Raw genomic sequence first — 161,755 nt, 5'->3', positions numbered from 1 at the left:
AGCCTCCTCAAAGCGCCGGATCGAAGCTAGGTATTGCTGGATCGTCCCTTTCGCCCGATCCGCCATTCGCAGGTCCGCTTCCAGGCGGGATAGAGATAGACTGACGTCCTTCATGTAGTACCTCCTTGGTCGTCTGGCGATGCGTCAACATCGCGATGACCAAGGAGCCTTCATTTACATGGAATTGCTAGCTTTCTTACTGCGCGGGCCCGCCACACGGCGCCACCCCCGCCGCGGAGCGGCTTCGTTCAACTCTCCCTGGTCCGGGACCAGGGCATCAAGGTCCTGGTCGTTCCGGGCAACCACGATGTCAACAACCCAAACGCAGTCAGCTACCTCGCCGGAACCACCACCACTCCCGTGAACTACGTGGGGCCTGAGGCCTTCAAGCAGATCTACCAGGATTGCGGGTATGGCGATGCGATCTCCCAGGACCCCAGTTCTCTGAGCTATGTCGCCGAACCCGTTCCCGGACTCTGGGTCTTCGCCCTGGATTCCTGCGACTATGCCGACAACCTCACCAACGGTACCCCCACCACCGCGGGCCGTCTCTCCCAGGCCACCCAGGCCTGGGTGCTGGGCCTGCTCCCGGTGGCCAAGGCCAGCGGCAAATCCGTGATCGGCATGATGCACCACGGGGTCGTGGAACATTACACGGGGCAAGGCACCCAGTTCTCCGAATACCTTGTCAGCGATTACGGAACCGTGGGCAAGACACTAGCGGATGCCGGACTCAAGGTGATCTTCACCGGCCACTTCCACGCCAACGACATCTCTCAGGCGGACTTCACGAGCTCCAAGCTCTACGACTGCGAGACGGGCTCCCTGGTCACGGCCCCCAGTCCCTACCGATTCGCCAGCGCCGACCTGGACAAGAAGACCCTGGCGCTTAGCACCTCCCAGATCACCAGCATCCCTTCCCACGAAACGGATTTCGTGAGCTGGGCCAACACCTTTCTATACAATGGGCTCAACAACCAGTCCTACACTCTGCTCACCAACACCTACGGCCTTGATGTCGCCACGGCCACGTCCCTGGCCCCGCTCATGAGCTACGGCATGATGGCCCACTACGCCGGGGACGAAAGCCCCGATGCCACCACGCAGGCCACGTACAATTCCATGCTCTCCAGCACAGACACCGCCACCAGGAGCATGGGGCAGATCCTCTATTCCCTCTGGACCGACAAGACCCCGGCGGACAACGTCATCACGATCCCGCTCCAGTAGGAGCCATACCGGGCCTGCTACTCTGGCCCCATGTCGGATCCGGAGTTCCTCCCCTACCACCAACTCCATGGCGCCAAGACGGCGTTACACCCGGAAGTCGGCCCCTGCTTCATCTGCGAGGGCCGCTTCCTGGTGGAATCGGCCCTGGAGGCCGGGCGAGAGGGAAGGCTGCGGGTGATCTCCCTCCTCTGCCAGGAGAGCCTGGAACCGGAGTTCGCTCCCCGGCTTCCCGAAGGCACCCGTCTCCTCACGGCCACCAAGGCCGAACTGAGTGAGCTCTTGGGCTTCACCTTCCACCGGGGGGTGCTCTGCTGCGTGGCAGTCCCCCCGGAGCCCTGCGAGAACGCCATCCTGGAGGCCAGCCGCTTGGTGGTACTGCCCCACGTGGACAACGTGGAGAACCTGGGACTGATCCTGCGTTCGGCGGCGGCCCTGGGCATGGATGCCGTGGTAGCGGGACGTGGCCCGTCGCCCTTCGAACGCCGGTCCCTGAGGGTCTCCATGGGGGCCGCCTGGAAACTCCCCGTGATCCAGCGGGAGGACCCCGGTCCCCTCCTGGAGGCTTGGCGGGCAGCCGCTCCGGACTCGGAAATTGTGGGAGCGGCCCTGAGCCCCACCGCCCTGGATGCCCGCCTCTGGCAGCCAGCCAGGAGGAGCGCGCTCGTGCTGGGACCCGAGGCCTACGGCCTAGATGAAGATTGGCTCCAGCGCTGCGACCAAACCATCGCCATCCCCATGGCCAAGGGCATGGACTCCCTGAACGTCGCCGCGGCGGGGGCCATCCTGATGTTCAAGATGATGGGTTGATCACACACTCACCGCACTACCCAGGTATTCGGAAAAGCCGCTAGTCTGAGGGGTTGCTCCTCCAACAATCCCTAGGCCCATCAGGAATGCCATGAAAGTTCGTACCTTCCAGTTGCACTCGGCAACGGAAACAATCCCGGCAGACCCATCCTGGGACGGCCCCCGGACCCTCGTCCTGGCCTTTTTCGCTCCGGAAATGGCCCTGGATCAACGCACCCTGCTCCACTTGCGCAGCGCCTTCCCCCAGAGTTTCCTCCTGGGAGCTTCCACGGGAGGGGAAATCCTTGGAGCCCGGCTCGAGGACCATACCGTAGCAGTGGCCGTCCTGAGATTTGCCTCGACGGAGCTTGCCATCGCAAAAGAGGAGGTCTCAGGATTCGAATCCTCCAGGGAGGCCGGTCGACTTCTCGGCCAGACCCTGAGTCACCCTGACCTGAAGGGCGTTTTCGTGCTGACCAGCGGACTGGGGATCAATGGTTGGGAGATCGTCCATGGGCTCAACCAAGTCCTGGACAGCCGAGTGTCGGTGACAGGAGGGGTCGCCGCAGGCGGGGACGACCTCGGGCCCACCTTCAGCCTCGGGCTGGCTCCGGGCGAGCCTCTGCTTTTCGAATCCCACCAGGTCGTGGGGGTGGGATTCCGGGGGGACGCCATCCGGCTGCGCTCCGCTTCCAAAGGAGGCTGGACGCCCTTCGGGCTTGAGCGCACCGTTACGCGCAGCAGGGGGAACATCCTCTACGAACTGGACGGGAAACCCGCCCTGGCCCTCTACAAGACCTACCTGGGGGACCGGGCCCAGGGCCTGCCTGTCACCGCCTCGCTCTTCCCCCTCGCAATCCTGGATGAGCAGGCCTACGGACCCGACGCCCTGGTGCGTTCAGTTCTCGCTGTGGATGAAAGCGAACAGAGTCTCATCTTCGGCGGGGATATCCTTGAGGGCTCCCTGGTCCAGCTCATGCACAGCAGCGTGGACCGTCTCGTAGAGGCCGCTGCCGAGGCCGCGGAACGTCTGGGCGGAAGGGACGCGGCCCCGGGTCTGTCCATCGCCGTCAGTTGCATGGGTAGACGCGTGGTCCTGGGAGAGCGGGCTGAGGAAGAGCTGGAAGCCGTGATGGAAACCTTGCCGCAGGGCACTCAGCAGGTCGGTTTCTACGCCCACGGGGAACTCTCGCCTTCCACGTCAGGGAAGTGTCATCTCCACAACCAGACCATGACACTCACCCTGATCCAAGAGGCCTGAAACGTGTTCCACCCCATTCTCAAGCGCCAACTCCGGAAGCTCGGACTCACACCGGAGGAAGCCCCGGATCCGGAGAAATGGATCCAGTTCCTCGAACGCATAGATAAATCGTATATCGGATCAGATCTGGACCGCTACACCCTGGAACGCAGTCTGCGCCTGAGCAGCGAGGAGATGCGGGAGCTGACCCATCGGCTGCAGGCAGCCCTCGAGCACTTGCGCAAGCTCAGCATGACGGATGAACTGACCGGGCTCATGAACCGGCGATTCCTGAATGTGGCCATCCGCGAAGAGGTGGCCAAGGCGATCCGCAACCACCGGAACATCCATCGAGGCCACCCGGAACGTGTCACCTCGAACGTGGACATCGCCTTCGTGATGGTGGACATCGACCACTTCAAGCACGTGAACGACACGTACGGACATCGCGCTGGCGATCAGGTGATCATCCAGGTCTGCCAACTCCTCGCCGGAGCATGCCGGGATACGGACAGCGTCATCCGCTGGGGCGGAGAGGAATTCTTGATCGTCGCCAGGGACCTCGACACCTCAGGCCTGGGGCCACTTTGCGAACGCATCCGCCGGAGTGTGGCGGAACATCCCTTCCAGATCGGGCAAAGAGATCCGCTTAGCGTGACCTGCTCCATCGGGGCGGCAGTATTCCCCTTTCTCGGGAGCGCCCCGAACGCCCTTACCTGGGAGAGGGTAGTCGATCTGGCCGATACCTGCCTCTATGCCGCCAAACGCTCTGGACGGGATGCCTGGGTGCGGATCGGATCCACGGAGCTCACCTCGGCCCAGGATCTCACCCCCACCATGAACCGGGCCGTTCCGGTCCTCATCCAGGCTGGCAGGCTCGAAGTGGAGACCTGCCTTCCGGAGACAAGGACCCTCCACTGGCGGGAATGAAACCCTGCGGCTTGCCTTTCCCCCCAGCGGGTCTAGAGTAGAAACATCGGGCATCGGAATCCGTTCCGGCGTCGGATAGGTTCAACCTTCCCCCGACCGCGAAGCTCATTGACCTGAGCGGGAGGACGCCAGCCACCATCCCGGTGGAGCCGCGCCTTCTCTTTTTCGCGCCGGGCCTTGCCAAGGGATGATGGGTATGTCGAAGCGCCTGGGAGTTGTGGGCATCGTGGTGGAGGATCTGGCCTCGGCGCCGGAGGTCAACGCCATCCTGCACGAATTCGCGGAGCTCGTCGTCGGGCGCATGGGGATCCCTCACCGGGACCGCCATGTGTCGGTGATCTCCATCATCGTGGACGGGGAGAACGACCAGATCAGCGCCATGACCGGACGTCTGGGACGGGTTCGCAATATCTCGGTCAAGACGGCGCTCACCCGAGAGAACGCCGCACAGCAGGAGGCGTGATGGCCATCTACAACCCCAAATCCATGGATTCCAACGACTTCATCAACCACGATGAGATCCTGGCGACCCTGGAGGCCGCCAAAAGCGCCGCGCAGGATCCTGCCCAGGTTCGGGCAATTCTGGCCAAGGCCGAGACCTACAAAGGCCTCAGCCACCGCGAAGCCGCCGTGCTGCTCGAAATCCAGGACTCCGCCATTCTGGGGGAGGCCTTCGGTCTGGCCCGGCGCATCAAGGAGCACATCTACGGACGCCGCATCGTCATGTTCGCCCCTCTATACCTCTCAGACCACTGCGTTAACCGATGCACTTACTGCGGCTACAACCATGACAACTGTACGACCCGCCGCAAGCTCACCCGGGAGGAACTGATCGAGGAAGTGCTGGTCCTGGAGCGCATGGGCCACAAGCGGCTGGCCCTGGAGGCCGGGGAGGATCCGAAGAACTGTCCCATCGAGTACATCCTGGACTGCATCAAAACCATCTACGAGCAGAAGCTCGACAACGGCGCCATCCGGCGGGCCAACATCAACATTGCCGCCACGACGGTTGAGAACTACCGCCGCCTAAAGGACGCCGGGATCGGGACCTACATCCTCTTCCAGGAGACCTACCACAAGCCCACCTATGAGCGGGTCCACCCCGGGGGGCCCAAGCACAACTACGAGTACCACACCGAGGCCCACGACCGCGCCATGCAGGGCGGCATCGATGACGTGGGCTTCGGCGCCCTCTTCGGCCTCTACGACTGGAAGTACGACACTGTGGCCATGCTTATGCATGCCGAGCACATGGAGGCGGTCTTCGGGGTCGGCCCCCACACGATCTCCATGCCACGCATCCGGAAGGCCGAGGGGGTCCACTCCGCCGACTACCCCCACCGCGTCAGCGATGACGACTTCAAGCGGATCGTGGCGACCCTGCGGCTCGCCGTCCCCTATACCGGGATGATCCTCTCGACCCGCGAGCCTGAAGGCTACCGGGATGAGGTCATCGCCCTGGGCATCACCCAGGTGAGCGCTGGCTCCAACTGCGGGGTCGGCGGATACGCCCACGCCGACAAGCTGGGCTTCGAGGACATGAAGCCCCAGTTCGAGCCCGAGGACCGCCGCTCGACCCCGGAGATGCTGCGGGACCTCCTGAAGGCGGGCTACATCCCCAGCTACTGCACCGCCTGCTATCGCGAAGGCCGCACCGGGGACCGCTTCATGGCCCTGGCCAAGGTGGGCCAGATCGCCAACGTCTGCCAGCCAAATGCCCTGCTCACGCTTCAGGAATACCTCACGGACTACGGCAACGAGGAACTGAAGGCCCTGGGCGAAGCCGCCATCGCCAAGGAACTGGCCACGATTCCCAACCCCAAGGCCCGGGAGACGACGGAGGCCTACCTCCAGCGGATCAAGGCAGGGGAGCGTGACCTGCGCTTTTGATATTCATGAAAAACAGGCATGCTCCCGATCAAAGGTCTGAAACCGCCTAACGGAGGACTTCATGACGGCTCGCCTGTTCACCCGGATCGCCCTCGGAACCGCCCTTTTCAGCATCCTCAGCGCCCAGGGGCCCGCAGACGCTGAAGCCCTGGTCAAAGAGGCAGTAACCTTTGCCAAGACCCACGGAGCCTACAAGCTCATCAAGGAGGCCAATACGCCAGGAGGCGCCTTCCACAAAGGAAATCTCTACATCTGGGTGGTGGACATGGAGGGTGTCATGCTGGCCAACGGTGCCAACCCCAAGCTGGTGGGCAAGGATGCTTCCGAGAAGTCCGGCGGGGATTCGGTGCGTTATGCCGAGGAGGCCGTCAAGATCGCCGAAGGCCCGGGCAAGGGCTGGTTCGCCTACAAATTCAAGAACCCAGTGACCGATGAGGTCCAGCAGAAGGAATGCTACGTCGAGAAGCTGGACGAGATCATCATTGCCTGTGGGGCCTACAAGCAGTAGGCCACGTTCTCACCTCACCTGATCGAAGACATCGCCCCGCCTTCCGGCCCGCGCCGGTGGCGGGCTTGCCTGTCTGGTCGGCTTGCGCTTCTGACGGACCCGGGGTGTGCGGCTCGCGGGAGGCTCCTCGGGTTCAGGTTCAGGCTCGGGATCAGCCTCGGCCACCGGTGGGGGAGGCTTGGGCAGGGGTTCCAGGACAAGATCAAGCTCCTTGTCCCCATCCTTGAGTTCGCGGATCAGGGGAGCATAGCCCACCGCCTCGGCCCGGATGGTGCCCCTGAGGGGCCTGGGAACCTTCATTAGCATCGGCGCGCTGCCCAATCTCTGGCCATCCAGGCTCAAGGTCGCCCCCGCTGGCACGGACTGGACTCGGATGGAGACCTTCCGAAAAGGCAGGGCGGCCAAGGCGACCACTCCCAGCAGACCACACGCCGCCAGGATCGGGAGCAGAAGCCGCCTCTTCCGGGGAAGGACTGGGCCTTTCCGGTCGGCATCGAAGTGCCATTTCCCGGTCTCGGATTCGGGCAGGGCATCGTCCTCGACCTCGTCCTGGGACGCCGGTTGAGCATTCCGGTGGTCCGTGTCCTCATCCTTGAACTGCATGGCCTCCATCAGGACTTCCTCCAGACGCCCCTGGATTCGTCGGGTGGAATCATGGAGCTGGCTCTGAATCTCAGCCCTTGGTGAGTCTGCGGCAAGCAGTCTGACGGCGGCCTCAAGGCCTTCGACCCGCCGGAACCGCGCATTGATCAACTCGCCACCCTGCATGTAGAAAAAGCCCACCCGTCTTCCCGAGATCACCCGGATCGTACAGGTCTTCCGTTCGATGTTGAGCATCTGCAGCAGACTCGGAAGACTGAGCCCTTCGATCACCCCCCTCGCCAGCTGCCGGATCTCCCCCTGGAAGGCCAGGATCAGGGCATCCAGGGCCAAGGGCTTCCGGAGGTAGGTCATCATGGGGAAATAGCGCTGGGGGAAGCGGACCTCGAAACCCGCAACATCCGGTTGGGGCTCGGTCCCGACGCCCACCACGGGAATGGCCGACCGCAGGCGGGCCACTTCTGCGAGGCAGGCTTCGGACCCGGGGATGTCCAGATCCACGAACAGCAGATCCCCTTCTGCGCGCCCCAGAGAGCGGAACATCTCCTCACCCCCCCCCAGGAACCTCGGCTTGCAGTCCGGCCCGAGGGCCGCCAGAGCCTCCTGGATCAGGGTGTGCATTCGCGGATCAAAAGGACCAAAAAGGAGACTGGGCATTGCGGATCACTACTGGATCTTGTTGAGCATAGCCTTGGCCACGTCGGCAGGGATCGGCAGGCCGCTGGTGGCCACGGACGTCTGTCCCTCCTTGGAGAAGGCGAAGGTAAGGAAGCCCTGGACCGCAGGAGGCAGAGGACGCCCCGGGGCCTTGTTGACATATAGGTAGAGGAAGTGCGTCAGGGGGTAGTCGCTCTTCATGATCGTATCGAGGGTCGGCGTGACCTTCGCCCCCCCGACCATGATCGGAACCAGCTTCACGAAGGAGGTGATCTCGGAGACCGGGGCATAGCCGATGGCACCGGGAGAGAGGGAAACCCCCTCTACCACCGAGGACGAATCCTCCAGGGCCGGGATGCCCGGACGGAACTCGCCCTTGAGCAGCACCTTATCCCTGAAGAACACCCTCGGCCCGGCATTCTCATCCCGCCCATACATCATGATGCGGCGATTGGCCATTTCGCCCGTGACGCCGAGGCCTCCCCAGGTGGTAATGGAGTCCCGGGCTCCCTGCTTCCGGGTGGTGGAGAACATCGCATCCAGCTGTTCGAGGCTCAGGGCCTGGATTGGATTGGAGGGATGGACGAAGACCCCGAGGGCATCCAGTCCGATCACCACACGGGTCGGAGGATAGCCGAACTTGCTCTGGAAGGACATCACCTCCGACTTGCTCATCTCCCGGCTCATGGTCGCGATCAGGCTCTCCCCCTCAAGCAGGGCCAGCACTCCGGCCGTAGAGCCCTCGGAAGAAACCTTGAGCGTCACGTCGGGATGGTATTTCCGGAACTGGCCGAACCACTGGTGGACGATGGATTCGAGATTGTCGGACCCGACCAGATTCACCGTGCCCGTGAAGCCTACGGGTGGCTTATAGGAGGGGAGATTGGGGTCGATCCTTGCGACCTGAGCAGAGCCGAAGACTGAGACCAGAGCCAGCAGCAGGGATGGAGCACTGAAACGCATGGAAACCTCCACAGGGATCCGTCTGGGTTCGATCCACGACGGAAAGGTGATGAGCTTTGCCCGCAGCAGATAGACATTCCATTCGACAACTCCCCGACACGACATGAATAAAAACACATCAAACAGCAACTTTGCTGGTCGATTAATTCAAAGCCATGCCTCGACACGAAATCCATTCCCGAGCGACAGGCACAAACAGAAACGTATTTTTTTGTTTTTTTCGCTTTTTATACTTGACCGATCGGGAATTTGGGCGAATCATCTCTCCATACCAGGGATCACCACCGTGCCACCCCTCTAGGAGCCTGCGATGGTCAAGTCGTTCGGTTACAAATTGCCCGGCTACTTCATGGAATACGGCCCCATCGAGGCCCACAGCGAGGCGGAGGCCAAGGGCCTCATCCGCCGAAAGCTGGGGGTCTCCAGGCTGCCCTGGGGCCTGCAGGTCTGGGATCTGTCCACCCGCCCCCTGGCCCGCTGGAGAATAGCCTCCGCCTCATGACAGGCGGGCTGCGAATCCCCACACAAGGAGCATCCCCAACAGGGAAAGGCATACCAGCATGAAGGCCGCCCATCGCCCGGTGCGACGATCCGCGAACCCGAGAGCGTAGCCCGCCTTCGCCAAGTTATTGCATGAGGTGGCGATGGTGATGCCCACCAGGGCCAGGAGCATGGGGGTCGCGTTCCCCGCCCCCTGGGTCAGGCCCATGATGAATGGATCCACATCCGCCAAGCCCATGATGGCAGCCAGGGTGTAGACACCGCCCCGCCCCAGGTGGATGACCGCCAAGCGGGTGGCCGCCAGCATCACCAGGAAGACCAGGGCGAAGCCGAAGGCGGAGCGGAGCTGGAGGGGATTGCGTGGGGCTGCCTCCAGGGAGCTCAGAGCCTCACCCTCATCGGAACGCCGGGACCAGACCCAGCCCACCAGGATGGCCAGAAAGGCCAAAGATAGGAAAACCGGGGCCAAGCCCCTGGCCAGGGAGAGATTGAAGGCTCCCACCAGGATCACGACACGGATGTACATCAAACCGGTGGCCGCCAGAATGGCCCCGCTGTAGGCATGGGGCCGTCCAGCCTCCCGGGCCCGCTTGGCAAGCACCACCGTGGTGACCGTCGAGCTGTAGGCCCCACCAAGGACCGCCGCCAGGAAGATACCCCCCCTCCCCCGTGTCACCTTCTGGAGTAGGTAGCTGCCGTACGACACGGCACTCACAGCCACCACCACCAGCCAGGTCTTGAAGGGGTTGATGGCGAAGGGGCCAAAGGCCTGGTTGGGCACCAGCGGCAGCACCACCGCCGAAAGCATCAGGAACTTGGCGAAGGTGACGATCTCCTCACCATTGATCTTTTCCGCCAGCCTCTCCAGCACATCCTTGAGTTCCAGGAGCAGGAGGTTGGCCACCACCAGGGTGCAGGCGAACCAGATGTGGCCATAGAAGACCGCAGCCCCCATGAGGTAGACCACCAGACCGGATAGCTCGGTGGTGATGCCAGCCCCTCGACTATCCCGCTGCTTGAACCAGTAGGAGACCACCATGAAGCTGGCCACCACGCAGAAGCCCAGCAGCACGGCCATGATGCTTCCCTGGGACAGGTAGGCGATGGTGTAAGCCATCAGGGCCACCAGGGGGAAGGTCCGCACGCCGCCGAAGGCCCGGCGCCCGCTCTGCTTCAACTCCTCCCGCTCCAGCCCGATCAGGAAGGATAGGAAGAAGACCAGGACCAGATGGAAGGCCTCCTGGGGCAGAAGGGAGAGCAGTCGCTGGGCCATGGGCACCTCTGGGAAAAGATAGCAGTAAGCACCCGGGCTTAGCACTGGACTGCCCCCATGCAAAGCCTCGGGTTTACATGGAAGCCTTCTCATCCTAGGCTCGTACGTTTGGACCCGAGGTTCCGTGATTGCCTTGAGACCCGACAACCCACTGATCGTTCAGAGCGACCGCACCCTCCTCCTGGAGGTGGCCCACCCCTCTTTTGAGCAGGTGAGGGACGAACTGGCGGGCTTCGCCGAGCTGGTGAAGAGCCCTGAGCACATCCACACCTACCGGGTGACTCCCCTCTCTCTCTGGAACGCCTCGGCCTCCGGACTCTCCTGCGAGGACATCCTCTCCACCCTCAACCGCTGGTCCAAGTACCCAGTGCCCCAGAACCTGATCCAGGAGATCCAGGACCACGGCACCCGCTATGGAAGGCTGCGTCTGGTCAGGAAAGGGGATCGCCTAGCGCTGGAGATGGACGACCGGGGACTTTACTGGGAACTGGAGAACCAGCGCAGCCTCCAGGGCCTCCTGGCGGAATCCTACCCAGATCAGAAGGGAATCTACCTCCATGAAGGGATGCGGGGCGAGGCCAAGCTGCAGCTTGTCCGCCTGGGGCACCCCGTCCAGGACATGGCGGGCTACAAGGATGGTGATCCACTCCCCTTCCAGCTGCGGGAAGGCCACGGTAGCAGCGGCCGTCCCTTCACCCTCCGCACCTATCAGCGAGCCGCGGTGGATGTCTTCCACGCCGGAGGCGGCCCCGAAGGCGGGGCTGGCGTCCTGGTGCTGCCCTGCGGGGCTGGCAAGACCGTCATCGGCATCGCCTGCATGGCTCGGCTCCAGACCCACACCCTGGTGCTCACCACCAATGTCACCGCCGTGAAGCAGTGGAAGCAGGAGCTCCTGGACAAGACCACCCTGACGGAGGACCAGATCGGCCTCTACACCGGGGACACCAAGGAGATCCGCCCCGTCACCATCGCCACCTACCAGATCCTCACCTACCGCCGCACCAAGGGAGGCCCCTTCGAGCACTTCAAGCTCTTCGAGGCCGCCAACTGGGGCTTGGTGATCCACGACGAAGTGCATATGCTCCCGGCCCCCATCTTCAGGGCCGTGGCGGAACTCCAGGCCAAGCGCCGCCTGGGCCTCACCGCCACCCTCGTCCGGGAGGATGGCAAGGAGGAGGATGTCTTCAGCCTCATCGGCCCCAAGCGGGTGGATGTGCCCTGGAAGGTGCTGGAGAAGGACGGCTTCATTGCCACCGCCCACTGCCTGGAGATCCGGGTGCCTCTCCCCACCGACGAGCGCATGGAATACGCCGTGGCGGACCAGCGGGCCCGCTTCCGCATCGCCAGTGAGAACAGCCTGAAGCTGACGGTGGTGGATGAGCTCCTGGCTGGCCACCCTGAGGACAGCATTCTCATCATCGGGCAGTACCTGGAGCAGTTGCGCATCCTGGGCAAGCGGCTGCAGGTCCCCGTCCTCACGGGGCAGACCCCGGAGAGGGAGCGGGAGGAACTCTTCCGCCAATTCCGGGCAGGAGAGCTGCGGATCCTCATCGTGAGCAAGGTGGCCAATTTCGCCATCGATCTCCCGGATGCCAGCGTGGCCATCCAGGTGAGCGGCACCTTCGGCTCCCGCCAGGAGGAGGCCCAGCGCCTGGGCCGGGTCCTGCGCCCCAAGGGGAACCGCAACGTCAGCTACTTCTACAGCCTCATCAGCCGCGACACCACCGAGCAGGAGTTCGCCCGCAACCGCCAGCTCTTCCTCACCGAGCAGGGCTATCGCTACCTGATCGAGAGCCGCCACATCGAGGACTCGGGACACCTGAGCGAACCCCTGGTGTGGCAGCAACTGCGGGAAGACACCTGCTGACCCCGCTGCCTTCTTGGACTCAACCGCAGGTTAAAGACAACTGAGTCAACACAGACCCGATGCCCCCGGGGGCATCGGGTCTGCCCTGACTCTTTTCCATGCCCAGCCCGCCACCCTACTTCACGACGAAACTCCCGCCCCAGACAGCCTGGGCATCCCACTGGGCGAAGGCCTTGGCGAAGGTCTGCATGTCGGCCTCTGTGATCCGGGCCTTGGGGGTCACGAAGTAGACCACCGTCACCCGGATGGGCTCCTCAGCCCGGGTCCCCCGGTAACCGGCGCCAGCAAAGTAGGCCCCTTCGGCCTCACCGTGCCCAATAGCCACCCGCCCTAGGCCTGAACTCTCCTCGACACAGGCCTTCGCCGAGGATTTGTAGAGGGTGGTCGGGCAGGGCAAGGGGGGCCCAAAGCAGTCCTTGCCGCGCCCCAGGGGGGGTGTTCCCAGGTTGCTCAACCGGATGGAACGGGCATCCCGCCTCAGTGGGATCTGGATCAGGTAGTAGCGCTGAACATCCACATCCATCCCCTTTGCCTTCAGATCCCGCTCCATCCGCAGCAGGTCGGGGCGGTCCTCGGCGCGACTGGCGGTGAAGGGAGCCTTCCGGCCATCGATGTTGGCAAAGAGCATCTGGTGAGTGCCGGGCCCCACGATGGCCTCGGAGCTCCCCTCGATGACATCGGTGATCACGAAATTGGTGGAGCCGTAGGGGAAGATGCTGAAGTTGAAGGCGGCACGGGGCGGGGTCCCAGGCTTCCAGGCCCCAGTCATGTTGCGAGCTGGTACAGGAACGATGGCGAACTGGTTGGAGACGATGACGTTCCGATCCCGGTGTTCGGAAGCAAGGCCAAGCTCCCGGAGACGCTGCGGCAGGGTCTTCTCCACCGTGCGCCCCCGCTCCTGGGTGTGGATCCTGATGCGCTCGGCGGGGACCATCAGGACCTTGTCCCGGTAGTTGCTATCCCGACGCACGCTCAGGGCCAGACAGGCGGAAGCCGGATCCGCCTCGTCCTTGCGCACCCAGATGCCCACATCGCTGATCCGATCCCCCCAAGCGCTATTGGCATCCCGCCCGATGTCCTCCCAGCTGATCTTCACGGGATGGAACTGATGACGCCCCATGAGGCCCATGAAGCCCGTCTGATTCCATAGGTTTACGGTCTCGTTGAAGTAGGTGGACCAGGCCAGGGGTGGCGCCTGGGGGATACGCATCAGGTAGCCAATGGCGGCGCACAGGTTCCTCACGGTGGAGGAGCCGGGGCCTGAGTCCAGCCCCAGGTCCTGGGCGATCTGGACAGCGGCGAAGTCCACCTTGCTGTTGCCCAGGCCATGCACCCGCGCCTCCTTCAGGGCGAGAAGAACATCCGGACGGATCCTCTGGACTTCACCGTCACTCACACGGATGCCCTGCTTGGCGAAGGCCTCGCGAATCTGCGCGTCAACGGGGTCCCCGATGGGACGCGAACAAGGCAGACATTTGTCTGGGCTCAGGCAAGCCCCGCCGGCCCCCAGAAGGCCCGTGCCGAGCAGGATCGATGCGAAAAGGATCTTCATGGTGCACCTCATGGAAAGGGGGTGTGCACCAGAGGAATGCCGCCGACCGAGCGTTCCTTTCGAAGGGAATCAAAAAAGGCTCTACCGAAAAAGCTTCAGCACCAGCGGCCCCAAGGCCAAGGCATAGAGCCCTGCCACCACATCGTCTGCCACGATCCCCTGGCCCTCGGGTAGAACCTGGACCTGATAGGCGGGCCAGGGCTTCCAGATATCGAAGAGGCGGAAGAGGAGGAAGGGCACGAGGAGCACCAGGATCAGGCCCCACCCGGGGTGCCCAAGCCGGGCGAGCAGCTCCCAGCGCAGGGGCCACAGGGCGATCCACATCCCGGCCCACTCGTCGGCCACGATGAAGCCGGGGTCCTTGAGCCCCGTTTCCCGGACCACGAGATCCGAGGCCTTCACGGAGACCCAGGTGAGGAGGATCGGCAGCAGCAGGAAGACCGCTTCAGCCAGCCAACGCCATGGAAGGAGACGGGTGCCCACAGCCAGGGCGACCCAGACCACCAGGGCCGCCAGACTGCCCCAGGTGCCGGAAGCGGGCCTCATCCGTCCGCTGCCCAGACCGGTGGCGACCCACCAGGCCCAACGGGGTGCTTTACTGGTTTCAACCACGGGTATGGCTCCTGACTACTGGATCTTGGAAGGTGAGGCAGAGTTCGCAGAGAGGGCCCCCCAGGGCAGGGTGACCTCCAGCTTCATCTTCCGACGCTCCGCCAGGAAACCGGAGTAGAGGTCGGGGCCGAGGTTGTAGCTGGCATAGGTGCTGGCAGAATCAGGGGCCGAAAAGCGCAGGACAACGAGATCAGCGGTATCCGGATGAAACACTTTCATCCAGCGTCGACGAGCCACCGCCACCGGGAAGGGACCCAGGACAACCCGTCCATCCTGGGGTACGACCTGCCCCAAGGCGTAGGCCGCCTTCGCAGCTTTCCAGCGGGAGGCTGGACCACACCACATTTCGACCTTTAACCCGGGAGGGGCCTTGGGAACCCGAAGGATCATGCTGACATGGCCCTCGCCCCGGCTGGCCGGGATACGCCACGCCACCAGGGCCCCAGCGGCGGCAAGAAGAAGCACGACCCAGAGGGCATAGGCCCAGCGTCGACGATAGTGGATAGAACGGGAACCAGTGTCACTCAAGGACTACCCCCACCAGATCGTAGGCGTGGGCCTCGGTGATCTTTACCGTCTGGATGGCGTTAAGACGAGGTTCGCCGCCCACGATGAGGACATTGCCATCCACTTCGGGGGCTTGGCCGTAGTGACGACCCTTGAGCACCAGATCGGTCTCCTCATGGGCGCCTTCCACCAGGACCTCCAGGGTCTTCCCCACCAGCGCCTGGTTCTTTTTCCGGGCGATCTTCTGCTGGAGTTCCATGAGCTTGCGCTTGCGGCTCTCCTTGGTGCGACGGAGAATGGGATCCCCCATGTCGTAGGCAGGAGTGCCCTCCTCCCGGGAGTATGTGAAGACCCCGACGTGCTCGAACTGAGCCTCTTCGATGAAGCTGCGCAGTTCCTCGAAGGCCATCTCGGTCTCGTTGGGGAAGCCCACAATGAAGTTGCTGCGGAGGAAGATACCGGGCACTCGGCGACGGATCTTCTGGATGAGCTTGAGGAAGGTGTGCCGCCCTCCGCCCCGGGCCATGGTGCGCAGGACGCCTGCGTCAGCGTGCTGGAGGGGCATATCCAGGTATTTCACGCAGTTGGGCGTCTCCGCCATGGCGCTCAGGAGCCCATCGGTGATGCGATTGGGGTAGGAGTAGTGGATGCGGAACCACTGGAGCCCCTCAACCGTTCCCAAGGCGCGCACCAGCTTCTCGAGGGCATCCGGATCCCCGAGATCCCGGCCGAAGTCCGTGGAATCCTGGCCCACCAGGTTGATCTCCAGGACGCCCTGGGCCACGAGCTGGCGGGCCTCCGCCAGGATCGAATCAATGGTCCGGCTGCGCTGGGGCCCCCGGATGGCGGGGATGGCGCAGAAGGCGCAGGCGTGGTCGCAACCTTCGCTGATCTTGAGGTAGGCACTGGCCTTGGGGGTGGTGAGGAGCCGAGGGCTATGCTCGTCATAGAGGTAGGCGGGATCGCGATCCGGCTCGAAGAGGCTGTCACCGGCTCCCAGAAACTCCGCAATGTGTTCCACATCCCGGGTCCCGAGACAGGCGTCGATCTCCGGCATATCCGCCATGAGCTGATCCCGGTACCGCTCCACCATGCAACCGGCGACGATGAGCTTCTTGCAGGCCCCCGAGGCCTTCATGGAAGCGGCCTCCAGGATCGCCTCGATACTCTCCTTCTTTGCACTCTCGATGAAACCGCAGGTGTTGACCACCAGGATCTCGGCCTCTTCCATGTTCCGGGTGATGGCATAGCCCTTGAGGCGCAGGTGCCCCAGCATGACCTCGCTATCCACGAGGTTCTTCGGGCATCCCAGCGAAATGAATCCGACTTTGATCATGCATGCTCCCTCCCGGCGACCGGGATTGTCCACCAGGATAACGTGTTGCCGCTTGCAAGCTGGGAGATCGGCTCCATGTTAGACTGCGGTCCATTCTCGGAAAGTCAGCCCCATGAAGATCACCCTACAGGTGGAAGGTTCCAAGCATCCAGTGGAGCTCTCGGAGGAGGGCCTCACCATCGGGCGGGGAGACACCGCCAACCTCCGAGTGAATTCCAATGCCGTAAGCCGGATACACGCTCGAATCTTCCTCCACCGTGGACAAGCATGCCTCCAGGACATGCAATCCCTGAACGGCACCACCCTGAATGGCGAATCGATCACCGGACCGACCCCCATCAAGCCTGGGGATCTCATCCTTCTGGGTGAACTCCCCGTACGCTGGATCCAGGAGGAGGTCCAGACCACCGTCCCCAATCTAGGGACGGGCCTCTTTTCCCTCTCCGCCCTGGCCAAGGGCCCCAAGACAGCCTCTGAATCCAAGATCTCCCTGGAGGATCGCGCCTTCGACGCTTCCGGCAGCATCATGGTCCCCCACGCCTCCCTGGAGGACATGCTTGCCAAGCACCAGGCGGAGAAGCCCCCCAGCGAGGTTGATTCTCTCTTCCAGCGTCTGGCGGCCATGGCCAGCACGCTCCTGAGGGCCTCCAGCCTGAATGAGCTCCTGGACTCCGTCATGCACCTGATCACAGGCCAGATCCCATGCCAGCGAGGCTTCATCCTCCTCAACGGTCAGGATGGAGAGCTGGTGCCCGAACTGGTCTGGGAGGAGCGCCCCGGGATCCTCACCGCCCCCATCAGCCGCACCATCGCCCGCACGGCCATGGATGGACGGGTCACCATCCTTACCACCGACGCCCGGGTGGACCCGCGCTTCGCCGCCGGGGAGAGCATCAAGATCCACGGCATCAGTTCGGCCCTCTGCGCCCCGCTCATCGTGGAGGACCAGGCCCTGGGGGTGGTCTACCTGGAGTCCAGCCTGAACAAAGGTGGCTTCAAGCGGGAGGACGAGCACCTCCTCTCCGCCATGGCCAACTTCGCTGCCGTGGGCATCCAGCGAGAACGGGAGGCTCGTTTCCGGCAGCGCCTGGAGCGCTACCACAGCCCCCAGGTGGTCGGGGAGATCCTCAAGGCGGCCCAGAGCCAGGATGCCCCCCTTCTCCAGGCCCAGCGCTGCCAGGTAAGCATTCTCTTCGCGGATATTTCCGGATTCACCCGCATGAGTGAAAGCATGGAGCCCCTGGCGCTTGCCAACATCCTGAACCGTTCCTTCGAGGTCCTGACGGAGCAGATCTTCTTAAGGGGCGGGACCCTGGATAAGTATATTGGGGACGCCATCATGGCCTTTTTCGGAGCCCCCAATCCCGACCCTGACCACGCACGCCACGCCGTGGAGGCGGCCATCGCCATGCAGGAGGGGCTCCAGTTCCTCAACGAGAACCGCCCCGAAGGTTACCCGGAGCTCAAGATCCGCATCGGCATCAACAGTGGCGAAGCCTTCGCCGGGGATATCGGCTGCGAGAAGCGCATGGACTACACCGTCATGGGACGCACCGTGAACCTGGCTTCCCGCCTGGAGAGCGGTGTCGCCAAACCGGGCGAGATCGTCATCGGCCCCCGCACCGCTGAACTCGTAGGCATGGAGGGCTTGGTTCCACTGCCCCCTGTCTCCCTCAAGGGGATCGAACACGAAGTATGCCCTTTTCATGTCAACTGGAGTTGATTCCTTTTTAAGTCGAAAATTCATCAGGGTTACCCCTGCCACCGATCACGTATTTGTGGGATTCTGAGCCATGTCCAATGAACGCCGCCAATACCGCCGCATCCCCATGGGTGCCACCGTCAGCTTCCAGGAGCTGACCTTCGAGAAGGCCTCCGTACCCGCGGAGAGCATCTACGGTGACCTGTCCGCAGGGGGGATCCTCCTGGCCTCACCTCGGGAACATCCCCTTGGCACCCTCCTCAAACTGGAGCTTCGGGTTCCAGGCTGGGGCAAGCACCTCAACCGCTTCGGCCCGGTCCACGAGAACGAGGCGCGCCCCCTGGTGGCCGTGGGTCAGGTGGTGCGCGTGGAGCAGATGGAGGATGGGGGCTTTGAGTTGGGCATCAAGTTCCTGAATGTCTATCCAGACGATCTGGCCGCGCTCCGGAATTTCATCGACGCCTCCGCGCCTGCGGAAGGAAACTAGGCTGCACAGCGAAAGGAGAGTCCCTTGAAGATCCTCATCGTGGACGATTCGTCAACCATGCGTCGCATCATCATCAACACCCTGTCGCGCATCGGGTACTCCGACGTGGTGGAAGGGGACAACGGCAAGTCCGGTCTGGAAAAGCTGGCCCAAGGCGGCATCGAAATGATCATCACGGACTGGAACATGCCCGAGATGGATGGCCTGGAGTTTGTCCAGACGGTGCGGACCCAGAACCCCTCGATCCCCATCCTCATGGTCACCACCAACGCGGCCAAGGAGGATATCGTCCAAGCCCTCCAGTCCGGCGTGAACAACTATGTGGTGAAGCCATTCACCCCTGAAACGCTGAAAGAAAAGATCGAGTCCCTGCTCGGCTGAGCAGGTATCGGGGGAAGCTATGGACCAGTCTGAAATCGATGCTCTGCTGAAGGCCGCCGGCACCCAGCCTGCCCCGCCTGTTCCATCCACTCCCGGCTCTCTGGGGGGGCATGAGGTGGAGGGCAGGGTCATCTCCGAGATCGACGCCGTCACTGCCGTCACGGAACGCGAAACCAACAAGGTGATGGATCAGCTCGATCTGATCAGCCAGCTGGTGAACCGCCAGCAGGCACTCATCACCGAAGTCATGAAGCAGTCCGGGGCCCAGGACCCTGCGGTTCAGGAGGCCATCCACCAGATCCTGTCCGCAGCCAAGGAGATCCAGGACAAGGTCTTCGGGGCCATGGATCTGATGCAGTTCCAGGACATCACCCGCCAGAAGCTGGAACGGATCGTGTTCCATCTCCGCCAGATCCACGACTACATCGTGGAGCTGCTGGGCACGGGCCTGAAGAGCGAGGGCGAGCGGGCTTCCATCAGCCGGACCATCCAGAATACCGGCACTACCCCGGACGAAAAGAAGGCGGATGCCGACGCGGTGGTTGAAGAATTTCTGCGCAGCAAGAACAAGGGATAGCTTATGGCCGCGGTGGAAACCCAGGGAAGAAGAGCCCAGGACATCGTCCCCTCCGGGCAGCTCGTCACCTTCAGTCTCGACGGGGTCGAGTTCGGTCTGGACATCGATCGGGTGCAGGAGATCACGCCCAGGACTGCCATTACGCCGGTTCCGGGTGCTCCCAGCTTCGTGCTGGGGGTCCAGAACGTGCGGGGCATGATCATCCCGGTGCTGGATAGCCGTTTGAGGTTCCATCTGGCCCATCAGGACCCCACCCCCAAGACCCGGATCATCATCCTGGACTTGGCCGGACAGGCCACCGGCCTCCAGGTGGACGCTGTTGCGGACGTGGTGCGCCTGGAGGACATGACCATCCGCGACACCCCGCCCCTCGTGGCCGGGGTGCGCAGCGACTACCTCGCTGGCATGGTGACCGTGGGAAAGCGGCTCATCACCCTCATCGATCTCGACAAGATCCTCGATAGTTCCGAATTCGCCCAGCGTGCCCTGCTGATCGAGCACCGGGTCGGCTCCGCCCAGGGCACCGGACTCAGCGAAGCGGTGCGCCAGGAGGAGGTTGTGGACGACCTCCCCTACGTTACGTTCTCGCTAGGGATGGAATCCTTCGGCATCAACCTCCAGCTGGTGGAAGAGATCATCGAGCTGCCGCCGGTCACCAAGGTGCCCGACGCCCCCAGCTATGTCATGGGTGTCATCTGCCTGCGAGACCAGGTCCTGCCCCTGCTGGACTTCATCCAGCTCCTCGACGTGGCGGAGACCGGAGAGCCCAAGGTCCGGGATATGGTCATCCTCCTCAACTTCGGCGGAGCCAAACTTGGCATCGCCGTAGATGGGATCCAGGAGATCGTCCGCATCCGCCCCGATCAGGTCCTGCCCCCGCCCCAGACCCTTAGCGAGCGGGAGGTGGCCAACCTGGAAGGCGTCGTCCTGCGCTCCGACCGCATGGTCTGCCTGCTCCGCATCCTGGACATCATCACCCGGGAGGATAAGGAGAAGCTGGCAGCCATGAGTTCCTCCCTCGCTTCCAAGGCCGAGGCTGAAGTGCAGGTCGCCACCCACGAGCTGCCTCTGGTGGTCTTCAAGCTCGGCGAAGAGTCCCATGCCCTTCGCCTCCATCAGGTTCGCGAAATCATCATGGTGGGCCTCATTACGCCGGTTCCCCGGGCCCCCTCCTTCATCGACGGGGTCATGAACCTCCGGGGAGAGGTCATGCCCGTCATGGATCTCCGGGAACGGTTCGGTCTGCAGCGCCAGCCGGCCACCAGCATCTCCCGCATCATCATCACGCCCATCAACGGGGTCCCCACAGGCTTGGTGGTGGATGCCATGGAAGAGGTCAGGAGCGTGGACGAGCGACGCCTGGAGGATCCCCCCCGGATGACTTCCGGTACCGCCAATGCCTACATCGACAAGGTGGCCCGCACCGAAACCGGAGTGGTCTTCATTCTCGATATCCAGCGCCTCCTTACCGATGTGGAGGGGCAGCAGCTTGAAACCTTCCAGGGAAAAAGAAGGGCTGACTCATGAGTGAATTTTCTCTGGACGACCCCAGCTTCTATGAGGACTTCCTAGTCGAAGCCCAGGAACACTTCGAGCTGATCGAGCAGAACTTCCTGACACTCGAGAGTGCCCCGGGCGACCTGGACATCCTCAATGGCATCTTCCGCAGCGTCCATACCATCAAGGGCGCCTCGGGCTTCCTGGGGCTCCAGAAGGTCCAGTCCCTGGCCCATATCGGGGAGAACATCCTCGATGAGCTAAGGAAGGGCCGCATGGCCGTCTCCCCAGAAGTGGTGGAACTCCTCTTCGAAACCGTGGACATGCTCAAGGTGCTGGTCAACGATGTGGGCATCGGCCTGCGCAAGCAGGGAGCCCCGGTGGACCCCGACATCTCCGACCTCATCCTTCGCCTGGAGGCCTTCCGCAATGGCGGGGAAGCTCCGGCCAAGGCCGCTGCCCCCCAGGCTGCCCCTGCCGCGGCGCCTGCGCTGGCCCTGCCCCCCGGACTGGCGGGTCTGGACCCTGAAACCTGCGGCCTTGCGCAGGAATGCCTGCAGGGGGGAGAACCGGTCCTCTTCATGCGGATCGAGCTCCTGCCTAGTGTCCTGGGAACCCACTTCAACCCCTTCTCCATGATCTCCATGGTGGATCTGGTGGGACGCCTGCTGGCCTCCTCCACCCTCATGAAGAGCTATGTCGATCTGGACGGCTATCAGGCGGACCAGTTCCCCTTCGATATGATCCTGGCCCTGTCGCCCTCCGAGAACCTGGAGGGAGTCAAGAAGCTATTCGACCGGGTGGAGAACGTCAAAATCCAGTATTTCTATCTGGATGGGACTGAGACAGCATCCTCGCCCACGCCGCCCCCCTCGGCACCTGCCCAGGAGCTGCCCCCACCACCGCCGGAACCCGTCAGGGAAGTCGTTGAGGAGGCCAAGCGCACCCCCGCTGCGGCAGCCGACAGGATTCCAGACAAGGCCCCCGACAAGGCGACCTCGGATACCATCCGGGTCAGTCAGGCCAAGCTGGATACCTTCATGAACACCGTAGGCGAGCTGATCATCAGCAAGACCATGCTCAGCCATCTGGTGGAACGCTTCGAGGCCGAACCCCTGGAGGGAACCACAGCCGAACTCGTCAAGGAGCTTCGCCAGTCCAGCGTATACCTCGATCAGGTGAGCAAGGAGATCCAGGCCTCGGTGCTCGGTATCCGCATGGTGCCCGTGAAGACCATCTTCACCAAGTTCCCCAGGATGCTCCGGGATCTGGCCAAGGCCAGCGGAAAGAAGATCGACCTCCAGATGGTGGGAGAGGACACCGAGATCGACAAGAGCCTCATTGAGGAACTCAGCGATCCCCTCATCCACCTGATCCGCAACAGCGCCGATCACGGCATCGAACAACCCGACTCCCGCCTCAAGGCCGGCAAGCCGGAAATGGGAACAGTTGTCCTTCGGGCCCGCCACGAGGGCGACTCCGTCGTGGTGGAGATCGAGGATGATGGCAAGGGTATCGACCCCACGATCATTCGCGCGAAGGCCGTGGAGAAGGGCCTGATGAGCCTTGAAAAGGCCGACCAGCTTACGGACGAAGAGGCCGTCAACCTCATCTTCCTGCCAGGTTTCTCCACAGCCTAGAAGATCACGGATATCTCCGGCCGCGGGGTCGGCATGGACGTGGTCCGTTCGAATGTTCGCAAACTCAATGGGACCGTAGGGGTTACCAGCGTGGTGGGGAAGGGATCCATTTTCACCATCAAGCTCCCGCTCACCCTGGCCATCATCGACGCACTGCTGATGAAGACCGCCGGACAGGTATTCGCCCTTCCTGGCACCGCCGTGGAGGAGACGCTGCTGGTCACCGAAGAGAACCTTTCGCACCTGACCCGGCGCAAGGCCATCAACCTCCGGGGTGAAGTGCTCGGAGTATCCAAGCTCCGAGAGCTCCTGCGATTCAATGAACCCGAGGAAGGCGTCGACGCCGACACGGAACTTCCCGTGGTGGTCGTATCCACCGGCGGAAGACGGATGGGCCTGGTGGTGGATTCCTTCATGCGCCGCCAGGAGATGGTGATCAAACCCCTGGCACCCTACCTTGCCAGCCTGCCTGGCATTTCCGGAGCCAGCGTCATGGGCGACGGGGGTGTCGTCCTGATTCTGGACCCCGCCGAACTGATGACCTTGGCCATCGAGGAGGCCCTGTGAGCCTTGGCACCCATGCCATCGCCCATGCAGCGCCCAGCGGGCGAGGGGAAGCCGCTCTGCAGCAGTACCTGACCTTCCTCCTGGACGGCCGGGTCTACGGGGTTCCGCTTGAGGAGGTTGCTGAGATCACCCCCAACCTGCCCCTGAACCGCATCCCCCACCTCCCGAAAGGGGTGGAGGGGGTGCTGGATCTCCGGGGCTCCCTCCTGCCAGTCCTCAACCTGAGGTTGCGCCTTGGACTGCCGATCGAAGGCGGCCCTGAACCCGCCAACATCATCATCCTGGGCCTGGATGGGAACCTTATCGGCATCCTTGTGGACCGGGTTCAATCCGTCCACTCCGCCCACCCAGAGGACCACACACCTGCCAGTCCCCTCCTGGAAGGCACCGAGGGGGCCTGGGCCAGAGCCTTCCTCCTGGTCGAACGCGAGATCATCACCCTGCTGGATTCCCGCCTCGTTGCGGCCATAGGAACCGTCAGGACCAGCCATGGCGTCATTGCCACCAGCTCAGTCGACAAGACCCTGGACGAGGGCCTGATGGAATTGATCGAGCTGGCTCCGAACAAGGCTGCGACGGAATCGACCCGGATCATTCCCCAGATGGAAGCCGCCATCGCCCACACGGAAGAGGAGATGGCCAAGGTCCTGGATCGGGTCGAATCGATTCTTGTCAACGCGGATCAGGCATTCCAGGGTTTGACCCGACTGAAACAGGAGGCCAGACTGGGGCGCCTTCCAGGACAGGAAGCCACCATCGCCGAGGCTGAAAAGATCAGCCAGGAGATCCAGGATCGGGTCTTCGATCTGATCCAGACGATCCAGTACCAGGACATCGCTCGACAGAAACTCGAGCGCGTCCTGAGTCACCTCCGCGGCCTGCAGATGATCGTGGGCACCAAGTTCCGGGATACGGGAAAGCACGTGCTGTGATTCGGAACCAAGGCGCGGTCCCAGGCCTCCTTCCGGAGGCCTGCCCGGTGCATTCCAGGCGGCCCCTTGGCCAACTGGGTTTCTGATCTTCAGGATAGGTGGACCCCTGAACCGCCCCCTCAGGTGAGGTAGGATCGAAGGAGGGGGAGCAGGACTGCCATGCCCCCCGGTTGACTGGAGGGTGAAGAGAGTGCCCATGAAACGTGAGTCCATCAAGTCCGTCCTGGCCAGGCCCGAAGCCGGGGGGAATGTTACGGTCGCGGGTTGGGCCCGTGCTGTGCGGGCCCAGAAGCAAGTGGTATTCATCCAGGTGAATGACGGCTCGTGCCTGGTCAATCTCCAGTTGGTGGTGCCCCAGGACCATCCCCAGTTCGAGCAACTCGGGCGGCTGAGCCAGGGTTCTGGCCTGAAGGCCCAGGGGCGCCTGACCCCCTCCACGGGTTCCGGCCAAAGCTACGAATTGCTGGTGGATTCGGTGGAGGTCTACGGCGAGGCCGACCCCACCAGCTATCCGCTGCAAAAGAAGCACCATAGTTTGGAATTTCTGCGCGAGAGCGTCCCCCATCTGCGGCCCCGCACCCGCACCTTCGGAGCAGTGCTCCGCGTGCGGAACGTGCTCGCCCGGGCCATCCACGAATTCTTCCAGGAGCGCGGCTTCCTCTGGGCACAGACCCCCATCATCACCGCCTCCGACTGCGAGGGCGCCGGACAGATGTTCCGGGTCTCCACCCTGGACCCGCTGAACCCGCCCTGCCTGCCTGAGGGCGGCGTGGACTTCGGGCAGGACTTCTTCGCCAAGCCCGCCTATCTGACCGTCTCGGGCCAGCTCGCTGGCGAAACCATGGCCCTGGCCCTCTCCAACATCTACACCTTCGGCCCCACCTTCCGGGCCGAGAACTCCAACACGACCCGTCACCTCGCCGAGTTCTGGATGGTGGAGCCCGAGGCCGCCTTCTACGACCTCCAGGACAACATGGACCTGGCGGAGGACTTCCTCAAGCACCTCTTCCGCACCGTGCTGGACCAATGCCAGGAGGACATGGCCTTCTTCGCCGAGTTCGTGGAAAAGTCCGCCATCGAGACCCTGGAGAGCATCGTCAACAGCCCCTTCGAGCGGGTCACCTACACCGAGGCCATCAAGCTGCTGGAGCAGAGCGGCCAGGCCTTCGAGTACCCCGTCAAGTGGGGCATGGACATCCAGACCGAGCACGAGCGCTACCTGGCGGAGAAGCGCATGAAGCGGCCGGTGATCATCACGGACTACCCCAAGGACATCAAGGCCTTCTACATGCGCATGAATGACGACGGGAAGACCGTACGCGGCATGGACGTGGTAGTGCCCAGGCTGGGGGAGATCATCGGCGGTAGCCAGCGCGAAGAGCGCCTGGATGTGCTGGAAGCGCGCATGGCCGAAATGCACATCGACCCCGCGAGCTACAGCTGGTACCTGGATACGCGGCGTTTCGGAAGCGTGCCTCACTCCGGCTTCGGCCTGGGCTTCGAGCGCACGGTTCAATTCGTCACCGGCATGGGCAACATCCGGGACGTCATCCTCTATCCCCGCACCCCCAAGTCAGCCTCCATGGGCTGAGCGCCAAAGGCACTCTTCACTCGTCCCGTCCGCTGTGACCGAAGGCTCCCCGGGGCCTCCGGTCACAGTTGCATTACATATCCCGGCAGCAGTGCGATGGCCTCCCGCAGTGGACGCTCTGAGGCCTCGTCGGGAAGAGTCACCCAGAAGGTGAAGCTGATGTACCGTCCCTTCCGGTTGGCCTGGGGCTCCGCATCCGCCGGGGGCTGAAGGCCCAGGTGATGAGTCACCAGAGCCGCAACCGCCTCGGGCTGAAGCTGACCTTCATGGCCGAAGACCTTGATGGGGACCCGGCACGGGTAATCGACATGGGGGCGTGTGCATCCACTCATCTTCCCATTCTACCTTCATAAGAAGTGGCAATGTTGCATTGCCCAGCCACCTTTGACTGAGGCATACTGCAGACAAAGAACGCCGTACCTCCAGCGATAAGGTTCCACATGGGATCCATGCCCACAGACTACAAGTCCGCCCCCAGGTCAGCCGAGCAGTTTCAGGCTATCTACGATTCGGTGCACGACGCGATTCTGGTGCTGGATTGTGAGCAGGGCGTCCTTCTGGACGTCAATCGGCGCACAACGGAGATGTTCGGGTACCCCAAGGATGAGCTCATCGGAATGTCCCTGGGAGCCCTCAGCCTCGGCTTGGCACCCTACACCCAGGAAGACGCCCTGGCCTGGATCAGGAAGGCGCAGGAAGGGGAGCCCTTCACCTTGGACTGGCTTGCCAGGAACCACTCAGGACGCCTCTTCTGGGTCGAGATGAATCTTCTGAAAGCCATTCTCGGCGACACGGAACGGATCCTCATCACGGCCCGGGATATCAGTGAACGCAAACGATTCGAGAATGAGCATTCAGCCCGGCTGAAACGGGCCGAATCCCAGAATGCCGTCTCCCTCGCCCTGGCTGGCGCTGGCCCCGACTACGAGGCCGCCTTGGATCTTATCGTCCGCTACCTGGCCGTGCAGGTTGGGGATCTTTGCGTCATGCACCTGCTGGACGAGGACAGGAAACTCAGGCCCGTGGCAATGAGTCAATCATATCTAGATGGCGACCGATTCCTTCCCGCCCTCACAGACATGACCTCTCAGCCCATCGATGAGTCCCCCCTGAGTCAGCTCATGAACTCAAGGGAAGCCATGTCCCTGTACGACCCGAGCGCCACGGAACCCATGACCCAGGTTCCCAGCGAGTACCACGCCTATTTCCGGAATTACCAAGTCCACAGTCTCCTGGCCATACCTATGCGATTCCAGGAGAAGGTGATCGGGGTCATCGCCATGGCCAAAGGCGGTTCCAGCCGACCTTACTCCTTTGAGGACCAGTCCATGCTCCAGAGCTTGGCCGACCGCACCGCCCTCACCATCACCAACGGCACACTCTACCGTCAGAACCTGCGCCAGGCCGAAGAGCTCCGCAAGGTCAACGCCGAACTGGAAATGCGCGTTGCGGAGCGGACATCGCAGCTCGAGGAGGCCAATGAACAGCTGCGTCTGATGGCGACCACTGACGCCTTGACGGGACTTGCCAACCGACGGCACTTCGATACCGTCCTGGATGCTGAACTGCGCCGGGCCTGCCGGACCGGCAGGGAACTCTCGCTCCTGCTTGGCGATGTGGACTTCTTCAAACACTACAACGACTGTTATGGCCATATCGCCGGGGATACCTGCCTCCAGACCGTGGGTCAGGTCATGCGGTCCACCTTCCGCCGAGCCAGCGAACTTCCAGCCCGCTACGGGGGTGAGGAATTCGCCGTCATCCTCCCGGGCGTAGCCCCGGAACAGGCCCTCAGGGCCGCAAACAAGCTCCGCCTCGCCATGGAGGCGAAGGCGATTCCCCATGAGCGATCCGAAGCCGCACCCCATGTCACCCTGAGCATCGGAGTCGCCTCGTTGAGGCCCAGCCCTGAGACCCGCTCCTCGGATCTCATCGCCATGGCTGACTCGGCACTCTACACCAGCAAACAGACCGGTCGAAACCGGGCTACGCCCTTCCAGAACTGCTGAGGGTCAGGGGCAGGGCGCAGGTTCCCAGGGGATGTCGAAGTAGCACATGTTGAGCACAGGGTAGCTGTCAGTGCCCAGCCCCAGAACAGTCATGCAACGCCTGCCGCCGCCCGGCAAGCGGACCTCCACCAGCATCGGTGCCTGGAACATCGGCTTGAGCACCCCCTCTTTTCCCAACTGGGCCGTCCAGGTAAAGTAGGTGCGACCCAATTCCGAGCGTTTCTCCACTCCGCAGGCATTCCACCCCATCCGGGCGGTCAATTGTTCAGGGACCGAATTCCGTGGCGCCAGAAGGTAGAACTCGACCCTCCCATCCACGGCGGCCAGAGCCCAGATGGCAAGCCCCCCCTCCTGGGCCCGCTGGGCGGTCTTCGGCGGCAGGTTCTCCAGGGGGGAGTAGTTCACGGTACTGCTTGGGCGCTGGCAGCCAAGAAACAGCAGGAGCCCTGCGGCCAGAAGGCTAGAGTTCCGCATTGAGGGCCTCGATGGCCTTGGCCATCTCATATCGCGCCCGCCCGAGGATGCCTTCCCGTCGCATGACAAGCACCAGGCTGCACTGCTCCTGGGCACCCATCATCAGGATCCAGTGCTGTTCCGTACAGAAGGCCACCTGCTGGATGTCCCCCCGATCGAAGTCCTCCACGGCCTGCTGGAGATGGCGTTTCACCACATTCCGATAGGCCCCCAGCAACTGGAGGGCGTCATTGGTCACCTCGATGGTGCGGCTGGCGATGGGGTCCCCATCCTTGTCATTGAAGGTGGCTGCCGTGGATTCCGGCACCTTCTCGATCAGTTTGTCCAGAATTTCCTGGAAGGCCATCGCATGCTCCGGGGGAACTGGCAACATGATGACCGGGATATCAGGCCACAACAACCATCCCATGAGATTCTGTATGGACCACCATCGGTTCCTGACAACAATAGAGGATCATGTCCAACCCCCAGCGCACCGTTCCCCAGACCCCCCTGGATGCACTCCGCGCCCTTCTCGCGGGGTATTCGGAGGGTGATGCCCAGTTCCCGGCCAAGCTGAATCAGGCCACCCAGAAGTTAAAAAAGCAGGCTCTCAAGGAACTTGGGACACGCCTAGTCCAGAGCACTTCCCCCAAGGGGCTGAAGAGGGCCATTTTCAGCTTGATCCAGCGTCACGACTGGCCGGACTGGACACCGTGGCTGCTCCAGAACCTCCTCCAGGAGAGCGACCTGGGGGTTTTCGACGAGGGATGCAGTGCCATGGGGGGCCTTGCGATCCGGGATGCCTACGAAGGCCTCCTCAGGCTCCAGGCGGCCCGAAGTGACCCGAACCGCCAAGTGATCCTGAACAGGGAACTGGGCCAGTACACCCCCCAGCAGCACCTGAGCTACTACCTCAGCCGCCTCCAGGAGGGACAGGGCAATCCCCGGTTGGCCCAGCAGGGGGCTCGAATGCTGGCGGCCGCAGCCCACCCAGAGGATATCCCTGGGCTCATCGAGGCCTACCAGAGCGGCGACCCCCTCACACAGAAGCTCAGCCTTCGTATCCTGGCTTCCATGCACTGCCCGGAGAGCACCGCTTTCCTGGTGGACTGCCTGGAGCAGGGCCGCGAGGAATTCCTGGACATTCAGCAGGTGCTGCTCCTCCTCCGAAACCTGAGGGGAGTCCCCCGCTCCACCGCCAGGGCCATGCTCTTCGATCGCCTGGCGGAGCTTTTCAAGGGTAGGGCCGATGCCGCGGTCCGCTCACTCCAGCAGGCCGAAGCGGCGGATGAGGCTCAGCTGGCGCCAGCCATCGACGCCCTGAAATCCATCGAGAAAGGCTGGCACGAGCGCTTCGTCCTGGAGGCCTCGAGCCTCCTGGCCCTGGGTAAGGTCGCCCGCTATTCCGCCTTCGAATCCGAAACCATTGAAGGAACCGAGGGCCGCCTGGAGCAGCTCACGACCCTGCTGGATCAATGTGCCGAACTCCTTGCCTTCCAGGTGGACCAGGGAAGCCTCCCCCTGGCGGAGGCCCTGCCCCACCTCCACGCCCTGTTCCAGGTCCGCGCGGGCAGCGAAGGCGCCTCATACGCCTTTCTGCGCCTCGTCCCACCCGATGCCACGGGCATTCTGGATGAGGTGCTGGGAGATCCCGACATCGAACGTCGGATGCGCTACATGGACGCCCTCGGCACCCGGGAAGATGACGCCCTCACCCCCTTCTTCATGAAGGCGGCCCAGGACTCCATCATCGAAGTGGGGCAGAAGGCCATCCACCACCTGGGCAAGCTGCCTTCCAGCCTCCCCCTTCTCCTGGAGATGTTCCAATCCGGCCAGCCGGAGCAGGTGCGGCGGGCCATCCGGGTCTTCGGAGAAAACCTGCCCAAGGCCGCTGCCGATGTCCTGATGGAGTTCATCCAGAAGGACAGCAGAGACAACCTGGTGCTGGAGGCTGTGGAAGCCTTGGCCCGGATTGTCCACCCTCCGGCCGCTTCGGTCTACCTAGAGCTGCTCCATGATGGCAAGCCCCTGAACCTCCAGATCGCCCTCACCCAGGCCCTGGGTTTCCTGGCGACCCCGGAGGCCTCCCTGGGGCTGCTGGCCAAGGCCCCCGTCCTCAAGGCCGCGCCCGTCCTCATCCTGGCGCTGGAAGGCACCCTCAACGCCTTTACCAGCTTCAGCCACCCCCTGCCCCTGGAGCACCTTGAGTCCCTGATGCATCTGCTTGACCGCTGCTGCGATGAGCGGGAGGGCGAAGGAAACCGTCTCCGGGCCATGCTCGCCATGGAGGGCCTCTTCATCTTCAGCCAAGTCACCTATGAGCGGCTCCGGGACCGCTTCGGCGACTATCTTTCCGAGATGCGCACCAAGGAGGTCTGGGACAAGGACAACAACGATCGAGTCGCCGCTCTCCTCAAAGAGTTGAACCGCCGCAGCGAAAGCCTGAGGATGCTGTCGGAGCGGGAGAAGGGGCTCCTCCATCGGCTGCAGCAGGTTCCTCCCAAGGGCCCCCTTCGGGTGGAAGCCCTTCTCGCCCTTCGCGAGGCCCTCGGGGATGCCGAATTGATCCTGCGCCCGGAAATCGGGGTCCAGGTCTCGGACTGGGTCATCAAGGAGCTGGAGAACCCGGTCAACGAGTGGCGGGATGTGGCTCATCTCTGCGAGATTGGAGGCCTTTCCAGGAGCGGGGAACTGGTCGAGATCATCCGCCCGATCTTCCAGCGCGCCACTGGGCTTGGCCTGAAGAGCGCCACTCGAAAAGCGCTGCTGGACCTTGGGCTCACCGAAGAGGAACTCACCCGCCGGGCCCCCATCCGCTCCATCCTCCTCCTGGAGCCCAGCGCATTCTTCCGGAAGCGCCTGCTCCAGAGCCTGGGCGCATGGGAGGTCCGGGAGTGCGGCAGCCGCAGGGAAGCGTCAGCCATGCTCGAAGAGAAGGCCGTCGATCTCCTGATCTCCGAATGCTCGGACGCCGAAGGGGACCTGGGCCCATGGATTGAGGACCAGTGGAATCAAAAGCACATTCAGTATCTTCTTCTCTCCACCTCGACCCGGGAGTCGGGTCCACTGTCCGAGGCCCCCTGGTCCCTGGGAACCCTTTTCAAGCCCTACCCCCTGGAACAGCTTCTCAAGACCCTGGGTTCATGAGGCCTTTTTAGGCTGCTTTGAGGAGCGTCCGGATAGACTGGTTGAATCTGATCGTCATTTGAGGCCCATCATGCCTTTCCCCTTCTGGAGCACCCGCATCGCCCTGGCCCTGCTGGTCTGGACTGCCCCCCTGGGTGCCCAGGCGGGGGCAGACTTGGCGGAACGGCTCTTCCGGTCCGGGGAGCGGGCCTATGCCGCCAGAACCTACTCCGAAGCATTCGAGACCTGGGGACAGCTCATCCAGCAGGCTCCCGAGTCTCCCTTCGCCGCCGAGGCCCTCCTCCGTCAAGCCCGCCACTACGCAGAAGTCGAGGCCAAGCCCGAAATGGCTCTGCCCCTCCTCGAACGCCTCCGGAACGACTACATCAAGAGCCCCTCAGCCCCTGAAGGGCTCCTTCTGCGTGGGGAGATCCTGGCAGCCCGCTGCAGCAAGCCCCAGGACCTCAAGGAGGCCATCGCCGAGTTCCATCGCGTGGTGGATCTCTTCCCCGACAACCCGGCGGTCAGGAAAGCCCACTACAGCCTAGGACTGGCCTTCCGGGACCAGGGCCTCTGGGGCAAGGCCCAGCTTCACTTCACCACGGTCCTGGGACTGGATCCCCAAGCACCGCCGGCCGCCAAGGCCCGCTTGCAGATGGCGGAGATCCAGGATCTGCTGGGGGACCTGCCGGGCTGCCTGAAGATGCTCCAGGGCGTCAAGGACCACCACCCAGAAAGCTCCGAAGCGATGGAAGCCTCCTGGAGACTCAACCTGCGGATCCGGCATCGCCTCCAGAAGCCCCCCCTGAAGTCTCTGGGGCCCTGGCCCGAGGGGAAACAGAAATGGCTCAACACCCCGACCCTTCTGGCCTTCAGTCCAGACAATGAATTATTTATTTATATTGACGACACCCAGCTTTACCTCCTGAAGGGAACGGAACTCGCTCCCGTGGGACCTCCCACCAAGGGGGTCAAGGCCCTGGCATTCCCTGGTCCCTGGCAGATCTCGGCCAAGGTCGGCATCGTCAAGGACGAAAAAACGATCCTGCCCCTCGCATCCGGGGCGGCTCCCTCCGGTGCCATGCTGGACCGCTGGGGCAGCCTGTGGGTCGGGGACGCGCGGAACGGCGGCATCACGATCCTCGCCGCCGACGGCACCTCCAAAGCCCTGCCCTCGCCCAGCCTCGCCGCCCTGGTCCCCATGCCCCTGGGGGGCGTGGCGGCCGCCTCTGACGCCAGCCGCACCCTCCTCTTCCTGGATGGCACGGGACAGGCCCGGGTCACAGTGCCCTACGGGAAGGACCTTCCCAGCCCCTTCCGCACGGTGACGGCCCTCGCCACGGACCCGGTGGGCAATGTCGCCGCCCTGGTGGATGGGGATTTCGAGGGTGTCGTGGTGTGGGGTTCCGATGGGACCCTGGTGCGATTCGCCACCTTCAAGGACCTGGGGATCTCAGGCAGATTCAAGGGCATAGCCCTGGATCGGCAGGGGGGTATCCTCCTAGCGGACCGCTCCAACGATCTTCTCATCCGGCTCGACTGATATGACACGTCCCAGACACATGCTTGGCCTTGCCCTTCTCCTGCTCCCCCTCGGGGGGCTCCGAGGGCAGGATCCCGCCCTGAAGGATGCCTTTGCCGCCGCCAAGACCCAGTGGGCCATGCAAGGAGACCGGGAAGGAGCCGCCAGCCGCTTCGAATCCATCCTCGCCGCCCTGGAGCCCAGAGCCGCCGCCCTGGATGACGAGTGGAGGCAAGTGCTTTGCGAGACCTACAACTGGCTCGCCGTCCTGGAGGACCGGGTGCCCGCCAAGCGCCCCCAGGCCGCCAAGCGCCTGGAGGCCATTCTGGACCTGGACCCCAGCTTCGAACTGGACCGCTCCCTGACCAACACCCGCCTGAGTGCGGCCTACGAGAACGCCCGTAGTGCCCGATTCTCCAGACTCTCCCTCACCTTGGCCCCTGGGGATGGCGAGCTATACCTGGATGGCAAGTCCCTGCGGAAGCGCTCCTCCTACTTCCTGAATCCCGGGTCCCATGTCCTGCGCTATGCCAAGCCCGGATTCACCCCCCAGGAGCAAAGGCTGGAGCTCACCCCCAAGGGCACACGGACTATGGATATCAGCCTGACCCGGAATTCCTCAACGGTCCGGGTGAATACCCATCCCGTGGGGGCAGAGGTGCTGGTGGACGGCAAGTCCGCAGGCATCACCCGCGGGCAGGCCCCGGCCTCCATGATCTCCTACACTGAAAAACTGGGACTCACGCTGGACCAGTTGAGCGCCGACCTGATCCTGGAGGGGATCACCCCCGGCCGCCACCGGATTGAGATCAAGGCCCCCTGCCACAAGACCCGCCTCCTGGAACTGGACGAGAGCTTCGCCACCCCTTTCTCGGACCACACCCTGGAGCCCGTAAAGCTTCAGTCATCCCGGGGCACCCTCTCCGTGGACTCCCCGACCCCCGGCGGAATCCTGAACCTCGGAAACCAAGCCATGGGAAACCTCCCGATCAAGGACCTGCCGGTCTGCCCCGGAGTTCAGGAACTCCGGGTGGACTACCCCGAAGGACGCTTCACCACCCGGATCGAGGTAATGGAGGGCAAGGCCCTTGCCCTCACGGTCCGTCCGCGCCCCCGCCTCGCCTTTCTGGGATTCGAGGGATCAGTACCCGACCGTGATCGCCTCCAGGGCCTGATCGACCACCTGGGTTCCCGCCTCACCCAAGTGGAATTCATCCCCTCGGCGGTCGGAGAACATGCCAAGGCAGCCTTGGAACGCGTCCGGAACGAGAAGAGCGCCGAACTCACCCTCCTGGCCCGCGCAACGGCAGGACAGTCCCAGGTCGAACTGGTCCTGGCCACCCTTGAGGGAAACAGCGAGTCCACTTCCATCAAACCCCTTGAGCAGGACCCCCTGGAGCCCCTCGTCGAGCGCCTCAACCGGGTGCCGTCCCTCAGGACCCCGTGGGCGGGAGTTTTCCTGGTGGACCTCCCCAATGAACCCGGCCCCTGGCCCCTGCAGGTGGAAGGAGAGGCCGAAAAGGCTGGACTCAAGCTCCACCTGGCCATCACCCACCTCAACGGCCAGGCCGTTGCCACGGTGGCCGCCTTCCGGAAGGCCCTGGCCGCTGCCCAGGGGGAACGGGCAACCCTCACCCAGGGAGGCGTTCAGATCCAGGTTCCCCTGTCCAGCCGAGCCCTGGAGCTACCACTCCAGGCCGCCGACCTCTGCTACCCCCTGATGCTGGCGGACCTGCGCCTTCGCTGCCTGGGAGCCAGTGGGGACGAGGCGGGCTTCACCCGCCTCAACCTGGCCCTCGCCTATATGCACTTCCGCCAATACGCCAAGGCCCTGGAAGCTCTTCGCGACACCAGAGTGGCAGCCACCACCGGAGTCAGCCAGGGCACCATCGACTACTACCGGGGACTCTGCCTGGCGAGCCTCGGCCCCGCCTACAGCCCCGAAGCCAGCCAGGCATGGAAGCAGGCGGCCCAGTCCTCTGGGGCCACGCTTTTCGGCCCGGAAGGTCCCTCCGTGAAGCAAGCGGCCACCCAGGCCCTGGAATCTCTGACCCCCTGATGTGAGGTATCCCATGCATACAAAGTCCCGTTCCCAGGCAGGCGAGGGCAAGCTCGGCTGCATCATTTCCCTCGCAGTGCTGGTGGTGCTCGGTGGCATCGCTTACAAGCTCGGCCCCGCCTACATGCACAAGAACACGATGGAGGACACCGCCAGCGATCTGGCCTCCCGTGCGGGCATCATGTCCGTCGAAGCCATCACCAAACAGCTCCGGGCCAAGGCCACCGAGCTGGAGATCCAGGAGGCCCTGGCGCCAGGAGCCATCCAAGTCCGCACCACAGGTGGCAAGGAAGGCACCTGCACGGTCACCCTGAGATTCACCCAGAAGATCGACCTCTACGGCGTCACCACCGTGGATTTCGCCACCGACAAGACCGTCAGCAAGCCCTACATGGACGCCCGGTAGCCCACCCCAATGACCCCCCTGCGCGCCTCCTGGCTGGGCTCGTGGGCCGCCCCCTGGGGGCCACGCGGTAGGCGCTGGGGGGATGCCTCCTGGGCCCTGGGTGCCATCTCCCAGGCTTGGCTCCTGGGTGGGCGCGAAGGGCGCTGGCCTCGAACCACATGGGAGAACGGTCCCCGCCCCTCGCCCTGGAGCGGAGAGTGGACTGGATCTCCCGATCCCGCCTGGGTGGCCCTCCTCCGGCACGGGTCTCCCCAGGCGGAGGCCACCCGAAGGGGGCGACGGGAAGGGGAACTCGAAGCTTGGTGCTGGGCTGAGTTGCTGGAAGGCCGGAGCGATGCCTGGTGGGCGCGAGCTTCGCTCCTCCTGAGCCTGGAAGAGCGGATCCGGTGGCTTCCCTGGTTAGGGGCCGTAGACACGGAAGGGGTTCTCCATCTCCCCCCCTTTCTGAGCCAACTGCTTCCCGCTGCCCTCCACCAGCTTCCCGAAGGCTGGTGGGAAAGCCTCCTGAGGGACCTCGATGCCACAGGGCACCTTCTCCCTGCGGGCTCTCTACCCCAGGGCCTGCCCTGGGAGCTCCTGACCTCCGATGAAGGCTGGCTAAAACCACTGACCCTGGCGAGCCTCCCCTCCACCCTGACCCCCTTCCAGAAAGAGCCATGGCTCCATCGCCTCTCCGACGGCACTTGGATGATCGATCCCAGGATCCGGGCCTGGGGGAGGGGCGTGGGACTCCCAGCGCCCCCGGAAGGACTGGCTTTCGGGGCCCCGCCAATGCCTGACGTAGCCGCCATCCTGGCGGGTCAGGTCCCCCAGCACCCATGGGCCGAAGCCATCGCCCACGACCTTGAGGCCCACCCCCAAGCAACGGTGCCGCCCTCCAGTGGCGAACCCAGCCTGGACCGGCTGCGGATGCGCTGGGGTGGCGACCCGGCCCCTCCGTCCCAAGGCTACCCCCCCTGGGGCACCCCAGCCCATCCCTGCGCCGACCCCTTCCACTGGATGGCCGAGGGCCGACGGGCCTTCCTGGCGCAGGATCTGGAGACAGCCCTGCGCGCCTTCACCCTTGCCCATGCCCATTTTCTGCGCCTGGGAAGCCCATTCTGGGTTCCCAGGGCCGCCGCCAATGCGGCCTATGCAGCCCTCTTCTGGGGGGATCTCGAGGGCCTGCGCGCCTGGCAGAAGATCATGGGCCCCCAGCCCTCGCCCTATGCGGAGCATGACGAGGCCCTTATGAAGGCCTGTTCCGGAGACTGGAAGGGAGCGCTGTCAATCCTGCTGAAGCTCACAAGCACCCACCCGGATTTCGAACCCGCCTGGGTGCTGCTCGCCCTCCAGGGCCTGACGGAGAATGCCCCGGAGCGGGTGAGAGAGACCCTGCCCCACATCCCCCCAGGAGGCCTCCGAACCCTGCTCCAGGCCTTTCTGGAGGGCGACTTCGCATCTCCCGAGCCGGATCTGGAGGGGGAGGAGCGTCTCCAATGGGAATACCTGAGGCTCCGGCACGGAGCCGGTTCCGTTGGCGAGTTCTGGGCCGCCTGGGAAGCCTGCTCCAACCAACTCCTCCGCCTGAGCACCGGGCTGCTCCTCCTGGAGGAGCAGCCCGAAGAACGGAGTGCCGGGAAACTGCTGCAGCTCCAGACCATTGCCAACCGTACCCGCTCCGAGAGCCACTTGGCACGCCTGCACAAGCTCTGGCCGTCCCCTGTCCATGAAGCCCCATCCCCGGCCCGGGAGCTTCTGCAAGCCTGGCTGGCCCACCGCGAACACCCCACTTGGGTCCTTTGGGAGGGAGAGCGGATGGGATGCGGGGCAGCTCCCCCCGAAGTCCTGGTGGGTCGACTGCATCGGGATGGAGCCATTGCGCCCTGCGGTGTCGATGGCCTTGTCTGGTGGGGATTCCCCCTCCACTGGGAAGGGGCCAGAGTGGGCTCTGCCTTAGTGGGGCTTCCCCCTGAAGCTCCCTCAGAGGCGGCCAGGACCGCAGAGATGGCGTCCCCCTGGGTGGCCCAGCTCCTCCCCAACGAGCCGCCTCAAGAGCTACCGGACACGGTTCGATTCCTATCGGATGGCTCTGAACCCATGGCCTCCGTGCTGCGGGAGATGGCCCGGGTCGCCCCCTCCGAACTGGCGGTCCTGATCCAGGGGCCCAGCGGATCGGGGAAGGAACTGGCAGCCTGGGAACTCCACCGCCTTTCGGGGCGTCGAGGTTCAATGGTACCGGTCAACTGCGCGGCCTTCGCAGAGACCCTCCTGGAATCCGAGCTCTTCGGGCATGTGAAGGGGGCTTTCACCGGAGCCGACCGGGATCATCGCGGTGCCATCGAACTGGCCAGCGGCGGCACCCTCTTCCTGGACGAGATCGCTGACCTCTCTCCCCGCCTCCAGTCCCTATTCCTGCGAGTTCTCCAGGAGAAGGAGCTGCGGCGGGTCGGAAGCGAACGGGTCCAGCGGGTGGATGTCCGCTTCGTGGCCGCTACCCACCGGGACCTGGAGACCCTCGCAGCCGAAGGGCGATTCAGGGCCGATCTCCTCTACCGCCTCCAGGGCACCGTGCTCCATCTCCCCGCCCTGGAAGCCAGGCGTCACGAATTCCCTTTCCTGATCCCCAGGCTGGTGGCTGCCCTCGCCCGAGAGGGGGGACAGCCGATCCCCCCACTGGCCCCCGGCCTCCCCCAGGCCCTGGCGAAGCACCCCTGGCCCGGGAATTTCCGGGAGCTTCGCCATGCCCTTGCACGGGCCCTCCTGCGATGCGGCCACAGCCCCCTCAAGGTCGAGCACTTCCCGGAGCTGCACACCAGGAGCCTCCGCCGGAGGCAATCCTGGGTCGAGTCCACCCAGGACTTCCAGCGCCAGCTCCTGCGGGAAAGCCTCCACCATTACCGATTCCAGGTTAGCGACACCGCCGACGCCCTGGGCATCACCCGCCCGGCTCTCTACGCCGCCGCCAAGCGGGTCGGCCTGGACCTGATCGCCGAGAAGCTGCGCTGGCAGGAGACCCAGCCGCTCAGGTCCTGAACTGCCCCACCAGCGCGAGCAGGCCGTCAGCAGTGCGGGCAAGCTGCCCGGAGGTCTGGGTGTTGCCGTCAACGGTGGTGCTCAGCTCCAGGCTGGCGGAGGCATTCTCAACGGCCTTCTGGGCGCTGAGTTCCACCTGCTGGGCGACCTCGGCGCTGGCCCGGGCCTGCTCGTCAGCGGCGGCCCCGATCTCCATGGAGACAGCGGTCACATGCTGGATGTTCTCCCGGATGCGCCCCAAGGCCTGAACAGCCTCCTGGACTGTATCCTTGCCTCGGGAAACGGCCTGATTGCTCTCCTCAATGAGCTGGGCGATCTCCTTGGCGGCCATGCCGCTGCGCTCCGCCAACTTCCGGACCTCGTCGGCCACCACGGCGAAGCCCTTGCCATGCTGTCCGGCCTTGGCGGCCTCGATGGCGGCGTTCAGGGAAAGGAGATTGGTCTGCCGAGCGATGTCCTGGATCACATGGACAGCCCGCACCACCTGCTCTGTGGCCTCCTCCACCCGTGCCATGGCGGACATGGCGGCCTCTCCGGCCTGATCCCCCTCGACCGTGGCCTTGGCGGCCTCCTGGGTCTGGGACTGGCTGGCCGTGACGTTGCGTGCAACCTCCTTGATGGAGGCCGAAAGTTCGGTGATGGCGGAGGCCATGCGCTCCACCGAGACCTGCTGGGCATCGGCATTCCGGGCCAGTTCATGGCTCGTGTTGGCGATCTCCTGGGTCGCCTGGGCGAAGGAACTGGCGTCCCGGTCCACCCGCCCGGCGTCGAAGCGGATGCGATTGATCATCCCCTTCAGCCTGGACTGCATGTGGCGCAGGGAGCCCATCAGGCTGCTGGTATCGCCGATGACGGTCACGATCTCCCGCCGAATGTCGCCTGCGGCGATCTGGCGCACCGCCTCGATAGCATCCTTGGGATCGCCCCCCAGCTGCACGCGCAGCGTCCGGATCGAGAGGGTGGCCATGACCTGTCCGGCCAGGATCCCGAGGATCCCGCAGGCCAGCAGCGTCCCGCCCCACTCCGAAAGCCCGGGAACCTTGAGGTAGAGCCCCAGCAGGACGAGCAGGAAAACCAGAGAAGCCAAGCCGTAGCCCACCCGCAACTGACCACCAAAGGACATGGAAGGGAAAAGCACCCAAGGGCGGTGGGCCGTAGCCTCCTCCAGGGTCTTGCCCTGGTTCAGGAGGGCATATATGTGTTCAGCCTCGTCGATCTGGGAGCGGGTGGGCTTGCTGCGGATGCTGACGTAGCCGACGATGCGGCCGTCCTCCTCAACGGGAGTGATATTGGCGTCCACCCAGTAGAAATCACCGTTCTTGCAGCGGTTCTTGACCAGGCCATGCCAGGGTTTGCCACCCTGGATCGTGGCCCAGAGATCGGCGAAGGCGGCGGCGGGCATGGTCGGATGGCGGAGGATGTTCTGGGGCGCCCCCATGAGCTCGGATTCGGAGTAGCCGCTGACCCGGATGAATTCATCATTGGCGTAGGTGATATTGCCCTTGGGATCCGTCATGGAAACGATGAAGGCGCCGTCGTTGATGTGGACTTCGTTCAGGGTGACGGGCTGGTTGTTGCGCATATCCGGGGTCTCCAGGGGAATACGAACCTATCGACAGAACTCGACCTGCCGTGTAAGTTCAGCCGTGTTCTGATGCGATGCTGCCGGGCCAGATGATGTTCCAGATAGTACGCCCCTTTCGGGGCCCAGGCTACTTCATCCCCACGTGCAAGGCCACGATCCCACCGGTGAGGCTGGTCCAGCGCACCCCCCGGAAGCCCGCGACCTCCAGTTCGGCGGCCAGGGAGGGCTGATCTGGAAAGGCGCGAATACTCTCGGGCAAATAGGTGTAGGCCCCGGCGTCCCCGCTGATCCAGGCGCCGATGCGCGGCAGGAGCTTCAGGCTGTACCAGGTGTAGACCCCCCGGAGCCAGGCCCAGCGCGGGCGACTGAACTCCAGGATCGTCAGCTGACCCCCTGGACGGAGCACCCGCAGGAACTCCCCGTAGGCCAGAGCCCGATGCTCCACATTGCGGATGCCGTAACAGATGGTGAGCCCGTCGAAACTGGCGTCATGGAATGGCAGTCGCTGGGCGTCGGCCCCCACACTGGCCCATACCAGGCGACCCATCCCCTTCCGCTGGAACTTGGCGGGTCCCAGACGGAGCATGGCATGGGTGAAGTCCGTGCTCAGCACCTCCGCGCCCCGCCGGGCCAGGGCCAGGCTGGAGTCCCCTGTGCCTGCGGCCACATCCAGGTATCGCTTCCCAGGACCCGCGCCGGAGATCCGGGCCATGCGCCACCACCAGTAGAAATCAACGCCCATGGAAAGCACATGGTTCAGCACGTCGTATCGCCCGGCAATACCGGAGAACATCTGCTGGACCTTCTTTCCTTCAGGCATGCAAGAACCTCATGGGTCCATGATGCCTGGAACAGGCGTCTCCCGACGAATCCTCTACTTAAAGTACAATTGCCTTTTGCCGTCATTTCATCTGTTCGGAGGCTTCATGGACGTATGCACCAGCGAAAAGATCTTCGGAGGCAGCTTCCTGCTGGCCCCCATCGGTTCCCAGCCTCAGTTCACCCCCGAGGAACTGAGCGAGGAAGCCCGGGCCATCGGCAAGGTCGCCCGGAGCTTCGTGGAGGGTGAGGTGCTGCCCAAAGATGCCGAGATCGACGAACTGGACCTGGAACTGAGTCGCAAACTGCTCCGCAAGGGCGGTGACCTGGGCCTGCTCGGACTGGAGATCCCCGAGGCCTATGACGGCCTGGACCTGGACAAGATCACCGGCCTGCTGGTGCTGGAGGAACTGGGCCGCCAAGCCTCCTTCTCCGTGAGCTACGGCGCCCACACGGGCATCGGCACCCTGCCCATCGTCTACTTCGGGAACGAGGCCCAGAAGGCCAAGTACCTGCCCAAGCTGGCCAGCGGTGAGTGGCTGGCGGCCTACGCCCTCACGGAGCCCGGCGCTGGCAGCGACGCCATGAACTCCAAGACCGTGGCCACCCTGGACGGTGACCACTGGGTGCTCAACGGCTCCAAGATGTGGATCACCAACGCCGGATTCGCCGATGTCTTCGTGGTCTTCGCCAAGGTGGACGGCCGCAAGTTCAGCGCCTTCATCGTGGAGAAGAACGACCCCGGCTTCTTCATCGAGGCCGAGGAGCACAAGCTCGGCATCAAGGGTTCCTCCACCCGCGCCATGAACTTTGACAATTGCCGCATCCCCAAGGACCGTCTCCTGGGCGAGATCGGCCGGGGCCACCGCATCGCCTTCGGCATCCTGGCCATCGGCCGCTTCAAGCTGGGCGCCGGCTGCAACGGCATCGCCAAGGAGGCCCTGAAGGTCACCCTGCGCTACACCGGCGAACGGGCCCAGTTCGGCAAGACCATCAACAACTTCGGTCTGATCCGCAAATACCTGGCCATGATGGCCACCCGCATTTTCGTGGCCGAGAGCATGAACTTCCGCACCATCGGCTACATCAACGACGGCATGCACTCCATCCACTGGGACCAGCCCGACGCCGCCAAGGCCAAGCTGGAGATGATGGACGAGTTCCAGATGGAAGCCTCCATGATGAAGATCTGGGACAGCGAAGCCCTGGGCCTGATCGCCGACGAATCGGTGCAGTGCTTCGGTGGCTACGGGTTCTCCGCCGAGTATGCCCCCGAGAAGCTCTACCGGGACAATCGCATCAACCGACTCTTCGAAGGCACCAACGAGATCAACCGCATGATCATCGCCAGCCAGATCTTCAAGAAGTCCAGCAACGCCTCCCTGCCCCTGCGCAAGGACACCGCGGATCTGCCCCGACTCGGCGACGGCCCCCTGGCCAAGGCCAAGCAGGCCGTGGAGCTGGCCAAGCGCCAAGCCCAGTACGCCACCGCCGCTGCCCTGGAAGTATGCGGCCAGAAGCTCATCGAGAACCAGGAGGGCGCTGCCCGGGCCGCCGAGATGGCCACGGAGATCTACGCCATGGAGTCCGCCGTGGTGCGGGCCGAGAAGATGGCCACCGCTTCCCACCGCTGGTCGGAGCTGGCCATTGACCTGGCCAAGCTCTTCGTAAACGAGACCACCCCCAGGATCCTCACCAATGCCAAGCTCCTCCTGGGTGAAGTCCTGGAAGACGATGCCCTGGATCAGGCCATGGCCGACATGAAGGCCTTCGACGGCTACGCCCCCGAAGCCGGTTCCAAGATCACCAGCCGCATCGCGGACCAGATCATCGCCAAGGGAGCCTACCCGATCGAATACCTCTGATCCGTTGATCAGTGGCGCCCGATGTGCCCCTGCTTCCTGATCCAGTCCTGCAGACGCTGGTGATAGCGTTCGGGATGCTCCAGATCCTCCCGGGAAAGGCGGGGAAACTCCTCCGCCTCCCGGGTCCGCTCGCTTCGACTTTGCTCAAGACGATGGAGCCATCCAGCCTTCGGGTCTTCTGGGGATTGCTTCCCCATGGCACTTCTCCCTGAAACATAGGAAAAGATAGGCTTTTTCTTGTGGATGCCAAGGGGCGGGGAAGATCGTGCTGGAGTTCGTTCGGGGCACGAATAGACCGTCACTGCCTTTAATCTATTTTTAACCAGATTTCCCATTCAGAGAGAACCCCAATCTCAATTGGGGTTCTCTCTGAATGGGAAAGCCCTGAGACACTGATCCCATGGCACGCATCCGGCAGACCTCCGTTCCCGCACGCTTCCCCGAGGAAGGCCCCGTCCGCCTTATCCTCTATGGCGAAGCCCCGGGCCCCAAGGGCGCAGATCAGAGCGGCATCCCCTTCTGGGGGGACCGGGCAGGGGTCCAGGTCTACCGCGCCCTGGAGAGGGCCGGGCTGGCCGAGGTGCCCGCCGAAGCCTACGAGGTCTGGGACGGGGCCCGCTTCCGCGAACTGGGCATCTGCCCCAGGCTCAAGGGGGCCGCCCTCAGCAACGCCTTCCCCCAGTGCCCCACCTCCGACGGACATAAGTTCCGGGCGCCCTCCAACACCGAACTGCGGAACCCGGAGAACCTGACGCGCATCCAGGAAGAGATCCAGACGGCCGCCCACCGATGCGAAGGGTGGCTCCGGGTCATCACCCTGGGCAAGCGCGCCCAGTGGATTCTCACCCAGCTCCGCGGAGCCCCCGCCTTTGAACTCTTCTGCCTCCCCCACCCCAGCGCCCAGGGCCTCCTCCAGGCGGCCCCGGACAAGGGCAGGGGATTGAAGCTGAAGGACCTCCAGGATGCCTGGGAACAGGATCTGGCCAACCTTCTGCACCCGTAAAGGAATGCCCCTATGAATCCCATCGCTTCCGCCCTGGCCTTCACCCTCGCCTCAGAGATCGCCCTCGGGGCAGCCCCTCCTGCGGTTCCACCCCAGGAAGCCACCCTCGCCGCCCCCGTGAAGGTCACCTCCGTGGAGGGCATCACGGAATACCGTCTCGCCAATGGCCTGCGGGTCCTGCTCTTCCCCGATCCCGGCAAGCCCACCATCACCGTGAACATCACCTACCTGGTGGGAAGCCGTCATGAGAACTACGGCGAAACCGGCATGGCCCACCTCCTGGAGCACATGCTCTTCAAGGGCACCCCGCGCCACCCGGACATCCCCAAGGAGCTGACCGAGCACGGCACCCGTCCCAACGGCAGCACCGCCTGGGACCGCACCAACTACTTCGAAACCTTCCAGGCCTCGGAGGAGAACCTCAAGTGGGCCCTGGACCTCGAAGCGGATCGCATGGTCAACAGCTTCATCGGCATCGACCCCGAGAAGGCCGCCGAACTGCTCAAGACCGAGATGACGGTGGTTCGCAACGAGTTCGAGATGGGGGAGAACAGCCCCATGGGGGTGCTCTACAAGCGGCTTCTGGGAGCCGCCTTCGACTGGCACAACTACGGCAAGCTCCCCATCGGCGCCCGAAGCGATATCGAGAACGTGGACATCCACCGCCTCTCCGCCTTCTTCAGAACCTACTACCAGCCGGACAATGCCGTGCTGCTGGTGGCCGGGAGCATCGACGAGGCCCGGACCCTGGAGCTCATCCAGCAGCGCTTCGGTTCCATCCCCCGCCCCTCCCGGGTGATTCCCAGGACCTACACCCTGGAGCCCACCCAGGATGGCGAGCGCCAGGTCATCGTCCGCCGCAAGGGGGATATCCAGGTGGCCATGGCGGGCTACCGGATGCCCCCGGGTTCCGACCCGGATTTCGCCCCCATCGCCGTCCTGGCCCAGATCCTGGGAGACACCCCCACCGGCAGGCTCCACCGGGCCCTGGTGGAGGGGAAAATGGCCACCATGGCTTTCGCCGATCCCCTCCAGCTCCGGGAGCCATCCTTCCTGGTCCTGGGCGCCCAGGTGCGCCGGGAAGCCTCCCTGGACGATGCCAAAGCCGAGCTGCTGCAGGCTGTGGAGGCCCCGGCCTCCCACGCCTACACACCCGAAGAGGTCGAGCGCGCCAAGCAGCAGCTCCTCAAGGGAGTAGATCTGGCCTTCAACGATGCCGAGCGGATGGGCCTCGCCCTCAGCGAATACATGGGCATGGGAGACTGGCGCCTCTTCTTCCTGGACCGGGACCGTGTCAAGGCCGTGAAGCCTGAAGACGTGGCTCGGGTGGCCCAGGCCTACCTCAAGCCCTCCAACCGCACCCTGGGCCTCTTCGTTCCCGCCGACCAGGCAGATCGGGCGGAGATCCCGGCCCCCAAGGACGTGGCCGCCATGGTGCAGGACTACAAGGGACAGGCCCAGGTCAGCCAGGGCGAAGCATTCGATACCGCCCCCTCTGCCATTGAGGCCCGCGCCATCCGCTTCACCACACCCGCCGGACTCAAGGCCGTTCTGGTGCCCAAGAAATCCAGAGGATCCTCGGTGAACTTCCGCCTGACCCTGCGCTTCGGAAGCGAGGGCAGCCTCAGGGGCCGGGATGATGCCGGGGCCCAGGTGCCGGAAATGCTGATGCGGGGAAGCTCCCGCCTGAACCGCACCCAGATCGCCGACCGTTTCGATCAGCTCAAGGCCCAACTCCAGGTGAGCGGTGATGCCGAGGCCCTCACCCTTTCCGGCGAAACGACCCGGGAGCATCTCCCGGAAGTGCTGAAGCTGGCGGTGGAGGTCCTGAAGGATCCCGCCTTCCCCGCTTCCGAGTTCGAGTCCCTCCGCCAGGAGGCCCTGGCCGCCATCGAGCAGCAGCGCTCCGAGCCCAGGTCCATCGGCCAGCTCGCCTTCCAGCGGACCCTCAGCCCTTATCCCAAGGGCCACCCGCGCTACGTCCCCACCCTGGAGGAGCAGCTGGCGGAGATCCGGCAGCTCCGCCTGGAGGACCTCAAGGCCTTCCACCGCGACTTCTATGGCGCTTCCGCTGGGGAGCTCTCCCTGGTGGGCGACCTGGAACCCAAGGCCACCCAGAAGCTGGTGACAGACCTCCTGGGGCAGTGGCGCAGCCCCAGGCCCTACGAGCGCATGGCACGCCCCTACAAACCCACCAACGGCAGCCGGATAAGCCTGGAGACCCCGGACAAGGCCAACGCCTTCTTCATGGCCGGCCAGACCCTGGCCCTCCAGGATACGAACCCCGACTACCCCGCCCTGGTAATGGGCAACTTCATGCTAGGAGGCGGCTTCCTCAACTCCCGGCTCGCCACCCGCATCCGGCAGAAGGAGGGCCTGAGCTACGGCGTCGGCAGCATGCTCCAGGCCAACCCCCTGGACGCCTCCGGGGCCTGGATCACCTACGCCATCTACGCCCCCCAGAACGCCGCCAGACTGGAAGCGGCCTTCCAGGAGGAGCTGGCCAGGGTTCTCAAGGACGGATTCACCCCGGAAGAGCTCGATGCAGCCCGCAAGGGCTGGCTCCAGTCGCAGCAAGTGAGCCGGGCCCAGGACCGGGAGCTGGCCTCCCGCCTGGCCAGCCACCTGGAGGCCGGACGCACCCTGGCCTACAACGAGCAGCTGGAGGCCCAGGTGCGGGCCCTCACGCCGGACCAGGTCCGGAACGCCATGCGGAAGCACCTCGATCCGGCGCGGTTGGTCCAGGTTAAGGCCGGGGACTTCAATGCGAGGTAGTGCGGAAGTGTTTACGTCTACCATTATTTAATGAACATAGTATTGCCTGCTTGTTGAAGCGGCAATTTATTCCATTCTGCTTTTATCCTGGCCATCCTGCACATCCTGTTCAAGGCTTTTCAACAGGATAAAGGTAGACCCAGTTGTTGGTGTTGCGAAGCTTGATCTCACCGTTCCTATTCCATGGCGGAGGCCTGAACGACAACTGAGGCATTACCTCGGAATCACGGGCACCAGCAGGTGGGCATCGTAGCGTCCTCCGGTGTGGAGGATGTGGGTGCCCCGGTTCCGGATGTCCGGCGGCGGGATGCCCGGCAGGGGAATCGGGTGGAGGTTGTACCCGGCCACGGTCAGCCGAAGCTGCTCACCGGGACGCCAGACCCAGGAGACTGGGCTGATGGCGATCTCCACCGGAACCACTTGGCCCGGCGCCAGGGGCTCCCTGGCGACATGGCTCAGGTAGGGCTGTTCCGGCGTGGAGCGCCCGGGATCCAGGGCGCGGTGGGAGACCCGCAGACGCCCCTTGGGACCACTGAAGTAGGCCATGGCCACCTTCTCGACCCCCCTGCGGAACAGCCAGCGGGTGAGGCTCTTCTTGAGCCCCTCCATGGGGATGTTGGCCTTGGGCACCACGCGCCCCTTGGCGTCCAGCTTCTCCACCTTCACGAAGATATCCATGTCGTCAGAGCCTTCGGCCTCCACCCAGAGCCTTAGCTTCATGAAGCCCGTCAGTTCGGTCTCCCGGTCAAAACGCAAGGTGAAGACGGCCCGTCCCTGGCCGTCATCCCCTTGGTAGCGCAGTGCGGATTCCGCCGAGGCACTGGCACTCATTGTCCCCCGCTGGGCATCCAGGAATAGGGTCTGGTACTGGGTCTGGGACAAGGGGAAGTCCTTCTCGGCCCGATCGAGGGTGTCCCGGTCCTCGCCCCTGCCGTCGAAGACAGCAAGGCGCACCCGGGGGGTCCGCTCCCAGCCGTTGTCCATCCCCTTGAGGTAGCAGTCGAAGAAGCGCCGCAGGTCATCCTGGTGCTCCGGCAGGTAGAAGTCGTGCCACTCCATGCTGTTGTGGACCCGCATCCACTTCTTCGGCGAGGCGATGCGCTGGTAACCCTCGAAGGTCCCGGGGGTATGGACCACATTGCTCCAGCTGGCCGCCACGTAGGCTGGGATCTCGATGCGCTCCAACCGCGCCCGCTTGTCCTCCCAATAGGGATTCATCAGGGGGTGGGCCCGGACCATGGCCGGCATGTCCTCCACCCGGTGCTCCCCGCAGGTGATGGCGGTGATGGATTCGTTGAAACCGACATCCGGAATCCCGCCCCGGAGCACATCGCAGCGGTAGCCGTCCACATGCCCCTCCCAGGGGGCGATGGCCGCCAGGTGCGGAGGGCGCTCGGCGGCGATGAACCACTGCGCGATGGCCAGCCAGGAGTTGCCCGCCAGCCCCACCTTGCCGTTGCTCCAGGACTGGGCCGCCACCCACTCGACGAGGTCGGCGCCGTCCCGCCCTTCCTGGGTGCCCCAGAAGGCCACATCCCCCTGGGACCTGAAGACGCCCCGGGCATCCGGATGAACGATGGCATAGCCGTTGAGGCACCAGTAGGCAGGGTCCGGCCCCTCCCACTTCTGGAGGTCAGAGACGGCGCTCCTGGGCACCCCCACTCGCCCCGGGAACTCGTCCAGATGCTGGTTCCCGCCCATGATCCCCTTGCCGTAGGGGCTCCAGGCCACAAGGGCCGGGAGGGGCCCCCTGGCATTGGCTGGGCGGAAGACATCCGTATAGATCACCGTGCCGTCCCGCAGGGTCACCGCCACGTCCCGGTCAAAGACGATATCGCAGGGCAGTGGCATGGCCCCCTTGCGGATCAAGGTGCCCTTCGCCAGCAGGGTCTGGCCGGGCTGGAATCCCGTGAAGTGCCCCACCGGATCGGCGATGGACCTCGCGGCGCGGTATAGAACCTCCATGCGAACACCTCCAGGAAAGGGCTTGGCGACGCCCTGGGTCGGGGCTGGCGGAGATGTGGGCCGGGGCCTCCCTTGCCGCCATAGATAGGTAAATATTGCAATAAATACAACTATCGCGAAATACAAGTACCACTGACCGCGTTTCATAAGCCCATTCCAAGTCACTTAATCAATTGAGTAAGTCGTGTAACCAATTTATCCTTCACAACACCCCCGGGGCAAGCAAAAACTCCTGCAGAAGGGCTTCCCCCCCCCGGGCTATCATCAAGGTCTATGGACCGCTTGATCACCGTCGCCAACGATTCCCAGATCCCAGATTCCTACCGGGGCACTCCCCTGGAGGAGTTGCTGCGCTATCACAACCTGGACGCCCCCCTGATTCCGGTACCCGCTCCCCGGATCCTGATCGGGATGTGCATGGACAACCGCAAGCACCTCCACATCCCGGACAACTTCGCCTACATCCTGCGCACGGGGGGGGGCAACCTCCGCCACAGCGAGTTCAAGGTCTCCTACGCCATCGGCGTGGGGGGCATACAGACAGTCGCCCTCCTGGGCCACACCCACTGCGGCATGACGAACCTCATGGACCAGCGGGAGGCCTTCATCACCGGTCTCATGGAGAATGCGGGCTGGGACAGGGAGTGGGCCGAGCACCACTTCATGAACTTCGCTCCCATGTTCGAGATCCACAACGAGATCGACTTCGTGCTTTCGGAGGCCAAGCGCCTTCGCATGCGCTACCCCAAGGTGCAGGTGGCACCCCTGCTCTACCGCGTCGAGGACAACCTGCTCTACCCGCTCCGGGAGGACTGAATCCCATTCGCTGCCATGCGCAGAGTTCAGGCATCCCAAAAGGCTGGAACGCAGAGGGCGCGGAGGAGGAAGAGAAAGGGCGCAGAGAAAAGATAAAAAGCGAGGTAAAGAAAGCAGGGAACAGGGGGATAAGATTCGGCCGTTTTTTGCTTTTCCTCTGCGCCCTCGCATCTTTTCTCCGCGCCCTCTGCGTTGACTCTTTTGACGTCAGCTCAAGGCTGGGGCAGGATATCCCCAGGTTCCGCACTGGAGGCCGGCATGAAGATCCTGACACCCAACGGCCAGAAGTGGCTCAAGTGCGTCCACCTCTTCTTCGCAGCCCTCTGGGTGGGCGGGGCCGTCACAGTGGTCCTCATGAACTTCTTCCTCCACGCCCAGGACGGCCAGGCCCTCTACGGCACCAACCTGGCCAAGAAGTTCGTGGACGACCTCATCATCATCCCCGGAGCCATGGGCTGCCTCCTGACGGGGCTGGTCTATTCGGTCTTCACCCACTGGGGCTGGATCAAGCACCGCTGGATCGCTCTCAAGTGGGTCATCAACCTCTTCGGGGTCATCTTCGGCACCTTCTGGCTGGGCCCCTGGCTCAACAGCCTGCCGGAGATCTCCAGGACCCAAGGCATCGCCTCCTTCGGGAACGCCGCCTACCAGCACAGCCAGGACATGCTGGCCATCTGGGGCACCGCCCAGGCACTGACCATCGTCTTCGCCGCCCTGCTGTCCGTGTGGAAGCCATGGAAGGCGAAGGCCAGCTTGGTACCGCCTCAGATGTAGGCCTTGCCATGATCTCCCTCGACAGCCAGGAAGACCAAGCTGTATTCAGGAATGTCGCCATCCGCTGAGCCCCATCAAAAGGGCCTGGGAACCAACCCAGGCCCTCTATCCAGTCCCGGTTGCCGGAAACCTTGCCTACTTCACCACCACGCTGATGAGCTTCCCGCCGGGGGGGATGACGACCTTCACCACCTCCTTGCCAACCAGGTGGGGCTGGGCCTCGGGGCAGGCCAGGGCGGCGGCGCGGCGCTCGTCATCGGTGGCATTGGGGCTGAGGGTGACTCGGCCCCGGACCTTGCCATTGACCTGCACCACCACCGTGACCTCCTCACTGCTCATGTAGGCCTCCTGGGCCTCGGGCCAGGTGGCGTGCATGCAGAAGCCCGTGCCGCCCAGCTGCTCCCAGAGCTGCTCTGCCAAGTGGGGAGCCGCCGGGGAGAGGAGGCGCACGAAGGCGCTGAGGGCGTGCTGCATCACGGGCCCGCGGTGGGGGGCGTCGGCGGGCAGGTCCGCGAGAGCGTTGGCCAGTTCCATGAGGCCCGAGACCAGGGTGTTGAAGGAGTAGCGGGTCTCCAGGTCGTCGGTGATGCGGTGGATCATGAGGTGCAGCTTGCGCAGCAGCTCCTTCTCTTCCTTGGAGAGCTGTTCCTTGGCGGGCAGGGCCTCACCGCAGACGGTGTGCTCGTCCACCATGCGGGTGACCCGCTTGAGGAAGCGGGTGGCGCCCTCGATGCCCTCGAAGCCGGTCCAGTCGATCTCCTTCTCGATGGGGGCCGCGAAGATCATGAAGAGGCGCAGGGCGTCCGCACCGTACTTGGCGATGACCGCATCGGGGTCCACGATGTTGCCCTTGGATTTGGACATCTTGAAGCCGTCTTTGAGCACCATGCCCTGGCAGATCAGCTTCTTGAAGGGCTCGTCCCCGCTGGCCAGCCCCAGGTCCCGCAGGACCTTGAAGAAGTAGCGGGCGTAGATGAGGTGCATGGTGGCATGCTCGATGCCCCCGATGTAGAGGTCCACGGGCATCCAGGCGTCCGCCTCGGCCTTCGCAAAGGGGGCTTGGTCGTTCTTGGGATCCAGGTAGCGCATCCAGTACCAGCTGGAGTCCACGAAGGTGTCCATGGTGTCCGTTTCCCGGGTGGCCGCCGCGCCACACTGGGGGCAGGTGCAGTCCAGGAAGGCCCGGGAGGTGGTCAGGGGGCTGGCGCCCCGGCCGTGGAATTCCACATCCTCCGGCAGGCGCACCGGCAGGTTCTCAGCCTTCTCAGGCACCACACCGCAGACAGGGCAGTGGATGGTGGGAATGGGGGTGCCCCAATAGCGCTGGCGGGAGAGGCCCCAGTCCTTGAGCTTGAAGGTGATGGCCTGCTCGGCGCGTGCCGCGCCGAGCGACTCAACCATGGCTTTCACAGCGGCATCCGTGGTCATGCCCGTGAACTCACCGCTGTTGATGAGCACGCCGTCATCGGCGAAGCACTCGTCGGCCTTGATTTCGTGACCGTCCGTGGGGGCGATGACCTGCAGGATGGGTACCCCGTATTTCACGGCGAAGGCGTGGTCCCGCTCGTCGTGGACGGGGACGCCCATGACGGCGCCGGTGCCGTAGTCCATCAGGACGTAGTTGGCGGCGAAGACCGGCACCTTCTCCCCGGTGAAGGGGTGGATGGCCTCGATGGCGGAGCGGTGGCCCAGCTTGATGTCGGACATCAGGCGGTCCTCCCGGCTCATGCCCGCCACCTGGTCGCAGAAGGCCTTGAGGGCGGGGTCCGTCTTCGCAGCCTCTTCGATGACAGGATGCTCCGTGGAGAGGGCCATGAAGCTCACGCCGAAGAGGGTGTCGAGGCGGGTGGTGAAGACCTGGATGGTGTCGCCGCTCGTCAGGTCGAAGCTCAGGCGGGCCCCCTCGCTGCGGCCGATCCAGTGGCGCTGCATGGCCTTGACGTTCTCGGGCCAGTCCAGCTGATCGTGGCCGTCCAGCAGCTCCTGGGAGTACTTGGAGATGGCGTAGAAATACTGTTCCATGGGCTTCTGCACCACGGGGAAGCCCGTGCGCTCGTCCTTGCCGTCCACCACCTGCTCGTTGGCCAGCACCGTGCCCAGCTCCTCGCACCAGTTCACGTTGCGGTGGGCCCGGAAGACGTCACCGCGCTCCCACATCTTGAGAAAGAGCCACTGGTTCCAACGGTAGTAGTCCTCCTGGAAGGTGGCGATCTCCCGCTCCCAGTCGTAGCTGATGCCCATCTTCTGGATCTGGCCCTTCATCTCCTGGATGTTGGCCCGGGTCCAGACGGCGGGGTGGATGTTGTTCTTGATGGCCGCATTCTCAGCAGGCATGCCAAAGGAGTCCCACCCCAGCGGGTGCATGACGTGATAGCCCTTCATGCGGCGGAAACGGGCCACCACATCCCCCAGGGTGTAGTTGCGCACGTGCCCCATGTGGATGCGGCCGCTGGGATAGGGCAGCATCACCAGCATGTAGAACTTCTTCGCCTGCTCGGACAGCGCCGCCGCAGAGGGGGACGCAAAGGCGCGAGCATCCATCCAGCGGGACTGGATCTGGGTTTCCTGCTGCAGGGGATCGAAGGGCATGACTACTCCAGAGCGCATCGGCCAAAGTTTCAAACCATCAGTTTAGCGCGGGGGGCATCGCGTACAGCGGCCCGAATCCCCAGAACCCCACTCAGTCCAGGTCTCCGGCAATGGCCTCCGCCGACTCAAGCACTGTCAGAGCCACCCCATCCTGCCTGTCGGGAGGATACGGAAACAGCCTCGGAGATGGCATGGGGCACAGAGCCTTACATCGTAGGGGTTTCGGGAGCGTTCATAAGGCGGCAAGTCCTTCCATGAATACCCGAAAGCTCCTGGAGCGGTTCCGAGCGGGGTCCATATGGGCCGCGATCTCCTTGGCAGCTTTGATCTTCTGAAGCCCGCCGCGGTGATAGCCCTTGCCCTGGAGCACGCGTTCAAGTGCTTCCCATGTTCCACCAACAATCGCATCAGGATCTCGATACCGGGCTTGGCTTCCCAGGGTGGCAGGGACCTTTGGGTAGGCAGCACGGAGAGCCTCGACATCACCGAAAAACCATGCCTCCAGTTCCTCGATCGCGATGCGGTTCAGCACCACAAACGATCCTCCATTGGCTGACGACTTCGTGGGAAGACCCACCGCCGCCGCAGTATCCTCCAGCTTCTGCTTCAATAACTGACAGGAGCTATCATCACGATCGACAAGCACAACAATCCGTAAGTCGGGAATCTGCTGGGATGCCAAGCCTCGAAGGCGATTCTGGAGGTTGCTTAGCAGGTTGCCTTTATCGTGGAGATTCCGGAGTTCAAACCGTGTACCAGCGGGAAGCAACTTCGGGAGAAGCAAGCCCAAGGCCGCCTCTGCAGAAGGCTCCTCAAGAAGGAATTCCACATGCATGGCTCACCCCTTCCTGACCTTGAGTGGGGTGAGGTCCGGTCGCGTGGGATCCCCAACTCCAAAGAATCCCTCCATCCACAGCTGACCGAGCTTGCCCCCGGCGGAGACATGCTCAGGGATTCCCATCAGCTCATCCGCCCGGAATGCCTCTGTGTAGCCCTTGGCGTTCCGGTTGAGCACCCAGACTTCTTCCGGCCTCATGGCGTTCAGGAAAAAAGGGCTATGAGAGGTCACGATGAGCTGGCTGCCCCCGGAAGCCTCCCGGCACTCCTCCGCCAGTTCATAGAGGAGGCGAGGATGGAGATGGTTCTCGGGTTCCTCCAGCCCCAGCAATGCAGGCGGCGCGGGGTCGTAGAGCGCTACAAGATAGGCCAACATCTTGAGTGTTCCGTCCGAGGCCCACTTGGCCAGGATAGGGCGGTCGAAGGGTGCGTCCTTCAGCAAGAGCAGCAGCCTGCCGTCCCCCATAAGGTCGGCGTCGACGCGATCCATCCGGGGAACCCGCTGCTTGAGTCTGCCAAGAATTTCCTTTAGCAGGTCGGGATGCTGCTCCCGGAGATACTGAATGACGTTGGCTAGGTTGTCGCCGGTCTGGGACAGGTGCTCCTGCGGCCCAGCCTCCGGGATGGTTCGGGTGTGATCCGCCGTCAAGTAGGAGAGACTCCACCCCGTAATAAAGCGCCTGAGCGCAGCCACGCGAGGATGCTTGGCGAGTTGGCCCAGGGCATTCACGGCCAGGGCCTCAGGGGAATCAAGTTCTTCCTTGATTCTTTTGTCCTGGGACTCAGGTGCATCTCCAGAGATCACCTCTCCCTTTCCTTCCGTGAAGTCCAAGAAGCGGAAGGGTTTCCCGCTTGCCCCACGACGCCACTGGAGCCACTCAGCAGCAACGACTGGCCCCCTGGGGCTCTCGTCTACGCTCAGGTGATAGGTAATGATCGGATCGGAGTGCTTTTCCCGGTAACGAATTTCAAACTCAATGGGTCCTTCACACCCTCGACTGCGCAACTCCTTGAATCGCCCACGGCGATCCCATGCCTTCCGCAATCCGGAGCCAAAAGCTTCTGATAAAAAGGCGAAGACATCGAAAACTGTGCTCTTCCCACTTCCGTTCGGACCCAACAAAACCGTTAGTGGGCGCAAGTTGGTAAACGTCACATTTGCCAAGGCGCGGTAGTTCCGCACCGTCAGGCCCTCGATGCGAGGGGAGGATAGCTTTCGACGGTCAGCCATGATCAGATGCCCTTTCCCTCAAGATTTAGCAATGTCCTCAATGGATATTCCTCCCTTAATGTAGCTGCGGAGGGGACCCTTCTGAATCACCTGAAACGGGAATCTTCAAACCATCGTAGATGCTAAACTTGACCATTTACGGACCCTCTTCTCATGACCTTTTATAGCATGCACCCGACAGGCGGACATTTTCTGTCAAACAGCCCCGAGGTGCCTCTCCCAGCTCACTTCAGAATGAACACGACCCCCAGCGCCACCAAAGCAAAGAGCATGATGGCCAGAAAGCGCCAGAAGGTGGGGGCCGTGGGTGCCATCTCCAGGTGCTGGGCGTCCGGATCCGCCAGGGCCGCCCGGGTCAGCTCATCGAACTCCACCTCCGGTGGTGCGGGGTGGGGGGGGTAGATGGGATCGCTGAGCTGGCCAAGGTAGACCTGACGGAAGCAGTCGTGGGGGACGATCCGGTTCCGGGGCTGCCGCCGGGGCTCAACCATGGGCGAGGGACGCATCCAACACCTCGTTGACCAGCTGGGGATTCACCTTGCCCTTGCCCTGTTTCATGATCTGGCCCACCAGGAAGCCTCGGAGCTTGACGTTGCCGCCCTTCAACTGAGCCAGCTGTTCGGGGTGGGCCGCCAGCACGCCCTCCACCAGGGCCTGGATGGCGCCGAGATCCGAGACCTGGGCCAGGCCCTTGGCTTCCACGATCTGGGCAGCGCTCCCCTCCCCCGCCAGGAGGGCCGGGAAGACAGATTCCTTGGCGGTATTGAGGTTGATGGTCCTGGCCTCCACCAGCCGGATCAGCTCCCCCAGGGCCTCCGGGTGCAGGCCCAGGGCCTCGATGCCAATGTTCCTGCCGTTGAGGGTGCGGCTCAGTTCCCCCAGCATCCAGTTGCAGGCCTGCTTGCCGCTGCCGGAAGCCTGGGCCAGGGCCTCGAAGTAGTCCGCGAAGGCCCGGCTCTGGAGGAGCATCCCGGCCTCGTAGTCCGTGAGGCCGAAGGTCTCGATGAAACGGGCCCGGCGGGCCTCGGGCAACTCCAGCATGGAGGCCCGCACAGCCTCGATCTCCTCGGGGGTCACCCTCAGGGTCGGCAGGTCGGGCTCGGGGAAGTAGCGGTAATCCATGGCCGCCTCCTTGCTCCGCTGGGACCGGGTCTCCCCCTTGTCTGCGTCCCATCCTCGGGTCTCCTGGCCGAAGGCCTCGCCCCGCTCCACCAGCTCGATCTGGCGCTCGATCTCGTATTCCAGAGCCAGCTTCACATTGCGGAAGGAGTTGAGGTTCTTCACCTCCACGCGGGTACCGAAGGCGCTCTCTCCCTCCCGGCGCACCGAAACGTTGGCGTCGCAGCGGAGGCTCCCCTCCTCCATGTTGCCGTCGCAAATCCCCAGATAGGTCACCAGGTGGTGCATGGTCTTGAGGTAGTCGTAGGCCTCCTGGGGACTACGGAGATCCGGCCCGCCGACGATTTCCAGGAGCGGCACACCGGCGCGGTTGAGATCCACATGGGAGCTCGTTTCGCTCAGCTCGTGGCTGCTCTTGCCGGAGTCCTCTTCCAGGTGGGCCCGCTCGATGCGCACCTTCTTCCCGGAGATCTCCAACCACCCCTCCTCCACAATGGCGACCGGCCCCTGGGTGATCTGGTAGCCCTTGGGGAGGTCGGGATAGAAGTACTGCTTGCGGTAGAAGGGGCTGGCCTCCCGGATCTCTCCGTGGACCGCCAAGCCGAAGGCGATGGCCATGCGGACGGCCTCGCCGTTCATTACCGGCAGGGCTCCGGGCAGAGCCAGGCAGACCGGACAGGTATGGCTATTGGGCTTACCCCCGTACTCGTTGCGGCAGGCGCAGAACATCTTGGACCGCGTCAGCAGCTGGACGTGGACCTCAAGACCGATGACTGCTTCGAACCCAGGCTTCATGGAGACTCCCTGGAAAGAAGTGTATGCCAAAGCCCGTGCAGGATCGCGGAGCAGTCCCAGACGCTCTCACGTCGAAGGAGCGAACTCAGCCCTGCTGGCCCCCAAGCAGCGTGAAACGCTATCGGAGAGCCATCCAGGAACGGCCAGGATGGGCTCCAAAATCAATCAGACACATCAATAATAATACAAAATAACAATTTATTTGTTTGAAGAAATCAAAATTAAAGTTGTCGTCACACTCATTGCATATACAAATACATTGCTCCGCAAATATAGCCAACAGTCCGACTCGGATACGGCAACATTACCCTTCCACAAACAACCATACGACCCCCGTAAAAATGCGTTTTGGCGATCAAAAAACACCATTCGTCTTATTTTTAAATTTTCAGGAACTAGCCTGGCGAACAGGATCCGATAATCCATTAAACAAGTGTCGCGACATCAAAAAGATATCGGAACGCATGAAACCCCGCGCCTGTAGGCCTTCTACAGGTGTCCATATGAGCACCCACCCAAACCCAAGGAGCACAAAGTGATTAGAACCAAGAACCTGACAGGCTTTGCCACCCTCGGAAGCGCCCTTTCGCTGCTCTTCATCCTCACGGCCTGCGGCGGCTCGTCCTCCTCCACAAGCACCCAAGACACCACCCCCTTCACCACCACCATCAGTTCCACCCAGACCCTCAGTTCGCTGACCGTCGGCGCCTATGAGACCCTGGCTGCCCCCAGCGGCCAGAGCCTGACCCTGACCGTGGATGGCGTGGAAAGGAACATCGTGTCCGGAACGACCTACACCGGGGCCGTGGTCCTGGACGTCACCGATGAGCATGACGTTACCTACATGGGCACCACCCACCCCTTCCGCATGGGCCTCTATGTCGAAGACGGCGCCGTGGTCCCGGGCAAGACGGTGGAATCCACCCTGGTCGACGTGGACTACAACGGCAGTTACGCCACGGGAGGCACGGTCACCTCCGCGGGTGACTACTTCAACGGAATCATGATCGGTGGCGCCACGGGCACCGCCACGGACCCCTACACGGTCTACGACGTCACCATGAACTTCAGCGGCAATGGCGGCAACGACTTCGCCGGCTATGGCGCCGCCCTCATGAGCACCGGCACCTCGTACGTCACGGCCGACAAGCTCAACATCACCACCGATGGCTGCATCCGCACCGCCATCTGGGGTGGCGGCAGCTCGGTCATGACGGTCAAGAACTCCACCATCGTCGGCAACAGCGCCACCACGGAAGAAGCCGCCGGCGTCTCCGCGCCCCTGATGAAGGAAGTGCCCTGGCTGCTGGGCATCTACGGCAACAACCGCGCCACCAACGTGCTCGAGGCCGCCCAGGTCACCTACAAGAACTGCAGCGTCACCGCCGAGTCCTGGGGTGCCCTCTCCACCGACAGCTGCACCACCGGAGCCTCCCTCACCGCCGAGGACACCACCGTCAACTTCACGGGCACCAGCGGCTACGGCTCCTACGCCGACGGTGCAGTCCAGAACACCTACACCCACTGCACCTTCGATGTCCCGGACTTTGTGCTGATCGTGGCCGACGGCCTCTGCGGCGCCACCTTCCAGGGCAACGTCCTGGGGAACACCACCGCCAACTCCGATCGCTTCGGCATCATGTGGCACAAGAACGATGGCGGAACCGTGGACATCAAGTCCGGCACGGTCTTCCACGCTGGCGAGACCATGTTCCTGGTGAAGAGCGATGTCTCCAACGTCGCCAAGCCCATCCTCAAGGTGGACGGCGCCACCCTGGTGAGCGACACCGGCGTCATCTTCCACCTGATGGAGAGCGATGACGCGGGCATGGGCACCGGCGGCCCCGGCACCGACACCATGTGGGCGGACTCCTACCTGGTCCCCACCGTGGTCCCGGTCCACGATGACACCATCAGCACCGCCACGATCAACTCCGACACCGTCAACGCCACCTTCAGCAACATGGAGGTCAACGGCGATCTCTACAACACCCGCTGGACCGGCGACCAGAACCTGAACCTAACCTTCACCAACGCAGACATCACCGGGGTCATCTCCGCCGGCACCCAGGCCAACAAGTATGTGGCCGCCGGGGGCTACATCTACCCCTCCACCCGCCGCTACCTCAGCGAAGAGACCGTCACCCCCTCCGCAGTCGTAGGCAATGGCGTGATGGTCAGCCTGGATCTCGACAGCACCTGGACCCTCACCGGAACCTCCTACCTGTCCAAGCTGACCGTATCCACGCCGGGCCAGATCATGGCGCAGACCGGCGGCGCTGTGACGATGACCGTGGATGGCGTCCAGACTGACATCGTTGCGGGGACCTACACCGGCAACATCAAGCTGACCATCTCGTAAACGCTGGACCCGCCACATCACCGCGAAGCCGGCCCGATGGGGCCGGCTTCTTTTATGGTCTGATGAAGGACAGGGGATCAGGGCTTCGCGTGGGCCTTCTCCCCGACCTCCAGAAGCTCGACCCGGTAGAGCAGGACCTGGTCGGGGCCGATGTTGGCGGGGGCCTGATTGCCATAGGCCAGCTCGGCGGGGACGAAGAGCTCCCAGATATCCCCTTCCTGCATCATCTGGAGGGCCTCTGCCCAGCCCTTGATGACCTGGTTCACCTTCAGTGGGGTGCGCCCCTCCTGCTTCTCGCTGGAGCCGAAGACCCTGCCGTCGAGGAAGGTGCCCCTGTAGTTCACCACCACCGAATCCGTAGCCGTGGGGCGGGGCCCCGCACCGCTGCTCAGCACCCGGTAATGCAGGCCGCTGGCGGTGGTCCTGACCCCCGGCTTCCCTGCGTTCTCCGTGAGCCAGGCCTTGTTGGCCTTCAGGTGGGCCTCGCGCTTCAAGGTCTCGCGCTGGCCAGCCTCTCGGGCCCAGGCATCCAGACTGGCCTGGGTGTCCTTCTCGGGGAACAGCGAGACCTTTCCGGCCTTGGCGTCCAGCAGGCCCTGGGCCACCATGGCCGCATCGAGCTCCTGCTTGTCCAGGGATCGGAGGAGACGACGGCCATAGAGGTAGCTGGCCTTCTGCTGGGTGCTCACCTTCGCGACGGGCAAGGAAATGGCGGCAAGTGATAGGGCAAGCAGGGTATGGGTAATCATGAATATTCTTTCACAAAAGGTTCCGGGGATCTGATCCAGAGATGCCTCAAAAGTCCACAAAGCTCCCAGCCACAGTCATTTTAATCGCTGGAAGCCGAACAATAGGCGAGCATGTAGAGCACGGGAACCCACACAAGGATCGATCATGCCCTTCTCCCATCTCGCCCTCGGCCACGAGCTTGGAAACGCCTTTGCCGCCCTGGGCTTTGAAAGCCCCTTCCCGGTGCAGGAACAGGCGATCCCAGCCGTGCTCGCAGGTCATGATCTGGTGGTGCAGGCCGAAACGGGCTCCGGGAAGACCATTGCCTTCCTGGCTCCCCTCCTTCACCTGCTGGCAAAGACCCCTCCTCGGGCGGCACCCAGGACCCTGGTGCTGGTGCCAACCCGGGAACTGGCGATGCAGGTGAGTGACAGGGCCCTCGAACTGGCGAAACACCTGCCCATCACCCTGAGGGTACGCAAAGCCTTCGGCGGGGTTTCCGTGAACCCTCAGATGCTCGCCCTGCGCGGGGGAGCGGACATGGTGGTGGCCACCCCCGGGCGCCTGCTGGACCTGGTGGGCCGGAACGCCCTGAGCCTGGGTGGGGTTCGACACCTGGTGATCGATGAAGCCGACAAGATGCTGGACCTGGGATTCATGGACGAGATGAAGGAGCTTGTGGGGTTGCTGCCCGCCAAGCGCCAGACCCTCCTCTTCTCCGCCACCATGAACACCGCCGTCCAGGGGGTCATCGAGGCCTTTCTCAGGACGCCGCAGAACATCCTGGTGGAAACCGCACCAAGGCCCACCGCTTCCATCACGGAAAGGGCATACCTCCTCCCCATGGAGGACAAAGGCCCCTTCCTGCGGGAGCTTCTGGGACGGGAAGCCTGGGCGCAGGTGCTCGTTTTCGTCTCCTCGGGGAGAAAGGCCGACAACGTGGTGCGCAAGCTGGGCAACAACGGCGTCCGCGCCCTTGCCATCCATGGCGACAAGCCCCAGGGGGCCCGCACCGAGGCCCTGCAGCAGTTCAGGAGCGGGAGACTGCGCGTCCTGGTGGCCACCGACCTCATCTCCCGCGGCATCGACGTGAGCGGCCTTCCCTGCGTGATCAACTACGACCTGCCCCGCTCGGCGCGGGACTATGTGCACCGGATCGGCCGCACCGGCCGAGCGGGCCTGGATGGCACCGCCATCAGCCTGGTGAGCCCCGAAGAGGAGGCCCACCTGCGACTGATTGAGAAGACGGTGGGGCGAAAGATCGCCAAAGAGAAAAGCATGTTGGCCGCAGATAAATTGGATAAACGCGGATAAAGAAATGGTCTATGGGCGGGGCACCTGGGGCTGCCCCGCAACGCGGGGGCGGACGGCAAAGCCGCCCGCGTTCAGCAAGGGGTAGGCGCCCAGGTGGACTTCTTTGATCCGCGTGTATCTAATTTATCCGCGGCTGATTCTGTTTTTTCACCGATCCTCTCCCATGGCGGAGACCTGAACGACTTGGCGGAAGCAAGCCGATAACCAAATGTGCAAAATTTGACGGTATTTTGCGTCACTTCCCCAGACAGAATCCCGCAAACACCTGATCCAGGGCCGCCTCGGCGCGGTCCTCCCCTGTGAGGCGCAGCAGCAAGGCCCAGAGCCCCTGCAATAGCGAGGCAGGCATCTCAGGAGGCGGATTGTCCGGAAGCTGGTAGAGGATCTCCAACTGGAGCACCAACTCGTCCAGGAGTTCCCGCTGGCGCTGGCTGGCCAGGGCGCCAAGGCAGGCATCGGGGGCCTGGCCGCCAAGGAAGCGCTCACGCAGGGATTCCTCAAGAACGCTCAGATCTCCAGTCAGGGCAGACACGGTCCGTTTCTCCGCGTACTCCGTGCCTCCGCGTGATTCCGATCCTTGATCCCCGAAGGTCCGCAGCTCCAGGACCTTCCCCGAGAAGGGGGCGAGGCGCTCCAGGATCTCGGGATCGGGGCCGGGGTCCGCGGCCGGGATGAGGTGGAGGATGAGGTCCACCTTCTCCAGCACCGCCGCGACCCGGGCCACCCCGAGACGCTCGACCGGATCCTCCGTCTCCCGCAGCCCCGCCGTATCGAAGAGGTAGAGGGGCAGGCCCGCCCACTCGCAGCGCACCTCCAGCACATCCCGGGTGGTGCCTGGGATCTCGGTGACGATGGCCCGGTCCTCCCCTGCCAGTCTGTTGAAGAGGGTGCTCTTCCCGGCGTTGGGGCGCCCCACCAGGGCGATGCGGATACCGTCCCGGAGCCAGCCCGCGGCCCGGGAGCGCTCCTGCTCCGCGCGGAAGACCCTGCGCAAAGGTTCCAGCCCGCCGAGCATCTCCGGCAGATCGAGGGCGATGCCCTCCTCCTCGCCATAGTCCACCGCGGCCTCGGCCCGGGCCATCCAGGGGGCGATGGCCGCCCTGGCGGCGCTCAGCCAAGCGGGCACGCCCCCACTCCTGGCCTGGGCCTCCCGGAGCTGGGTATCGGTGGCGGCGGCGATCATGTCCCGCAGGGCCTCGGCCTCCAGGAGTCCCTGTTTCCCATTCAGGAGGGAGCGCCGAGTGAACTCACCGGGCTCCGCCAAGCGGATCCCCAGGCTGGCCAGATGCTCCAGCAGGCGGTGCACCAGCAGGGGGTTCCCATGGACCTGGAACTCCACCAGATCCTCTCCGGTGTAGCTCCCGGGCCCCGGGAAGAAGAGCACCAGAGCACGCTCCCGGTAGCCCCCCCAGCAGAGCCAGCGCAGGACCGCCTGCCGGGGCTCCGGAAGAGAGATCCAGGGCTCCAGAAAGGCATGCAAGTCAGTCCCCGACACCCGAACGATGGACACGGCACTGGGGAGCAGCGGGGTGGCGGGGGCGGCAATGGGCTGGGTCGTCACATCTTCACCAACAAAAACGGTCTCACGCGGAGACGCGGAGGGCGCGGAGAAAAGGCACTCTTCTCCGCGCCCTCCGCGTCTCCGCGTGAGCCTTGCTTCCTAGGCCCGGAACACCTTCAGTGCCTTGATGTTGCCGGTGCCTTCGCTCTCGGTGCTGAGCCCTTCTTCCCGGGCCACGACCATGTGGACCCAGCGGCGCTCCCGGGGGGTGAGGCTGGAGAAGCGGTAGCTGCCCAGGCTGCGGGCCTGCTGGATGGCAAACCCCGCCATGGCCTTGACTTCCTTCATGCGGAAGAGGCGGGCACCCTGGGCATCCAGGTAGGCCAGCTTGGACTCCTCGCGCTGGCCCTGGGCCTCGTGGAGCAGGAACTGGAGAGCGTCCAGGCCAGCCCCCTTGTTGGCCGCCAGCCATTGGGCGTCGGGGCCGTCCAGCACCAGGCGGTTGGGGAAGAGCTCGTCATCGCCCGAGGGCTCGAAGCGGGCCTCCACACTCAGTCCCAGGTCGGAGCACCAGCGGGTGGCCAGCTCGGGAAGGGCATCAAGGCTTGCGGAGTTCTTGCGCATGTTTCCTCCCGAAAATCAGACCACGATGGGCTTGGACTTGTAGGTCTTGGTGAGCCACCAGGTCTGGCCCATGCCCACCAGATTGAAGATCAGGTAATAGAGGCAGAGACCAGCCGGAGTGGTCGCAAAGAAGAAGACCATCATGGCGGGCATCATGAACAGCATCATCTTGCGCTGCATGGCATCACCGGTGGCGGGGGTCATGAGCTGCTGGGCCACCATGGTGACACCCAGGAGGATGGGCAGGATGTAGAAGGGATCCTTGGCGGAGAGGTCGGTGAGCCAGAGTGCGAAGTGGGCGTGGCGCAGCTCATAAACGGCGTTGAGCATGGACCAGAGGGCCAGGAATACCGGCATCTGACACAGCATGGGGAGGCATCCGCCCATGGGGTTGTGGCCGTTCTTCTTGTAGAAGGCCATCAGTTCCTTCTGCATCTCGGCCTTCTTGGTCATGTCGTTGCCGAACTTCTCATACTTGGCCTGAAGGGCCTTCTGATGGGGTTCCAGCTCCTTCATGCGAATCATGCTGACGGTGGTCTTGGTATTCAGCGGCCAGAGAACCAGGCGCAGCAGCAGGGAGAAGACCAGGATGGCCCAACCCCAATTGGGGATCACACTCTGGATCATGCGCAGGATCCAGAAGAGGACCTGGGAGACCAGACCGAAGAAGCCGAAGTCCAGAACCTTGGTGTAGGGCTTGCCGAAACCGGAGAGCGCCTCGGCCTGCTTGGGACCAAGGAAGAGCTTCGCACTCAGCTTCCCCTGGGCGTCGGGACGGGCGGTGTAGCCCATCTGCGGGTCCCGCTCGGCGGTCTGGCCCAGCTCCCAGATGGCAGCGAAGTAGTGGGTGCCCTGGCGGCTGGCGGTCTTCTCAAGACCGGCATCCATGCCCACGCGGCTGGTGGCATCGGGCAGGACCTTGCGCTTGGCGCCCACGAAGCTGAAGAAGGGGTCCTTCATCATGTCCATCCAGTTCACGGACGTGATGGAGCTCTCACCCAGGGTGAAGACGCGGCCCAGACGGTGGGCCTCCTTCTCGTCCTGGGGCCTGGCGATGAGATTCATGGGAGCGCCCTTGGCGGCGGTCCAGTTCACACCCAGCACAAAGCCCTTCGCAGGGATCTGGTATTCCAGACGGTCCCCCTGGGCGGTGCGGAAGCTGATGGCCTTGCCATCGGGGGTGCTCTGGATCTCAGGGGTGCCCTCGAAGCGCACCGAGGGAACGCCGCCGAGGCCGGGGAAGTCCTTGGATGAACCGTCTGCCTGCAGACTGGGCAGGAAGGGGGTGCCATCGGCCTTCCACTCCACCTGCTGGATGGCGCCATCCTGGGCCCGGAAGCTCACCCGCAGATCGTTGGATTCCACCGTCACCGTGTTCCGGGGGTCCGCAAGGCGCGGATCCGCAGCAGACGGGGACGCAGGCACCGGAGCCTGGGCCTTGGGCTGGGCAGGAGCCTCCGCCTTCTGGACCACGGCCGCGGGCTCGGGCTGCTGAGGATAGAACCGCTTCATCACCAAGGTATAGGCCCCGAAGAGGACCACCATGCTGACGACGAAGGCCACCATATTTCGGTTGTTCATGGTTTTTTCCAACGGCTTAAGGCCAGCCGGAGCTGGCCTTCGATTTCATGGAATGTAGGAAGCTGATTCTTGGCCACCATGCGCCCGGGACGCACCCAGACCACACCAGCGGGTCCCCCGCCTGGCCAATCCTGAAGGATCTTGAGAAAGGCCATGCGCACCCGGCGGCGGAACTGGTTCCGCCGAACGGCACGACCATTCTTGCGGGTAGCCGTCACCATGAGCAGGGGCAACTCCGCCTGGAAGGACCAGATACGGATGTCCAGAGACTGTCCCTTGGGTGAAACCGGACGCGGGATATCCTTCGGCACCGCATGATCCTGGTGCCGCACGACGCGGTAGCGACCGGCTACCTTCACGGAAGGCTTAGAGGGCCAGAACGTGGCGACCCTTCGCCCGGCGGCGCTTGAGCACCAGGCGACCATTCTTGGTCTTCATGCGGGAAAGGAATCCGTGGGTCTTGGCACGGCGTCGGTTGTTGGGCTGGAAAGTACGCTTCATCGCTCACCTCAGGGGCCCTTCCTCGCAGGATGGGCGAACCAATGATTCTACCAGTCAGTTTCTTCTTTTCAACCGCAAAGGAGGTCATCCCCGTGACCTGTGCGAAAATGGACCGCTGAGGAGTCGACATGAGTTTTCTGCCCCCGTCCGATCTGCCCGAACTGGAGCACTTCGAGCACCCCCTTTCCAGCCGCTATGCCAGCAAGGCCATGGTGCGGCTGCTCTCCCCCCTCTACCGCATGAGGGTCTGGCGGCGTCTCTGGATCGCCCTGGCGGAGAGTGAACGGGAACTGGGTCTTCCCATCACCGAGGAACAGATCGTAGAAATGCGCCAGACCCAGGATGCCGTGGATCTGCCCAGCATCGCCAAGCACGAGGCCGCCCTGCGCCACGATGTCATGGCGGCCATCCACGCCTGGGGCGACATCGCCCCCAAGGCCCGCCCCATCGTCCACCTGGGGGCCACCAGCTGCTTCGTCACGGACAATGGTGACCTCCTGATCTGCCAGGAGGCCCTGTCCCTGCTGCGCTCCCGCCTCCAGGACGTCATCGCCGCCCTCGCAGGTTTCGCCGAGCAGTGGGCCGACCAGCCCACCCTGGGCTTCACCCACTTCCAGTCCGCCCAGCCCACCACCGTGGGCAAGCGGGCCACCCTCTGGCTCCAGGATCTGCTCCTGGACCTGGAGGACCTGAACCACCTCATCGCCACCACCCCCGTCCGGGGCGTCAAGGGCACCACCGGGACCCAGGCCAGCTTCCTGGAGCTCTTCGAGGGCGACGGCGCCAAGGTCGAGGACCTGGAGGCCCGCTTCTGCCAGAAGGTGGGCTTCCCGGCCATCCCCGTCTCGGGACAGACCGCCACCCGCAAGCTGGAGGACCGCATCGGCCAGATCCTTTGCGGCATTGCGGCCTCCGCCTCCAAGTTCGCCTGCGACATGCGCCTTCTCCAGCACCTGAAAGAGGTGGAGGAGCCCTTCGAGAAGAACCAGATCGGCTCCAGCGCCATGCCCTACAAGCGCAACCCCATGCGCTCGGAACGCATCAACAGCCTGGCCCGCTTCGTCCTGGGCCTCATGCCCTCCACCTACCAGACCAGCGCCACCCAGTGGATGGAGCGCACCCTGGACGACTCCGCCCACCGCCGCCTCACCATCAGCCAGGGGCTCCTGGCGGTGGACGCCATCCTGGTGCTCTACAAGAACGTCGCCTCCGCCCTGGTGGTCTACCCCAGGATGATCGAGGCCCGGCTGGCCCAGGAACTCCCCTTCATGGCCGCCGAGGTCCTGCTGATGGAGGCCGTCAAGCGCGGCGGTGACCGCCAGGATCTCCACGAGAAGTTCCGGCTCGCTGCCCTGGAGGCCGGCAAGGCCATCAAGGAAGAGGGCAGGCCCAATCCCCTCCTCAAGCTCCTGGCAGCCGATCCCGCCTGGCGCATGACCGAGGAGGAGCTGGCCGCTATGCTCGACGCCAAGCGCTTCACCGGCCGCGCCGGGGATCAGGCCAAGGCCTTCCTGGGCCGGGAAGTGGCCGCCGCACTCAAGGGACACAAGGCCGCAGAAGCGGCGGAAGTACGCGTCTGAAGCCGAGGCCCTATGCCTGAACCCGCCAGCAGGAGCAGGACAGCCTTCCAGCCCGCCCTTGGGTGGTTCTGGACCGCCTGTCTGCTCCTGCTGCTTCTCCCGGCGCCTCCGCTGCACGGCCAGGCCCCGGACCCCCAGGCCCAGAGCCTCGTGGTGGGCCTGGACCAGGACTACCCCCCCTACGAGTTCCTGACCCCCCAGGGGCAGGTCGCTGGCTTCAACGTCGACCTCATCCGTGCCGTGGCCCGGGTGATGGGGATGAACCTGGAGCTGCGGCCCGGGGTGTGGGGGAACCTGCGGGATGACTTGCTCGCAGGCCGCATCCAGATCCTCACCTCCATGCTGAAGTCCCCGGAACGTGAGCCGATCTTCGCCTTCGCCACTCCCCCCATCGAGGTCCGCTATTCCCTCTTCATGCGACGTGGCTCCGCCCTTCCCCGGAACTTGGAAAAGCTCCAGGGTCTGAAGATCCTGGTGCAGCGCGGCAGCCAGATGCACGAGCATCTCCTGGCCAAAGGCATCCAGGACTCCGTGGTCCCTGTGGAGTCCGAACTGGAGGCCCTGCGCCAGCTGGCGGCGGGTCGGCAGGACGCGGCCCTGGTGGCCCATCTCACCGGGCTCATGCTCATCCGCCAGGGGGGTGTGGCGAACATCCAGCCCGTTGGCCAGCCGGTGCTCACCCGGGAGCTCTGCCTGACGGTACGCAAAGGGGATATACAACTCCTGACAAGCCTGAACACCGGTCTTGCCATCCTCCGGCGCACCGGCGAATACCAGCAGATACACAGCAAGTGGTTCGGCGAGCTGGAAGACCCGACCCCCAGCACCAGGAAGGCACTGGCCGCCCTCGCCATCACGGCCGGTGCCCTGCTCCTCATCCTGACGGCGGTCCTCATCTGGAACCGCACCCTCCAGCGCCGCGTTCTCAAGCACACCCGCGAGCTTCAGGCAGGCAAGGACTTCCTCCAGGCGGTGATCGATTCCCTCCCCCTGATGCTTTTCGCCAAGGACCCCAACCGCGACTTCGCATTCTCCCTCTGGAACCGCAAGGCGGAGGAGATGACCGGCACCCCAGCCTCGCAGCTTCTGGGCACCAGGGACCGGGACCACTTCCCCCCCGAGCAGGCCGAAGCCTTCCGCAAGGCAGACGAGGAGGTCATGGGCCAGGGGATTCTGCGGGTCACCGAAGAGGAGCCCCTGGACACCGGCAAGGGAAGGCTCCTGCTGCGGACCCTGAAGGTCCCCATCCGGGACCCGGAGGGTAGGCCCCTCCAGCTCCTGGGCATCTCCGAGGACATCACCGAGCGGAAGCGGCTGGAGCAGGCCCTGGCCCAGATCCAGCACCTTGAGAGCCTCGGTGTCATGGCCGGTGGCGTGGCCCACGACTTCAACAACCACCTGATGGGCATCCAGGGGAACCTCGACCTCGCCTCCTGGGAACTCCCGGAGAAGCACCCGGCCCAGGCCTTCCTGCAGGACGCCGCCACCAGCATCCGGCTGGCCGCCAACCTGACCAACCAGATGCTGGCCTACTCGGGGCAGAGCTCTCACTTCATCCGCCCCCTGGACCTGAACAGGCTCATCACCACCATGCAGGACCTTCTTGTGGCGACGACCTCCCGGAAGCTGGCCTTCCACCTGGACCTTGATGAGACCCTGCCCCTGGTGGAGGCCGATGAGCACCAGATCCAGCAGGTGGTGCTCAACCTGGTGATCAACGCCTCTGAAGCCATCGGGGACCGCCCGGGGAATCTCAGGATCTCCACCCGCCGAGAACTGCTGGAGGCGGAGAGCCTCCCGGGACAGCTCCTGAGACCCGGCCTGCACAGCGTCCTGCAGGTGGAGGATGACGGCTGCGGCATGGAAGCCGACCTCCTCCCCCACATCTTCGAGCCCTTCTTCACCACCAAGTTCACGGGTCGGGGCCTGGGGCTTTCGGCCGTCCAAGGTATCCTCAAGGCCCACAAGGGTGCCATCCTTGTGAGCAGCCAACCCGAGCTGGGCTCCACCTTCAAAGTCTTCCTTCCCGCTGCGCCCCCTACGACCTGAGTGCCGGGAGCAGCTTCATTATATTTATAGTTAATGGATAAGCCATGCTGAAACTTGCCGTCATCGGTGCCCAGACCCTTCTGGGTCGCGAACTCGTCGGAGCCCTGGAACCCCAGGACTGCTCCGTGCTGCCCCTCTCGACCGGGGCCCTCACCGTAGCCGAGGAGGAGGGCGATCTCGTCGTCTTCGCCCCCACACCGGAACTCCTGGAGGAGATCGAGATCGTCATCCTGGCGGACGCCCCCAAGGACCCTGCCATGCTGGATGGGTTCACCGGACGCATCCTGGATCTCCGCCACGACTCCAACCCCAAGCTGGAGCCCATGCCCTTGGTGGGCGAGTGGGTCGAGGGCCACACCGCCTACCGGGCCCGACCGGCCCTGGAGCAGGTCCTGGGCCTCCTGCCCCATCTCGTCAGCGATTTCAGCGATGTGGCAGGCACTCACCTTCGCTCCGTGGGCCACATGGGAGATCAGGGCCTGGACGGCCTCATGCAGCAGTCCGTGGACATGCTCCAGGGCAACGACCCCGACACCGGGACACTGGGCTACCGCGCGGCCTTCGAGGTCATCCCCCAGGCGGCCCGGGGCAACCTGGTGGAGGTGAAGGTGCCGGTCTTCCATGGGGAGATCCTGATCCTCCACCTCCGGGCCGCCGAAGGTGCCTCCCTCAAGGCCCTGGAGGCCCCCCTTGGCGTCAAGTGGATCGAGCATCCCCCCAGCTCCCGGGAGGTAGCTGTCACCGCCGAACTCCTGGCCCACCTGAGCCTGGGATCCGAAGGCCGCACCGGCGTCCTCACCCTGGGCTTCGATCCCATCCTCTGGGGCATCCTGAGGCCCACCCTGAGGATTCTCGGGCTGGCCTGAGATGAGTCGACTCGACCAGCCCCACGGTCGCGGGGACTTCTTCAAGTCCCTGGGCAAGCTTGTGGCCGGTTTTGTGGCGGAGCAGGTGGAGGACGCCGTCACCAGCGCCGGTCCCAAGCTTCTCCGCCCGCCAGGGGCCCTGGATGAACTGGCCTTCCTCACGGCATGCACCCGGTGTGACCGGTGCATGCTGGCCTGCCCACAGGGCTCCATCCTGACTGCCGCCCCCAGTGGCGCCCTGGCCATGGGGACACCTTACATCAGCCCCCGGTCCATGCCCTGCTACCTTTGCGAGGATCTGCCCTGCATCCCGGCCTGCCCTGAAGGGGCCCTGGTCTGGCCCCGCCGGATGATCCAGGGGGAGGAGGTGGAGGGCCGCAGGGCCGTCCACATGGGCGTAGCGGTGGTGCTGGAGTCCCGGTGTGTGACCTTCGCCAGCCAGGACGAGTCCGCCCTGGAGTGCCAGGCATGCCTGGACCGTTGCCCCTACCCCGACGAGGCGATCCGCATGGTGGTACCAGAGGAAGGCGGGGTACCTCGCCCCCAGGTCATCACAGAAGCCTGCACGGGCTGCGGCCTCTGCGTCTTCGGATGCGCCACATCCGAGGCCTCTCTCCGGATTGAACCCAGGAGGTAGAGAAAGGGCGCGGTCGAAACCGCGCCCTTTCCATCAGGTCTGCCCGCCTTACATCGGATGCATGAAGAGCGGGGCGATGATCTTGTAGAAGAGGGCCGCCAAACCAGCGCTGACGGGGATCGTCAGCACCCAGGCCACAAAAATGTTGCCCGCCAGGCCCCACTTCACGGCCGAGGCGTTCATGCTGGCCCCCACGCCCATGATGGACCCGGTAATGGAGTGGGTGGTGCTCACGGGGATGCCCAGGTGGGCGGTGGTGAAGAGCACAATGGCGGCGGCGGTTTCCGCGGCGAAGCCGTGGATGGGCCGCAGCTTGGCGATGCGGTGCCCCAGGGTCTTGATGATCTTCCAGCCACCGGTGGCAGTGCCCAGACCCATCATGATGGCGCACCCGAACTTCACCCAGAGGGGAACGACCACCTTGGCCGAGCCGCCCGGTAGGAACTTGTAGGTGATGAGCCCCAGGCAGATCACACCCATGGCCTTCTGGGCGTCGTTCTGGCCGTGGGTGAAGGCCATGCCCGCCGCCGAAACCAGCTGGAGCTTCTTGAACGCGAAGTTGACCTTGTGGGGCGACATGCGCCGGACGATCCACAGGATGGAGATGATCAGGACCGAGGCGATGGCGAAGCCCAGGAGAGGGGAGATCACGATGAAGGCCCCGATCTCTTCCAGCTTGTGCACATGCAGGGCCTTGAAGCCAGCATGGGCTACCACAGCCCCCGCCAAGCCCCCCATGAGGGTGTGACTGGTGCTGCTGGGGATCCCGAACCACCAGGTGAGGAGGTCCCATACGATGGCGGCCAGAAGCGCAGCCACGATGACAGCTGGAACCACGAACTGGGTATCCGCGATGCCCTTGGCGATGGTGGTGGCCACCTGGGTGCCCATGAGGGCCCCCACGAAGTTGAGGACGGCCGCCATCATCACGGCGATGCGGCCCGGCAGCACACCCGTGGAAACCACGGTGGCGATGGCGTTGGCGGTGTCGTGAAAGCCGTTGATCCAGTCGATGCACCAGGCAAGCAGAACGATCACGATCAGGGCCAGGGGAACATAGTGAAACATGGCAGCCCCTAGGCGTTCTTCATGATGGTGGAACCCACCACCTGGGAAGCCAGGTCGATCGCATCCACCGTGCGTTCCATGGTGTCGAAGAGCTCCTTCCACTTGATGAGCTCGATCACCTCCAGGTTGCGCTCGAACATTTCGCCCAGAGCCTGGTGGTAGACCGTATCCGCGTGGTTCTCCAGCTCCTTGATGAGACGGATCTGGGATCTGGCCTCAGACGTATCCGAAAGCCTGCGGAGCCCGTGCATGAGCTTGACCAGCTCCCCGGAGGCCTCCACCGCCAGGGCGCTCATATCCTGGAAAGGCACGGGCACCTTGGTGACTCGGTAGATGACCAGACGTTCGGCCATGGAGTCGATGCAGTCCACGATATCGTCCAGGACGTGCGCCAGACTCCGGATATCCTCCTTCTCCAGGGGGGTCACGAAGGTCTTGTCCAGGCGATCCAGGATCTCGTGGGTGGTTTCGTCGCCCCGGTGTTCCAGTTCCTTGATGCCGCGACGGAAGACGACCCAGTCCTCCCCTGGCGTAGAGCGGATCCCCTTGTCGAAGGCCCTGGCGGTATCCAGGACATTCGCGGCCGACTGCTCCAGCAGGTCGTAGAAGACGACTTCCCGCGGCTTGATCCACTTCATGATTGAATTAAAGGACATGCATCCTCCCAGGCTAAAGGATACCTTGTCGGCTCCCGCGTCACCCCCCGGGGTCCGGAATGTTACACCGATGTCACCCGGACTGGGTTGTTTTTGCCCTGAAACTGCTTCGCACAAGAGGCGCTGATTGCACCCGGCGGAAGCCAAGCGCCCTGGCCCGCTCACCAAGGGCTTCGAACTCATCAGGATGCAGGTAGCGGTGGACTGGAAGCTGCCGACGGGTGGGCCTGAGGTACTGCCCCAGGGTCAGGAAATCCACGCCAACCTCCAGGAGATCCTCGAAAACCCGGTCCAGTTCCGCGGGAGTCTCTCCCAGACCGAGCATCAGACCGGACTTGGTGGGCAGCGCCCCGGCCCAGCGCAGCACGTCCAGGCTGCGCCCATAGTCAGCGGAGGGCCTCACCTCGGGATAGAGCCGCGGGACGGTCTCCAGGTTGTGGTTGAAGACCGCAGGCCCCGCCTCCAGCACCCGCATCAAAGCCCCTCGGGAACCCTGGAAGTCCGGGGTCAGCACCTCGACCCCTGCCGCCGGACAGCTCTGATGCAGGGCCTCGATGGCCAGGGCGAAGTGGCCTGCCCCTCCGTCCGGCAGGTCATCCCGGGTGACGGAGGTGAGGACCACATAGTCCAGGCCAAGCGAAGCTGCCTGCTCCGAGATGGCCTGGGGCTCCATGGGGTCCGGAGGAAGCGGGATCCCGTGATGGATGGCGCAGAAGGCGCAGTTGCGGGTACAGGTGTCCCCGAGGAGCAGGAAGGTGGCAGTGCCCTGGCCAAAACACTGGGTCCGGTTGGGACAGCGCGCCTCCTCACAGACGGTGTGGAGCCCTGAAGCGCGGAACCCCGCCTTCATGGCGTGCCACGCCCCCAAGCGGGTCCGCTCCCGGGCAATCCATTCGGGGAGGCGCTGGAGTTCTCCTGGATCAGGGGCCATGCCCCAAGATTACGACCCATGGACGGAACGGGAACACGAAGTGCGCGAGTAAAGAGCCGTAAGGGCCTGCCCATGTGACTCCCGGTCCCGGATAGAATCGCCCTGTGAGACTTTCTACCTTCTTCCTGGCGGAACAGAGCGCCTTCCTGCGCCGACGGAACCGGGAGTGGAGGCACCACCTCCAGCGGATCCGGACCTTCATCGGGGAGAGCCTCCAACGGGCTCCCAGGGATCGCCCGGTCCTGATCCTGGGGGCAGGCTCTGGACTGGAAGTCCCATGGGATCTGGCCCCGGGGCAAAGCACCGGATGGGACATAGATCCCACAAGCCGCCTGCGGACACTGATGCGATGGCGACGCTGGCCCGACTGGGTCTTCGGGGACCTCACCGGGAGCCTGGAGGAACTCCAGAGCCTAGCCCGGCGCTCGATCCGCCAGCCCGGCTCCGACCGGGCCCGGAACCCCGAAGTCGCGGCCCGTCGCCTGGCGGGCCTGATCCCTTCCCTGCACCCTGAGCCCCGGCAGCTCCAGCAATGGCTGGAGCTGCATCGTCCCGCCCTGGTGGTCAGTGCCAACTGGATGGGGCAGCTGGGTGTGGTCGCCCAGCGCCTGGTGGAGCGGGAGTTCGGACGCAGTTCGCCCTGGCCTGAGGATCCCGAGGACCCCGACCCCCTGTCCGAGGCCCTGGACCTTTGGATCGGGCGTGTTCTCCAGACCCATATCCAACTCCTCAAGGCATGCGGTGCCGAACTCTGCCTGGTCTATGACCGGGCCGTGATCCACGGCAGCACCCCCCTCCAGCTGGCTCCCTTCCAGCCAGAGTGGACTCGACAACTCCAGTCCCCAGGCGATCTGTCCCTCAGCAACCCTCTGCCTGGCATGGCGGTGGAGACCCTTCTCCCGGAGCCTATCCAGTGGGAACGCTGGCTTTGGACCATTTCCAAAGAACAACGCCACTTAATTGAGGCTGTGACCTGGACATCAAGATTCCATCAAGACGCAATTGATAAGATGAAATGACAACGATAGGCGAGGATAATCCAAGGGTTGTACGATTTTTAAGGTGTCCATGCTCGACCTCAGACGTGCCCTCCTCGGTCGCCGCCTCGCCAGCGACGAATCCCAACACACCAAGGTCAACAACTTCGTTGGCCTTTCCGTGTTCAGCTCGGATGCCCTCTCCTCCGTGGCCTACGCCACCCAGGAGATCATGGCGAGCCTCTCCAGCAATGTGCATATGGCTGGAGCCGCAGCGGGCGGAGCGGCCCTCGCCCTCTTCGGGCTCTCCATCCCGGTGGCCCTGGGCATCGTGGGACTCCTGCTGATCCTGGGCATCGGCTATCGTCAGACGGTACTGGCCTACCCCGGCGGGGGCGGGGCCTACATCGTGGCCAAGGAGAATCTGGGGGAACTCGCCGCCCTCACGGCGGGTTCGGCGCTTCTCACGGACTACATCCTGACGGTGGCGGCCTCCGTCTCCTCGGGCGTCGCCGCCATCACCTCGGCCTTTCCCGCCATGGCGGGCTGGAACGTGACCATCACCATCGCCTGCATCATCTTCATCGCCATGGCGAACCTCCGCGGCGTGAAAGAGTCCGGGGCCCTCTTTGCGGTGCCCACCTATGGCTTCATCGCCCTCATGCTGCTCCTGCTCGCCACGGGCTTTGTGAAGGTGATGCTGACGGGCGGTCCCTCACCGGTCCAGGTCCACGAATCCGTGAGGACCGCCACCCATGCCTCGGCCTTCGGGGTCGTGTGGATCTTCATGCGGGCCTACAGCGCCGGATGCACCGCCCTGACCGGCGTGGAGGCCATCTCCAACGGGGTGCAGGCCTTCAAGGAGCCCTCCTCCAAGAATGCCGCCAAGACCATGGTCTACATGATCGGCCTCCTGGGGGTCATGTTCCTGGGGATCACCCTCCTGGCCCACAAGTTCGGGGTCACCTACTCCCACAGCACCGACGCCTCCCATGTGGCGGAGACCCTCCTCTCCAAGCTCATCAAGGCCATCTACGGGGCCCCCGTGGCGGGTATCCCCAAGCTGCTCTACTACATCACCCAGGGCTTCACCTTCGCGATCCTGGTGGTGGCCGCCAACACGGCCTACGCTGACTTCCCGCGCCTGGCCGCCATCCAGGCCAGGGACGGATTCCTGCCCAAGCAGCTGGCCAGCCAGGGGGACCGTCTGGTCTTCAGCAACGGCATCATCTTCCTGACCGTGGTGAGCTGCCTCCTGGTGTGGGCCTGCCACGCCAATACGGACCTGTTGCTGCCCCTCTACGCCCTGGGCGTGTTCATCGGCTTCACCATCAGCCAGACCGGCATGGTGATGCACTGGATCAACTACCGCCTCACGGAGAAGTCCTGGCGCCTCAAGGCCATCATCAATGCCGTCGGCGCGGTAGCGGCCGGCATCGTGATGCTGGACATCGGGCTCACCAAGTTCGTCCACGGGGCCTGGATCGTGGTGGTGCTCATCCCTGCCATGGTGATCCTCTTCTTCCGCATCCATCGCCACTACATCTCTGTGCGCTCCCGTCTGGCCGCCAGCCGCACGGAAGAGATCTACCCCCGACCCAACCGCGTGATCATCTTCGTCTCCAAGATCCACCGGGGGACCCTGGAGGCCCTCCGCTACGCCAAGGCCATCGCAGGCAACCGCGAGGTCGAGGCCCTCACGGTGGACTTCCCCGATGAGCACGGTCGCCCCAGTCCCGAGCGGGGCAAGCTGGAGGCAGACTGGCACAAGTACTGTGAGGGGATTCCCCTGCGGGTGGTGAACAGCCCCTTCCGCAAGGTGGTAGAGCCCATCGTCGAGGAGCTGGACCGCATGTCCAGGGCGGAGCCTGAATACACCACCACCATCCTGATCCCCGAGTTCGTGCCGGACCGCTGGTGGGGCAACCTCCTGCACAACCAGACCGCCTGGCGCCTGAAGGCCATGCTCCTCACCCGGCCCAGGACTGTCGTGATCTCCATCCCCTACCACTTGGACACCGTCGGAGAATGACCCATATTGGGGGCTGCCATCAGCTCCTAATGATCTTCTCCGGCAGGTGCCATGCTGAATCTTCGACGCATCCTCCTCGGCCGCAGACTTGCCAGTGATGAAACCGAGAAGTCGCGGATCGGCAACGTTGTGGGCCTGGCGGTCTTCAGTTCCGATGCCCTCTCCTCGGTGGCCTACGCCACCCAGGAAATCATGGCCTCCCTCTCCGCCTCTGGCATGGCCATTGGCGTGGTCGGGGCAGCATGGCTCTTCGGAATGTCTGTTCCCGTTGCCTGCGGAATCGTGGCTCTCCTCCTGATCCTGGGGACCAGCTACCGGCAGACGATCAGGGCTTACCCCGGTGGGGGCGGGGCTTACATCGTCGCCAAGGAGAACCTCGGAGAGTTGGCAGCCCAGACAGCCGGAGCCGCCCTGCTGACGGATTACATCCTGACGGTGGCGGCCTCCGTATCCTCTGGGGTGGCCGCCATCACCTCCGCCCTCCCATGGCTCCAGGGCCACAATGTCCTCCTGACCATCCTGGCCATCGTCTTTGTGGCGGCAGCCAATCTGCGTGGGGTCCGGGAGTCCGGCAGCTTCTTCGCCATCCCCACCTACGGTTTCGTGGCCTGCATCATCCTGCTTCTGGTGGCCGGATTCTGGCAGTGGGCCTTTGGTGGCCCCCCGCCCGCCCCCAGCCTGGAACAGGCCGGGCGGGAGATCCAGAAGACCCAGCTTGTGTCTGGAGCGGCCCTGGTCTGGATCTTCATGCGGGCCTACAGCGCTGGCTGCACCGCGCTGACGGGAGTGGAGGCCATCTCCAATGGGGTGATGGCCTTTCGCGAGCCTGCGGCCCACAACGCCTCCAAGACGATGATCTGGATGATCCTGCTGCTGGGAGGCATGTTCATGGGCATCACCCTTCTCAGCCATCACTTCGGTGTGACCTACCACCACAGCGCCGACCCCTCCATCGTGGGGGAGACCCTCCTCTCCAAGTTGGCCAAGGCCATCTACGGGGATGTCAGTTCAGGTCTGCCCCGACTGGTCTACCTGGTCACCCAGGGCTGCACCTTCGCCATCCTGGTGGTGGCCGCCAATACCGCCTATGCGGACTTCCCACGCCTGGCGGCCCTTCAGGCCCGGGACGGCTTCCTGCCCAAGCAGTTCGCCATCCAAGGCGATCGTCTGGTATTTTCCAACGGCATCATCATCCTGACCCTGGTTTCGGGACTTCTGGTCTGGATTCTGAACGCCAACACCGACCTGCTGCTGCCCCTCTATGCCCTGGGGGTCTTCATCGGCTTCACCCTGAGCCAGGCAGGGATGGTGGTCCACTGGTTCCGCCTGCGGAACAAGGCCCGCCACTGGCACACGAAGGCAGCCATCAACGGCCTGGGGGCCCTCACCTCAGGGATCGTGATGCTGGATATCGGCATCACCAAGTTCACCCACGGGGCCTGGTTCGTGGTGCTGCTCATTCCCTTCCTGGTGCATGTCTTCTTCCGGATACACCGGCATTACATCGGCATCAAGGCCAAGCTGGCTGTCAGTCGGCTGGAGGCCTTCCTCCCCCCCAAGCACCACGCCCTGGTCCTGATCTCAGGGATCCACGGTGGGGTGGTGGAGGCCCTCGCCTATGCCCGTCTGATTTCGGGGGATCGCGTGGAAGCACTCACCGTGGACCTGGGCTCCGACGGCTTCACCGACAGCCCCGCCCTGGCCCGGCTCCGATCCGACTGGAATCACTACGGCATGGGGGTCCCCCTGCGCGCTGTCCCCAGCCCCTACCGCCGCATCGTGGAACCGGTGCTGGAAGAGGTCGAACGCTTCCGCCAAGCCGAGCCGGATGTATGCCTCACGGTGATCCTGCCGGAGTTCGTGACCTTCACCTGGTGGGAGCGGCTCCTCCACGGGCAGATGGCATTCCGGATCAAGACCGGCCTGATGATGAAGCCCGGCGTCATCGTCACCTCTGTCAGGATCCATCTGCCTCGATAATTGATTGTTTCATGCATTTATGCCACCATGGCCCCCAATTCATCCATGGTGATTCATGAGACTTCCGGCCCTATTCCTGGCGGTTTGTCTTTTCGCAAATGCCCAGGTGGTCCAGGAAAGCTTTGCCGTGGACCCGGGCCCGCTGGATTTCATAGCTGGAGATGGTCAGGAGCAGATCATTCTTCAGATGTTGACCGGGGACGCCCTGACAGGGGTGGACGCCTCAAGCAGGCCCGTGCCCCGCTTGGCCACGGCATGGCGAAAGAAGGGGGAGGGCTGGTCCTTCACCCTCCGGCAGGGAGCCCGCTTCTCCGATGGCGCAGCCGTGACTCCGGAGGACGTGGCCTGGACCTTCCGGGAGATCCAGAGATCCCCTCGGTCCAGCCTGGCCAAGCGCAGCTATCTGGCGGGAGTCCGGGTCGAAACGGAGGAGAAAGGGGTGTGGCTGGGCACACCCAAACCCCTCCCCCGGCTCCTGATGGAACTGGCCCGCATCCCGGTGGCACGACGAGGACAGCCCGGAACCGGGAGCGGTCCCTTCACCCTGGAGACGGGCACGGACGAGTGGCGCCTGCAATCCCGACCCCACTTCCTGAGTCCCAGGATCCCCGGATTCCGCTTCCGCCTGATCCCGGACAGTCAGGCCATCCTTCAGAACCTGCGGAAGGGCTGGCTCAGCCTCGGGACCGTTCCAGCCCGGCCTGGATTGGCCCCGCCACCCGGCTTCCGGGAGATCCGCCAGCCCACCCACGCCCAGCTCCTGATTTTCAGCCGCCAGGGGGCCGCACCCCTCAAGCGCTTCGAAATCTGGCGCCGGGAGGCCATCCCAGAGGGGTTCTTCGGGCCCCAGGCAAGACCCAGCCGCGGGCTCTGGCCTGAATCCCTGGGCTTTGCCCCCGTTCCCATCCAGGGCAGCCCAGAGTGCGCAGACCGGATCTGGAAGGTGAGCTACGCGGCCGGGGACGAGTTGGTGCAGCGCCTGCTCCTGGCCCTTCGGGAACGCGCCCGCCGCGAGGGGATTGAGCTGGTACCCCACCCCGTGGAGCCAGGACTTCTGGTGGAGCGCCTGGAGCGGGGGGACTTCGGTCTGGCCTGCGCCCTCAACCTCTTCGAACCCCATCCCTGGAGCGTCCTGGACTACCTGGAGCCTGGCGGGGCCCTGAACTTCTGCGGGTGGAGCCACCCTGACTACCGGGGGATCAGCGAAACCCTGAATGCTCCGAATTCCCCGGGATGGACCCGGCTCCAGGAGCTCTGGTCCCGCCAGCCTGGGGCCCTGCCCCTCCTGGATTTCAGCAGTGTGCTCTGGGTGGACCAGCGCCTGAAGGTGGTGCCAAGCCCTCTGGGACTCTACCTCACCACCCCCGGCCCCAGCGCCTGGACCTGGACACCGTGACCCGGGGCCTTGCGTTATGGGTCCTGGCCTTGCTCCTGGCCTTCCTTCTCCCGGGGGCCCCCCGGAGCCACCCCTTGGGTTCCTTCCCGTGGCTGACGGCCCTCCAGGTGCTGGTCCTTCTCCTGGCCATGGCCCTCCTGGCCCTGTTCCTGACGGGATGGCTGGGGCCGAAGCTGGGCCATGGCCGCGCCTTGGCCCTCTGGGAGGCCATCCCAGACCTCCTTTGGGGAGGCCTTGCCCTGGCACTATGGCCCGCCGCCTGGGGCCCTCCCGCCTTCACCACCCTGGCCATGGCCTTCCTCCTGGCGGCCCTCCCCGGGGAGCTCCGCTGGCTGGCCCAAACACTCCCAGAGGAATTCCCCGTTCCAGCAGCCTGGGGGCGGGAGGCCACCTGCCTCTCCCGCCGCATGGCCCTGCGCCATCTGGCACCTCGCTGGTTGGGTGCCCGACTACCCCTGTGGCTCACCGCCACCCTGGTCCTGGAGCGGCTCCTGGGAATACGTGGCCCCGGAAGTGACTGGATGATGCGGGTGGCGTTCCGGGACCGGGTCGGCATGGGGCTCTGGCTATTGGGCTTCGCGAGCCTGTGGGCCCTCTTTCAGAGGGAGAAGGCGTGAAGCTCCGCCTGATCTTCCTGCTGGCCCTGCTCCTTCCGGAACTCCCGATGGATCCCTTCAGTGCGGGCCTGCCCTGCTCCTGGCTCCATCCCCTGGGCACCGACTCCCTGGGCCGGGAGGCCCTGCTCCGGCTCCTCCATGCCAGCACTCGCAGCTGCGGATTCGCCTCGGCGGTAGCCCTGGGCAGCATCAGCTTCGGGCTGGCCCTGGCCCTTCTCCCCGGAGCTGGGGCCCGCTCGGCCCTCCGGGCCCTGCCACCCCTCCTCTACCTCATTCCCCTGGCGGCACTGTGGGATGGCATGGGATGGCTGGGACTGGCACTGCTCCTGGCCCTCCTCCTGGGACTCCATCTCGAAGCACCCCTGAGTGCCCGCCTGGACGCCTTCACCGAGAGCCCGGCCTGGCGCTATGGCGATGTGATGGGGGCCGGATGGTTTCACAGGACCCGGACCTGGGCCCCCTGGTTCCTGGAGCAGGGCTCAACGCTCTTCCCCTCTGCCTGGATCGGGGTCCTGTGGGGCGAGGCCACGATCCGGACCCTGGGCCTGGGCCCAGGTCCCCACCACGATTCCCTGGGGCTGCTGCTCCAGGAGGAGCTGCCCAGGCTGGCCACGGATCCCACACCGCTCGGCTGGGGCACCCTTCTGGTGGCGCTGGGGCTGGCGGCGGCATCCAAGATGGAGCGACAGGAGATGCCATGATCGGAAAGCCCCTCCCCCCCTTTTCCCTGGAATCCAGCGAGGGCCAAACTCTTAGCCCGGCGGATCTGCGGGGCGCCTGGACCGTGATCTACGCCTACCCCAAGGACAGCACCCCCGGCTGCACCCAGGAGGCCTGCGACTTCCGGGACAACTGGGCCCAGGTCCAGGCCCTCGGCGTGAAGGTCTACGGCATCAGCCGGGACAGCCTCAAGAGCCACGCCAACTTCATCGATAAGCAGGGACTCCCCTTCCCGCTGCTATCCGATCCCGACAAGGTGCTGCTGGCGCCCCTCGGGGCCTTCGGGAAGAAGGTCATGTACGGCAAGGAGACCGAGGGGATCATCCGCAGCACCTTCCTGGTGGATCCCGAAGGCCTCATCCGGCATGTCTGGGCCAAGGTGAGCGTGAAGGGGCATGTGGAGGAGGTGATCGCCAAACTCCAGGAACTGAAAGGATGAGGCTCTGATCTACACTGGAGTCATGCCCACCATCGACCTGCCCCCCTGGTTCCTGTCCGTGATCCTGGCCGCCTTCGGTCTGGTACTGGGCTCCTTCGCCAATGTGCTCATTCACCGCCTTCCCCAGGAGGAGCCGGAGGACCGCAACGTGGCCACCAAGCCGAGCCATTGCCCATCCTGCAAGGCGCCCATCCGCTGGTACCACAACATCCCTCTCCTGGCGTGGATCTGGCTCCGGGGAAAGTGCGCTGCCTGCGGATGGCGCATCCCGGTGCGCTACCCCCTGGTGGAGCTGCTGTCGGGGCTCATCTTTGCGGCCTCCCCCTGGCTCTTCCCCTTCGGCACGCTGATCTGGCTCAAGGGGCTGATCTGCGCCTACGCCCTGCTGGTGCTCTTCTTCACGGACCTGACGGAGTTCATCCTGCCGGACGCCCTTCAGTTCCCCCTGATGGCCCTGGGGGTGCTCTTCACCCTCCCCCAGATCTTCTGGCCCGCCCACGCCACGCGAATCTGGCTCGGCAGCAACCAGCTCCTCTCCGTGGATACCTTCTTCAATGGCCTCCAGGCCGCCCCGGCCTGGCATCTCTTCGGGCAGCCGGTGGACTGGAAGACCAGTCTCATCGGCCTGATCCTGGGCTACGGCGGCCCTGCGCTCTTCAACCAGATCTTCAAGTGGATCCGCAAGACCGATGGCCTGGGCATGGGCGATTTCAAGATGCTGGCCTGGATCGGGGCCTTCTGGGGCTGGGGACCCATGCTGGGGATCCTCTTCGGGGGCGCCTTCCTGGGCACCCTGGTGGGATTGCCTCTGATCCTGATGCGCCGCGCAACCGGAAAGACCATGCTCCCCTTCGGCTGCGCCCTGGCCCTGGCGACGCCCCCCATCGTTCTTTACGGCCCCGGCCTCTGGACGGCCTACCTGGGCCTGGTGCAATGAACTCCCACCATCTCCCACGGAAGCCCGATCAGGAATCCGGCGAGTGCCTTCCCAGCTGCCGGGATCGGGCCCCGATCCGCGGCATTATCTTCGATTTCGGGAATGTGATCTGCCGCTTCGACAACCGTCTCTTCCTGAAGGCCCTCTCCGGGCTTTCTGGGCGGCCGGTGCAGGAACTGGAAGGGAAGCTCTACGGCCTTTCCTCGCTGACAGAGTCCTTCGAGCGCGGCGATATGGAGGGCCCTGCCTTCCTGGAGGGCATGGGAGAGCTATGCGGGTGCCATCTCGACAGTGAATTATTAATTTCAGCTTACACCCGGATCTTTACCCCCATCGAGTCCACCTTCGACCTGATCCGCCGCCTGAAGCCCCACTACAAGCTGGGACTTCTCTCCAACACCAATCCCTGGCACTTCGAACGGGGGATCCGCACCTGCCCGGTCTTTCCCCTCTTCGACGCCGTGACCCTCTCCTTCGAGGCGCGCGCCCTCAAGCCTGACCCCAGGATCTACCAGGACGCCCTGGACAAGCTCGGACTCATGGCCGAGGAATGCATCTTCATTGATGACCGCCCAGATTTCATCCAGGCGGCAGATCGCTGCCTGCTCCATGGCATCACCTACACCGGCTACGCCGACCTGCGTCTCGCCCTGGAGAGCTTCAGCCTCAAAGGGTTGACATGATGGCGCACCTCAGCACCTTCCTGGTCACCTTCTCGGCCATCTTCTTCATCGTGGATCCCCTGGGTCTGGTGCCCATCTTCATCGCCATTACCTCCCACAACCCCCGGGAGAAACGCTTGGCCATGGCCAAACGCGCCACCCTTCTGGCCTTCGGCATCCTGGCCTTCTTCGCCGTTTTCGGGGGACTGGTCTTCAAGCTCTTCGGGATCACCTGGCCCGCCATGCGGATCGCCGGAGGCTTCCTGCTCCTGATGACCGCCATAGACATGCTCCGGGCCCAACCCACCCGCACCCGCTCCTCCCCGGAGGAGGAAATCGAGTTCGAGTCCAAGGCCGATGTGGCCATCGTGCCTCTGGCCATCCCCCTCCTGGCGGGCCCCGGCTCCATCGTCACAGTCATGGTTCTGGCGGGGCGAGGCGGGACCTTGCACGCCATCATTCCCGTCATCGTCTCCACCGCCCTCACCTGCCTGATCGCCTACCTGCTGCTGCGCACTGCGGACCCCATCCAGCGCCTCCTCGGGCGCAGCGGCATCGCTGTCCTCGAGCGCATCATGGGCCTGCTCCTGGCGGCAATCGGCGTCCAGTTCATGGTGGACGGGGCGATCGAGGTCCTGAAGCAGCTCCGCTGAGCTATCTCCTCCGCCACAGATCGAAGGGCCGGGTGCCAATGAGGGCGTCGAAACTGCCGCTGTAGCGGCTCCAGCCCCGATCAGGCGCATAGGTCCTGAGGAATCCGTAGGAGAGTTCCACGTAGAACTTAGCCACCATGGTGCGCACCAGCAGACCATGGCCCATGGCCCGGGTGCCGCTGAAGAGCTGGCCAGGGGCGGCGGAGAAACAGGCGTAGTCGAAGCGGGGCACCACCTGAAGCGAAAGGCCGATGGGACCGTTGGTGCGGATGGGCAGACCCACTCGCCCTACGGCAAACCCGGGAGTAAGGCACTCCATGGCCCGGCTGCCCACCAGGAAAGCCGGTCCTCCGACCGTCCACCACTGATCCAGCGGAAGATCCTTGCCGTAACCCCACTCGCCGTCCAGATCCAGGCCCACCCGGGTAGAGGGGTCCAGTTCCGCCAGCGGGTAGAGATTGCGGGAACGCAGGTAGCCGAAGCGGAAGGGGGTCGCGGTGTCCTGGGCCAGACCCCGGCCGATGCGCGCCCGGAGGAGGTGCCCCTGCTCAGGGAAGGTGTGGCGGTCCAGGTTGTCCCACTCACCGGAGAGCTCCAGTGCGAGAGAGCGATGCGGAGTCCAGGTATCGCCCTGCCGATGCTCGCCCCAGCGCTGGCTCGCCTCCAGGGTGGCCTTGCCCTGCCCCAGGCGGCCGAAGCGGAAGTAGCTGCCAAGCCCCACTTCCCCGAAACGGAACTCGTTGGTCTGGGTCCCGGACTCCAGGCTAAGACGGGGCTCCAGCCGCTGGTCCAGCCAGGAGGCCCTGGCCTCCAGACCAGCCCCGGGGAAGGCCCGGAAGGACTCCTGGGCCACCAGCCGCGCCTGCTGCTGGAGACGGTTCAGACCCCCGCCAAGCTCCAGTTCGGCCCCGGTGCCCAGAAAGTCGCGGGTGGTGTAGACGCAGCCCACCTGGCTCCCCAGGGTGGATTCGAAACCCAGGGTGAAGTCCACGGCGTAGATTTTGCGCGGAATGGGCACCAGCACCAGTTCCACGCCCTCCTCTCCGGTGAGGGGATTCACCGTAGGCCGCAGCTGGTATCGGAGTTCCGACAGCTTGAGGCGCCGTTCCGCCAGGTAGATGTTGTTGCGCAGTTCACGAACCCGGAGGGGACGCCCCTTCAGGGGCCCCAGCAGATCTTCCAGGTAGCGCCGGTCGCGCTCCCGACCATCCCGGACCTCCAGCCCCCGCAACAGGGGCTGGCGGAGCAGCACCTTCAGGGTTCCACTGGCCTCATCAAAGCCGCTGCCCCTGGCGTCCACCAGGGGGCTGCCGTCCACGACCATCCGGTGGACCCAACGCTCCAGGAGATGGCCGAATCGCTGAGGATTGTACGCCTCCCCCAGGGGGCATTGGGCCGCCAGCTCTGCCTGGAAGGTTGCCTTCCATCCATCCGGGGCCTCCACTTCCAGGCGGCGCACGGGAGCGTAGGGCTCCAGGCGGACCTGAAGCAGATCCCCGGAGAGGGCCACACTACCGGACTTGGCCAGGCCGTGCACCAGGGCCTGCTGGAGAAGGACTTGGGCATGCCTCATCCGGACGGGCTCCCCAGGCTTCAGGAGAGCGGCCAGGGTCCTCTGGAGGGACTCCGAACGGACCCCGCAGATTTCGACACGCCGGGCTCCCGGAATCTCCGCCTCCCCCATGGAAGCAAGGACCAGACGCCCCAGTTCCCCGATCCGGGCATCCAGAGCTTCCCGCCCGGCCCGGACCAGCTCTGGCACCTGCTCACCGTAGTTGGCAAAGGGCACGATCGTGAGTTTCGGCCGGATCACCATACTGGCGGCGGCCCGGCTCAGGTCCTGTTGCCGCTCGATGGCGAGGTCCAGGGCCCGGGCGGTCACCGAAAAGAAGTTGCTGGGACTGTCCTGCACCATGGGATTGCTCACATCCACCGCCAGGGTGAGATCCTGGTGGAAGGCTTCCCTGGCCGTCAGGACTGGGATGTTCTCCGACATCGCCCCGTCCACGAACGGCTGTTCCTCGATGACCACGGGGCGGAAGGCCCCCCAGACCGCCATGGAAGCACGGAGCGCCTCCACCAGATCGCCCTTGGCGAAGACCTTGGGCTTGCCCGTGGAGAGATTGGTGGCCACCACCCGGAGAGGGACCCGGAGGCGATCGAAGTCCCCGCCACTGAAGTAGCTGCCCCGGGCCAGGAGGCCTTCTAGGGTCCGCTGAATCTCACCCCCGTTCCTCAGCCCCAGGGCGAAGCTGGGGCGGCCCCGGTCCACCTCCACGGAGATGAGGGTGCCGTTATCCGACTCCTGTTCCTCCAGGGTGCTGCCAGGACTGCGCTGGAGCGGATCCAGAAAGGCCTGGTTGAAGTCCACACGGGTGAAGAGGGCCTCGATCTCCCGACCCGAATAGCCGCAGGCATAGAGGGCACCCACCAGGGAACCGGCGCTGGTGCCCGCCACGGTATCGATCGGGTACCCCAGTTCCTCGAGACGCTGGATAACCCCGATATGGGCAATACCCCGAGCCCCGCCCCCGCTGAGCACAAGGGAGGTCCTGGGGAGCCCTGGCACCTGGACCCTGGGTGTGAAGTGGAAGATGTAGTCCGGCGGGAGGAGGGTGACCGGCACGGGTACCGGGGTGGGCTCCGGCGCGGCCGCCAGGCTCAGAGAGGCCAGCGCCAGAAGGCCCCGGGCAATCATCCCAGAACCTGCTGCTGGGCCTCCATGAGGGCTCCGCAACCCCGAAGCCCGAGGTCCACCAGAGCCTGGGCCTCAGCCCGCGTGAAGCTGCGCCCCTCGCCCGTGGACTGGAATTCCACCAGCTCCAGCTCCCCGCCCTGGATGGCGCGGGTGGCCACCAGGTTGCTGTCCACGGCCGCCAGGTGATCCTCTTCGTACTCCAGATCCAGGAGAAGGCCTTGGCGTCCCTCACCGGCTTCCACCACACCGATGCTCACCGCCGCCACTTGGCGTACCAGGGCCGATGCCAGCCCCGCCCTGCGCAGTGCCACCGCCAGGGCCACCCAGGCCCCGGTGATGGCAGCGCAGCGGGTACCGCCATCGGCGTTGAGCACATCGCAGTCTAGGGTGATCTGCCGCTCTCCCAGGGCCTCGAGATCCACGGCCTGGCGAAGGGCACGGCCAATGAGTCGCTGGATCTCCACGGTCCGGCCCTGCTGCTTGCCCCGGGCTGCCTCGCGATCCGTACGGGTGTGGGTGGCCCCTGGCAGCATCCCATATTCGGCGGTGATCCAGCCCCGTCCCTTGCCCTTCATCCAGCCCGGCACCTTCTCCTCCAGGCTGGCCGAGCAGAGGACATGGGTGTTCCCCATGCGCACCAGGCAGGAGCCCGCCGCGTGGAGCTGGACCCCCAGTTCGAGGGTGAGGGGTCTCCGTTCTTCAGACTGCCGCATGCGCTTCCTCTCCTAAATGATTTCGATCTTATCCACCCGGCCCTGGTGCCTTCCGTTTTCGAATGGCGTTTCCAGGAAGGTTTTGAGGTAAGATTCAGCCTGGAGCGGATCTGTAAGCCGCTGGCCAAAGGCGATGGCGTTCGCGTCATTGTGCTGTCTGGCCAGTTGCGCGTGCTCGTGGGAGGTCACCAGGGCGCAGCGGATGCCGGCATGGCGGTTGGCAGCAATGCTGATGCCGATACCGGAACCGCACACCAGAACCAGCCTTTCCCACTTTTCTTTCGCTGTCGCAGCCCGGTGCGCAAAATCCGGGTAATCCACTGAGGCAGGACCATCGGTACCAAAGTCCACCGCCTCGTGCCCCTGGGCAATGGCCCATGCCTTCAGACGCTCCTTGAGGTCGTAACCTGCATGATCGCTCGCAAATCCGATTTTCATAATGTGGCTCCCCTTACCAGGGTAGCTGAACGGGTCGGGGTCGCCCTATGATTCGCCCCATTCTTCAGTACCGGCCCATGGATCGTGGCTTCGTGATCTGCCTCCCTGGGGATGCGGATCCCCATGCCTGGCAGCGGGTTCTCCGGACCCTCCCCGGCAACCTCCATGGCCGTGACCGCCTCACCCCAGCCCGGGCTCGGATCTTCCTGCCCGATTCCTCTCTCCTGGAGACCCACACGGTCCCCCTCCGGTGGCAGCGGGCCCTCCCCTGGCTGGCCAGCCTGCCCACCGATGGCGAACGCGTGGGCGGCAGCCTGGCCTTCTGGGCCTCGGCCCTGCGCCTGCTCCAGTCCTTCGTGATCCGCGGAGCGGTCCTGCCCCAACTCACCACCACCCACCAGCCCTGGCGGGCCACCTGGGGCATCAGCCTCACCAGCCCTTCGGACCGCGAAGCCCTGGACAGGCTGGTCAAGGCCATCCCCCCCTCGGTGCTGGCCTTCCCGGAAGACGATATGTGGGTCTTCACCAAGGGCATGACCCTGGGAGGCCTGGAGCCCGAGGAAGTGGACGACGATCTCGCCATGCCCCCGGGTGCCGACGCCCTGGTGCGTGCCTTCCTGGAGGACGGCGCCGACTTCCTGGTGCGCTTCGCCGCCGGAACCCTGCGACAGGGGGAGGATCCCCGCCTGGGCCTCATCCATCGCCTGCGGGGCCATAAGCGGGACCGCCTGCCATGGGATGAACGGATCATGGTGGCACTCAGTCACCCCATGAGCGAATTCCCCACCGTGGGGGTCACGGAGCGGACCCTGGGCGAGCAGATGGAGCAGTGGAGCGAAGGTGCCCGCATCCAGTGGATCCGCCCCAGCCTCCGGCTGGAGGCCCCACCCCTGCCCCCCGGCAAGGATGCCATCCAGGAGGCCGACCGTCTCTCCGAGGCAGGCTGGTGCCTGCGGGTGGGCCTGGAGACCCAGGAGGGCGACTTCATTCCGGTCTCCCGCCTCTGGGAGCCCGGCACCGAGCTGGTGGCCATGGAAGCCCGGAAGGTGCTCCTGCGGGGCCTCGCCCGGGCCGTCCCTTTCTTCCCCGCGCTTCAGGGGGCCCTCTCGGGACAGAAGCCCGAGGACCTCAAGCTCTCACCCACCGAAGCCTGGACCTTCCTTACGCGAGGTGCCACTCAGTTGAAGGAGGCAGGCTTCCTCATCCACACTCCGGAGGAGATGGCCGAACTGGGGGGCGCCCGGCGCCTCCGCGCCAAGGTCCGCCTGGGCGCCCGCAGCCTTTCGGAAAGCAAGACGGCACAGACCCAGGAGGGCCTGGAGGGCAGTGTCAGCGCCGACTGGTCCCTCATGCTGGGGGACGATCAGCTGGGACTGGAGGACTTCGCCCAGATGGCCAGCCTCAAGCACCCCCTGGTGGCCTGGAAGGGCAAGTGGGTGGCCCTGGACCCCGAGACCCTCAAGCAGATCACGGCGGTCATCCAGGCCAGCCGCGGTGCGGGATTCGAGAGCATGACCCGGGGCGAAGCCCTGGCGGCGGCCCTCACGGGAACGGCGCGCATTCCCGGCGTCAGCGAGGCCATCGAGGTCGAGGTGGCCGGAGACTTCGGCTCGGCCCTGGCCGAGCTCAAGAACCTGCCGGACAAGCCCATCACCCAGCCCCGGGAGTTCCGGGGTCAGCTGCGCCCCTACCAGCTTCGGGGCCTGGCTTGGCTGGAAGGCCTCTCCCGCCTCGGTCTCGGCGGCATCCTGGCGGACGACATGGGTCTGGGCAAGACCATCGAGGTCCTGGCCATGCTCCTCCATCGCCAGGCCCAGAGCCCCCAGTTCGGGCCACCGACCCTGCTCATCTGCCCCACTTCGCTCCTGGGCAACTGGGAGCGCGAGATCGAGAAGTTCGCCCCCGGGCTGCCCTTCTTCGTGCACCACGGCAACAACCGCGAGGTGCTGCCCGCCACCTTCATCCCCCACACGGTGGTGCTCACCACCTACGGTGTGATCCGGCGGGAGGAGGAGATTTTCGGCAACCGCGCCTGGGGCATGGTGGTGGTGGACGAGGCTCAGGCCATCAAGAACGCCGGAAGCGCCCAGGCCAAGGCCGTGCGCCGCATCCGGGCCCCCTTCAAGCTGGCCCTCACGGGCACCCCCATCGAGAACCGCCTCTCGGAGCTCTGGTCCATCCTGGCCTTCGTCCTCCCGGGCTATCTCGGCAGCGAAAGCACCTTCAAGGAGTGCTTCGCTACCCCCATCGAGAAATACCGGGACCCCGACGCCGCCCAGGACCTGCGCCAGCGGGTGGGCCCCTTCATCCTCCGCCGCCTCAAGACGGATCGGAACATCATCCAGGATCTGCCCGAGAAGCAGGAGATGAAGGTCTACACCCAGCTCACCAAAGAGCAGGCCGCCCTCTATCAGACCAGGGTGGAGCAGATGGACAAGGACCTGGCCGCCGTCAGCGGCATCGAGCGCCGGGGCCGCATCCTCGCCCTCCTCACCCACCTCAAGCAGATCTGCAACCACCCAAGCCACTTCCTGCGCCAGACCGGTCCCTACAAGGGCCGGAGCGGCAAGCTGGAACGCATGACCGAGATGCTGGAAGAGGTGGTGGAGATCGGCGACCGCGCCCTCATCTTCACCCAGTTCAAGGAGATGGGCGACCGGCTCCAGGTGCACCTCAAGGATGTCCTGGGCTTCGAACCCCCCTTCCTCCACGGTGGAACCACCCGCGATCAGCGGGACGAAATGGTCCGCAGCTTCCAGGAGGACGCCGACTCCGCGCCGATCCTGCTCCTCAGCCTCAAGGCCGGAGGCGTGGGTCTGAACCTCACCGCCGCCACCCACGTCTTCCACTTCGACCGCTGGTGGAACCCGGCGGTGGAGGACCAGGCCACGGACCGCACCTACCGTATCGGCCAGACCCGCAATGTCCAGGTCCACAAGCTCATCACCATGGGCACCCTGGAGGAGAAGATCGACGCCATCCTGGAGTCCAAGCGGGACTTGGCGGATCGCGTGGTCGGCACGGGCGAGGGCTGGCTCACGGAACTCGATGACGATTCCCTGCGCCGCCTTGTGGCCCTGGAACCCGACGCCGACATCATGGGCGACGAGGAGAACGGGAACGGGAATGGACACGCCCTGCCTCCCCACCCTCCGGCACCGGAGCCACCGCCCGTTGAAGAGCCGGAAGAGGAAGAGGCGGAAGCCCAGGAACCCGGCAAGGTCGCCAAACCCAAGGCACCCAAAGCTCCAGCCAAACGGAAACCAAAGGCCCCGAGCCGCAAGGGGGTGATCTCATGATCCAGTTCAGCGAACGCTTTGGCACCACCTGGTGGGGCAAGCTCTGGATCAGCGGCCTGGAGAAGCTGGGGGACGACTACGAGAACCGCCTCCCCCGGGGGAAAAAATACGCCGAGGAAGGGGCCGTCAGCCACTTCGTGGTGGTGCCCGGCGAAATCCAGGCCAAGGTCCACGGCCGCAAGACCTACAACGTCACCCTGGGCCTCCCGGCCCTGACCTCGGCCCAGTGGGAAAAGGCCCTGGACCGCATCCACCAGGAGAGCCGCTTCGTGGCCAGCCTCCTGGCGGGTGAAATGCCTCAGGGCCTCGACGAGACCTTCCGGGAGGCCGGCGCCAGCCTCTATCCCAGGGTTCCCAAGGAACTCCAGACCCACTGCGACTGCCCCGACTGGGCCAACCCCTGCAAGCACGTAGCCGCGGTCTGCTACATCATGGCCGAGGCCCTGGACCGCGATCCCTGGCTCCTCTTCGACCTCCGTGGCAAGACCCGGGAGGAGGTCCTGGACGCCCTCCAGGCCAAGATGGACGCAGCTCCCGTCGAGGTTGCCCCCCGCAAGCGGGGTCGCCCCAAGAAGGTCACCCCCCTGGAGGACCTCCTGAGGCAGCGCCGCCCGATGGCGGAGCCATGGCTCCGCAGCACCGAAGAGGCCTATGACGCCCTCCAGGGGCCCCTCCCGGAGGTCACCATCTCCCGGGAGATCCCCTCGGACCCGGCGGTCTTCATCCAGCTGGGCCCCCTGCCCCACGCGCGCATCGAGGCCAGCCTCTGCCTGGCGGCCCTCATGCACCGCACCGCCCAGATGGTGAAGCAGCAGATCGAGGAAGGGGTGGGGAACCTGGAAGACGCCGAAGGAGCCCAGGAGGCCTCGGCCCCCTCCCCCTTCGAAAGCCCCATGCCGGTCGCCAATCCCCGTCCCAAGGCTTGGCGCAACCGCAAACGGCGCTGGTCGAAGAAGGCCTGAGTAAAGAATGCCTCACGCGGAAACGCGGAGTGCGCGGAGAATCAGTACCTATCCATCCGCAACACCCGCACCTCCCCCGGATTGAAAGGACAGCCATGCGCCTCATCAGCACCCCCTCTGCCCCCGCCGCCATCGGTCCTTACAGCCAGGCGCACATCACCGGCAGCCTTCTCTTCACCGCCGGACAGATTCCCCTGATCCCCGAAACCATGGAGATGGTGACGGGGCCCATCGAACCTCAGACCGAACGCGTGCTCCAGAACCTGGACGCCATCCTGGCGGCCGCAGGCACCGGTTGGGACCGGGTGGTCAAGACCACCGTATTCCTTACGGACCTCGCCGATTTCGCGGCCTTCAACGCCGTCTACGAGAAGCACCTCGGCAGCGCCAAGCCCGCCCGCAGCACCGTCCAGGTCGCCGCCCTGCCCAAGGGGGCCAAGGTTGAGATCGAATTGGTCGCCGAAGTGTAGGAGCACGGGCAAACTTCGGCTAGGGCTTATCAGCCAGAGGCCCGAAGCCGATAGCAAGTGAGAGGATTCCTATGTATGAACACCCAGGACGGCATGCCGCTGATCATTACCTGACCCATCGCATCCAGGGGGCAAGCGCGGAGCAGCTGGCAGCCATGCTTCTGGAGGGTGGGCAGCGGTTCATCCACCTGACCCTCAAGGCCATGGCTGAACACGATCTCGTCGGCCAGGCCAACTATGTGGGTCGCGCCGCAGACATCATCTTCGGCCTGAAGGAACGCCTCAACCATGATGAAGGCGGCGAGCTTGTGGATAACCTCGTTCGCATCTACGACTGGTGGACGGAGGAGCTCTATGACGGCTCCCAGAAGAATCAACCAGAGCGGCTTCAGCGCATCATTACCCAGATGGGCGAATTCAAAACCACTTGGGAACAACTCCACCGCCAGAAGACCACCAAGGACCAAGCCCCTAAAGCCACCGGTTCCATTGACGAGCTTTCGGTTTGAGCGATCGGGATGTGATCCACTGCCTGGATGACCTGGAGTCACTGCTCCAGGGGGGGGCCATTGAGGCAGAGGCTCTGGCTTCCTGGCATGAGCGCTTCCACGCGGCCATGGTAACGGCTGACCGAGGTTCGGATTGGCCCTCCATTGTGACCCGGGCCCATGCAATGGCCACCCGCTTGGGTGCCACCGCCTCGGACCTCTTGAAGCAGCAGAACCTGATTCGCGAGGAGATGAATCTCCACCGCCAGGGCGCCAGGGCCCTCAAGGGCTACAAGCCCTCCTAGGGTGGTGTCAGAGCCGCTTTGAATGGCCCGCATTTCAACGGGACACGGCACTAGCTGCCACTGAGATCCGCCAGCACCCGCTGGATGACGCTGTTCCAGTCGCCAGGGGCAGGCTGACGATAGAGGCGAAGGCTGGGGTACCAGGGGCTGTCCTCCCTATCCAGCATCCAGCGCCAATCCGGCTGGAAGGCGAGAAGCAGGAGTGTCGGGATGCCCATGGCTCCAGAGAGGTGGGCCAGGGCAGTATCCACCGTGATGACCAAGTCCATTCCACTCAACGCGTAGGCTGTAGCCGAAAAATCGGTCAGCAGGGGAGCCAAGGAAACCAGGTTTGGCAAAGGGGGAAGCTCCTGCCTTCCGAGCTGGAAGCTGAACCAGGCGACCTCGGGGAATGCTGCCAAGGGCGCCAGCTCCGCCGCTGGAATTGAACGCTCCTCATCACGTTTATGGGCAGGGCTTCCAGCCCAGACCACGGCAACCCGGGCTTTCCCATGAGCCTGGGCAAGAGCGAGAAGGTCAGCGAACACCTTCTGATGGGGGATCTCTCGCGGGACGTCCAGGTAGGGGATCCCGCACGGGATGGAGGAGAGATCCGTACGGAACACCCGAGGCAGAGACATCAGGGATAACTGCAGATCAAAGGGGGGGAGCGGCTCCCCATGGGGAATCACCTCGTCCACACCAGAGCATGTCGCAACCAAGTCCGCCAGGGAGGGCTGGACCTCCAGAAGCACCCGACCCCCCAGGGCCTTCACCAGGGGGGCGTATCTCACGAACATCAAGGTATCCCCCAGCCCCTGCTCGTAGTGGAGCAGAAGGGTTCTGTCGGGAAAGGGCTCACCGTCCCACGCAGGCTGGGCGAAGTGCCGGACCGGCCCCACCAGACCAGGGACCCGCAAGCGGGCCTCATGCCGATCCCAGCCCCGGGGCATCTCCCCGAAAAGGAGATCCAGAAAACCCGTCTCGAATTCCAGATAGGCCGAGTTGGGATCGTGTCTACGGAATCGCTCGATCTCGGCCCGGAAGTCGGACCAGCGCCCGAGAGGATAGAGGATGCCACCTAAGAGCTGGTGAGCCGATACGTTGCCAGGCTCGCAGTGAATGACCTTTCCCACTTCCTGCTCTGCTGCGCCAGGATCGCCCTTCTTGATGAGGCACCTTGCAAGAGCAAGCCGCGCATCCGTCCTCTGGGGATCGGAGGTGAGGACCTGACGGAGTTGCCCTTCGGAGGCTTCCCAGTCCCCTCGCTGCATCAGGATGCAGGCAGAGTTGACGCGTGCCGACAGGTTGCGGGGGTCGAGCAGCAGGGCCTTGTCACAGGCATCCTGGGCCTCGTCCAGTTGATTCATGACCAGCAGTTGTCCTGCAAAATTCGACCAGGCACTGGAGTGACGTGGCTCCAGAGCCAGGAATTCCCGGTAGGCCCCCACAGCCTCCAACCCCTCCCCTGAACGGTCCAGGTCGTGGGCCTTCCTCAACAGTTTCAAATGACTCGGATTCACCCCGGGGGCTCCTTCAGGCTTATTGCTTCCGTTCTCTCACGGAAACGCCCTGAGAGGTAGTCTCCGAACCCAAATGAAGATCCCCCTGAAGCCAGGGGGATCATTGCGGGCCGCGGCCGGATATCAAATACTGCTCAAGCTCGAACTGACGGTCCGCAGCTGGGTGATGGTGGCCTCCATCTGGTCAAATTGCTTCTTGAGGGCCGCCTGACGTTTGTCCAGAAGAGCCTGTGCAGAATCAATGCGGGAAGTCAGCGTCTTGTTCTGTTCATCAATATTGCTCCGCGTGTTCTCGATCGCTCCGTTGTAGGAGGTCAGACTGGAAATCAGCCCCTGCAACTGAGTGCCGATACCCCTGCTCAGGTTCAGCGTGCCAGTGCCGGAAGCCGTCACATTCAGAGTCAAGCCCTCCAGGAGGGATCCGGTCGGAGCTGAAAGGGTGCCATTCGTGCCGGTAAGACCGCTGTAGGTCGTTCCCCCCACCGTAAGCGATCCGGTGACCGCCCCCCCCGTGCCGTAAGTGACATCGAAGCTCACAGCACCGGAGGCCGTCTTGGCTCCACCCGAGGCCACGGATACGGAACCGCTGGTGGAACTGCCGGAAAAGACGAAGACATTCCGGACTGCCACTGGATCCGTTGCCAAAGCTTTCTGGAAGACGGTCGCGTCGAGGGACAGAGTGCCGTCCACATTCGTCTTGAGCCCCAGCTGCGAAGTGGATTTATAGGTGGCGGAGTCAGACAGGCCCTCCGGCGAGCCGCTCATGACCGAACGGATCTGAGAGATGATGGACCGCGCCACGACATCGTTGGTGAGCACCCCAGGCGTGATGGTCACACCCTCACTATCCTTCGTGGTCTGCGTGGCACTCTTGTACGTAGTGATGATGGCGTTGTATTTGGTGATCACATCCTGCATGGCCGTGGACGCGCTGGTCTTGTCCTGGGCCACGGTAAGGGTGGTGGCGTTGCTGGTATCCCCCTTCTGCAGGGTGAAGGTGACGCCGTCCACCGCATCATCCACGGTGTTCGACTGCCGAGTCATCTCGATTCCATTGATGGAGAACAGGGCATCCTGACCGATGTTGGAGCCGGAGGAGGACAAGCCGCCGGACAAGCCGGTTGGATCGGCGAAGGTTCCGGTGATGGTCCCGCTGCTGATCCCCAGGGAGTCCACCACGGTGGTCGCGCTGGAGTCCTGGTTCGCAATGGCCGCAAGAATCACCTTGCCGCCGGTGACACCAGTCCCGGTGGCCGTATTGCCGGTGGTCGTATCCTTGGCCGTCAAGACCAGCTGATAGGGATTCGTTCCCTTCCCCGTATTCACAATCGATGCGGTAACCCCGGCGCCTGAGGCATTGATGGCATCCCTGAGCCCGTTGAGACTGTTGTTCCCGAGCTGAAAGGTCTTAACTACCCCATCTGTGCCCTGGACCGCAAAACTGCCGCTGGAACTGGTGAGAATCGCGGCGTTCGGGTCCGCCACGGCAAGGTTGGTCGGCTCCCCACTCGCCATGGTGGAACTGAGCTTGGCGGAGGTGGCCACTTGGCTGACCTTCACCTCGTAGGAGCCATTGGTGGCTCCGGTGGCGGTAGCAGTCACGTAGGTGCTATCGGCATCCGTACTGGTGACAGTCCGCTTGTTGAAACTGTCGTAGAGCGACGCCATGCTGACAGTCAGGGACTCCAACTGGGTCCGCATGGTATTGAGAGCAGCGGACCGATTGGTGTTCTGAGTCTGCTTATCCTGGAGGCGCTGCACGCCCAGACTCTCCTGGGCCATGATCGCTGAGATCAAGCTGTCGGTCTGAAGCCCCGATGTGACTCCCTGGAAGCTGACAGCCATGATTCACCTCTCTGCACCGTAGAAGACTTGGCCTGAGCCTCAGCCCTCCGCATCCATCAAAACACCTGAAGCATCCTTGGTATCGCTCAGTGAGCGCAAGCGCTTTGCCATCTCAATGACCTCTTCGGCGGGAACCTGCCGAATGGTTTCATGGGTCGTGGCATCAACGATCTTGAACCCATACATACCAGTATCCTTGTCCACGAAAAACTTGAGATCCGAGGAGGAGGACTGAAGGTAATCTTCCACGGTCTTGGCAGCTTCCAAGAGACTTTTCTTGGACGCACCAACAGCCGAACCGTCCACAGCCTTGGGCTTGGAAGCATCGGATCGGGTTGGGGTTGATTTGGGCGAAGAGGGAACAGTAGAGGATTGAAGCGTCTGAGCCATCCCCGGCGCCAAGCCACCCAGTGGGTTCACTTGATCAGCCATGACATTTTCCTTAATGAAGCATCGTTGGGGACAGGCCAAACCCATCCCCAACGATGATCATGGTATCCGATTACCGGAGGAGACCCAGAACAGTCTGACTGGCCGTGTTGGCATTGGTCAGAGCGCTCGTGCCAGCCTGGCTCAGGATCTGCCACTTGGTGAGGCTGACCACTTCGGAGCCGATATCAGCATCCATGATGTTGCTGTTCATGGCGGTCTTGTTCTCTTCCTCGATGCCGTAGAGGTTGGCGTTGCTCTGGGCCTCAGCCATGGTGGCCGCGATGGTCGCGCGGGCAGTGGCGATGGCGGTGAGAGCGGTGGAAGCACCAGCGAGATCGGTAGGCTTGGTGATGGTGGTGCCGGCCTTTGATGCAGCCGCGACAGCCAGATCACCCACAGAACTGAATTCAGCAGCGCTGCTGTTGCCACCGGCGGCAAGCTCAACGGCCCGCATGACCTGATTGGTCGCCTCTTCCAGATAACCGTCGTTGGCAGCAGCGGCGTAGTAGTCCTGGTACGCGGTCTTCCGAAGCTCGTGGGCCACCTTGGAGTCGGCCATGTAATTGTTGGCGGTAGCAAGGCCAGTGGCGTCATCAGAGGCGTGGTTGATGCGCTTGCCAGTGGTGAGGCGCTCGATGGTCTGCTTCATGCCCATCGAGGTGATGTTCAACTGACGAGTGGCCTGCAGGGCCGCAACGTTATTAAGAATGGAAGCCATGACATCCTCCGTGATGTGGCTAGGCAGCATCCGTGCTGCCGGCTTGTTGGTTTCGGGGACTCCCCCGACTTATTCCTCTTCGGGCAGGGGCGTTCGGTTCTTTAGCGTTTTTTTTGAGGCCCCTGAATGGGACGCTCAGGCAATGCTTCCATAGCTGGAATGCCTAGAGTCCATACCCACTCAGAATCCCATCCCAGCGCCCTTGTGCCTTCAGAATGGCCTCCGCCGCAACCCGGAAAAAGCCCTCCCCCCCCCGATGGGGCAGCATCAGACAGCGGGCCGCCAACTCTGGCGCGGCATCGGCGGGACAGGAGGGGAATCCGACTGACTGCAATACCGGGAAGTCCAGGAGGTCATCCCCGAAGTAAGCCACCTCGTCCGGGAGCACCCCTCGGCGGTCCAGAATGGAACGGAGGGTCTGGAGCTTGTCATGAACGCCGAGATGGAGTTCTGCCACCCCAAGGTCCTCCCCACGGCGACGCGTACTCGGGTCGTCCAGGGCTGAAATGAATCCCACAGGGATGCCACTCCTGGACAACCATTGGATAGCGGCCCCATCCCGGGTACTGAAAGCCCGCAGGCGCACGCCCCGATCGTCATAGATCACATGGGAACTCGTCAGGACGCCGTCCACATCTGTAAGCACCAGTTTGACTTTCCGCGCAGCCTTCTCCCAGGATTCCGGAAGGCCCGCTCCTGCCGCGCGAGTATGCTTTTCAAGTGACACTCCAGACTCCCATTTAGTGCGGCGCCTTCGCCGAGTGGATACCTTGATCGGAGATTACCCGCGATGATCCAGCCTCTGAAGCCCCTCATCATCTTTGAGATGGCCAACAACCATATGGGAAGCCTTGATCACGGTCTCCGGACCCTGGCCAGCTTCGCGGATTGCGTAGCGCCTTTCCGCCAGCACTTCGACTTCGCCTTCAAGCTCCAGTATCGGCACCTGGACACCTTCATCCATCCCAGCTTCCAGGGACGGGCTGACATCAAGTTCGTGAAGCGCTTTGAGGAGACCCGCCTCAGCGAAGATGACTTCCTCCGCCTCCGGAACGCCCTGCGGGAGCATGGTTTCCTGGCGGTGTGCACGCCCTTCGATGAGCGCTCCGTTGACCTTATTGAGGCCCACGGATTCGACTTCCTCAAGATCGCCAGCTGCTCCCTGGGGGACTGGCCCCTGATGGAACGTATGGGCATCTCCAAGCTGCCGATCATCGCTTCCACCGCCGGATCGGACCTTGACCTGCTGGACCGCGTCGTCAGCTTTTTCGAACACCGGAATCGCAACCTGAGCATCCTCCATTGCGTTGCCGAGTACCCGACACCCGCACCCCGCCTGCAACTCCACCAGATCGACCTTCTGCGCTCCCGCTATCCCAGCCACCCCATCGGATTCTCCACCCACGAGGCCCCGGATAACACTCTCCCGATCCAGATAGCCCTGGCAAAGGGCGTCTCCGTACTGGAAAAGCATGTAGGCCTCCCCACTCCCCAATGGCCCCTGAATGCCTATTCGGCAGGCCCTGAACAGATCACCCGCTGGCTCAGGGCCGCCGAGGAAGCACTGGAAGCGCTGGGCTCCCCAGAAAACCGCTATGAACCCTCCACGGAGGAGTTGAAGAGCCTGCAGGCCCTGCGGCGTGGAGTATTCCTCAATCGTCCACTGAAGGAAGGGGAACGCCTGGAACTATCCTCCTCCCTCCTCGCCATCCCCACGACAGACGGACAGATCACCGCGAATGACCTCTCCAAGTACACCGAGTTCATCGCGCTGGAACCCATCCCCGAGCATGCGCCAGCCCTTCGGGAGAAGTTCCACAGAATCGACAACCGGGAGCGGGTCTATCAGATCGTCCAACGCGTCCGCAGCTTCTTCCAGGAGAGTCACACGGTGGTTTCGGCCCACGCCGAGGTGGAGATCAGCCACCATTACGGGCTGGATCGCTTCGAGGAAACGGGCGCCACCATCGTCAACATTGTCAACCGCGCCTACTGCAAGAAGCTGATCGCAATGCTCCCAGGCCAGTGCCATCCAGAGCAGTATCACCAGCAGAAGGAGGAGACCTTCCATGTGCTCCATGGCTCCCTCCACGTGCGCCTGGACGGCGCCGATCGCATCCTGGGGGCTGGCGAGGTCCTTACCGTAGAACGTGGCGTGAAGCATGCGTTCTGGACCGAGGAGGGGGCCATCATCGAGGAGATCAGTTCCACCCATTTCAGGGATGATTCTTTCTACACGGATCCCACGATCACCCGGAACCCCAACCGCAAAACCCAGTTGACCTACTTCTTCGGATGATCTCGTGAAGCTTTCTGATTATGTCTGGGACCGCATCGCTGACGAAGGTGTAGAGGATGTCTTCATGCTGCCCGGGGGCGGCTGCATGCATCTGGTGGATTCCCTGGGCAGCCATCCCAGGCTCCGCTACATCTGCAACCTCCACGAACAGGGCACGGCCGTTGCCGTGGATGCCTACGCCCAGGTCCGGGGATTCGGAGCCGGGCTTGTGACCACCGGGCCGGGAGGCACAAATGCCATCACCGGCGTGGCCGCAGCATTCCAGGACTCAACGCCATGCATCTTCATCTCGGGCCAGGTGAAACGGGCCGACTTGAAGAAAAATACCGGCCTGCGGCAGATGGGCTTCCAGGAGATCGATATCGTCTCCATCGTCTCCTCCATCACCAAGTACGCCGTGACCGTCGAGAACCCAGAGGACATCCGCTACCACCTGGATCAGGCCATCCACCGGGCCCGTAATGGCCGTCCGGGCCCGGTATGGATCGACATCCCACTGGATGTCCAGGCCGCGGAAGTCGATCCTGACACCCTGCGTCCATGGGAACCGGAGGCCGTCCCAGACACCGATCCTGCAGAAGCGGCCCATCAAACCTTAAACCTGCTATCCAGGGCCGAGCGCCCGGCGATCCTGGTGGGCAATGGCGTCAGGCTCTCGGGAGCAGTCGAGGACTTCCTCACCTTTGCCGGAGAGGCGCGGATCCCAATACTCACCACCTGGAAGGCCGCCGACTTCATGCCGGAGGAGCACCCGCTTTTTGCGGGAAGGCCCGGGGGTTCAGGCCAGCGCGCTGCAAACTTCACCCAGCAGAACAGCGATGTACTGCTGGTGCTCGGGGCGAGGCTGGACCTCGGGCAGACGGCCTATATGCATGAACTATTTGCGAGGGGCGCCAAAAAGATCGTGGTGGACATTGATGAAGCGGAACTGCGGAAGCTGAAGATGCCCCTGGAGATGGCCTTGTGTATGGATGCGGGTCCCTTCATCCGATCCCTTCGGAAACTGCTTCCAGACCACCCCATGCCGCCGCGCACCCAGTGGCTCCAGCAGGTGAGAACCTGGAAGGAGCGATACCCAGTCCTGAAGCCCGAATACTGGGCGCCCACCGATCATGTGGATGCCTATGTCCTGATTGAAGTCCTTTCAGAGTGCCTCCATGAAGGCGATCTCCTGGTCCCCGGCTCCTCCGGCCAGGCCAGTGAACTGACCTGCCAGGCGCTTCGGGTGCCAAACGGCCTGCGCATGCTGAACAGCCAGGGCCTCGGCCCCATGGGCTTCGGCATTCCGGCTGCACTGGGCGCCTGCGTGGCTTCAGGCGGGAAACGCACGGTCTGCATCGATGGCGACGGTGGCTTCCAGATGAACATCCAGGAACTGGAAGTCATCCACAGGCTGGGCCTGCCCATCACATTCTTCGTCCTCGACAACCAGGGCTATGGATCCATCCGGTCAAGCCAGAGAGCCCATTTCAATGGCCGACTGGTGGCCAGTGATGCCGGTTCGGGCCTGACGCTCCCCAACACCCTGGAGGTCGCCAAGGCCTACGGGATGAGGACGGCGCGCCTGGAAACGCACAAGGGCATCCGGGAGAGGGTCCAAGCCATCCTCGCAGAATCCGGGCCCTGCGTGTGCGAAGTGAGGCTCGACCCGGACCAGCCTACCCTGCCCCGGGTCACCAGCTACCAGAAGGCGGACGGCAGCATGGGCTCGCGACCCATGGAGGATATGTTCCCGCTGCTGGATAGGGAAGAGTTACGGGCGAACCTCTTCAACCCCGAGGTGAAAGCGTAGTGGGGTGCGGCACCAAACCTGCCCTCATTCCGCACACCAGGGAATACAGCCGCATAGCCGGGCCATGTCCCGGAGCAGGGGTGTTCCTCCGATGAAGGCCCCGCAGTGCTGGAACATCGCCCCCATCAGGCCCAGATTCAGGACTCCAGCCAGATTCAAAGCACGGCCTTCAAGGGGGTCGCAGAGACCAGCCAGAAGTTGCTGGCTGCCCTTCCCCCCAATGCCGACAAAGGTCCACCCATCCTTTTGCGCCTGGGCAAAGGCAGCCTGAAAGGAGGGATCCTCGGCAATCGCGGGGTGATCCAGCAGAATCCCCATCGTCGTTGCGGGTTCCCAGCCGAACTGCATCAGGAACGCTCGGGTCTGCTCCCGGGCGGATTCCGAAGGCCAGAGAGCAGGTTCGGCATGCGGCAGGTCCAGGGCCTTACGAAGACCTTCGACGCCATCACCTTGAGGAAGGAGACAGGTGTATGCCTCGTTCAGGGCCTTGACCAGCTCCGGACTCTGATCTCGCTCCGGCAGGCAAAAGGCAAGGGCACCTGGGGGCTGAAGGGTGGCGCAGAGATCATCGCCCACAACGCCCCGCTCGGAGTCCAGGTTCACGAGCAGATCGAGGGGCTGTTCCTTCAAGGGTGCTGTAAGGAGTTCCCTGTAGCTCTCGTCCGCAAGGTAGCTCTGTGCCTCCACGGGAATAACGCCAAAGCCCTCCAGCAGGGCGGCAGTCTCAGGTCGGCATAAGACCACAATCCGATCCGCCCCCTTCTGGGCCCTGAGTGCGGCCAGCAAGCCCGCCCCGGCCAGGAGTTCCTGGAGCCCCCCCAGGGCCAGGACGGCCGTGAGACGAGCGCCTCGGGCCACCAGGGGCAGGTCGGCCAGGCAAAGGGAGCCGGGAGCAAGAGTTGGTGAAGGCTGGCGCTGCCCCTGGAAATACTGGAAGCCAAAGCCGGTGGCGGCGATGCGGAGGGGGGAGAACCCGGCGCGCTGCAAGAAGGGCGTGGCCTCCTGCCATTCGGCCTCAGTGTGCGCATGCTGGCGCAAACAGGGCAGGATCGTGTTGTGGTGGTTGCGGCCCACCACGCGGACAAAGGCATCCTTGATCTCTTCGTCTTCCAGAAGCAGGTCAGCGACCCAGCACCAGACGCGGAGGTCATTCATCAAGCGGGCGTACAGGTCCGTCGCGGCAAGTGAATCCGCGTGCAGATCACTCATTCGGTTCCGGACGAGAGCCTCTGGAAGATAGTGAAGAGCGGTCGGTTGCCGGATGAATTCCATCATGCCCCAGAGGTGCACGTACCCCGATCTGACGGCGGTCTGGATGCTTGGGCGGTGGGAAAGAAACCGGTCCCGCTGGAAGATGGTCACGCTGATGAAAGCGAAGACCCCCGCATTGCGCGCGCAGGCGTTGAAGTAGGCGATCCTGTCTTCGCGGCCCTCCAGGTGCCAGACCCGTGGCGGATCCGCATCCAGGAACCAGGGCAGGGTGATCATGGGATTCAAGTCGTTGTCGCACGCCTCGGCTAGGCCGAGGCAGACATCGGCACCGCCATCGATTTCACCCAACACCTTGCCGACGCTCTGGGGCAGGAGAACATCATCATCGCCGAACACCCAGACATACTCGCCCTGGGCCTCTTCCACACACCTCAGATAGTTGAGGTCAAACCCGAGATTCTGCTCATTGCGGAAGGCACGGAGCTCAGGCCATGCCGCCTTGAAGCGGGCGATAAGCTCAGGGGTGTCATCGGTGGAGGCGTTATCCGAAACAAGCACTTCCACCGTTCCCATCGGGTGGGCAGAGGCCTCCCGGATGGCACTTTCAAGGGCCTGTGCCAGGAAGCGCGATCGGTTACAGGTGGGAATACAGAGGGAGATTCTCGGGCGTGAATGCATAGCCAGCTCTTTTAATGGGGAAGGGGATCGGGTGTGCCAGCATCCCTGGGAGCGGCAGCATAGTCAAGCAGTCCCGCGTGGAACGCGAGCGTTCGGCGGACAGCCTCCTCCAGGCTGATCCACACCTCCAGCCCCAGTTCGGTCCTGGCCTTCACGACTGAGGGGACGTACCGCTCCGGGGGCCTGCCGGAAGTGGGGGTTCCAAGAATGTGGACCTCCGGCCTTAGTGGAGCGCAGGCCGAGACCATGCGGGCGAGCTGACCGATGCTCAGTGCATCCTCGGAGCCGACGTTGTAGATCGAGCCGGGCTCCCCCTTCAGAAGGATCGTCCAGAGCCACACACAGAGATCCGCGGCATGGAGGAAAGCCCTCGCCGCCGTGCCATCCCCCTGGACGACGAGGGGGCCGCCACCCAGGGCATCCCGGATGAAATTCCCTATGGCGTAGTGAAGGTCCAGGGGGAGCCTCGGCCCCACAAAGCTGAAGCATCTCGCAATGGTTGCTGTGATCCCATGGGTTTCCCCCACAGTGCTGAAGAGGAACTCGGCAGCCCGCTTGCCCTCCGCCAGAGCCCTCTGCGCATACCCAGGAACGGGCCCCCCGGCGTAATCCTCCGGGATGCACTCCAGGTTTGCGGGCTGGGCTCCGTAGACCACGCCCGAACTCGTGAAAAGCATGCGCCGCACCCCACACTGGACGGCGAAATCGAGAACCCTCCGCGTGCCGAGGGCCAAGGTATCGTACTTGGCCAACGGAGCCTCACCACAGAAGGTTTCCCGGGCATTGGTGGTCGCGGCATGGATGAGGAGATCGAAGGTGCCCTCGGGAAAGGCAAAGGTCTTGACGTCCCCCGCCCACAACGCAATGGCCGGATCCTTCGCCAGATGAGGGTACCTCTCACGGAAGCTCTCGGGATCCCGCGTCAACACCAGGGCCGAAGCCCCGAGCGAGAGGTGGCGGTTCAAAAAGAGCAGACTCTCCAGGATCCAGCTCCCGAAGAATCCGGTTCCCCCGGTGACGAAAAGCCGCTTGCCCCGGAGCTCCTGCCAAGCCCCCATGCCATGGGACAGGATATGGCGGAGGTCGGCCTCCGGAAGTTCGGGTTCGGTCGCGGTCATGGGAAACCATGCTTTCGAAAAGTGAAAATCCTGGTGCCTTGGTCGGGCCCGTTCACAGGGGGCCACCAATGTGGCGGTAGCGTTCACAGAAGCCCTGTTCCCCGGCGAACTGAAGCATCTCCCCCCCCTCACCGCAATGATCACAGCTTTCGTAGAAAGCCCGCTGGTCCACCGTTTGAATGCGTTCCCGAAGTTCCCGGGCTGAACGGGCCTCATCGATCCTGACCCAGTCCAGGGAATGGTCCGCAAGATGGTGGGAGCCCAGGCCCGCCGTGGTCGAGCAGGGATAGTAGACCCCGTTCTGGATGGTCTTGCAGCTGTGCCGGGATTGGCATCCAGACTTCATGGCGGCCTTCACGCTGTCTTCGAGATCCAGTTTCCGGAGCGAGGCAGGGGTGGCCCACAAGGGCTGACCGACCGTAATGTGCAGCCCCGCACGGGTGGCCCGCTCGATATTTCTCGCAAACAGGGCCCGCTGCTGTTCAGACAGGGCCGCCGTATAGTCGGAGAAGATGAGTCGGCACCGGTCGTTTCTCAGCTTCTCCAGGTGCTCATCCTTGATGTCGCATATCCCATTGGTGGTGACCCCGATCACCCCGAAGTTGGGTTTCGCCATGACCAGGTCCAGGATGGCACTCAGCTCGGGGTGGAGAAAGGGCTCCCCGCCGATGATGGATACGTACCCAATCCCATCCACAGCTTCGAAGATCCGGTCAATATCGGTCTTGAGCCGTTCCATGGGGAAATTGATGCGTTCTTCCTGGCCATAGTGGTTGATGTACTGCCCGCAGTGCTGGCAATGAAGGGTGCACTTTTGATTGACGACAAATGTCGCAACCGAGAAGACCAACTCGTCGCTGAATTCGTTCGGGCAGGTCGCCTGGCCGTGTTTCCGCAACAGGCTCGGGAGCCGTTCACAGGCGCACCAATTACAGATGGTGGTTTTCATGCAGATGCTGGGATCGAATCCGGTTTCTCCCGTCATCCGGCACATCAAGGCCTCGAACAGCGCCATTCCAGACAGGTAGTGGCCATACCCGGCGGCCAGGAACTCCTGAGCCCCGGCACTGCCGGACAGGCTCCCGTTGGGAATGCAATTGATGATCAGACTCGTGGCCCGGTCCAACTCCGTAGAGAAGGGGAGGGCGACTGCGACACCGTTCACGGCCCCCAGCGCATCGGCCCGAAGATCCCAGTAGCAGAGCCGCTCGGGTGGTATCCCCAGCCCGATCAGCCCCGCCCCGAAAGCCTCACCGAAGCGCCCCGCCCCTCGCAGGACGATCCTTTCGAATCCCTCCAGGAAGGCGAGCAGTTCCCGGGTATGCCCCCCGTCACCCCGCCGGGCCTGTTCCAGAAGTTCGTGAATATCAGTCATGGGTGCTCACCTGGTTATGGCATTGGGTCGAAGGAGTCAGCGCCCTGCGTTTCCATCAGGCACACGACCCGGTTGTCCAGGCCCATGGCGCGGACAGCGCGCTGAATGCTTCCCATGGAATTCTCGCCGCAGATCACGATGTCACCCCGAAAGGACCGCAGACTCTCCGGCTCTTTGACGGTCAACCCCATGATCTTCTCGCCCTGACGCTGGGGGTTGCTGTCCACCAGGTGTCGGATTGAACAGTGCTTCAGAGGGGTGTGCGTGAGCATCCGGTAGACGAAGACCGATACCCCCCAGAGGGCGATTTCCCGATCCCCCAGGCTCTGGATGTTGGCCAGGACCTGGCCTCCCTTTCCGCTCGGGTGCAGCAGGCAATCCTCTACGAAGGAGGCGTCGGCCGCCGAATGACAGATCTTCCGTTCAAGTGTGGATTTCTCGAACAGGGCCCGCATGCAGGGGTAGATATCCGGGGTCGACTCGCACCGGACAAGGCTGAATTCGCGCATCAGGTTCATCAGCGAAACAAGGCTGAAATGATTGATGTGCTCGAACTCGAAGAAGAAGCCAGGGAAAGGGGCACATTGGCGATAGCGTGAGAGATCCGGAAGTTCGATATAGATTCGCCCCTCCGGCTTGAGCCATTTCACCACATTGCGGATGGCCTGCAAGGGGGATTCCAGGTGCTCCAGGACATGCCTCAGAATGATCAGGTCGAACCGGCCTTCAAGCTCTGGTAACTCTTCTGTTGCCAGACCATGACGTCCAGGCACCCCCTGGGAAGCCAGGTATCTTATCGCAGCCCGATCGGGATCAATGGCAAACAGGTCCTTGAAGCCCCGCTCCTTCAGTGCCAGGAGCGTGATGCCAAAAGAGCAGCCGATGTCTGCAATGGCATGCTTCTCTGGCTCCAAGCCAGCCTGCTCGAGAAACCGGAGTGTCATGTCATTGAAGGCTGCTTGATCCGGCATGACTTCGTATTGAAGCGACTCGGACCCCGTGTAGGTTTCGTAATAGCTTTCCCGATCATCCTGATGCTGCACATCGTGGAAAACCGCCCCGCAATCCGAACAGGCCATGATCGCGAAGGAATTCTGCAAGCGCAGACTTTCCGGAACCATCAGCTCCAATCGCCGGAGAAGGGTCGAAGCCCCGCCACCGCACACGGGGCAGGGGCGTATCACAGGAATGACCTTCCCGGTGTGGGCGGAGGGCAGATCCGAGGGGACGGGGGTCGTTGGCATGAGCAGCTTCCTTCAATCAAATGAGTACGGCCCTGAATGATCCGGGTCCCCTTTCAGGGCTCTGGCAGTCGGTAGCGGGAATCGAAGCCCTGTTCGGCGGCTTTCCCCGTCAGGAGAGGAGATCCGAAGGCCTCGCAATGACCGCAGGCCCCGTAGTGGGTCCGTTCAATGAGCTCCCGGATGCCCGCGCGGATTTGTTCTGGGGTCTTCCCGGGGTCCAGGCTCAGATAATCCGAAGGGTAATCGGCAATGCGCAGATCGTGAATGGACATCGCAAAGGCGCATGGGAACACCTTGCCGTTGAATACGTACAGGAACCGCACCCCGCAGGCGTGTTTCTTTGCTGCCATCGTCTCGACCGAATCCCCCTTGCGTTCGAGGGTCGAAGACATATTCCAGGTGGGAAGTGCATTCTGACATTTCGCATTCACCCCCTCGGCCAGGGCCACCTCGAGATTCCGTTGGAAGAGCGCGCGTTTATCCTCATCCAGAACCTCAAGATAATTCGAGAATGCCAGTCGGATCCGCTCGTCCTTCAGGCTCGCGAGTTGGCTAGGATCGATGGGAACCGTGCCATTGGTGTTGACGATGACTGCACCAAAATTGTCATGGGCGAGGACCCGCTCCACCACCTGCCCGATGTCTTTCCTCAGGAAGGGTTCACCCCCGAAGATGTTCACGACCCCGAAGGAATGGACCGCACCCATCACCACATCGATGTCCTGCAGCATCTGCCCCAGCGGCACGTTCTGCTTCCATTCGCTACGATAGCTATTGATGTAGATAAAGCAGTGTTTGCACTTGAGGTTGCACACATTGTTCACGATAAAGTGCACGCGATCGAAGGAGAGGAGTTCCTCCTGGTCGATGTGGTGCCTCCGTGCCGCACCAGCGCGAACGATGTTGTCCAGCCGTTCACAGGAACATACGCTGCAGATGTCCAACTGATTGCAGATCCCCGTGAGCGCTGGGCCTTCCGAAGAGAGGGGACAGAGGAGGCCCTGTAGCAGATCATTCCCGTGGACCACATGATTCCAGCCGTTTTCCGCAAGCTGGCGGAAGACATTGGGCCCCATGGCCACATTGCCGATGCAGAAGATGATGAGGGTGGCGTCCTTGTCCAGGTCACCGGAAAAGGGCACCACCACCTCGAGGCCGTTGCGCGTCCTGATCCGATCCGCCTGGGTGTCCCAGTACCCGGCAACCGGAACGCCGAGATCCAGGAGCTTGCGGCCTATCGCAGTCCCGAGGTTGCCCGCCCCCCAAAGGATGATGGAGCTGAAGCGCCTGGTGTAGTCCACGAACACCTGCGGATCCAGACGATCACCTCGACGGGCCCTGTTCAGGAAATCCTGGATGTCATCGGGGTAATCCATGACCTATCCCTTATTTGAGAAACTGAGACATTGATCCTTGCCCCGCGGGATCGCGTCCGACAAGGGCACGCTCCCAGGGGGCGGCGGGTAGGAGACCGTCCGCCGCTCCAACTGGGCAAGCCCCCTCAATTGCTCCAGTAAGGTCTTCCGGCCAGAGTCCTCTAGTCCCCAATACGGAAGCATTTCCTTGTATGCAGATTGCTCCGAGATCTCGGGATGAATCGCAGCGGCAAGGTGGAAATAGCGGCGCCCCCCACGCTCATCGCCAGCCAGGAGACTCCTCAGACAGTACCTGAGGCAGAGACTTCCGAGCTTTTCGATGGCCGGCTGGAGCCGCTCGCTGGCCGTCTGCATGTGCTCATAGTTGTCAGCTATATCGGCCAACTGGTGCAGCAGCACGTACTCCCCGATGCACTGCAGGAGGTTCCCCTCCATCTTGGAGCTCTCGCTGTTCCCGTGGACCCGATTGAGCAGCAGGGGTTCCTTGATGTAGACCATGGGGTAATCGCAACAAATGTGAAAATCCATGATCCTGTCCCCGAACCACCGGTCGTTCAGGTTGCCAGCCATCCGCTTCCCTTCAGCCTTTTCGATCTTGTAAAGGATCTGGGAGATGCTGGGATTTACGGAAGACATCATGTATACCGCTGCTTTGGACGATCCCGGGATCAGACAGGACTGGTCGTAGAAGGGCGCTTCATGGGAGACACGGCCCTCTTCATCCAGGATCGTCCGATGAACCATCGCGAAAGCTGCATCCGAATGAGTTTCAAGCGCACCCAGACAGCGTTCGACAAACTCCGGCAGGATCGCATCATCGGAACAGAGCTTCAGAAGGTACTTCCCGCGCATGTTCAAGGTGCAGTTGTACAGGTTTGCATTCGGACCAAAATTCATCCGATTTCGCGTCAAGCTCATCTTGCCTGGGTACTTTTCCGCGAATTCCAGCGCAATTTCCCAGGATTCATCTGTCGAGGCATTGTCAGAGAAGCAAACTTCAATATTCGAATAAGTCTGTGTAAAAATACTTCCAAGACACTGACGAAGATAACGACCATAATTATAGTTATAAACACATATACTTACAAGAGGCTTCCGAGACCTTGCGTGCTCTGGCTGAACACGAATCGGATTATGCTGTGGAATGAATGCGTTAACACGCTTGAGCCTGAAGATGTAGGTATGTTCAATAAATTTATCCACCAAAAAGGATTCAAGCACCTCGGCAGCGTAATCGGCATCAAACTCAGCCGTTGCCGTGAGTTCCACACAGTACTCACCCTTGCATAACTGAAGCCCTTTCCGGCGATTGGCAGCGGAGCCCATGCTTACCCTATTTCGACTCACCGTGAACTGCCCTGGGTACTTTGCGGCATATTCATTGGCGATGGCCCAGCCTCCATCCACCGAAGCGTCATCGCAGAAGACGACTTCCCACGGAGAGATCCGGCTCTGCTGGACTATGGAATCGAGACACTGGGACAGCTCTGAAGCTTCATAATTGTGCACCAGGATGCTGATCAGCGGCTTCGCCTCGTCCAGGGAAAAGCGTGTGGTATCCGACTGCTGAGGCAAATCATTATCGTGGGCCATAGATTCACTCCGCATCTTAATCACCGGAATACAGGGATATTAAACATCGTAATAATATTTTCCCAAAAAACATTACCCTGCGCGAATCGCCTTGCAAGTCCAAAGGATTCCTCGGCGCGGGCTTGGTTTCCAAGCTCCCGGTAGCATTCACCTGAATAATAGTGGGCTAAAGGGTGATCATGCTTGGCTTTTATAACATTATTAAACCCATTCAATGCCGTATCGAACCGCCCAAGCCTCATGTTGGCATTAAAGACAAAATTAAGCTCTATATTCATCATATAGCTCATATCTTGAATATACTGAGCCGTGAAGTCCTCCGTTTCAATGACGGCCTTCTTGTAATTCCCGAAGAGGGGATCTTCCTTGAAGTAGTGGCGTTCCTCGCAGATTTCATACATCTCACTGCCCGGAAGCGGGGTGGCCACGTTGATCCGGAACCAATCCGCATGGATGGTCTTCAGGAATTCGCGGGCTTCCTCGATATCCGCCGGGGTCTCGCCCGGCAGGCCGATGAGGATATTGCAGTCGGTATAGATCCCCAGCTCCCGGCAGTCGGCAGCCACCCGCTGAACGATGCCCAGATTGAGGGGTTTGTGCATGACTTCCCTGAGCACCCGCTCGCTTCCGGACTCCACCGCAAGAATCACCTGGGTCACGCCCACCCTTGCGAGCAGCTCCAGGAATTTCCGATCAAGGGCGTAAACCGCAAGCGCATTGGGGAAGAAAAGAGCCAGGCCCATTCCGAAGAGCCTTTCCACCATTTCATAGGCCCGCCTCGGATCAGCCATGAAATGATCATCGAGGATGATCATGGTTTCCGCCCCGAATTCGGATTGGAGCCTCGCAGCATCTTCGATAACGCGGGATACGCTGTGATACCGCATCTCCCGCCCATGGGTCCGATGGGCAGCACAGAAGATGCACCGAAAGGGACAGCCGCGCGAGGTCATCATGGGTATTCCCCTTCGCCCCGCGTCCCCCGCCGTGTAGTAGTGCATGGTCGGATTGAGGTCGTACCCTTCCAGATCCAGCAGGGAATAATCCAGGAAAGGGATTTCGTCCAGATCCCAGATGAAATCGTGATGGCAGGCCTCAGGACTACCCGCATTCTCCCGGGTGACCCAGGATGCGTTCCCCCTCAGGCTGGACCTTGGATCGCCCGACTGCACCAGAGCCAGAAAAGCCTTCTCCCCCTCCCCGAAACAGATGGCATCGATGGCCTCGGAATCACGGAATATGTCCTGGTGCACAGCCGTCGGCAGATTGCCCCCTCCCAGCACGAGGGCGTCCGGGAAGGCCTGTCGGCTACACGCAGCGAGGTCCAGGAAGTTCTGGTACGAAGGCGCAAACTGGGCAGAGATGGCCACGATTTCCGGATTGAAAGCCTGCACATCCCTCCCCTGGAGCACCTGGGAGAAGCACTCCTGGAATGAATCGGCCCTGAAGTTCTTCTCGCGATTCAGGTACACATTGAAATCGATCAGCCGGGTTTCCACCTCAGCATGCTTCTTGACGTAGGCGCTCAAGGAGATCACCCCGAGCGGAATATCCGTGATCACAGAGCCCAGGACACGCCCATCGGCCTGCTGTACATGCTTCACGTTTGAAGGTGGATGCAGGAACTCCTGGAACGTGATGTTCGGGGGGACCAGAAACAGGATTCGCCGCACAGGCCCAGTCAACGACATCCGCTACTCCCCGGGCACAGGGGACGGCTGCCCATCGGAGAAGTCCTCCGGCCCGAAGACCTGATCCCAGGGCACCGGCAGGGGCTTGCCGTAGATCTTCTTGGCCTCCACCTCCTCGATGAAGTGGCGGTCCTCGGCGATGAGGCAGGTGTCCACATGGCCGCTGAAGCACTTCAGCTTCATGCCCCGCTCCAGGATCTCCTTCAGGGGCTCCTGGAAGAAGTTCCCCAGGGAGGTGTGGATGTAGGGACAGGGCATCACGTCGCCGAACTTGGTGACTGAGACCATCCGTTTCACTGCGATGCACCCCAGATCCATCCCGTAGGCGGGGGTCAGATGGGTGAACACCTGGTAGCGCTGCTCCAGCTGCCGCAGGTAGTCCATGTCCTCCCGCGTGATCATCACGTCGTAGTTGCCCTCCCAGGCCCCCACGGGCTTGGCGTAGGTCACGAAGATCGGCACCTTCCGCGCCTTGCCGAACTCCAGGAATTCGATGAACTCCTCCGAACGGATCCGCTGCTTGGTCACCACCGTGGCGATGAGCAGGTTCAGCCCCGCGGCCTGGGCCGCGTCGATGGCCCGAAGCGCCCGAGCGTGGGACCCGGGCTTGCGCCGGAAGGCGTCGTGCTCCTCGGCATTGAGGCTGTCCAGGCTGAGCTGGATCTTGTCCACCCCGATGGCCTTGAGGTGCTTGGCCCTGGCCTCGTCCAGGAACCACCCGTTGGTGTCGGAGGTGATGTAGAAGCGGCTGGGATCCAGGGCCTCCACGATCTGGTCGAAGTCCGGGAACACCAGGGGCTCGCCACCGGTGATGACCACCTGGGCCAGGCCCAGTTCGTCGGCCTGCCGGGCCAGCTCCCGCACCTCCGGGATTCCGAAACTCCGGAGCTTCCTGTCCTGGCCCTTCTCCTGGAGCCGCGTAATGCAGCAGTGCTGGCACCTGAAGTTGCAGGCATAGTCGTACTGGAACTGAAGGATGGCGATGCTCTCGCCCCGCTCCACCTTCTCGTCGAAGCGCAGGATCTTTTCGTAAACCTTGGGTTTCTCCCGCTGGAGCTGGTTGCGCTTGGCGTTCTCATCCGGGGAAAGGGGGGGGATTCCCGTCATGACTGGACCTCATTTCTTGGATGCCCTGGGCTTGCGATCTCAATGCCCCAGTCCCGCAGGATGCCAATCCGGAGTCGCTGCCCAAAGCGCTCCCGCAGGATGCCTGCCACTTCATCCGAGTAGCTGGCCGCCATCACGAGGACCGCTTCCACGGGATCGGTCTCCAGGGCCTCGGGGGAACGGATCGGGAGATGAGTGGCCGGGGTATACCGGCCCTGCTTGAAGGGGGCGGAATCCACCACGTAGCGCAGGTGAGGCGCTAGGTCCGCCAGGGCCAGGAGCGCGAGGGCCTGGTGTCCGGCACCCCAGACCGCCGCAGACGCGACCCCCCGCACGAAGGACTGCAGCTCGCGGGTCAGGCCTTCCTGGCGGGATCGGAAGGCCCTGAGATCCAGGGGCTCCCGCCGCCTCACCGTCGCCGAGAGGATGTAGCGATGCCAGACGGCCTCGCAGGCCACCACCTCGAAACCCGCCCGCTCCAGGAGCACCCGGAGGGTGGCCTCGGTGAAGTAGCAGAGGTGGTCCGGGATGAACTCGGAAAAGAGCTCCTGCTCCAGGATCAGATCGAAGTTGGGGACCTCGACCAGCCCGAGGGCGCCTTCCTCCAGGTGGGCGTGGATGGCCCGCAGGGCCTCCAGAGGCTCGGGAAGGTGTTCCAGGTAGCTCAGGATGAAGAAGGCCGCAAAGGGCGCCTCGCCCGAGAGGGGATCCCCCTCGGAGATGAAACCCTCGGTGACATGGGGATGGTTCTGGGGCGCCGCCTCCAGGCCCCGGGCCTCCATGCCCACCTCCCGGAGGAGATCCAGGTACTCGCCCCGGCCGCAGCCCACCTCCAGGACCCGCTTTCCCTGGAGACCGTACCGCTCGGCAAAGCCACGGAACTGCTCCCGCCGGAAGGCCCCCATCTCGGGAGAGAAGGCGGAAGCCCGGATCACTTCCCGGAAGTAGGGCACCGGCTCCCCCTCCAGCTGCACCAGGCCGCAGTGGGCACACTGACGGACCACCAGGTCCACTCCCCGCTCCGTGGCCAGATCCTCCGGCCCCGGGAGGAACTGGGCCGCCTTGGGCATGCCGGCAAAGGCCAGCAGGGGGGCTGGATGAAAGGCGCCACCACAGCTCCGGCAGCTCATCGGAGGCAGGCCAGCAGGGTCTGGACCATGTAGTCCAGCCGCGCCTCGTCGAGTCCGGGATAGACCCCGACCCAGAAGGTGTCCCGCATGACCCGGTCCGCCCCCTCCAGGGACCCCACCACCCGGTGGGGGATCCCCTGGTAGGCGGGCTGGCGCAGCAGGTTGCCCCCAAAGAGGAGCCGCGTGCCGATCCTGGCCCCTTCCAGGGCCTGGATGAGCTCGTTCCGCGATCGGGGGCAGCCCTCCCGCCGGGTCAGCAGGAAGCCGAACCAGCTGGGATCACTCTGGGGCGTCGGCTCCGGCAGGATCAGGTGCTCCTCCAGGGGCTTCAAACCCTCCAGGAGGTAGGCGAAGTTCTCCTTCCGCCGCTCGATGAAGCCCGGCAGCTTCTCCAGCTGGCTCAGCCCCACCGCCGCCTGCATGTCCGTCAGCTTCAGGTTGTACCCGATGTGGCTGTACGTGTACTTGTGGTCGTACCCCTGGGGCAGCTCCCCCAGCTGCCAGTCGAAGCGGTGCCGGCAGGTGTTGTCGCAGCCCGGCTCGCACCAGCAGTCCCGGCCCCAGTCCCGGAAGCTCTCCACCAGCTTCTTCAGCTTGGGGTCCGAGGTCAGCACGGCCCCGCCCTCCCCCATGGTCAGGTGGTGGGCCGGGTAGAAGCTCACCGTGGCCAGGTGTCCGAAGGTTCCCACCATGCGCCCCCGGTACCGGGCCCCCACGGCGTCGCAGCAATCCTCGATCACCCAGAGGTCGTGGCGCCGAGCCACCTCCATCACCGCATCCAGGTCGAAGGGGTTGCCCAGGGTGTGGGCCACCATGATGGCCCGGGTCCGGGGCCCGACGGCCTCCTCCAGGCGGGTCACGTCCAGGTTGTACGTGGGGATGTCCACATCCAGGAAGACCGGCACCAGCTGGTGCTGGAGGATGGGGTTCACGGTGGTGGGGAAGCCGGCGGCACAGGTGATGACCTCATCGCCCGGTTTCAGCCGCTTCTCCCCCAGGCTGGGGGACGTCAGGGCCGCCAGGGCCACGAGGTTGGCGCTGGAGCCGGAGTTCACCAGGGAGCAGAAGCCCTGCTCCATGAAGGCGGCGAAGCGGGGTTCGAAGTCCCGGGCGAAGCGGCCCGTGGTGAGCCAGAAGTCCAGGCTGGCATCCACCAGGTTCCGGACATCCGCCCCGTCGAAGACCTTGCCGCTCACGGGCACGGCGCTCTGGCCCGGCTGAAAGGGCGCCTCGGGCCACTGGGCCCGGGCGTACTCCTCCACCAGGGAGAGGATCTGTTCGCGGAGTTCCGGTGCCTTCATGCGCCCTTCCCCAGGTAGGCCCGGTACCAGGCGATGCTGCGCTCCAGCCCTTCCTTCAGGCCGATGCGGCAGGACCATCCCAGCACCCGCTGGGCCTTGGAGGCGTCCAGATACTGATCCCGGATCTCCCCCTGGGCCGTGTTCTGGATGACGGGCTCCAGATCCGGTCGCCCCATGAGCTCCAGGATCAGGCGGGTCAGCTCCAGCACGCTCATCTGGCGCTCGGGGCTGAAGTTGAAGGCCTCGCCCCGCACCCCCTCCCGGTCGGCGGAGGCCGCCAGGGCCAGGTAGGCGTCCACCACATCCTCCACATAGAGGTAGTCCCGGGTGAAGGTGCCGTCCGAGCGCAGAACCGGGGCCCGGTTCTCCAGGACACCACGGATGGTGCCCGGGACGATGCGGCTCCAGTTCAGGTCCGCCCCGCCGTAGATGTTCCCGCAGCGGGCCACGGCCACCGGGAGGCCGTAGGTCTGGGTGTAGGTGTGGGCCAGGAGGTCCGTGCAGCTCTTGGAGACATCGTAGGGATGGCGGCCGTTGGCGGGCATGTCCTCGGTGTAGGGCAGCACCTCGGCCTCGCCGTAGGCCTTGTCGCTGGAGGCCACCACCACCCGCTTCACGAGGGAGGCATGGACCCGGCAGGCCTCCAGGAGGTTGTAGCTCCCCCGGATGTTGCTCTCGAAGGTCAGGAGGGGGCTGCGGTGGGCGGTGCCCACGATGGCCTGGGCCCCCAGGTGGAAGACCGTGTCCACCTCGTGCTCGCTGATGGCCCGCTCCAGGGTGGCGTAGTCCTCCAGGGCGCCGGAGACCACGGTGCAGCGCTGGCTGTCGCCGCTCCGGATGAACTCGCTCTGGGGATCCCAGTCCCGCACCAAGGCGATGACCTGGGCCCCTTCCGCCAGCAGCCGACGGCAGAGCCAGGACCCCACGAGCCCCGTGGCCCCCGTGACGAAGACCCTGTGTCCCTGCAGCCCGCTCATGGCCAGACCTTCCAGGGGGCCTGCTTCGAATTCCAGCATTCCTCCAGGTAGTTCTTCTCCCGCAGGGTGTCCATCGGTTGCCAGAAGCCCTCGTGCCGGTAGGCCATCAACTGTCCCTCGCGGGTGAGCCTATCCATGGGTGTGCCCTCGAAGGATGTCTCATCACCCTCGATGTAATCCAGCACCTGGCGATCCAGCACGAAAAAGCCGCCGTTGATCCAACCTTCGCCGACCTGGGACTTCTCTGCAAAATGAGTGACTTGGCCAGCGGGGTCCATGGCCAAAGCGCCGAAGCGGGCAGGCGGGCGGACAGCCGTCACGGTGGCAAGCTTCCCATGGGCTTGGTGAAAATCGAGCAGGGCCGGGATGTCGATATTGGCGACGCCATCACCATAGGTGAGGAGGAAAGTCGGATCATCCCCGAGCCAGGTGCCCAGCCTTTTCACACGCCCACCGGTCTGGGTCTGATCCCCGGTGTCAACCAGATGGACCCGCCAGTCCAGCTTCTGCCCATCATGCACCGTGCTGTGGCCCGTAGCCAGATTCACGGTCAGGTTCGAGGACATGGCATTGAAACGCTGGAAATAGTCCTTGACCATCTCTCCACGGTAGCCAAGGGCCACCAGGAACTCATTGAGCCCGTAATGGGCGTAGATCTGCATGATGTGCCAGAGCATCGGCCGACCGCCGATCTCCACCATGGGTTTGGGTTTGACCAGGGTTTCCTCCGAAAGCCTCGTGCCCAGTCCCCCCGCCAGGATCATGACCTTCATGCATGTGCTCCGTAGTTTTTGCCTATTGCATCACAGGTTAGGCAGCCATGGCGCAGATTTGCAAGGATTGCGCCACTAAAGGCCACACGTTTGCCAAAGCTTGCCGAAGGCAGACCGGGCGAAGGTCGAGAGGTATAATCTCCCATCCTCAGCCCGGAGTCCCCATGCGCACTTGCGCCTTCGCTCTCTTCTGCTGCGCCCTTGGCGCCCAATCCGCTCCCCCGCCGGATGCCTCCTTCTTCAAGGGGGATCCCAAGGTGATCATGGTCCACGCGGCCGACAAGGCGCGGGTCAGGGCTCCCCGGAACAGTCAATATCTGGCCCGCTGGGCCCAGGTCTACCTTGCGTCGGGCGACCGCAGCCGGGCCGAGGACGCCTTTCAAAGGGCACTGCGGGAGGGCGCTGACGACCCCGGAACCCACGCCCTCATCACCCTGGCCTGGCTGCAGAACGGATTCAAGAAGGAGGCCCTGGCCGCCTACAAGGCCATGCCCAAGGATTCGACATCCTGCGCAGAATGGCTGGCACGGATGGCCCAGCGCTTCCTGGAGGCCGATCTGGAACCCGAGGCCCTCCAGGCCATGGAGACCGCCCATCGCCTCGCTCCCGGAGACTGGCAAGCCTGCGTGGAGTTCGGCCGATCCGCCGTCATGACCAAGCGACTGGATCTGGCTGGAGATTGGTTCCTCAAAGCCGTCCAGACGCGCCCCAGGGACGAGGAGGTCTGGACCCAGATCGCCCTGGCTTACGGCAGCGCCCCCCGCTAGCCTCGCATGGCTCCCCACTGGAGGGCCTTCCTCTTCCTCCTGCTCCCGGCCCTCCTGGCCCTGCTGGGCTTCCACCCGGGCATCTTGCTTTCCGCCCTCATGGTCCTGGGGCTCTCCTGGGCCTTTCTGGCACTGGAGGGGCGCGATCTGGCCTCGCTTGGCCTGAGGCTGAATGCCCGGTGGGGCCTGGATCTGCTCTGGGGCATTGGGCTCGGCGTGGGCCTCATGGGGCTGGTGGCCCTGAGCCTCCGGGGCCTCGGGGCTTTCCACTGGGAACCCAACCTCGCCTTCCGTGGCATCCACCTCGGAACCGGAGCGGCGAGCTTCGCCCTGGTCGCCGTCCATGAAGAATGCCTTTTCCGCGGCTATCCCTTCCAGCGACTCGCGGAGGTCTTCGGAGCCTGGCCCGCGCAGCTGGTCCTGGCCCTGCTCTTCGCCCTGATCCACTGGGGGAACCCTGGAATGGTCGGCCCGACCCGATCCTGGGCCACCCTGAACATCATGCTGGCGGCCCTGCTCCTTGGCCTCTGTTACCTCCGGACCCGCAGCCTCGCTCTCCCCATGGGCCTCCACCTGGGATGGAACTGGGCCCAGGGCAACCTGCTGGGCTTCCCGGTCAGTGGCACCACCTTCGCCCAGAGCCCCTGGCAGCCTGTCCTTCACGATAGTCCGCAATGGCTGACGGGCGGCCCCTTCGGCCTGGAGGCCAGCGCCCTCTGCACCCTGGTCTGCCTGGGGGCAATCCTTTCCCTGGGGCTATGGAAGGTGCGACCCTCGGTATCCTGAGGGCATGCGCTACGCCTCCCTCGCCTCCGGTTCCAAGGGCAACTGCCATGCATTCTCCGATGGCGAATCCACCCTGCTGGTGGATGTCGGCATCTCCTTCCTTCAGATCCGTCGACGGCTGGAGGCCCTGGACTGGGACCTGGAGCAGGTTCGGGCCGTGGCCATCACCCATGAGCACTCGGACCACATCGCGGCCATCCCAGTACTCCTCAAGCGGACCGACTGGAAGTTCATGGCCACGGAGGAGACCATGGCCGCCATCCTCTCCATCCAGGATGTGGATATCCCGGCCTCGCGCTGGATACCCCTCCGGGCGGGACACGCTCTGGACTGGGAGGGGTGGAGGGTCCTCCCCTTCGCCATCCCCCACGATGCAGCGGACCCGGTGGGCTACCGCCTGGAGCTGGGCGGGCACTCCGCGGCGGTGGTGACGGACCTGGGCCACCCCACCGCCCTGGTGCTCGACCACTGTTCAGGACTGGACCACCTGACCCTGGAATCCAATCACGACGTACAGATGCTTCGGGAGGGCAGCTACCCGCCCCCCCTCAAGGCCCGCATCCTCAGCCGCGTGGGGCACCTCTCCAACGAGGCTGCGGCCGGACTCCTGGACCGGGTCTGGTCGCCACGCCTCGCAAGCGTCGTGCTGGCGCATCTCAGCGAGCAGAACAACGAGCCAGAGCTGGCCCGTTTCGCCGCAACAGAGGTCCTTCGACACCGCGCGACCCGACTCGTGGTCGCCACCCAGGGCACCCCCCTGCCGCTTTCACTTGAGCCAAGCGTGCCCCGGGATGGCATCATGATGGATGTGGAAATGAGGATTGAATAATGATGATGCGTTGTCTCCGTCTGGCGGCCCTTGCCGTGGCCCTGCCCCTCCTGGCCCAGCCCGGGAGCCCAGACCTGAAGCTCCTGGTCGAACGCTTTGATGCAGCCCAGGCCAAGGCGGACACCATCCAGACCCCCTTCACCCTCACGATCCGCCGGGCCATGCTGCGCACTCCCACGGTCACCCGGGGCACCCTCTACATCCAGGGATCCAGCTTCGTCCACTTCACCTTCGCCCCTCCGGAGGATCTGGTCCTCCACTTGACCCCCAAGACCCTGATTTCGTACAGCCCCCGCTCCCGGGAGGGGGAGATCCTCAAGATCGGCTTCATCAAGAACGCCAACCGGAAGTTCCTGGGGCTGGGGCAGAAGCTCTCCTACCTTTCCGACTATTTCAAGGTTGAGTCCGCGGACCCCAAGGACCTGCCCAACACCTATTTCCTGAAGCTCCTGCCCAGAAGCCTCTCCATGAAACGCCGTTTCCAGGCCATCCACATCTGGGTTGACCGGGACACAAGCCTCCCCAGGCAAGTGCTCTGGATCGAGCGCAGCGGCGATTCCTGGCAGCTCGAACTGGAAGGCGTGCAGACCAACCGCCCCATTCCCAGCCCGGTCCAGGCCTTCACTCTCCCGACCGGTATCGAGTTGCGAAACGGCTTCAGTTTCTTCGCCACTCGAAAGAAGTAAACTTCCAGGCATCGAGGAAACCATGATCATCACCTGCCCCTCCTGTTCCGGTCGCTTCCAGTACGACGAGGCGCGGTTCCAGGGTGTCCCCTCAAAACGGTTCAAGTGCCCCAAATGCCAGCATATCTTCGAGGTGGAGAACCCCGAATTCCTTGCGGCCCTGGCTGAACTCGCGCCTCCCCCACCACCTGTTCCCGAAGCGAGTCCGATCCAGGCCACGACTCAGCTTCCCAGGCAGGAGCCCAGCGAGTCGGTCCGCGAAACGACCGCCCGCAAGGACAGGAGCGCCATGCTTTCGGCGGCGGGCTTGCGCAACGGGCTTCCCACAGGCTTCCGATTCAGCCTGGCCTTCCTTTCCGGCGCCATGGCCTCCACGGTCCGGCAGCTTGACAAGCCTCAGATTCTCATCGGCCGGGAGGATGGGGACATCGTGACCATGGACCCCGAAACCTCGCGCCGCCACGCCATGATCGAGATCCACCCAGACGGAACGGTCTGGCTTGAGGATCTTGGTTCCACCAACGGCACCACGACCGAGGGGCAGCCCGTCACGGGTCAGATACAGCTCCACGATCGCCAGGAGTTCACCTGCGGGCAGAGCACCTTCATGCTTCTGGTCCGCAAGAGCGACGGGATGCTGGACTGATATGAATAATGCACAAGATCCATACGAGTCTTATCTCCACCGCGCGGACCAGCTCTTCCAGGGCGGAGAGGTGGTCCAGGCAGGGCAGATCTGGCAGGCCGTCCTCAAGCGGGTTCCTGGCCACGAACGGGCCCAGGCCGGGCTCTACAAGGTCAAACTCCACTTCGATGCCCGGGCGACTCAGGATGGCCTTGGCGACGCTTCCCCCAAGGAGGGCAACCCGAGGGATACCGCCACCGCCCTGCCCGAAGGCGCCCCCTCACGAGCCCCCCTCGCCCCCCCCAGCCCCTCGGACCTCACCCGGGCCCTGGACCGGGGCTGCGCCCTCTACGATGCTGGCCAAGTGGAGGACGCCCTAAGGATCTGGGAAGAGGTTCTGGAGCAGGATCCGGACAACAACCTGGCAAAAGGCTATCTTCAGCAGGCGAAGCGCATTCTGGCCCAGGCCACCCCGCTCCCGCCGGAGCCTGCCCCGGTATTGGCCCAGGTCCCGGTCCCAACCCCGGTTGAACCCGCTGAGACCGAGAATCTCCTCCGGGAGGGTTGCACCCTCTACGATATGGGAGAGGTGGAAGGCGCTCTCACGAAGTGGGAGCGGGCCCTCGCCCTGGAGCCCGGCCACGCCCTGGCACACCAGTACGTGAACGATGCCCGAAAGGAGCTTGGGAAGGCCCCGTTCGACCCGGAAGCCCCGCCAACAAGCGTTGAACCTGTCGCAGAACCGGTGTTCCAGACAGCCGATGAGGGTGAAGACCCCCTGGCCCGGGTCGTAAAGGAGGGCGTCCAGCTCTACGACATGGGCATGACAGAGGAAGCCATTGAGCGCTGGAAGAGAGTGCTGGAGGCAAACCCCCAGCACGCTGAAGCCCAGGGATACTTGGAAATGGCCAGCACCGAGAGCCTTCAGGCCCCCCCACCACCCCGGCCGACCCCGGAGCCTGCTCCCCAGTTGGACCCCCTTGGGCCCCTCTTCTCGGATGCCGCAGAACTAATGCAACGCCAGCGCTTTGCGGATGCCGGAGATCTCTTCCACCGCATCCTTCAGCACCGACCGGAGGATGCCCAAGCCCTCCAGGGCTACCAGCTGGCCCGCACCCTCGCGACCGCCCAGGCCCTGCCCACCCAGGTGCCACCCCCCGTCCCTGAAGAAGTCCAGGCACCCGCCTCCGTGATGCCCCCGCCCGCAATCGAGCGGGAGTCCGCAGCGAGTCGGCGAGGGCTTTCCCTCAGCACCCTCCTTCGCGTGGGATCCCTCCCACCCTGGGCCCTTTCGCCCAAGGTACTCATCACCACCATCGGCACCTTCTTCGCCCTCATCATTTTCTCCTACATCGTCCACAGCTTCCGGCAGGACCGCGCCCTGGCCGCTGCGGTGGCTTCCCGGCGGGGAGAGATGCTCGCCCCGGTGACACGGAGCACCCAGATCCCCGACCTGGCGGAATCCCCGGTCGCCATCCGCAAGGAGGCGGAGGGGGCCATCGGCGAAGACTCACTGCTGGCCTACTTCAGGGCCCAGGAACTGGTGCGGCTCCATCCAGGGGACGCCAGTGCTGGCCAACTGCTGGAGAAAGCCAAGGGAGGGCTCTCCAGCACGGTTTCAGGGTCCTACGCCCTACCGGATTTCGAGAAACTCGTCCAGATCGGAGACCTGGACGGGGCTGACAAGCTCATGGACGGACTCCTCCGAATGGACCCCGACAACCCTCTCCTCCGAGCACGGGCCGGCAGGGTCTGGCTGGCCAAGGCCCAGGTCTTCGCCTCCAAGGAACGCTGGGGAGACGCCAAGGACGCCCTTCGCCGCGGCAGGGCAGCCTTCCCCCAGGACAAGATCTGGCGCACCCGCCTCAGGCTCCTGGAGCAGATCCAGAGCATGGGCAAGGCGGAGCGGGCCAGCTGGATCCAGTTGCTGGGGTAGGGAAGTGCCAGTCAGAACCTGCCCCAGCTGCCATCACCGACTTTCGGCCCTCGCCCTGGAGTGTCCGGTCTGCGGACTCGAGCTGGCCAAGCCTCCCATGGCCAGGCCTCTCCTCTTCCAGGCCAGCGCGCTTCAGGGAAAGACGGAACGCAACCCTCACCAGCAGGCGATTTCAGTTCCGGCGCTGGGTCGCGTAGCCCCGGTGATCATGGAAAGCCCCGAACCCGACGAGGACTTCGACCCCCTACCGGAGTGGTCCAGGCCCCCTAGCCAGCCCACGCTCCAGTCCCCACCAGCCTCCGATGGGGGGGATTCCTTCTGGCCTCTCGCCAAGCTCGAGTTCCTCGAAGCCATGGGCCTGCTGGCAGCGAACCTCCTGCTCGCAGCATTCACATGGGTTCAGACCGGGATGCTGACTCAGGCCTATAGCGAGCTCTGGCACTTCCTCCTGCCCATGCACTTCGTCCTCTCATGGGCAGCCCTCATGGTCCCGTTGGCCCTTACGGGACAGTCGCCCATGATGGGACGCTTCGGCCTCCAGCTTGGAGCCAACCAGCCGGAACGGCGCCTGGCCTTCTCCCTCTTCCACCTGCTCTCCGTGACGGTCTTCCCCCTCTCCTTCATCTGCATGGTGCTCACCCGCAACCACCGGACCCTCGCCGAGCTCTTGACCGGCCAGGAGATCGTGGTGCTCGCCACCAGGGCGAGGTAGAGCCCACAAATAGGCAAACGGCAACAGAGGCTTCCGGACGCGGAACCAGAATGGAGACTATCCCGGAAGCTCGGTATGCCCCTCAGGCGTAAGCCAGGATATCGGTTCCCAGAATGGCTCCGAGACGCTGGACGGTCGCAAGCGTGGGGTTAACTCCGGGGCGTTCAAGTCGAGCATAGACCTGCTGAGCTTGGCCCATTTGGGCTGCAACTTCTGACTGTGTGAGTCCCTTTTGGAACCGTCGGTACCTGAGGGTGGCTGGAAAGAGATCTGCTAAATAGAGTTCCAGACCGTGCTTGGGGGCATCACGAAATACGGATTGGAGTGGATTCTCTCCCTGGGCGGCAAACTCAAGCAGCATTTCCAGAACCAGGCCCTTGAGAGCATCCAGAGCCTCTTCTCGCGTTTCCTCGCTCACAACCCCAAGAAAACGTCCCTGGACATCATGAGCCTGGGCTACGAAGAGACCTTCATCCCTGCTTTCCTTAAGCTCAACGAAATACTTATGCATGAGCGCCTCTGCGCGTTGTCGCGACTATTTGGCCTTCTCAGGCCAATCTTTCTTTGGGATCCCAAGCTCTTTGAGAAGAACTTGGGCCTCGATGCGACCTTTGATTTTACTGCGAACGGAAACAGTCCGCCCGTCCGGCTTCCGAAGCATGATGGTGTGAGAACCCCCGCTTCGACTCTCATGAGAAGTCCACCCGTGTTGAATGGCGAGCTTGAGAATGATCCTGGGATCAATGAAGTTCTCGCCCACGAAGCTCCTTTCTCCTGGCATCAGATTACACCATATAAGATGTAAGGCAAGAAGACCGTGCCGAAATTCTTTTCAGGCATAGGGGTGGCCAACTCCGTCCGCACCCCGAAACTAATTAGTCCCGAAGATCCGGTCCCCCGCATCCCCCAGACCCGGCAGGATGTATCCCTTTTCGTTCAGCTCCCGGTCCAGGGCAGCCACCACCACCTGGACATCCGGATGGTCCTCCGCCATGCGCTTCATCCCTTCAGGGGAGGCGATGACCGCCACAAGCGAAAGCTTCTTGGCCCCGGCAGCCTTCAACTGGCGCACGGCCTCGGAAGCGCTTCCTCCCGTCGCCAGCATGGGATCCAGCACGAATACAGTGCGCTCCTCCAGAAGAGGAGGGAAGTTCCGGTAGTAGGGCACCGGCACCAGCGTGTCGTGATCCCGGTACAGACCCAGGTGTCCGACCTTGGCCGTGGGCATGAGCTGAAGGAAAGCGGGAAGCAGCCCCAGACCGGCCCGCAGCACCGGGACAAGAACGGGGTCCAGGGGGAGGAGCCGCCGCCCCTGGGTGCGTTCCAGAGGCGTCTCCACTGCCACGGACTCCGTGGCCAGCGTCCTGGTGCTCTCGACCGCCAGGATCAGACCCAGTTCCTCGACGAGTTGCCGGAAGAGCAGGCCACAGGTCTTCCGGTCCCTGATGAAGGAGAGTTTGTGAAGGGCCAAAGGGTGGTTTAGGATCAAGGGTTCCATGGATTCTCCTGGGGTGCGATCCGGCAACCCGGATGAAAATTCCAAAAGGGGTCGCTGCTCCGGGGTGTTGTGCATCGCCTACCGAGAATACAATCTCGGGAGACACACGACAAAATTGATTGACCGTCCTTGCAAGGCTGGTTGTAGTTGAAATCAAAGAACCATCGTTCTTTTTGCGGGCCCCAGTTAGACTGGGATTCAAGATGCCATGGGGGCTGTAGATGCTGAAAAAGGTCCAGATATTCAAAGCACTGGACGTCGAGATCAAGAAGCAGAAGGGCCCAGCCGCTGTGAAGGAACCCTATCGCGGCTACCACTCGCTCAAGGAAGAGCTCAGCCAGCCCGGCATCACGATCGTGGCTGAGGTTGCTGGCGGCAATCCGCTCCGAGGGCAAGTGAGGGAGAACTTCCGCGCATCGACTCACGCCAAAAGCCTGGTGGAGAACGGAGCCAAGGCCCTGTCCGTGGCCACGGACCGCTTCCTCTACTACGGCGAAGACCGGAACCTCCCGGAGGTGCGCCCCCTGGTCAAGGTGCCGGTGCTCCGCCGGGACTTCATCCTTGAAGAGTACCAGGTGGAGGAGAGCAAGATCCTGGGCGCCGATGCCATCTACCTTGTCGCCGCCATGCTGGAAACAGATCGCTTGGCCGCCCTGAACAAACTGGCCAGCACCAAGGGGCTCGATGTGGTCATCGAGGTTTCCTCCGAGGCGGATCTGGCCCGGGCCCTGGAGGCCGGCGCCGAGATCATCTGCGTGGTCGGTCGGGATCTCGACACCTGGGAGCCCTCCTGGGAACTGGCCCTCGAACTGGTGGCAAAGGTGCCTGAAAAGCAGTGCCTCCGCATGGTGGAGGCGAGCATCCAGACCCTGGATCAGATCCGGCAGATCGAGGAACTGGGAGTCCACGGCATCATCATCGGCGATGTGCTCCTGGACGAGTTCTACCCCGGGAAACGTCTCGCTCAGATTCTTTCGGGCGTGGAAGTGGCCCGCAAACCCGGACGAAGCAAGCCAAGAGCAGGGGCCCTCTCCGATGCCGAATCGGAGCAGACGGAGACCTCAGCGGCAGGTGGACGCAACGCTGTTAACCCAAAACATGCAACCCTCGTCAAACCTCAACCGCCCTCTCAGGGGGAAAAGGAGCTTCCAGTGGCAAAACTTCCAGTCGCCTCCAAGAAGGCTGAACCGAAGGCTGTCCCTCCTGCCAAGGCTGTGGCCAAGAAGGCCGAGCCCAAGGCTGTCCCCGCTGCCAAGCCTGCCGCCAAGAAGGCCGAGCCCAAGGCTGTCCCCGCTGCCAAGCCCGCCGCCAAGAAGGCCGAGCCCAAGTCTGTCCCCGCTACCAAGCCCGCCGCCAAGAAAGCGGAGCCCAAGGCCGTCCCCGCTGCCAAGAAGGCATCCAAGTAGGCTGCTTCCGCCTAAAAATAAATTCTTAACTATCGTCAAGTTCTAGTGGTGCCCCTATGAAGCTGATCGAACGCGTTTCCGCCCTTGAAGTCCTGGATAGCCGTGGCAACCCCACGGTGCTTGCCCGCGTGCAACTCAACGATGGGCAGTACGGCCAGGCGCTGGTTCCTTCGGGAGCCTCTACGGGAAGCCGTGAGGCCCTGGAGAAGCGGGATGGCGACAAGAAGCGCTACCTGGGGAAGGGTGTGCTGGACGCGGTGCAGGCCATCAATACCGAGGTCAGCGATGCCCTCCAAGGCATGGATGTCTTCCAGCAGGCCGAACTTGACGAGCTTATGCTCAACCTCGATGGCACCGAGAACAAGTCCAATCTTGGTGCCAACGCAATCCTGGGCGTATCCATGGCCGTCGCTGACGCGGCGGCCAAGGCCTGCGGCCAACCCCTCTACCGCTACCTTGGCGGCGCATCGGCACGAACCCTGCCAGTCCCCATGATGAACATCCTCAACGGGGGTGCTCACGCTGATAACAACGTGGACATCCAGGAATTCATGATCCTTCCCGTCGGCGCTCCCAGCTTCTCGGAAGGCCTGCGCTGGGGCACCGAGATCTACCACGCCCTGAAGACCGTGCTCAAGGCCCAGAAGCTCTCCACGGGTGTGGGCGACGAGGGCGGTTTCGCCCCCAACCTCAAGTCCAATGAGGAGGCCCTGGTCCTCATCGAGGAAGCCATCGTCAAGGCGGGCTACAAGCCCGGCAAGGATGTCTACCTTGGCCTGGACTGCGCCAGCAGCGAGTTCTACAAGGCCAGTAAGTATGAGATCGATGGCCAGAAGAAGACGGGTACCCAGCTCATCAACTACTACGCGGAACTCACCCAGAAACACCCCGTCATCACCATCGAGGACGGCTGCGATGAGAGTGACTGGAAGAACTGGAAGGCCCTGACGGACAAGCTCAACGCCACCACCCAACTGGTGGGCGACGATCTCTTCGTCACCAACCCCGCCATCCTCTCCAGGGGTATCAAAGAGGGCGTGGCCAACGCCATCCTCATCAAGCTGAACCAGATCGGCACGGTCACCGAGACCCTCAAGGCCGTGGACATGGCGCACAAGGCGGGCTACCGAGCCATCATCAGCCACCGCAGCGGCGAGACGGAGGACACCTTCATCGCCGATCTCTCCGTGGCCACCGGCGCAGGTCAGATCAAGACCGGCGCACCCTGCCGCACGGACCGGGTGGCCAAGTACAACCGCCTCCTCCAGATCGAGTGGGAGCTGGGGGCCGCCGCCCGCTACGCCGGTCGCGAAGCATTCAATCGCCTCTAGGACCTCTCGATGAACGCCGGTTGGCTCCTGAAGTCCAGCACCCTCTGGTGGGCCCTGGGGCTTTCCGGTGTCTCGTCCCTTGCCATCCTGTTCGTGTCGCCGGACGGCATCATGAACCTGCGGAAGCGGGAGGCTGAACTCGTCGCCTTCCGTCAGGATCTTGGGGTCAAGGCGCAGCGGAATCTGGAACTGACGGAAGAGGTCAAGCGTCTGGCCGCCAAGGACCCTGAACTGCTCGAGGCCCTGGCTCGACGTCAGGGTTTTGCGAAGCCGGGTGAGACGATCTACACATTCCGGGAACGCAAGAATTAAGAGCCGTCGCAGAAAGAAAAGGAGAGAGCCACACGCTCTCTCCTTTTCTTTTCCCGATTATCGGCTTGCTTCAGCCAAGGCCGAGGGGCTGGGATAGCTTTTGGCAGGCCCCGAAAATCAGAATCGGCTGGGATAAAAAGGATGAAGCAGGATAAAGCAATCAGCGTACAACAATGGTCCACCAAGACGCTCCAGCCCGCCCCGCGAAGCGGGGGCGTCCGGCTTTGCCGGGCGCGTTCCGGAAGGGTGAGCGGGCTTCGGCACGCGCGCGTGCGCAGCCTGCTCACCCTCCTGGAACCAGGGCCGGAGCGCCGATCATTCAGACCAGAGGCTTTTCATCCCCTGTATCCCCTCCATCCCAGCCAGCCTTTGCTTTTCTCTGTGCCCTCTGCCATGAAAGGGGGGACCGCCTGCTCGCTGCGCTCGCGATGTCCCCCCTTTGACCCCCACGTGATGGCCAGGCAAAGCCCGACCATCACGTCTGTGTTCACTCTTTTGAACTTCCTGGCTGAGCAAAGCCGATAATCGGGTTTCTCTTTGGCCGCTGGGGCGCCTACCCCTTCCGGTGCACCTTCTTCACCACGAAGCGGGGACGGTCCCGCACCTCCTGGTAGATGCGACCGATGTACTCCCCCAGCAGTCCGAAGGCCAGGAACTGGGCTCCCACGAAGATGAAGAGGATGGCGAAGAGGGTGAAGACCCCCTCGGCGCTCCCCTCTGGGTGCAGGATCCGATAGATCATCAGGTAGATGCCGAAGCCGATGCCCAGGACGCTGATGAGCACACCGAGCACGCTGAGCATCTGAAGGGGAAGGAGGCTGAAGCTGGTAAGGAGGTCGAACTGGAGGTTGATCAGCTTCCAAAGGCCGTACTTGGATTCGCCGGCAGCGCGCTCGGCGTGGCCCACCGGGACCTCGGCGATGCGCTTGGCAAAGCTGTTGGCCAACGCCGGAATGAAGCTGGAGCGTTCCCGGCACTGGAGCATGGCGTCCACGATCTCGCGGCGGTAGGCCCGCAGCATGCACCCGTAGTCGTTCATCCGGACACCCGTGGTCTTCCGGGTGACAGCGTTGACCAGCTTGCTGGGAAGGGTCCGGAAGAGGCTGTCGTTGTCCGTCCGCCCCTGACGCCATCCCCCCGCCACATCGAATCCCTCATCGATCTTGGCCACCAGCTTGGGGATCTCCTCCGGAGGGTTCTGGAGATCCGCGTCCAGGGTCACGACGACCTGCCCCTGGACCAGGGAGAAGGCCCCAAAGATGGCGCTGTGCTGGCCGTAGTTCCGATTGAACTCCACCACGGAAACCCTGGGCTCTGCTGCGGCGATCTCGGTAAGGATTTCCAGGCTCCGATCGCGGCTGCCGTCATCCGTGAAGATCACCTCCCAGTCGCGTCCAGGGGTGTTGAAGTGGGTCCGAAGGGTCGTGGAGAGCCGCTCCCAAAGGGAGGGAATGTTCTCCTCCTCGTTGTAAATGGGGATGACCACGCTGAGATAAGGCTGGACCATGAAACACTCCGCGCTTTCATTGTAGGCCCAGAGTGACGATAGGATCTAATGCCGATCGGCATGGGACTCCCGTGAGCCGCTTCATCCTGACGAGAGAATGGATTCCGTCCCACCGAGGCATAGAAGATGAGGTGACACGAATCATGCGGCGAGCCATCCTACCCCTCCTGCTGGCCATCACCCCCGCCATGGGGCAGCCTCCAACCTCCGAGCCAGCACCTTTGGACGCAGCGGAAGGCGTGACTGCCACCCCGGAGGAGAAGGCAGTCGTACTGGAAATCAACCGCATCCGGAAGTACCCCAAGGCCTATGCCGACTACCTGAAGGCCTTGAGGAAGTACTTCGATGGCACGCTATGGCGCCTTCCGAACCGCATCCCCATCCGGACCAATGAGGGCGCTGCCGCCCTGGATGAGGCCGTGGCCTTCCTTGAGTCCGTCCCTCCCCGCGAGCCCCTGGCATTCTCAGAGAGCCTTTTCCGCTCAGCCCTGGAGCTGGTGCGCGAGCAGGGCCCCACCGGGCAGACAGGGCACAAAGGCCCCACCGGTTCCACCATGCAGGATCGCATCGCCCGCCAGGGTCCAGTCGGAGTCTGCGGGGAGATCATCAATTACGGGCCAGAGGTGCCCCGCATGACCATGCTCCAGCTGGTCATCGACGATGGCGTACCCGACAGGGGCCACCGCAGGAACATCTTCGACCCAGACTTCAGGATCGCCGGAGCCGCCACCGGATCCCACAAGACCTACGGCACCATGACCGTCGTGGATATGGCCGACGGGTTCAAGGACTGAAGGGGCTCACGCGGAGGCGCGGAGCACGCGGAGACAGGAAGGTAATCCCGCTTTTCCTCCGCGCGCTCCGCGCCTCCGCGTGAAACCCGATCTACTTCGGCGCCAGCTCCCGGCTGCGGGCCCATGCCCGGTAGCGCAGCATCTGTTCAGCCAGGGTCTCCTTGCTCTCCAGACGCACCTCCTTGAGGACCTCGCGACCGTCCTTCTCCTCCACCACCGGAACGAGGGCGGGGAAGACAAAGGCCGTTTCCCGGGGACGACCGATGGCGGCAATGCGAGCCTGGGCATCCTTCTGCCAGTCCGGGTTCACCTGGCTTCCGAATTGTTCGAAGAAGGCCTCTGCTCCGGCACGATCCCCCATGGACTTGAAGGTCTGGAGCTTCTCCAGGATCTCACCCACACCAATGCGAGCCTTCTGGGCGTCCGACACCTGGACATAGAAATGCCCATCCCTCTGGATCACGCTGGTCCCGAAGTCCTTGCCAGGCTGGATCAGGTAGTTCAGGATGGCCTGACCTCCCTGGCGGTGGGCACTGCGCAGGACCCCATCCGTGGCCTCGCCATTGGCCCGCAGCTGCCGGGTGAGGAGCTGGAGGTACATGGCCTGCGTCATGCCGGGCTGATCCGCGACCGTCGCGGCACCGATCTCGGCCAGCTTTGGATCGGCAGCCTGGTAGAGGGCCACAGCCTCAGCTCGGCACTCCTCCAGGGCATTGTAGACACCCCCCAGCTTGACGGAGGGATCCTCGCTCCCCAGGGAGGCATCGGGCTGGCCGCTACCGTGGCCGATGACCTCGTGGAGGTAGACCTGCCAGAGGCGGGCCTGGTCTCCATGCTTCCTGATCAGCTCTTGATCTTCGGGAAGGTAGAAGGCCTCCAGGGTCTTCTGACGAATCTCGGGGCTCTCCGCCAGCATGACATTCTGCAGGACGACGTTCTTGGACCCGTGCAGTTTTCTGAAATCATTGGCGTTTGGAAGGTTGTAGGCCGCTGGGCTAATGGGTCCGGCATCCCCGGTTTCCACGATGGCCTGGACGCTGATGGCAACCGGGGGCTCCACCTTGGCGCGTTTCCAGGCATCCTTCCAGGGCATCTTCCCCTCGAAGTAGAAGGCGTTCTGACTCAGCCGGTCCAGGGGTTCGGAGTCCTGGCGCAAGGAGACGTTGGCCTCAAAGCTGCCCACCACAGCCCGGGGGTCCTTGTAGACCTCATGGAAGCCGTTGAGGAAATCGACAGCGCCCTTGGTCTGCACCCAGGCCACACAGTGTTCCTGGAAGCGGGCCAGATCACCGGTCTCGTAGTAGGCCACCAGCTCATCCACAGCCTTCTTCTGGATGGCGACGGGCTCATAGCGCATCTTCTTGACCTTGACGCCGCCCTTCTCGATCTCCCTCTCCACCATCTCGTTGTCGACGTACTGGGATGCCTTGCGAAGCCAGAAGGCCACGCAGTCCAGCTGCTCCCCGTACACTCCGCCGATCTTGAAGGGCTCGGCCACGGCGCGCTTGCCCTTCCTGGCGAAGCGGACATTGAGGCGGGTCTGGGCCTCCTGGGGCAGGGCCTGGATCTCCTTCAGCGTCAGGCCTGGGTCATAGAGGCCACTGGCACTGGTCTTGATGGGATCCTGTCCCGGGGCCTGATTCACCAGCACCGGCTCCACCTTCAGATCGAAGATGTGGGGCTTGAGCCGCACCAGGACACGCTCCACAGGCTCTCCCTTGGAGAAGTGGAACTGGGCACCCCCCTTCTTGGCCGCCTTCACCGCTTTCTGGAGCTGAGCGAAGTCCAGCTTGGCAGGCACGAACTTGGAGTGGGTCCAGTGTCGATACTGACCGTGGTTGACCCACACCTGCTTGAGATAGTCCTCAATGCCAGCCTTGGTATCGGCGTCCAGTCCTTCCCGGTGGGCGTACAGAACCTCGAAGAGCTCCTTGATGTCCAGGGCGTAACGATGTGTCTGGAGGTAGGCGATATCGTTTCCGGCGATAGCGGCCCGGTACAGGTAGTAGGCGAATTTGCGCTGGTGACCCCTCAGCTTGTCGAAACCCTGGGCGTCCAGACCCAGGACCAGGACCTCACGCCCACCCTCGCCCAGCCGCTCCAGTTCCCGCACCTGCGGCAGGTCTTGCCCCAGGAGGGCGACCCCGGAAGCCAGCAAGAAAACCCAACGATGTTTCATGGTTTCTCCTAGAAGGAAATGGCCACCTAAACCTTAGCCGCTTTCTGCCAGCAGAGGGTATGGGGGATCTCCCTACTCACCGCTCAGCTTCAGACTGGCCAGGGATTCCTTGAGTTTCCGGAGATCGAAGGGCTTCCCCAGACTCGGCAGGGCGTGGGTCTCGAGGAAGGAGCGGGTCTCGGGGTCGAAGGCGTCACCGGTGGTGAAGATGATGCGTTTGGTGATTTCTGGTTTATTCCCGACAAGCCAGTCATAGAGCTGTATCCCGGAGAATCCAGGCATCCGGATGTCTGAGATGACCAGGTCGAACGTCTCGGAGCCCAGGACCCGCACCGCATCCTCGCCCGAGGCGCAGGGGGTCACCCTGTAGCCCCACGACTCCAGAGCATCGGACAGGCATTCAAGAAGGAAGGGCTCGTCGTCCACCACCAGGATGCTCTGGCCCTGGATCCCATTTACCTGGGAGGGAGCCGAGGTTTTTTCGGACATGGGAAGCTCCACGAGGTACGCGTTTCCAATGCCCTGCTGGCTTCTGAGCGAAATACGCCCTCCATGGGATCGGACTACGGCAGCGGCCGCTGCGAGCCCCAGGGACTCGACATCGGAGGCACCGGACAGTTCAAAGACTCTCTCCTTGTCAGCCTCGGCGATGGCCGGACCGGTATCCTGGCTCACCAGTTGAAGGGATTCGCCCACACGCCGGGTCCCGATGCGGACCCGCTTGGTGGCAGACCTGGCCGCCGCATAGACGCTGCTGCGGACGAGATTGAACAGGGCATCCCGCATCTGGTCGCCATCCATGGCGCAATCCGGCAGGATCGGCTCCAGGGAACAGTCCACCACCACACCGGCAGCAGCGGATTCCGATTCCATCCGCTTCACAGCCTCCAGGATCAGGGCGTTCAACCCATGCATCCCCAGCCGCGGGGAGGACGGAGAGAGCACCATCATCAGGGGTTTCAACAGGTTCAGGATCGAATCGATGGAGTGGAGCAGCTTGCCGATCCGCTCCGACTGGGCCGAATTGGCACACTCATCCATGAGCAGCCCCCGCTGCAGGAGAATGGGGCTCAAGCGGTTGGCCAGCTCGTTGAACAGGGGCGGCATGATGCGAGCCAGGGAGGAACTGACCTCAAGTTCGTGCACCTTCCGCTCCAGGAAGCGCTGCTCGCCGATGTCCCGGACCAGGGCCGAGAAGGCCAGCACCTTGTCCTCGGTGCCCCGGATGGGGGCATAGGTGATCGTGCAGGGGAACTCCGTGCCGCTCTTGCGCAGGCGGGTGGTGGGGATGTCCCGGAGAACCCGACCCTGGCCCACCTGGGCGATGACCTGGGCCAACTCGCCGGAACGGTGCTGGGGGGTCAGCTGATGGAAGGTATGTCCCACAATCTCGCTGCGGGTGTACCCGAAGATCTGCTCAGCAGCGGCGTTCCAGGTAAGGATGCGACCGTCGGAGGCGAAGGAGACCACCGCCTCCCCCACGCTCTGGATGAGCCCCTCGAGGTAGCGGCGGGTCTTGATGTTGTCCTGGTTGGCCTTCTCCAGCTGAGCGCAGAGCCCGATCATCTCCTGGTTCTTCTTCTCCAGGGACTCTTTCACCTGCTTGAGCTCAGAGTAGAGGCGGGCCGTCTCCATGTTGGACTTGAGGGCATCCTCCAGCAGTTCCTGTGGATCCGCCACCTTGCCCGGCACAAGTTCGGAAACGCTCACACCGGAATGTCTCAACACCGTGGATTCCGGGGGAACGGCTGCGGGCTCCGTCGAGGGCGGAAGCTCCTGCATGTTGGCCCGGATATTGGAGTCGATGAGATTGAGCATCTCATCGAAATCCTTGATCTTCTTGTCCAGATGGTACTTGCGGAAGGTGCTGCTCACCGTCTCCCGGGCGATGGACATGAAGGTGTCCAGCACGCCCGTCCCCCGGTTGGCCACTGACTCGAAGTAGGGCACGGAGCGGAAGTTGAGGCGCCGGTTCATGACGCCCACCGGCATGGCGTCCGGCAGGTCCCGCTTGTTGTATTGCAGTACGAAGGGGATCTGCTTGATGTTCAGTCGATTGGCATTGAGGTTGTGGTAGAGGTTCGAGAGCGAATCCACATTGTCCTGCATCTTCGCTTCGCTGGAATCCGCCACGAAGACGACGCCATCAGCCCCTCCGAGCACGACCCGTCGGCTGGCGTCGTACTGGACCTGACCGGGCACCGTGTAGATCTGAAGATGGATGGCGTTGCCGTAGATGTAGCCGAGATTGATAGGCAGCAGGTCGAAGAAGAGTGTCCGATCCTCCTGGGTGTTCACGGAAAAGAGCTCACCCCGGTTCGATTCCTGACACATGGCGTGCAGGGCCTGCAGATTGGTCGTCTTTCCCGAAAGCCCGGGACCGTAGTAGACCAATTTCAGCAGGATCTCATTGGCGCGTGTGTTGAACTGAACCATGAGGGTCCATCCATCTAGAGGAGTCACGAATAGCCTAGCAGGAGTTCCGCTGGCCCCCCGGAGGGAAAGCGAGGCCTGTGATAGAATTCGCGGACCTATCCAATCGGTCCCGCGGAGTTACAGCTTGAACACAATGAGCATCCCACAGCACGTCGCCATCATTATGGACGGCAACGGCCGCTGGGCGGCGCAAAGGGGCCTGCCGCGCATCAAGGGGCACAAGGAGGGTGTCCGGATCGCAGAGGAGATCCTGGAGGCCGCCAGCAAGGCTGGTGTCCAGCACCTGAGCCTCTACGCCTTCTCCACGGAGAACTGGAAGCGCCCTGCCCTGGAGGTCATGGGACTCATGGCCATTCTCCGGATGTACCTGCGGATCTTCCTACCAAGGCTCATGGCCAACAACATCCGCTTCCACCACCTGGGGGCCCTGGAAGGGCTTCCCGATGGGGTGCAGCGTGACATCCAGGCCCTTGAAGCCAAGACCGCCGGCAATACCGGCCTGACCTTCCACTTGGCGGTGAACTATGGATCCCGCCTGGAGATCGTCCTGGCCGCCCGCCGCTGCGTCAGGGATGGCCTCTCCCCCGACGAGATCACTGAGGAGAGCCTGGCCGCCCGCCTCTGGACCGCAGGCACCCCCGATGTCGACTTCCTGATCCGCACCTCCGGTGAGCTCCGGATCTCCAACTTCCTCCTCTGGCAGGTGGCGTACGCAGAGATTCACGTCACGGATTGCCTCTGGCCCGACTTCCACGCCGAACGCTTCCGGGAAGCCCTGGATATCTACGCATCCCGCGAACGACGATTCGGGGGCCTCTGATGGAGACCGCATGAGCAGCCAGCCCAACAGGACCCTGGACCGGAAGAACCTCGCCACCCGGGTCGGATCGGCCCTTGTCTTTGCGGTCCTCTTCCTGACCCTCCTCTACTTCGGCGAAAACCAGATCTCCAAGGCCATTTTTCTCGTGGTCGTAGGACTGGCCGCCTGGATGGGGGTGCGGGAAATGAGCGGCATGGGCCGGAAGATGGGCCTGGACCCCTCGGAGGTGGCAGGCACTCTCGGAGCTTGGCTGATCATCGTCCACTTCTTCCTGGTGGGCACGGACGATCCCCTGCCCCTCTGGCTGTCTCTGGCCGTCACCGGGATCCTGATCCACTTCGGCATGCTGCTCTTCCGGAAGAATCCCATCCAGAACGCCCTGCCCAGCCAGGCCCTCACTTGGATGTCGGCCCTCTATCTGGGACTCGGGCTGGGTTTCCAGATGAAGCTCTTCATGTTCAATGCCACCACCCGCAGCAACACCGGGGGGCGCCTCATCCTTGCCCTCTACCTCATCACCTGCCTCGGGGATACCACCGCCTACTTCGTGGGCAGCCTTCTGGGCCGCCATAAGCTGGCCCCCAAGGTGAGCCCCAAGAAGTCATGGGAGGGAGCCCTGGGCAACCTGGCGGGCAATCTCATCGCCGCCTTCATCATCAAGGCCTTCGTCTGCCCCGACTGGAGCGCCATCGATGCCGTGGCCCTGGGCCTGCTGATGGGCATCGTCGGCCAGCTGGGCGACCTGGTGGAAAGCGCCTGGAAGCGGAGCGCCGACGTCAAGGATTCCAACATGGACATGATGGGAATCCCCGGCCACGGCGGCATGCTGGATCGCCTGGACAGCCTGGTCTTCGCCGCACCGGCGCTGTACGCGTATGTGCATTTCGTGCATGGATTGAACTGATGGCTACGGATAGCAAATTGAACAGGTCCATCTTCGTGTGCTTCCCTATTTTCCGTGTGCTTCGTGTTCCCATGCCCCTGAACGCGGTGGAGGCATGAGAAGACTCGCGATCCTCGGCTCCACCGGTTCCATCGGGACCTCCACACTGGATGTGGTGGCCGCCCACCCGGAACAGCTCTCGGTGGTTTCCCTCTCGGCCGGGCGCAACCGCGAACTGGTCCGCGCCCAATGCGAGCGATGGAGACCCTCCTGCGTCTCGGTGGCGGAGGAGGAGGACGCCCGCTGGCTGGCGGCCCAGCTCAGCTACCGGCCCGAGATCCACTGCGGAGCCAAGGGCCTCATGGCCTGCGCCCTCCACCCCGGGGCGGATACCGTCGTCGCCGCCATCGTGGGGGCCGCCGGACTGGCCTCCACCGAAGCCGCCCTCCGGGCCGGACGCCGGGTCTGCGTGGCCAACAAGGAGTCCCTGGTGGTGGGGGGAAGCCTGATGCTGCGGGCCCGGGATGAGGGCCGAGGCGAACTCCTGCCCATCGATTCCGAGCATGCGGCCCTGCATCAGCTCCTGGCGGGGCGCCCTTCGGAGACCATCCGGGAGGTCCGCATCACCGCCAGCGGCGGCCCTTTCCGGGACTGGCCCCTGGAGCGCATCCGGGCCGCCACCGTGGAGGAGGCCCTGAACCATCCCACCTGGAAGATGGGCCCCAAGATCACCATCGATTCCGCCACCCTCATGAACAAGGGCCTGGAGGTCATCGAGGCCGCGGTCCTCTTCGGCCTGAGGCCCGACCAGATCAAGGTGACGGTCCATCCCCAGAGCCAGGTCCACGCCATGGCGGGCTTCACCGACGGGAGCTACCAGCTCCAGGTCTGCGGCAACGACATGAAGCACCCCATCCAGTACGCCCTCCTCTACCCGGACCGGATCCCCGGCCCCGTGCAGCCCTACGACTGGGACCAGATGCGCACCTGGAGCTTCGGCATCCCGGATCTGGAGCGTTTCCCCTGCCTGGCCCTGGCCTACGAGGCCCTGCGGGCCGGGGGCACGGCCCCGGCCATCCTGAACGCGGCCAACGAGGAGTCGGTGGCAGCCTTCCTGGCGGGACGCATCGGCTTCTGGGATATCCCGACCTGCAACCGCGATACCCTTTCCTCCCTGGCCCCGGAACCTGTCCGTTCCCTGGAACAGGTTCTTGAAACGGATCACATGGCCCGCCTGCGCGCCTGCACCTGGATCGAAAAACACACCTGCTGAAGGATTTGAATGAAGCGGTTCCTCCCCTTTGCCCTGTCGCTCCCGGTCTTCCTCTTCGCCCTGGCCATTCCGGGGGTAGGGATCCTGGGCCCCATCGTCCTCATCTGTGGCCTCATCTTCATCCATGAACTTGGGCATTTCCTCATGGCCAAGCGCATGGGGATGCCGGTGGAGGTCTTCTCCTTGGGCTTCGGCCCCCGCCTGGTGGGGTTCAAGTGGAACGAGACCGATGTGCGTCTCTCGATCCTCCCCCTGGGAGGTTACGTCAAGCTCTCGGGCTACAACCCCGAGGAGCCCGACGCCGAGGACCCCCATGGCTTCCTGAAGCAGCCCGCCCGCAAGCGCTTCCTCTTCTATGCCGGGGGCATCCTGGCCAACATCCTGGGCACCTTCGTCCTGCTCTACTGCGTGGGGCTCAGCCAGCTGCGGATCACCGAGGTCCATGCCCAGCCCAGCCCCCTCCTGGTCGAGGAGGTCATCAAGGGGATGCCGGCGGAGAAGGGAGGCCTTCAGGCTGGCGACCAGATCCATGCCCTGGGGGAGCTCCGCTTCCCGGGAGCCACAACCCAGGAAGCCATCACCTACATCCAGAGCCGCCCCGGCCAGAATCTCGCCCTTGAGGTGGAACGGGACGGCAAACCCCTGCGCCTGCAGGTGACCCCCCAGGGAAGCAGCGGAGCAGGCAAACTGGGCATCCAGTTCATGCCTTCCGCCTTCACCACGACGCGCCGCCCCTTCCAGGCCATGGACCCCCTGCGGGCCCTTCCTCTGGCGGCCACCGAAACCGCCCGTTCGGCGGGGGCCATCCTCCACTCCCTATGGCAGCTGGTCAGCGGCCAGGCCAGCGTCAAGCAGGTTGGGGGCCCCATCGCCATCATCAAGGCCGGGAGCCGGGCCGCCAAGACCGGCTGGGAGAACTACCTCCTGCTGACGGCCTTCATCTCCATGAACCTGGCCATCTTCAACGCCCTCCCCATCCCCTTCCTGGACGGCGGCCACATGCTCATCCTCATCATCGAGAAGCTGCGGCGGCGGGATCTCTCCCTGGTCTTCAAGGAGCGGATCCTTACCGTGGGCTTCTTCATCCTCATCGGCCTCATGGCCCTGGTGCTGGGGCTGGACCTCTGGCGCCTCAAACATTAGGAGTACGTGCATGCGATTCAGCCTCCTCTGCCTCTCCCTCTGCGCCCTGACCCTGCCTTCCTGCGCCAGGAGTGGCGAGAAGGCCAAGGCCCCGGCCGCGGTCGAAGCCCCCACGGCCCACCCCCCGGTGCCCACCACCAAGCCCCGGGTGAAGTTCATGACCAGCTATGGCCCCATCGTCGTGGAACTGGAGCCCGCCCTGGCCCCGGCCACCGTGGCCAACTTCCTGCGCTACGTGAAGGAGGGCCACTACGCCGGGACGATCTTCCACCGCGTCATCCCCGGCTTCATGATCCAGGGGGGCGGCTTCACCGAGGACATGGCCGAGAAGTCCAGCCATGAGCCCATCCAGAATGAGGCTCCATCCACCTCCAAGGGCGGCCTCAGGAACACCCGCGGGACCATCGCCATGGCCCGCACCGGAGAGCCCCACAGCGCCACCGCCCAGTTCTACATCAACACCGTGGACAACCCGGCCCTGGACTACAAGGCGTCCACCGGGTCTGGCTACGGCTACTGTGCCTTCGGCCGCGTGGTGGAGGGCATGGAGGCGGTGGACAAGATCGAGAAGGTCCGCACGGGTTGGCGCCAGGGGATGCAGGATGTCCCCGAATACGCCATGAGGATCAAGGCCGCCGAGCTGCTGCCCGAAAAGTAGGGCGTGAGCCCCTTCGATCTCCTCGTCATCGGTTCCGGCCCCGGCGGCACCAGCGCCGCCCTCCGGGGGGCCCAGCTCGGCCTGAAGGTCGCCCTGGTGGAGCGGGATCCCGCTGGTATGGGCGGCACCTGCCTGCGGCGGGGCTGCATCCCCGCCAAGACCTGGCTGGAATCCGCCCGACGCCTGGAACAGGCCCGGGACCTGAAGGAGTTCGGCATCCTGGGCTCAGAGCCCAAGGCCCTGCAGCCTGACCTGGAAGCGATCGTGGCCCGGAAGGACCGGATGGTGCTCCGGGGCGCCAAGGGCATCGAGTTCCTCATGAAGCAGCACGGCGTGGTGGTGCTCCAGGGCAGCGCCCGCCTCCTGGGGCAGGGCAGGGTGGCCCTGGGCGAAGATGCCCTTGGCGCCAAACGGATCATACTGGCCACCGGCAGCCGCCCCAAGCTCCTGCCGGGCTTGAAGCTCGATGGCCAGCGCATCCTCACCAGTGACCAGCTCCTGGACCTGCGGGAACTGCCCTCCCATCTGGTGATCCTCGGGGCAGGGGCCATCGGTGTGGAGTTCGCCTCCATCTTCGCCCGCCTTGGCTCCAGGGTCACCCTGGTGGAGGCCCTGGGTAGTATCCTCCCCGCTGAAGACGCCGATATCGGCCGCGAACTGGCCAAGCTCCTGGCACGAAGGCACCCCATGGACATCCGGGTGGGTACGCGGATGCTTCATGCCGAGCTTCGCGACGGGCAGGTGATCTGCCAACTCGAAGGTGCCAAGCCGGGCGAGCTCCAGGCCAGCCACCTCTTGGTGGCCGTGGGCCGCACCCCGGCCACGGAGGACCTTGGATTGGAGAACACCCGGGTCCGGCTGGAGCGGGGCTTCATCCGGACCAGCCCCTGCATGGAAACAGGTGAGCCCGGCCTCTGCGCCATCGGGGATCTGGTGGCTACCCCCATGCTGGCCCATGTGGCCTCCGCAGAGGGCATCCTGGCGGTTTCCCAGGGCGCCCCCCTCGACTATGACCGGGTCCCCAGCTGCACCTACGGCGACCCTGAGACCGGATGCGTCGGCCCCAGCGAGGCCCAGGCCCGGGAACCTGGCCTCGGGGTCCTGACCGGCAGCGCCACCTTCCTGCCCATCCTGAAGGCCCATATCGCGGGAGAGCCCTACGGCTTCGTCAAGGTCGTGGCCGATGCCGGGGACCGCCGCATCCTGGGTGTCCACATTCTCGGTCCCCAGGCCACCGAGCTGGTGGCCATCGGCGGGGCCCTCCTGGGGAAAACGCTCGAGGAGGCCCTTAACCAGATCTATCCCCACCCGAGCCTGTGCGAAACCCTGCCGGAAGCCCTGCGGGTGGCCCTATCCAGGAGTCTCGGCTGAAATCGGGACACCTACGCCACAGCCCTCCTCCGGACCTCGGCCAGCACGCCCAGCAGGACCTCCACCTGGGGGGGATTGAAGACTCCCTCCACTCCCATGTGATTGATGTCCGTGTATGGGGACTCGTACAGCAGCGATGGCTCCATGGCCCCGTGTTCGGTGAGATGGTCGATCACCATCTCCAGGAAGTCGATCTGGTCGCCATTGAGCGTCGAGCCTTGGAGGAACTCCGCAAAGGCCGTCTTGGCGGCGGCGCGGTCCAGGCCAATGAGGGAGCGCACGAAAAGCCCCAGGCCGTGGCTTTCCTGCTTGGCCTTCTCCAGCTCGGCTTCGTTGCCGAGCCCGGCCTCCCTCAGCATGCGTTCCAGCTCACCCAGATCCATCGGGGTCAGGGGTTCGTTCATGCGAAGGCGGTGGATCGTGAGGTGGTTCCCATGGGCCAGGAGGAATTGGCGGGCCTTGGCGCGGAATCGCTCCATGTTGACGCCCATGGGGACATAAAGGGGCTCGGAAATGCTCTCCTCGCCCAGCTCATCCTCGAAGTCCGTATAGAGCACCTTCCGGTCCACCCGATCAATGAACTTCACGAGTTCCCGCAGCTTGAGCCGGGCTGACTCCAGGAGGGGCAAGGTCAGCCCCTCCCACCACAAGTCGGAGGCGATGTCGTGGACCAACTCCATATGCGCCGCCACCATGGGGATCGTGCCCTTCTGGGAGAGGGCGTTGGCGATGGACACCAGTTGGTTCTGAAGCCGCTCCCAGTCGGTGTCCTTGCGCAGCAGGGCGAGCTGGAGCTTCAGGGCCAGGAGATCGAAGCGCCTGGCCTCCTCGCCCCCCTCGTCTATTCCCGTGGGGAGGCCCCCCAGGATGCCCACAGCTTCGGGCCTTTCCAGGACAGAGGTGGCGGTCCATGCCTCTGGCTTGGCGAAGTGCTCCACCAGCTCCAGGTGAGGCCGGACCAGGAATGAGTCGGGATTGAGCGCGGTCACATGCTGATGCAATCGTTGGGCGGTTTCATCCCGAAGGGTCCAATGGTCCTCGTCCCCAACTTCGCAGGCCCGTTCCCCCAGGGCCCTGTCCAGACCCAACACCAGCTCGGTCCTGGCCCGGAAGACCTGCTGCCCCAGGCTCTCCGGCAGGGGCGAGGGCTTGGGGTTGGGATTCTGCCGGAAGAACTCGAAGTTCTCGAAGAAGTCGAAAATCAGGAAATGACTCTTGTCCCGTCCTGGGCCGAAAAGATCAGGGCAGAGGCGCGTGCCCCGCCCGATCATCTGCCAGAACTTGGTTCTGGACCGCACCGGTTTGAAGAAGACCAGGTTCAGGACCTCTGGCACATCGATGCCCGTATCCAGCATGTCCACCGACACCGCGATGTGGGGCGCCTGGTTGAGCTTGGAAAAATCGTCGATGAGGGTCTGGGCGTAGTTGACCTTGAAATCGATGACCCGGGCAAAGTGCCCCTTCAGGTGGGGGAAAAGGGTGTCGAAGCGCTCCACGATGAACTCGGCGTGGTCGTGGTTCCGGGCGAAGACGATGGTCTTGCCGAGGCGGTCGCCCCCCTCCACCTTGAGCCCATGCTTCATGACATGACCCAGGACCTTGTCCACGGTGTCCGCGTTGAAGAGCCAGTTATGCAGGGCGCTTCCCGGGACGGCATCCGGCACCTCGCCGTCCTCCCAGTCCAGGGCATCCCACTCGGCCTGCTCTTCCTCGGGAAGCTGGTCGTACTGGATCCCCTCCCGGTGGAACTTCAGGGGGACTTCCCGGCTCCGGTATTCCACCAGATGGCCATCCCGGATGGCCTCGTCCAGCTCATAGACATCCGTGGGCACCCCCTTCTCCAGATCGAAGAGCCCATAGGTGTCCCGGTCCACCTCGTCCCGGGGGGTGGCCGTGAGGCCCACCAGATAGCTGTCGAAGTAGCGGAAGATGGCGCGGTAACGCTGATACACGCTCCGGTGGGCCTCGTCGATGATGATGAGGTCGAAATGCCCCGGCCCGAAGCGCCGCTGCCCCTCGGAGACCTCGTCGATCAGGCCCATCAGGGTGGGATAGGTGGAGACGTAGATCCGCCCCTCCGTGCCCTTGTCCGTCACCAGGTTCACCGGGTTGTTCTCGGGCAGGAACTTCTTGAAGGCGTTGACCGCCTGGTTCACCAGGGCCACCCGGTCCGCCAGGAAGAGGATCCGCTTGGCCCAGTTGCAGCGCATCAGGAGGTCGCACAGGGCGATCACGGTGCGGGTCTTCCCTGCGCCGGTCGCCATGACCACCAGGGCCTTGCGCTGGTTGTCCTTCTCGAAGGTCTCGCCGATGCGGCGGATGGCCCGGAGCTGGTAAGAACGCCCGACGATCGTGGTGTCGATCTCTGCCTCTCCCAGGGGCTTGCGGCTGCTGCGGCGCTGAATGGCCAGCTCCAGCTCGGAACGGGTCAGGAAGCCCTGGAGCTCGCGGGGAGGGTACAGGGCATCGTCCCAGATCCAGTGCTTGTACCCGTTGGTGTAGAAGATGAGCGGGCGCTGGCCGAACATCTGCTCCAACCCGTCCGCGTAGAGCTTGGCCTGCTGCTTTCCCTCCTGGGGGCTCTTGGAGCTGCGCTTGGCCTCCACCACCCCCAGGGGCTTGCCATCGCTGCCCCAGAGGACGTAATCCGCATAGCCCACCCCCGATGCGTTGGGGAAGGGCCGGATTTCGAACTCCCGGTCCCGCGCCTGATCCAGGGGCCACCCGGCCTCCTTCAACAGCAGGTCGATGATGGTCGCCCGGGTAGCCGCCTCCGAGTAGTCATGGGTGTCGGGCAGAGCCTGGTTCTGGGCCTTGATCTGGGCGATCTCGGCCTGAAGCCGGACCAGTTCCTCGTCCACCTCCGCCTTGGCCTTCCGGGAAGCGGCCAGGGCCTCGTCCTTCGCCTCCAGTTCCTGGTTCAGGCGCTGCAACTGGGTCAGGGATCGGACTGTCGCATCGGCCACCGGGGGCGGCAGTTCACCGGCCCTAAAAACCAAGTCCTCCGAGGGGCGCTGCTTCCGGGCATAGGTCCGTGCCAGCCAGAAGCCCAGATGGAAGAGATCGCGAACCGCCGCGACCGAATCCTCCACCCGCACCGGCTTGGTGCTGTGCACCGCCATATTCCCCAGATCCTTGATGAGCTTGGCCTTGGCCACCAGCCGGGCCTCCAGTAGGGACTGGAAACTGGGCTCATAGATCAGGGCGCTCAGGTGCTCCTGGTAGGGCTTCCGCAGGCTCCCATCGTGCTCATAGAGCCAGGTCACCATCAGCTCCAGGGTCCGCCGGGCGTAGAAGCAGGCAGTTCGCGGATCCCCCATGGCCAGGGACTCGGCCTTGAGGGCGGAGGCCGCGATCTGGGGCCATTCGGGCTGGAGGAAGGCGAAGTGGGTCATGGCTCCTCAGCGCTCCCCAAGGCGGTGGCGATCAAGGTCGATGAAACTGGAATCACTTTTTCGGGTTTGGATGGGATGTGATTCCAATATCGCATTTTCTGTGAATAGTGAATTTGTCGATCTGGAATCGAAATGATATCGCCCAGCACGGTCTGATTCAGCGAACTTGAGCGATATCCTCATGGCTTGATCCGGTACTTGCGGCCCCGGTTGAGTCCGGTTGCATCGAGGTGGCCCTGGATCGCGAGTTCGTCGATCATGCGTTTCACCTGGGTGCGGGGGATCTCGGAACCGATCCGCGCATGGATCTGGCCGATGCCAGAGTCCGGGTACCGTTTGATGTCCTCCAGGATGAGCGCCCGGAGGCGGTGGGGTTCGATGCGGACCAGGGTGGTGTGGGGTTCCACTTCCAGGGTGCTCAGGACTTTGGGCGGCACAAAGTAGCGTGTGGCCTTGGTCCGTCCCGTAGTCTCCACCAAACGCAAACCCTCCAGTCGCCCCAACCAGGGCTTCAGAGCCTCAGCAGCCCCCAGTTCCAGCCGGGCGCACAATTCCTGGGCCGTCAGGCCATCCGAAAGGGCCAGGGTGCCCAGGGTGATCTTCTCCTTCTGGGAAAGCTGGAAGGCCTGGTCTGCGCGGGTCATCAAGCCGATCAGTTCCGGCTTGAGAATGCGCCTCTGGACCATCACCATCACGCTGTCTGCCCCCTCGCTGGGCACGGGCACGGGCTTGCCCTGGCCCAGGAGGATTTCGTACATCAGATCGAAGCCCGAGCCTTCCCGCTCCATCAGGTTCAGGTCGTGGAAGATCCTGGCCAGCTCATCGTTCCGGCGCACCGACTTGTGGAGGATGTTACCCGGCGTCACCCCGATGGGAAGGCGTCCCGGATTCACCACTTCCAGGCGGTCCGGGTAGAAGTTCAGGAAGATGTCCCCGCGCTGGGTGTAGGGGCGGTGCACCAGGGCATTCACCAGGAGCTCCCGCACCACCGCCTCGTCGAACATGGGCACCGATACGGGGAACAACCCCTCCCGCAGCTCGTAGCGCTCCTGGAATTCGGGGATCCCATGCCAGACCGCATCCACCAGCTCCATGGGGGTGAGTTCGTGTTCATCCCACACCCACTTGTTGACCCGCTGCCCCGTTTCGTCGAATTTCAGGGCCTGCACCACCGGGGCCGTTCCCAGGCGCACCCGGTCTGCCCGGCGCCCCACGCAAAGCACTCCCAGGTGGGTCAATTGGTCGCCATCCACCAGAAGGTAGTGCTCCAGCAATTCCTCGTCGGTCTTGGCCTTGACCGAGGCCTTGACCCGCTCGGAGGCCCTGAGGCGGGCGATGAGGGAAGCCAGCTTTTCCGGGTCCAGCCGATGGCGGGGCACGCCGGAGGGGAGGGTCTCCCAGGGCACCGAGGACCTGTCCGTGGCCAGGCGCAGCACCTCGTCGCCCACCACCGGCACCGAGTTGTCCCCCACGCGGATGAAGAAGCGGCCATCCGAGGTGGAAGGCACCGCGATGGACCTGGGAATGAGCAGTTCCAGATACTCAGCCCCATTGGGGGCTACGCGGATTTCCGGAATGAGCTCCAGATTCACGGTGCGTTCCCGAAGCCGCTTCCGCACCTTGTCGGGCAGCGCCCGGTCCAGGATCTGACCCGGGGGCGGGAACTCCTGGCCGTCCTCGATGCCGATGAGCAGCTTCCCGCCCCGGGCCGCTGCGAAGGCCACGGCGTCCTTGGCCAATTCATCCCAGTCCGCCGTCTTCCCCGTGACCGTGCGGAGCGACTTCCGATCGTAGTCCTGGGATTCGAGGGGGATCATGCTTCAAAGGTCCTTAAGGCTATGAATTTCGTCATGGATTTTCCCGAGGGGGATGTTGTGGATGGTCCAGTTATACCCAGGTTGGAGGCGCTGTGTCACAGCTCACCACGGAAGGCGCGATGCTGGAGGGAGGCGAAGAGGGAGTCGAGGTGTAGCGCCGATGTGTGATAGGGGATAGCAAGCTGATCGACAGCCATCATAAGGGCTACAAATCGCCGTTGCTCGGCCATGGGGGGAACTAGCACTGGCAGTTCACGGATCTGTCCTTGAAACAAATTGGCTTGACTGGATGCATTGGCGCGCTTTTCCATCCGCGCCCTTAACGCAGGTGTGCGCAGGTAATGCTCAAGGAATTTATTGTGAATGACCGAACTCCGTGGCCGCACTAGTGCTGCGCTCCGAACAAGGGAAAAAGGTTCGTCCACTTCGACCGATGCAACACGTCCTATCGACCCTGAACAGGAGATCAATACATCTCCGCGGGATGGATTGCACCTGCGTTTGATGCGTTCATGCTCAGACTGCGGAATATAGTCGACATTGCCGAAATCGATGAAACCGTCCCGAATATTTCTTGCCGAAAGAAGTTTGATTCCTTCACTTGACCGGAGTGGAGTCAGGTGTTCCCCATCTGTTACTTGTTCGGCAACCTCGGCAATGGTGGATATGGGCCATTTCCTCAGATTAAGAGCCGGGTCGCCAAACATCTCAATGAAGATGCTCTGGGCGAGTGTGTCGAGCTTGGCGAGGGCGGCACGGCGCTTGGCGCGCAGGGCCTCGGCCTGATCGAGGATCGCCGCGATGCGGCGCTGCTCGGGGAGGGGGGGGATTACGACATCGATCCTCTTCAAGTGCTTGAAGTGGCGGTCATAGCCTGCATCAATCAGCTCGACATTGCATAAGAAGTGGAAAAGGTATTTCTCGTCTGCTTCAACTTTGGGCCGCAGAACCTTGACGCCATCAGCTCCTATGCAGAACGGGAAGTCGATGAACTTGAAGCAGCGAGTGTGATCGCCAAAAACGATCGCAGGCAAGTGGGTCTTGCATAGTCTTGTCGGGTCGTTCCCATAACCTGCAACCAGGGCCTTCCCCTGGTCTACGACTGGGAACTGCCCGGAGACTAGAAACTCACTTTGAGGGGTTTTCAGGTTTCCGGCAGAAACGTCCTCAATCGCTTCGGTGAAGGGGAAAACTTTCCAGCCGTGCTTCATCCCAGCATCCCCTCCAGCTCAACCATCCCCCGCTGGATCTCCTCCTCCAACTGCTTCAGCTCCGCCAGGATCGCCTTGGGGCTCTGGTGCTCCACCACCTCATGCACCACCTCCTTGTAGCGGTTGAGGCTGAGGTCGTAGCCCTGGGCGGCCAGCTCGGCCTTGGGCACGCAGAAGCTCTGGGCTGTGCGGGGATTCTCCCGCTCGCTGCTGCTGCGCTTCGCCCACCGCGCCAGGACATCGGGGAGGTTGTTCTTGGCGTGTTCCTCTCCGCTGAGCCCCGTGGCCAGGGCCCCCAGTTTCTCCTCGGGCAGGAGGGGGTTGCGCTTGTCATCCAGGCTCCAGCCATCGGCCTGCATGTCGTAGAACCAGACCTGGTCCGTGCCGCCGCTGTTGGTCTTGGTGAAGATGAGAATCCCGCAGCTCACCCCCGCGTAGGGCCGGAAGACCCCGCCGGGGAGGCTGATGACAGCCTCCAACTTCTGCTCCTCCACCAGCTTCTGCCGCAGGGTCTTGTGGGCCTTGCTGCTGCCGAAGAGGACCCCATCGGGAACGATGACCGCCGCCCGACCGCCGGGCTTGAGGAGGCGGAGGAAGAGGGCCAGGAAGAGCAGTTCGGTCTTCTTGGTCTTCACGATGGCCAGCAGATCTTTTGCGGTGCCCTCGTAGTCCAGGCTCCCGGCGAAGGGGGGATTGGCCAGCACCAGGGTGTATTTCTCGTCCTCCCCGGCGTGGTCCTGGCTGAGGCTGTCCCGGTAGACCACCTCGGGGTTCTCCACGCCATGGAGCAGCAGGTTCATGCTGCCGATGCGGAGCATGGTGTTGTCGAAGTCGAAGCCGTGGAAGAGCCGGTGGTGGAAGTGCTCCCGTGATTTGGGGTCCCGCAGGATCTCCGGGTGCCGCTGCCGCAGGTACTCGCCCACCGCCACCAGGAAGCCGCAGGTGCCCGCCGCCGGATCCACTACCAAATCGGTGGGCTTGGGCTCCATCAGCTCCACCATGAGCTGGATGATGTGGCGGGGCGTGCGGAACTGGCCGTTCTGCCCGGCGCTGGCGATCTTGCCCAGCATGTACTCGTAGAGGTCGCCCTTGGTATCCCGGTCCTCCATGGGCACCTTGTCGATCATGTCCACCACCTTGGCCAGCAGGTCGGCCTTGGGGATGGTAAAGCGGGCGTCCTTCATGTGGTGGGCGTAGGTGCTGTCGTCCCCCCCGATCTGCTGGAGGAAGGGGAAGACGTGGTCCGCGACCACGCCGAACATCTCCCGGGCCTCGAAGTGCTTGAAGTGTGACCAGCGCAGGTCCGCGTAAGGGCGCCCTTTGGGATCCTTGCCCTCCGGGAAGACGCTCCGCTCCATGGGCTTGCCCAGGCGGTTCGCCTTGAGCTCCTCCACCGTGTGCAGCTCGTCCAGGCGCCGCAGGAAGAGCAGGTAGGTGATCTGTTCGATGACCTCCAGCGGGTTGCTGATCCCCCCGGTCCAGAAGGCGTTCCAGATGGCATCGACTTGATTGCGGATTTCACCGGTGAGCATGCAGCGTAACCTCAGGCGTGGTGCGGATTGGAAGAGATCATTGTGGCATGCCCATCCCGTGGCAGGCCGACTCCCGATGTCTCCAGACTATCCGCAGGCCACAGGACAGCGCCTGACGTGCCTCATGGGATGCGCGCGAGGGCGTCTGCCCGCACGAAACACCCTGGCTAGGCCCTTTGAACTACTCCAGCAAATCCTCCAGCGTGCTGTTGAAACCCTCGTCCAAGGCGTAGGGCTTGATCAGAAGCTGGCTCACCCCCACTCGGTGGGCGGCGATGACCGTGCCCCGGGAAACCTCCTCGGCGGCCATTACGATGGGGGGAAGCTCATGGAACTCGTCCCGGAGCGAACGCACCTCCTCCAGGAGATCAAGGAAACTGGCGTCGCAATCCAGGAGCAGGAGCCCCAGGTTCGGCTGCCGAAGCAGCTCCCGCAGTTCCCCCAGGCCCAGGGCCATGAAGACCCGGCCATAGCCCTGGGCATCCATGAAAGCCGATAGTTCGTCGGCGTGTTCCTGGGTGGAAACCAGGACCACCACCGCCCGGGAGCGCTTCTTGAGACGGACAAGGGCATTATTCCGAGGAGGAGCGACCACTTCGGTGGTGTTTACGGCTGTGGGCTCGGGAGCGGCCTCAATCACCGCAGGGGGCAGAGGCTTGGGAGGGTGTTCCTCATGCCCTGGGACTTGCCGGGGCCTGGGGGTTTCCGGGAGGAGGCTCTCTCCGACAGCTTCCTGCCGCCGACGTGTTTTTGGGGGTAGCGTGGAGGGCACACTCGCGCAGCGGGAGGAAACCAGGTTGCGGATCATGGCCGCCAGATCAGCCCGGGGTTTCTCGAAGGCCAAGCCCACCACCAGCCCGCCTGCGGTGCTCTCCAGATAGGCGACCTTACCCGCCAGCTCCATGGCGGCGGTACATTTCGGGACCTTGTTCAGCTTCAGGAGCATGAAGGGGTGCCCCACGGGCAGCAGGGCCTCCCCCAGGGGCAGACGCTTCTCATCCTTGATGTTGATGGCCTTTTCAACCCGGACCCGGCATCCCCCCTCGGAGATGTTCTCCAGAAGGCCGGAAAGCCCGACGCCCTCGAAGATGCTGGAGAGGGCCGTCAGGGTGGCCCCTTCCTTCGGATTCAGGCGGGCACGGGGTGAGGCGCGGCGCTCCATGAGCTCGATGGCCTCGGGGAGTTCCAGGACCATTGCCCCGGAGCGCACCTCCGTGGCCTTGGTGGAGACCCCCACCCTCAGGGCATCGGCCATGAACACAAGATCGATCCGGGACCCCTTTTCGGCCCCCACGAGGGGCCCCCCCATCTGGAGGGTCAGGGTGCCCTCTCCCTCATTGATCCCCTGGATGGTGGCGGAAGCGGACTTCTTGCGGGCGTCCAGCACCGTGATCGGCGCACGGACCCGCTGAGCGTCCTCAAGGTAGGCGAGGACGGTCTCGGACGCGTCCCCACCCTTTTTCTCTTTGCCAAAGCCAAACAAGGCCATGCAGCACCCAACAGGAATTTTCCGCGCCGGATCGACGGAATGGAGTATTGGCCCCATTCTATAGCACCGGTCCTTCTCCGCTATCCTGTTCTTTGCACCACATTGAGGAATGCTTCACTCCATGACCGAAAACCCCGACCGCTGTTATCTTCTGGCCCACGTTGGGCCCCACGACCGAGAACACGATGTCGAGGAGCACCTCAAGGAACTGGCGGAACTGACCCGAGCCTGCGGCATGGTGGCCGTGGGGCAGCAGCACCTGAAGCGTCCCAAGCTGGAAGCCCGGACCTTCTTCGGCAAGGGGCAGCTGGAGGGCGCCGCCGCCCATGCCCGGCAGCTGGGGGCCACCATGCTGCTCTGCGACGACGAGCTCTCCGGCAGCCAGGTCCGCAACATCGAGAAGGCCACGGGCATGAGCTGCATGGATCGCACGGGCCTCATCCTGGCCATCTTCGAACAGCGTGCCCAGACCCGGGAGGCCAAGGCCCAGGTGGAGCTGGCCCGTTATGAATATGAGCTGCCCCGCCTCAAGGGGGCCTGGACCCACCTTGAGCGCCAGGTGGGCGGTGTCGGTGTCCGGGGCGGCCCCGGCGAGACCCAGATCGAGGTGGACCGGCGCATGACCCGCCTGCGCATCAGCCAGCTCAAGCGGGAGCTGGAGCATCTGGAGCGGGTCCGGGAGACCCAGCGATCGGGCAGGGCCCCTGGAATCCCCCGGGTCTGCCTGGTGGGCTACACCAACGCGGGCAAGACCAGCCTGCTCAAGGCCCTCACCGGCGAGGGCGAGCCCAGGGACATGCTCTTCGCCACCCTGGACACCACCACCCGCAAGGCCTGGCTTGGACACGACCCCGAGACGGGCATGCCCCGCCATGTCCTGGTATCCGATACCGTGGGCTTCATCCGGAAGCTGCCCCACCAGCTGGTGGCCGCCTTCCGCTCCACCCTCGGCGAGGTCCGCACCGCCGAAGCCCTCCTGGTCGTCGCCGACGCCGCCAGCCCCGAGCTGGAGGATCACCTCAAAGTCGTGGGGGATACCCTCGCGGAGATCGGCTGCGGGGATCTGCCCCGCCTGCTCATCCTGAACCAGATCGACCGCATGACCCGTCCCCAGCGCCTGGATCTCAAGCGCCTCCACCCCAGCGCAGCCTTCACCTGCGCCCTCACAGGGGACGGCATCGACGATGTCCGGGGCTGGCTCATGGAGTTGATCCCCGGGCCTCCCCAGCCCCGGGAGCTGGAGGAGTGGGAAAAGCCCCAGTAGGGCCTCTGCATGGATGGCTTCCGGCCATTGCGGGAGGGGAACCCATATCTATTTATCAACAATGATCACAACACATCCAAGACCGCCACATACTGAAACAAAGTCGATCTCATTCTTATTGAATATTTTTTAAATTTATCAATCACATCGATTGCAGCCATCCCGAGTCTGGAACAGGGGGGCCCAGAGCGGAGCCTTCCCCTAGTGTTGTATATTTATAATATATAGCAAGTTGCCACACACCGCGCCAATCAAACAGTTCAACCCGATTTTTTATGAGCTGGTGTTTGACGGCGCCTGGACATTAGAGTCCAATAATCGTTGGCATTCATCTGCTACCGGAGTTCGAACATGGATAGGTTCCAGCTTCTGAAGGCCTGCGGTCTCTCATTGGGAGCGGGTCTCCTGGCGGCAAAACCTGTCCTGCCAAGTGACAGCAAGGAGCCTCTGCCACGCTTCCGTCCGGGAGCAGACGGCCAGATCCTGACCTCGCCAAGTGAAGGAAAGTCCTGGACCCGCCACGCCAGCTTCGGCCCCGATTACGAAGTGCTTCGGGTGCGCCAGGAAAGAGAGGGGGTCTTCGCCGACCTGAAGTTCCAGGGCAGGCATGATATCCGGCTGCGTTTGGATGCGAACGGACGGGACTGGAAGGCCCTGTGACCACGGGACCCCTTCTGGGATTCCGTCCCATCCAAGACGACGACCTGCCCTTCCTCGCGGAGCTGTATGCCTCGGCCCGGGCCGATGAGATGAGCCAGGTCTCCTGGAGCCCCGAGACCGTCCGGGCCTTTCTCCTGGACCAGTTCCGCCTCCAGCACCACCACTATCAGACCCACTACCCGGGTGCCGCCTTTGAGCTGGCCCTCGTGGACGGTATTCCCGCCGGGCGGCGCTACGTGGCCCGCTGGCCCAAGGAAATCCGCCTGATGGACCTGGCCCTCCTGCCCTCCTTCAGGGGCCAGGGCCTGGGGCGGCAGATGCTGGTGGAGCTCCTGAAGGAATCCGATCGCACAGGATTGCCCCTCAGCCTGCATGTCGAGCTGAACAATCCCGTCCTGGCCTGGTACCAGCGCCTCGGTTTCGAGGCCGTAGGCACCCACGGCATCAACCTGCGGATGGAACGCCAGCCCCTATGCCCAGGAGTGACCCCATGACCCCTGACCAGTTCCGACCTTGGCTGGGCACAGGCTTCGAGGTCCAGGAAGGCCCTTGCGTCCTCACGCTTGAAGCGGTGGAGGTCTTCGAGACCTCAGCCACAGAAGGTTTCTCCCTGCGCTTCACGGGGCCCCGTTCCCCGCTGCTCCCCCAGGGGACCAAGCGCTTGACCCATGCCGGGCTGGATCCACTGGACCTCTTTCTGGTGCCCGTGCAGGACCCCCGACCAGAGGTCTACACCTATGAGGCCATCTTCAACCGCCTGAGGTCCGCCCCCCAGGCACCTGCAAATGGAGGTGCCTGATGGCCCAACCCTATGTCGGGGAAATCCGGATCTTCGCCGGCAACTTCGCTCCCGCTGGCTGGATGTTCTGCGAAGGCCAGCTCCTGCCCATTTCCGAGTACGAGACCCTCTTCAACCTCATAGGCACCACCTACGGGGGCGATGGGCAAAGCACCTTCGCCCTGCCGGATCTGAGGGGTCGCCTCCCCCTCCACTTCGGGAACGGCTTCACCCTCGCTGAAACCGGCGGGACGGAGACGGTCACCCTCACCACCCCCCAGATCCCGGCACACAGCCACACCCTGCTCGCCACGGACGCCAGAGGGGGCCTGAGCTCCCCCACGGATCACCGGCTCGCCGCGTCACCCATCTACTCCGACGGCACGGGGAACACCTTCAGCATGGATGCCCGCTCGGTGACCAGCATCGGTGGATCCCAGCCCCACAGCAACTTCCAGCCGTATCTCTGCGTGGATTTCATCATCTCGCTCTTCGGCATCTTCCCCAGTCAGACCTGAAAGGCGTTCCGATGGCTGAACCCTTCCTCGCGGAAACCCGCATCTTCAGTTTCGCCTTCGCCCCCAAGGGCTGGGCCACCTGCGATGGCCAACTCCTGCCCATCAACCAGAACCAGGCCCTCTTCTCCCTCTTGGGCACCACGTACGGCGGAGATGGCCGGGTCAACTTCGCCCTGCCGGATCTGCGGGGCAGGGTCCCCATGCATACGGGAAACGGCCACACCCAGGGCGAGCGGGGCGGCGAACAGGCCCATACCCTCAGCCAGGCGGAACTCCCGGCCCACACCCACCTCCTCCAGGGGGCAGAACTCTCCCCCAGCATCAGCACCGGGGGCATGCTCCCCCAGACCCCCCGCTACGCCAGTGAGCTCTCCTCCGTGGCCCTGGCGGCAGGCAGCCTCACCAGCCAGGGGGGATCCCAGGCCCACCTGAACATGCAGCCCTTTCTCACCCTGAACTTCTGCATCGCCCTCCAGGGCATCTTCCCGAGCCAGAGCTAGCCATGGCAGACCCTTTCGTAGCCGAAATCCGCATCTTCAATTTCAACTTCGCGCCCACGGGCTGGGCCTTCTGCGATGGCCAGCTCCTGCCCCTCAGCCAGAACACGGCCCTTTTCTCCCTTCTGGGCACCTTCTATGGCGGTGACGGCAAGTCCACTTACGCTCTGCCGGATCTCCAGGGCAGAGCCCCCATGCACCCAGGCCAGGGGCCGGGCCTGAGCCTGCATGGCCTCGGCGAGACGAGCGGGTCTGACACCGTGACCCTGCTCCAATCCGAGATCCCCAGCCACACCCACAGCCTCCAGGCCAAGGACGAGGGGAATACCTTCCTGCCCCAGGGGCATTACCTGGCCTCTGTGCCGGGCAAAACGGTTCTGGGGGTGGCCAAGCCCCAGCCCCCGTTCTTTGCCGATCCACCGGTGAACAGCCCTGTGGTCGCACTCAAGAGCGACTCCATCGTGCCCACGGGGGGGGATCAGCCCCACAACAATCTGCAGCCCTATCTGACCCTGAACTTCTGCATCGCGCTCCAGGGCGTCTTCCCCCCCCGAACCTGAGCCTACGCACCCCGAGTTCAGTTCTCCCCTCTGCGGAGATGTCCATGCTATGCCGCCCCACCCATCTGATGCGCCTCCTGGTCCTCGTCTTCGCCCTGGCGGGATGGGGGAACATCCTGGTGGGCGGCACGGTCACCGTGACCAGCACCGCAGATTCAGGCGCAGGCTCCCTCCGGCAGGCCATCGCGAACGCACTCGCCGGTGACACCGTCGATTTCAACCTCCCGGACCACAGCGTCATCACGCTCGGAACGCCCCTCGTGATCAGCAAGGCCCTCACGATCACCGGCCCCGGCGCCGAGCTCCTGACCCTGGACGGCGGCAGCGGCTGGTCTACCACTCCCGCCCTTCTGCCCAGCAGCGGAACCCGCATCATGGATATCGCCACGGCGACGGTTTCCCTATCGGGCCTCCGCTTCCGCAACGCCTATGTTTCCGGCGCCGGCATGGCGGGCGCCTCCACGGGCGAGAATGGAGCGGCCATCCGCATCCTGGGGGCGTCTGCCGTGACCGTGGATGGCTGCTGGTTCAGCAACAACTTCGCCAAGGATCGGACGACCGATCCTCCCGTGGGCGGAGCCATCCATCTGGACCAGGGAACCCTCACCGCGCTGAATTCCAGCTTCCACGACAACTACGCCGGGGCTGGGAGTGCCATCTGCAACTACGCCGGTGCCGTCTCCCTGACCAACTGCACCCTGAGCGGCAACATCGCCTACTCGGGGGGAGCCTTCATCCATGTCCCAGGCAGCAGCGTCTCCACCCTGACCCGCTGCACCATCGCGGACAACCTCTCCCTGAATTCCCATGATTCCGCCGGGGTCAGCGTCATCGATGGCAGCGTGATCCTCAAGGACTGCATCGTGTCCGGCAACAGCCTTGGGCAGCACGTCACGCTGCTCACAAGGTACGCGGACCTCGATCCCAACTGGAACGGCACTGGGCTCGTAGCCAGCCAGGGGGGCAATGTCCTTGGGTGCAAAGCAGACGTGGCCTTCACCCTCGGCATCCGAGATCAGGTCGGTACCCTGACCGTGCCCGCCGACCCCAAGCTCCAGGCCCTGGATCTGGCCCTGGCCCTGGGCGGCCACACCCCCTATCGGCCCCTTCTCAGCACCAGCCCCGCCATCGACAACGGCGTGGAGACAGGCGGGGTGGACCAGCGGGGTGTCGCCCGTATCAGCAACGTGGATTCAGGTGCCTACGAGTACGTTCCGGTCAACATCAGCGGTTCCACTGGAATCGCCGGGGCCAACCTTACCTACACAGACGGGGTGGAAAAAACCGCCACCGCAGATGCCAGCGGTCTCTACAGCATCACGGTTCCGCCCCTCTGGACCGGCACCGTCACCCCTTCCAGGGCAGGCTACACCTTCGCGCCAAGCTTAAGATCCTACTCGGCCCTCTTGAGTGATCAGACAAGCCAGGACTTCGTTGCCAGCCCCATCGTCTATACGGTCTCCGGCAGTGTCGGGGTCGCCAGCGCCACCCTTTCCTATGACGACGGGACACCCAAGACCGCCACCGCAGACAGCAGCGGCAACTACAGCTTCACGGTCTCCTACAACTGGTCCGGAACGGTTACCCCCACAAAAGCTGGCACCACCTTCACCCCAGCCAACAAGGTCTATTCGAGCGTCCTCAGCAACCAGACCGCCCAGGACTACCTGGCCACCGCCATCACCTATACGATCTCCGGCAATGCCGGGGTGGGCGGAGCCACCCTTGCCTATGACGACGGGACGCCCAAGACCGCCACCGCAGACAGCAGCGGCAACTACAGCTTTACGGTCTCCTACAACTGGTCCGGAACGGTTACCCCCACAAAAGCTGGCACCACCTTCACCCCCGCCAGCAAGGCCTACACGGGTGTCCTCAGCAGCCAGGCCGCCCAGGACTACTTGGCCACCGCCATCACCTATACGATCTCCGGCAACGCCGGGGTGGGCGGGGCCACCCTTGCCTATGACGACGGGACGCCCAAGACCGCCACAGCAGACAGCAACGGCAACTACAGCCTCAGTGTCCCCTACGACTGGTCCGGAACGGTAACCCCAGCAAAAGTGGGCATCACCTTCACCCCCGCCAGCAAGGTCTATTCGAGCGTCCTCAGCAGCCAGACCGCCCAAGACTACCTGGCCACCGCCATCACCTATACGATCTCCGGCAACGCCGGGGTGAGCGGAGCCACCTCGCCTATGCGGATGGTGGGGCAAAGACCGCCACCGCCGACAGCAACGGCAATTACAGCTTTACGGTCTCCTACAACTGGTCCGGAACGGTTACCCCTACGAAAACGGGCTACGCCTTCACCCCCGCAAGCAAAGCCTACACGGGCGTCCTCAGCAGCCAGGCCACCCAGAGCTATGTCGCCACCGCCATCACCTACACGATCTCCGGCAATGCCGGGGTCGGCGGAGCCACCCTTTCCTACGTGGATGGTGGGGCAAAGACCACCACCGCAGACAGCGCAGGCAACTACAGTTTCACGGTCTCCTACGACTGGTCCGGAACGGTTACCCCTGCAAAGGCGGGCACCACCTTCAGCCCGGTGAGCAAGGTCTATACGGGCGTCCTCAGCAGCCAGACCGCCCAGGACTATGTGGCTACCGCCATCACCTATACGATCTCCGGCAACGCCGGAGTGGGCGGAGCCACCCTTACCTATACCGATGGGGCGCCCAAGACCGCCACAGCAGACAGCAGCGGCAACTACAGTTTCACAGTCTCCTACAACTGGTCCGGCACGGTGACCCTTACGAAAACGGGTTACACCTTCACCCCCGCCAGCAAGGCCTATTCGAGCGTCCTCAGCAACCAAGCCGCCCAAGACTACGTGGGCACCGCCATCACCTATACGATCTCCGGCAACACCGGGGTGGGCGGAGCCACCCTTGCCTATGCGGATGGTGGGGCAAAGACCGCCACCGCCGACAGCAACGGCAATTACAGCTTCACGGTCTCCTACAACTGGTCCGGTTCGCTGACCCCGAGCAAGGCCGGATTCTCCTTCTCGCCAACCAGCCGTTCCTTTGTCAATGTCCTGAACGACCAGGGGGGCACTGCCTTCACCGCCGCCCTGAGCGCACCGTCCTCGCCACAGGCATCCGCCATCTCCGGAACCGGTTTCGTGGCAGGCTGGGACAGCAACCCCGCCGCCACGGGGTACCTTCTGGATGTCTCCGCCAGCAGCACCTTCACCAGCTTTCTGGACGGCTTCCATGATCTTTCGGTGACAGAGCTCTTCGCCACGGTGACCAGCCTCAAGCCCGCGACCACCTATTACTTCCGGGTCCGAGCCAAGAGCTCAAGCCACACCAGTGAATATGCAGTCTCCAGTGGCATCGCGACCAGCGCCATTGCACCGGATGCCACCACCTTGGCCGCCGATGGCGTCACGCCAACCAGCGCCACCCTGAACGCCTCGGTGAACGCCCAGAACTCGAGCACCACCGTGACTTTTGAGTACGGGCCCACCGCATTGCTGGGCTTCTCAGTCACGGCCACCCTGAGCCCGGTCACCGGCATGAGTGACACCCAGGTCAGTGCCCAGTTGAGCAATCTGGCACCCCTTACCCAGTATTACTTCCGCGTCGTGGCCGAGAACGCAGGGGGGCCCGCAGCGGGGTCCCTCCTGAACTTCACCACGCCGCACATGCCTGCGGTCCTCGTGCAGACCGTGAGCCCCTCCTCCGCTCCAGTGGGCAAGGTCATCACGGTGAGCGGCTCCGGCTTCACCGGCGCCACCTCCGTGGTCCTCGGAGGCATGGAAGCGATCTTCACCGTGGTATCCGATACCGAACTCTCCTGCATCGTGCCCCCAGGGGCTATCACAGGGGTGATCAAGGTAAGTTCTCCTGCTGGCACCGGGGAATCCGCAGATGCCTTCACCGTGGAAATGGAGGGCTGATCCGATGCGAACGCACCCGAACGCTGCAGTCTTCGCCCGAACAACCCGTACCGCCCCGCGCCTGCGGCCTGGCTTCTCCGGTTTCCTGCTGCTCCTGGCAGCCACGCTCTTCCTGCTCACAGCCTGCGGTGGCCGTGGTTCTCATGGCAGCACCTCGCCCATCTCGAATCTGAGTTATGCCACCAACCCGGCCATCTACACCGTTGGCCTGGCCATCACCCCCAACACCCCGAGCCACCAGGGAACGGCCATCCGGAACTATGCGGTCACGCCAGCCCTTCCCACCGGCCTGAGCCTGGACACTCGCACGGGCGTCATCTCCGGCAGGCCCACCGCAGCCAGGACCATAGGCTCCTATACCGTGACGGCCTTCAGCCCGGGAAGCTCCGCCAGCGTCCAACTCGTCCTGACGGTAAACCCGTCGGTCCCAGCCATCACCACTCAACCGGCCAATCAGGTGGTCTCGGTGGGCTCGACTGCAACCTTCAGCATCGGCGTCAGCGGTACTGGCCCCTTCACTTATCAGTGGCAGAAGGATGGCTCAGACATCACCGGAGCCACCGGTGCCCAGTACACCACCCCTGCCGCTGTGCAATCTGACAATGGAGCCACGTTCAGGGTGGTGGTGAAGAACGCGTGGGGCGGCCAAGCCACAAGCCAGGAAGCCGCTCTGGAGGTGCTGCCGGGGTCCCTGACCCAGGTGCCGAACCTGGGCACTTCAAGATATGGCCAGGCCGCCGTCCTCCTCGCTGACCAGAGGACCCTGATCCTGGGAGGGCGTTCCTCCACCGGCCCCTTGGCCTCCGCAGAGCTCTTCGACCCCGCCACCCGCTCCTTCACCACCCTGTCGGCCGCCATGAGCCAACCCAGGGTATCCATGACGGCCACGCTGCTCGGTGATGGCCGAGTCCTGATCCTGGGGGGGTGGAACAGCACGGGATTCGTCGCGACTGCCGAGATCTTCGACCCCGCCCTGGGCACCTTCACCCAGGCTGGCAACCTCATCCACCCTCGCGCCCTGCATACCGCCACGCTCCTCAATGACGGATCCGTGCTGATCGTGGGCGGCACCAATGGCCAACCCCTGGCCCAGGCCGAAATATTCACCCCTGCAAGCTCAAGTTCCAGCCCTACGATGAATGCCCCCTCCGCCCGGATCTTTCACAGCGCCACCCTGCTGCAGGACGGGAAGGTACTGCTGGCCGGTGGCTGGGATGCCGGATCCCTGGCCAGTGCTGAAATCTATGATCCCGCAACGCTAAGCTTCACCCTGCTTCCAACGGCCCTGGGGGAACGCCGCTACCTCCACTGCGCAACAGTCCTGTCGGACGGCTCTGTGCTCTTCACCGGCGGGATCGGCAGCACCGGCACCCTCGCATCCGCAGAGCGCTATGCCCCGGCGACCGGACAATTCACAACCACCGGGAACATGCTGGTGGCGCGACAGATCCACGCTGCAACCTTGCTCAAGGATGGGAACGTCCTGATCACCGGAGGCTGGAACGGCAGCGCGAGCCTGGCCTCCTTCGAGCGGTATGACCTCATTACAGGCCAATTCAGCCCAGCCTCCGGCCCGTCCCTGGGGTACCACTCCCATACCGCGACCCTCCAGGGAGATGGGAAGGTACTGGTCGTCGGCGGCTACTGCAATACCCCCCTGGGGACATCCATTCTCTGGAATCTCGATTAGGAACCCTGCCGGGTCAATGACCCGGCAGGAACGCATCATGGCCATCACTCCGCCCGACCCACCCCATACCAGTCCAGACGCCGTGTTGCCGCCATGACTCCGGCCAGGACCGCGAAGAGGAGAGCCGACCCCATCAGCAGGGCGTTGTCCTCGGAAGCCAGAAGGCCGTAGAGCACCCCGTAGAGGATGGCCATGGCCCCGGAGAAGCCCAGCGACCGGGCCCAGCTCCTCAGGACCCCGGCCAGGTAGAAGCCCAGGAGCAGGACGCTGGAGCCGCTTGCAGCGACGTAGGCCCAAACGAAGGGCACATGCTCCGACAGGCTCAGGAGGAGCAGGAAGAAGAGGGCCAGGGAGAGCCCCACCAGGAGGTACTGCATGGGATGGATGGGCAGGCGCTTGAGCACCTCGAAGAAGAAGAAAGCGGCAAAGACCAGTCCCACGAAGAGGAAGCCGTACTTGGTGGCCCGCTCGGCCTGGAGATAGATGTTCACCGGCTCCAGGAAGGAGACGCTGAAGACCTCCCCATTCCGCCCCTCGCCATGCTCCAGGATGGCATCCAGATCCCTGGCCAGACCCGGGACCTGCCATCGGGCCTCGAAACCCTTGGCGGTGATTGTCCGGGTTTCAGGCAGGAAACGCCCCCCGAAGCTGGGGCTGGCCCAGTTGGAGCTCAGGTGGACCTGGGTGTCCTCCGCCACCGGGGCCACCGAGAATTCCTGGGTGCCCAGCAGCTTGAGGGAGGGGATCTCGAAAGCGCCACCGCTCCCCATCAGCTCCTGGGCACTGCCGAGCTCCGCTTCCAGAGCTCGGCCCAGACCGTCTTCAGCCTCCGCCAATCGGAAATCGATGGGGGTTTTCCTCCAGATGACCTTGGGATGACCCTGAAGGCCCCTCATGTCGAAAACAGTGAGCATTTCGTCGGTGGGGCGTGGGCGAGGCTGCCTCAGGTAGACGGAGCCCCCACCGATGAAATGCGGTGTTGAACAAGCCCGGAGCGGCGGGGGAGTTGGGCGAGGGCTATGGGGAAATCGCGCCTGCTGATCCACTTTTGGGGACGCCAGGTCCCCTGTCGCCCAGGGATTGCTGACTGCTGAGCCCGACAGTCCCGGCAGGGGCTTGGACCGAGTTGGCGTCATAGCAGGGCTTCGCCGTCCCGCCGTGGTGGAGGTCGTGGTGCAGGTGATGGATAGCTGAGAGGCTGACAGTCATGGCATCACCGCCGGGGGTGCCCTGGAGGCTTCACTCATCAGCGGTCGCCAGAGGATCAGACCACCACAATGAGGGCAGCGTTGCCCCGTGCCTTCGGCTGGACACGCCTCGGCTCTGGGTTTCGGAGCAGGCAGCAGGGCCCTGGCCTGTTCCAGCAGACCTCCACCCTGGGCCGAGGCGTAGAGGCCAAAGTGCCGGATCTTATGGAAGCCATCCGGAAGGACATGCTGGACAAAGCGGCGCAGGAACTCGATGGGGTGGAGGGTGACGGTCTGCTGGCCCCGGGTGCGGAAGGTGACATGCCCGGCCCACGTCGATCAGCCGGGAATTGGC

Annotated in this window: 138 protein-coding genes and 1 pseudogene; 79 read left to right on the top strand and 60 right to left on the bottom strand. The window is 63.7% G+C overall.

The features are described from left to right. The first annotated feature begins 360 nt into the window (after nucleotides 1–360). From HOLFODRAFT_RS23270 to HOLFODRAFT_RS0212730, 7 genes are all read left to right on the top strand, one after another. Nucleotides 361–1,230, top strand: a complete 870-nt coding sequence (locus tag HOLFODRAFT_RS23270; protein WP_005035941.1) for a metallophosphoesterase family protein — start codon at nucleotides 361–363, stop codon at nucleotides 1,228–1,230. A gap of 30 nt (nucleotides 1,231–1,260) precedes the next feature. Then, nucleotides 1,261–2,037 (top strand): TrmH family RNA methyltransferase, encoded by a 777-nt coding sequence (locus HOLFODRAFT_RS21130; protein ID WP_005035940.1) that lies wholly within the window; start codon nucleotides 1,261–1,263, stop codon nucleotides 2,035–2,037. Nucleotides 2,038–2,128: 91 nt separating this feature from the next. Continuing rightward, on the top strand, nucleotides 2,129–3,277 hold the full coding sequence (locus HOLFODRAFT_RS0212750) for an FIST signal transduction protein (RefSeq protein WP_005035939.1): 1,149 nt from the start codon (nucleotides 2,129–2,131) through the stop codon (nucleotides 3,275–3,277). A gap of 3 nt (nucleotides 3,278–3,280) precedes the next feature. Continuing rightward, nucleotides 3,281–4,186: a GGDEF domain-containing protein gene (locus HOLFODRAFT_RS0212745; RefSeq protein WP_005035938.1), complete on the top strand. Its 906-nt coding sequence runs from the start codon at nucleotides 3,281–3,283 to the stop codon at nucleotides 4,184–4,186. Between the two features lie 196 nt (nucleotides 4,187–4,382). Further along, nucleotides 4,383–4,649, top strand: coding sequence for a TM1266 family iron-only hydrogenase system putative regulator (locus HOLFODRAFT_RS0212740; protein ID WP_005035937.1), 267 nt, complete (start codon nucleotides 4,383–4,385; stop codon nucleotides 4,647–4,649). Next, nucleotides 4,649–6,076, top strand: a complete 1,428-nt coding sequence (hydG, locus tag HOLFODRAFT_RS0212735; RefSeq protein WP_005035936.1) for a [FeFe] hydrogenase H-cluster radical SAM maturase HydG — start codon at nucleotides 4,649–4,651, stop codon at nucleotides 6,074–6,076. Before HOLFODRAFT_RS0212740 ends, hydG begins: the two co-directional genes overlap by 1 nt. 61 nt (nucleotides 6,077–6,137) lie before the next feature. Beyond that, nucleotides 6,138–6,584, top strand: coding sequence for a cache domain-containing protein (locus HOLFODRAFT_RS0212730; RefSeq protein WP_005035935.1), 447 nt, complete (start codon nucleotides 6,138–6,140; stop codon nucleotides 6,582–6,584). 9 nt (nucleotides 6,585–6,593) lie between these two features. On the opposite strand, the gene HOLFODRAFT_RS23265 is transcribed toward HOLFODRAFT_RS0212730, so the two are convergent. Together HOLFODRAFT_RS23265 and HOLFODRAFT_RS0212720 are read right to left on the bottom strand one after the other, a co-directional pair. Continuing rightward, complete coding sequence (locus HOLFODRAFT_RS23265; RefSeq protein ID WP_005035934.1) at nucleotides 6,594–7,805, bottom strand: DUF4388 domain-containing protein; 1,212 nt, start codon at nucleotides 7,803–7,805, stop codon at nucleotides 6,594–6,596. 45 nt (nucleotides 7,806–7,850) lie between these two features. Continuing rightward, nucleotides 7,851–8,804 carry a PstS family phosphate ABC transporter substrate-binding protein gene (locus HOLFODRAFT_RS0212720; protein ID WP_005035933.1) on the bottom strand — a complete coding sequence of 318 codons (954 nt, stop codon included), beginning with the start codon at nucleotides 8,802–8,804 and terminating at the stop codon, nucleotides 7,851–7,853. A 310-nt stretch (nucleotides 8,805–9,114) separates the two neighbouring features. Here HOLFODRAFT_RS0212720 and HOLFODRAFT_RS0212715 point away from each other — a divergent pair, with 310 nt between their 5' ends. Continuing rightward, on the top strand, nucleotides 9,115–9,306 hold the full coding sequence (locus HOLFODRAFT_RS0212715) for a hypothetical protein (protein WP_005035931.1): 192 nt from the start codon (nucleotides 9,115–9,117) through the stop codon (nucleotides 9,304–9,306). Here the strand turns inward: HOLFODRAFT_RS0212715 and HOLFODRAFT_RS0212710 are convergent. Next, the gene (locus tag HOLFODRAFT_RS0212710) at nucleotides 9,301–10,578 is read right to left on the bottom strand and encodes an MgtC/SapB family protein (protein WP_005035930.1); all 1,278 of its coding nucleotides are present in this window, start codon (nucleotides 10,576–10,578) and stop codon (nucleotides 9,301–9,303) included. The two genes, HOLFODRAFT_RS0212715 and HOLFODRAFT_RS0212710, sit on opposite strands and share 6 nt — an antisense overlap. A gap of 124 nt (nucleotides 10,579–10,702) precedes the next feature. On the opposite strand from HOLFODRAFT_RS0212710, the gene HOLFODRAFT_RS0212705 reads away from it, so the two are divergent. Then, a complete protein-coding gene (locus HOLFODRAFT_RS0212705; protein WP_005035928.1) occupies nucleotides 10,703–12,445 on the top strand; it encodes a DNA repair helicase XPB in 1,743 nt (580 codons plus the stop codon). 115 nt (nucleotides 12,446–12,560) lie between these two features. On the opposite strand, the gene HOLFODRAFT_RS21120 is transcribed toward HOLFODRAFT_RS0212705, so the two are convergent. From HOLFODRAFT_RS21120 to rimO, 4 genes are all read right to left on the bottom strand, one after another. Next, the gene (locus tag HOLFODRAFT_RS21120) at nucleotides 12,561–13,997 is read right to left on the bottom strand and encodes a hypothetical protein (protein ID WP_005035927.1); all 1,437 of its coding nucleotides are present in this window, start codon (nucleotides 13,995–13,997) and stop codon (nucleotides 12,561–12,563) included. Between the two features lie 81 nt (nucleotides 13,998–14,078). Continuing rightward, nucleotides 14,079–14,609, bottom strand: a complete 531-nt coding sequence (locus HOLFODRAFT_RS0212695) for a phosphatidylglycerophosphatase A family protein (RefSeq protein WP_005035926.1) — start codon at nucleotides 14,607–14,609, stop codon at nucleotides 14,079–14,081. 15 nt (nucleotides 14,610–14,624) lie between these two features. Next, nucleotides 14,625–15,137, bottom strand: coding sequence for a hypothetical protein (locus tag HOLFODRAFT_RS0212690; protein WP_005035925.1), 513 nt, complete (start codon nucleotides 15,135–15,137; stop codon nucleotides 14,625–14,627). Then, nucleotides 15,130–16,452: a 30S ribosomal protein S12 methylthiotransferase RimO gene (rimO, locus tag HOLFODRAFT_RS0212685; protein ID WP_005035924.1), complete on the bottom strand. Its 1,323-nt coding sequence runs from the start codon at nucleotides 16,450–16,452 to the stop codon at nucleotides 15,130–15,132. The genes HOLFODRAFT_RS0212690 and rimO overlap by 8 nt, the downstream gene beginning before the upstream one ends. Nucleotides 16,453–16,564: 112 nt before the next feature. Here rimO and HOLFODRAFT_RS23260 point away from each other — a divergent pair, with 112 nt between their 5' ends. The 9 genes from HOLFODRAFT_RS23260 to asnS all read left to right on the top strand — a co-directional run bounded on the left by HOLFODRAFT_RS23260 (nucleotide 16,565) and on the right by asnS (nucleotide 25,826). Next, nucleotides 16,565–18,175 carry an adenylate/guanylate cyclase domain-containing protein gene (locus tag HOLFODRAFT_RS23260; protein WP_005035923.1) on the top strand — a complete coding sequence of 537 codons (1,611 nt, stop codon included), beginning with the start codon at nucleotides 16,565–16,567 and terminating at the stop codon, nucleotides 18,173–18,175. Between the two features lie 70 nt (nucleotides 18,176–18,245). Further along, on the top strand, nucleotides 18,246–18,641 hold the full coding sequence (locus HOLFODRAFT_RS0212675; RefSeq protein ID WP_005035921.1) for a PilZ domain-containing protein: 396 nt from the start codon (nucleotides 18,246–18,248) through the stop codon (nucleotides 18,639–18,641). A gap of 24 nt (nucleotides 18,642–18,665) precedes the next feature. Next, the gene (locus tag HOLFODRAFT_RS0212670) at nucleotides 18,666–19,022 is read left to right on the top strand and encodes a response regulator (RefSeq protein WP_005035919.1); all 357 of its coding nucleotides are present in this window, start codon (nucleotides 18,666–18,668) and stop codon (nucleotides 19,020–19,022) included. Nucleotides 19,023–19,041: 19 nt separating this feature from the next. After that, a complete protein-coding gene (locus HOLFODRAFT_RS0212665) occupies nucleotides 19,042–19,599 on the top strand; it encodes a hypothetical protein (RefSeq protein WP_005035918.1) in 558 nt (185 codons plus the stop codon). Between the two features lie 3 nt (nucleotides 19,600–19,602). After that, on the top strand, nucleotides 19,603–21,126 hold the full coding sequence (locus tag HOLFODRAFT_RS0212660; RefSeq protein WP_005035917.1) for a chemotaxis protein CheW: 1,524 nt from the start codon (nucleotides 19,603–19,605) through the stop codon (nucleotides 21,124–21,126). After that, nucleotides 21,123–22,736, top strand: coding sequence for a chemotaxis protein CheA (locus HOLFODRAFT_RS23255; RefSeq protein WP_005035916.1), 1,614 nt, complete (start codon nucleotides 21,123–21,125; stop codon nucleotides 22,734–22,736). Before HOLFODRAFT_RS0212660 ends, HOLFODRAFT_RS23255 begins: the two co-directional genes overlap by 4 nt. A 33-nt stretch (nucleotides 22,737–22,769) precedes the next feature. Continuing rightward, on the top strand, nucleotides 22,770–23,303 hold the full coding sequence (locus tag HOLFODRAFT_RS23250) for a chemotaxis protein CheW (RefSeq protein WP_005035915.1): 534 nt from the start codon (nucleotides 22,770–22,772) through the stop codon (nucleotides 23,301–23,303). Further along, complete coding sequence (locus HOLFODRAFT_RS0212645; RefSeq protein WP_005035914.1) at nucleotides 23,300–24,235, top strand: chemotaxis protein CheW; 936 nt, start codon at nucleotides 23,300–23,302, stop codon at nucleotides 24,233–24,235. Before HOLFODRAFT_RS23250 ends, HOLFODRAFT_RS0212645 begins: the two co-directional genes overlap by 4 nt. A 196-nt stretch (nucleotides 24,236–24,431) precedes the next feature. After that, a complete protein-coding gene (gene asnS, locus HOLFODRAFT_RS0212640; RefSeq protein ID WP_005035913.1) occupies nucleotides 24,432–25,826 on the top strand; it encodes an asparagine--tRNA ligase in 1,395 nt (464 codons plus the stop codon). 62 nt (nucleotides 25,827–25,888) lie between these two features. On the opposite strand, the gene HOLFODRAFT_RS0212635 is transcribed toward asnS, so the two are convergent. Further along, nucleotides 25,889–26,158, bottom strand: coding sequence for a DUF493 domain-containing protein (locus tag HOLFODRAFT_RS0212635; RefSeq protein ID WP_005035912.1), 270 nt, complete (start codon nucleotides 26,156–26,158; stop codon nucleotides 25,889–25,891). Between the two features lie 108 nt (nucleotides 26,159–26,266). On the opposite strand from HOLFODRAFT_RS0212635, the gene HOLFODRAFT_RS23245 reads away from it, so the two are divergent. After that, nucleotides 26,267–27,835 (top strand): diguanylate cyclase, encoded by a 1,569-nt coding sequence (locus HOLFODRAFT_RS23245; protein WP_005035911.1) that lies wholly within the window; start codon nucleotides 26,267–26,269, stop codon nucleotides 27,833–27,835. Nucleotides 27,836–27,838: 3 nt separating this feature from the next. Here the strand turns inward: HOLFODRAFT_RS23245 and HOLFODRAFT_RS0212625 are convergent, their stop codons facing one another. Beyond that, on the bottom strand, nucleotides 27,839–28,309 hold the full coding sequence (locus tag HOLFODRAFT_RS0212625) for a hypothetical protein (protein WP_005035910.1): 471 nt from the start codon (nucleotides 28,307–28,309) through the stop codon (nucleotides 27,839–27,841). Beyond that, nucleotides 28,296–28,655, bottom strand: coding sequence for a roadblock/LC7 domain-containing protein (locus tag HOLFODRAFT_RS0212620; RefSeq protein ID WP_005035909.1), 360 nt, complete (start codon nucleotides 28,653–28,655; stop codon nucleotides 28,296–28,298). The genes HOLFODRAFT_RS0212625 and HOLFODRAFT_RS0212620 overlap by 14 nt, the downstream gene beginning before the upstream one ends. 110 nt (nucleotides 28,656–28,765) lie before the next feature. Here HOLFODRAFT_RS0212620 and HOLFODRAFT_RS0212615 point away from each other — a divergent pair, with 110 nt between their 5' ends. The 5 genes from HOLFODRAFT_RS0212615 (at nucleotide 28,766) to HOLFODRAFT_RS23240 (ending at nucleotide 38,419) form a co-directional block, all read left to right on the top strand. Next, the gene (locus HOLFODRAFT_RS0212615) at nucleotides 28,766–31,438 is read left to right on the top strand and encodes a HEAT repeat domain-containing protein (protein ID WP_005035908.1); all 2,673 of its coding nucleotides are present in this window, start codon (nucleotides 28,766–28,768) and stop codon (nucleotides 31,436–31,438) included. A 70-nt stretch (nucleotides 31,439–31,508) separates the two neighbouring features. After that, a complete protein-coding gene (locus tag HOLFODRAFT_RS0212610; RefSeq protein WP_005035907.1) occupies nucleotides 31,509–32,960 on the top strand; it encodes a tetratricopeptide repeat protein in 1,452 nt (483 codons plus the stop codon). A gap of 1 nt (nucleotide 32,961) precedes the next feature. Continuing rightward, the gene (locus HOLFODRAFT_RS0212605; protein ID WP_148300447.1) at nucleotides 32,962–34,998 is read left to right on the top strand and encodes a hypothetical protein; all 2,037 of its coding nucleotides are present in this window, start codon (nucleotides 32,962–32,964) and stop codon (nucleotides 34,996–34,998) included. Between the two features lie 13 nt (nucleotides 34,999–35,011). Continuing rightward, complete coding sequence (locus tag HOLFODRAFT_RS0212600) at nucleotides 35,012–35,404, top strand: hypothetical protein (RefSeq protein WP_005035905.1); 393 nt, start codon at nucleotides 35,012–35,014, stop codon at nucleotides 35,402–35,404. A gap of 9 nt (nucleotides 35,405–35,413) precedes the next feature. After that, nucleotides 35,414–38,419, top strand: a complete 3,006-nt coding sequence (locus HOLFODRAFT_RS23240) for a sigma-54-dependent transcriptional regulator (protein ID WP_005035904.1) — start codon at nucleotides 35,414–35,416, stop codon at nucleotides 38,417–38,419. On the opposite strand, the gene HOLFODRAFT_RS0212590 is transcribed toward HOLFODRAFT_RS23240, so the two are convergent. Continuing rightward, a complete protein-coding gene (locus tag HOLFODRAFT_RS0212590) occupies nucleotides 38,409–40,001 on the bottom strand; it encodes a methyl-accepting chemotaxis protein (protein WP_005035903.1) in 1,593 nt (530 codons plus the stop codon). The two genes, HOLFODRAFT_RS23240 and HOLFODRAFT_RS0212590, sit on opposite strands and share 11 nt — an antisense overlap. A gap of 130 nt (nucleotides 40,002–40,131) precedes the next feature. Further along, nucleotides 40,132–40,824: a class I SAM-dependent methyltransferase gene (locus HOLFODRAFT_RS0212585; protein ID WP_005035901.1), complete on the bottom strand. Its 693-nt coding sequence runs from the start codon at nucleotides 40,822–40,824 to the stop codon at nucleotides 40,132–40,134. A gap of 106 nt (nucleotides 40,825–40,930) precedes the next feature. On the opposite strand from HOLFODRAFT_RS0212585, the gene HOLFODRAFT_RS0212580 reads away from it, so the two are divergent. Next, nucleotides 40,931–42,688, top strand: a complete 1,758-nt coding sequence (locus tag HOLFODRAFT_RS0212580) for an acyl-CoA dehydrogenase family protein (RefSeq protein ID WP_005035900.1) — start codon at nucleotides 40,931–40,933, stop codon at nucleotides 42,686–42,688. 8 nt (nucleotides 42,689–42,696) lie between these two features. On the opposite strand, the gene HOLFODRAFT_RS0212575 is transcribed toward HOLFODRAFT_RS0212580, so the two are convergent. After that, nucleotides 42,697–42,885: a TetR family transcriptional regulator C-terminal domain-containing protein gene (locus HOLFODRAFT_RS0212575; protein ID WP_005035898.1), complete on the bottom strand. Its 189-nt coding sequence runs from the start codon at nucleotides 42,883–42,885 to the stop codon at nucleotides 42,697–42,699. A gap of 203 nt (nucleotides 42,886–43,088) precedes the next feature. On the opposite strand from HOLFODRAFT_RS0212575, the gene HOLFODRAFT_RS0212570 reads away from it, so the two are divergent. Beyond that, the gene (locus HOLFODRAFT_RS0212570; protein WP_005035897.1) at nucleotides 43,089–43,691 is read left to right on the top strand and encodes a uracil-DNA glycosylase family protein; all 603 of its coding nucleotides are present in this window, start codon (nucleotides 43,089–43,091) and stop codon (nucleotides 43,689–43,691) included. A gap of 12 nt (nucleotides 43,692–43,703) precedes the next feature. Further along, on the top strand, nucleotides 43,704–46,466 hold the full coding sequence (locus HOLFODRAFT_RS0212565; RefSeq protein WP_005035896.1) for a M16 family metallopeptidase: 2,763 nt from the start codon (nucleotides 43,704–43,706) through the stop codon (nucleotides 46,464–46,466). 213 nt (nucleotides 46,467–46,679) lie between these two features. Here the strand turns inward: HOLFODRAFT_RS0212565 and HOLFODRAFT_RS0212560 are convergent, their stop codons facing one another. Next, nucleotides 46,680–48,431 carry a CocE/NonD family hydrolase gene (locus tag HOLFODRAFT_RS0212560; RefSeq protein ID WP_005035895.1) on the bottom strand — a complete coding sequence of 584 codons (1,752 nt, stop codon included), beginning with the start codon at nucleotides 48,429–48,431 and terminating at the stop codon, nucleotides 46,680–46,682. A 273-nt stretch (nucleotides 48,432–48,704) separates the two neighbouring features. Here HOLFODRAFT_RS0212560 and HOLFODRAFT_RS0212555 point away from each other — a divergent pair, with 273 nt between their 5' ends. Next, nucleotides 48,705–49,247: a carbonic anhydrase gene (locus tag HOLFODRAFT_RS0212555; RefSeq protein WP_005035894.1), complete on the top strand. Its 543-nt coding sequence runs from the start codon at nucleotides 48,705–48,707 to the stop codon at nucleotides 49,245–49,247. A gap of 258 nt (nucleotides 49,248–49,505) precedes the next feature. Further along, entirely contained in the window at nucleotides 49,506–50,021 is a 516-nt protein-coding gene (locus HOLFODRAFT_RS0212550; RefSeq protein ID WP_005035893.1) for a hypothetical protein, read from the top strand. Nucleotides 50,022–50,156: 135 nt separating this feature from the next. On the opposite strand, the gene leuS is transcribed toward HOLFODRAFT_RS0212550, so the two are convergent. The 5 genes from leuS to gatB form a co-directional block, all read right to left on the bottom strand. After that, nucleotides 50,157–52,610 (bottom strand): leucine--tRNA ligase, encoded by a 2,454-nt coding sequence (gene leuS, locus HOLFODRAFT_RS0212545; RefSeq protein ID WP_005035892.1) that lies wholly within the window; start codon nucleotides 52,608–52,610, stop codon nucleotides 50,157–50,159. A gap of 232 nt (nucleotides 52,611–52,842) precedes the next feature. Then, on the bottom strand, nucleotides 52,843–53,445 hold the full coding sequence (locus HOLFODRAFT_RS0212540) for a DUF4276 family protein (RefSeq protein WP_005035891.1): 603 nt from the start codon (nucleotides 53,443–53,445) through the stop codon (nucleotides 52,843–52,845). A 3-nt stretch (nucleotides 53,446–53,448) separates the two neighbouring features. Then, nucleotides 53,449–54,678, bottom strand: a complete 1,230-nt coding sequence (locus HOLFODRAFT_RS0212535; protein ID WP_005035890.1) for an AAA family ATPase — start codon at nucleotides 54,676–54,678, stop codon at nucleotides 53,449–53,451. A gap of 224 nt (nucleotides 54,679–54,902) precedes the next feature. Beyond that, nucleotides 54,903–55,169, bottom strand: coding sequence for a hypothetical protein (locus HOLFODRAFT_RS0212530; RefSeq protein ID WP_026939294.1), 267 nt, complete (start codon nucleotides 55,167–55,169; stop codon nucleotides 54,903–54,905). Next, nucleotides 55,162–56,592, bottom strand: coding sequence for an Asp-tRNA(Asn)/Glu-tRNA(Gln) amidotransferase subunit GatB (gene gatB / locus HOLFODRAFT_RS0212525; protein WP_005035886.1), 1,431 nt, complete (start codon nucleotides 56,590–56,592; stop codon nucleotides 55,162–55,164). Before gatB ends, HOLFODRAFT_RS0212530 begins: the two co-directional genes overlap by 8 nt. A 535-nt stretch (nucleotides 56,593–57,127) precedes the next feature. Here gatB and HOLFODRAFT_RS0212520 point away from each other — a divergent pair. Beyond that, nucleotides 57,128–58,954 (top strand): hypothetical protein, encoded by a 1,827-nt coding sequence (locus HOLFODRAFT_RS0212520; protein ID WP_005035884.1) that lies wholly within the window; start codon nucleotides 57,128–57,130, stop codon nucleotides 58,952–58,954. A gap of 77 nt (nucleotides 58,955–59,031) precedes the next feature. On the opposite strand, the gene HOLFODRAFT_RS0212515 is transcribed toward HOLFODRAFT_RS0212520, so the two are convergent. After that, complete coding sequence (locus tag HOLFODRAFT_RS0212515; protein WP_005035883.1) at nucleotides 59,032–59,703, bottom strand: FKBP-type peptidyl-prolyl cis-trans isomerase; 672 nt, start codon at nucleotides 59,701–59,703, stop codon at nucleotides 59,032–59,034. Between the two features lie 145 nt (nucleotides 59,704–59,848). On the opposite strand from HOLFODRAFT_RS0212515, the gene HOLFODRAFT_RS0212510 reads away from it, so the two are divergent. After that, entirely contained in the window at nucleotides 59,849–60,997 is a 1,149-nt protein-coding gene (locus HOLFODRAFT_RS0212510; RefSeq protein ID WP_005035881.1) for a DEAD/DEAH box helicase, read from the top strand. A 235-nt stretch (nucleotides 60,998–61,232) separates the two neighbouring features. Here the strand turns inward: HOLFODRAFT_RS0212510 and HOLFODRAFT_RS21095 are convergent, their stop codons facing one another. From HOLFODRAFT_RS21095 to rpmH, 5 genes are all read right to left on the bottom strand, one after another. Next, on the bottom strand, nucleotides 61,233–62,558 hold the full coding sequence (locus HOLFODRAFT_RS21095; protein ID WP_005035880.1) for a GTPase: 1,326 nt from the start codon (nucleotides 62,556–62,558) through the stop codon (nucleotides 61,233–61,235). Nucleotides 62,559–62,657: 99 nt separating this feature from the next. Next, a complete protein-coding gene (locus HOLFODRAFT_RS23235) occupies nucleotides 62,658–63,122 on the bottom strand; it encodes a R3H domain-containing nucleic acid-binding protein (RefSeq protein WP_005035879.1) in 465 nt (154 codons plus the stop codon). Between the two features lie 15 nt (nucleotides 63,123–63,137). Further along, entirely contained in the window at nucleotides 63,138–64,703 is a 1,566-nt protein-coding gene (gene yidC, locus HOLFODRAFT_RS23230) for a membrane protein insertase YidC (protein WP_005035878.1), read from the bottom strand. Further along, nucleotides 64,700–65,062 (bottom strand): ribonuclease P protein component, encoded by a 363-nt coding sequence (locus HOLFODRAFT_RS0212490; RefSeq protein ID WP_158412958.1) that lies wholly within the window; start codon nucleotides 65,060–65,062, stop codon nucleotides 64,700–64,702. Before HOLFODRAFT_RS0212490 ends, yidC begins: the two co-directional genes overlap by 4 nt. 7 nt (nucleotides 65,063–65,069) lie before the next feature. After that, nucleotides 65,070–65,204: a 50S ribosomal protein L34 gene (gene rpmH / locus HOLFODRAFT_RS0212485; RefSeq protein WP_005035876.1), complete on the bottom strand. Its 135-nt coding sequence runs from the start codon at nucleotides 65,202–65,204 to the stop codon at nucleotides 65,070–65,072. Nucleotides 65,205–65,332: 128 nt separating this feature from the next. Between rpmH and purB the strand changes: the two genes are divergently transcribed. Genes purB through HOLFODRAFT_RS21075 form a run of 4 tightly spaced genes read left to right on the top strand, consistent with a single transcriptional unit; the run spans nucleotide 65,333 to nucleotide 70,336 of the window. Next, complete coding sequence (purB, locus tag HOLFODRAFT_RS0212480; RefSeq protein ID WP_005035875.1) at nucleotides 65,333–66,784, top strand: adenylosuccinate lyase; 1,452 nt, start codon at nucleotides 65,333–65,335, stop codon at nucleotides 66,782–66,784. Between the two features lie 12 nt (nucleotides 66,785–66,796). Next, nucleotides 66,797–68,833 carry a transporter substrate-binding domain-containing protein gene (locus HOLFODRAFT_RS23225; protein ID WP_005035874.1) on the top strand — a complete coding sequence of 679 codons (2,037 nt, stop codon included), beginning with the start codon at nucleotides 66,797–66,799 and terminating at the stop codon, nucleotides 68,831–68,833. A 44-nt stretch (nucleotides 68,834–68,877) separates the two neighbouring features. Then, on the top strand, nucleotides 68,878–69,699 hold the full coding sequence (locus tag HOLFODRAFT_RS0212470) for a hypothetical protein (RefSeq protein ID WP_005035873.1): 822 nt from the start codon (nucleotides 68,878–68,880) through the stop codon (nucleotides 69,697–69,699). A 1-nt stretch (nucleotide 69,700) separates the two neighbouring features. Continuing rightward, on the top strand, nucleotides 69,701–70,336 hold the full coding sequence (locus HOLFODRAFT_RS21075; protein WP_005035871.1) for a 4Fe-4S dicluster domain-containing protein: 636 nt from the start codon (nucleotides 69,701–69,703) through the stop codon (nucleotides 70,334–70,336). Between the two features lie 48 nt (nucleotides 70,337–70,384). Here the strand turns inward: HOLFODRAFT_RS21075 and HOLFODRAFT_RS0212460 are convergent, their stop codons facing one another. From HOLFODRAFT_RS0212460 to lipA, 3 genes are all read right to left on the bottom strand, one after another. Next, complete coding sequence (locus HOLFODRAFT_RS0212460; protein WP_005035869.1) at nucleotides 70,385–71,404, bottom strand: inorganic phosphate transporter; 1,020 nt, start codon at nucleotides 71,402–71,404, stop codon at nucleotides 70,385–70,387. 8 nt (nucleotides 71,405–71,412) lie between these two features. Further along, on the bottom strand, nucleotides 71,413–72,060 hold the full coding sequence (locus HOLFODRAFT_RS0212455) for a DUF47 domain-containing protein (protein WP_005035867.1): 648 nt from the start codon (nucleotides 72,058–72,060) through the stop codon (nucleotides 71,413–71,415). A gap of 73 nt (nucleotides 72,061–72,133) precedes the next feature. Next, a complete protein-coding gene (lipA, locus tag HOLFODRAFT_RS0212450; protein ID WP_005035865.1) occupies nucleotides 72,134–72,991 on the bottom strand; it encodes a lipoyl synthase in 858 nt (285 codons plus the stop codon). Nucleotides 72,992–73,095: 104 nt separating this feature from the next. On the opposite strand from lipA, the gene HOLFODRAFT_RS0212445 reads away from it, so the two are divergent. From HOLFODRAFT_RS0212445 to HOLFODRAFT_RS0212400, 10 genes are all read left to right on the top strand, one after another. Further along, entirely contained in the window at nucleotides 73,096–74,010 is a 915-nt protein-coding gene (locus HOLFODRAFT_RS0212445; protein WP_005035864.1) for a hypothetical protein, read from the top strand. A gap of 49 nt (nucleotides 74,011–74,059) precedes the next feature. After that, nucleotides 74,060–76,000 carry an APC family permease gene (locus HOLFODRAFT_RS0212440; RefSeq protein WP_005035863.1) on the top strand — a complete coding sequence of 647 codons (1,941 nt, stop codon included), beginning with the start codon at nucleotides 74,060–74,062 and terminating at the stop codon, nucleotides 75,998–76,000. Between the two features lie 51 nt (nucleotides 76,001–76,051). Further along, nucleotides 76,052–77,980 (top strand): APC family permease, encoded by a 1,929-nt coding sequence (locus HOLFODRAFT_RS0212435; protein WP_005035862.1) that lies wholly within the window; start codon nucleotides 76,052–76,054, stop codon nucleotides 77,978–77,980. 55 nt (nucleotides 77,981–78,035) lie between these two features. Next, nucleotides 78,036–79,376 carry an ABC transporter substrate-binding protein gene (locus HOLFODRAFT_RS0212430; RefSeq protein ID WP_005035861.1) on the top strand — a complete coding sequence of 447 codons (1,341 nt, stop codon included), beginning with the start codon at nucleotides 78,036–78,038 and terminating at the stop codon, nucleotides 79,374–79,376. Nucleotides 79,377–79,450: 74 nt separating this feature from the next. Beyond that, nucleotides 79,451–79,993 carry a hypothetical protein gene (locus HOLFODRAFT_RS0212425; protein ID WP_148300445.1) on the top strand — a complete coding sequence of 181 codons (543 nt, stop codon included), beginning with the start codon at nucleotides 79,451–79,453 and terminating at the stop codon, nucleotides 79,991–79,993. Then, the gene (locus HOLFODRAFT_RS0212420) at nucleotides 79,990–80,694 is read left to right on the top strand and encodes a hypothetical protein (protein ID WP_005035859.1); all 705 of its coding nucleotides are present in this window, start codon (nucleotides 79,990–79,992) and stop codon (nucleotides 80,692–80,694) included. The genes HOLFODRAFT_RS0212425 and HOLFODRAFT_RS0212420 overlap by 4 nt, the downstream gene beginning before the upstream one ends. Further along, on the top strand, nucleotides 80,691–81,152 hold the full coding sequence (locus HOLFODRAFT_RS0212415) for a peroxiredoxin (protein WP_005035856.1): 462 nt from the start codon (nucleotides 80,691–80,693) through the stop codon (nucleotides 81,150–81,152). The genes HOLFODRAFT_RS0212420 and HOLFODRAFT_RS0212415 overlap by 4 nt, the downstream gene beginning before the upstream one ends. A gap of 22 nt (nucleotides 81,153–81,174) precedes the next feature. Continuing rightward, nucleotides 81,175–82,089 (top strand): prepilin peptidase, encoded by a 915-nt coding sequence (locus HOLFODRAFT_RS0212410; protein WP_005035855.1) that lies wholly within the window; start codon nucleotides 81,175–81,177, stop codon nucleotides 82,087–82,089. After that, nucleotides 82,086–82,772 (top strand): HAD family hydrolase, encoded by a 687-nt coding sequence (locus HOLFODRAFT_RS0212405; protein WP_005035854.1) that lies wholly within the window; start codon nucleotides 82,086–82,088, stop codon nucleotides 82,770–82,772. The genes HOLFODRAFT_RS0212410 and HOLFODRAFT_RS0212405 overlap by 4 nt, the downstream gene beginning before the upstream one ends. Further along, nucleotides 82,769–83,404: a MarC family protein gene (locus tag HOLFODRAFT_RS0212400; protein WP_005035853.1), complete on the top strand. Its 636-nt coding sequence runs from the start codon at nucleotides 82,769–82,771 to the stop codon at nucleotides 83,402–83,404. Before HOLFODRAFT_RS0212405 ends, HOLFODRAFT_RS0212400 begins: the two co-directional genes overlap by 4 nt. 1 nt (nucleotide 83,405) lies before the next feature. On the opposite strand, the gene HOLFODRAFT_RS0212395 is transcribed toward HOLFODRAFT_RS0212400, so the two are convergent. The 3 genes from HOLFODRAFT_RS0212395 to HOLFODRAFT_RS0212385 are packed head-to-tail and all read right to left on the bottom strand — an operon-like array spanning nucleotide 83,406 to nucleotide 87,253. Next, a complete protein-coding gene (locus HOLFODRAFT_RS0212395; RefSeq protein ID WP_005035850.1) occupies nucleotides 83,406–86,102 on the bottom strand; it encodes a patatin-like phospholipase family protein in 2,697 nt (898 codons plus the stop codon). Next, nucleotides 86,099–86,815, bottom strand: a complete 717-nt coding sequence (gene rph / locus HOLFODRAFT_RS0212390) for a ribonuclease PH (protein ID WP_005035848.1) — start codon at nucleotides 86,813–86,815, stop codon at nucleotides 86,099–86,101. The genes HOLFODRAFT_RS0212395 and rph overlap by 4 nt, the downstream gene beginning before the upstream one ends. Before the next feature lie 12 nt (nucleotides 86,816–86,827). Further along, nucleotides 86,828–87,253: an RpiB/LacA/LacB family sugar-phosphate isomerase gene (locus HOLFODRAFT_RS0212385; protein ID WP_005035847.1), complete on the bottom strand. Its 426-nt coding sequence runs from the start codon at nucleotides 87,251–87,253 to the stop codon at nucleotides 86,828–86,830. Between the two features lie 47 nt (nucleotides 87,254–87,300). Between HOLFODRAFT_RS0212385 and HOLFODRAFT_RS21070 the strand changes: the two genes are divergently transcribed. The 5 genes from HOLFODRAFT_RS21070 to HOLFODRAFT_RS0212360 all read left to right on the top strand — a co-directional run bounded on the left by HOLFODRAFT_RS21070 (nucleotide 87,301) and on the right by HOLFODRAFT_RS0212360 (nucleotide 92,777). Beyond that, complete coding sequence (locus tag HOLFODRAFT_RS21070) at nucleotides 87,301–90,552, top strand: DEAD/DEAH box helicase (protein ID WP_005035845.1); 3,252 nt, start codon at nucleotides 87,301–87,303, stop codon at nucleotides 90,550–90,552. Next, a complete protein-coding gene (locus tag HOLFODRAFT_RS24900; RefSeq protein ID WP_005035844.1) occupies nucleotides 90,549–91,514 on the top strand; it encodes an SWIM zinc finger family protein in 966 nt (321 codons plus the stop codon). Before HOLFODRAFT_RS21070 ends, HOLFODRAFT_RS24900 begins: the two co-directional genes overlap by 4 nt. 95 nt (nucleotides 91,515–91,609) lie before the next feature. Continuing rightward, nucleotides 91,610–91,984: a RidA family protein gene (locus tag HOLFODRAFT_RS0212370; protein ID WP_005035843.1), complete on the top strand. Its 375-nt coding sequence runs from the start codon at nucleotides 91,610–91,612 to the stop codon at nucleotides 91,982–91,984. Nucleotides 91,985–92,055: 71 nt separating this feature from the next. Then, on the top strand, nucleotides 92,056–92,493 hold the full coding sequence (gene fliS / locus HOLFODRAFT_RS0212365) for a flagellar export chaperone FliS (RefSeq protein ID WP_005035842.1): 438 nt from the start codon (nucleotides 92,056–92,058) through the stop codon (nucleotides 92,491–92,493). Beyond that, on the top strand, nucleotides 92,490–92,777 hold the full coding sequence (locus HOLFODRAFT_RS0212360; protein WP_026939289.1) for a hypothetical protein: 288 nt from the start codon (nucleotides 92,490–92,492) through the stop codon (nucleotides 92,775–92,777). The genes fliS and HOLFODRAFT_RS0212360 overlap by 4 nt, the downstream gene beginning before the upstream one ends. 50 nt (nucleotides 92,778–92,827) lie before the next feature. Here HOLFODRAFT_RS0212360 and HOLFODRAFT_RS23215 read toward each other — a convergent pair whose 3' ends face one another. The 5 genes from HOLFODRAFT_RS23215 to HOLFODRAFT_RS0212335 form a co-directional block, all read right to left on the bottom strand. After that, a complete protein-coding gene (locus tag HOLFODRAFT_RS23215) occupies nucleotides 92,828–94,279 on the bottom strand; it encodes a tetratricopeptide repeat protein (protein WP_005035840.1) in 1,452 nt (483 codons plus the stop codon). A gap of 123 nt (nucleotides 94,280–94,402) precedes the next feature. Next, the gene (fliD, locus tag HOLFODRAFT_RS0212350; RefSeq protein WP_005035839.1) at nucleotides 94,403–96,124 is read right to left on the bottom strand and encodes a flagellar filament capping protein FliD; all 1,722 of its coding nucleotides are present in this window, start codon (nucleotides 96,122–96,124) and stop codon (nucleotides 94,403–94,405) included. 39 nt (nucleotides 96,125–96,163) lie between these two features. Beyond that, complete coding sequence (locus HOLFODRAFT_RS24085) at nucleotides 96,164–96,556, bottom strand: flagellar protein FlaG (RefSeq protein WP_005035838.1); 393 nt, start codon at nucleotides 96,554–96,556, stop codon at nucleotides 96,164–96,166. Nucleotides 96,557–96,626: 70 nt separating this feature from the next. Next, nucleotides 96,627–97,274: a flagellin gene (locus HOLFODRAFT_RS0212340; RefSeq protein ID WP_005035837.1), complete on the bottom strand. Its 648-nt coding sequence runs from the start codon at nucleotides 97,272–97,274 to the stop codon at nucleotides 96,627–96,629. Nucleotides 97,275–97,437: 163 nt separating this feature from the next. Further along, nucleotides 97,438–98,001, bottom strand: coding sequence for a KdsC family phosphatase (locus HOLFODRAFT_RS0212335; RefSeq protein ID WP_005035835.1), 564 nt, complete (start codon nucleotides 97,999–98,001; stop codon nucleotides 97,438–97,440). Between the two features lie 63 nt (nucleotides 98,002–98,064). On the opposite strand from HOLFODRAFT_RS0212335, the gene HOLFODRAFT_RS0212330 reads away from it, so the two are divergent. Both HOLFODRAFT_RS0212330 and HOLFODRAFT_RS0212325 read left to right on the top strand, forming a co-directional pair. Next, the gene (locus tag HOLFODRAFT_RS0212330; RefSeq protein ID WP_005035834.1) at nucleotides 98,065–99,573 is read left to right on the top strand and encodes an N-acetylneuraminate synthase family protein; all 1,509 of its coding nucleotides are present in this window, start codon (nucleotides 98,065–98,067) and stop codon (nucleotides 99,571–99,573) included. 4 nt (nucleotides 99,574–99,577) lie between these two features. Beyond that, nucleotides 99,578–101,365: a thiamine pyrophosphate-binding protein gene (locus tag HOLFODRAFT_RS0212325; RefSeq protein WP_005035833.1), complete on the top strand. Its 1,788-nt coding sequence runs from the start codon at nucleotides 99,578–99,580 to the stop codon at nucleotides 101,363–101,365. Between the two features lie 24 nt (nucleotides 101,366–101,389). On the opposite strand, the gene HOLFODRAFT_RS23210 is transcribed toward HOLFODRAFT_RS0212325, so the two are convergent. The 12 genes from HOLFODRAFT_RS23210 to rfbF are packed head-to-tail and all read right to left on the bottom strand — an operon-like array spanning nucleotide 101,390 to nucleotide 116,940. Beyond that, complete coding sequence (locus HOLFODRAFT_RS23210; RefSeq protein ID WP_005035831.1) at nucleotides 101,390–103,255, bottom strand: glycosyltransferase family 2 protein; 1,866 nt, start codon at nucleotides 103,253–103,255, stop codon at nucleotides 101,390–101,392. Nucleotides 103,256–103,266: 11 nt separating this feature from the next. Then, nucleotides 103,267–104,373, bottom strand: coding sequence for an NAD-dependent epimerase/dehydratase family protein (locus HOLFODRAFT_RS0212315; RefSeq protein WP_005035830.1), 1,107 nt, complete (start codon nucleotides 104,371–104,373; stop codon nucleotides 103,267–103,269). A 52-nt stretch (nucleotides 104,374–104,425) separates the two neighbouring features. Then, a complete protein-coding gene (locus HOLFODRAFT_RS0212310; RefSeq protein ID WP_005035829.1) occupies nucleotides 104,426–105,748 on the bottom strand; it encodes a radical SAM protein in 1,323 nt (440 codons plus the stop codon). A gap of 14 nt (nucleotides 105,749–105,762) precedes the next feature. Then, entirely contained in the window at nucleotides 105,763–106,992 is a 1,230-nt protein-coding gene (locus HOLFODRAFT_RS0212305; RefSeq protein WP_005035828.1) for a class I SAM-dependent methyltransferase, read from the bottom strand. Between the two features lie 53 nt (nucleotides 106,993–107,045). Then, a complete protein-coding gene (locus HOLFODRAFT_RS0212300) occupies nucleotides 107,046–108,368 on the bottom strand; it encodes a radical SAM protein (protein ID WP_005035827.1) in 1,323 nt (440 codons plus the stop codon). 3 nt (nucleotides 108,369–108,371) lie between these two features. After that, nucleotides 108,372–109,961, bottom strand: coding sequence for a glycosyltransferase family 2 protein (locus HOLFODRAFT_RS0212295; RefSeq protein ID WP_005035826.1), 1,590 nt, complete (start codon nucleotides 109,959–109,961; stop codon nucleotides 108,372–108,374). Between the two features lie 20 nt (nucleotides 109,962–109,981). Beyond that, complete coding sequence (locus HOLFODRAFT_RS0212290) at nucleotides 109,982–111,652, bottom strand: B12-binding domain-containing radical SAM protein (RefSeq protein WP_005035824.1); 1,671 nt, start codon at nucleotides 111,650–111,652, stop codon at nucleotides 109,982–109,984. Between the two features lie 3 nt (nucleotides 111,653–111,655). Next, entirely contained in the window at nucleotides 111,656–112,759 is a 1,104-nt protein-coding gene (locus tag HOLFODRAFT_RS21045; RefSeq protein WP_005035823.1) for a radical SAM protein, read from the bottom strand. Beyond that, nucleotides 112,756–113,889 carry a class I SAM-dependent methyltransferase gene (locus HOLFODRAFT_RS0212280; RefSeq protein WP_005035821.1) on the bottom strand — a complete coding sequence of 378 codons (1,134 nt, stop codon included), beginning with the start codon at nucleotides 113,887–113,889 and terminating at the stop codon, nucleotides 112,756–112,758. The genes HOLFODRAFT_RS21045 and HOLFODRAFT_RS0212280 overlap by 4 nt, the downstream gene beginning before the upstream one ends. Beyond that, on the bottom strand, nucleotides 113,886–115,190 hold the full coding sequence (gene rfbH / locus HOLFODRAFT_RS0212275) for a lipopolysaccharide biosynthesis protein RfbH (protein WP_005035820.1): 1,305 nt from the start codon (nucleotides 115,188–115,190) through the stop codon (nucleotides 113,886–113,888). The genes HOLFODRAFT_RS0212280 and rfbH overlap by 4 nt, the downstream gene beginning before the upstream one ends. Next, a complete protein-coding gene (locus tag HOLFODRAFT_RS0212270; RefSeq protein WP_005035818.1) occupies nucleotides 115,187–116,206 on the bottom strand; it encodes an NAD-dependent epimerase/dehydratase family protein in 1,020 nt (339 codons plus the stop codon). Before HOLFODRAFT_RS0212270 ends, rfbH begins: the two co-directional genes overlap by 4 nt. Further along, nucleotides 116,164–116,940, bottom strand: a complete 777-nt coding sequence (gene rfbF, locus HOLFODRAFT_RS0212265; protein ID WP_005035817.1) for a glucose-1-phosphate cytidylyltransferase — start codon at nucleotides 116,938–116,940, stop codon at nucleotides 116,164–116,166. Before rfbF ends, HOLFODRAFT_RS0212270 begins: the two co-directional genes overlap by 43 nt. A gap of 164 nt (nucleotides 116,941–117,104) precedes the next feature. Here rfbF and HOLFODRAFT_RS0212260 point away from each other — a divergent pair, with 164 nt between their 5' ends. From HOLFODRAFT_RS0212260 to HOLFODRAFT_RS0212230, 7 genes are read left to right on the top strand one after another with little or no spacing between them, the layout of a single operon-like run. Continuing rightward, nucleotides 117,105–117,707 carry a tetratricopeptide repeat protein gene (locus HOLFODRAFT_RS0212260; protein ID WP_005035815.1) on the top strand — a complete coding sequence of 201 codons (603 nt, stop codon included), beginning with the start codon at nucleotides 117,105–117,107 and terminating at the stop codon, nucleotides 117,705–117,707. A gap of 6 nt (nucleotides 117,708–117,713) precedes the next feature. After that, on the top strand, nucleotides 117,714–118,493 hold the full coding sequence (locus HOLFODRAFT_RS23205) for a CPBP family intramembrane glutamic endopeptidase (protein WP_005035813.1): 780 nt from the start codon (nucleotides 117,714–117,716) through the stop codon (nucleotides 118,491–118,493). Nucleotides 118,494–118,497: 4 nt separating this feature from the next. Next, nucleotides 118,498–119,322: an MBL fold metallo-hydrolase gene (locus HOLFODRAFT_RS21035; protein ID WP_005035812.1), complete on the top strand. Its 825-nt coding sequence runs from the start codon at nucleotides 118,498–118,500 to the stop codon at nucleotides 119,320–119,322. After that, on the top strand, nucleotides 119,322–120,008 hold the full coding sequence (locus tag HOLFODRAFT_RS0212245; RefSeq protein ID WP_005035811.1) for a LolA family protein: 687 nt from the start codon (nucleotides 119,322–119,324) through the stop codon (nucleotides 120,006–120,008). Before HOLFODRAFT_RS21035 ends, HOLFODRAFT_RS0212245 begins: the two co-directional genes overlap by 1 nt. 22 nt (nucleotides 120,009–120,030) lie before the next feature. Continuing rightward, nucleotides 120,031–120,654 (top strand): FHA domain-containing protein, encoded by a 624-nt coding sequence (locus HOLFODRAFT_RS24550; RefSeq protein ID WP_005035810.1) that lies wholly within the window; start codon nucleotides 120,031–120,033, stop codon nucleotides 120,652–120,654. A 1-nt stretch (nucleotide 120,655) separates the two neighbouring features. Then, a complete protein-coding gene (locus HOLFODRAFT_RS0212235) occupies nucleotides 120,656–122,569 on the top strand; it encodes a tetratricopeptide repeat protein (RefSeq protein ID WP_005035809.1) in 1,914 nt (637 codons plus the stop codon). 4 nt (nucleotides 122,570–122,573) lie between these two features. Next, nucleotides 122,574–123,281, top strand: a complete 708-nt coding sequence (locus HOLFODRAFT_RS0212230) for a hypothetical protein (protein WP_026939285.1) — start codon at nucleotides 122,574–122,576, stop codon at nucleotides 123,279–123,281. Between the two features lie 82 nt (nucleotides 123,282–123,363). Here the strand turns inward: HOLFODRAFT_RS0212230 and HOLFODRAFT_RS24075 are convergent, their stop codons facing one another. Together HOLFODRAFT_RS24075 and upp are read right to left on the bottom strand one after the other, a co-directional pair. After that, entirely contained in the window at nucleotides 123,364–123,792 is a 429-nt protein-coding gene (locus tag HOLFODRAFT_RS24075) for a helix-turn-helix domain-containing protein (protein WP_005035807.1), read from the bottom strand. A gap of 360 nt (nucleotides 123,793–124,152) precedes the next feature. Continuing rightward, on the bottom strand, nucleotides 124,153–124,779 hold the full coding sequence (gene upp, locus HOLFODRAFT_RS0212220) for a uracil phosphoribosyltransferase (RefSeq protein WP_005035806.1): 627 nt from the start codon (nucleotides 124,777–124,779) through the stop codon (nucleotides 124,153–124,155). 221 nt (nucleotides 124,780–125,000) lie between these two features. On the opposite strand from upp, the gene HOLFODRAFT_RS0212215 reads away from it, so the two are divergent. Genes HOLFODRAFT_RS0212215 through HOLFODRAFT_RS0212205 form a run of 3 tightly spaced genes read left to right on the top strand, consistent with a single transcriptional unit; the run spans nucleotide 125,001 to nucleotide 127,828 of the window. After that, the gene (locus HOLFODRAFT_RS0212215; protein ID WP_005035804.1) at nucleotides 125,001–126,185 is read left to right on the top strand and encodes an indole-3-glycerol-phosphate synthase; all 1,185 of its coding nucleotides are present in this window, start codon (nucleotides 125,001–125,003) and stop codon (nucleotides 126,183–126,185) included. Nucleotides 126,186–126,241: 56 nt separating this feature from the next. Continuing rightward, nucleotides 126,242–127,516: a phosphopyruvate hydratase gene (gene eno, locus HOLFODRAFT_RS0212210; RefSeq protein ID WP_005035803.1), complete on the top strand. Its 1,275-nt coding sequence runs from the start codon at nucleotides 126,242–126,244 to the stop codon at nucleotides 127,514–127,516. A gap of 9 nt (nucleotides 127,517–127,525) precedes the next feature. Further along, nucleotides 127,526–127,828, top strand: a complete 303-nt coding sequence (locus tag HOLFODRAFT_RS0212205) for a septum formation initiator family protein (protein ID WP_005035802.1) — start codon at nucleotides 127,526–127,528, stop codon at nucleotides 127,826–127,828. Between the two features lie 553 nt (nucleotides 127,829–128,381). Here HOLFODRAFT_RS0212205 and HOLFODRAFT_RS0212200 read toward each other — a convergent pair. Continuing rightward, on the bottom strand, nucleotides 128,382–129,335 hold the full coding sequence (locus tag HOLFODRAFT_RS0212200) for a glycosyltransferase (RefSeq protein ID WP_005035801.1): 954 nt from the start codon (nucleotides 129,333–129,335) through the stop codon (nucleotides 128,382–128,384). 143 nt (nucleotides 129,336–129,478) lie between these two features. Between HOLFODRAFT_RS0212200 and HOLFODRAFT_RS0212195 the strand changes: the two genes are divergently transcribed. Then, nucleotides 129,479–130,129 (top strand): CAP domain-containing protein, encoded by a 651-nt coding sequence (locus tag HOLFODRAFT_RS0212195; protein ID WP_005035799.1) that lies wholly within the window; start codon nucleotides 129,479–129,481, stop codon nucleotides 130,127–130,129. 91 nt (nucleotides 130,130–130,220) lie between these two features. Here the strand turns inward: HOLFODRAFT_RS0212195 and HOLFODRAFT_RS0212190 are convergent, their stop codons facing one another. Beyond that, nucleotides 130,221–132,308: a dipeptidyl-peptidase III gene (locus HOLFODRAFT_RS0212190; protein ID WP_005035798.1), complete on the bottom strand. Its 2,088-nt coding sequence runs from the start codon at nucleotides 132,306–132,308 to the stop codon at nucleotides 130,221–130,223. Between the two features lie 72 nt (nucleotides 132,309–132,380). Further along, the gene (locus tag HOLFODRAFT_RS24065) at nucleotides 132,381–134,744 is read right to left on the bottom strand and encodes a response regulator (protein WP_005035797.1); all 2,364 of its coding nucleotides are present in this window, start codon (nucleotides 134,742–134,744) and stop codon (nucleotides 132,381–132,383) included. 133 nt (nucleotides 134,745–134,877) lie between these two features. On the opposite strand from HOLFODRAFT_RS24065, the gene uppS reads away from it, so the two are divergent. From uppS to HOLFODRAFT_RS0212150, 6 genes are all read left to right on the top strand, one after another. After that, nucleotides 134,878–135,564, top strand: a complete 687-nt coding sequence (gene uppS, locus HOLFODRAFT_RS0212180) for a polyprenyl diphosphate synthase (RefSeq protein WP_043485823.1) — start codon at nucleotides 134,878–134,880, stop codon at nucleotides 135,562–135,564. Between the two features lie 10 nt (nucleotides 135,565–135,574). After that, nucleotides 135,575–136,468 (top strand): phosphatidate cytidylyltransferase, encoded by an 894-nt coding sequence (locus HOLFODRAFT_RS0212175; protein WP_005035795.1) that lies wholly within the window; start codon nucleotides 135,575–135,577, stop codon nucleotides 136,466–136,468. A 94-nt stretch (nucleotides 136,469–136,562) separates the two neighbouring features. After that, complete coding sequence (gene dxr, locus HOLFODRAFT_RS0212165) at nucleotides 136,563–137,720, top strand: 1-deoxy-D-xylulose-5-phosphate reductoisomerase (RefSeq protein WP_005035793.1); 1,158 nt, start codon at nucleotides 136,563–136,565, stop codon at nucleotides 137,718–137,720. A 9-nt stretch (nucleotides 137,721–137,729) separates the two neighbouring features. Then, entirely contained in the window at nucleotides 137,730–138,863 is a 1,134-nt protein-coding gene (gene rseP / locus HOLFODRAFT_RS0212160; RefSeq protein WP_005035792.1) for an RIP metalloprotease RseP, read from the top strand. A 10-nt stretch (nucleotides 138,864–138,873) separates the two neighbouring features. Further along, nucleotides 138,874–139,521, top strand: a complete 648-nt coding sequence (locus HOLFODRAFT_RS0212155) for a peptidylprolyl isomerase (RefSeq protein ID WP_005035791.1) — start codon at nucleotides 138,874–138,876, stop codon at nucleotides 139,519–139,521. A 3-nt stretch (nucleotides 139,522–139,524) separates the two neighbouring features. After that, nucleotides 139,525–140,892, top strand: a complete 1,368-nt coding sequence (locus HOLFODRAFT_RS0212150) for a dihydrolipoyl dehydrogenase family protein (RefSeq protein WP_005035790.1) — start codon at nucleotides 139,525–139,527, stop codon at nucleotides 140,890–140,892. Between the two features lie 11 nt (nucleotides 140,893–140,903). Here the strand turns inward: HOLFODRAFT_RS0212150 and HOLFODRAFT_RS0212145 are convergent, their stop codons facing one another. The 5 genes from HOLFODRAFT_RS0212145 to HOLFODRAFT_RS0212125 all read right to left on the bottom strand — a co-directional run bounded on the left by HOLFODRAFT_RS0212145 (nucleotide 140,904) and on the right by HOLFODRAFT_RS0212125 (nucleotide 150,336). Continuing rightward, on the bottom strand, nucleotides 140,904–144,287 hold the full coding sequence (locus HOLFODRAFT_RS0212145) for a DEAD/DEAH box helicase family protein (RefSeq protein ID WP_005035789.1): 3,384 nt from the start codon (nucleotides 144,285–144,287) through the stop codon (nucleotides 140,904–140,906). Nucleotides 144,288–144,466: 179 nt separating this feature from the next. Next, nucleotides 144,467–146,104 carry an ATP-binding protein gene (locus HOLFODRAFT_RS0212140; RefSeq protein WP_005035788.1) on the bottom strand — a complete coding sequence of 546 codons (1,638 nt, stop codon included), beginning with the start codon at nucleotides 146,102–146,104 and terminating at the stop codon, nucleotides 144,467–144,469. Nucleotides 146,105–146,199: 95 nt separating this feature from the next. Beyond that, entirely contained in the window at nucleotides 146,200–147,315 is a 1,116-nt protein-coding gene (locus tag HOLFODRAFT_RS21020; RefSeq protein WP_005035787.1) for a restriction endonuclease subunit S, read from the bottom strand. Continuing rightward, entirely contained in the window at nucleotides 147,312–148,847 is a 1,536-nt protein-coding gene (locus HOLFODRAFT_RS0212130; protein WP_005035786.1) for a type I restriction-modification system subunit M, read from the bottom strand. Before HOLFODRAFT_RS0212130 ends, HOLFODRAFT_RS21020 begins: the two co-directional genes overlap by 4 nt. Before the next feature lie 181 nt (nucleotides 148,848–149,028). After that, complete coding sequence (locus HOLFODRAFT_RS0212125; protein WP_005035785.1) at nucleotides 149,029–150,336, bottom strand: PilZ domain-containing protein; 1,308 nt, start codon at nucleotides 150,334–150,336, stop codon at nucleotides 149,029–149,031. A gap of 121 nt (nucleotides 150,337–150,457) precedes the next feature. On the opposite strand from HOLFODRAFT_RS0212125, the gene hflX reads away from it, so the two are divergent. The 10 genes from hflX to HOLFODRAFT_RS23195 all read left to right on the top strand — a co-directional run bounded on the left by hflX (nucleotide 150,458) and on the right by HOLFODRAFT_RS23195 (nucleotide 160,213). Further along, entirely contained in the window at nucleotides 150,458–151,600 is a 1,143-nt protein-coding gene (gene hflX / locus HOLFODRAFT_RS21015) for a GTPase HflX (RefSeq protein ID WP_005035783.1), read from the top strand. Between the two features lie 351 nt (nucleotides 151,601–151,951). Then, a complete protein-coding gene (locus tag HOLFODRAFT_RS0212115) occupies nucleotides 151,952–152,260 on the top strand; it encodes a hypothetical protein (protein WP_005035782.1) in 309 nt (102 codons plus the stop codon). Beyond that, nucleotides 152,257–152,754: a GNAT family N-acetyltransferase gene (locus tag HOLFODRAFT_RS21010; RefSeq protein WP_005035781.1), complete on the top strand. Its 498-nt coding sequence runs from the start codon at nucleotides 152,257–152,259 to the stop codon at nucleotides 152,752–152,754. Before HOLFODRAFT_RS0212115 ends, HOLFODRAFT_RS21010 begins: the two co-directional genes overlap by 4 nt. Further along, nucleotides 152,751–153,059, top strand: a complete 309-nt coding sequence (locus HOLFODRAFT_RS21005; protein ID WP_005035780.1) for a DUF6916 family protein — start codon at nucleotides 152,751–152,753, stop codon at nucleotides 153,057–153,059. The genes HOLFODRAFT_RS21010 and HOLFODRAFT_RS21005 overlap by 4 nt, the downstream gene beginning before the upstream one ends. After that, the gene (locus HOLFODRAFT_RS0212100; RefSeq protein ID WP_005035779.1) at nucleotides 153,059–153,556 is read left to right on the top strand and encodes a phage tail protein; all 498 of its coding nucleotides are present in this window, start codon (nucleotides 153,059–153,061) and stop codon (nucleotides 153,554–153,556) included. The genes HOLFODRAFT_RS21005 and HOLFODRAFT_RS0212100 overlap by 1 nt, the downstream gene beginning before the upstream one ends. An 11-nt stretch (nucleotides 153,557–153,567) precedes the next feature. Further along, nucleotides 153,568–154,056, top strand: a complete 489-nt coding sequence (locus HOLFODRAFT_RS0212095; RefSeq protein WP_005035778.1) for a phage tail protein — start codon at nucleotides 153,568–153,570, stop codon at nucleotides 154,054–154,056. 2 nt (nucleotides 154,057–154,058) lie between these two features. Continuing rightward, nucleotides 154,059–154,613 (top strand): phage tail protein, encoded by a 555-nt coding sequence (locus HOLFODRAFT_RS0212090; RefSeq protein ID WP_005035777.1) that lies wholly within the window; start codon nucleotides 154,059–154,061, stop codon nucleotides 154,611–154,613. 44 nt (nucleotides 154,614–154,657) lie between these two features. Next, nucleotides 154,658–157,168: a right-handed parallel beta-helix repeat-containing protein gene (locus tag HOLFODRAFT_RS24895; protein WP_005035776.1), complete on the top strand. Its 2,511-nt coding sequence runs from the start codon at nucleotides 154,658–154,660 to the stop codon at nucleotides 157,166–157,168. After that, nucleotides 157,165–158,523 carry a fibronectin type III domain-containing protein gene (locus HOLFODRAFT_RS25650; RefSeq protein ID WP_005035775.1) on the top strand — a complete coding sequence of 453 codons (1,359 nt, stop codon included), beginning with the start codon at nucleotides 157,165–157,167 and terminating at the stop codon, nucleotides 158,521–158,523. Before HOLFODRAFT_RS24895 ends, HOLFODRAFT_RS25650 begins: the two co-directional genes overlap by 4 nt. Nucleotides 158,524–158,527: 4 nt before the next feature. Continuing rightward, on the top strand, nucleotides 158,528–160,213 hold the full coding sequence (locus HOLFODRAFT_RS23195; protein WP_005035774.1) for a Kelch repeat-containing protein: 1,686 nt from the start codon (nucleotides 158,528–158,530) through the stop codon (nucleotides 160,211–160,213). Between the two features lie 44 nt (nucleotides 160,214–160,257). On the opposite strand, the gene creD is transcribed toward HOLFODRAFT_RS23195, so the two are convergent. Both creD and HOLFODRAFT_RS25815 read right to left on the bottom strand, forming a co-directional pair. After that, nucleotides 160,258–161,127 (bottom strand): cell envelope integrity protein CreD, encoded by an 870-nt coding sequence (gene creD / locus HOLFODRAFT_RS20990; RefSeq protein WP_005035773.1) that lies wholly within the window; start codon nucleotides 161,125–161,127, stop codon nucleotides 160,258–160,260. A 291-nt stretch (nucleotides 161,128–161,418) separates the two neighbouring features. Next, nucleotides 161,419–161,755 (bottom strand): annotated as a pseudogene (locus HOLFODRAFT_RS25815) (transposase); the annotation flags it as partial.

It is taken from the genome of Holophaga foetida DSM 6591, from assembly GCF_000242615.2.
Lineage (GTDB): Bacteria > Acidobacteriota > Holophagae > Holophagales > Holophagaceae > Holophaga > Holophaga foetida.
Note: the sequence above shows the minus strand (reverse complement) of the source record. Positions and strands in the feature narration are given on the sequence as shown.

Excerpts from the sequence above, each read along its gene's own strand:
- HOLFODRAFT_RS0212610 (WP_005035907.1), top strand. The coding sequence starts at position 31,509 with ATGCCTTTCCCCTTCTGGAGCACCCGCATCGCCCTGGCCCTGCTGGTC.
- HOLFODRAFT_RS0212550 (WP_005035893.1), top strand. The coding sequence starts at position 49,506 with ATGAAGATCCTGACACCCAACGGCCAGAAGTGGCTCAAGTGCGTCCAC.
- HOLFODRAFT_RS23260 (WP_005035923.1), top strand. The coding sequence starts at position 16,565 with ATGAAGATCACCCTACAGGTGGAAGGTTCCAAGCATCCAGTGGAGCTC.
- HOLFODRAFT_RS0212605 (WP_148300447.1), top strand. The coding sequence starts at position 32,962 with ATGACACGTCCCAGACACATGCTTGGCCTTGCCCTTCTCCTGCTCCCC.
- HOLFODRAFT_RS23265 (WP_005035934.1), bottom strand. The coding sequence starts at position 7,805 with ATGCACACCCTGATCCAGGAGGCTCTGGCGGCCCTCGGGCCGGACTGC.
- yidC (WP_005035878.1), bottom strand. The coding sequence starts at position 64,703 with ATGAACAACCGAAATATGGTGGCCTTCGTCGTCAGCATGGTGGTCCTC.
- HOLFODRAFT_RS21075 (WP_005035871.1), top strand. The coding sequence starts at position 69,701 with ATGAGTCGACTCGACCAGCCCCACGGTCGCGGGGACTTCTTCAAGTCC.
- HOLFODRAFT_RS0212575 (WP_005035898.1), bottom strand. The coding sequence starts at position 42,885 with ATGGGGAAGCAATCCCCAGAAGACCCGAAGGCTGGATGGCTCCATCGT.
- rseP (WP_005035792.1), top strand. The coding sequence starts at position 137,730 with ATGAAGCGGTTCCTCCCCTTTGCCCTGTCGCTCCCGGTCTTCCTCTTC.
- gatB (WP_005035886.1), bottom strand. The coding sequence starts at position 56,592 with ATGAAGCCTGGGTTCGAAGCAGTCATCGGTCTTGAGGTCCACGTCCAG.
- HOLFODRAFT_RS23240 (WP_005035904.1), top strand. The coding sequence starts at position 35,414 with ATGACCCCCCTGCGCGCCTCCTGGCTGGGCTCGTGGGCCGCCCCCTGG.
- HOLFODRAFT_RS0212215 (WP_005035804.1), top strand. The coding sequence starts at position 125,001 with ATGCTGAAAAAGGTCCAGATATTCAAAGCACTGGACGTCGAGATCAAG.
- lipA (WP_005035865.1), bottom strand. The coding sequence starts at position 72,991 with ATGGCCCCTGATCCAGGAGAACTCCAGCGCCTCCCCGAATGGATTGCC.
- HOLFODRAFT_RS0212090 (WP_005035777.1), top strand. The coding sequence starts at position 154,059 with ATGGCAGACCCTTTCGTAGCCGAAATCCGCATCTTCAATTTCAACTTC.
- HOLFODRAFT_RS0212470 (WP_005035873.1), top strand. The coding sequence starts at position 68,878 with ATGCTGAAACTTGCCGTCATCGGTGCCCAGACCCTTCTGGGTCGCGAA.
- HOLFODRAFT_RS0212555 (WP_005035894.1), top strand. The coding sequence starts at position 48,705 with ATGGACCGCTTGATCACCGTCGCCAACGATTCCCAGATCCCAGATTCC.
- HOLFODRAFT_RS0212260 (WP_005035815.1), top strand. The coding sequence starts at position 117,105 with ATGCGCACTTGCGCCTTCGCTCTCTTCTGCTGCGCCCTTGGCGCCCAA.
- HOLFODRAFT_RS0212530 (WP_026939294.1), bottom strand. The coding sequence starts at position 55,169 with ATGGTTGAGCCCCGGCGGCAGCCCCGGAACCGGATCGTCCCCCACGAC.
- HOLFODRAFT_RS24895 (WP_005035776.1), top strand. The coding sequence starts at position 154,658 with ATGCTATGCCGCCCCACCCATCTGATGCGCCTCCTGGTCCTCGTCTTC.
- HOLFODRAFT_RS0212315 (WP_005035830.1), bottom strand. The coding sequence starts at position 104,373 with ATGACCGCGACCGAACCCGAACTTCCGGAGGCCGACCTCCGCCATATC.
- rfbH (WP_005035820.1), bottom strand. The coding sequence starts at position 115,190 with ATGAAGGCACCGGAACTCCGCGAACAGATCCTCTCCCTGGTGGAGGAG.
- HOLFODRAFT_RS24075 (WP_005035807.1), bottom strand. The coding sequence starts at position 123,792 with ATGCATAAGTATTTCGTTGAGCTTAAGGAAAGCAGGGATGAAGGTCTC.
- HOLFODRAFT_RS0212155 (WP_005035791.1), top strand. The coding sequence starts at position 138,874 with ATGCGATTCAGCCTCCTCTGCCTCTCCCTCTGCGCCCTGACCCTGCCT.
- HOLFODRAFT_RS0212270 (WP_005035818.1), bottom strand. The coding sequence starts at position 116,206 with ATGCTGGAATTCGAAGCAGGCCCCCTGGAAGGTCTGGCCATGAGCGGG.
- HOLFODRAFT_RS0212460 (WP_005035869.1), bottom strand. The coding sequence starts at position 71,404 with ATGTTTCACTATGTTCCCCTGGCCCTGATCGTGATCGTTCTGCTTGCC.
- HOLFODRAFT_RS0212590 (WP_005035903.1), bottom strand. The coding sequence starts at position 40,001 with ATGCGCAACAACCAGCCCGTCACCCTGAACGAAGTCCACATCAACGAC.
- eno (WP_005035803.1), top strand. The coding sequence starts at position 126,242 with ATGAAGCTGATCGAACGCGTTTCCGCCCTTGAAGTCCTGGATAGCCGT.
- upp (WP_005035806.1), bottom strand. The coding sequence starts at position 124,779 with ATGGAACCCTTGATCCTAAACCACCCTTTGGCCCTTCACAAACTCTCC.
- HOLFODRAFT_RS0212130 (WP_005035786.1), bottom strand. The coding sequence starts at position 148,847 with ATGCTCACCGGTGAAATCCGCAATCAAGTCGATGCCATCTGGAACGCC.
- HOLFODRAFT_RS0212140 (WP_005035788.1), bottom strand. The coding sequence starts at position 146,104 with ATGATCCCCCTCGAATCCCAGGACTACGATCGGAAGTCGCTCCGCACG.
- HOLFODRAFT_RS0212430 (WP_005035861.1), top strand. The coding sequence starts at position 78,036 with ATGAGACTTCCGGCCCTATTCCTGGCGGTTTGTCTTTTCGCAAATGCC.
- fliS (WP_005035842.1), top strand. The coding sequence starts at position 92,056 with ATGTATGAACACCCAGGACGGCATGCCGCTGATCATTACCTGACCCAT.
- HOLFODRAFT_RS0212730 (WP_005035935.1), top strand. The coding sequence starts at position 6,138 with ATGACGGCTCGCCTGTTCACCCGGATCGCCCTCGGAACCGCCCTTTTC.
- HOLFODRAFT_RS0212280 (WP_005035821.1), bottom strand. The coding sequence starts at position 113,889 with ATGAGCTGCCGGAGCTGTGGTGGCGCCTTTCATCCAGCCCCCCTGCTG.
- HOLFODRAFT_RS23195 (WP_005035774.1), top strand. The coding sequence starts at position 158,528 with ATGCGAACGCACCCGAACGCTGCAGTCTTCGCCCGAACAACCCGTACC.
- rimO (WP_005035924.1), bottom strand. The coding sequence starts at position 16,452 with ATGATCAAAGTCGGATTCATTTCGCTGGGATGCCCGAAGAACCTCGTG.
- HOLFODRAFT_RS21120 (WP_005035927.1), bottom strand. The coding sequence starts at position 13,997 with ATGAAGATCCTTTTCGCATCGATCCTGCTCGGCACGGGCCTTCTGGGG.
- HOLFODRAFT_RS0212195 (WP_005035799.1), top strand. The coding sequence starts at position 129,479 with ATGCGGCGAGCCATCCTACCCCTCCTGCTGGCCATCACCCCCGCCATG.
- HOLFODRAFT_RS0212410 (WP_005035855.1), top strand. The coding sequence starts at position 81,175 with ATGCCCACCATCGACCTGCCCCCCTGGTTCCTGTCCGTGATCCTGGCC.
- dxr (WP_005035793.1), top strand. The coding sequence starts at position 136,563 with ATGAGAAGACTCGCGATCCTCGGCTCCACCGGTTCCATCGGGACCTCC.
- HOLFODRAFT_RS0212665 (WP_005035918.1), top strand. The coding sequence starts at position 19,042 with ATGGACCAGTCTGAAATCGATGCTCTGCTGAAGGCCGCCGGCACCCAG.
- HOLFODRAFT_RS0212455 (WP_005035867.1), bottom strand. The coding sequence starts at position 72,060 with ATGTCCTTTAATTCAATCATGAAGTGGATCAAGCCGCGGGAAGTCGTC.
- HOLFODRAFT_RS0212580 (WP_005035900.1), top strand. The coding sequence starts at position 40,931 with ATGGACGTATGCACCAGCGAAAAGATCTTCGGAGGCAGCTTCCTGCTG.
- HOLFODRAFT_RS0212300 (WP_005035827.1), bottom strand. The coding sequence starts at position 108,368 with ATGGATTACCCCGATGACATCCAGGATTTCCTGAACAGGGCCCGTCGA.
- uppS (WP_043485823.1), top strand. The coding sequence starts at position 134,878 with ATGAGCATCCCACAGCACGTCGCCATCATTATGGACGGCAACGGCCGC.
- HOLFODRAFT_RS0212095 (WP_005035778.1), top strand. The coding sequence starts at position 153,568 with ATGGCTGAACCCTTCCTCGCGGAAACCCGCATCTTCAGTTTCGCCTTC.
- HOLFODRAFT_RS24900 (WP_005035844.1), top strand. The coding sequence starts at position 90,549 with ATGATCCAGTTCAGCGAACGCTTTGGCACCACCTGGTGGGGCAAGCTC.
- HOLFODRAFT_RS0212750 (WP_005035939.1), top strand. The coding sequence starts at position 2,129 with ATGAAAGTTCGTACCTTCCAGTTGCACTCGGCAACGGAAACAATCCCG.
- HOLFODRAFT_RS21045 (WP_005035823.1), bottom strand. The coding sequence starts at position 112,759 with ATGACGGGAATCCCCCCCCTTTCCCCGGATGAGAACGCCAAGCGCAAC.
- HOLFODRAFT_RS0212660 (WP_005035917.1), top strand. The coding sequence starts at position 19,603 with ATGGCCGCGGTGGAAACCCAGGGAAGAAGAGCCCAGGACATCGTCCCC.
- HOLFODRAFT_RS0212200 (WP_005035801.1), bottom strand. The coding sequence starts at position 129,335 with ATGGTCCAGCCTTATCTCAGCGTGGTCATCCCCATTTACAACGAGGAG.
- HOLFODRAFT_RS23250 (WP_005035915.1), top strand. The coding sequence starts at position 22,770 with ATGGACGTGGTCCGTTCGAATGTTCGCAAACTCAATGGGACCGTAGGG.
- HOLFODRAFT_RS21005 (WP_005035780.1), top strand. The coding sequence starts at position 152,751 with ATGACCCCTGACCAGTTCCGACCTTGGCTGGGCACAGGCTTCGAGGTC.
- HOLFODRAFT_RS0212145 (WP_005035789.1), bottom strand. The coding sequence starts at position 144,287 with ATGACCCACTTCGCCTTCCTCCAGCCCGAATGGCCCCAGATCGCGGCC.
- HOLFODRAFT_RS0212340 (WP_005035837.1), bottom strand. The coding sequence starts at position 97,274 with ATGGCTTCCATTCTTAATAACGTTGCGGCCCTGCAGGCCACTCGTCAG.
- purB (WP_005035875.1), top strand. The coding sequence starts at position 65,333 with ATGAGTTTTCTGCCCCCGTCCGATCTGCCCGAACTGGAGCACTTCGAG.
- HOLFODRAFT_RS0212370 (WP_005035843.1), top strand. The coding sequence starts at position 91,610 with ATGCGCCTCATCAGCACCCCCTCTGCCCCCGCCGCCATCGGTCCTTAC.
- HOLFODRAFT_RS0212440 (WP_005035863.1), top strand. The coding sequence starts at position 74,060 with ATGCTCGACCTCAGACGTGCCCTCCTCGGTCGCCGCCTCGCCAGCGAC.
- HOLFODRAFT_RS23210 (WP_005035831.1), bottom strand. The coding sequence starts at position 103,255 with ATGCATTCACGCCCGAGAATCTCCCTCTGTATTCCCACCTGTAACCGA.
- rfbF (WP_005035817.1), bottom strand. The coding sequence starts at position 116,940 with ATGAAGGTCATGATCCTGGCGGGGGGACTGGGCACGAGGCTTTCGGAG.
- HOLFODRAFT_RS23235 (WP_005035879.1), bottom strand. The coding sequence starts at position 63,122 with ATGCGCAAGAACTCCGCAAGCCTTGATGCCCTTCCCGAGCTGGCCACC.
- HOLFODRAFT_RS0212600 (WP_005035905.1), top strand. The coding sequence starts at position 35,012 with ATGCATACAAAGTCCCGTTCCCAGGCAGGCGAGGGCAAGCTCGGCTGC.
- HOLFODRAFT_RS0212515 (WP_005035883.1), bottom strand. The coding sequence starts at position 59,703 with ATGATTACCCATACCCTGCTTGCCCTATCACTTGCCGCCATTTCCTTG.
- HOLFODRAFT_RS0212415 (WP_005035856.1), top strand. The coding sequence starts at position 80,691 with ATGATCGGAAAGCCCCTCCCCCCCTTTTCCCTGGAATCCAGCGAGGGC.
- HOLFODRAFT_RS0212715 (WP_005035931.1), top strand. The coding sequence starts at position 9,115 with ATGGTCAAGTCGTTCGGTTACAAATTGCCCGGCTACTTCATGGAATAC.
- HOLFODRAFT_RS0212175 (WP_005035795.1), top strand. The coding sequence starts at position 135,575 with ATGAGCAGCCAGCCCAACAGGACCCTGGACCGGAAGAACCTCGCCACC.
- HOLFODRAFT_RS0212625 (WP_005035910.1), bottom strand. The coding sequence starts at position 28,309 with ATGCGGAACTCTAGCCTTCTGGCCGCAGGGCTCCTGCTGTTTCTTGGC.
- HOLFODRAFT_RS0212435 (WP_005035862.1), top strand. The coding sequence starts at position 76,052 with ATGCTGAATCTTCGACGCATCCTCCTCGGCCGCAGACTTGCCAGTGAT.
- HOLFODRAFT_RS0212205 (WP_005035802.1), top strand. The coding sequence starts at position 127,526 with ATGAACGCCGGTTGGCTCCTGAAGTCCAGCACCCTCTGGTGGGCCCTG.
- HOLFODRAFT_RS0212535 (WP_005035890.1), bottom strand. The coding sequence starts at position 54,678 with ATGGCTGACCGTCGAAAGCTATCCTCCCCTCGCATCGAGGGCCTGACG.
- HOLFODRAFT_RS23245 (WP_005035911.1), top strand. The coding sequence starts at position 26,267 with ATGGGATCCATGCCCACAGACTACAAGTCCGCCCCCAGGTCAGCCGAG.
- HOLFODRAFT_RS0212710 (WP_005035930.1), bottom strand. The coding sequence starts at position 10,578 with ATGGCCCAGCGACTGCTCTCCCTTCTGCCCCAGGAGGCCTTCCATCTG.
- HOLFODRAFT_RS0212570 (WP_005035897.1), top strand. The coding sequence starts at position 43,089 with ATGGCACGCATCCGGCAGACCTCCGTTCCCGCACGCTTCCCCGAGGAA.
- HOLFODRAFT_RS21070 (WP_005035845.1), top strand. The coding sequence starts at position 87,301 with ATGATTCGCCCCATTCTTCAGTACCGGCCCATGGATCGTGGCTTCGTG.
- HOLFODRAFT_RS0212540 (WP_005035891.1), bottom strand. The coding sequence starts at position 53,445 with ATGCATGTGGAATTCCTTCTTGAGGAGCCTTCTGCAGAGGCGGCCTTG.
- HOLFODRAFT_RS0212385 (WP_005035847.1), bottom strand. The coding sequence starts at position 87,253 with ATGAAAATCGGATTTGCGAGCGATCATGCAGGTTACGACCTCAAGGAG.
- HOLFODRAFT_RS0212620 (WP_005035909.1), bottom strand. The coding sequence starts at position 28,655 with ATGGCCTTCCAGGAAATTCTGGACAAACTGATCGAGAAGGTGCCGGAA.
- HOLFODRAFT_RS0212235 (WP_005035809.1), top strand. The coding sequence starts at position 120,656 with ATGAATAATGCACAAGATCCATACGAGTCTTATCTCCACCGCGCGGAC.
- creD (WP_005035773.1), bottom strand. The coding sequence starts at position 161,127 with ATGCTCACTGTTTTCGACATGAGGGGCCTTCAGGGTCATCCCAAGGTC.
- HOLFODRAFT_RS0212635 (WP_005035912.1), bottom strand. The coding sequence starts at position 26,158 with ATGAGTGGATGCACACGCCCCCATGTCGATTACCCGTGCCGGGTCCCC.
- HOLFODRAFT_RS0212295 (WP_005035826.1), bottom strand. The coding sequence starts at position 109,961 with ATGGCCCACGATAATGATTTGCCTCAGCAGTCGGATACCACACGCTTT.
- HOLFODRAFT_RS0212330 (WP_005035834.1), top strand. The coding sequence starts at position 98,065 with ATGATCCAGCCTCTGAAGCCCCTCATCATCTTTGAGATGGCCAACAAC.
- HOLFODRAFT_RS0212290 (WP_005035824.1), bottom strand. The coding sequence starts at position 111,652 with ATGTCGTTGACTGGGCCTGTGCGGCGAATCCTGTTTCTGGTCCCCCCG.
- HOLFODRAFT_RS21130 (WP_005035940.1), top strand. The coding sequence starts at position 1,261 with ATGTCGGATCCGGAGTTCCTCCCCTACCACCAACTCCATGGCGCCAAG.
- HOLFODRAFT_RS0212675 (WP_005035921.1), top strand. The coding sequence starts at position 18,246 with ATGTCCAATGAACGCCGCCAATACCGCCGCATCCCCATGGGTGCCACC.
- HOLFODRAFT_RS0212100 (WP_005035779.1), top strand. The coding sequence starts at position 153,059 with ATGGCCCAACCCTATGTCGGGGAAATCCGGATCTTCGCCGGCAACTTC.
- HOLFODRAFT_RS24550 (WP_005035810.1), top strand. The coding sequence starts at position 120,031 with ATGATCATCACCTGCCCCTCCTGTTCCGGTCGCTTCCAGTACGACGAG.
- HOLFODRAFT_RS0212125 (WP_005035785.1), bottom strand. The coding sequence starts at position 150,336 with ATGGCCTTGTTTGGCTTTGGCAAAGAGAAAAAGGGTGGGGACGCGTCC.
- hflX (WP_005035783.1), top strand. The coding sequence starts at position 150,458 with ATGACCGAAAACCCCGACCGCTGTTATCTTCTGGCCCACGTTGGGCCC.
- HOLFODRAFT_RS21020 (WP_005035787.1), bottom strand. The coding sequence starts at position 147,315 with ATGAAGCACGGCTGGAAAGTTTTCCCCTTCACCGAAGCGATTGAGGAC.
- HOLFODRAFT_RS0212565 (WP_005035896.1), top strand. The coding sequence starts at position 43,704 with ATGAATCCCATCGCTTCCGCCCTGGCCTTCACCCTCGCCTCAGAGATC.
- fliD (WP_005035839.1), bottom strand. The coding sequence starts at position 96,124 with ATGGCTGTCAGCTTCCAGGGAGTCACATCGGGGCTTCAGACCGACAGC.
- HOLFODRAFT_RS0212310 (WP_005035829.1), bottom strand. The coding sequence starts at position 105,748 with ATGACTGATATTCACGAACTTCTGGAACAGGCCCGGCGGGGTGACGGG.
- HOLFODRAFT_RS0212615 (WP_005035908.1), top strand. The coding sequence starts at position 28,766 with ATGTCCAACCCCCAGCGCACCGTTCCCCAGACCCCCCTGGATGCACTC.
- HOLFODRAFT_RS23205 (WP_005035813.1), top strand. The coding sequence starts at position 117,714 with ATGGCTCCCCACTGGAGGGCCTTCCTCTTCCTCCTGCTCCCGGCCCTC.
- HOLFODRAFT_RS0212190 (WP_005035798.1), bottom strand. The coding sequence starts at position 132,308 with ATGAAACATCGTTGGGTTTTCTTGCTGGCTTCCGGGGTCGCCCTCCTG.
- hydG (WP_005035936.1), top strand. The coding sequence starts at position 4,649 with ATGGCCATCTACAACCCCAAATCCATGGATTCCAACGACTTCATCAAC.
- HOLFODRAFT_RS23255 (WP_005035916.1), top strand. The coding sequence starts at position 21,123 with ATGAGTGAATTTTCTCTGGACGACCCCAGCTTCTATGAGGACTTCCTA.
- HOLFODRAFT_RS0212510 (WP_005035881.1), top strand. The coding sequence starts at position 59,849 with ATGCCCTTCTCCCATCTCGCCCTCGGCCACGAGCTTGGAAACGCCTTT.
- HOLFODRAFT_RS0212720 (WP_005035933.1), bottom strand. The coding sequence starts at position 8,804 with ATGCGTTTCAGTGCTCCATCCCTGCTGCTGGCTCTGGTCTCAGTCTTC.
- HOLFODRAFT_RS0212400 (WP_005035853.1), top strand. The coding sequence starts at position 82,769 with ATGATGGCGCACCTCAGCACCTTCCTGGTCACCTTCTCGGCCATCTTC.
- asnS (WP_005035913.1), top strand. The coding sequence starts at position 24,432 with ATGAAACGTGAGTCCATCAAGTCCGTCCTGGCCAGGCCCGAAGCCGGG.
- HOLFODRAFT_RS0212560 (WP_005035895.1), bottom strand. The coding sequence starts at position 48,431 with ATGGAGGTTCTATACCGCGCCGCGAGGTCCATCGCCGATCCGGTGGGG.
- rph (WP_005035848.1), bottom strand. The coding sequence starts at position 86,815 with ATGCGGCAGTCTGAAGAACGGAGACCCCTCACCCTCGAACTGGGGGTC.
- HOLFODRAFT_RS0212115 (WP_005035782.1), top strand. The coding sequence starts at position 151,952 with ATGGATAGGTTCCAGCTTCTGAAGGCCTGCGGTCTCTCATTGGGAGCG.
- leuS (WP_005035892.1), bottom strand. The coding sequence starts at position 52,610 with ATGCCCTTCGATCCCCTGCAGCAGGAAACCCAGATCCAGTCCCGCTGG.
- HOLFODRAFT_RS0212395 (WP_005035850.1), bottom strand. The coding sequence starts at position 86,102 with ATGATTGCCCGGGGCCTTCTGGCGCTGGCCTCTCTGAGCCTGGCGGCC.
- HOLFODRAFT_RS0212305 (WP_005035828.1), bottom strand. The coding sequence starts at position 106,992 with ATGCCAACGACCCCCGTCCCCTCGGATCTGCCCTCCGCCCACACCGGG.
- HOLFODRAFT_RS24085 (WP_005035838.1), bottom strand. The coding sequence starts at position 96,556 with ATGGCTGATCAAGTGAACCCACTGGGTGGCTTGGCGCCGGGGATGGCT.
- HOLFODRAFT_RS0212245 (WP_005035811.1), top strand. The coding sequence starts at position 119,322 with ATGATGATGCGTTGTCTCCGTCTGGCGGCCCTTGCCGTGGCCCTGCCC.
- HOLFODRAFT_RS0212740 (WP_005035937.1), top strand. The coding sequence starts at position 4,383 with ATGTCGAAGCGCCTGGGAGTTGTGGGCATCGTGGTGGAGGATCTGGCC.
- HOLFODRAFT_RS0212585 (WP_005035901.1), bottom strand. The coding sequence starts at position 40,824 with ATGCCTGAAGGAAAGAAGGTCCAGCAGATGTTCTCCGGTATTGCCGGG.
- rpmH (WP_005035876.1), bottom strand. The coding sequence starts at position 65,204 with ATGAAGCGTACTTTCCAGCCCAACAACCGACGCCGTGCCAAGACCCAC.
- HOLFODRAFT_RS21035 (WP_005035812.1), top strand. The coding sequence starts at position 118,498 with ATGCGCTACGCCTCCCTCGCCTCCGGTTCCAAGGGCAACTGCCATGCA.
- HOLFODRAFT_RS0212405 (WP_005035854.1), top strand. The coding sequence starts at position 82,086 with ATGAACTCCCACCATCTCCCACGGAAGCCCGATCAGGAATCCGGCGAG.
- HOLFODRAFT_RS23225 (WP_005035874.1), top strand. The coding sequence starts at position 66,797 with ATGCCTGAACCCGCCAGCAGGAGCAGGACAGCCTTCCAGCCCGCCCTT.
- HOLFODRAFT_RS24065 (WP_005035797.1), bottom strand. The coding sequence starts at position 134,744 with ATGGTTCAGTTCAACACACGCGCCAATGAGATCCTGCTGAAATTGGTC.